Here is a 230,686-nt window from a genome sequence, read left to right as displayed (position 1 = left end):
GCAAGAACCTCGAGATCCTCATCGGTCAGCTGGTGAACCTGCTCAAGGACGGCCAGCCGCTCCGGATGTCGAAGCGCAACGGCACCGTCGTGACGATGGAGGACCTCGTCGACGCGGTGGGTGTCGACGCCGGTCGGTACGCCCTCGTCCGGTTCGCGAGCGACACCGCGATCGACATCGACCTCGACCTGCTCACCAAGCGGACGAACGACAACCCCGTCTTCTACGTGCAGTACGCCCACGCCCGCACGCAGTCCGTCGCGCGGAACGCCGCGGCGTCCGGTGTCGACCGGTCGGTCTTCGACGCGTCGCTGCTCACGCACGAGTCGGAGAGCTCGCTCCTCGGTGCCCTCGCCGAGTACCCGCGGGTGCTCCGTCAGGCCGCCGAGCTCCGCGAGCCGCACCGCATCGCGCGCTTCATCGAGCAGCTCGCCGGGCTGTACCACCGCTGGTACGACTCCTGCCGCGTCACCCCGCTGGGCGACGAGCCGGTGACCGACCTGCACCGCACGCGCCTGTGGCTGAACGACGCCACCGGGCAGGTCGTCCGCAACGGTCTCGGGCTGCTCGGCGTCAGCGCGCCCGACCGGATGTAGTCGTGTCGTCCGCAGCAGCGCCGGCAGCGGGCCGACGTCCGAAGCGCCGCGGCCGGACGGTCGCGATCGTGCTGGTCGTCGTCCTCGTGGTCCTCGCCGTGCTCGTCGTGGTGGCGGAGTTCGTGCTCCGCGGCGTGGTGGACCGGACGGTCGCGTCGCAGGTCGAGCAGTCGCTGCCGGACGGCACGACGGGAACGGTCGACGCACACGTGCCGGGGGTCGTCATCCCGCAGCTGCTCCGCGGCACCCTCGACGACGTCCGGATCACCTCGGACCGACTCACGGTGGAGGGCATCCCGCTCGCCGCCGACGTCACGGCGCACGACCTGCCGGTGGACGGCAAGGGTGCTGTGCACGACGTCGACGGCACCGTCCGGCTCGCTTCCGGTGCGGTGAAGGACCTGGCGAAGTACTCGCCCCTCTTCGAGCGGGTCCGCCTGATCGACGGTGGGGTCGAGCTGCGGGGGAGTGCCTCGGTGCTCGGCTTCCGGATCGGCTACGCGGCGGACGGTTCGGTCACGGCGCAGTCCGACGGGCGCGGGGTGACGATCACGCCGAAGACGGTGCGGATCACGAACTCCTCACTGGGGCTCGACGTCGACGACATCCCCGGCGTCTCGGACGTCCCGGTGCCGGTGTGCACGGCGCAGTTCCTGCCGGAGCAGCTCCGGGTGCGCTCGCTCCGGGTGACCTCGGCGGCGGCGACGGTCCGGATCACGGCCGACGAACTGCCCCTCAACGAGGCGGGCCTCCGCACCACCGGTCGCTGCTGACCGGGCGCGTGGTGCCGTGTCCGACGGCCGTCCACAGGCGGCGTCACATGGCCGGGAGGGACGCCCCGGCCGGATAGGATCGGGTCCCGTGAGCGAGAACCCCCTTGCGCCGCCGCGACTGCGGTACCCGGCGGACGCCTCCGAGCTGGTGGACCGGATCTGGCCCGCTTCCGCGACCCGTACCGACGAGGGCATGCTCGCGATCGGTGGGGTCGCTGCTGACGCGCTGGTCGAGCGCTTCGGTTCCCCTCTCTACGTCGTCGACGAGCGTGACGTGCAGTCGCGTGCCGTCCGCGTGCGGGACGCCTTCACCGACGCGTTCACCCGGATCGGGACGCGGGCGCACGTCTACTACGCGGCGAAGGCCTTCTGGACGACGCACGTCGCGCGTTGGATGGCCGACGCGGACCTCCGGCTCGACGTCTGCACGATGGGCGAACTCGCCGTCGGACTGGCCGCGGGCGTCGACCCGGCACGGATGGGCTTCCACGGCAACGACAAGTCGGACGCCGAGATCGAGCGCGCCGTCGCGGTCGGCCTCGGCACGATCGTGCTCGACAGCCACGAGGAGATCGGCCGGGTCGCCCGGATCGCCGCCGACGCCGGGGTGACGCAGCGGGTCCGCATCCGGATCAACAGCGGCGTGCACGCCTCGACACACGAGTTCCTCGCCACCGCGCGGGAGGACCAGAAGTTCGGCATCCCGCTGTCCGAGGCGGTGCAGGCGGCGACCGCCGTCCGTGCCGAGCCCTCGCTCGCCTTCGTCGGGCTGCACTCGCACATCGGATCGCAGATCTTCGACGACAGCGGGTTCCGCGAGGCCGCCCGTCGGCTCATGGACGTGCACGCCACGCTCGTCGAGTCGGGTCCGGTGCCGGAGCTCAACCTCGGCGGTGGTTGGGGGATCGACTACACCGAGGCCGACTCCGCCCTCGAACCCGAGGACGTCGCCGACGCCCTGGCCGTGATCATCGCGGACGAGTGCTCGTCCCGAGGTATCCCGGTGCCCGAGATCGCGGTGGAGCCCGGCCGGTACATCGTCGGCCCGCCCGGCGTCACGCTCTACCGCGTCGGCACGATCAAGCCCGTCACGGTCGACTCCGAGGACGGATCCGCCGCGACGCGCACCTACGTCTCGGTGGACGGCGGGATGAGCGACAACGTCCGGCCGGCGCTCTACGGAGCCGACTACACGGCGCGGCTCGCGCGGACCTCGGACGCCGACCCGGTGCTCACCCGGGTGGTGGGCAAGCACTGCGAGAGCGGTGACGTCGTCGTCCACGACGAGTACCTGCCCGGCGACGTGCACCGCGACGACCTGCTCGCCGTGGCCGCGACCGGTGCCTACTGCTGGAGCCTCGCGAGCAACTACAACCACGTCGGCCGTCCGCCGGTCGTCGCAGTCGCCGACGGGGCAGCCCGTATCCTCGTGCGGGGCGAGAGCGTCGACGACCTCCTCGCCCGCGACACGGGCGTCGTGCCGGTACCCGACGCCGGTACGGACGCCTGAGAACCCGACCCGGAGAGACCCCCACCAGATGATCGAATACCGCAACGTCCGCGTCGCACTGCTCGGAGCCGGCTCGGTCGGCTCCCAGGTCGCACGACTCCTGCTCGAGCACGGACCGGAGCTCGCCACGCGTGCCGGCGCCGGCCTCGAACTCGTCGGGATCGCCGTGCGCGACGTCGACGCCCAGCGGGACGTCGACCTGCCGCGGGAGCTGTTCACGACGGACGCCGGTTCGCTCATCCTCGGCGCCGACATCGTCGTCGAGCTCATCGGCGGGATCGAGCCCGCCCGCACGCTCGTGCTGCAGGCGCTGCAGTCCGGTGCGGACGTCGTCACCGGCAACAAGGCGCTGCTCGCCACCCATGGCCCGGAGCTCTTCGCCGCTGCCGAGCAGGTCGGCGCGCAGCTCTACTACGAGGCCGCCGTCGCCGGGGCGATCCCGATCATCCGACCGCTGCACGACTCGCTCGCGGGTGACCGCATCGAGCGCATCATGGGCATCGTCAACGGCACGACGAACTTCATCCTCGACCTGATGGACCGCGAGGGCGCGACGTTCGAGGACGCCTTGGCCACCGCGACGGAGCTCGGGTACGCCGAGGCCGACCCGACCGCGGACATCGAGGGCTACGACGCCGCGCAGAAGGCCGCGATCCTGGCCTCGATCGCGTTCCACACCTCGGTCCCGCTCGCCGCCGTGCACCGCGAGGGCATCACCTCGGTCACGATCGAGCAGGTCCGCGCCGCCCGCAAGGCCGGCTACGTCGTGAAGATCCTCGCCACGTGCGAGCGCCTCACCGATGCCGACGGCCGCGAAGGCGTCAGCGCCCGTGTCTACCCGGCACTGGTGCCGGAGTCGCACCCGCTGGCCAGCGTCCACGGCGCGAAGAACGCGGTGTTCGTCGAGGCCGAGGCCGCTGGTGACCTCATGTTCTACGGCGCGGGAGCCGGCGGGGTCGAGACGGCCTCCGCGGTCCTCGGCGACCTGGTGTCCGCGGCGCGACGGCACGTCATCGGTGGTCCGGGCGTCGCCGAGTCGACGCGGTCGGCGCTGCCGGTGTTCCCGATCGGGACCGTCCGCACCCGCTACCAGATCTCCCTGCACGTGTCGGACGCACCCGGTGTGCTCTCGACCGTCGCCGGGGTGCTCGCGGCCCACGGCGTCAGCGTCGAGACCGTCGAGCAGACCACCACGGGCGCCACCGAGGGGACCGCGACGCTCGTCATCGGCACGCACCTGGCGCGCGAAGCCGACCTGGCCGACACCGTGGCCGCACTCCGCGGCGAGGACGTCGTCCTGGACGTGACCAGCGTCCTGCGGTTCGTCGGCGCCTGACGCCGGCACGCGCCTCCCGACAGACCCATCCACACCGATCCACCGGACAGAGAGAGAAGCCTGATGGCCCACCAGTGGCAGGGAGTCCTGCGCGAGTACGCCGACCGACTCGACGTGACCGACGCGACCCCGATCGTGACGCTCGGTGAGGGCGGGACCCCGCTGATCCCGGCGCGTCGACTCTCCGAGCGCACCGGCGCGACCGTGTACGTGAAGTACGAGGGCATGAACCCGACCGGCTCCTTCAAGGACCGCGGCATGACGATGGCGATCTCGAAGGCCGTCGAGCACGGCGCGAAGGCCGTCATCTGCGCCTCGACCGGCAACACCAGCGCCTCGGCCGCCGCGTACGCGACGCACGCCGGGATCACCGCCGCCGTGCTCGTGCCCGAGGGCAAGATCGCGATGGGCAAGCTCAGCCAGGCGGTCGCCCACGACGCCCAGCTGCTGCAGGTGCAGGGCAACTTCGACGACTGCCTGGACATCGCGCGCGACCTGTCCGCCAACTACCCGGTGCACCTGGTCAACTCGGTGAACAACGACCGCATCGAGGGGCAGAAGACCGCCGCCTTCGAGGTCGTCGACGTCCTCGGCGACGCGCCGGACTTCCACTTCCTGCCCGTCGGCAACGCCGGCAACTACACGGCGTACTCCCGCGGCTACCGCGAGGACGTGGCCTCGGGCCGCTCCACCAAGATGCCGCGCATGTTCGGCTTCCAGGCGGCGGGCTCGGCCCCGATCGTGCACGGCGAGGTCGTCCGACACCCGGAGACGATCGCCTCCGCCATCCGCATCGGCAACCCGGCGTCGTGGAAGTACGCGCTGGAGGCCCGTGACGAGACCGACGGCTACTTCGGCGCCATCTCGGACGAGGCGATCCTGGCGGCGCACCACCTGCTGTCGGCCGAGGTCGGCGTCTTCGTCGAGCCCGCTTCGGCCATCGGCGTCGCCGGGCTCCTCGAGCGCTCCGACGCGGGCGTCATCCCGAAGGGGGCCACGGTCGTCATCACGGTGACCGGTCACGGCCTCAAGGACCCGCAGTGGGCACTCCGCACCCAGGACGGTGGCGAGGTCGCGCCGACGAGCGTCCCCGTCGACACCGCGGCGATCGCCGACGTGCTCGGACTGGTCAGCGCGCGGTGAACGCCGACCGCTCGTCCGGACCGGGGGAGGGCATGACCGCCCACGATGCTGTACCGGCCGGACGGGCGGTGCGTGTGCGCGTCCCGGCGACGTCGGCGAACCTCGGACCCGGCTTCGACTCCCTCGGGCTCGCGCTCTCCCTCTACGACGAGGTCGTCGTCCGCGTCCGCTCGGAACCCGGCGCGACCGTCACCATCGACGGTGTCGGCGCGGGCGAGGTCCCGACGGACGACACGAACCTGGTCGTCCGGGCCGTCCGCCGAGGCCTCGAGCACGCCGGGGTCGCGCAGCCGGGGCTCGAGCTGCACGCCACGAACGCCATCCCGCACGGACGCGGCATGGGGTCCTCGGCAGCGGCGATCGTCGCCGGGCTGATGGCGGCTCGAGGCTTGCTCGAGGGCATGGTCGACCTGGACGCCGCGACCCTGCTCACCCTCGCGACCGAGATGGAGGGGCACCCGGACAACGTCGCCCCGGCCCTGTTCGGCGGCTTGACGATCGCGTGGATGACCCCGGACGGCCCGGCACACAAACGGCTGCTCGTGCACCGCGGTGTCTCGCCGGTCGTGTTCGTGCCGACGTCGACGCTCTCGACGAAGCTCGCTCGCTCCCTGCAGCCGATGACGGTGCCGCACGAGGACGCGGCCTTCAACGTCTCCCGGTCGGCGCTGCTCGTCGCGGCACTCATCCAGAGCCCGGAACTGCTCCTCGCCGCGACCGAGGACCGGCTCCACCAGGCCTACCGGGCGAGTGCGATGCCGGAGACCGACGCCCTCATCGGCCTGCTCCGGCAGCACGGCCTGGCCGCCGTCGTCTCGGGTGCCGGACCGAGCCTCCTGGTCATGGGCAGTGATCCGGCACAGCGTCTCGACGCCGCGGAACTGGTCGAGCGACACGCCGAATCCACCTGGCGCCCGCTCATGCTGGCCGTCGATCTGGGTGGTGCTACAGTGAAGGCGCTCCCGACGCTCGAAGCCGATCTCGCGCAGGCCTCGACCATCCACGGTCGACCGCCAGCCTGATCCGGTGCGTGGGGCACTCTCTCCAGATCACCGTTCTTGGCCAGATCACCGTTCCCGGTCCGTCGTCTGAACGACGGCCGTTGCACGCTGCCACGGGTCCGGTGGAAACTCTCCGCGTTCTGCGGTCGGAAGGAACAACAGCATCGTGACCGACGTCACCACCTCCACCTCGGTGGAGATCCCCACTGACCTGCGCACGCTCCGTCTCCCGGAGCTCCAGCGCATCGCCTCGTCTCTCGGCATCACCGGGCTCTCGAAGCTCCGCAAGGGCGACCTGATCGCATCGATCGAGGACAAGCGACCGGCCGAGGCGTCCGCCTCGGAGACGCCGGTCCTCGACGGTGCCGGCACCGGCACCCCGGCTGCCGAGGTCGCACCGGCAGCGGCCGAGGCGCCCGCCACGCAGGTCGACATCGCGCAGGCTCCGGCCGCGCAGACCACCGAGGCCCCCGCCGAGTCCGCACCGCGCGGCCGTCGCAGCCGCCGCGTCACCTCGGGAGGCACGGTCACCGCCGAGCCGACCGCTGCGGTCTCGCACACCAACGCCGGGCACACCGGCACCGAGGACCTCCTCGCCGGTCTCGACCAGGTCCGTGCCGAGAAGGACGCCCAGGAAGCCGCCCAGAGTGGCCAGCGTCGTGGTCGCGGCCGCGACCGTCAGGCGCAGCAGGCCGACACTCAGGAGTCGCGCGGTGCCACCGCCGAGACCCAGGTCCCGGTCGCGGACGCCGTCGAGCAGGGCGACCAGGACGCCGTCCAGGACGACGCCCGCCAGGACGAGGGCCAGCAGAACGACCAGTCCGACCAGGGCGACCAGACCGAGGGCGGCGCCCGTCGTGGCCGACGCAGCCGTGGCCGCGGTCGTGGCCGCGGGCAGAACGCCGACCAGGCCGACCAGGGCGAGCAGAAGCCCGCTCAGCAGCAGGCCGAGCCCGAGCAGAAGCCGGCCCAGCAGCAGAACGGCAAGCAGCAGAACGGCCAGCAGAAGCAGCAGGACCAGCGCGACGCGCAGCGCGACCAGAAGCAGCAGGACCAGAAGCAGCCGGAACAGCAGCGCGGCGAGCAGCAGCGTGGCGACCAGCAGCGTGGCGAGCAGCAGCGCGCCGCCGAGCAGGAAGCCGAGAACGGGCGCACCCGCCGGCAGCGTGACCGCAAGCGCGGTCGCGGCGGCCAGAACGACGAGTTCGAGCCCGAGGTCACCGAGGACGACGTCCTCATCCCGATCGCCGGCATCCTCGACGTGCTCGACAACTACGCCTTCGTCCGCACCACGGGCTACCTGCCGGGGCCGGAGGACGTCTACGTCTCCCTCGGCCAGGTGAAGAAGTACCACCTGCGCAAGGGCGACGCCGTCGTCGGCGCGATCAAGCAGCCGCGTGACAACGAGCAGCAGAGCCGTCAGAAGTACAACGCACTGGTCAAGATCGACACGATCAACGGTCAGACCGCCGACGAGGCCGCCGCCCGAGTCGACTTCCAGGACCTCACCCCGCTGTACCCGAACGAGCGTCTGCGCCTCGAGACCGAGCCGGCGAAGCTGTCGACGCGGATCATCGACCTCGTGTCGCCGATCGGCAAGGGCCAGCGCGGCCTGATCGTCTCCCCGCCGAAGGCCGGCAAGACCGTCGTCCTGCAGGCGATCGCGAACGCCGTCTCGAAGAACAACCCGGAGGCGCACCTGATGGTCGTCCTGGTGGACGAGCGTCCCGAAGAGGTCACCGACATGCAGCGCACGGTGAAGGGCGAGGTCATCGCCTCGACCTTCGACCGCCCCGCCGAGGACCACACCACGGTCGCCGAGCTCGCCATCGAGCGTGCCAAGCGCCTGGTGGAGCTCGGCCACGACGTCGTGGTGCTGCTCGACTCCATCACCCGTCTGGGCCGCGCGTACAACCTCGCCACCCCGCCGTCGGGCCGCGTGCTCTCCGGTGGCGTGGACTCGGCTGCGCTCTACCCGGTCAAGCGCTTCTTCGGCGCCGCCCGCAACATCGAGAACGGCGGCTCGCTGACCATCCTCGCCACCGCTCTCGTCGAGACCGGGTCGAAGATGGACGAGGTGATCTTCGAGGAGTTCAAGGGCACCGGCAACATGGAGCTCCGCCTCAACCGTCACCTGGCCGACAAGCGGATCTTCCCCGCCGTCGACATCAACGCCTCCGGGACCCGTCGGGAGGAGCAGCTGCTCTCCGCCGACGAGGTCGCGATCACCTGGCGCCTGCGTCGTGCCCTCGCCGGGCTCGACCCGCAGCAGGCGCTCGACGTGGTGCTGCGGAACCTCCGGGAGACGCAGTCGAACGTCGAGTTCCTGGTCCAGATCCAGAAGTCGGTGCCGGCGACCAGCGGTCACCACGGCAACGGCCACCAGGAGTAACGCGTGTTCGAGTCGGTGGCAGGGCTGCTGGCGGAACACGAGGAACTGACGCAGCAGCTGTCGGACCCCGCGCTCCACGCCGACCCGGCCCGTGCGAAGAAGGTCAACCGGCGGTACGCCGAACTCAGCCAGATCAAGGCCGCGTACGAAGCCTGGCAGGCGGCGGGGGACGACCTCGCCGCCGCCCGGGAACTCGCGCGTGAGGACGAGGCGTTCGCGGAAGAGGTCCCCGGGCTCGAGGGGCAGCTGGCCGAACGCCAGGAGCGCCTCCGCCGACTCCTCATCCCGCGCGACCCGGACGACGGCCGCGACGTGATCATGGAGATCAAGGGCGGCGAGGGCGGCGAGGAATCGGCGCTGTTCGCGGCCGACCTGCTCCGGATGTACTCGCACTACGCCGAGGGCAAGGGCTGGAAGGTCGAGCTCCTCGAGCGCACCGAGTCCGACCTCGGCGGGTACAAGGACGTCCAGGTCGCGATCAAGTCGAACACGACGGACCCGTCCCAGGGCGTGTGGGCGCACCTGAAGTACGAGGGCGGGGTGCACCGTGTGCAGCGGGTGCCGCAGACCGAGTCGCAGGGTCGTATCCACACCTCGACCACCGGGGTGCTCGTCTTCCCCGAGGTCGACGAGCCCGAAGAGGTCGAGATCAACCAGAACGACCTGAAGATCGACGTGTACCGGTCGTCGGGTCCGGGTGGGCAGTCCGTCAACACGACGGACTCCGCGGTGCGCATCACGCACCTCCCGACGGGCATCACGGTCGCGATGCAGAACGAGAAGTCGCAGCTGCAGAACCGAGAGGCGGGGATGCGCGTCCTGCGTGCCCGGATCCTCGCTCGTCAGCAGGAGGAGCTCGACGCCCTGGCGTCGGACGCGCGCAAGTCGCAGATCCGCGGGATGGACCGTTCGGAGCGCATCCGGACGTACAACTTCCCGGAGAACCGGATCGCGGACCACCGCACCGGCTACAAGGCGTACGACCTCGACCGTGTCATGAACGGTGCGCTCGAGCCGGTCATCCAGTCCGCCATCTCAGCGGACGAAGAGGCTCGACTGGCCGCCATCGGCGACCAGGACGCCTGAGCGGCGTGGACCTCCCGCAGCCGACGTTCGCCGCGGACCGCCTCCTGCGTGAGGCGGTCGCGGCGCTGTCGGCAGCGGGTGTGCCCACGCCGCAGGTCGACGCCGAGCTGCTGCTGGCGTGGGCGACCGACACCTCTCGTGGCGCGGTGCAGGCCCGGGCGCTGACCGGGGGAGCGATCGCAGCCGAGCACGTCGAACGCTTCCGGCACGCGGTGGCGCGACGTGTCACCCGCGAGCCACTGCAGCACGTCACCGGCGAAGCCCACTTCCGTGCGCTCACCCTGTCCGTCGGACCGGGGGTGTTCGTGCCACGACCCGAGACCGAGTCGGTCGTGCAGTTCGGCATCGACGCGCTCCGCGCCACCGCGGTCCCCGAGCCGATCGCGGTCGATCTCGGTGCCGGGAGCGGTGCGATCGCCATCGCCATGGACACCGAGGTTCCGAACGCCGTCGTGTACGCCGTCGAGCGGTCGGCCGAGGCCCTCCCGTGGACCCGGTGCAACGTCGACGCCCACGGCGGCACCGTGCGACTCGTTGAGGGCGACCTCGCCGACGCGTTCCCGGAGCTCGACGGACAGGTCTCGGTCGTCGTGTCGAACCCGCCGTACGTCCCGGACGACGCGGTGCCGATCGACCCCGAGGTCCGCGACCACGACCCGGCACTCGCGCTCTACGGCGGACCCGACGGCCTCGACGCCGTGCGCGCCCTGACCGAGACCGCGTGGCGGTTGCTCGTGCCCGGTGGTCTCGTCGTGGTCGAGCACGCCGAACAGCAGGGTGCCGGGGTCCGAGCGGTCCTCGCCGCGCGCGGCTTCCGATCACCGGAGACGCACGTCGACCTCACCGGACGCGACCGCACGACCACCGCCACGCGCTAGGCGGACCTGGGTCGAGCCTCCCGGTCGGCGGTCAGGCGGGGGCCGGCTGGGCGTTCGTCGGGACGGGCGTGGTCTCGTGCGCCGCGACGAAGGTCCGGACCGCGTGCCGCAGGTCGGTGTCGTGCTCGACCAGGACGGCTGTGATGCCGACACTCCGAGCGCCGGCGACGTTCTCCGGCATGTCGTCGGCGAAGAACGTCCGCTCGGCGGGGACGCCGTGGTGCTCGAGCACCCGCCGGAAGACGTCCTGCTCGGGCTTGCGCGCACCGAACCTGCTCGACGTGTCCAGGTGTTCGCCGAACAGCGGAGGCAGGGACGGCACCCACTCGTGCAGCCAGCGTCGGGCCAACGGACCGTTGTTCGTGAGGAGCGCCACCCGGCCGTGCTCCTTGGCGATCCGGACCGCTTCGAGCCGGTCGGGCAGCTCGGTCATCGCGGCGCCGCGGACCCGGGCCCACTCGGCCTCGTCGACGTCGCAGCCCATGGCCTCCTGGAAGGCGGCCAGGTACTCGTCGCCGTCCGCGAAGTGCCCCGCCTCGGCGCGCTGCTCGCTGCCGGTGTCCCACCAGCGGCGCCGGAGCTCGACGAAGTCGTGTCCCGTCAGCTCGGAGAGTCCGGCCATGCGGGTCTTCCAGTCGTAGCGGACGAGAACGTCGTCCATGTCGAAGAGGAACAGGAGTGGGGGCGCTGGCGTCTCGTTCACGATGCCCCCCATCCTCGCGCACTATCATCGTGCAGGTCATGGCTTCCCGATACGACTGCTCCGACCCCGACGGGCTCCTCACCGGGATGCGGCTCGCCCGAGCCGCCCTCGGTCGCGGTGAACTCGTCGTCGTCCCCACCGACACCGTGTACGGCGTCGCCGCGGACGCGTTCAGCGCGCAGGCCGTGCAGCGCCTCCTGGACGCGAAGGGCCGGACGCGGCAGTCCCCACCGCCCGTGCTCATCCCGGGCGTGGCGACGATGGACGCCCTCGCCAGCGAGGTCCCCGAAGCGGTGCGACGACTCGTCGACGAGTTCTGGCCCGGCGGTCTCACCGTCATCCTCCGCGCGCAGCCGTCCCTCGACTGGGACCTCGGCGAGACACGCGGCACCGTGGCGCTCCGGATGCCGGACTCGCGCATCGCCCTCGAGCTCCTCCAGGAAGTGGGGCCGCTCGCAGTGTCGTCCGCGAACGCGACCGGTGAGCCCGCCGCGATGGACATCGACGAGGCCGAACGGATGCTCGGCGACAGCATCGCGGTGTACCTCGACGGAGGCGCGATCCCCGTGCACGAGGGCACCGCCTCCTCGACCGGCTCCACGATCGTCGACGCCACCGGCCTGGCCGCGGGCGACGGCCTGCGGATCGTGCGCCACGGCGTGATCTCCGACGACGAGATCAGGCGGGTCGTCGGGGACGACCTCCTGCGGTGAAGTTCTACCTGCTCGCGGGGGTCATCTCGGCGGTCGTGAGCTTCCTGGTGAGCTGGCTCGTCTGGAAGCTCGGCGTCAGGTACAGGTGGTACCCGAAGGTCCGCGAACGGGACGTGCACCGCACCCCGACGCCGAGACTCGGCGGCATCGCGATGTTCCTCGGCGTGATCGTGTCGCTGCTCTGCGCGTGGTTCCTCTTCCCGGCGATCGCCGGCCAGGACTACTTCCGGCTCGTCTTCGCGGAGCCGGGGCGGGTGCTGGCCGTCCTTGCCGGGGCGACGATCATCGTGGTGCTCGGTGTCGCGGACGACATCTGGGACCTCGACTGGATGACGAAGCTCGCGGGCCAGATCATCGCCGCAGGCATCCTCGCGTGGCAGGGCGTCGCGATCGTCTCACTGCCGATCGGCAACACGCTCGGCGTCGGCTCGTCCTACATGAGCCTGATCTTCACGGTGCTCGCCGTCGTCCTGGTGATGAACGCAGTCAACTTCATCGACGGCCTGGACGGTCTGGTCGCCGGCGTCGCGATCATCGCCGGTGGGGTGTTCTTCCTCTACACGTTCTTCATCAACCGCGTGGTGGTCGAGACGGAGTTCTTCTTCAACCTGCCGTCGCTGCTGACCGCGGTGCTGGTCGGTGCCTGTGCCGGGTTCCTCGTGCTCAACTGGCACCCCGCGAAGCTGTTCATGGGTGACGCCGGCGCACTTCTGGTCGGGTTCCTGATGGCCACCAGTGCGGTGTCGATCACGGGCAACATCGACCCAGCCGCCGTGCGCACCCGCACCGACCTGCTGCCGGCGTTCATCCCGATCCTGCTGCCCTTCGCGATCCTCGTCGTGCCGATCCTGGACTTCGCCCTCGCCGTGGTCCGTCGCGTCAGTGCCGGCAAGTCACCCTTCTCCGCCGACCGGAAGCACCTGCACCACCGCCTGCTGGACATGGGGCACTCGCACTTCCACGCGGTGCTGGTCTTCTACGCGTGGACGGCGACCGTCGCGTTCGGTTGCCTGCTGTTCCTCTTCGTCAACTGGTGGTGGGTCACGGCCTTCGTCGCCGTCGGCTTCACGGCGTGCGCCATCGCCACGTTCGCGCCGCTCGGACGCAAGCGCGTGGAGATCGCCGCGCAGACGACCGCCCGGAACGGGGGAGCCGTGGACGCCAGTCTCGACCCGTTGGACCGCGCCGCCTCCATCCGTGACGCACCCACCCGCCCCTCGTCCCACCCGATCTCTGGAGACCCCTCGTGACCACCCCGAACGGCCTCGACCACGTCCGGCCGGTGTTCCGCCGCATCCTCCTGCAGGGCGCGGTCCTCGCCGGTGCCCTCGCCATCGTCGGGGGTGTCGTCGGCTGGTTCGTCGCGGGCGGCCCCGGGCTGACCGGCGGGCTGATCGGTGCGGTGTTGAGCGTCGTGTTCTGCGGGCTCACCGCGGTCAGCGTGCTCCTGGCGATCCGGTTCTCCGGCGGTCAGATGATCTCCGGCGCCTTCTTCGGCACGATCATGGGCACCTTCCTGGTGAAGTTCGTCCTGTTCATCGTCGTGCTCGTGGCACTCAAGGACCGTGACTGGGTCAACACGCCCGTCCTCGCGATCGCGATCATCATCGGTGTGATCGGTTCGCTCGTCATCGACGTCACCGTCATCGCACGTGCGCGCGTCCCGATCGGCGTCGAGCTGCCGGGAGACCGAACGGACGCTGAGGATCACGGCCCCGCTGCCTGAGAGCCCGAGAAGCCGCACACACCTGATAGGCTTCGGGAGCCCGCTGCCGGAGCATGAGCTCGGACGGGCAAGCCTCCACACCAGTCCACCTCCGCGTGCCATGCGTGCGCGCCCCGACACAGGAGACAGCGCTGCTATCCCACGCTCTTCCCCTGTCCCTCATCGCTGCGGGTAACCCCGTCGCGGCGGGGAGCAGCAAGGCCGCCGAGTTCCATGGTCCGTCGATCAACGAGTTCTTCCCGGACCCGATCTTCTTCGCCGGTACTGCGTTCGAGATGGACCGCATCGTCCTCATCCGCTTCTTCGCGGTGGCCGTGCTCCTCGTCTTCGCGTTCGCCGGAACCCGCGCGCTCAAGCTGGTCCCCAACCGTGGACAGGCATTCATCGAGTACGCCTTCGACGTCGTCCGTCGGAACACCTTCGACAACCTGGGTGAGAAGGACGGCAAGCGTTTCCTGCCGCTCCTCGCGACGATCTTCTTCGGCGTCCTGTTCATGAACCTCACGGGACTCGTCCCGTTCATGAACATCGCCGGTACCAGCCGCATCGCGATGCCGATGATCCTCGCGATCGTCGCCTACGTCGCGTTCATCTACGCCGGGCTCCGCAAGCACCCGGGCACGTTCCTCCGGAACTCGCTCTTCCCGCCCGGGGTGCCGTGGCCGCTGTACATCATCGTGACGCCGATCGAGCTCGTCTCCACCTTCGTGCTCCGTCCGATCACGCTGACGCTGCGACTCCTGATGAACATGGTCGTGGGGCACCTGCTCCTCGTCCTGTTCTTCTCGGCGACCTGGTTCTTCTTCTTCGACGCGGAGAGCCTCTTCAAGTTGTTCGGTGTCGGGACGCTCGCGTTCGGCATCGCCTTCAGCTTCTTCGAAGTCCTCGTCGGGTTGCTCCAGGCGTACGTCTTCATGCTGCTGACGGCCGTCTACATCCAGCTCGCGCTGGCTGACGAGCACTGACACCCTTCTGACCCCCTACGGGACCGACACTCGTCGGACCCGCACCTCGAAAGGAAAACACGTGGACGCAACGACCGTTCTCGCGGAGATCAACGGCAACATCGCGACGGTTGGCTACGGCCTCGCTGCGATCGGCCCGGCCATCGGCGTCGGCATCGTCGTCGGCAAGACCATCGAGTCCGTGGCCCGCCAGCCCGAGCTCCAGGGTCGCCTCACCACCCTCATGTACATCGGTATCGCCTTCACCGAGGCCCTTGCCTTCATCGGCATCGCGACGTACTTCATCTTCACCGCGTAAGGCTTCTCGATGCAGACTGCACTCATCATCGCGGCGGAGGAAGCGGCCCACAATCCGCTGATCCCCGAGTGGTACGACATCCTGTGGTCGGCGGTGGCCTTCGTCATCATCTTCATCGTGATGTGGCGTGTCGTCACGCCGCGGATCACGAAGATGCTCGATGAGCGCACCGAGGCCATCGAAGGCGGCATCAAGAAGGCCGAAGCCGCCCAGGAACAGGCCGCTGCTGCGCTCGACGAGTACAACAAGCAGCTGGCTGATGCGCGTGCCGAGGCATCGCGCATCCGTGAGCAGGCTCGTGCCGACGCCACCGCGATCGGCAACGAGGTCCGCGAGCAGGCCAGCGCCGACGCCGCACGCATCACCGCGAACGCCCAGGCGCAGATCGAGGCAGAGCGCCAGAGCGCGCTCCAGTCGCTCCGCTCCGAGGTCGGCACGCTCGCACTCGGCCTCGCGTCGGGTGTCATCGGCGAGTCCCTCCAGGACGACGCCAAGGCGACCGCCGTCGTCGACCGCTTCCTCGCCGACCTCGAGTCGTCGCAGGGTGCCCAGACGGCGGCCGGAACGGAGCACTGAGCATGCGCAGCGCCACCCGCGAAGCGATGACGTCCACCAGGGCGGTGCTCGCCGACCTCGGCGGTGCCGTCGACCTGGGCGTCGGAGCACAGATCTTCGCCTCCGGGCGAGCGATCGCCCGGGCGCCGCAGCTGCTCAACCTGCTCGCCGACCCGACAGCCGACACCGCAGGCAAGAAGGTCCTCATCGACCGCGTCTTCGCCGGACAGAGCGACGCCACGCGCGCCGTCCTGGCCGCCGTGGCCGGTTCGCGCTGGTCGTCGCAGGGTGACCTGCTTGCCGGCATCGAGGACGCAGCGGTACGCGCCGTGGCCGCCACGGCGGACCAGTCGACCTCGATCGAGGCCGAGCTGTTCGCCTTCGAGACCGCGGTCCGTTCGGACGCCGGACTCGAGCTCGCGCTCGGGACCAAGCTCGGCAGCGCCGACCAGAAGGGCTCCCTCGCGGAGCGTCTGCTGGCCGGCAAGGTGTCGCAGCAGACGATCACCATCGTGTCGAACCTCGTGCAGCAGCCCCGCGGCCGCCGCATCGGCGAGATCGTGCGTGACGCCTCCCGGATCGTCGCAGACCAGGCGGACAAGCTCGTCGCCACGGTCATCACGGCGACGCCGCTGTCCGACGACCAGGCGGCTCGTGTCGCCCGGGGGATCGCGCAGCGCTACGGACGGGACATCACCGTGAACCGCGTCGTCGACCCCTCGGTCGTCGGCGGGGTGCGCGTGCAGGTCGGCGGCGACGTCATCGACGGCACCGTCGCGACGCGGCTCGCAGACCTCCGTCTGCAGCTCGCCGGCTGAGCGTACGGTCGGACTCGTCCCTCCAAGTCCACAACGGGAACTGCCCCGCCCGGCAGCATCACCCTCTCGGAGCCGAAGGGCCCCGGAAACCAACAAGGAAAATCCCATGGCAGACATCACCATCAGCCCCGATGAGATCCGTGATGCCCTGAAGGACTTCGTCTCGAACTACGAGCCGACGAAGGCCTCCACGGCCGAGGTCGGGCACGTCACCGACGCCGGTGACGGCATCGCCCACGTCGAAGGCCTCCCCGGCGTCATGGCCAACGAGCTGATCCGCTTCCAGGACGGCACGCTCGGCCTCGCCCAGAACCTCGACGAGGACTCGATCGGTGCCATCGTGCTCGGCGAGTTCTCCGGCGTCGAAGAGGGCCAGGAAGTCACCCGCACGGGTGAGGTCCTCTCCGCCCCCGTCGGCGACGCATTCCTCGGCCGGGTCGTCGACCCGCTCGGTGCCCCGATCGACGGTCTCGGCGAGATCGCCGCCGAGGGTCGTCGTGCCCTCGAGCTGCAGGCGCCGGGCGTCATGTCCCGCAAGTCGGTCCACGAGCCGATGCAGACCGGCATCAAGGCGATCGACGCGATGATCCCCGTCGGCCGCGGCCAGCGTCAGCTGATCATCGGTGACCGCCAGACCGGCAAGACGGCCATCGCGATCGACACGATCATCAACCAGAAGGCCAACTGGGACTCCGGCGACGAGAACAAGCAGGTCCGCTGCATCTACGTCGCCATCGGTCAGAAGGGCTCCACGATCGCCTCCGTCAAGGGTGCGCTCGAGGACGCCGGCGCGATGGAGTACACGACCATCGTCGCCGCTCCGGCCTCCGACCCGGCCGGCTTCAAGTACCTGGCCCCCTACACCGGCTCGGCCATCGGCCAGCACTGGATGTACCAGGGCAAGCACGTCCTGATCATCTTCGACGACCTGTCGAAGCAGGCCGAGGCCTACCGTGCGGTGTCGCTCCTCCTGCGTCGTCCGCCGGGACGCGAGGCATACCCGGGTGACGTCTTCTACCTGCACTCCCGTCTGCTGGAGCGTTGCGCGAAGCTGTCCGACGAGCTCGGCGCCGGATCGATGACGGGTCTCCCGATCATCGAGACGAAGGCGAACGACGTCTCGGCGTACATCCCGACCAACGTGATCTCGATCACCGACGGCCAGATCTTCCTGCAGTCGGACCTCTTCAACGCGAACCAGCGTCCGGCCGTCGACGTGGGCATCTCGGTGTCCCGCGTCGGTGGTGACGCCCAGGTGAAGTCGATCAAGAAGGTCTCCGGCACCCTGAAGCTCGAACTGGCGCAGTACCGCTCGCTCGAGGCGTTCGCGATGTTCGCGTCCGACCTCGACCAGGCGTCGCGTCGTCAGCTCGACCGTGGTGCCCGCCTGACCGAGCTGCTCAAGCAGCCGCAGTACTCGCCGTACCCGGTGGAGGAGCAGGTCGTCTCGATCTGGGCCGGCACCAACGGCAAGCTCGACACGGTCCCCGTGCCGGACGTGCTGCGTTTCGAGTCCGAGCTGCTCGACCACCTGCGTCGCAACTCCGACGTGCTCACGACCCTGCGCGAGACGAACCAGCTCAGCGACGACACCGTCGCCGAGATGTCGAAGCAGATCGACGAGTTCACGAAGAGCTTCCAAACGAGCGACGGCAAGACGCTCGGCTCGGAGCAGTTCGACGCCGCGGACTCCGAGGACGTCGACCAGGAGCAGATCGTCAAGGGTCGTCGCTAGATGGCAGCGCAGGTCCGGGTCTACCGTCAGCGGATCAAGTCCGCGAAGACCACGAAGAAGGTCACGCGCGCCATGGAGCTGATCTCGGCGTCGCGGATCCAGAAGGCGCAAGCCCGCATGGCCGCGTCCGGTCCGTACTCCCGTGCGGTGACCCGGGCCGTGTCGGCCGTGGCGACGTTCTCGAACGTCGACCACGTGCTGACCACCGAGCCGGCGACGTCGACCCGCGCGGCCGTGGTGCTGTTCACCTCGGACCGCGGTCTCAACGGCGCGTTCAGCACGAACGTCCTCAAGCAGGGCGAGGAGCTCGCCTCCCTGCTCCGCAGCGAGGGCAAGGACATCGTGTACTACCTGGTCGGGCGCAAGTCCGTCGGGTACTTCACGTTCCGCGAGCGCGCGTCGGAGCAGCAGTGGGTCGGCAACACCGACCAGCCGGAGTTCTCGACCGCCAAGGAGATCGGCGACGCCGTCGTGGCGAAGTTCCTGCAGGACACCGCAGAGGGTGGCGTGGACGAGATCCACATCGTCTTCAACCGGTTCCTCAGCCTCGCCACGCAGGAGCCGCAGGTCGTCCGCCTGCTGCCGCTCGAGGTCGTGGACGGAGTGGACGAGCCCCAGGGCGACGAGCCGCTCCCGCTCTACGAGTTCGAGCCGGACGCCGACGCGGTGCTCGACTCGCTCCTCCCGGTCTACATCGAGAGCCGCATCTTCAACGCCATGCTGCAGTCGGCTGCTTCCGAGCACGCCGCCCGTCAGAAGGCCATGAAGGCGGCGAGCGACAACGCCGACTCCCTGATCCGTGACTTCACCCGTCTCGCGAACAACGCGCGACAGGCCGAGATCACGCAGCAGATCTCCGAGATCGTCGGCGGCGCCGACGCCCTCTCGTCGAAGAAGAAGTAGTCCGCCGCGTGCGCGGACAGACACCCACCCCAGGAAGGCACCAGCCATGACCGACACCGCAACCACCGCGGTCGAGACGTCGTCGGCGCCCGGTGTCGGCCGGATCGCCCGTGTCACGGGTCCCGTCGTCGACATCGAGTTCCCGCATGACGCGATCCCGGAGATGTACAACCTCCTGTTCACGACCATCACCATCGGTGAGTCGTCGCAGGAGATCGGCCTCGAGGTCGCGCAGCACCTCGGCGACGACCTCGTCCGTGCCATCTCCCTGAAGCCGACCGACGGCCTGGTCCGTGGTCAGGAAGTCCGTGACTCGGGCGCTCCGATCTCGGTCCCCGTCGGCGACGTCACCAAGGGCAAGGTCTTCGACGTCCTCGGCAACGTGCTCAACTCCGACGAGAAGATCGAGATCACCGAGCGCTGGCCGATCCACCGCAAGGCCCCGGCCTTCGACCAGCTCGAGTCCAAGACCTCGATGTTCGAGACCGGCATCAAGTCCATCGACCTCCTCACCCCGTACGTGCAGGGTGGCAAGATCGGTCTCTTCGGTGGTGCGGGCGTCGGCAAGACCGTCCTCATCCAGGAGATGATCCAGCGTGTCGCGCAGGACCACGGCGGTGTGTCGGTGTTCGCCGGTGTCGGTGAGCGCACCCGTGAGGGCAACGACCTCATCGGTGAGATGGAAGAGGCAGGGGTCTTCGACAAGACGGCCCTCGTGTTCGGCCAGATGGACGAGCCGCCGGGGACGCGCCTCCGTGTCGCCCTGTCGGCGCTGACGATGGCGGAGTACTTCCGCGACGTGCAGAAGCAGGACGTCCTGCTCTTCATCGACAACATCTTCCGCTTCACGCAGGCCGGTTCCGAGGTCTCCACGCTGCTCGGTCGCATGCCGTCCGCGGTGGGCTACCAGCCGAACCTCGCTGACGAGATGGGTGTGCTCCAGGAGCGCATCACCTCGACGCGTGGCCACTCGATCACCTCGCTGCAGGCGATCTACGTGCCGGCTGACGACTACACCGACCCGGCGCCGGCGACCACGTTCGCCCACCTCGACGCCACCACGGAGCTCTCCCGCGAGATCGCGTCGCAGGGTCTCTACCCGGCCATCGACCCGCTGACCTCCACGTCACGGATCATGGACCCCCGGTACCTGGGCGCCGACCACTACGAGACCGCCACGCGCGTCAAGCAGATCCTCCAGAAGAACAAGGAGCTGCAGGAGATCATCGCCATCCTCGGTGTCGACGAGCTCTCCGAAGAGGACAAGATCACGGTGGAGCGCGCCCGTCGCATCCAGCAGTTCCTGTCCCAGAACACCTACATGGCGAAGAAGTTCACCGGTGTCGAGGGCTCCACGGTGCCCCTCAAGGACACCATCGAGTCCTTCCGCGCCATCGCCGATGGCGAGTTCGACCACGTCGCGACGCAGGCGTTCTTCAACGTCGGTGGCATCAACGACGTGGAAGAGAAGTGGGCTCAGATCCAGAAGGAGAACCGCTGAGATGGCGGGTCTCACCGTGAGCGTCGTCTCGGCTGACCGCGAGGTCTGGTCGGGCGACACCACCATGGTCGTCGCGCGCACGACCGAGGGCCAGATCGGCATCCTCGCGGGACACGAGCCGATGCTCGCGATCCTCGCGCAGGGTCAGGTCCGCATCACGCGGGCCGACGGCTCCACGGTCGCGGTCGACGCGGAGGACGGCTTCCTCTCCGTCGAGCACGACACGGTCACGATCGTTGCGCGGCAGGCCGCGCTGGCGTCCTGACCGGACTGACCGTCCTCCTCCCGCCGTCCGAGACGAAGCGGGAGGGCGGGGACACAGAGAGCTCGCTCGATCTGGGTGAGCTCTCGTTCCCGGAACTGGCCACAGAGCGGGCCGCGGTGATCACCGCGGCCCGCTCCGTCAGTTCTGAGGAGAGCTCCGCGCGGACGGCGTTGAAGCTCGGGCCGAAGTCGGTCGCCGAACGACTCCGCAACATGGTCCTCGAGACCAGTCCGACCATGCCGGCCGTCGAGCGGTACACGGGCGTGCTCTACGACCCGCTGGACGCCTTGACCGCGGACGCGGGGACGCGCGCCTGGTGGGATCGTCACGTCGTCGTGCAGTCCGCGATGTTCGGACCGGTGGGCGCGGGGGACCGGATCCCCGCGTACCGGCTGTCGCACGATTCCCGGCTCCCCGGGATCCGGCTCGCGTCGCACTGGTCTGTTCCGGCATCAGCGGCGCTGGCGACCCGTCCGCCGGGGCTGGTCCTCGACCTCCGGTCGGAGGGCTACCGCGCGCTCGCGCCGGTTCCGGACAGCGTTCCCCTGCGCGTGGTCAGCGTCGCCGGAGACGGTCGACGCAAGGCACTGAACCACTGGAACAAGACGGCGAAGGGGTGGCTCGTCTCGCTGCTCGGGCGGACCCAGGCGTCGGTTTCCTCGATGGTGGAACTCGCCGCCTGGGCTGCGGCGCACGGAGTCGTCATCGAGCAGGTCGGGAACGGCTGGGACCTGGTCGCCGAGAGTCTCGAGCCCGTGGCGGTCTGACCTCCGTCCCTCCACAGGGCGGTCGCGACGGTTGGCCGTCCACTGGTCGCTGGAGCGGCCGTCCTGGAGGCCCGACCCACGTCAGGCTCGCCTGCATGCGAACCACAGACACCACGACCGGACCCACGCCCCCGACTTCCCCTCGCCACAGTCACGAGATCGCCGCTGCCGTCACGCTGCCGAGCGCTGCTCGCGCCCTCGTCGCACCGGGCCCCCTGACCACGGCGGGCGGCATCGCGCTCACGACGGCGTGCGGCGCGCTGTCGACCCGCGTGGCGCTCCTCGGGTTCCTGGCCGACCCGGACGCCGACGACCCGATCGGCATCAGCGGGCACGATCCGTTCACCGACCCGATGCCCTCGGCGCTGCTCGGATCCGGTCCGGAGCCCGACCGCGACCGGGTGCGACGGGCCGGCGACCGTTGTGTGGACGCCTGGCGTCAGTGGTCCGGGGAACGCGACTCCGGACAGTCCGTGGTCGGCGTCGGGGGAGCACTCGGGCTCGGTGCGTGGTGCGCGTGGGCTCTGGGCGCGGAGCTCCGTGCCGAGACGCGGGCGCGGTACGCGCTCGACCTGCGCGCTGACGACCCGCTCGCGCAACTGGTGCTCCGCAGTTGCACGCTGGGCATCCGGGCGGCGTGGCGTGGATGAGACCGGGTGCACCGCATCGTCTACGGTTGTGGTGCCGACCGGAGGAGCCGCACGTGCAGGACGACGAGGACCAGCTCGACGACACCGTGCTGCGTGCGGCGGACCGGCGTCGGGCGACCACCGCTCCGGGGCAGCTCGACGACACCTTCGTTCGTCCCGGGCGTCATCGGACTCCGGCGTCGTCTCGCCCGGACCAGGAGGCCGGCCTCCCCGCGGCCGTCCCCTCGATCCGGATCGGGGTACGGGTGTACCGCCTGGACCGTCCCGTCGTCGTCGGCCGGCGGCCCGGCCCCCCGCGGGTCGTCCAGGGCCCGGTGCCGGAACTCGTGACCGTGCCCTCGCCGGGCGGAGTGGTGTCCTCCTCCCACGTCCTGTTCCACGCCGCCGGGTCCACCGCCGTCGTCGACGACCTGCACGCCACGAACGGCACGGTCGTCCGCGCTCCCGGCGCCCCGCCGCACCGGATGCCCTCGGGTGCCTCGATGGTCGTGCTGACCGGTACGGTTGTCGACATCGGGGACGGCGCCACCATCGAGGTGCTGTCGCCGTACCTGCGGTCCGTCCCTCCCGGCGGTCGCGAGTCGTCCGGACCCCTCTTGTCTCCACCGTCCACCACCGGTCCGTCCCGAACCCCCAGAGAGCGACCCTGAACCGTGACCGAACTCGGCCGTGCTGCCTCCTCCCACGCCATCGACTTGCCCGACGGCAACGGTGCGACGCTGACCTTGTCGTGGGGGGCCGCGACCGACGTCGGACGCCGCCGTGACCACAACGAGGACAGCTACATCGTCGACGCCCCCTACTTCGTGGTGGCGGACGGCATGGGTGGCCACCTGGCGGGTGACCGGGCGTCCGACGCGGTCGTGCGCCGCCTCGGCGACTCCACCACCGAACCGTTTGCCTCGCGGCAGACCATCCAGCGGGCACTGCTGCTCGCCACCGCCGACATCGAGCGGGCAGCGGGCGGCAACGCCATCGGTGCCGGCACGACCGTCACCGGCGTGGCGCTCGTCGCGACGCACGGACAGCCCTCGGCACTCGTGTTCAACGTCGGTGACTCGCGCACCTACCGCAGCGATGCGGGAGCACCCTTGAAGCGACTGACGATCGACCACTCGGTGGTGCAGGAGATGGTGGACGCCGGTGTCCTCCGGGCCGAGGACGCCGAGTCCCACCCGGACAGCAACGTCATCACCCGGGCCGTCGGGTTCGGCGAGCCGCCGGAGCCGGACTGGTGGACCATCCCGCTCCGGACCGGCGACCGCTACGTGGTCTGCTCGGACGGCCTGACGAAGGAGATCGGCGACGTCGGCATCTCGCGCATCGCTGCGAAGGTCGACGACCCGCAGGAGCTCGCGGAGCGGCTCGTGGGCGACGCCGTCATCGCCGGCGGTCGGGACAACGTCACGGTCGTCGTGCTGCAGGTCGACGACGCCCCGGCGGTGCCCGACGACATCGAGGACACCCTCCCGCGTCACTGACCTCGACGGGACGTGCTGCGAACGGGTCTGGACGACCAGGCCCGGTAGAATCCCGCAACGCCGTCGTGACCACGCCACTCAGCCGGGAAGGAGCGTCCATGGCCCGCAGACTGCCGTCGAGCCCTCCCGTGCTTCCGGGCTTCAGTCCGGTGCACGTGCTCGGCTCCGGTGGCTTCGCCGACGTGTTCCTCTACGAGCAGGACATGCCCCGACGCCAGGTCGCGGTCAAGGTCCTGCTCGACGAGGTCGTGGACGACCGCGTCCGCCAGATGTTCCAGGCCGAGGCGAACCTGATGGCGCGTCTCAGCACCCACCCCTCGATCCTCACCGTGTTCCAGGCGAGCGTCGCCGCGGACGGTCGCCCGTACCTCGTCATGGAGCTCTGCTCGGCGTCGATCAGCGAGCGCTACCGTCGCGAACCGGTCCCGGTGTCGCAGGTCCTCTCGGTCGGCGTGCGGATCGGCTCGGCGCTCGAGACCGCACACCGCGACGGCGTGCTGCACCGTGACGTGAAGCCGTCGAACATCCTGCTCACGGCCTACGGCAACCCGGTGCTGTCGGACTTCGGGATCGCCGCGACCCTCGGAGAGGCCGATCCCGACGAGCCCGTCGGCATGTCGATCCCGTGGTCGGCGCCGGAGGTGCTCGGCGACGAGTCGCGCGGCACGATCCAGTCCGAGGTCTACTCGCTCGCAGCGACCGTGTACTCGCTCCTGGCCGGGCGGAGTCCGTTCGAGGTGCCCGGCGGCAAGAACGGCGCCGCCGACCTCATGGCGCGGATCGACAAGGGCGGACCGCTGCCCACCGGGCGTCCCGACGTGCCACCGACCCTCGAACGAGTCCTGGGTACAGCGCTCTCGCGGCGCCCACGGGACCGACCTCCGACGGTCATGGAACTCGTGCGTGGGTTCCAGCAGGTCGAGGCCGAGCTCGGTCTCCCGCAGACCCCGGCCGAGGTCGCGGTCGAGGCCTGGGCGGTCGCCACACCGTCGCGCCCCGGCGAACAGACCGTCATCGCGGCGGTCGGTGCGGGTGGCGGTGGGGCCGGAGCTCGGTCGGGCCGTCGTCGTCGGACCCGCTCCACCCTGCGCGGCGGCGCGGTGGCGAGCGCGTCAGAGAGTGTCGGGACCGTCCACCGGTCCGCCTCCACCGCGCGCGGCCGCCGCGGATCGCGGTCTGCTCTGGTCTGGGCGACCGTCCTGTCCTCGGTCGTGGTGGTGGCGCTTGCCGTGACCACCGCGGCTGTCCTCACCCGCGGCGGTGACGACGCCGTACCCGTCGTGTCGGACGTCAGCGCCACCGCCGGTGCGTCCGCCGTGACGTTCCGCTGGACCGATCCGGGCCTCCAGCAGGGCGACACCTTCGTCGTGACGACCGATGGTGCGACGAGCCAGCAGACCGGGACGACGTTCGTCGCGACCGGCCGCCCCGGCGTCGAGCAGTGCATCCGGGTCGCGGTGAACCGTGACGGCCGCACCGGGGCGGACAGCGTCGAGCGGTGCGGCACGATCGGCGGAGCCCGGTGATCCGACGGCTGCTCGCTGCCCGGCGTTCCGCGACCGTGACGACCGCGGTGGCCGTCGTCGTCGGGGCGGTCGTCGCCGGGACGGCGCTCGTGTCGAACGGCTACCACGCACAGCGCGTCGACCTCGGCGACGGCACGGTCTGGGTGCCCTCGGCGCAGTACGGAGCGGTGGGCCGCGTCAATCCACAGGTGCTCGAACTGAACACCGCGGTGGAGACCTCCTCGGACGCCACTGCCGTGCTGCAGCACGGATCGACGGTCTACGCGGTCGACCAGACGAAGGGCACGGTGGCCCGGGTCGACGTCGCGGACGCCACCCTGGGTGACGCCGTCACGCTGCCCACGGGTTCGCCGACCGTCCTCTTCGCCGGGGACACCGCCGTCATCGGCAACGCGGACACTGGCGACCTCTGGTCCACACCCGCGGACTCCCTCGACGAGTTCGACGCCTCGACGGACCCGCAACTGACCCTGGGCGCTGATGCCGTGTTCGACGCGTCTGCCGACCACGTCGCGGTGTACTCGCCGCGGACCGGCACCGCGTCGCTCGTCGCTCTGGGTACGACCCCGACCGTGGAACGCCGCTCATCCGTCCGGATGGACCGCACGCACGCCTTCCAGGTCGCGACCGTCGGCGACCACATCGCCGTCCTCGACCGCACCGACGGCGTGCTCTCGATCGACGGGCGGACCGTCGACCTGGGGGACCGAGTCGGCTCCGCACCCGCGTTGCAGCAGTCGACCAGCACCGGTGACGACGTGACGGTCGCGGGCACTGCCGGCCTCGTCCGTGTGTCCGCTTCCGGCGCCGTGCAGCAGTCCGCCCTCGCCGTCTCCGGACGTGCCGCTCGACCGTGGACCGACGACGGGTGCACGTTCGGAGCGTGGAGTGGCGGGCAGGCGATCGACACCTGCGACGGTCGTGCCGTGCAGGACCTCGACCGGGTTCCGGGCGGCGCGGCGCTCCAAGTGGTGCACAACGGGCGCACCGTGGTGGCCAACGACCCGGAGACCGGGCGCTCCTGGGCCGTCGGCCGCAGCGGTCAGCTCATCGACAACTGGGCGCAGCTCGTCGACGAGCAGGACGACCAGCAGCAGGAGCGGGCGTCGGACGACGACCCGGAGGTCGAGAAGGAGCAGGCCCCGCCCGTCGCGGTCGACGACGACCTCGGTGCTCGTCCTGGCCGCACCACGACCCTCCCGGTCCTGCTCAACGACCACGACCCGAACGGCGACCCGCTGGTCGTCAGCGACGTCGGCGACGTCGACGACTCGGTGGCGCGCGTCATGATCGTCACCGACGGCCAACAGCTGCAGGTCTCCCTGCCCGCCGCGGCCACCGGTGTCGTGACGTTCCCGTACACGATCACCGACGGCAACGGGGGGTCCGCGACGGCGACCGTCCGGGTGACCGTCCGGCCGGAGTCCGAGAACGAGCCGCCCCGGCAGGTCCGCGCGACACGGGCCGACGTCGTCCGGGGCGGGCACGTCTCGACGAACGTCCTCGGCGACTGGATCGACCCCGACGGCGACCCGGTGTACCTCGAGTCGGCCGACCCGTCCGAGGGCGACCACACCTCGACCACGCCGGACGGCCTGCTCGACTACCGGAACGACAGCGGTCGCACCGGCGACCGGGTCCAGCAGGTCACCGTCAGCGACGGCCGGGACACCGGTCGCGGTCCGGTCACGGTGACGGTGGCGGCGCAGGGCGACGTGCCGCTGCGCGCCGAGGGCTTCCCCGTGAGCGGGTACGCCGACAAGCCGTTCACGGTGGAACCGCTCGATCACGTCCGCGGGGGCAACGGTGCCGTCACCCTCACGAGCGTGTCGTCAGCGCCAGGCCTGACGGTGACGCCGAGCTACGACAGCGGGACCGTGCGCGTCGAAGCGCGGACGCCGGGGGACTGGCAGCTCGAGTACACCGTCTCGGACGGAACCAAGACGGCGAGCGGCGTGGTCCGGATCACCGTGCTCGCGCCGCCCGACGCCTCGGCCGCGCCGGTGACGACGCCGAAGACCGTCTTCGTCACCACGCTCTCGTCGAAGGACACCGACGTGACGGCGACCGACTTCGACCCGGCCGGCGGCGTCCTCCTCGTCACCGGACTCGACGGGCCGCCGAGCGGTTCCGGCGTCCAGGCCGACGTGGTCGACCAGCACATCGTCCGGGTGAGCCTCACCGCACCGCTCGACGGCCCGGTGTCCTTCGGCTACACGGTGTCGAACGGACTCGCGACGGCCACGGGCACGATCACGGTCGTCGAGATCCCCGAGCCGGAGCGCATCCAGCCGCCCGTCGCCCAGCCGGACACAGCGACCGTCCGGGTCGGCGCCGTCACCGACATCGACGTCCTCGCCAACGACACCCAGCCGGAGGGCGGAGCGATCTCGCTGCTGCCCGACCTCGTCCAGGACGTCCCTCGCGGTGCCGGTCTGCTGTTCGCCTCCGGTGACCACCTGCGCTACCTCGCACCGAACACCCCGGGCACCTACACGGCGGCGTACCGGGTCGCCGGACCGGACGGGCAGACCGCAGACGCGACCGTCTCGGTGTCCGTCCGTGACCGCGACCGTGCGACGAACGGCGCGCCCGTCCCGCAGACGGTGACGGCGCGCGTGGTCGCCGGTCAGTCAGTGCGCGTCTCGGTGCCCCTGAGCGGGATCGACCCGGACGGCGACTCCGTGCAGCTCGTCGGCGTGGCATCGAACCCGGAGAAGGGCTCGGTGGCGGACGTCGCCGCCGATTCGCTCACCTACGAAGCCGGTGACTACTCAGCGGGGACGGACGAGTTCACCTACACCGTGGTCGATGCCCTCGGGGCCCGCGCCACGGGCACGGTCCGCGTCGGCATCGCCCCGCGTGCCGACGCGGCCGGCCGTCCCGTCGCCGAGGCCGACCGCGTCACCATCCGCCCCGGCGGATCCGTGTCGGTCCGGGTGCTGCAGAACGACTCCGACCCCGAGGGCGGTCGCCTCACCGTCACCGCGGTGGAGCCCACCGCGCCGGACGTCCGCGCGCGGGTCGTCGGCGGCCAGACCGTCCAGGTGACCCCGCCGCCGTCCGCCCGGCGCGGCGACTTCGCGGTGGCGTACACGGTGGCCGACGACCAGGGCGCGACCAGTACCGCGTTCGTCACCGTGACGGTCGACGAGGACGCACTCCCACTGCGCCCCGAGGTCGACGACACCGTGCTCGACCTCCAGGACGTGATCGGACGGCAGACCGTCACCGTCGACGTCCTCCGGAACGTCTTCTTCGCCGAGGGCACGGACGCGGACCTCCGGGTCGGCGTGGTCGACGGCTACCGCGGCACCGCGTCCGTCACCGGTGACGACCGCCTCGTCGTCCGTGTCTCGGACACGTCGCAGGTGATCCCGTTCTCGGTCGCACGACGCGACCACCCGGACGTGGTGTCCTACGGTTTCGTCCACGTCCCGGGCGCTGACGACGCGCTCCCGCAGCTTGACCGGACCGCTCCCGCGGTCTCCGTCCGCAGTGAGTCGACGGTCCGTATCCCGCTGTCCCGCTACGTCGTGACCGCGAACGGCAAGACCGCGGTCGTCACCGACCCCGGGGCCGTGAAGGCGACGCACGCCGACGGTGGTTCCCTGGTGGTCGACGACTCGACGCTGCAGTTCACCTCGTCGAAGCTCTACTTCGGCAAGGCGTCGATCTCGTTCGAGGTGACGGACGGATCGGCTGCGAACGGCGGAACCGGACGTGTCGCGACCCTCGTGCTGCCGATCACCGTGACGCCGCGCTCGAACCAGCCGCCGGCGCTCACGGGGACGACCCTCGAGATGCAGCCCGGCGACCGGCGCGTGCTCGACCTCACCAAGCTGACCGACTACCCGTACCCGGGGGACCTGCCGGAGTTGCGGTGGTCCGTGGTCGAGCGACCGGGCAACGGCACGACGGCGACGATCTCCGGGCGGCGCCTGACCGTCGCGGTCGACGACGCGGCGTCACCGGGCGAGCGGTCCACGGTCGGCGTCGGTGTCGCCGACTCGACGGCCCAGGGGCGGTCGGGCCGCATCACGATCGAGGTCGTCACGTCGACCCGACCGCTGGTGCAGCCCGGGCCGGACAGCGCGGTCGTACGACGAGGCACGTCCACCACGGTCGACGTGCTCGCGAACGACCGACAGACGAACCCCTTCCCGGGGCAGCCGTTGCGGGTCGTCGACATCCGCGGCCTCGCCGGCGGCATCCCCGCGGGCGTGACGATCACCCCGAGTGCCGACCGGTCGCGCCTCCGGGTGAGCGTCGCCGCGGACGCGAAGCCGGTCGACACACACCTGCAGTACCGGGCCGTCGATGCGACGGGGGACGCCGACCGATCCGTGTGGGGCGACGTGACGGTCTCGGTGCAGGATGTCCCGGACGCGCCGGGTACCCCGACCCGGACCGGTACCGAGGCCGGTGGGCAGGTCACGCTGAACTGGTCCACCCCCCGTGCGAACAACGCACCGATCACCGGCTACCGCGTGACCGGGACCGGCGGCGTCACGAAGGACTGCGGCACCGCCACCGTCTGCACGGTCACCGGGCTGGACCCGACCGCGTCCTACCGGTTCAGCGTCCTGGCCGAGAACGAACTCGGCAGTTCGCAGCCGTCGCCGCAGTCAGCCACGATGAGCGCCGACTTCGTCCCGACGGCGCCGACCGGGCTCTCGGTCGTCCCCGACCGGACGAACCCCGGGCAGCTCGACGTCTCGTGGGACCCGGTGCCCCGACCCGCCACGGGCAGCGCCGTCGACGACCACGTCGTGACGATCGCCGGCCCTGGCCTCAGTGACACGAGACGCACGGGCACCGCGACGACCACGTCCTTCAGCGGCGCGACGAGCGGCGCGGTCTACGTCGTGACCGTCTCGCCCCGCAACGACGCGGCTCGGGACGGCACGGTCGTGCAGTGGAACAGCGCGACGGCGTCCGGAACCGCCGTCGGGACCCCCGGCGCGCCGCAGGACGTCCGGGCCGTCACCGGTGAGCAGCCGGACGACCAGGGCAGGTCGACGGTGACGATCACCTGGTCGCCCGCGGACGGTGCCGGGGGGTCCGGTCCGGCCTACCGGGTGTACCGGGTCGCACCGGGGAGCAGCCCGAGCTGCGACACCCTGTCGGGCCAGACATCGCTCGGCGCGGAGTCCGGGACGACCGACGCGGGTGTCGGCGGCGGTGGCGTCCGGTACGCGGTGGTGTCCGACAACGGCCTGTTCTGCAACGTCGCCTCCGCCAGCGCGGTCGCCTACGAGACCCCGGGCGGCACCGCTGCCCCGGCCGTCGCGATCGTCTCCGGGGCGACCGCCACGCAGTCCGACCTCCGGGTCACCGCCCCGGGTGCGGAGGTCGACCACTACCGCCTCCAGACGGGCACATCGGTCCTCTCGCTCCAGCCCGGCCAGGCCTGGACGGGGGTGCCCGGGACCGGCGCGCGGAACGCCCCGGCCACCCTCACGCTCCAGGCGTGCGGGGCGCCCGGCGACGCCTTCTGCACCGGCAAGGACGATTCGTGGTCCGCACCGGGTGTCGCCTTCGACACGTCGAGCTCGGTGGACGGCGCGCAGGAGGGGCAGCAGATCGTGGTCAGCGGTCCGACCGTCGGCAGCGGTGTGAGTGTGACGTCGTACACGGCCCGGTGGTACAGCGACGGCGACGGCACGGTCGGGATCACGCCACAGGACGCGGACACCTGGCAACCCGGCGACACGGCCCCGACAGCGCCAGCCGGCGCCAGGTCCGTCCGGATCCTCGTCACGGTGCAGCTGGACGCCGACCCCAGGCTCTCGGCCACGACCGGCAGGTCCTCGCCGACGTCACCCGTCGCAGCGGCCGACCCACCGCCCGCCGACCCACCGGTGGACCCTCCGGCTGACCCCGCACCCGGTGCCGGCGACCCCGCCGAGCCGACATCGTGACCGCCAGCACCGCCGACGCCGTCCCCACCACCGAAGGAACGACACCCGCATGAGCATGACCCCGGAGCAGGCCACCTGGTTCGCCGACGTCGCCGGCCGCATCGTGACCAACGTCGAGCAGGTGCTCCTCGGGAAGACGTTCGTGATCCGCCTCGCCGTCACCGCGATGCTCAGCGAGGGGCACCTGCTCCTCGAGGACGTCCCGGGGACCGGCAAGACCAGCCTGGCGCGCGCCCTCGCCCAGAGCGTGCAGGGGTCGACGAACCGTGTCCAGTTCACCCCGGACCTGCTGCCCGGCGACATCAGCGGCATCAGCGTGTACGACCAGCGTGCGCAGGCGTTCGAGTTCCACCGTGGCCCGGTGTTCGCGAACATCGTCCTGGCCGATGAGATCAACCGCGCGAGCCCGAAGACCCAGTCGGCGTTGCTCGAGGCGATGGAGGAGTCCGCTGTCACCGTGGACGGCGTCACCCACCGGCTGGCGCAGCCGTTCATGGTCGTCGCCACCCAGAACCCGATCGAGCAGGCCGGCACCTACCGCCTGCCGGAGGCGCAGCTCGACCGGTTCCTCATGAAGACGTCGATCGGTTACCCGGACCACGCGGCGACTGTCCGGATCCTCGAGACGTCCGCGGCGCCATCCGCGGCGGTCCCCGTCGCGAGCGTGGTGCCCGCGGCGACCGTCACCGAGATGGCCGCTCTCGCCCGCACCGTGCACGTCGACCCGGTGATCGCCGACTACGTCGCGCGCCTGGTGGACGGCACCCGGGCCGCGCCCGAGGTCCGACTCGGCGTCAGTGTGCGCGGAGCGATGGGCCTGATGCGCGCGAGCCGCGTCCTCGCCGCCGTCAACGGTCGGCACTACGTCACGCCCGACGACGTGAAGGCACTCGCCGAGCCGGTCCTCGCGCACCGCATGGTGCTCGATCCGGAGGCCGAGTTCGACGGCGTCAGTGCCTCGAGCGTCGTCGCGCAGCTGCTCGTCGACACGCCACCACCGGCCGACCGGGTCCCGCGATGACGGACCACCGTCCCGCCGGGACGCGGTCCCGGCGGCCCCTGGCGACACGGTCGCGTCGGGCGGCCACCCAGGAGGGCACCCGGACGGTCGCCGGACCCACCAACGTCCGGACCCGTCTCGTCGGTGACCGCGAGGACGTCGCCGCTGACGCCGTGGTCGGTGTGGTCCGCGCGTGGCGTACGGCCGGGAGGCTCGTCATCCGTGTCCGGGACGACGTCGCCTCCGTCGTGACGGGCCTCGGATGGACCGCGGTCGTCCTGACGATCGTCGCGTTCGTCGCGGGGTACCGCTCCGGGCTCCGCGAGGTCGTGGTCGTCGGGTGGGCGGGGGCGGTCCTGGTGGTGGTGGCGGCGATCGCGCTCCTCGGCCGGTCCCGGCTGCTCATCCGGATGACCCCACCGCAGCACCGCGTGGTCGTCGGGGCCGACGCCGGGGTGACGATCACCGCCGAGAACCCCACGCGCCTGCCGACCGTCCCGACGACGGTCGAGGTGCCGGTCGGGGTCGGACTCGTCGACGTCACGATCCCCGCGGTACCGCCGCGAGGCACCTTCGAGCAGCACGTCGCGGTCCCGACCGTCCGCCGAGGGGTCCTCGACGTGGGACCGGTGACGGGTGTCCGTGCGGACCCGGTCGGCCTGGTCCGCCGGGAGGTCGTGTGGACCACGCGTGAGCAGGTCATCGTGCACCCGCGGACGATCGCGATCCCGTCGACGAGCACCGGGCTGGTCCGCGACCTCGAGGGGCAGGCGACCACCGACCTCTCACCCGCGGACATCGCGTTCCACGCGATCCGCGAGTACATGCCGGGCGACGACCCGCGGACGATCCACTGGAAGTCGACGGCGAAGACCGGCGCGTTCATGGTGCGACAGTTCGAGGACACCCGACGCTCGCACCTGGTCGTCGCGCTCGGCGTCGCCCGCGCCGAGTTCGCCGACGACGACGAGTTCGAGCTCGCGGTCAGCGTGGCCGCGTCGCTCGGCACCCGAGCCGTCCGGGACGGCCGTGAGGTCACGGTGGCGGTCTCGGAACGGACCCCGGAGTTCGCCAAGCGCGCCGTCCGTGCCGTGCACCCGATGCCGACCGTCACACCGACCCGGTTGCTCGACGCGTTCGCCCGGGTCGGGCTGGCGGACGCCTGCCTGCCGATCGCCGAGGTCGCGCGCATCGTCGGGCGCGACACCCCCGGGATCTCGGTCGCGTTCCTGGTCGTCGGGTCGACCGTCGGCGTGCCGGCCCTCCGCCTCGCGGCGACCCGGTTCCCGGTCGGGGTCGAGGTCGTCGCCGTGGTCTGCGAGCCGGAGGCCGTGCCCCGGTCGGTGCGCGTCGGTGGCCTGACGATCATGACGGTGGGGTACCTCGAGGACCTCCGCCACGCACTGCAGCGATCGGTCTCCGTGTGACGGCCGACGAGCGCCGGTCCCCGCGTCCTCCCGTGGCCCGCTCCGGTCCTCGTTCCGGCGCGCGCGCAGCCCGTCGTCGTCGTGTGGCACCGCTGCGTCTCGTCGCGGGCACCCTGGCCGTCTGGCTCCTCGTGGCACTCGCGAGTGCGGCGTGGTGGCCGATCCACCGTGACGCCGCCATGGTGTCCGCGGGGGCCACCGCGGTGGTGGTCGGTTCGGTGGTGGCGCTCCTGGGGGCCGGGATGCGCCTCCCGGCCGCGGTCGTGTCGATCGCGACCGTCGTCGGGTTCGCGGCGACGGGGGTGCCCGCGGCCGTACCCGGTGGGGCGGACGGCCCGCTCCCGACGGTGCCCGGGCTGGTCGACCTGTTCAGCGGCGTCGCCCTCGGGTGGCGGCAGCTCCTGACGATCAGCCTGCCGGTCGGGTCCTACGAGGCGCTCCTCGTGCCGTACTTCGTGTCCGTGCTCCTCGTGACGGTCGTCGGCGTGAGCATCGCGACCCGTGCCTCCCGTCCGGAACTGGCCAGCCTGCCCGCACTGGCGCTCTTCGTGACCGGCACGGTCTTCGGTCCGACCCGGCTCGAGACGTCCGTCTGGCTCGGGGTCCTGCTGACGGGGATCGCGCTCGTGTGGGCGTTGACCGTCCGGCACCTCCGCCGTGCGGCGACCGTCGCGGCGACCACCGGTACCCGCATCCCGATCGCCCGTGCCGTCGTCCGGCCGGCGCTGGTCGGCACGGCCACGATCGCCGCGGCGGCGGTCGTCGCGACCGGACTCGGCTTCGTGGCACCGCCTGCCGGCACCCGCACGGTCGCGCGGAGCGGCGTCGTCAAGCCCTTCGACCCGCGTGACCAGGTCAGCCCGCTGAGCGGGTTCCGCGCCTACGAGGAACGCGGTCGGGCCGACCAGCCGCAGCTCACGGTCACCGGACTGCCCGCCGGCGGGTTCGTGCGGATCGCCACCCTCGACAGCTACGACGGCGTCGTCTACCGCGTCGGCGGGCCGGACGGCGACGCGGCATCCGGCTCGTTCGAGCGCGTCCCGACCACGGTGGACACACGCGACGTCCGGGGGACCGCCGTCCGGGTCGCGGTGACCGTGGACGGGTACCGGGGCGTCTGGCTGCCGACGGTCGGAGAACTGACGTCGGTGTCGTTCCGCGGCCCGGACGCCGATCGCGAGCGGACCGCCTTCTTCTACAACCGCTCCACCGGCACCGCGGCGGTCGTCGACGGCGTGAGCGACCGGACCCGGTACACGCTGTCGGCTGTGCTCCCCGAGCAGCCGACCGAGGACGAACTCCGCGACGCACGACCGGGTGATGCGGTCGTCCCGACTCCGCGTGACGTCCCCGCTGCGGTGCAGGACGCCGTGGGCGCCGACAGCGACGCGGACACGAGCGACGGGGCACAGTTGCTCGCGGCCCTGCAGGCCCTGCACCGCAACGGCTACGTCAGTCACGGCGTCGGCGACGACCGTCCGAGCCGGAGCGGACACGGCGCCGACCGGATCACGGAACTCCTCACCGCGGTGCCGATGGTGGGGGACCAGGAGCAGTACGCCGTCGCCGCTGCTCTGATGGCCCAGGAGATCGGTTTCCCCGCGCGGGTCGTCCTCGGGTTCGCGCCCGGTGGCGACTCCGGTGCGCGGGACACGACCAGCGAGGCGACCACCGGCCGGACCACCTTCCGCGGTTCGGACGTCACCGCACGCATCGAGGTGGACACGGCGCAGTGGGGATGGGTCATGCTCGACCCGAACCCGGCGGTCCGCGAGATCCCGGACCAGTCCGACCAGACGCCGCAGCCCGTGACACGGCCGGAGACCGTCGTCCCGCCGCCGCCGGCCCAGCAGCTCGACCAGGACGAGCAGACACCACCGCAGGCGGACCGTGACACCCCGCCGACGCAGCCGGTGTGGTTGCAGATCCTGCTCGCCGTGCTGCCGTGGGCGCTCGGGGTCCTCGGGCTCCTCGCACTCGTGCTGCTGCCGATCGCCACCGTCGTGCTGGCCAAGCGTCTCCGTCGTCGACGGCGGAGACGAGCACCGGATCCCCGGGCGCGCGTGGTCGGTGCCTGGGACGAGTACCGGGACGCCCTGCTCGACGGCGGACACGACGTCGCCCCGTCGGCGACCCGCCGCGAGGTCGGTGCAGCTGCACCCGGGGAGGCCGGCGCGGGGATCGCCGCCGACGCCGATGCGGCCGTCTTCGGGCCGAGCGACGTCGACGACGCCGTCGCCGACCGGACCTGGGCGGCGGCGGACGGGGCGATCGCCGCGCTGCGCGCCGGGCGTGACCGGCGCGCCCGGTTCCGCGCGGCGACGTCGCTGCGGTCGCTCCGGCGGTGAGCGGCCGTGCCACGTCGCCGTCGGGAGCGGTCGGAGAGTGCTCCGATCGGCGGTGACTACGATGTCCCGAGGCCGGAGGCACCTCGCGGACGGCCGGACGAGGACAGAGGCACCCTGTGATCAGATGCGAACACTGCGGATCGGCGCTCCCCGACGGAGCGATCTTCTGCGGTGAGTGCGGACGAGCCGTCACGACCTCGGCAGCTCGCCGCACTGCACCCGTCGAAGCCGCCGACCGCGCCACCCCGCCACCGCTGCAGCAACCCGACGCGCACGGCCGCCCGCCCGAGACGAGCGACGACACCTGGCTCCCGGAGTCGACGCTCGACCCCGCGACCCGCGCCTGGCTGACCGGCGCCGATCGTGCGCGACCCGCCCCGGCAGCGACCGGCTCGGCTGGTGCCGGTGCCGGTGCCGGTGCTGGTGCTGGTGCTGGTGCCGGTGACGCCCCCGACGCGGGGTCGTCGTCCGGCTCGGTCACTCCGCGCCCGGACCTGACGCCGCGCGGTGCCCCCAGCCACGTGCACGGCGCCGGCACCGGTCTCGGCGACTGGACCGGACGCCCCGCCGGTGCAGAGACGCCCACGGAGCCGACACTCGATCCCGACGCCTTCCCCTCCGAGGCCGTCGCCCCGCAGGACGACCCGGAGGTCCAGCGCACCGCCGCCTGGGCCCCCCTCGAACCGGACGCCGCCGACTCGGCCGGTCCCTCCGCTGACGTCCCGGTCTGGGAACCGCAGACGACCCCGGCCGCTCCGCCGGCCGGACCGTCCTGGTGGATCGGTCGTGCCCCCTCGGCTGCGGTCACGGCCACGCCGACGTCCTCGGACGACGCCGACGGATCGGGTGCCGGCGAGTCCGACGACGCTCCCCGGCCCGGTGACACCGCGGCGTTCCAGCCGGTCCTCGAGCGGCGCGCGCCCCGCCCCGCTCCGCTCGTGGCACCGGGGAGCCAGAGTGCGACCTGCCACGTGTGCGGGCACGCTCTCGAGCCCGACGACATCTTCTGCGAGGAGTGCGGATCCGTCCGACCCGCCGTCACCGCGGCGTTCACCGGTCCCGTGATGCCCCTGCCGCTCACCCGGCCGGACTGGGCCGCTGACGAGGACGCACTCCGCAGCGCCGTCTCCGACGCGCACGAGCTGACCGAGGACCGCGACGGTGCGGGTGACCCCGGCACCCACGAGCCCGTCGTCGACGAGGCCGTCGCCGATGAGCCCGTCGTCGACGAGGCCGTCACCGATGAGCCCGTCGCCGACGAGCCCGTGGTCGGCGGGCCAGTTGCCGACGAGCCCGTTCCCGACGAGTCCGTCGCGGACGGACCTGCTGCGGATCAGCACGACCCGGTCGAGACCGCGGCTGGCCAGCCCGTCGTCGACGACGCTGGTGTTCTCGACGACGCGCCGGACCCCGGTCCGGCGCACAGCGACAGCGACAGCGGCGACGTCACGGTCGACCAAGAGGCCCCCGTCGCCTCCGCGGCGCCACTCCCGCCCGTCGCACCCCGGCAGCCGCCGGTTGCTGCACCCCTGCCCCCTGTCGGACTCCTGGACGAGGCTGCGGACGGCGGAACGCCCGTCGACGGAGCGCCGGACGGCGGAAGGCCGGACGGCCCGGCGTTCGACGCGGACGAGGACGAGGACGTCGAAGAGACGCGCATCGTGTCCCGTACCGCCGAACACGCCCCGTTCCTGCTGCACTTCAGCACCGGTGAGCGGCTCGGCGTCCACGGGTCGGCGCTCCTCGGGCGGCTGCCGCGCCCGGAGGCCGGTGAACGGTTCGACGACCTGCTGACCATCCGCGACCCCGGCAAGTCCGTGTCGAAGACCCACCTGGAACTCGGGCGCGACGGCGACGACCTCTGGGTGTCCGACCGCTACTCGGGCAACGGCACGGTGGTCCGGCACATCGACGGGTCGATCCGCCGCTGCGAGCCGGGGCGCCGGTACCGGGTCGAGCGCGGTGCTCGCGTGGACGTGGGGGAGCAGTTCTTCCTGCTGCAGTGACGTCCGCGGCCGCCTGTCCACAGTGACGCGTTCGCCCCCCGGTTCTCCACAGTCCTGGTCGGGGACCCGCGGCGGGTGCGTGTCAGCGCTGTGATGGGGGACATGGAACCTCGTGCAGCACGTCGCGTCGCCGTGACGGTGGCGGTCCTCATCCTCGCCGGGACGCTGGTCGTGCCGAACGGCAGCGTGCCGGCCCTGTGCTGCGCGGCGACGGTGTGCACGCTCGTCGGGCTCTCGGTGCGGTCCCGAGGACACGACGGTGAGCCTCCGGTGGTCGTCGTCCCGCCCGGTGCCGATGGTGATGCCGGTGCCGATGCGGGTGCCGGTGACGAGCGCGGCGAGTCCGTCGATGCCCGCGAAGAGGCCGTCGCGAGTCCCGGCCCAGCGCGGGACGCGGACCTGGACGACGGTCGAGTGCCGGACGACGCAACGGACGGTTTCGTCGTCGTCGGTCGCACGAGCAGCGGTGCGCTCGTCCGGCTCGACCCCACCGACGGGATCGTCGTGTGCGGCACCGGCGCGCTCGCTCGGGCCGTCTTCACCGGCCTGGTGGACCAGCTCGACCAGCTCCGCCGTCGGCACGCCGACCGGGACCTCGTCGACCCGTTCGCCGGATCGGCGTCGCTGCGCGTCAGCGCTGACGTCGCTGTCCTCGGCCGGCGCGTCGTCCGCAGCGGCATGCCCGAGGGGACCGCAGCGGCTGCGCTCCTGGACCCGGACGGCCGCCGTCGGGCATCGGTCGTCCTGGTCCCGAGCACGGCGACGTCACCACGTCGGTGGACCGCCGTCGTCGACGTCACGCGGTACGGGTGCCGTCTCCGGCATCGGCTGTCCGACGGTTCGGCGGAAGCCGTCGGTGTCGCGGTGTCCCCGACGCTGCCGCTGCTCGTCATCCCGAACCGTCACGACGTCCCCCGCGCCCCGGACCCGGGGGAGGACTCAGCGCGGATCCCGGTTCAGTGCAGGCCCGAGCCGACGCGGACCGCGCCGACGGGTACGCCGCCGCCGAGCACCCGTTCGCCGGTCGTGGCGAGGACCTCGTCCGCGGCCGCGGCGTCGACGAGTCCGTTGCGCACGAGGAGCGTCAGTGCCGCCAGCGTGCCGGCGCGGAGCGAACCGTCGAGCACCTTGACCGCGACGGCAGGCCCCTGGGGCACGCCCATCACCATCACGCCCTCGGCACCGAGCTTGGCCAGGACGCCGAGCCGCTCGATCGTCACGGTGTTCGCCCGGCCCACGCCGTCGATCGCCCACGCGTTCGCCAGCACCGCGTCGGTCAGCGCTGCCGTGTCGTCGTCCGCGCGGGCCACCACGCCCGCGATGCCGCGCGCCAGGCCGGTGAGCGTGAGCGGGAACACCGGCGCGCCGCACCCGTCGGTGCCGACGACGTCGACGACCTCTCCGGTCACGTCCTCGACGGTGCTGCGCACCGCACGCTGGAGGGGGTGGTCGATGTCGAGGTACGTCGCCGCGTCCCATCCGTGCACGCGGCAGGCAGCGAGCATCCCGGCGTGCTTGCCGGAGCAGTTCATCGCCAGACGTCGCGGACCGTCCATGCCGCGCGCGCTCTCCCGGTCGAAGGGCAGGTCCGGTGGGCACCCGAGGTCGTCCTCGCGGTGGTCGAAGCGTTCGAGCATGCGCAGCGCCAGTGACTGGTGGGACGGGGTCCCGGCGTGACTCGCGGTCGTCATCACGAGCTCGTCCCCCGCGAAGAGCGCTCCGGCACGGCGGATCGCCAGCGCCTGGAACGGCTTCATCGTCGAGCGGGGGTAGATGCTCGCCACGGCGTCACCGACCGCGTCGATGACCGTGCCGTCGGCAGCCACGACCACTCCGGCCCCGATGTGCCGACTCTCGTCGAAGCCGGAACGGTCGAGGACCGCCAGCTCGACGGACCCGTCGACGGTGAGAGGATGACGGTCGGTGCTGGGAGCCGCGCGCATCCCGCGAGCCTACCGACCAACGGACCGCGCACCGCGACGAAGGGACCGCCGATGACCGACCACTCCTACGAGGTGTCCGTGCGCTGGACCGGCGACCGGGGGACCGGCACGAGCGGGTACCGCGACTACGGCCGAGACCACGTGGTCACCGCTGCGGGCAAGCCCGACGTCCTCGGCAGCGCCGACCCGACCTTCCGTGGTGACCGAGACCGGTGGAACCCGGAGGAGATGCTCCTGGCGGCACTGAGCCAGTGCCACATGCTCAGCTACCTGTACGTCGCCTCGACCCTCGGCATCACGGTGGTCGACTACCGGGACCGAGCCACGGCGAGCCTCGACGTGCACCGCGACGGCTCCGGCGAGCTGACGGGGACGGTCCTCCGCCCCGTCGTCACCATCCGCGAGGACGACCGCGTCGAGGATGCCCGCGCGGCGCACGCCGAGGCGAACCGCCTCTGCTTCATCGCCCGCTCCGTCGCGTTCCCGGTCCATCACGAGGCCGAGATCCTGGTACTCGGAGCCGACGCATCAGTGGGTGCGGCAGGATGAGACGCGTGAAGCGTCTCCGTCTGCTCCCCCTCGCCCTCGTGCCCGCCGTGATCCTCGGCCTCGCGGCCTGCTCCGGCTCCGGCTCGTCGGACCCCTCGGCATCAGCCACCTCCGCCCCGAGTTCGACCCCGACGCCGATCACCTCGTGCCCGAAGCCCGGCAAGGCCTCGGGTTCCGTGGAGGCCACCGGAGCGGTCGGTGGCTCGGCGGCACCGAAGGTCACGTTCGACAAGGGCCTGACGGCAGACCCGCCGCAGGCCACCCGGGTCGTGAAGGGCACAGGCGCTTCCCTCGCCGAGGGCGACTTCGTGCAGGTCGCTTACAGCGCCTACAACGCGAAGGACGCGAAGAACCTCGTCACGGTCGGGTTCGACCAGGGCAACCCGCAGGTCCTCTCCGTCGGTGGCACCGGCTTCGGCGCCATCCTGTCGTGCGCGAAGGTCGGTGACCGCGTCGCCGTGGTCGGTCAGGCGGCGGCACTCGGCTTCAACACGAGCGGCTCCATCGTCGTCGTGGCGGACGTGGTCGAGCAGACCCCGACCAAGGCGACCGGCACACCGAAGGACCAGGACCCGAAGCTGCCGACCGTCAAGGACGGCGCGAAGGGCGAGCCGACGATCACGATCCCCGACACGGCCGCGCCGACGAAGACCACCGCCGAGGTCATCAAGCAGGGTGACGGCGACACGATCAAGGACGGCGACACCGCGCTCGTCCAGTACAAGGGCGTCGCCTACAAGGGCGGCAAGGAGTTCGACTCCTCGTGGTCGAAGGGCTCCCCGACCACGTTCACCATCTCGAACAGCGGCCTGATCCCCGGCTTCGTCAAGGGTCTGGTCGGCCAGAAGATCGGCTCCCAGGTCATGATCGTCGTCACCCCGGAAGACGGCTACGGCGCGAACCCGCCCGAGGGCTCGGGCATCCCGGCCAACGCCACCCTGGTGTTCGTGGTCGACCTGCTCGCCAAGGGCTGAGCCCGATGCCCGCCCGCCGCCGCGTCGTCCTCCTCGGCAGCACCGGATCGATCGGGACCCAGGCGCTGGACGTCATCGAACGGAACCCCGAACGCTTCGAGGTCGTCGGCCTGACGGCGGGCAGCAACGCCGGCGCCCTCGCGGAGCAGGCCGACCGGTTCGGGGTCCGCGAGACCGCCCTCGGGGCCGCCGACGCCGAACGGTTGGTCCGGAGCGTCGAGGCGGACGTCGTCCTCAACGGCATCACCGGTTCGGTGGGGCTCGGCCCGACCCTCGCGGTCCTCGAGACGGGCGCGACGCTGGCGCTGGCCAACAAGGAGAGTCTGATCGTCGGCGGTCCACTCGTGCAGGCAGCGGCCGCTCCGGGGCAGATCGTCCCAGTGGACAGCGAGCACTCGGCGATCGCGCAGGCGCTCCGGTCGGGCAGCGATGCCGAGGTGCGACGCCTGGTCCTGACCGCCAGCGGTGGCCCCTTCCGCGGGCGGACCCGCGCCGAGCTCGCCGACGTCACGCCGACGCAGGCGCTGGCACACCCGACGTGGGACATGGGCCTCGTGGTCACGACGAACTCCGCGACGCTCGTCAACAAGGGACTCGAGGTCATCGAGGCGCACCTGCTGTTCGGCGTGCCCTACGACCGCATCGACGTCACCGTGCACGCGCAGTCGATCGTGCACTCGATGGTCGAGTTCGTCGACGGTTCGACGATCGCGCAGGCGTCGCCGCCGGACATGCGCCTGCCGATCGCGCTCGGGATGGCGTGGCCGGACCGCGTGCCGCACGTCGGCGTCCCCCTCGACTGGACGACCGCGAGCACCTGGACCTTCGAACCGCTGGACACCCGGGCGTTCGGCGCCGTCGACCTCGCCAAGCGCGTCGGTGTCCTCGGCGGGACGTTCCCGGCGGTCTTCAACGCCGCGAACGAGCAGGCGGTCGCCGCGTTCCATGCGGGCGCGATCGGGTTCCTCGACATCGTCGACACGGTGGTGCGGGTCGTCGACGAGCACACCGCGGGGGAGCCGTCGCTCGACGGTGTGCTCGCCGCGGAGCGGTGGGCGCGGCAGACCGCGGACCGCATCCTGTCGCGCACGGCGTGATCCGTGCCTCCCGGGCGGCACCGCTCTGGAGGCTCACATCGCCACCCAGCCCGCGTACGGCTCCGTCATGGCCAGCGTCCCGTACTCTTTGCCGGTGACCGTCGGAACCGTCCTGCTCTTCGTCCTCGGCGTCGTCGTCTTCGTCATCGGTCTGCTGGTGTCGATCGGCCTCCACGAACTCGGCCACCTGGCCTTCGCGAAGCTCTTCAACGTGAAGGTGACCCAGTACTCACTCGGGTTCGGCAAGACGATCTGGTCCTTCCGGCGCGGCGAGACCGAGTACGGGCTGCGGCCGATCCTGCTCGGCGGCTACATCTCGATGGTCGGGATGCTCAAGCCCCGTGCCTCCGGACGCGAGATCACGAACACCGGCATGTACTCGGCCTTCGTGCAGGACGCCCGGGCGGCCAGCGCCGAGCAGATCGCCGAGTCCGGCGGTGACGACTCCCGCGCGTTCTACCGGTTGACGCCGTGGAAGCGGATCATCGTGATGGTCGCCGGACCGGCGATGAACCTGGTGATCGGCATCGTGCTGTTCGGGGTCCTGCTCGTCGGCTTCGGTGCCCCCACCACGACGTTCACGTCGAGTGTCGACTGCGTCCTGCCGACCAGTGCGCGCACGACGTGCACGGACGGTGACGCCGTGTCGCCCGCGAAGCAGGCCGGCCTCCGCTCCGGCGACGTCGTCCTGTCCGTCGGTGGCGTGCGGAACCCCACGATCACCCAGGTCTCGGACACCTTCCAGCGGTCCGCCGGCAAGGCCGTCCCGGTCGTCGTCGAACGCGACGGCACCGAACGCACGCTGCGGGTCACGCCGGTCCTGGCCACCCGGGACGTCTACGACGCAGACGGGACGGTCGCGGAGAACAGCGACGGCACGACGAAGACCCAGCGTGTCGGCGTGGTGGGAGTGAGCATCGGGCAGACCCTGGTGCGCCAGTCCCCGGCGGCGGTCCTGCCCGCGACGGGCGCACAGATCGGCGCATCGGCACACCTCATCATCGACCTGCCGCAGCGTCTGGTCGCGGTGTGGAACGCGGCCTTCGGATCGCAGGCCCGGTCGCAGGACAGCCCGGTGTCGGTCGTCGGTGTCGGTCGGGCGATCGGGACGGTCTCGTCGATGAGCGGCGTCCCCGTGGTCGACAAGGTCTACACGATCCTCGGCCTGCTGGCGTCGTTGAACATCGGCCTGTTCGTGCTCAACATGGTGCCGCTCCTGCCGCTCGACGGCGGCCACATCGCGGGTGCGCTCTGGGAGGCCGTGAAACGGCGGACCTTCCGCCTGTTCGGCAAGGCCGACCCCGGTCCGATCGACCTGGCGAAGACGATGCCGCTGACGATGGTCGTCGTCGTGCTGCTGGCCGGCATGAGCGCGCTCCTCATCTACGCCGACATCGTCCGACCGGTCGACCTCTTCGGGTAGCGGCGACCTCCTCGCGCAGCGTGACCGCTCCGGGGAGCGGGGGAACGACGAGGCCGTCGGCGCCCACTACGCTCACCCCATGAGTGCAGAGCCGACGGCCCCGAAGCGGCCGATCGCCGACCCGACCCGCACCGTCGAGCGGCAGGGCATCGACGTGATCACCGAGTCGGAGCGGAAGGGCCGTCCGCGCGGGCTGTTCTGGCCGTGGTTCGCCGCCAACATCTCCGTGCTCGGCCTGGCCTACGGCTCGTTCGTCCTGGACTTCGGGATCTCGCTGGCGCAGGCGACCGTGGTCTCGGTGATCGGTGTCGTCTTCTCGTTCCTGCTGTGCGGCGTGGTCGCGATCGCCGGCAAGCGGGGCTCCGCCCCGACGATGGTCCTCAGTCGTGCCGCGTTCGGCGTGCACGGCAACCGGTTGCCGTCCTTCCTCAGCTGGGTCCTCACCGTCGGGTGGGAGACCGCGCTGGCCGCCCTCGCCGTGCTCGCGACCTCGACGGTGTTCCAGGCGCTCGGCTGGGACGACGGCGTGTTGACGAAGCTCGTCGCCCTGGTCGTCGTCGCGGCGCTCGTGGTCGGGGCCGGCATCGCGGGCTTCGACGTGATCATGCGGATGCAGACCTGGATCACCGTCGTCACCGGCGTGCTGACGATCGTCTACGTGGTGCTCGCGCTGCCCTCGATCGACTTCGGCACGCTGGCCGCCCTGCCGGCGGGGAGCGCGCAGAACGTCATCGGTGCCCTGGTCCTCGTCATGACGGGCTTCGGTCTCGGCTGGGTGAACGCGGCTGCGGACTACTCGCGCTACCTGCCGCGATCGTCCTCCACCGGCGGGGTCGTCGGGTGGACGACCTTCGGCGGTGCCCTGGCGCCCGCAGTCCTCGTCGTCATCGGGGTGATGCTCGCCGGGTCCTCGGAGGAACTGCACGCAGCGATCTCGGCGGACCCGATCGGTGCCCTGGTGACGGTGATGCCGACCTGGTTCCTCGTGCCGTTCGCGGTGGTCGCGATCCTCGGGCTCGTGGGCGGAGCAGTCCTCGACATCTACTCCTCGGGGCTCGCGCTCCTCAGCGCGGGGGTCAGGATCCCGCGACCGGTGGCCGCCGGTGTCGACGGCGTGCTCATGGTCGCCGGGGCGGTCTTCGTGGTGTTCTTCGCGACGGACTTCATCGGTCCGTTCCAGGCGTTCCTCATCACCCTCGGCGTCCCGATCGCCGCATGGTGCGGGGTGTTCGTCGCGGACGTCCTGCTCCGTCGACGCGCCTACGCCGAGGGCGAGCTCGACACCCCGCGGGGTCGCTACGGCAGCGTCCGGTGGTCCGCCATCGCGCTGGTGGTCATCGGTTCGGTGCTCGGGTGGGGGCTCGTGACCAACTCGACGCCGGGGGCGGAACTCGTGCACTGGCAGGGCTTCCTGCTGGGACCGTTCGGTCTCGGCGGGGTGACCGGGCCCTGGGCGTACGCCAACCTCGGGGTCCTCGTGGCGCTCGTCGTCGGGTTCCTCGGCACGCTGCTGTCCGGCGGCCGCGCCGTCCGTCGGCAGGAGGCGCTGCCGGTCACCGAGCCGGTGTCGCGCGTGCCGGATGCCGAGCTCCGCCCGTGACGGCAGCGGACGTGGCGGTGGACACGGCGAACGCCTGGCTCGTCGTCATCGACATGCAGCGGGTGTTCACCGGCGACAGCCCGTGGGCGGCACCGCGGTTCGCCGAGGCCTCGGCCGCGATCGAGCGGCTCCTGCCGCGCTTCGCGGGTCGCACCGTCGTCACCCGGTTCGTCGCGCCCGCGGAGCCGACGGGTGCCTGGGTGCCGTACTACCGCGACTGGCCGTTCGCGCTCGTCCCGGACGACGACGAGCTGTACGCACTCACCGAGCCGTTCGCCGCACTCGCGGCGACGGGGACGCCGAGCGGGGTCACGACGTCGTCCGTCCCCGTCGTCACCGAGCCGACCTTCGGGAAGTGGGGGACGAGCCTCCAGGCCGTCACCGAGACCGACACCGTCACCGACACCGAGACCGACACCGACACCGGAGCCGGGCCGGAGCGACGCCACCTGGTGCTCACCGGGGTCTCCACGGACTGCTGCGTCCTCTCGACCGCCCTGGCGGCCGCGGATGCGGGCGTCCGGGTCACCGTGGTGGCCGACGCGTGTGCCGGCGCGAGCGACGTCGACCACGCCCGGGCACTCGACGCGATGCGGCTGTACGCCCCGCTCGTCACCGTCGTCGACACGCTCTGACGCGGACCCGGGCAGCACACACGGCCGCTGCCGCCGACCCAGCCTGAGTCCCGGCGGACCGTGCTGTCCGGACGAGCGCGTAGAGTTCGGGACGTGCCCGCAGTGAACCTCGGAATGCCGAAGGCCCCCGACACCCTGGCCCCTCGTCGCAAGTCCCGGCAGATCCGGGTCGGCAAGGTCCTGGTCGGTGGCGACGCCCCCGTGTCGGTGCAGTCAATGACCACGACGCCGACCACGAACATCAACGCGACCCTGCAGCAGATCGCCGAGCTCACCGCGTCGGGCTGCGACATCGTCCGTGTCGCCGTGCCGAGCCAGGACGACGCCGACGCGCTGCCGATCATCGCCAAGAAGTCCCAGATCCCGGTGATCGCGGACATCCACTTCCAGCCGAAGTACGTCTTCCAGGCCATCGACGCCGGCTGCGCCGCGGTGCGCGTGAACCCGGGCAACATCCGGAAGTTCGACGACCAGGTCGGTGCCATCGCCGCCGCCGCGAAGGCTGCGGGCGTGTCCCTGCGCATCGGCGTGAACGCCGGTTCGCTGGAGCCCAGCCTGATGCAGAAGTACGGCAAGGCCACGCCCGAGGCGCTCGTCGAGTCGGCCGTGTGGGAAGCCTCCTTGTTCGAGGAGCACGACTTCCACGACTTCAAGATCTCGGTCAAGCACAACGACCCCGTCATCATGGTCAAGGCGTACCGCCAACTCGCCGAGCGCGGCGACTGGCCGCTGCACCTCGGCGTGACCGAGGCGGGCCCGGAGTTCCAGGGCACGATCAAGAGCGCGACCGCGTTCGGCATCCTGCTCGGCGAGGGCATCGGCGACACCATCCGTGTGTCCCTCTCGGCTCCGCCCGCACAGGAGGTGAAGGTCGGCCTGCAGATCCTGCAGTCGCTGAACCTCCGCGAGCGCAAGCTCGAGATCGTCTCCTGCCCGAGCTGTGGCCGCGCGCAGGTCGACGTCTACCAGCTGGCGAACGACGTCACCTCGGGTCTCGAGGGCATGACCGTGCCGCTGCGTGTCGCCGTCATGGGCTGCGTCGTGAACGGTCCGGGCGAGGCTCGTGAGGCCGACCTCGGCGTCGCCTCGGGCAACGGCAAGGGCCAGATCTTCGTGAAGGGCCAGGTCATCAAGACGGTGCCCGAGGCCGAGATCGTCCAGACCCTCATCGAGGAGGCGAACCGTCTCGCCGACGAGATGGGTCCCGCCGCCGGCACCGGCAAGCCGCTGGTCGTCACTCCCTAGCAGCCGCGCGGTCGCTGTTCGCAGCCGACTGCTGGACGGGAGGCCCGTGGCGACACCGCCACGGGCCTCCCGTCCGTTCCGCCACAGGTCCGGCGCCGCGGCCCCGCCGTCCACAGGCGGGTCGCGTCGTGACCGCGCGCCGCTAGGCTGACGGCGTGGTCACACGGCTCTCTCACCTCTTCCTCCGCACGCTCCGCGACGACCCCTCCGACGCGGAGGTGACGAGTCACAAGCTGCTCGTCCGCGCCGGCTACGTCCGCCGCCAGTCGCCGGGCATCTTCGCCTGGCTGCCGCTCGGACTCCGCGTCCGCGCGAAGATCGAGGGCATCATCCGCGACGAGATGGTCGCGGCCGGTGCGCAGGAGGTCCTGCTGCCCGCGCTCCTGCCGCGCGAGCCCTACGAGGCCACGAACCGCTGGACCGAGTACGGCGACGGCATGTTCCGCCTGCAGGACCGCAAGGGCTCCGACTACCTACTCGCGCCCACCCACGAAGAGATGTTCGCGCTCCTCGTGAAGGACCTGTACTCGTCCTACAAGGACCTCCCCGTCACGCTCTTCCAGATCCAGGACAAGTACCGCGACGAAGCCCGTCCGCGCGCCGGGCTGCTGCGCGGCCGTGAGTTCACGATGAAGGACGCCTACTCGTTCGACGTCTCCGACGCTGGTCTCGAGCGCAGCTACCAGGTGATGCGCGACGCCTACGAGCGGATCTTCGCGCGCCTGGGCCTCGAGTACGTCATCGTCAAGGCCGACGCCGGCGCCATGGGCGGCTCGAAGTCCGAGGAGTTCCTGCACCCGATCGCGGTCGGCGAGGACACCTTCGTGCGGAGTGCCGGCGGCTACGCGGCCAACGTCGAGGCGTACGTCACCCCGGTGCCCGACGCGAAGCCGGTCGACGGCCTGCCGGAGCCCGTGCTGCTGCCGGCGTCGGACACGCCGACGATCGAGTCGCTCGTGGCGCACGCCAACGCGGTCGCCCCGCGCGACGGCGCCCCGTGGACCGCGGCGGACACGCTGAAGAACGTCGTCCTGGCACTGACGCACCTCGACGGCACGCGAGAGATCGTGGTGGTCGGCCTGCCCGGCGACCGTGACGTCGACCTCAAGCGCGCCGAGGTCGCCTTCGCCCCGGCCGAGGTCGAAGCCGCCGGCGACGACGACTTCCGCAAGCACCGTGGCCTGGTCAAGGGCTACATCGGCCCGCAGGTCCTCGGAGCGGACAGTGCGACCGGCCTGCGCTACTTCGTGGACCCGCGCGTGGTGGACGGCACCTCCTGGGTCACCGGAGCCAACGAGCGCGGCGTCCACGTCTCCGGCCTGGTGGCCGGGCGGGACTTCGTCGCCGACGGCGTCGCCGAGGTGTCCGACGTCCGTGCCGGTGACCCCGCGCCCGACGGCTCCGGTCCGCTCGAGACCGCTCGGGGCATGGAGATCGGTCACGTGTTCCAGCTCGGCCGGAAGTACGCCGAGGCGCTCGGGCTGAAGGTGCAGGACGAGAACGGCAAGCTGGCGACCGTGACGATGGGCTCGTACGGCATCGGCGTGACCCGCATCTTGGCGATCCTGGCCGAGGCGCACAACGACGAGAAGGGCCTGGCCTGGCCGAAGCACGTCGCCCCGTTCGACGTGCACGTGGTGGCCACCGGGCGGGACGCCACGGCGTACGACCTGGCGGAGTCGATCGTCGCGCAGCTCGAGGGCGAGCGCTTCGACGTGGTCTACGACGACCGGCCGAAGGTGTCGCCGGGCGTCAAGCTCCGGGACGCGGAACTGCTCGGCATGCCGGTCGTCGTCGTCGCGGGGCGCGGCGCTGCCGACGGCGTCGTCGAGCTCTGGAACCGGGCGACCGGTGAGCGTCGTGACCTGCCGGTCGCGGAACTGCTCGAGGCGGTCCGGGCGATCTGACACACCGGCGTCCGAAGCGAGGCCCGTGGCGGATCCGCCACGGGCCTCCGCCATTCCTGCGGTACGATCGACGACGGCTTCCGCGCGGTTCCATCCGCGGGAGTGACTCATCTGAATACGGAGGCACCTCGGTGAAGATCGACCTCGCAGTCCTGCGACTCATGGAGCGTGAGCGGGAGATCCCGTTCGACGAGCTCGTCCAGATCATCGAATCTGCCATCCTGACCGCTTACCAGAAGCACGGCGCTGAGAACGACGAACCCGTCGACGCCCAGGCCCGGGTCGAGCTGGACCGCAAGTCCGGCGAAGTGTCCGTGTTCGTGCCCGAACGCGACGAGGACGACAACGTCATCGGCGAGTCCGTCGATCAGCCGAGCGACTTCGGCCGGATCGCGGCGTTCGCCGCCAAGCAGGTCATCAACCAGCGTCTGCGCGACATCGGCGACGACAAGATCCTCGGCGAGTTCCGCGGCAAGGAAGGCGACATCGTCGCCGGCATCGTGCAGCAGGGACCGAACCCGAAGATGGTGATGGTCGACCTCGGCACCGTCGAGGCGATCCTGCCGCCCGAAGAGCAGGTACCGGGGGAGACCTACGCGCACGGCACCCGCCTGCGCGTCTACGTGACGAGCGTGGGTCGTGGCCACAAGGGGCCGCAGATCACCGTGTCGCGGACGCACCCGGGCCTGGTCCGGAAGCTGTTCGCCCTCGAGGTCCCGGAGATCGCCTCCGGTGTCGTCGAGATCACCTCGCTGGCGCGCGAAGCCGGGCACCGCACGAAGATGGCGGTCAAGGCGAACGAGCCCGGCGTGAACGCAAAGGGCGCCTGCATCGGCGAACTCGGCGCCCGCGTGCGTGCGGTGACGAACGAGCTCGGTGCCGAGAAGATCGACATCGTGGACTGGTCCTCGGACCTCTCCACCTTCGTCGCCAGCGCCCTGTCGCCCGCGAAGGTCACGAGCGCGTTCGTGCTCGACGCCTCGACGAAGGCCGTCCGCGCACTCGTGCCGGACTACCAGCTGTCGCTCGCGATCGGCAAGGAGGGGCAGAACGCCCGTCTCGCCGCGAAGCTGACCGGTGCCCGGATCGACATCCAGCCGGACTCGATCCTCGACGGTGACGACTGAGCAGCACCCCCATCGGCGCGGTCCGGTTCGCTCGTGGCGAGAGGCCTCGGGCGCGCCGGATCGCGGTCGTCGGAGTCAAGGAGTAGAGTGGACGCCGTCAGAACGTGCATCGGCAGTCGTCGTCGCGCAACCCGATCCTCCCTCCTCCGTGTCGTCGCTCGCAGCGATGGTTCCGTGGTAGCGGATCCGAAGGCAGTCATGCCGGGCCGGGGTGCATGGCTCACACCGACCGTCGAAGCGTACGAACTGGCCGTCAAGCGCAGGGCATTCCGCCGTGCGCTCCGGCTGGAGCGTGATCCCGACACGTCCGCGGTGCGCGAGTACCTCGCTGGGCTGGGGCCCGATGGCCCGAACAGCACAGCTCCCGAGCGCCAGGACATGACAGAACAGGCTGAACGGCTTATGGACAACTGATGAGCGGCTCGAAATGAGACCCGTCAACCATTGAGTCCTGCCCCTTGACGGGGTGGGACCCGTGAAGGAGAACAGTGGCGAAACCACGCGTACACGAGATCGCAAGCGAGCTCGGCGTCGACAGCAAGACCGCAATGGAGAAGCTCAAGGAACTCGGCGAATTCGTCAAGGGCCCGAGCTCGAGCATCGAACCCCCCGTCGCACGGAAGCTCCGTGCAGCGCTGCAGGCAGAGGGCGCGTCCGCGTCGTCCGCTCCGGCGACCCCCGCCGCCAAGGCTCCCGCGGCACCGCGTTCCGGTGCGCCGAAGCCCGGTGGCCCCAAGCCCGGCCCGAAGCGCCCCACCCCGGCGCCCGAGCCCGTCGTCGAGGAAGCACCCGCGGCCCAGCCGGTCGACGGTGCGCCGACTCCCGCCGCCCCGAAGTCCGTCGCGCAGCGGCAGGCCGAGGCCGAGGCAGCACGCAAGGCCGCGGCCGAGCAGAAGGCCGCTGAGCAGCAGGCAGCTGCGCAGCAGACCGACGGCGACCAGCAGGACTCCGGTCCCAGCGACGCCGTGAAGCCCGGCGGCACCAAGCCGTCCGGTTCCGGTTCCGCCCCGAAGCCCGGTGGGCCGAAGCCCGGAGCCCGTCCCGGCAACAACCCCTACGCGTCGAGCCAGGGCATGGGCGCACGTCCGCCGCGCCCCGGCAACAACCCGTTCGCCTCCAACCAGGGCATGGGCCAGCGCCCGGCCGCCGGTGCCGGCAACGGCATCCCGCGTCCTCAGCCGCCGCGTCCCGGTGCGCCCCGTCCGGGTGCTCCGCGCCCCGGTGGTCCCGGCCAGAACAACCGTCCGAACGGCTTCGGGCAGCGCCCGGGCCAGGGTGGCGGCGGCCGTGGTGGCCCCGGCGGCGGCTTCAACCGTCCCGGTGGTGCCGGTGCCGGCGCAGGTGGCGGCTTCGCCCGTCCCGCGTTCACCGGCCCGCGCCCCGCAGGTGGTGGCGGCCGTGGCCGTGGCCCCGGTGGGGGTACCGCTGGTGCGTTCGGTCGTGGTGGCGGCAAGAGCCGTGCCCGCAAGTCGAAGCGGACGAAGCGCGCCGAGTACGAGATGCGGCAGGCACCGTCGCTCGGCGGCGTGCAGGTCCCGCGTGGTGACGGCAACACGGTCGTGCGACTCCGTCGCGGTGCGAGCATCTCGGACTTCGCGGACAAGATCGACGCGAGCCCCGGCAACCTGGTGACGGTGCTGTTCCACCTCGGTGAGATGGCGACCGCGACCGAGTCCCTCGACGAGGCGACCTTCGAGGTCCTCGGCGAGGAGCTGGGCTACAAGATCCAGGTCGTCTCGCCCGAGGACGAGGACAAGGAGCTCCTCGAGGGCTTCGACATCGACATCGACGCCGAGTACGCCGACGAGGACGACTCCGTCCTGCAGCAGCGTCCCCCGGTCGTCACCGTCATGGGTCACGTCGACCACGGTAAGACCCGACTGCTCGACGCGATCCGGAACTCCAAGGTCGTCGAGGGTGAAGCCGGCGGCATCACGCAGCACATCGGCGCGTACCAGATCGTCACCGAGCACGAGGGCATCGAACGCCCGATCACCTTCATCGACACCCCGGGTCACGAGGCCTTCACGGCCATGCGTGCTCGTGGTGCACAGGTGACGGACATCGCGATCCTGGTGGTCGCGGCGGACGACGGCATCATGCCGCAGACGATCGAGGCGCTGAACCACGCCCAGTCGGCCGGTGTGCCGATCGTGGTCGCGGTGAACAAGATCGACAAGGACGGGGCGAACCCGGCCAAGGTCCGTCAGCAGCTCACCGAGTACAACCTTGTGGCCGAGGAGTACGGCGGCGACGTCATGTTCGTCGACGTGTCCGCCCGTCAGAACATCGGCATCCAGGACCTCCTGGACGCGGTGCTGCTGACCGCGGACGCCGGTCTCGACCTGCGTGCGAACCCCGACAAGGACGCCCGAGGCGTCGCGATCGAAGCACGGCTCGACAAGGGCCGTGGTGCAGTCGCCACCGTCCTCATCCAGTCCGGCACGCTGCACGTCGGTGACGCGATCGTCGCCGGCACGGCGTACGGCCGTGTCCGTGCGATGGCCGACGAGAACGGCAACCTGGTCGAGGCCGCGACGCCTGCCCGTCCGGTCCAGGTGCAGGGTCTGTCGTCGGTGCCCCGCGCCGGTGACACGTTCCTCGTCACCGAGGACGACCGCACTGCCCGTCAGATCGCCGAGAAGCGTGAAGCCGCGCAGCGCAACGCCCAGCTGGCCAAGGCCCGCAAGCGCATCTCGCTCGAGGACTTCACCCGCGCGCTCGAAGAGGGCAAGGTCGACTCGCTCAACCTCATCATCAAGGGTGACGTCTCCGGTGCCGTCGAGGCACTCGAGCAGTCGCTCCTCGACATCGAGGTGGACGACAGTGTCCAGCTGCGCATCCTGCACCGCGGTGTGGGTGCGATCACGGAGTCGGACATCGACCTCGCCACGATCGACAACGCGATCGTCGTCGGCTTCAACGTCCGTCCGGACGTCAAGGCCCGCGAGCGTGCTGCCCGTGAAGGCATCGACGTCCGCTTCTACTCGGTCATCTACAACGCACTCGAGGACATCGAGAACTCGCTCAAGGGCATGCTCAAGCCCGAGTACGAAGAGGTCCAGTCGGGTGTGGCGGAGATCCGCGAGGTGTTCCGTTCCTCCAAGTTCGGCAACATCGCGGGTGTCATCGTCCGCTCCGGCACGATCACGCGCAACGCCAAGGCGCGCGTCATCCGTGACGGTGTGGTCGTGGCCGACGGACTGGCGATCGAGTCGCTCCGTCGCTTCAAGGACGACGTCACCGAGGTCCGCACGGACTACGAGGCCGGTATCGGTCTGGGTAAGTTCAACGACATCCAGCCCGGCGATGAGATCGAGACCACTGAACTGGTCGAGAAGCCGCGCGACTGATCGCACTGAGTACCCTGGGCCCCGCCTCTCCCGAACGGGAGAGGCGGGGCCTCACCCCGTTCCGCAAGGAGGAACCCATGGCTGACCCGCAGCGTGCCCGCAAGATGGCGGACCGCATCAAGGAAGTCGTCGCCCGCCGACTCGACAAGGGCTTGCGTGACCCGCGGCTCGGCTTCGTCACGATCACCGACGTTCGAGTCACGGGGGACCTGCAGCACGCGTCGATCTTCTACACCGTGTACGGCTCCGACGAGGAGCGGGCGGACTCCGCCGCGGCGCTGAAGGCCGCGACCGGCATGCTCCGGACCGAGGTCGGCAAGAACATCACGGCGCGGCTCACCCCGTCGCTGGAGTTCATCGCCGACGCCCTGCCGGACACGTCGGCGCACCTCGAGGATCTGCTCGCGCAGGCCCAGATGCGTGACCTGCAGGTCCAGCAGGCGGCGGTCGGTGCGACCTACGCCGGCGATGCCGACCCGTACAAGCACGACGACGAGGACGGGGACGAGGACGTGGACGGCACAGCGCCGTCCGGGCCCGACGCTCGCGTCTGACACCCGATCGACCACGAGAGCGCCCGCCACCACCCCGGTGGCGGGCGTTCTCGTGTGGCAGGCGCTCTGGCGTGGCAGGCGCACTGGCGCGCGGCGGGCGCTCTGGTGTGGCAGGTGCTCGCACGTGTGCGAGGCCGGAGGCGCCAGGGGGTCAGCCGCGCGGCAGTCGGTAGCCCTCGAGGTCGTCGCCCTCGGCGAGTCCGTCACGCAGCAAGGACGCGAGCGCCCGGTCCCGCTGACCGGCATCCGGCCACACCATCGCGATCTCCGTCGGCGTGACGGGGACGTCGCTCGCCCGCAGTTCGGCCATGATCATCCCGCGGACCTGTCGGTCGCTCCCGGCGAACCGGGACTGCTTCGGCGCGCGCGGTCCGTCGTGCTCCGGGTACCCGGCCGCTCGCCAGGCGCAGCGGTCCGCGATCGGGCAGGCGTCGCAGGCGGGGGACCGCGCGACGCACACGAGTGCTCCGAGCTCCATCACCGCCGCGTTCGTCGCCGCGGCGTCGTCGCGGTCGGCCGGCAGGGTCGCCTCCATCAGCGGCAGGTCCTGCTTGGCCTTCGCCGGCCCGGGCTCGCCCTGGCCGAGGACGGCACGTGCCAGGACACGCCGGACGTTGACGTCGACGACGGGGTGCCGGTCGCCGTACGCGAAGACCGCGACGGCCCGGGCGGTGTAGTCCCCGATCCCGGGGAGGGCCAGGAGGTCGTCGACGTCACGGGGGACGACGTTGCCGTGCCGTTCGGCGATGACCGTCGCGGCCGCGTGCAGGGCGAGGGCCCGTCTCGGGTAGCCGAGCCGGTCCCAGGCACGCACCGCGTCCGCCGGGGGCGACGCCGCGAGGTCCGCGGGGGTCGGCCACCGGGTGAGCCACGCCTCCAGTCGGGGGACGACCCGCGCGACCTGCGTCTGCTGGAGCATGATCTCGCTGACCAGGGTGCCCCAGGCCGGGAAGCCGACACGACGCCAGGGCAGGTCACGAGCCTCCCGGCGGTACCAGGCCAGCAAGGGGGACGAGATCGCCGCAGCCCTGTGGATCGTCGCGTCGTCCACGGACGGACTGGAGGCTCTGCCCACGTTCACCACGACAGCCTACGGTGGTGGCATGGCACGCTGGGCACCGCAGGAGATCGACACCATGGCCGCGATCGCGAGCGAGGTGGTCGCGCAGGTCGGGACGAACCGGACGGTCATCGCCGTCGACGGCCAGGACGGGACCGACCTCGAACACGTCGCGGCGGCGCTCGTCGCGGGCTTCGAGCAGCACGGCGTCCAGGCCATGGCTGCGGCTGCCCCGTCCACCGACGTGGACACGCTGCGGAACGACCTGGTGACCCCGTTCCGCACGACCGGGGCCGGTGAGGGCGTGCTCGTCGTGCACGGCCACGGGCTCCTCGCGCCGAGCACCCGCACCCTGTGGCGGTGGTCCCTGTGGGTCGAGCAGGAGACCGGCCGGCTCGAGCGGCGGGCCGACGTGAAGATCGCCGCCTCCGCGGTGCTCGACGTCACGGACCCGGAGCACCCCCGACGCGAGTGGAACGACGCCTGCTGACTGGCGCCGTGCCGCGATGCCGCTGCTAGTCTCGTCCGGTGCTCGTGACCCCGCCCGACGGCATCCTCCTCGTCGACAAGCCGCAGGGCATCTCGAGCCACCGCGTGGTCTCGATCGCCCGACGACGCCTGGACCTCAAGAAGATCGGACATGCCGGGACCCTGGACCCGATGGCGACCGGGCTCCTGATCCTCGGCGTCGGTCCGTCGACACGCCTCCTGACGCATCTCGTCGGCCTCGGCAAGACCTACACGGCCACCATCCGGCTCGGTGTCGGCACCGATTCGGACGACGCCGACGGTGACCCGATCACGGCCCACGGTGCCCCCGCGGGCACGGTGAGTGACGACGCGATCGAAGCTGCCGTGGCGGCGCTCCGCGGTCCGATCGACCAGGTGCCGTCGACGGTCAGCGCGATCAAGGTCGACGGTCGACGTGCCTACGACCTGGCCCGCAAGGGGGAGGCGGTCACGCTCAAGGCCCGACGTGTGACCGTCGACCGGTTCGACGTGCGGGGCCGAGCCGACCGGGTCGTCTCGGTGGACGGGGCCGACGTCGCCGTGATCGACCTCGACGTCGTCGTCTCGTGCTCGTCCGGTACGTACATCCGTGCGCTCGCCCGCGACGTCGGCGCCGCCCTCGGCACCGGCGCCCACCTCACCGCACTCCGTCGGACCGTCGTCGGCCCGTTCGCGGTCGAGGACGCCGTCGACCTCGAAGACGACGCCGTCGACGTCCGCGCCGCCCTCGCCCGACCGACCGACGTCGCCCGTCGCCTGTTCCCGGTCGTGCAGCTCGACGGCGCCCAGGCGAAGGACCTCGGGGACGGCAAGCGGATCACTGCGGACCACCCCGACACCGACGGCCCGGTCGCGGCGATCGCCACGGGTGCCGACCGGCTCGTCGGCCTCGTCGCCGTCCGGCGTGGACAGCTCCGGGTCATCACGAACTTCCCGACCGCGACAGGAGCGAACACGTGATCGAGTGGTTCATGTGGGTGCAGTTCGGCATCGCGTGCGTCATCGGGCTGGCCGCGGTCGTGCTCGGCCTGATCGGACGGAAGCCGAACGACTACACCGTCGGCGGGCTCGCGCTCGTCGAACTCCTGCTCCTCGCGCAGCTGGTGGTCTCGCTCGTCGCCCCGGCGGTCGGGAACCCGCCGCAGGGCAACGTGCTCGAGTTCTGGGTCTACGCGGTGTCGGTGGTCCTGGTCCCGCCGGCGACGATCGTCTGGGCGCTCGTCGACCGGACGCGCTGGAGCACCGTCGTGCTCGGCGCCGGGGCCTTCACCGCAGCGGTGATGGTGTACCGGATGTACCAGATCTGGTTCGCGCTGAACTGACGCCGGCCCTCCTGTCCGGACGTCCCCGGCGACGTCGTCCGCGGCCCGCTCCCCGTGCTCGGGACGCTGCGACGGTCGGTAGGATCGGTGCAATGGTGATCAAGTCCTCCGCAGGAACCGACCGCCCGGCCCGGGGCCGTCGCACGTCGACCCTGGCGAGCGGTGTCGGACGGGTCCTGATCGCCGTCTACGGCATCCTCGCCCTGGCCGCGACCGGCCGGAGCATCGTGCAGATCGCGGAGAAGTTCTCGTTCGCGCCGTTCTCGTACACGCTCAGCGCCATCGCCGCCGTCGTGTACATCGTCGCCATGGTCGCCCTCATCGTGCCGGGCCGCGCCTGGTACCGGGTCGCCTGCGTGACGATCGTCTTCGAGATGACCGGTGTGCTCGTGATCGGGACGCTCTCACTGCTCGATCGGCAGCTGTTCCCGGACGACACGATCTGGTCGTACTACGGCCTCGGCTACGCATTCGCCCCGCTCGTGCTGCCGATCGCCGGACTCTGGTGGCTCCGCAAGCACCACCGGGCCGCCGCGTCCGTGGCGTCTGCAGAGTGAGGACGGAGGACCTGCGCATGCACTTCTACGACGACGTCGCCGACGTCCCCGACGACTTCGGTCCGAGCGCGGTCACCATCGGCAAGTTCGACGGTGTCCACGTCGGCCACCGCGCCGTCATCGCCCATCTCGAGGACGCCGCACGGGCCCGCGGTCTCGTCTCGACGGTGGTCACGTTCGACCAGCACCCCCTCAACGTCATCGACCCGCTGCGTGTGCCGCCGGCACTGACCAGCACGGCCCAGCGGCGCGAACTCCTCGACGCGGTCGGTGTCGACACGACGCTGCTGCTCCGGTTCGACTCGGCGCTCCAGGCGAAGCCGGCCGAGGCGTTCGTGTCCGAGATCCTCGTCGACACCCTGCACGCGAAGCTCGTCTTCGTCGGCAGCGACTTCCGGTTCGGTGCCCGCGGTGCCGGGGACGTCACCCTGCTCCGACAGCTCGGCGAACGGCACGGCTTCCAGGTCGAGCTCATCGACGACGTGGACCTGGCCGACGACGTCCGGTCGGTGGGGGAGCGACGCGTGTCGTCGACCTGGATCCGCGAACTCCTGTCCGTCGGTCGGGTCGCCGAGGCCGCTCGTCTGCTCGGTCGTGAGCACGCCGTCCGGAGCGTCGTCGTGCACGGCAACCAGCGCGGCCGCGCGATGGGGTACCCGACGGCGAACCTCGCGCCGGCCTGCGAGGGCTTCGTGCCCGCTGACGGCGTCTACGCCGCCCGGGTGCTGCACGACGGTGTGACGTACCCGGCCGCGGTCTCGGTCGGCAACAACCCGACGTTCGAGGGAGTCCCGGCGAAGCAGATCGAAGCCCACCTGCTCGACGTCGACCTCGACCTGTACGACGAGACGATCTCGGTGCTGTTCGTCGCCTACGTCCGGGGCATGGTCGCCTTCCGCGGCATGGACGAACTCGCCGCCCAGATGCGACAGGACGACCTGGACATCCGACTGCTCCTCGGGATGCCCGTCTCCGCCTGATCGTCCGCGCGTGATCGTCCGCGCCTGATCGTCAGCGCCTGGTCTGCTCGGTCCGATCCACACGAGCGCAACGCGAACGCCCCGCGACCGATCTGGTCGCGGGGCGTTCGTCGGTGCAGCTCGTGCTCAGCCGCCGAGCGCGTCGAGCCAGATCTTGCGGGCGTCGAGCGCTTCCTGCGCGTCCTTGATCTTGCGGGCGTCGCCGGTCGCCTGCGCGTCGGCGAGCTCCGACTGCAGTTTGGCGATCGCGTCCTCGAGCTGGCTGGCCAGACCCGTCTGACGGGCCTTGCGCTCCGGGTCGGACTGCTTCCAGTGGGTGTCCTCGAGGCTGCGCACGTGGTCCTCGACCGCACGGATGCGGTCCTCGACGCGACGGACGTCGGCGCGGGGGACCCGTCCGATCTCGTCCCAGCGGCGCTGCACGTCGGTGAGGGCCTTGCGCGCGGCGACCCGGTCCGTGATCTGCAGGATCGGCTCGGCCTCGGTCAGGAGTGCCAGCTTCGCCTCGAGGTTGGCCGAGTACTCCTCGTTCTCGGCCGTGTTCTCGGCATGGCGCTGTTCGAAGAGGACGTCGCCGGCTGCCTTGAAGCGTGCCCAGAGCGTGTCGTCGTGGCGTTTGCCGGCGCGGCCGGCGTTCTTCCACTCGTCGAGCAGCTCCCGGTAGGCCGGGATGGCGTCGGAACCGCGGGGAGCAAGCGCCTCGGCCTGCTGGACCAGCTCCTGCTTGCGCGCCCGGGCGTCACGGTGCTGCGAGTCGAGCTCCGAGTAGAAGGCTCGACGGTGCTGGTCGACCGTGGAGCGGGCGGTGCGGAACCGCTTCCAGAGGTCGTTCGCGTCGTTCTTCGGGATCCGGGGCCCGTCGTGTTGGTGCTGCTGCCACCGGGCGAACACGTCGTCGAGCTGCGCGGTCACCTGCTTCCACTGCGCACGGGCGGGGTCCACCGCGGCGAGTGCCTCGGCCTCTTCCACCAGGGCGGTGCGGTGGGCCAGCGCCTCGGTCAGGGCGGCCTGCGCCTGGGCGGCCTGCTCCTTGGTGAGCGAGCCCACCTGGTCGGTCAGGGCGCCGATGCGGTCCTCGAGCGACTTGATGTCGCCGACGACGCGGGCTTCGGCCACCAGGCTGCGCAGGTGCTCGACGGTGCGGGCGACGTCGTTGGCGGACGCGCCGCCCTTGACGCGCTGTTCCGCGATCTTCACCTGGCCTTCGAGGTCCGCGTACTTGCGGGCGAAGTAGGCCAGCGCCTCTTCCGCGGAGGCGTCGGGGTACTCACCCACGACCCGCTCCGAGTCCTCGTACCGGACGTAGACCGTCCCGTTCTCGTCAACCCGGCCCCAGGTCGTTGCTTCGTCAGATGCCACAGGTCTCGCCTCGATCGTGGTCGTGCATCACCGACGTCACCGTCGGCACGGTCAGGTCGTCAGCCTATTGCACCGCCGCGCCGTACGACGGGCGTGTGCGCTTTCGCTGTGGACTACTTCTGCTCCGCGATGGTCGCGCCGGTGATCTCGGTGGCCACCTTCGGCTCACCGGACCCGTCGGAACCCGCGTCGGCGATGCCCTTCGACGTCACCTTCGACACGAGGTCCGACAGCCCGCTGGTCACCTTGCCGACCACCGTGTAGCCGCCCGTCGACGGGTCGAGCGTGGTGTCGTCCGTCACGATGAAGAACTGCGTCGTCTGGGACGCGGGGGTCGCGCCGCGAGCGATGGCGATCGTGCCCTTCGCGTAGGTGCCGTCGCTCGGCACGTTCTCGAGCGGTCCGTACTGGAACCCGGCGTCGCCCGTGCCGTCGCCGTTCGCCGATCCGCACTGCAGGAAGTGGAAGCCGGTGCTGTCGGCCAGGCGGTGGCACTTCGTGCCCTCGTAGAACTGCTTGCGGATGAGGTCGATCTCGACGCTCGCGGCCTGCGGGGCCTTCGCCCCGTCCAGTTCGATGCCCAGGCGGATGTCCTTGTTCAGCGTGAGCGTGCCGGTCCACGTCGTGCCCTGTGCGATGCGCTTGCTCGGCACGTCGCCGGTGTTGCCGGCGGTCGCGCTGGCCGACGCCGTCGGGGTGGCCGTGGAGGTCGCGCTGGCCGGAGTGGAGGCGCGGTCGTCATCCCGCGTCGACGCGTGCACCAGCTGTGACCCGGTGGCGAGGGCGGCGACGAGGACGAGGGCACCGGCCCCGATGACGTTGTCACGGACACGACGTCGACGCTGACGCTCGTGGAGGCCCTGTCTGGCCTGGTAGAGACGGAGTCGCTCGCGGGCTTCACGGCTCTGGTTCTTCGGTGCCACGGTGCTCTTCTGACCTCTCGTCGCGGTGTCCGACGAGCGTACCGGTTCGCCCGTCACCGGCCCGTCGGTGCTGGCGCTTACGATCGACGCATGGCAACTGACCGGTCGGGGATGAACGCGCCCACGACGGGTGGCCGGACCGGGTTGGCCCAGGGTTCGGTACCGCTGGCCGTCCGCATGCGCCCGACCAGTCTCGACGAGGTGGCCGGTCAGCAGCACCTCCTCGGACGCGGATCGCCGCTCGTGCAGCTGGCGACCGGCTCGCGGGAGAGCCCCGGCGGCGTCTCGGTGATCCTGTGGGGCCCGCCCGGCACCGGCAAGACGACCCTGGCGCAGGCGATCGCCCGGCAGTCCGGCCGTGAGTTCGTCGAGCTGTCCGCGGTGACCGCCGGTGTCAAGGACGTCCGGGAGGTCATGGAGAAGGCCCTGACGCACCGGGACCTCTACGGGGCGACGACGGTCCTGTTCCTCGACGAGATCCACCGGTTCAGCAAGGCGCAGCAGGACGCCCTGCTGCCCGGGGTCGAGAACGGCTGGGTGATCCTCATCGCCGCGACGACCGAGAACCCGTCCTTCTCGGTCATCTCGCCGCTGCTCTCGCGCTCGCTGCTCCTCACGCTCAAGCCGCTGACCGACGCCGACCTCGGCATGCTGGTCGACCGCGCGGTCGAGGACGCCAGGGGCCTGCGTGGTGCGGTGGTCCTCGGTGACGAAGCGCGGGCCGCGATCGTCCGTCTGGCCTCCGGTGACGCCCGCCGGGCCCTCACCGCGCTCGAGGCAGCGGCGGCGTCCGCGGTGGCGGCCCAGGACGACGACGAGCGTGCGGCCGGCACCGCCCCGGTCGTCGACGCCGACACGGTCGCCGCGGCGGTGGACCGAGCACTCCTCCGGTACGACCGGCAGGGCGACGAGCACTACGACGTGATCAGCGCCTTCATCAAGTCGGTGCGGGGGAGTGACGTCGACGCGGCGCTGCACTACCTGGCGCGGATGATCGAGGCCGGCGAGGACCCGCGGTTCATCGCCCGACGGATCATCATCTCGGCGTCCGAGGACATCGGCATGGCGGATCCGCAGGCGTTGCCGATCGCCGTCGCAGCCGCACAGGCCGTGCAGTTGATCGGCATGCCCGAAGGCCGGATCCCGCTCGCCGAGGCCGTCGTCTACCTGGCGACCGCGCCGAAGTCGAACGCGGCGTACAACGGGGTCAACCAGGCCGTCGCCGACGTCAAGGCCGGCCGGATGGGTGTCGTGCCGAACCACCTCCGCGACGCGCACTACGCCGGAGCGAAGCGGCTCGGACACGGCAAGGGGTACGTCTACTCGCACGACGCCGAGCACGGGGTCGCGACGCAGCAGTACCTGCCCGACGCCCTGGACGGCACCGAGTACTACACACCGACCGGCAACGGCTTCGAGCGCGAGATCGGCCCGCGGCTCGACCGGCTCCGCGGGATCATCCGCGGCGACTGACCCCCGGGTGCGACGCGCGGGTGCCGTGAGGGCCACATCGGGACCGGATGCTGCTATCGTTGACGGGCCTACGTCCTGGTCCTCGCGTGCGGCTGCGTCGAGGACACAGTGTCGGACACGTCCTGAACGGACCTGACCGGCACGGGGGCAGAGGTTCGGGCTGTAGCCGCCCGATCCCACAGGCTCATCCCTCTGGATCCCGTCACGGGGTCCGTCGGCGCGTGCGCGCTCCGAGACCCGTGACACCTTCAGTTCAGTACAGAGAAAAGGACCCTGTGTCTACCAAGTCACGCACCCGCAGCAAGACCCGCCTGTCTCGCGCGCTCGGCATCCCGCTGACGCCGAAGGCGGCCCGTTACCTCGAGAAGCGCCCCTACGGCCCCGGTGAGCACGGTCGTACCCGCCGTCGTCAGGACAGCGACTACGCGGTGCGCCTCCGTGAGAAGCAGCGTCTGCGCGCCCAGTACGGCATCCGCGAGAAGCAGCTCCGCATCGTCTTCGAAGAGTCCCGCAAGGCGGCCGGTCTGACCGGTGAGAACCTCGTCGAGACCCTCGAGACGCGTCTGGACGCCCTCGTGCTCCGCGCCGGCTTCGCCCGCACGACCTCGCAGGCCCGCCAGCTGATCGTGCACCGCCACATCCTGGTCGACGGCAAGCTCGTCGACCGCCCCTCCTTCCGCGTCAAGGAGGGCCAGCTGATCCACGTCAAGCAGCGCTCCGAGTCGCTCGAGCCCTTCCAGGTCGCCGCTGCCGGTGGCCACCAGGAAGTCCTCCCGAAGGTCCCGGGCTACCTCGAGGTCGAGATCGACAAGCTCCAGGCCCGCCTGGTCCGTCGCCCGAAGCGCGCCGAGGTCCCCGTGACCTGCGAAGTGCAGCTCGTCGTCGAGTACTACGCAGCCCGCTGATCCCAGCGCCTGTGTGAACGGCGGGTCGTCCTCCTCGGAGGGCGGCCCGCCGTTCTTCGTGCCCGCGCTACGCTTGTCGGACGCACGCCCCGGCGTGCCCGAGAGGGAGGCATCGTGAAGCAGCTGTTCTTCGTCGCCGTCGGCGTGATGATCGGTTTCGTCGCCGCGCAGCGCGTCAGCCGGACGCCGTCCGCCGCACACCTCCTCGCCCAGGTCGACGCCCGCGCGAAGGCCTTCACGGGCGCGGTGGCCGAGGGGTACCGCTCACGCGGAGCCGAGCTGCGCCCGACCGCCCACACGGACTGACGCAGCCCCGTTCCGGACGCTGGGTCCGCCTGCCGCACCGTCCCACCTGACTCGCTCCGAGCCTCCCGTCCCCGCCACACGCCCTACAGGAAGCACCATGCAGACCGCAGAGATCCGCCGTCGTTGGCTCCAGTTCTTCGGTGACCGCGGCCACACCGTCGTCCCGTCCGCGTCGCTCGTCTCGGACGACCCGTCGCTGCTGTTCACGGTGGCCGGCATGGTGCCGTTCATCCCGTACCTGACCGGGCTCATCCCGGCGCCGTACCCCCGCGCCACGAGCGTCCAGAAGTGCATCCGCACCAACGACATCGAAGAGGTCGGCAAGACCCCGCGGCACGGCACGTTCTTCCAGATGAACGGCAACTTCTCGTTCGGCGACTACTTCAAGGAGCAGGCGATCCAGTACGCCTGGGAGTTCCTGACCGACCCGGAGTCCGACGGCGGGCTCGGCTTCTCGGCGGACGACCTCTGGGTCACCGTCTACGAAGAGGACGACGAGGCGATCGACTTCTGGAAGCGGCACTCGACGCTGCCGGACGACCGCATCCAGCGCCTCGGCAAGGACACGAACTACTGGTCGACGGGGCAGCCCGGTCCGGCCGGCCCCTGCTCGGAGATCTTCTTCGACCGTGGCCCGGCGTACGGCGTCGACGGCGGTCCCGCGACCGACGACGACCGCTACGTCGAGATCTGGAACCTGGTGTTCATGCAGTACCAGATCGCCGACGTGCGGTCGAAGTACGACTTCGAGATCACCGGCGAGCTGCCGAACAAGAACATCGACACCGGCATGGGGCTCGAGCGCGTCGCCTTCATCAAGCAGGGCGTCGACAACATGTACGAGATCGACCAGGTCCGCCCGGTCCTCGACAAGGCGGCCGAGGTCTCGGGCCGCCGCTACGGTGCCGACCACGAGGACGACGTCCGGATGCGCGTCATCGCGGACCACGTCCGTTCGGCGCTCATGCTCATCACCGACGGTGTCTCACCGTCCAACGAGGGTCGTGGCTACATCCTCCGTCGCCTGCTCCGTCGCACCGTGCGCGCGATGCGGCTGCTCGGGGTCGAGGGTGCGACCTTCCCCCAGCTGTTCCCGGCGTCGCGCGACGCCATGCGCGACGCCTACCCCGAGGTCGGCGAGCAGTACGACCGCATCGCCAGGATCGCCTACGCGGAAGAGGAGACGTTCCTCCGCACGCTCGCGCAGGGCACGACGATCCTCGACGTCGCCGTCGACCGCGCCAAGCAGGACGGCCGTCCGTCGATCGGCGGGGACACCGCCTTCCTGCTGCACGACACGTTCGGCTTCCCGATCGACCTGACCATGGAGATGGCCGAGGAGGCGGGCGTCCACGTCGACCGTTCCGCGTTCGAGACGCTCATGTCGGAGCAGCGCTCGCGTGCCAAGGCCGATGCGAAGAGCAAGAAGACCGCCCTCGCCGACCTCAGCGTCTACAGCGCGTTCCGTGCCGCGGGGGAGACCGTCTTCCTCGGCTACGACGCCCTGCAGGCCGAGAGCCGGGTCCTCGGCCTCATCGTCGACGGCCGGAGCGTCGACCGCGCGGTCGTCGGCGACATCGCCGAGGTCATCCTCGGCGAGACCTCGCTCTACGCCGAGTCCGGTGGCCAGGACGCCGACCAGGGGGCGATCGTCGGCAACGGCTTCGACCTCGAGGTGCTCGACGTGCAGCGTCCGGTGCCCGGCCTCTGGAGCCACACCGTCCAGGTGCGCTCCGGCGAGGTCGGTGTCGGTGACCCGGCGACGACCCTGGTCGACGCCGAGTACCGCCGTGGTGCGACCCAGGCCCACTCGGCCACGCACCTGGTGAACGCGGCGCTCCGCGACGTCCTCGGCCCCGAGGCACTGCAGGCCGGCTCGTACAACAAGGCCGGCTACATGCGCCTCGACTTCTCGTGGAGCCAGCCGGTGTCGCTCGAGACCCGCTCCGAGATCGAGGAGGTCGTGAACACCGCGATCCGCTCCGACCTCGAGGTCTCCACGCGCATCCTGCCGATCGACGACGCCAAGGCCCTCGGGGCCCAGGCGCTGTTCGGCGAGAAGTACGGTGCCGAGGTCCGCATGGTCGACATCGGCGGCCCCTGGTCCCGTGAACTCTGCGGTGGCATCCACGTTGCCTCCAGCGCCCAGGTCGGCCTCGTCAACCTCGTCGGCGAGTCCAGCGTCGGGTCGACCAACCGCCGTGTCGAGGCGCTCGTCGGCCTCGAGGGCTTCCGCGAGCTCGCCGTCGAGCGGACCATCGTGTCCCAGCTCTCGAGCGCACTCAAGGCGCCGCGTGACGACCTCCCGGGCCGTGTGCAGTCGCTGCTCGAGGACCTGAAGACGGCCCAGAAGCGCATCGCCGAGTTCGAGTCGGCGAACCTGCAGCAGCGCGTGCCGGCGATCGCCCGGACCGCCGAGCGCGTGGGTGCCGTGGCGCTCGTCGCACAGGTGGTCGACGGGCTGTCCTCCGGCGACGACCTCCGTGCCCTCGCCACCGGTGTCCGGGGCCAGCTCGGCTCCGACGCCGCCGTGGTCGTGCTCGGTGCAGTCGTCGGCGGCAAGCCGGTCGTCATCGTCGCGACCAACGACGCCGCCCGTTCCGCCGGTGTCCAGGCGGGGCCGCTCGCCAAGGAGGCCGCCGGTGTCCTCGGCGGTGGCGGCGGCGGCAAGCCGGACCTCGCGCAGGGCGGTGGCACCGACGCGTCGGCGCTTCCCGCGGCCCTCCGCGCCGTGTCCGACCGCATCGCGGCCTGACGGTGGCGGTCCGCTCCGGGCGCCGGCTCGGCATCGACGTCGGCCGCGCCCGGATCGGGGTGGCGGTGTGCGACCGCGACGGGCTCCTCGCCACCCCGGTCGAGACCGTCCGTCGGGACGACTCGGCCGACCTCCGGCGGATCCTGGCGATCGCGGAGGAGTACGACGTCCTCGAGATCGTCGTCGGGCTCCCGCTCTCGATGTCCGGTGGGGACACCCCCTCCACGACCGACGCCCGGGACTTCGCCGCCCGGATCGCGGCGCACCGGCCGGTCCGGCTCGTCGATGAGCGACTCTCGACGGTCACGGCGCAGCGCGGGCTCCACCAGGCGGGGAAGAACACGAAGAAGTCGCGGGCCGTGATCGACCAAGCGGCCGCTGTTATCATTCTGCAACATGCGCTCGACCACGAGCGCGCAGCCGGCGCCCCACCCGGGGCCGAACTCCCCTGACAGCTGCCCTCCCGGACCCGCCCCAGCGGACCGGAGCCGCGCGGGGTTCCCGACCGAGAGACCGAGGACCGTTGGCAGACGATCTGGACTGGAACGCGATCATCGCGACCGGCAGCGACGCCGAACGCCGTGACCGCACGGGGACCCGCCGAGGCGAGGGACCCACCGAGACGCCCACGGACGACCCGCCGCTGTCGCGTCGGGAAGCCCGTGCTGCGCGTGCACGAGCCGCAGCGGCGGCATCGGCCGACGACGCCGTCGATCCGACCGCCGCCCGACCCGACGACGACGGGGACCAGCGTCCCGACGCTGCCGAGAGGCCCGCCCCCCGTCCCGGCGTCGGCGCCGCTCCCACAGGCGACGACGTCCACCCCGACGTGCACGCCCTCCTCGGCGGCTCGCTGCACAGCGGTCCGGTCCCCGGCACCGCGGCACCGGCCGACGGCGGCCCGGCCGACGGTGGCCCGGCCGACGACCTCGACGACGACCACGGGCAGCAGCCCCGACGACGCGGCACCTGGCAGGGCGTCGGCGGCGGAACGCCTCTCCCGGACGGCACCGAGCGGGTCGGCGACGGCCCGGACGGCGACCCCGTGGACGGCGACGCCCCGGCGAGCACGAGTGGTGCCGGTGACACCGGCGGCGGGAGTGGCCTCGGTGGCGACGGTGGCGGGCGACGTGGCGGACGTGGGGGAGCCTCCCGACCGCCGCGCGACGAGCGTCCGCCGCGCCGCAAGGGGCCTCTCATCGCCGGGATCGTCATCGTGGCGATCGTGGTCGCCGGCGGTGCGGTCGCCTACAACTTCGCGGCGCCGAAGATCCAGGCCATCGCCAGCGCGATCTCGGGGTCGCAGGAGAGCGACGACTACACCGGCGACGGCACCTCGAAGGTGACGATCACGATCAAGGACGGTGACATCGGCGAGGACGTCGCCGCGACGCTGCAGCGGAGCGGCGTGGTGAAGACCTCGAAGGTCTTCTACCAGCTCCTGCTCTCGTCGCCGAACGTGCAGTTCCAGCCCGGCTCGTACTCGCTGAAGAAGAAGATGAGCTCGAAGGCGGCGCTGACGGCGCTGCAGGACAAGGCCAACCGGGTCGAGGACCCGTCGATCGTGATCCCCGAGGGCACGGCGCTGCAGGACATCGAGGCCGGCATGGTCTCGAAGGCCGGGCTGAGCAAGGCCGACGTCGAGGCTGCAGCGAAGGACGTCTCCGCGTACGGCCTGCCGTCCGGTGTGACCACGCTCGAGGGCTGGCTGTTCCCGGCCACCTACCCGATCAACCCGAAGTGGACGGCGCAGCAGTACTTCCAGACCATGGTCGACACCATGAAGCAGCACCTGGAGACCGCCGGTGTCGCCGCCGCCGATCAGGAGCGCGTCGTCGTGTTCGCGTCGCTCGTGCAGAAGGAAGCCGGCCTCGCAGCCGACTACCCGAAGGTCGCGCGGGTCTTCCAGAACCGACTCGACGACGGCATGCTCCTGCAGTCCGACGCGACGGTGGCGTACGGCACGGGCAACACGCACCGTGTGACGACGACGGACGCCGAACGTGCGGACGGGTCCAACCCGTACAACACCTACCAGCACGAGGGGCTGCCGCCCGCACCGATCTCCAACCCGGGCGACCTCGCCATCAACGCGGTGACGAAGATGGCGACCGGCAACTGGCACTACTTCGTGACGGTCGACCTCCAGAGCGGTGAGACCGTGTTCTCGGACACCCTCGCGCAGCACGAGCAGGCGGTGCAGCGGTTCCAGGCCTGGCTGCGCGCTCACCCCGCCTACCAGTAGTCGGTCGGACCACCAGCAGGACCTCGCGCGACGGGCGGCGGTCGGTGCACCTCGCAGTACACCGGCCGCCGCCCGTCGCTGTGGGAGGATGTCGTCATGCTTCGTTGGTTGACCGCTGGTGAGTCCCACGGACCCGAACTGATCGCCATGATGGAAGGCCTCCCGGCCGGCGTCCCGGTGTCGTACGAGTCCATCCGCGCCGACCTCGCGCGCCGCAAGCTCGGCTACGGGCGTGGCTCGCGCATGAAGTTCGAACAGGACGAGCTCCACCTGTCCGGCGGCGTCCGACACGGCCTCTCGATGGGCAGCCCCATCGCGATCCGCATCGGCAACACCGAATGGCCGAAGTGGGTCGAGGTGATGAACCCCGAGCCCGTCGAGCAGACCGACGCGTCGCGTGGCCGAGGTGCACCGTTGACTCGTCCGCGGCCCGGGCACGCCGACCTGGTCGGCATGCAGAAGTACGGCTTCGACGAGGCCCGGCCGATCCTCGAGCGCGCGTCCGCCCGTGAGACCGCCGCGCGGGTCGCCCTCGGCGCCGTCGCGAAGTCCTTCCTCGCCGAACTCGGCATGACCTCGGTGGCGCACACCCTGCAGGTCGGGACCGTCCGGGTGCCGGACGACGCAGCACTGCCCGTGCCCGAGGACGTCGACCGCCTCGACAACGACCAGTTGCGCTGCTTCGACCCCGCGACCTCCGAGCGCATGGTGACCGAGGTCGAGGCGGCCAAGAAGGACGGCGACACCCTGGGCGGCGTCGTCGAGGTCCTGTTCTACGGCGTCCCACCGGGGCTCGGCTCGCACGTGCAGTGGGACCGTCGTCTCGACGCCCGACTGGCGGCGGCGATCATGGGGATCCAGGCGATCAAGGGCGTCGAGGTCGGGGACGGCTTCGCGACCGCGGCCCGACGTGGCTCAGCCGCCCACGACGAACTCCAGCGCGAGGACGGCGAGATCGTCCGGAGGACCGACCGCGCCGGCGGGACCGAGGGCGGCATGTCCACGGGCACCGTGCTCCGCGTCCGTGCCGCGATGAAGCCGATCGCCACCGTGCCGCACGCCCTGCAGACCATCGACGTCGTCACCGGCGAGGACGCGGCCGCACACCACCAGCGCTCGGACGTCTGCGCGGTGCCGGCATCCGGGGTCGTGGCAGAGGCGATGGTGGCACTCGTGCTCGCCGACGCCGTGCTCGAGAAGTTCGGTGGCGACAGCGTCGCCGAGACCAAGCGCAACCTCGAGGGCTACCTCGCCGCGATCCCGGACACGCTCCGGACGCGTCGCACCGAGTCGTCCGCGCAGACCGCCGCCTGGTGACCGGGGCCGACGTCCCGCCCGGGGCAGTCCAGGCCGGGGCCGCGGTCCCGCCCGTCGTCGTCATCGGGCCGATGGGTGCCGGCAAGTCGAGCGTCGGGCGCCGGGTCGCGAAGGCCCTGGGCGTGCCGTTCACCGACACCGACCGGGTGATCGCACGCGAACACGGTCCGATCCCGCAGCTCTTCGCCGAACGCGGCGAGCCGGCCTTCCGGGAACTCGAGGCCGCGGCGGTCCGTCGCGCCGTGCAGATCGGCGGCGTCGTCTCGGTCGGCGGGGGAGCGGTCATGCACCCGGAGACCCGCGCCGCAATTGCGGGCGCGCACGTCGTGCTCCTGACCGTCACGGCCGAGGCGGTCGCCGCGCGGATCGCCGGCAGTGACCGCCCGCTCATCGCCTCGGGTGGCATCGACGCCTGGCAGGCGATCTTGGACGAGCGGGCGGCGACGTACGCCGAGCTCGCCCACGTGGTGTTCGACACCTCGCGCCGACCCATGTCCCGGGTCGCCGACGACGTCGTCACCTGGGTCCGCGACAGCGCACCCGCCGGCACCCGCACCCCACCTCCCCCCACCTCCGACGAAGGAGCACCGTGACCGAGTCGACCCTGCCCGAGGGCACCACCGAGATCCGCGTCGGCGGCCAGGACGGCTACGTGGTCGCGGTCGGCAACGGCCTGCTCGCGTCGGTCCCTGCCCTGCTCGGTCCGCGAGTGGCGAAGGTCCTCATCGTGCACGCCCCGACCCTGGGTGCCCGCGCCGAGGACCTCCGTCAGCTGCTCGTCGGCGCGGGACTCGAGGCCCTCATCGCCGAGGTGCCCGACGCCGAGGCCGCGAAGCGGATCGAGGTCGCCTCGTTCTGCTGGCAGGTCATGGGGCAGTCGGACTTCACCCGCACCGACGCCGTGATCGGCCTCGGCGGCGGTGCCGTCACCGACCTCGCCGGCTTCGTCGCCGCCACCTGGCTGCGCGGTGTGCCGTACCTGTCGATGCCGACGACGGTCCTCGGGCTGGTCGACGCGAGCGTCGGTGGCAAGACCGGCATCAACACGAACGAGGGCAAGAACCTGGTCGGGGCCTTCGCCGCCCCCCGCGCCGTGGTCGGTGACCTGGACCTCCTCCGCACCCTGCCACGGAACGAGATCCTCGCGGGCTTCGCCGAGATCGTGAAGGCCGGGTTCATCGCCGTGCCGGAGATCCTCGACGTGATCGAGGCGGACGTCGACCGCGTGACCGACCCGACGACGCCGGAGTTCCGCCGCGTGGTCGAACTCGCGATCGAGCTGAAGGCCCAGGTCGTGTCCGAGGACTTCACCGAGCAGGGCCGCCGCGAGGTGCTCAACTACGGGCACACCCTCGGCCACGCCATCGAGCACGCCGAGCGGTACCAGTGGCGACACGGTGCGGCGGTGGCGGTCGGCATGGTGTTCGCCGCCGAGCTGGCACGCCTCACCGGGCACCTGGACGACGCCACGGTCGACCGGCACCGCTCGATCCTGGATTCGCTGTCGCTCCCGACGACCTACCCGCTCGGCCGGTGGCAGAGCCTCCTGGCGACGATGCGCCGCGACAAGAAGGCCCGCGCCGGCATGCTCCGGTTCATCATCCTCGATGCCGTCGGCAAGCCGGTGACGCTCGAGGGACCGGAGGACCACCTGCTCTTCACCGCCTACCAGGAGGTGGGTGCCTGAGGGCTGTACCCCGGTCGGCCCCAGGCCCGCGGAGCAGACTGACGGCGTGCCGAACCCGCCCCGCCTCAGCGACTTCTCCACCCAGCAGCGCCAGGAGCCCTCGGGTCTCCGCAGCCGCGGCCGCCGTTTCACCGAGGTGCTCGGGATCGCCCGACGACACGCGCTGCTGCCGTTCCGTCGGTTGGACTTCTCCCGGGACCCGGCCACCGCCGACCTGCGCCGTGACCAGGCGGACCACCTGCGCCGGGCACTGGAGGAAGCGGGCGGCGGTTTCGTGAAGATGGGTCAGCTCCTGTCCACGCGCGACGACCTGCTGCCCGAGGAGTGGACCGAGGGTCTCGCGCACCTGCAGCGGGGCGTCCGTCCCGCGGACCCGGTCGAGGTCGCGTCGTTGCTCGAGGCCGAGCTCGGCGCGCCGGTGTCCGAGGTGTTCGCGTCGTTCGATCCGGAACCGGTCGCCGCGGCCTCGATCGCGCAGGTGCACCGCGCCCGGCTCACCGACGGCACCGCGGTTGCCGTGAAGGTCCAGCGCCCCGGCATCGACGCAGCCGTCCGGCGGGACGTCGACATCGCGCTCCGCGTCGTGCGGTTCCTCACCCGGACCTCCGCCCAGGCCCGACAGCTCGGGGTGGTGCAGGTCGCCGAGCAGTACGGTGCGGACCTGATCCGCCAGGTGGACTTCTCCGCCGAGCTCCGCAACCTCGAGTCCCTCCGTGCCGCCCAGGCCCGCAGCGCCCGACCCGACGAGGTCCGGTTCCCGGAGCCGTACCGCGACCTGTCGAGCCGTCGCGTGCTCGTGATGGAGTTCCTCGAGGGGGACACGCTCAGCGCCATCCGGGCCGAGCGCTCGGACCGTGACCTCGACGAGCCGATGCGGGCGATCCTGCGCTCGTTCCTGCGCCAGGTCGTCTTCGACGGGGTCTACCACGCGGACCTGCACCCGGGGAACGTCCTGGTGCTGCCCGACGGTCGGCCCGCCCTCATCGACTTCGGCTCGGTCGGGAGGCTCGACCCGGGTCTCCGGGACACGGTCCAGGAACTCCTCGCCGCCTACCTGCAGGACGACACCTCGCGCATCGCCGACGCGGTGCTCCGGATGGCCTCGGTCCGCAACGCCGAGGACGAGTCCGACTTCCGTCGGGACATGGCCCGTTTCGTCGCGGAGGAGCTCGGTCCGGGCGCACGGATCGGGGTCGAGACGGTCGACGACGCCGTCGCGGTGTTCGGGCGGTACCGCCTCCGTGCGCCGGCGGACTTCGTGGCGGCGGCCCGGGCCCTGGCGATCTTCGAGGGCACGCTCCGCACGCTGACCCCGTCGTTCGACCTGCTCGAGGAGTCGCGCGGCCTGGCTGCGGAGCAGATCCGCGACCAGCTCCGTCCGGCCGCGATCCGGAACGTGCTGGTGCGCGAACTGTTCGGTCTCGTCACCTCGGCACGTCGGCTCCCACGACGCATCGACAAGATCACCGAGGCGGTCGAGGCCGGCCGTCTGTCGGTGAACATCCGCCTGCTCAGCGATCGACGGGACCGGCAGACGGTGTCGGGCATGATCCGTCGGGTGCTGCTCGTGCTCCTGGGAGCCGGGTCGGGCCTCCTGGCCGTGGTGTACCTGGCGACGCCCGCGCGACCGACCGCGGTGATCAGCACGCTCGTGGCCGGCGCCCTGCTCGGCGGCACCTGCGTCGTCCTGCTCGCCTGGGCAGCGATCGACGCCTGGCTCGCGCGCCGACGGCAGTAGCCCGTCCGCTACACTCGTCCGGGGCTCCACGAGCCCGGACTCCTTCACAACACCATCGAACGGAAGACCAATGGCGAGTACCACTGACATCAAGAACGGCGCCGTTCTCATCATCGACGGGCAGCTCTGGTCGGTCGTCGAGTTCCAGCACGTGAAGCCGGGCAAGGGCGGCGCCTTCGTGCGCACCAAGCTCAAGCAGGTCGTCTCCGGCAAGGTCGTCGACCGCACCTTCAACGCGGGCGCGAAGATCGAGACCGCGGTGGTGGACCGTCGCGACTTCCAGTACCTCTACGAGGACGGCGACTCGTACGTCTTCATGGACCAGGACACCTACGACCAGGTCAACGTCCCGGCGGCCGTCGTCGGTGACGCGCGCAACTTCCTGCTCGAGTCCGCGCAGGTCACCATCGCGATGAACGAGGGCAACCCGCTCTACGTCGAGCTCCCGACCTCGATCGTCACCACGATCGAGACCGAGCCGGGCCTGCAGGGTGACCGCTCCTCCGGCGGCACCAAGCCGGCGACGATCGTCACGGGCTACCAGATCCAGGTCCCGCTGTTCCTCGAGAGCGGCACGAAGGTCAAGGTCGACACGCGTGACGGCAACTACCTCGGCCGCGTCAACGACTAGGCGCTGACCGGATGAGTGCTCGTTCCAAGGCGCGGAAGCGCGCCCTCGACATGCTCTACGTAGCCGAGGTGCGCGAGCTGCCGATCGCGGACGTCCTGGCGACCGAGACGGTCCGCCACCTCGACCAGCCGGAGCGTGCCTCCAGCTGGGACTACGCGCGGCAGATCGTCACGGGCATCGACGAGGCCCGGTACGAGATCGACGGCGTGATCGCCGACCACGCGCAGGGCTGGTCGATCGCGCGCATGCCCGTGCTCGACCGCTGCATCCTGCGCATGGGGGTCTGGGAGCTCCGGTTCAACCCGGAGGTCCCCGACGCGGTCGCGATCGCCGAAGCCGTCGAGCTCGCGCAGTCGCTCTCCACGGACGACTCGGCCGGCTTCGTGAACGGTGTCCTCGGCGCCGTCGCGGGCGGCCGCGGACCGTCCGGTCGGACTGTCGCGGAGGACCAGGAGTCCCGCTAGGCTCGAAGCCGTCAGCATCCTTGAAGCCGTCCAGAGAGACGGGAGCCGTCCAGAGAGGCGGGGAAGGAGGTCGGCGTGGGTACCAGAACGGTCCTGCAGCAACCCGACATCACGCGTGCTCTGACACGCATCGCGCACGAGATCCTCGAGGCCAACCACGGTGGCTCGGAACTCGTGCTGCTCGGCATCCCGACCCGTGGGGCCGTCCTCGCCGAGCGCCTCGGTCGCATTCTCGCCGACATCGAGCCCGGGTGGGAGTCCGCCGCCGCGGGGATCGGCAGTGAGCGGGTCGGCGCACTCGACGTCACGATGTACCGGGACGACCTGCGCCGGGGCATCGGTCGAGCGCCACACCCGACGGTGATCCCGGCCGGCGGCGTCGACGGCAAGGTCGTCGTCCTGGTCGACGACGTGCTGTACTCCGGCCGGACGGTCCGCGCGGCCCTCGACGCCCTGCAGGGCATCGGCCGTCCGCGCGCCGTCCGCCTCGCGGTCCTCGTCGACCGCGGCCACCGCGAACTGCCGATCCGCGCCGACCACGTCGGCAAGAACCTGCCGACGGCGGGCGACGAACGGGTCACGCTGCACCTGACCGAGACGGACGGTGTCGACGACGTCGTCATCGAACAGGGCGGTCCCGAACAGGGTGGTGCGTCGTGAGGCACCTGCTCTCCACCGCCGACCTGTCACGCGACGAGGCGATCGGGATCCTCGACGTCGCGGAGGAGATGGCCGAGGTCAACACACGAGAGGTGCGGAAGCTCCCGGCGCTCCGCGGTCGGACGATCGTGAACCTCTTCTTCGAGGACTCGACCCGCACGCGCATCTCGTTCGAGGCCGCGGCCAAGCGGTTGTCCGCTGACGTCATCAACTTCGCCGCGAAGGGCTCCAGCGTCTCGAAGGGCGAGTCCCTCAAGGACACCGTGCAGACCCTCGACGCCATGGGCATCGACGGCATCGTCATCCGCCACGGGGCCTCCGGCGCCCCGCGCGTGCTCGCCGAGGCGGACTGGATCGACGTGCCCGTCGTCAACGCGGGTGACGGCACCCACGAGCACCCCACGCAGGCGCTCCTCGACGCCTTCACGATGCGCCGCCGTCTGCACGGCTCCGACAGCCGGGGGCAGGGGCTCGACGGGGTCCGGGTGCTCATCGTGGGTGACGTGCTGCACAGCCGCGTCGCCCGGAGCAACGCCTGGCTGCTCCGGACGCTCGGTGCGCACGTCACCTTCGCCGCCCCGCCGACGCTGCTGCCGGCGGTCGACCGTCCCTTCGGCGCCGCCGTGCACCACGACCTCGACGCCGCGCTGGCCGAGGACCCGGACGTCGTGATGACCCTCCGGATCCAGCAGGAGCGGATGGACGACGCCTTCTTCCCGAACCCGCGTGAGTACACGCGGCACTTCGGGCTGACCGCCGCCAGGTTCGCCCGGCTGTCCGAGCGGACGCTCGTGATGCACCCCGGACCGATGAACCGGGGCCTCGAGATCGCCGGGGTCGCCGCGGACGACGCTCGCTCGACCGTGGTGGAACAGGTCGCGAACGGCGTCTCGGTCCGGATGGCAGTGCTCTACCTCGCCCTCACCGGTGACCACCAGAAGGAGACCGTCGCATGACCGCACACCTCATCCGTGGCGCGCAGCTGGTCGACGGCTCGCGTGCCGACATCCGCCTGGAGGGACGGCTCGTCACCGCGGTCGGGTCCGGTCTCGACACGGCTGGTGCGACGGTGGTCGACGCCGACGGGCTGCTCGCCCTGCCGGGCCTGGTCGACCTGCACACCCACCTCCGGGAGCCCGGGCACGAGGAGTCCGAGACCGTCCTCTCCGGCTCGCGCGCCGCAGCCGCCGGCGGTTTCACGGCCGTGAACGCGATGGCGAACTCCTCGCCGGTGGCCGACACCGCCGGGGTCGTCGAGCAGGTGCAGGCGCTCGGGGACGACGCCGGGTACGTCACGGTCCGTCCGATCGGTGCCGTCTCGCAGGGGCTGCAGGGCACGCACCTGTCCGAGATCGGCGCCATGGCGACCTCACGCGCGAAGGTCCGGGTGTTCTCGGACGACGGCTCGTGCGTCGCCGACCCGCTGCTGATGCGCCGGGCGCTCGAGTACATCAAGGGCTTCGGCGGCGTGCTCGCACAGCACGCGCAGGAGCCCCGTCTGACGGTCGGCGCGCAGATGAACGAGGGCCGACTGTCGTCCGAACTCGGTCTGGCGGGCTGGCCGGCCGTGGCGGAGGAGTCGATCATCGCGCGGGACGTCCTGCTCGCCGACCACGTCGGAGCACGGCTGCACGTCTGCCACGTCTCGACGGCCGGCAGCGTCGAGGTGATCCGCTGGGCCAAGTCCCGCGGCATCGACGTCACGGCCGAGGTCACACCGCACCACCTGCTGCTCACCGAGGACCTGATCGCCGGGCACGACGGCGCCCCGGGCTACGACGCCCGCTACAAGGTGAACCCGCCGCTCCGTCGGCGCGAGGACGTCGAGGCACTCCGCGCCGCCCTGGCCGACGGCACGATCGACATCGTCGCGACCGACCACGCCCCGCACCCCGCCGAGGCCAAGCACTGCGAGTGGCCCGCCGCCGCGAACGGCATGGTCGGGCTCGAGTCCGCGCTGAGCGTGGTGCACGCCGCCGTGGTCGAGGACGGCCGACTGGACTGGGCCGACGTCGCCCGGGTGCTGTCGAGCGCGCCGGCCCGGATCGGCCAGGTCGCGGGTCACGGCCACGGGATCGCCGCGGGTGCGCCGGCCGAGATCACGCTCTACGACCCCGCGGCGGGCCGCGAGTTCTCGGTGGCCGACCTGCACGGGCAGTCGCAGAACTCGCCGTACCTCGGGATGCGGTTGCCCGGCCGGGTCGTCGCGACCTTCCACCACGGCGAGCCGACGGTGCTCGACGGGCAGCTCGTCGACGCCGACACCGTCGCGGGCCGGGCTGCAGCGGCACGGGTGGCGACGGCATGAGCGGTGACACGGCGCGCTGGCTGCTCGGCGGGGTCATCCTGCTCGCGGTGGCCGCGCTGTTCGTCGCGATGGCGCGCACCTGGCGGACGCGCAGCCGACGGCAGGCGGAGGCCGTGCCTCCCGTCCGGGTGCCGGCCGACCGTGGTCCGGAGGCCGGGTCGTGGGACGGGTTCACCGTCGCGACGACCCGAGCCGACCAACCGCTCGAACGGATCACCGCCGGCGGACTCGGTTTCCGCGGTCGCGGCGGCGTGACCGTGCATGCGACCGGCGTCGTGCTGCACCACGCCGGCGTGGACGACCGGTGGATCGCCCGGAGCGCCGTGCGCGGCGCCGACCGGGCCACGTGGGCGATCGACCGAGTGGTCGAGCCCGGGGGACTGGTCCGACTGCGATGGACGGCGACCGGCGCCGCAGCAGCGACGGACCTCGACACCTACTTCCGGTTCCCGGAGGGCGACGCGGAAGCGCTCACCGCCCTGCAGGGACTGGCGACGACGAACGACTCCCCGCACACCGCGGGCGAAGGGACGAACCCATGACACGCGAACGGGCCGTACTGGTCCTCGAAGACGGCACCCGGTACGACGGCTGGGCCTACGGCGCGCGTGGGCGCACGCTCGGCGAGGTGGTCTTCGCGACCGGCATGACCGGCTACCAGGAGACCCTCACCGACCCCTCCTACGCCGGGCAGATCGTGGTGCAGACCGCGCCGCACATCGGCAACACCGGGGTCAACGACGAGGACCCCGAGTCCCGGCGCATCTGGGTCGCCGGGTACGTCGTGCGCGACCCGAGCCGCGTGGTGTCGAACCACCGCGCGGACGCGTCGCTCGACGACCACCTGGTGCGCGACGGCATCGTCGGGATCTCCGGGATCGACACCCGCGCCCTCACCCGTCGCATCCGCGACGCGGGCGCCATGAAGGGCGGCGTGTTCAGCGGGGCGGACGCCACGCTCGACGCCGACGAGCAGCTCCGGATCGTCACCGAGCAGGCCGGCATGGCGGGGAAGAACCTCTCCGCCGAGGTCTCCACGGCCGAGGAGTACGTCGTCGAGCCGGTCGGCGAGCGGATCGGAACGCTGGCCGTCCTCGACCTCGGCGTGAAGTCGTCGACCACCCGCTACCTGTCCGAGCGCGGCTTCGAGGTGCACGTGCTGCCGCAGGACGTCACGGTCGAGCGGCTCCGCGAGCTCGACCCCGACGCGCTCTTCTACTCGAACGGCCCCGGCGACCCGTCGGCGTCCGACGCGCAGGTGACCCTGCTGCAGGAGAGCCTCCGTGACGGCCGGCCGTTCTTCGGGATCTGCTTCGGCAACCAGCTGCTCGGCCGTGCCCTGGGCTTCGGCACGTACAAGCTGCCGTTCGGGCACCGCGGCATCAACCAGCCGGTGCTCGACACCACGACCGGCAAGGTCGAGATCACGAGCCAGAACCACGGGTTCGCGGTCGACGCGCCCGTCGGTCAGGTCCTCGAGTCCCCGGTCGGCTTCGGCCGCGTGGAGGTCTCGCACTACTCGCTCAACGACAACGTCGTGGAGGGCCTCCGGGCGCTCGACATCCCCGCGTTCAGCGTGCAGTACCACCCCGAGGCCGCCGCCGGACCGCACGACAGCATGTACCTCTTCGACCGCTTCCGGGACATGGTGCTCGCCCGACGGCACGGAGCGCCGCTCGACGCGGCCACCGCCGACGCCACCACGCCTGCCGCCGACATCACGAAGGAGGGCAACTGATGCCCAAGCGCACTGACATCAGCTCCGTCCTGGTCATCGGCTCCGGCCCGATCGTGATCGGGCAGGCCGCCGAGTTCGACTACTCCGGCACGCAGGCCTGCCGCGTGCTCCGCGCCGAGGGCGTCCGCGTCATCCTGGTGAACCCGAACCCGGCGACGATCATGACCGACCCGGACTTCGCCGACGCGACGTACATCGAGCCGATCACGAACGCGTCGCTCGAGGAGATCATCCGCATCGAGCAGCCGGACGCCGTCCTGCCGACCCTCGGTGGGCAGACCGCCCTGAACGCGGCCATCTCCCTCGACGAGGCCGGCATCCTCGAGAAGTACGGCGTCGAGCTCATCGGCGCCAAGGTGGACGCGATCCAGCGCGGGGAGGACCGCCAGCTCTTCAAGGAGCTCGTCCTCGAGTCCGGCGCCGACGTCGCGCGCAGCCACATCGCGCACACCCTGGAGGAGGCGAAGGAGTTCGCGAAGGACCTCGGCTACCCGCTCGTGGTCCGCCCGTCCTTCACGATGGGCGGTCTCGGTTCCGGCTTCGCCTACGACGAGTCGGAACTCGTGCGCTTCGTCGGCGACGGTCTGCAGTCCAGCCCGACGACCGAGGTCCTGCTCGAGGAGTCGATCCTCGGGTGGAAGGAGTACGAGCTCGAGCTGATGCGGGACAACGCCGACAACACGGTCGTCGTCTGCTCGATCGAGAACGTCGACCCGGTCGGCGTGCACACCGGCGACTCGATCACCGTCGCCCCGGCGCTGACGCTGACCGACCGCGAGTACCAGAACATGCGGAACATCGGCATCGACATCATCCGCCGTGTCGGGGTCGACACCGGCGGGTGCAACATCCAGTTCGCGGTCGACCCGGCGAACGGCCGTCTGATCGTCATCGAGATGAACCCGCGCGTCTCCCGCTCGTCGGCGCTCGCGTCGAAGGCGACGGGCTTCCCGATCGCCAAGATCGCCGCGAAGCTCGCCATCGGGTACCGCCTGGACGAGATCCAGAACGACATCACCCGCGTCACCCCGGCGAGCTTCGAGCCGACGCTCGACTACGTCGTCGTGAAGACCCCGCGCTTCGCGTTCGAGAAGTTCCCGGCCGCCGACGCCACGCTCACCACCACGATGAAGAGCGTCGGCGAGGCGATGGCGATCGGCCGCAACTACGCCACCGCGCTGCAGAAGTCGCTCCGCTCGCTCGAGAAGCGCGGGTCGAGCTTCCACTGGGACGTGCCGGCCGACCAGCTCGACAAGGCCGCCCTGCTCGAGAAGTCCTCGGTCCCGACCGACGGCCGCATCGTCACGGTGCAGCAGGCCCTCGTCGCCGGCGCCACGGCGGCCGAGGTCTTCGAGGCCACGAAGATCGACCCGTGGTTCATCGACCAGATCGTGCTCATCAACGAGGTCGCGGACGAGGTCCGTGCCGCCGAGACCCTGGACGCGGACACCGTCCGGTGGGCCAAGGAGCACGGCTTCAGCGACGCGCAGATCGCGGCGCTCCGCGGGGTCTCCGAGCAGGAGGCGCGTGACCAGCGCCACGCGCTCGGCATCCGCCCGGTGTTCAAGACGGTCGACACCTGTGCCGGCGAGTTCCCGGCCCTGACGCCGTACCACTACTCGTCCTACGACACCGAGACCGAGGTCGCCCCGAGCGACCGCAAGAAGGTCGTCATCCTGGGCTCCGGCCCGAACCGCATCGGCCAGGGCGTCGAGTTCGACTACTCCTGCGTGCACGCGTCCTTCGCGCTGAGCGACGCCGGGTTCGAGACGATCATGATCAACTGCAACCCGGAGACGGTCTCGACCGACTACGACACCTCGGACCGGCTCTACTTCGAGCCGCTCACGGTGGAGGACGTGCTCGAGGTCATCGAGGCCGAGCAGGCGTCCGGCCAGGTGGTGGGCGTCGTCGTGCAGCTCGGCGGCCAGACCGCACTGGGGCTGGCGAAGCCCCTCGAGGCCGCGGGCATCCCGATCCTCGGCACCACGCCGGACGCGATCGACCTGGCGGAGGAGCGTGGGGCGTTCTCGCGCATCCTCGACGAAGCGGGCCTGCTCGCCCCGAAGAACGGCACCGCACACGACCTGGCCAGCGCCACCGCGGTCGCCGAGGGCATCGGCTACCCGGTGCTCGTCCGTCCGTCCTTCGTGCTCGGCGGCCGCGGTATGGAGATCGTCTACGACTCCGCCACCCTCGCCGACTACTTCGACCGGATGGCCGACCAGGCGATCATCGGCCCGGACCTGCCGCTGCTCGTGGACCGGTTCCTCGATGACGCGGTCGAGATCGACATCGACGCGCTCTACGACGGCGAGCGGCTCTACGTCGGCGGCATCATGGAGCACATCGAAGAGGCCGGCATCCACTCCGGCGACTCGTCCTGCACCCTGCCCCCGGTCGGCCTCGGCCGCGCCGAGATCCAGGCCGTCGTCGACGCGACCGAGAAGATCGCGCGCGGGGTCGGCGTCCGCGGACTCCTCAACGTGCAGTTCGCCATCGCCGCCGGGGTGCTCTACGTCCTCGAGGCGAACCCCCGCGCCAGCCGCACGGTCCCGTTCGTCTCGAAGGCGCTCGGCATCGCACTGGCCAAGGCAGCGGCACGCATCATGACCGGCACGAGTGTCGACGGCCTGGTCGCCGAGGGCCTGCTGCCGGCACGCGACGGCGCCTTCGTCCCGATGGAGGCCCCGATCGCCGTGAAGGAGGCCGTGCTGCCCTTCCGTCGCTTCCGCACCCGCGAGGGTCAGGTCGTCGACTCGGTGCTCAGCCCCGAGATGCGCTCCACCGGAGAGGTCATGGGCATCGACCGCGACTTCCCGCGGGCGTTCCTCAAGAGCCAGGAGGCCGCCTACGGTGGTCTGCCCACCAGCGGCACCGTGTTCGTGAGCGTCGCGGACACCGACAAGCGCGCCATCGTCCTGCCGGTGCACCGCCTGCAGCAGCTGGGCTTCACGATCATCGCGACCGAGGGCACCGCCGAGGTGCTCCGCCGCAACGGCATCCTGGTCGGCACCGTCGGCAAGTACAGCCAGGGGCAGGAGAGCGTCGTCGACCTGCTCGCTCGCAACGAGGTCGACATCGTCATCAACACCCCGAGCGGTGCCGCCGGTCGCGCGGACGGGTACGAGATCCGTGCGGCCACCGTGGCGGCGGACAAGCCGCTGTTCACGACGATCTCGCAGCTCGGCGCAGCGGTCGCGGCGATCGAGACGATCGGGACGCCGCACAGTGTCCGGAGCCTGCAGGACTACGCGCTCGAGCGGGCGGGCTGGTGACCCCAGGTCTGCACGGAGGCCCGACCCCGTTCGGCGTCCGGCTCGCGGCCGCCATCGGGTCGCGGTCCGCACTCTGCGTCGGGATCGACCCCCACGCCGCCACCCTGGCGGCGTGGGGGCTCGGCCGCGACGAGGCCGGACTCACCGCCTTCGGCGCGACCCTGGTCGACGCCGCCGCGGGGCGAGCGGCGGTCGTGAAGCCGCAGGTCGCGTTCTTCGAGGCGGCGGGGGTGCCCGGGTACCGAGCGCTCGAGGCGACGATCCGTCGCGCGCGTGATGCGGGCCTCCTGGTCGTCGCGGACGTCAAACGCGGTGACATCGGTTCGACCGGCGACGACTACGCCCTGGCGTGGCTGGACCGTGACGGCCCGTTCGCGGCGGACGCGATGACCGTGTCGCCCTACCTCGGGTACGGCTCGCTGTCCGGGACCGTCGCCGTCGCCCGCGAGAACGGGGCGGGCGTGTTCGTCCTCGCCGCGACGAGCAACCCGGAGGCACGTGTGCTGCAGACAGCGGTGCTCGCCGAGGGCCCGCGTGCCGGCCGGACCGTGGCGGCCGGTATCGTCGTGGACGTGGCAGACGACAACCGGACGAGCGCCGACCAGCCCCTGGGGGACGTCGGGCTGGTCCTCGGCGCGACCCTCGACCTCGACGACTTCGGCATCACGGCCGACGAGATCGGCACCGCCCCGGTCCTCGCGCCCGGCTTCGGCGCGCAGGGGGCCCGGATCGAGGACCTCCGCGCGCTGTACGGCAGCCGGGCGGAGCAGGTGCTCGTGAGCGAGTCCCGCGGGCTGCTCGGCGACGGGCCGGACGGTGTCGCCGCACTCGTGGCCGACCGTGCCGACCGGGTCGCACGCGCGCTGGGGACGGCGGCGTGAGCGACGAGCAGTCGGACGTCCGGTCCGACGACACCGCTCCCGACCGCTCGGCCCTGCCGGCGCACCGCAACCCGCCGGAGGTCGACCGGGTCGCGGCCGCGAAGGCCGCGGTCGCCGCACGACGCGCCCGCGCCGCGGTCAAGTCGTCCATCGCCACCGGGGAGCGGTCGCCGCTCGAGGTCGCCCGCTCCGCCTGGTCCGACGACGAGTCCGTCGTCGCGGCCACCGCGGCCGAACGCTCGCTCCGCGTCCGTGACCTGCTCACGAGCCTGCCCGGTGTCGGACCGGCCCGGGCGGAGGCCGTGATGGGTGCGCTGCGGATCGCTCCGTCGAAGCGCCTCGGGGGACTCGGCAGCCGGCAGCGGACCGAACTGGCGGACTGGCTCGCCCAGCGCGGACGCAAGCGCGCGGCGTCGAAGCTCGTCGTGCTCGCCGGACCCACCGCGGTCGGCAAGGGCACGGTCAGCGCGTACATCCGTGAGCAGTACCCCGAGGTGAACCTCAGCGTCTCCGCCACGACCCGGAAGCCCCGTCCGGGCGAGGTCGACGGCGTGCACTACTACTTCGTGGACGACGCCGAGTTCGACCGGATGATCCGCGACCGCGAGCTGCTCGAGTACGCGACCGTGCACAACTCCTACCGGTACGGCACCCCGCGGCCGCCGATCGACCGCGCGCTCGACGCCGGCGAGAAGGTCATGCTCGAGATCGACCTGCAGGGCGCCCGCCAGGTGCGGGACGCGATGCCCGAGGCCGTCCTGGTGTTCCTGCTGCCGCCGACGTGGGACGAACTCGTCCGTCGGCTCATCGGCCGCGGCACCGAGACGCCCGAGGAGCAGACCCGCCGACTCGAGACCGCGAAGGTGGAGCTCGCGGCCCAGGACGAGTTCGACGTGCGGATCGTGAACTCCGATGTCAGCACGGCGGCACGCGAGGTCGTAGACTTGTTCTCTGCGCCCTGACCGGTGCACCGACGACGAGGAGCAACCCCATGGCCAACCCCCAGGGCATCATCGACCCGCCCATCGACGACCTGCTCAGCAAGGTCGAGTCGAAGTACGCGCTCGTGATCTTCGCTTCGAAGCGCGCTCGCCAGATCAACGACTACTACGCCGACCTGCACGAAGGCTCGCTCTTCGACAACGTCGGCCCGCTCGTCGACTCGACGATCGACGACAAGCCGCTCTCGGTCGCGCTCCACGAGATCAACGAGGACAAGCTGACCGTCACCAAGCAGCAGCAGCCCTCCGCCTGATCCCGGTGAGTGCGCTCCGCCTGTTCACGTCGGAATCGGTGACCGAAGGCCACCCCGACAAGATCTGCGACCAGATCTCGGACGCGATCCTGGACGCCCTGCTCACGGTCGACCCGAACGCACGGGTCGCCGTCGAGACGATGGTGACGACCGGGCTCGTGCACGTCGCGGGAGAGGTCACGACCTCGGGCTACGTCGAGATCCCGCAGCTCGTCCGCGACGTCATCACCGGCATCGGCTACAACTCGTCCGACGTGAGCTTCGACGGTCGCACCTGCGGCGTCGAGATCTCGATCGGCGCGCAGTCCCCGGACATCGCCCAGGGTGTCGACGAGTCCCTCGACACCCGCTCGGGTGCCGGCACGGACCCGCTCGACCGCCAGGGCGCCGGGGACCAGGGCATCATGTTCGGCTTCGCGACGAACGAGACGCCGGAGTACATGCCCGTCGCCATCTGGCTCGCGCACCGCCTGGCCGAGAAGCTCGCCGCGGTCCGCAAGTCCGGCGAGCTGACGTACCTGCGCCCGGACGGCAAGACCCAGGTCACGGTCGGGTACGACGGCGTCACGCCGAAGACCGTCGAGACCGTGGTCCTGTCGACCCAGCACGCGCCGAGCGTCTCGCTCGAGCAGCTGACCGCGGACATCACCGAGCACGTCATCCGCCCGGTGCTCGACCTGGTGGAGCTTGACTCCTCGCACGTCGACGTGATCGTGAACCCGACCGGACGCTTCGAGATCGGCGGCCCGCAGGGTGACGCCGGACTCACCGGGCGCAAGGTCATCGTCGACACCTACGGCGGGGCCTCCCGGCACGGTGGCGGCGCGTTCAGCGGCAAGGACCCGTCCAAGGTCGACCGCTCGGCCGCCTACGCCCTGCGCTGGGTCGCGAAGAACGCCGTCGCGGCGGGTCTCGCCGACCGCCTCGAGGTCCAGGTCGCCTACGCGATCGGTCGGGCCAAGCCCGTCGGCCTGTACGTGGAGTCCTTCGGCACCGGCCACGTCGACGACGCGACGATCGAAGCCGCGATCACGAAGGTGTTCGACCTCCGACCGGCCGCGATCATCCGTGACCTCGACCTGCTGACCCCGAAGTACGCGCAGACCGCGACCTACGGGCACTTCGGTCGCGAACTGCCGGGCTTCACCTGGGAGCAGCTCGACCGTGTCGAGGAGCTCCGCACCGCGGCAGGACTCGTCTCCGTCACCGTCTGAGGCCTTCGTGGCCACCGTCGCGCGTGTCGTCCTCGACTCACCGCTCCCGCAGCTCGACCGTCTGTTCGACTACCGGGTCCCGGCCGAGATCGAGGGCGACTGCGTGCCGGGGGTCCGGGTCCGGGTGCCGTTGCGCTCCGGCGCCCGGATCACCGACGCCTACGTGGTGGAGGTCGTGGCCGACGACGCCCTGTCGCCGGAGAACGACTTCCCGGGCGAGCTGAGTGCCGTCGAGGAGCTCGTCAGCCCGGTACCGGTGCTCGCGCCGGAGGTCTGGGAGCTGGCCCGCGCCGTGGCCGACCGTGCCGCCGGGGTCGCCAGCGACGTGCTTCGCCTCGCGGTGCCGACGCGGCAGGTCCGGCCGGAGAAGGCCTGGCTCGCTCGTGACCCGGACCACGTGCCGCCCCGCGTGACGGCGGTCCCGGTCGACGGGTACGGCGACGCGGTCATCGAGGCGGTGGTCGACGCCGGCGGACGCGCGGCCGTCGGTGCGATCCCGCACCCGGTCCTGCTCGCCGCCCCGGCCCGAGTGACCTCGGCCGACGACACCGACGGGCCAGCTCCCGCCTGGGTGCCCGGCTGGGCCGCGACCCTGGCGCAGGCCGCCGCACACACCCTGGCGGGGGAGCGGTCGGCCGTCATCGCGGTGCCCGACTTCCGCGACGTCACGGACCTCGAGCGCGCCCTGCTCGTCCTCGTGCCCGCCGAGCGGGTGGTGCGGTTCGACGCGAAGCAGACGAACGGGCAGCGCGCCCGGGCACTCCTCACCGCCCGGACGCACCCGGTCGTCGCGATCGGGAGTCGTGCCGCCGTGTACGCACCGGCGTCGGACCTCGGGCTCATCGCGCTCTGGGACGACGGCGACCCGTCCTTCGCCGAGCAGCGCGCACCGTACGTGCACACCCGTGACGTCGCGCTGGTCCGGACCGCCCAGTCCGGGGCCGCGCTCCTGATGGTGTCGCACGCGCGGAGCACCGACGTGCAGCGGCTCGTCGAGCTCGGATGGCTGCAGGAGGTCGGTCCGCACCGCGCCCGTGTGCCGAAGGTCGTCCCGACCGCCCACCAGACCAACGCCGACGGGTACGCCGCACAGGCCCGCATCCCGAGCAGTGCCTGGCGGGCCGCCCGCGAGGCCAGTCACGACGGGCCCGTGCTCGTGCAGGTGTCGAACCCCGGCTTCGGGACCGGCCTGGTCTGCACCGAGTGCGGGGAGCGCGCCCACTGCCGGGTGTGCGGTGGTCCGCTCGGCAGTCCGCACGCCGGGTCCACCCCGCAGTGTCGCTTCTGTGGCGCGCTGGCGGCCGGGTACCGCTGCCCGACCTGTGGCAACGGGAAGCTCAAACCCGTCGGCCAGGGTGCCCAGCGCACCGCCGACGAACTCGGACGCGCCTTCCCGGACACCCGGATCGTGGTGGCCGACGGATCGCGCCCGATCGACGAGGTACCGGCCCGTCCCGCGGTCGTCGTCGCGACCCGCGGCGCCGAACCGGACGTCGCCGGCGGTTACGCCTGCGTGCTGCTCCTGGACGGCGAACGGATGCTGGCGCGCGAGGGACTGCGGGTCCAGGAGGACGTCCTCCGGATCTGGGCGAACGCCGCGGCGAAGGGCGCTCCCGGAGCGCCGGTGTACCTCGTCGGCATCGGCGGCAAGCTCGCGAACGCGATGGCACTCTGGCGGCTCGACGTGCCCGCCCACGACGAACTCACCGACCGTCGTGAGCTGTTCTTCCCGCCGGCGGTGCGGGTCGCCACCCTGACCGGGACGGACGAGGCGGTGACCGGCGCGATCGAGGCGCTCGGCGACGCGCCGGTGGGCCCGGTCCTCGGACCGGTCCCCGTCGACGACCCGACGCCGGGGACGGTCCGCGCGATCGTGCGCTTCCCCTACGGCCACGGGACAGAGGTGGCGGCGACCCTCAAGGCCGAGGTGATCCGCCGGTCGTCGACGCGCCGGGTGGTCAAGGGCGGGGCGAAGCGCCGCGCGGCTCCGGCTCTCCGCGTCCGGATGGACGACGCCGAGCCGTTCTCCGAGGTCTGACCCGGTCGCTGCAGAGCCGAGCCCGGACATGACGGGAGGCCCGTGGCGATCCCGCCACGGGCCTCCCGTCGTGTCATCGACCGAGGTCACCGGCCGGCGTCACTCGCCGGCGTCACCGGCCGGGGTCACCGATCCGGGTCAGCGCGCGGTCCGCTCCGCGCCGACCGGTGCACGGCGGCCGCGCGAGAGCACGACGCCGAGGGCGACCATGCCGATCGCGAGGACCAGGTGCAGCCAGTTGTCGGCCGAGTTCAGCGGCACGAAGTTCGCGGCGCTGTCGCTGTTCGCGGTGAACAGGCCGTAGATCCAGAGCACGAAGTAGACGACGCCGCCGATGACCAGGTAGAGCCGGGAACCACTGGCGCGTCGGGCCGCGAGGACGCCGACGATGCCGAAGAGCAGGTGGACGATGTTGTGCAGGACCGACACCTGGAAGATGCCGAGCAGCATGCCCATCGAGTCGTTGCCGGCACCACCGAGGTCACCGGTGGTGAGGCCGGGGATGAAACCCGCGAGGCCGACGAGCAGGAAGACGATGCCGACGACGAGCGCGCCCTTCTGGACGGGCGTCTCGGCGAAGCTGGTGGGGGCGGGGGTGGAGAGTCGGTCTGACATGTTCGTTCCTTTCAGGGAATCGCCTGTGAAGGTACCCGTCCGTCTCCGCGCTGTCCGGAGGCGAGGGCACAGCTCGTCCGGCACGAGGCCGGCGAGCCGGGTCCACGGATCAGCGTGGCTGGGCCGGGTTGGTCGGGTCCCCGTGTGACGGCGGGTTGATGACCGGACCCGACGTGGCCGGGGTGACGGCCGGGGAGCCGCCGGTGCCCTGCTGGACTTCGGGGAGGTGCTCGGGCACCGAGCCGGTCGGTTCGGCCCCGGCCTCGAGTGCGGCGATCCGGGAGGTCAGCACCTCCACGACCGGCAGCCGGTTCCCGTGGGCCCGCTCGTGCTCGAGCAGGGTCTGCAGCTGGTCGCGGTCGAGCGGGCGGACGTGCTCGGCGAGGTTGCCGAGCGGCAGGTGGTCGAAGTCCGGCAGCGGCAGTGCGTCGGTGGTCATGGTGCTCCTTCCGTCGAGATGCCAGCGACCGTAGGCAGACGTGCCTCAGCGCATCCCCAGGCCCCGCGTGGAGGGCGGCCGCCCGGACTCGGCCGCGGCTCGTGGGAGACTGGTCCGATGCGTCTCGTCGTCGCCGGCAGTCCCGCTGCCGCGGTCCCCACCCTCCGTGCTCTGGCGGCGTCCGACCACGAGATCGCGGCGGTGCTGACCCGCCCGCCGACACCGCAGGGCCGGAAGCGCGTGCTGACGCCCACGCCGGTCGCGCAGGCCGCGGCGGAGCTCGGACTGCCGGTGATCGAGGCCTCCCGCGTGGACGACGAGGTGACGGCCCGGATCGCGGCGCTCGACGTCGACCTCGGTGTGATCGTCGCGTACGGGGCGCTGCTCCGCCGCCCGGCCCTCGACGCCCCGCGGCTCGGCTGGGTCAACCTGCACTTCTCCGACCTGCCGGCGTACCGCGGTGCCGCCCCCGTGCAGCGTGCCGTGATGGCCGGTGCGACGACCACGGCCGCGACGGTGTTCCAGCTGGTCGAGGCCCTGGACGCGGGCCCGGTCTTCGCGGCCGAGCCGTTCACGATCGACCCGGAGGCCACCTCCGGCGAGGTCCTCGGCGCGATGGCGGTGACCGGTGCCGACGTCGTCGTGCGGGTCGTCGACGCCATCGCCGCCGGCACCGCCGTCGCCACCGAGCAGGTCGGCGCTCCGTCGTCGGCCCCGAAGCTCACGCTCGACGACGGCCGGACCGACTTCGCCGCCCCGGCCGCCGCGGTGCACGCCAGGCTCCGCGGCGTCACCCCGGAGCCCGGTGCGTTCGCACACCTCGGCGAGACCCGGGTGAAGCTGCTGCGGGCCCGCCGGTACGGTGCACCCGACGGTCGGCCGGGAGGCCCGGAGGACTCCGCCCCGCACCTCGCGCCGGGTGCGCTCCGACTCGTCGACGGTGCCCTGCTGGTCGGGACGGCGGACGAACCGCTCGTGCTGACCGAGGTGCAGCCGGCCGGCAAGAAGGCGATGGACGCTGCGGCCTGGGCCCGAGGGCTCGGACCGCTCGACGGGAAGGTGCTCGCATGAGCGCGGAACAGGCGCGGTCACGCGGATCGCAGCGTGGCGGCCGCAGCGGCGGCAACGGTGTCGGGCGGACCGGCGGGCGCCCCGGCGGCCGACCCCGGGAGCCCCGGCAGGTGAGCGCCCGGCGGGTCGCCTTCGACGTCCTCCGTGCCGTCCAGGTCGACGACGCGTACGCGAACCTGCTCCTGCCGACGCGCATCCGACGAGCCGGGCTCAGCGCCCGGGACGCCGGTTTCGCCACCGAACTCACCTACGGCACGATCCGGATGATCGGCCGCTACGACGTGGTGGTCGCGGTGGCGTCCGGACGTCGGGCGGACCTCATCGAAGCCGACGTGCTCGACGTCATGCGCCTCGGTGTGCACCAGCTGCTCGGCATGCGGACCCCGACCCACGCGGCGGTCTCCGCGACGGTCGAGCTCGCCCGCGAGGTCGGCGTCGCCCGCGCCACCGGCTTCGTCAACGCCGTGATGCGGAAGGTCGCCGGCAAGACCCCGGAGGAGTGGGACGCCCTGGTGACGGCGGGCCTCGGCGGGGACGCACTCCTCGCGACGCGCTGGTCGCACCCGGTGTGGGTCGTGTCGGCACTCCGGGACGCCCTGGCCGCGGAACGGTCTCGTGACGAACTCGTCGCGCTCCTCGCCGCGGACAACGAGGCACCGCGGGTCCAGCTCGCGGCGTTGCCCGGTGTCGCGTCGGCGGAGGACGTCGAGCAGGCGACCGCCCGCGTGGCGGCGGACGACGACGAGACGGGGGAGGTGCCTCCCGTCGGTCCGGAAGACGACGCCGACGCCGCCGAGGTGGCCGAGGCCGACCAGGCCGACGCGGCGCCCGAGCCCGCCCCGACCGCTCCCGACCTGCCGGTCTCGCCCGTCGGGATCCGCGGCGTCACCGGTGACCCGGCGCGCGTCCCCGGCGTCGCCGCCGGCCGGCTCCGCGTCCAGGACGAGGGATCGCAACTCGCGGCCCTCGCGCTGTCCCGTTCGTCCGAGGTGCGGGCCGGCGAACGCTGGCTCGACCTCTGCGCGGGCCCCGGAGGCAAGGCCGCGCTCCTGGCCGCCGAGGCCGCACAGGCCGGCGCGACCCTCGTCGCCAACGAACTCGTCCCGGCCCGGGTGGGACTCGTCCGGGAGGCCCTCCGCGACTTCCGTGACACCGTCACCGTGGTCGAGGGTGACGGTCGCCGCTACGGGCACGACGGCTCCGGTGTCACGTACGACCGCGTCCTGCTCGACGCCCCGTGCACCGGCCTCGGCGCGCTGCGTCGCCGTCCGGAGGCCCGCTGGCGCAAGCAGCCGGAGGACGTCGCCGAACTGGCCGTCCTGCAGGAGGAACTGCTCGAGGCCGCGGTCCGCGTGCTCGCACCGGGCGGCACCCTGGCGTACGTGACGTGCTCGCCGCACCTGGCCGAGACCCGCGGCCAGGTCGACGCCCTGATGCGTCGGCACGGGGACCTGCTCGAGCAGCTCGACACCGCATCGGTGGTCCGCTCGGTCGCCGCGCGTGACCCGCAGGTCGCGGCCGGCCGGACCGTGCAGCTCTGGCCGCACCGGATCGGGACCGACGCGATGTTCATCGCACTGTTCCGCCGGACCGCCTGACGGGCTGTCGGTTCGGTGGCCGGCCGGGTCCGGGCCGGTAGGCTCGACGGGTGACGATCCGCATCTCGCCGAGCATCCTGTCCGCCGACTTCGCGAACCTCGAGCGCGAGCTGCAGCGCATCGAGACCGCCGACATGGTGCACGTCGACGTGATGGACAACCACTTCGTGCCGAACCTGACCCTCGGTCTGCCGATCGTCCAGCGCCTGCAGCAGGTCTCGCCCGTGCCCCTCGACGTGCACCTCATGATCACCGACGCGGACACCGAGGCGCCGAAGTACGCCGAGACCGGCGCGTCCAGCGTCACCTTCCACTTCGAGGCCGCGACCGACCCCGTCGCCACCGCTGCCGCCATCAGGTCGAACGGGGCCCGCGCCGCGGTCGCCGTGAAGCCCGGCACCCCGATCACCCGGGTGTTGCACCACCTCGACGCCTACGACATGATCCTGCTGATGACCGTCGAGCCCGGGTTCGGTGGCCAGGCGTTCATGACCTCGGTGATGCCGAAGCTCGCCGACGCACGCGCCGCGGTCGACGCGTCGGGGCTCGACGTCTGGCTGGAGGTCGACGGTGGCATCGCGGTCGACACCGTGCCGGAGGCGGTCCGGAGCGGCGCGGACACGCTGGTCGCCGGCTCCGCGGTCTACGGCGGCGAGCCGGCCGCCCGCATCACCGATCTCCGGGCGGCGGCACAGCGTGCGCTCGCAGACCGGTAGCCTGGGAACGTGAAGACGTTCGACGACCTGTTCGCGGAGCTGACCGAGAAGGCGCGCACGCGCCCGGACGGCTCCGGCACCGTCGCCGAACTGGATGCCGGCGTGCACCAGATCGGCAAGAAGATCGTGGAGGAAGCCGCCGAGGTCTGGATGGCGGCCGAGTACGAGGGCGACGAGCGCACCTCGGAAGAGATCTCGCAGCTCGTGTACCACCTGCAGGTCCTCATGATCGCGAAGGGCCTGACCCCGGCGGACGTCTGGCGACATCTGTAGGGAGCGCGTCACCCCGCGCACCGCAGAACCGTCACCGACCCCCTCCTCCAGGAAGCAGACCTGATGCTCCGCATCGCCGTGCCCAACAAGGGCTCACTGTCCGAGACCGCCTCCGAGATGCTGCGGGAGGCCGGGTACGCCGGCCGCCGTGACCCGAAGGCGCTGCACCTCATCGACGAGCGCAACGGGGTGGAGTTCTTCTTCCTCCGTCCGCGCGACATCGCCACCTACGTCGGCTCGGGCGCACTCGACGTCGGGATCACCGGCCGCGACCTGCTGCTCGACTCGGGGTCGACCGCGCACGAGGTCGATGCGCTCGGGTTCGCGGACTCCACCTTCCGCTTCGCCGGCGCCCCGGGCCGGTACAGCGAGCTGCAGGACCTCGAGGGCGTCCGCGTCGCCACGAGCTACCCCGGCCTCGTCGGCGAGTTCCTCGCTCAGCACGGCGTCACCGCGACCCTCGTGAAGCTCGACGGCGCTGTCGAGAGCGCCGTCCGGCTCGGGGTCGCCGACGCCGTGGCGGACGTCGTCTCGACCGGCAGCACACTGCGCGCCGCCGGACTCGAGATCTTCGGGCCGGTCATCCTCGAGTCCACCGCGGTGCTCATCACCACCGACGAGACCATCTCCGGCATCGACGTGCTCCGGCGCCGGCTGCAGGGCGTCCTGGTGGCCCGCGGCTACGTCATGCTCGACTACGACATCCCGTCCGACCTGCTCGAGCAGGCGACCGCGATCGCCTCGGGCATCGAGTCGCCGACGGTCTCGCCGTTGCACGACCGCGCCTGGTCGGCCGTCCGCGTGATGATCCCGCGCGACGACGCCAACCTCATCATGGACGCGCTGTACGACCTCGGCGCCCGGGCGATCCTCGTCAGCCCGATCCACGCCGCACGCCTGTGACCGACGCACCCGACGCGACCGCACCGGCCGCCGCACTCGGCGGGGTCTCGGTCCGTGTCATCCCGTGCCTCGACGTCTCCGGTGGTCGGGTCGTCAAGGGCGTCAACTTCCTCGACCTGCAGGACGCCGGGGACCCCGTCGAGCTCGCCGCGCGGTACTACGAGCAGGGCGCCGACGAGCTGACGTTCCTCGACGTCGGTGCGACGGTCGAGAACCGCGCCACGATGTGGGACACCGTCACCCGCACCGCCGAGCAGGTCTTCATCCCGCTCACCGTCGGCGGTGGGGTCCGCACCGTCGACGACGTCTCCCGCCTGCAGCAGTGCGGCGCGGACAAGATCGGCGTCAACAGCGCCGCGATCGCCCGCCCGGAGCTGGTGTCCGAGATCGCTGATCGTTTCGGTGCCCAGGCGGTCGTCCTGTCGCTCGACGTCAAGCGTTCCGCCCGGATGCCGTCCGGTTTCGTGGTCACCACGCACGGCGGTCGCACCGAAACCGACATCGACGCGATCGCCTGGGCGCGCGAGGCCGTCGAGCGCGGCGCGGGGGAACTTCTCGTCAACTCCATCGACGCCGACGGCACGAAGAACAGCTTCGACCTCGAGCTCGTCGCCGCGGTCCGTCCGGTCTCCACGGTGCCGGTCATCGCCTCGGGAGGCGCGGGGCGCGTCGAGCACTTCGCCCCCGCCGTCGACGCCGGTGCGGACGCGGTGCTCGCGGCGAGCGTGTTCCACCGCGGCGAGATGACCGTCGGCGACGTCAAGGACGCGCTCCGCCAGACCGGCCACGTCGTCCGCTGACGCGGTCCCGGCGGCCGGGTCGGGCCTCCCGTCCGGCATGTCCGTCCGCAGCCAGCGCGCCGGACAGGGCCGTAGGCTGGTGCCCTCATGACCGACAGCACCAGCACCAGCACCGAAGCGGTCCTCGACCGCGCGCGCTTCGGTACGGACGGACTGCTCCCCGCCATCGTGCAGGAGGAATCGTCGAAGGACGTCCTCATGCTCGGCTACATGGACCGTGAAGCCCTCCGCCGCACCCTGACCGAGGGCCGGGTGACCTTCTGGTCGCGGTCCCGGAGCGAGTACTGGCGCAAGGGGGACACGTCGGGCCACGCCCAGTACGTCCGTGCCGCCGCCCTGGACTGCGACGACGACACGCTCCTCGTCACGGTGCAGCAGGTCGGAGCCGCGTGCCACACGGGTGCCCACCGGTGCTTCGACGTCGACCCGCTCGAGCCGGTGACCGCCTCGGCGCCCGAAACCGGGGCTGCGAACGGGACGGCGCGATGAGCGACTCGCCCCGCACCACGCTCCGCGACGACTTCGACGGACTCGTCCGCGACGGCCACCGGGTCGTGCCCGTCGTCCGCGCGCTCTTCGCCGACAGCGAGACGCCGGTCGGGGTCTACCGGAAGCTCGCCGACGGTCGCGCCGGGTCGTTCCTCCTGGAGTCCGCCGGACAGGGCGGCCTCTGGTCGCGCTGGTCGTTCGTCGGTGTCCGCAGCTTCGGCGTCCTCACGCAAGAGGGCGACCACGCCGCCTGGATCGACACCGGGATGTCGGCCGACCGGGCCGTCGGCTCGCTCGACGGGCAGCCGCTGGAGGTCCTCGCGCGGCTGCACGAGCGCTGGGCGACGCCCCGCGTGCCGGGCATGCCGCCCCTCGTCGGCGGCACCGTCGGTTTCATCGGGTGGGAAGCGGTCCGTCAGCTCGAACACCTGCCCGACGCGCCGCCCGCCGACTTCGACGTGCCCGGACAGGCGCTGTCCTTCGTCGCCGAACTCGCCGCCCTCGACCACCGCAGCGGACTGGTGCTCCTGGTCGCGACGGCGCTCAACGACGGCACGGACGATGCCGACACCCTGTGGTCGGACGCGCAGGCCCGGCTCGACCGGATGCAGGCCGACCTCGTGCAGCCGAGCATCGCGACCGTCGCCGAGGCGTTCGACATCGCCGAACCGACCGCACGCTCCCGGTCCACCCCGGAGGAGTACGCGGCCGCCATCGAGCGGTCGAAACAGTTCATCCGCGACGGCGACGTCTTCCAGGTCGTCATCTCGCAGCGGTTCGACCACGAGGTCACGGCAGACCCCCTCGACGTCTACCGGGTCCTCCGCACGTTGAACCCCAGCCCGTACATGTACTTCCTGTCGCTCGCAGGCACCGACGGCCGGCCGTTCTGGATCGTGGGAGCGTCACCCGAGGCCCTGGCGAAGGTGCAGGACGGTCGCGCGATGACGCACCCGATCGCCGGCTCACGGCCGCGCGGTGCCACGACGGAAGAGGACGTGCGCCTCGGCGACGAGCTGCTGCAGGACCCGAAGGAGCGCGCCGAGCACCTGATGCTGGTGGACCTCGCCCGCAACGACCTGCAGAAGGTGTGCGAGCCGGGGACCGTCGCCGTGACCGAGTTCATGACGGTCGAGCGGTTCAGCCACATCATGCACCTGGTCTCCAGCGTCGAGGGGGCGATCCGCCCGGGGATGTCGGCCATCGACGTGTTCCGGGCGACCTTCCCGGCCGGCACGCTCTCGGGTGCGCCGAAGCCGCGCGCGCTGCAGATCATCGACGAGCTCGAACCCGCGAAGCGCGGGGCGTACGCGGGGGTCGTCGGGTACTTCGACTTCGCCGGGGACGCCGACGTCGCCATCGCGATCCGCACCGCCCTCATCCAGGACGGCGTCGCACGGGTGCAGGCCGGTGCCGGGCTCGTCGCCGACTCGGACCCGATGAGCGAACACCTCGAATCGGTCAACAAGGCCGCCGCGCCGCTGCGTGCCGTCGCGACCGCCAACCGGATGACCGGGGTCGCCCCGTGAAGCGCTCCCGACCGCTCGTCGTCGTCCTCGGACTCCTGGTCGCCGGACTCGTGATGCTGTCGTGGACGCAGACCTGGTTCACCGTGCACCTCGACCACACGGCGGCCGTCGTGAAGACGGTGGACGCTGACGGAGCCACCGTCGTGCCGCAGTACACCGCAGTCGCGATCGCCAGCCTCGCCCTGTTCCTCGCGATGACGATCGCCGGCCGTGTCGTCCGCGTCGTGCTCGCCGTGGTGCAGGTCCTGCTCGGGGTGGCCGTCGTCGTCACCGGCGTCACGGCACTGTCCGATCCGGTCGCTGCCGCGCGGAGCGCCATCGGATCGGTCGCCGGCGTCAGCGACATCGGCGCCGTCCGGCAGGTCGTCACCGGCGTCGACGTCGGTGTCTGGCCGGTCATCGGGATCATCGGCGGGGTCCTCGCGTCGCTGCTCGGCGTCGCGGTGCTCTTCCTGCAGCGGTCCTGGCCCGGCCCGAGCCGGAGGTACGGCGATGCCGCCACGCCCGGAGCGGCCTCCGCGGCCGGGGCCAGCGGCGGTCCCGCGTCCGCCGACGGCGCTCCGCGCCGACCCGTCGTCCGCGACGCGGTCGTCGACTGGGACGACCTCAGCGCGGGCGTCGACCCGACCGTGGGGGACGCCGCCGCCGGGCAGTCCGACACCCCGGACACGGTAGGATCGACGGAGCGCCGCCCGACCGGTGGCGCCAGCGACCACGAGGAGCACCGTGAGCAACACTGAGCCCGCAGAACTCGGCGAAGGCCACTCGCCGGCGGCCTGGACGGCCGTCGTCATCATGCTGATCGGCTTCGCGGCCGGGACGCTCTGCTTCTGGTTCGACATCGCCTGGGGCGTGTGGGCGTCCGCTGCCGTCGTCGTGATCGGTCTCATCGTCGGCTTCGCGATGGGCAAGGCGGGCTACGGCGTCAACGGTCCGAAGTACGTCACCAAGCACCACGGCGGCTGAGCCCGTGTCGGCGCCCGTCAACGGCATGCCCACGCCCGGCACCAACCTGCTGCAGAGCCTGGTCGCCGGTGCCCTCGATGACGCCGCCGTCCGACGTCTCGACCGTCCGTACGCGGACGTCGAGCGTGACCTCGACCGGGTCGCCTCGCCGCTCGACGCGCTGCAGTTCCTGGCCCCGGGTGACCGGGTGAAGGTCCTCGCCGAGGTCAAGCGTGCGAGTCCGTCGCGTGGGTCGATGGCCCCGATCGCGGACCCGGCTGCCCTCGCCGCCGAGTACGAGCACGGCGGAGCCTCTGCGATCAGCGTGCTGACGGAGGGCCGGAAGTTCCTCGGCACGCTCGCCGACCTCGAAGCGGTCAAGGCCCGCGTCGGCATCCCCGTGCTCCGCAAGGACTTCATCGCCGACCCGTACCAGGTCGTCGAAGCGCGTGCGGCCGGAGCGGACATCGTCCTGCTCATCGTCGCGGCCCTCGACCAGCCCACGCTCGTGCAGCTCCACGGCCTCGCCGAAGAGCTCGGCATGCGCGTCCTGGTCGAGGCGCACTCCGCGGACGAGGTCTCGCGCGGCCTCGACGCCGGCGCACGGATCCTGGGTGTGAACGCCCGCGACCTGACCGACTTCTCGCTCGACCGCGACCTCTTCGGGTCCTTGGCCGACCGGATCCCGGACGGGGTCGTCCGCGTCGCCGAGTCCGCAGTGAAGACCCCCGCCGACGTGGCCCACTACCGGTCCGCCGGTGCCGACGTCGTCCTCGTCGGGGAGGCGCTGGTCACCGGCGCCGACCCCGCCGCCACGCTCGCGTCGTTCATCGACGGCTGACAACCCGTCCGGTGCACGCCGGACACCCAGGAGCACCACCGTGACCTCACTCCGTGACCTGCAAGGCCCCTACTTCGGCGACTTCGGCGGGCGGTTCGTCCCCGAGTCGCTCGTGCTGGCGCTCGACGAACTCGAGACCGCGTTCCGTTCGGCCTGGGCGGACCCGTCCTTCCGCGAGGAACTCGACACCCTCCAGCGCGACTACACCGGACGCCCGTCGATCATCACCGAGGTGCCGCGGTTCGCCAAGCACGCCGGTGGTGCCCGGATCATCCTCAAGCGCGAGGACCTCAACCACACCGGCTCGCACAAGATCAACAACGTGCTCGGTCAGGCGCTCGTCGCCCGTCGGCTCGGCAAGACACGGCTGATCGCGGAGACCGGTGCCGGCCAGCACGGTGTCGCCACCGCGACGGCAGCGGCCCTGTTCGGGATGGACTGCGTCGTGTACATGGGCGCCGTCGACACCGAACGACAGGCCCTCAACGTCGCCCGGATGCGCCTGCTCGGCGCCGAGGTCATCCCGGTGGAGACCGGATCGCGCACGCTGAAGGACGCCATCAACGACGCCCTCCGCGACTGGGTCGCCAACGTCGACTCCACGCACTACCTCCTCGGCACCGTCGCCGGCCCGCACCCCTTCCCGGAGATGGTGCGCCAGTTCCACAAGGTGATCGGCGAAGAGGCTCGGCAGCAGGTCCTGGACCGCGTCGGTCGACTGCCCGACGCCGTCGCCGCGTGCGTCGGCGGCGGGTCGAACGCGATGGGCATCTTCGAGGCGTTCCTCGACGACGAGTCGGTCCGGCTGCACGGGTTCGAAGCGGGTGGCGACGGTGTCGAGACCGGGCGCCATGCCGCCAGCATCACCCTGGGGCGGGAAGGCGTGCTGCAGGGCGCGAAGTCGTACCTGATGCAGGACGAGGACGGCCAGACCATCGAGAGCCACAGCATCTCGGCCGGGCTCGACTACCCGAGCGTCGGTCCGGAGCACGCGTACCTGGCGTCGATCGGCCGCGCGCAGTACGAGCCGATCACCGACACCGAGGCGATGGAGGCCTTCCGGCTGATGAGCCGGACCGAGGGCATCATCCCCGCGATCGAGTCCTCGCACGCCCTCGCCGGGGCGATCAAGCTCGGCAAGGAGCTCGGGCCCGAGGGTGTCATCCTCGTGAACCTCTCCGGCCGCGGTGACAAGGACGTGGCCTCGGCCAGCCGCTACTTCGGCATCCTCGACGAGACGGCGGAGCAGTCGTGAGCACGAACAAGACCGTTGCCGACACCATCGACCGCGCCAACGTCGAGCGCGCCGGGGCAGTCGTCGGCTACCTGCCGGCCGGCTACCCCGACCTACAGACCAGCGTGGACGCGGCCGTCGCCCTCGCCGAGAACGGCGTCGACGTCATCGAGCTCGGCCTGCCGTACTCCGACCCGGTGATGGACGGACCGGTGATCCAGCGCGCTGCGGAGGAGAGCCTGGCCAACGGCTTCAAGGTCGCGCAGGTGTTCGACGCCGTCAACGCGATCACCGAGCGGGTCGACGTGCCGGTCCTGGTGATGACCTACTGGAACCCGGTCCTGCGCTACGGCGTCGACCGCTTCGCCGACGACCTGGTCGCAGCGGGTGCCGCCGGCCTGATCACGCCGGACCTGATCCCGGACGAGGGCCAGCAGTGGATCGACGCGTCCGAGCGCACCGGTCTCGACCGGGTGTTCCTCGCGGCACCGTCCTCGACGGACGTCCGGATGCGCCAGGCCGTGGACCGCAGCCGTGGGTTCGTCTACGCCGTCTCGACCATGGGCGTCACCGGCGCCCGGCTGGGCGTCGACACCGCCGCCCGCACGGTGGTCTCCCGACTGCGGGACGCCGGTGTCCAGCGCACCTGCGTCGGTCTCGGCATCTCCACCGCCGACCAGGTCGCCGAGGTGCTCGAGTACGCGGACGGCGCCATCATCGGTTCAGCGTTCGTCCGTGCACTCGCCGACCTCGGCGTGACCGGGGTCGCGGACCGCGCCGCCGACCTGTCGTCCGGCGCAGCGCGGCGCTGACCCGCGCTACAGTGATCCGGGCCGACCAGCCCGCAGGGCAAGGGGCCAGCCCCATCGACTGCCCAGCTCCACACGTGAAAGGCGACAGTCGCACATGCCCCTCCTGAGCATCCCGAGCCCGAGCACGGCCTGGCAGTACTTCGACCTGACCGCCTGGCTGCAGCGTGTGGCCGGCTTCACGCTGCCGCTCGACTTCCGGATCCACGCGTACGCGATCTGCATCCTCGTCGGGATCGTCATCTGCGTGCTGCTCACGAACAGCCGACTCAACGCCCGTGGTGCCGAGCGGTGGATCATCATCGACATCGCGATCTGGGCGGTGCCGGCCGGCATCATCGGCGGTCGCCTGTTCCACGTCTTCACCCACGTCAGCGACTACTTCGGTCCCGGCATCGACCCGTTCTCGATCTTCTACATCTGGGAGGGCGGCCTCGCCATCTTCGGCGCGCTGATCCTCGGGTCGGTCGGCGCCTGGATCGGCTGCCGCATGGCGGGCCTCCGCTTCTCGGCCTTCATCGACGCCGCCGCCCCCGGTGTGCTGCTCGCCCAGGCCGCGGGTCGTCTCGGCAACTACTTCAACCACGAGCTCTTCGGCATGCCGACGAACCTCCCGTGGGGTCTGCAGATCGAAGCGACGAACCCGGCCTACCCGAAGGGGCTGCCGGAGGGCGTGCTGTTCCACCCCACGTTCCTCTACGAGATCATCTGGAACGTCGTGGGCGCCGTGCTGATCCTGCTCATCGACCGCCGTCTCCGCCTGCAGTGGGGTCGCGTCATGGCGCTCTACCTGATCTGGTACGGCGTCGGCCGGTCGGTGCTCGAGTCCATCCGCGTCGACACGAGCGAGACCTTCGCCGGCATCCGCACCAACGTCTGGATGTCCTTCGCCGCGATCCTGCTCGGCATCATCATCTTCGCGATCCAGTCCCGACGACACGTCGGCAAGGAACCGAGCCCGTACCTGCCGGGTCGCGAGCCGCGCTCGAAGTCCGATGTAGACTCGGACGACACCTACTCGGAGCACGACACCACGACCGGTGTCGCCGATCCGGAGCCGGTCGCCGTCGTCGCCGACCGACACTGAGGTCCCCAGCCTCTCCCGAACGCAGCACCACACCGCGCTTGCCGTCCGCCACAAGCGGACTCCACTCCTCGCACGCCGTCAGGGCACAGCCTGACGGCGAGCACGGGCACCAGTCCCGCCCGCTCGGGCGGAACGCACCACCGGGCCATCGCTGTCCCTGTTCCACTTCCTCGTGAGGACGGTTCCCCATGGCGCTCCTGCCACCCCAGCCCTCTGCAGTCCCGAACGGCGCGAACGACCCGTCGACACGGACCGGGCTCCGCTCGCCGCACCGACGGTTCTCCGCGATCCCCGACGCTGCCGGCATGTACGACCCGGCGAACGAGAAGGACGCCTGTGGCCTGGCCATGGTCGCGACGCTCCGCGGGACGGCCGGACACGACATCGTCGACGCCGCCCTCGGTGCGCTCCGCAACCTCGAGCACCGCGGTGCCGTGGGGTCGGACGCCGGCACCGGTGACGGCGCGGGCATCCTCTGCCAGGTCCCCGACGCCTTCCTCCGGGACGTCGTCGACTTCGACCTGCCGGACGCCGGTCAGTACGCCGTCGGCACGGCCTACCTGCCGCTCGACGCCGACGCCCGCGCTGACGTGAAGGCCACGGTCGAGCAGCTCGCCACCGCCGAGGGGCTCCGCGTGCTCGGCTGGCGCGAGGTGCCGGTCCGGCCCGAGGTGCTCGGCACCCTCGCCCGCGCTGCCATGCCCGCCTTCGAGCAGGTCTTCGTCGCGTCCACCCACCACGACGAGCAGGGCGCACTGCGCTCCGGCATCGAACTCGACCGCCAGGCGTTCCGCCTGCGCAAGCGTGCGGAGCAGGGCAGCGAGCTCTACTTCATGTCGCTGTCGAGCCGCACCATGGTCTACAAGGGCATGGTCACGACGCTCCAGCTCGAGCCGTTCTACCCCGACCTCAGCGACGAGCGCTTCGCGTCCCGTCTCGCGATCGTGCACTCGCGGTACTCCACGAACACCTTCCCGTCGTGGCCGCTCGCCCAGCCGTTCCGTTCGCTCGCGCACAACGGCGAGATCAACACCGTGCGCGGCAACCGCAACTGGATGCGCGCCCGCCAGTCGCAGCTCGAGAGCGAACTGCTCGGCGACATGGGCCCGCTGCTGCCGATCGTCAGCCCGGGGGCGAGTGACTCGGCCTCGTTCGACGAGGTCCTCGAACTCCTCACGCTGACCGGCCGGTCCCTGCCGCACGCGATGTCGATGATGGTGCCGGAGGCCTGGGAGAACCAGACCGACATGGACCCCGAGCTCCGGGCGTTCTACGAGTACCACTCGATGCTCATGGAGCCGTGGGACGGCCCGGCGGCGATCACGTTCACCGACGGCACGCTCGTCGGCGCCACGCTCGACCGCAACGGGCTGCGTCCCGGACGGTTCCTGGTCACCGACGACGGCCTCATCGTGATGGGCAGCGAGACCGGCGTCATCGACGTGCCCGCCTCGAAGGTCGTCCGGAAGGGCCGTCTGCGTCCGGGCCGGATGTTCCTGGTCGACACCGAGAACGGCCGGATCATCGAGGACGACGAGGTCAAGCACGACCTGGCGACGTCCGGCCCCTGGGCCGAGTGGCTCGAGTCCGGGCGCATCAACCTCAACGACCTGCCGGACCGCGAGCACATCGTGCACACCCCGGCGTCGGTGACCCGACGTCAGCGTGCCTTCGGCTACACCGAGGAAGAGGTCCGCATCCTGCTGCGTCCGATGGCGCAGACCGGGGCCGAGCCGCTCGGCGCGATGGGCTCCGACACGCCGATCGCGGTGCTGTCGCAACGTCCGCGCCTGCTCTTCGACTACTTCACGCAGCAGTTCGCACAGGTCACGAACCCGCCGCTCGACTCGATCCGCGAGCAGGTCATCACGTCGATGGGACTCGGGCTCGGCCCGGAGCGCAACCTGCTGAGTGCCGGGCCGGAGCACGCGAAGCAGATCGTGCTCGACTTCCCGGTGATCGACAACGACGAGTTGGCGAAGATCCAGCACTTCGAGACGGTCTCGGGTCGGCACCTCACCGTGACGATCCGTGGGCTCTACCGGGTCGACGCCGGCGAGACGGCGATGGAGCAGCGCCTCCAGGCCGTCTGTGACGAGGTCGACGCGGCCATCGAGTCGGGCAAGCAGTTCATCGTGCTCTCGGACCGCGACGGCAACGCCGAGAGTGCGCCGATCCCGAGCCTCCTGCTGCTGGCCGCGGTGCACCACCACCTGATCCGCACCGAGCAGCGCATGAAGGTCGGCCTGATCGTCGAGGCCGGCGACGTGCGCGAGGTGCACCACGTGGCGACCCTGATCGGGTACGGCGCCTCGGCGATCAACCCGTACCTCGCCATGGAGACCTGCGAGAACCTCGTGCGGTCGGGCATGATCACCGGGCTCACGCCGGAGCAGGCCGTCAAGAACGTCATCAAGGCGCTCGGCAAGGGCGTCCTGAAGATCATGTCGAAGATGGGCATCTCGACGGTGTCCAGCTACGCCGGTGCCCAGGCGTTCGAGGCGGTCGGGCTCAGCCAGGAGTTCGTCGACCGGTACTTCACCGGGACCTCGTCGATCCTCGGCGGTGTCGACGTCGACGTGATCGCGGCGGAGAACGCCGAGCGGCACGCGCAGGCGTACCCGCAGGACGGCGCGGTGCTCTCCCACGAGCGCCTGCAGACCGGCGGCGAGTACCAGTGGCGCCGCGAAGGACCGCCGCACCTGTTCAACCCGGACACCGTCTTCCGCCTGCAGCACGCGACCCGTGCCCGCCGGTACGACGTGTTCCGCGAGTACTCGAAGGCGGTCGACGACCAGTCCGAACAGCTGATGACGCTGCGCGGCCTGTTCGGCTTCAACGCCGGGGACCGGACCCCGGTGCCCCTCGACGAGGTCGAGCCGATCGCCGAGATCGTCAAGCGGTTCAACACCGGCGCGATGTCCTACGGGTCCATCTCGCAGGAGGCGCACGAGACGCTCGCGATCGCGATGAACCGTCTCGGCGCACGGTCGAACACCGGTGAGGGCGGCGAGGACGTCGAGCGCCTGCTCGACCCGGAGCGCCGCAGCGCGATCAAGCAGGTCGCCTCCGGCCGGTTCGGCGTGACGAGCATGTACCTCACGCACGCCACCGACATCCAGCTGAAGATGGCGCAGGGTGCCAAGCCGGGCGAGGGCGGCCAGCTGCCCCCGCAGAAGGTGTACCCGTGGGTGGCCCGGACCCGGCACGCGACCGCCGGTGTCGGCCTCATCTCGCCGCCGCCGCACCACGACATCTACTCGATCGAGGACCTCAAGCAGCTGATCTTCGACGTGAAGCGGGCCAACCCCTCGGCACGCGTGCACGTCAAGCTCGTCAGCCAGTCCGGCATCGGTGCGGTCGCGGCCGGCGTGACGAAGGCCCTGGCCGACGTCGTGCTCGTCTCGGGCCACGACGGCGGCACCGGCGCCAGCCCGTTGAACTCGCTGAAGCACGCCGGCACCCCGTGGGAGATCGGCCTCGCCGAGACGCAGCAGACGCTCATGCTCAACGGCATGCGCGACCGTGTCACGGTGCAGGTCGACGGACAGATGAAGACCGGTCGCGACGTCGTCGTGGCCGCGCTGCTCGGCGCCGAGGAGTACGGCTTCGCGACCGCTCCGCTGGTGGTCGAGGGGTGCATCTTGATGCGCGTCTGCCACCTCGACACCTGCCCGGTGGGCGTCGCCACGCAGAACCCGGAGCTCCGCAAGCGCTTCTCCGGCAAGCCGGAGTTCGTCGTGAACTTCTTCGAGTTCGTCGCGCAGGAGGTCCGTGAACTCCTCGCCGAGCTCGGTTTCCGGAGCCTCGACGAGGCGATCGGTCATGCCGACGCCCTCGACGTGGACCGTGCGGTCGAGCACTGGAAGGCGTCGGGTCTCGACCTCGGGCCCGTGCTCAAGGGACCGGAGTTCGCCCCCGACGAGCCGCGCAGCCGTCGCCGCGCGCAGGACCACGAACTCGAGCAGCACTTCGACGTCCGGCTCATCGCCGAGGCGTCCGACGTGCTCGAGCACGGTGGCACGCTGTCGCTCGACCTGCCGATCCGCAACACGGAGCGCGCGGTCGGCACGATGCTGGGCCACGAGGTCACGCTGCGACACGGCGAGAACGGGCTGCCGACCGGCTCGATCGACATCACCCTCCGCGGGTCGGCCGGGCAGTCGCTCGGCGCGTTCATGCCGGCCGGCATCACGCTCCGCCTGGTCGGCGACAGCAACGACTACGTCGGCAAGGGGCTGTCCGGCGGCGAGATCGTCGTCCGTCCGGCCGAGGACGTCGGGTTCGACCCGGCGGAGAACGTCATCGCGGGCAACGTCATCGGCTACGGCGCCACCCAGGGCAGCATGTTCATCCGCGGCATCGTGGGGGAGCGCTTCCTGGTCCGCAACTCGGGTGCGACCGCGGTGGTCGAGGGTGTGGGCGACCACGCGCTCGAGTACATGACCGGCGGCCTCGCGCTCATCCTCGGCGAGACCGGCCGGAACCTCGGTGCCGGCATGTCCGGAGGCACGGCGTACGTCCGCGGCCTCCGTCGCGAACTCGTCAACACCGACGCGCTGGCCTCGGGGGAGCTCCGGCTGGAGCCGCTCGACAGCGCCGACGTCGAGATCGTCACCGACCTGCTCCGACGGCATGCCGACGAGACCGGCTCGACGATCGCCGCGGGGCTGCTCGACTCCGGCGACTTGTCCGAGTTCGTCAAGGTGCTGCCGCGTGACTACGCGGCCGTGCTCGAGACGCGTCGACAGGCCGTCGACGAGGGCCTCGACCCGGACGGCACCGTCGTCTGGAACCGCATCCTGGAGGTCACCGGTGGTTGACGACATCCGCACCGGCGACCCCGCCGTCCGCTCGACCCGCACCCGCTCGACCCGCACCCTCACCCAGGAGGTGACCCGTGGCTGACCCCAAGGGGTTCCTGAAGGTCCAGGAACGTGAACTGCCGCCCCGCCGCCCCGTCCCCGTCCGGCTGATGGACTGGAAAGAGGTCTACGAGCAGCAGGAGTCGGGTGCGCTGAAGCGTCAGGCCGGCCGCTGCATGGACTGCGGCGTGCCGTTCTGCCACCAGGGCTGCCCGCTCGGCAACCTCATCCCCGAGTGGAACGACCTCACCTGGCGCGGCGAGGGCCGTCAGGCGATCGAGCGTCTGCACGCGACGAACAACTTCCCGGAGTTCACCGGTCGCCTCTGCCCGGCCCCGTGTGAGGCGTCCTGCGTGCTGGGCATCAACCAGCCGCCGGTGACCATCAAGCAGGTCGAGGTCGCGATCATCGACGACGCGTTCCAGAACGGGTGGGTCACCCCGCACCCGCCGGAGCGCCTGACGGGCAAGACCGTCGCCGTCGTCGGCTCCGGCCCCGCGGGTCTCGCTGCCGCGCAGCAGCTGACCCGGGCCGGCCACACGGTCGCCGTGTACGAGCGCGACGACCGCATCGGTGGTCTGCTCCGCTACGGGATCCCGGACTTCAAGATGGAGAAGCGGCAGATCGACGCCCGCCTCGCCCAGATGCAGGCCGAGGGCACCCGCTTCCGTGCCGGCGTCGAGATCGGCCGCGACATCACCTGGGACGACCTGAAGTCCCGCTACGACGCGGTCGTCGTCGCCACCGGTGCCACGGTGCCGCGCGACCTGTCGATCCCGGGCCGCGACCTGTCCGGCGTGCACTTCGCCATGGACTACCTGGTCCAGCAGAACCGCGCGAACGCCGGTACCGTCGTCGACAACCAGATCACCGCCGAGGGCAAGCACGTCGTCGTGATCGGCGGCGGTGACACCGGCGCGGACTGCATCGGCACCGCGCACCGGCAGGGCGCGCTCAGCGTGACGAACCTGGCGATCGGCAAGCAGCCGCCGCTCGAGCGTCCCTCGGAGCAGCCCTGGCCGATGTTCGCGACCGTGTACGAGGTCACGAGCGCCCACGAGGAGGGCGGGGAGCGCATGTTCCTCGCGTCGACGGTGGAGTTCCTGGCGAACGAGGCCGGCGAGGTGCGTGCCCTCCGCGTCGCCGAGACCGAGTACCTCGACGGACGTCGCGTCCCCAAGGCCGGCACCGAGCGGGAGATCCCGGCGGACCTGGTGCTCATCGCGCTGGGCTTCACCGGTCCCGAGACCGACACGCTCGAGCCGCAGCTCGGTCTCCCGACGAGCGTCTCCGGCGGTGTCAGCCGTCAGGCCGACTACACGACCAACGAGCCGGGCGTCTTCGTCGCCGGTGACGCCGGTCGCGGTCAGTCCCTGATCGTCTGGGCGATCGCCGAGGGCCGCGCCGCTGCCGCGAAGGTCGACGAGTACCTCGAGGGTTCGACGATCCTGCCGTCCCCGGTCAAGGCGACGGACCGGGCGATCTCGGTCTGATGGTCCCCTCCCCGTAGACGAGAGGCCACTCGCACTCGATAGGGTGCTGGTGGCCTCTCGTCGTTCCCGAAGCCACACCACCACACGAAGGAATCCATTGAGACGCGCAAAGATCGTTTCGACGCTCGGACCTGCAACCGCCGACTACGAGGTCGTCAAGCAGATCATCCAGGCCGGGGTCGACGTGGCCCGCCTGAACCTCAGCCACGGTGACTACAGCGTGCACGAGGCCAACTACGAGAACGTCCGTCGCGCCGCCGAGGAGCTCGGCAAGCCGGTCGCGATCCTCGTCGACCTGCAGGGCCCGAAGATCCGTCTCGCGAAGTTCGCGGACGGCCCGCACGAGCTGGCCGTCGGCGACGAGTTCACCATCACGACCGAGGACGTCCCCGGCACGAAGGACGTCTGCGGCACGACCTTCAAGGGCCTGCCGCAGGACGTCAAGCCCGGCGACCCGCTGCTCATCGACGACGGTCGGGTCCGCCTGCGCGTCCTCGACACCGACGGCGTGCGCGTCCGCACCGAGGTCGTCGTCGGCGGCACCGTCTCGAACAACAAGGGCATCAACCTGCCCGGGGTGGCGGTGAACGTCCCCGCACTGAGCGAGAAGGACGAGGCCGACCTGCGCTGGGGCATCCGCCAGGGCGCCGACCTCATCGCGCTCTCGTTCGTCCGGAACGCCTCGGACGTCGTGCGCGCCCACGAGATCATGGACGAAGAGGGCAAGCGCCTCCCCGTGATCGCGAAGGTCGAGAAGCCCCAGGCCGTCGACGCGCTCGAGGAGATCATCGACGCCTTCGACAGCATCATGGTCGCCCGCGGTGACCTCGGCGTCGAGCTGCCGCTCGAGGCGGTCCCGATCGTGCAGAAGCGCGCCGTCGAGCTGTCCCGCCGGATGGCGAAGCCGGTCATCGTCGCGACGCAGATGCTCGAGTCGATGATCTCGTCCCCGATCCCGACCCGCGCCGAGACCTCCGACGTCGCGAACGCCGTCCTCGACGGTGCCGACGCGGTCATGCTCTCGGGCGAGACCAGTGTCGGCGAGTACCCGGTCGAGACGGTCCGCACCATGGCCCGCATCGTCGAGTCGACCGAGGACCACGGCCTGGAGCGCATCGCGCCCCTCGGCACCAAGCCGCGCACCCTCGGTGGTGCGATCACCCTCGCGGCCGTCGAGATCGCCGAGTTCACCGAGGCGTCGTACCTCTGCGTGTTCACCGAGTCGGGTGACTCCGCGCGTCGTATGTCGCGCCTCCGCCACGGCCTGCCGATCATCGCGTTCACGCCGAACGAGGCGACCCGTCGCCGCCTGGCGCTGACCTGGGGCGTACGCTCGTTCCTGGTCGACCGGAAGACGCACACCGACGAGCTCTTCTCGCAGGTGGACGACGTCCTCATCGGCAACGGTCTCGCCATCCCCGGCGACCGTGTCATCGTCACGGCGGGTTCCCCTCCCGGACTCGAGGGCTCGACGAACGACCTCCGGGTGCACCGCGTCGGTGACGCGCACGCCGAGGCCGCGCCGGCGTACGTCCGCGACTGACCCCGGACCGATCGACGAGAGGCCGTCACCCGGACCGGGCGGCGGCCTCTCGTCGTGTGACGCTCGGCTGCTCAGTCGGCCGGGAGGCCCGCGGTGCGTCCTCGACGCCGGCCGCGTCGGTAGCGTGGTCCCGTCCCGATCGACCGAACACGCGAGGAGCGTCGCATGGCTGACCCGAGCCTCCAGCCCGACCGCCCACCGTCGGACCGTGCACCGTCCGGCGGCGCGACGCGCTCCCGCGCCGACGTGCAGCGGTGGCGCCGCTACCTGGCGGACGAGCGTGCCGAGGCCGCCGTCTACCGGAACCTGGCCACGCGGCGGAGCGGCGAGGAGCGCGAGATCCTGACGGCCCTCGCCGAGGCCGAGGGGCGACACGAACAGCACTGGCGTGACCTGCTCGGCGACGACGTCGGCCGTCCGCTCGCAGGCAGCCTGCGGACCCGTGTCCTCGCCGCCCTGGCGAAGCGGTTCGGGTCGGTGTTCGTCCTCGCACTCATGCAGCGGGCCGAGGACCGCTCGCCGTACGCGGACGACGCCGACGCCACCGCGACGATGGCCGCCGACGAGCGGATCCACGGCGAGGTGGTGCGGGGGCTCGCGAACCGGGGCCGGATGCGCCTGTCGGGGACCTTCCGCGCCGCGGTCTTCGGGGCGAACGACGGCCTCGTGTCGAACCTGGCGCTCATCATCGGCATCAGTGCCTCCGGAGCCGATCGGCACTTCGTCCTGCTCAGTGGCATCGCCGGTCTGCTCGCCGGGGCGCTGTCGATGGGCGCGGGGGAGTACGTGTCGGTGCGGTCGCAGCGGGAACTGCTCGAGGCCTCGGCGCCGCACCCGGAGGCGCAGCACGCGGTCGCGGACCTGGATGTCGACGTGAACGAACTGGCGCTGGTGTACCGGGCGCGGGGGATGAGCGAGGACGAGGCCGCCGCGCACGCCGACGAGGTCATCGCCTCGCTGCTCGTCGCCCCGACCACGGGCGGCGTGCCGGTCGTCCGGTCGCGGTCGGCCCTGCCCCGACCGGGCGTCACCGAGGACGGGGACGACCACGAGGCGATCGGCACCGGGACGAGCGCGGCGCTCTCGAGCTTCTGCTTCTTCGCGTCGGGTGCGGTGATCCCGGTGCTGCCCTACCTGTTCGGGCTCGAGGGCTGGCCGGCCATCGGTCTGGCGGCAGCCCTGGTCGGCCTCGCCCTGCTCGGCACCGGCGCGGTGGTGGGTGTGCTGAGCGGTGCTTCGCCGCTGCGGCGCGCCCTGCGGCAGCTCGGCATCGGTTTCGGCGCCGCCGCCGTGACGTACCTGCTCGGTCTGCTGTTCGGGACGAGCACCGGCTAGCGGCCGGTGAGCGTCCGGCAGTGGCCGGTCAGCGGCGGGCGGCCGCGCGGGCCGGCAGGAGGAGCAGCGCCGCGCTGCCGACCCCGACGAGCGCGATGCCGGCCAGTACGGTGAACACCTCGAGTGCCGTCGTGGGTGCGAGCAACACGGCCGCACCGCAGAGCACCGAGAGCACACCGCTCACGACGGTCGGCGCCCGCGAGGAGCCGGGGTGCCCGACGAGGGCGCCGACGAGCGCCGCGACGCCCTCGACCAGGAAGCCGGCCCCGGCCAGGACCGCGTACACGACGAGCGGCACCGCGGGGTCGAGGAGCGTGACGAGCCCGGCGATGCCGACGAGGGTGCCGACCACGCCCGAGGTCCAGCGCCACACGGCCGGCGTGCCGTACCCGCGCGCCGCGGCGAACACCCGCATCGCCCCCGCGACGACCAGGTAGACCCCGAACAGCAGCGCGACGAGCACGAGCGTCGGTCGTGGCCAGACGACGGCGACGACGCCGGCGGTCATCGCGACGACCGCGGTGACGACGACGAACGCGCGGAACGTGCGGACGGCACGAGAGTCCACGGGGCTCCTCCCTGACAGGTCAGCCGGACCTCCGACCGTACCGTGACCGGGCCACCCGCGTCGCGGTGCGCCGGGGCCTGGCCGGAACCTGCGTCGGCTGGCGCGACTGCTACGCTGGCACGGCTCGCGAGTGTGGTGGAATGGTAGACACGGGGCACTCAAAATGCTCTGCCTCTGGCGTGCGGGTTCGAGTCCCGCCACTCGTACAAGTGCCGGAGCTCCGAGTACCGGAGCTCCGTCGGGTTGGGTTGCCGCGGTCGGATCGAGCGTCTAGTAGGCTCTCCGTCGTGAGTGACACAGAAGCAACCGCAGCCGCACCCCGTCGCGTCGTCGTCGCCGAGGACGAGTCGCTCATCCGCCTCGACATCGTCGAGATCCTGCGCGACAACGGGTTCGACGTGGTCGGTGAAGCCGGTGACGGCGAGACCGCGGTGCAGCTCGCGACCGACCTGCGCCCCGACCTCGTCATCATGGACGTCAAGATGCCGCAGCTCGACGGCATCTCCGCAGCCGAGCGGCTGTCGAAGAACCACATCGCCCCGGTCGTCCTCCTCACGGCGTTCAGCCAGAAGGAGCTCGTCGAGCGGGCGACCGAAGCCGGCGCGCTGGCGTACGTCGTGAAGCCCTTCACCCCGAACGACCTGCTCCCTGCGATCGAGATCGCCCTCTCGCGCTACCAGCAGATCATCACGCTCGAGGCAGAGGTCGCGGACCTCGTCGAGCGCTTCGAGACCCGCAAGCTCGTGGACCGGGCCAAGGGCCTGCTCAACGAGAAGATGGGCCTGACCGAGCCCGAGGCGTTCCGCTGGATCCAGAAGGCGTCCATGGACCGCCGGCTGACCATGCACGACGTCGCCAAGGCGATCATCGAGCAGCTCAGCGCCAAGAAGTAGGCGTCGGCGCGGACATACCGGTTCCGCCCTGCCACGTGGCAGGGTGAGGGCATGGACGACGTGGTGATCCGGGCCTCCCGACCGGCCGACCTGCCGACGGTGGCCGACCTGCGCTGGCGGTGGAGCGTCGACGAGGGCGGTGCGACGCCCGCGGTGTCCGCCGCGCGGTACCGCGATGCGACGACCGCGTTCGCGGCCGCGAACCCGGACAGCCATCGGTGCGTCGTCGCCGAGCGAGACGGCGTCGTGCTCGGGATGGGTTGGCTGGCCCTGACGGAGCGACCGCCGACGCCGGACCGACCCGAGCGTCGGGTGACCGGTGACGTGCAGACCGTCTACGTGCACCCGGACCTGCGCGGCCGGGGTGTCGCGAGACGACTGGTCACGGCACTGCTGGAGCTCGCCGACGACGCCGGGGTGGAGCGGACGTCGGTGCACTCGAGCGTCGACGGCGAGACGCTCTACCGGCGGCTCGGGTTCGGGGACAACCCGCTCCTGCTGCAGCGTCCGCCAGAGGCCTGAGCCCTGGCGGACCAGCCCCGGAGCTCGAGGTGCAGCGCCCGAGGCCCACCCGAGCGTCAGCGGGCGTCGCGGATGATGTTCGTGATGCGCACGGTCGAGCAGCGCCGGCCCTCGTCGTCGGTCAGGACGATCTCGTGCGTGGTGAGCGTGCCGCCGAGGTGGATCGCGGTGCAGGTGCCGGTGACCCGGCCGCTCGTCGCGCTCCGCGTGTGCGACGCGCTGAGCTCGATGCCGACCGCGTAGCGACCGGCACCGGCGTGGATGTTCGCCGCCATCGACCCGAGGCTCTCGGCCAGGACGACGTAGGCGCCACCGTGCAGCAGGCCCGCGGGTTGTCGGTTGCCCTCGACGGGGATGCTGGCGACCGACCGCTCGGCGGAGAGCTCGGTGAACTCCATGCCCATCTTCTCGGCGAGCTGCCCGACGCCGCGCGCGAGGTACTCCGCGACGCCCTCGTCGGATCCCCGGACGGTCTGTTCGTCGGTCACGTCGCGTCGGCCTTCCGCGTGGTCGTTCCGCCCGGACCGCGGCCGCACCCTGTCGGGGGCCGTCGGTAGGCTGTCCGGGTGTCGGACTCCGCAAAGCCTACCCTCATGGTCATCGACGGCCACTCGCTCGCCTTCCGGGCCTTCTACGCCCTGCCGGTCGACAGCTTCGTGAACCGCGAGGGGCAGCACACGAACGCCATCCACGGGTTCATCTCGATGCTGCTCATGCTGCTGCAGCGCGAGAAGCCGACGCACCTGGCGGTCGCGTTCGACATCTCCCGGTTCTCGTTCCGCACGCGCGAGTACGCCGAGTACAAGGGCACCCGGTCGGAGACCCCGGCCGAGTTCAAGGGCCAGATCCCGCTCCTGCAGCAGGCGCTCGAGGCGATGGGCATCACGACCGTCACGAAGGAGGACTTCGAGGCGGACGACATCCTCGCGACCCTCTCCAAGCAGGGCGCTGACCAGGGTTTCAAGGTCTACGTGGTGTCCGGCGACCGCGACTCGATCCAGCTCGTGAACGACGACGTCACACTGCTGTACCCGTCGGTCCGCGGTGTGTCCGAGCTCACGCGCTACGACCGCGACAAGGTCTACGAGCGGTACGGCATCGAGCCGCACCAGTACCCGGACATCGCGGCCCTGGTGGGGGAGACCAGCGACAACCTGATCGGCATCGACAAGGTCGGCGAGAAGACCGCGGTGAAGTGGGTCACGCAGTACGGCTCGCTCGACGGGGTGCTCGAACACGCCGACGAGATCAAGGGGGTCGTCGGCAACAACCTCCGCGAGCAGCGTGATCGGGCGATCCGGAACCGCCGGTTGAACCGCCTCGTCACCGACGTCGAACTGCCGGTCGGCCCGGCGGACGTCGCCCTCCGCCCGCTCGACGAAGCCGCGGTGCGTGAGCTCTTCGCCACACTGCAGTTCCGGACCCTGCTCGACCGGGTGTTCAAGGTCGTCGGCAGCGGCGAACCGACCGAACCGTCGACGACCGACGGCAGCGTCGAGGACGCCGGGCCGACACCGCCCCCGGTCAAGACCCTGATCGACGAGGAACTCGGCTACTGGCTCGAGCGGAAGAACGCCGCGGACGCCGAGAACGGTTTCGGCGTCGCGGTGGAGGTCATCGACGGTCGTCTCAGCGCGATCGGCATCGCCACCCACGACGACGCCGTCCTGGTCCCCGGCGGCAGCGGGGCGCAGGACTACGAACAGCTCGCCGCGTGGTTCGCCTCGGACGCCCCGAAGCACTTCCACGACGCCAAGGCCGCGATCAAGGCGCTCGGGACCGCGGGCTTCACCGTCGCGGGCATCGCCGGCGACGCCCGCATCACCGGCTGGCTGGCGAACCCGGGCAAGCAGGGTCAGCCCCTGGCCGACCTCGTCTACCAGGAGCTCGGTGAGGAACTGCCGACGGCGGACCCGAACCAGCTCGTGCCGGAGACCGACCCGGTGAACGTCGGGGTGCACGCCTGGTACGTCCTCCGGGTCACCACGGCACTCCGCGCCCGCGTCGACCCGGGTTCGCTCACGGTGCTCGACGACATCGAGCTGCCGCTGACGTCCGTGCTCGCGCGCATGGAGACCACCGGTGTCGGCATCGACCGCCCGGTGCTCACCGGGCTCTCGCACGAGCTCGGGGAGCGCGCCGCGGACCTCGCCCAGCAGGCCTTCGCCGAGATCGGGCACGAGGTCAACCTCGGGTCGCCGAAGCAGCTGCAGGAGGTCCTGTTCACCGAGCTCGCGATGCCGAAGACCCGCAAGACCAAGACGGGCTTCTCGACCGACGCCGCGAGCCTCACCGACCTGCAGGAGCAGCACCCGCACCCGTTCCTCGGCCTGCTGCTGCAGCACCGCGACGCGACGAAGCTCCGCCAGATCGTGGACACCCTCGACGCCGCCGTGGTCGACGGCCGCATCCACACCCGGTACGAGCAGACCGGCACGAGCACCGGGCGCGTGTCCTCCACCGACCCGAACCTGCAGAACATCCCGGTGAAGACCGCCGTCGGTCGCCGGATCCGGTCAGCCTTCGCGGTCGCCGAGCCGTACACGACGCTCCTCACCGCGGACTACTCGCAGATCGAGATGCGGATCATGGCCCACCTGTCGGGAGACGCGGGGCTCATCCAGGCGTTCAACGAGGGCGAGGACCTGCACCGCTTCGTCGGCGCCCGGGTCTTCGGCGTGGAGCCGTCCGACGTCAGCCCGGAGATGCGCACCAAGGTCAAGGCGATGTCCTACGGCCTGGCGTACGGCCTCAGTGCCTTCGGCCTGTCGAAGCAGCTCCGCATCGAGCAGAGTGAGGCCCGCACGCTGATGACGGAGTACTTCGCCCGCTTCGGCGCGGTGCGCGACTACCTCCGGAACGTGGTCGAGCAGGCGCGTGAGGACGGCTACACCGAGACGATCTTCGGTCGCCGTCGTCCGTTCCCGGACCTGAAGAGCCCGAACCGGGTGCTCCGCGAGAACGCCGAGCGCGCCGCACTGAACGCTCCGATCCAGGGGTCCGCGGCGGACATCATGAAGATCGCGATGCTCGGTGTCGACGCAGACCTGCGCGACGGTGGCCTCGGTTCGAGACTGCTGCTGCAGGTGCACGACGAACTGATCCTCGAGATCGCGCCGGGGGAGCAGGACCGGGTCGAGGAGATCCTCCGCACCCGCATGGGCGGCGCAGCCGAACTGACCGTCCCGCTCGACGTGTCGGTCGGGCTCGGCACGAACTGGGAGGCGGCGGCGCACTGAGCGCGGTCGCACCCGCGTGAGCGGCGGGACGGACGGGAGGCGCGCCTCCCGACCGTCCCGCCGCTCGCTCCGTGCTGGTGGGTGGTGTCGTGCCGGTGGGTGGTGTCGTGCCGGTGGGTAGTGTCGTGCTGGTGGGTAGGGTCGGGGACATGAGCGATGACCGTCCCGTCCGTCAGCCGTCCGCCGTCGACCAGGTCGCCGAGCAGTGGGTCACCACGCTCGTGGACCTCGATCCGACCGTCGCCACGTACATCGGCGTGCCGGGTCGCACCGACGGGTACGGCGACACCTCGCCGGCCGGTGCTGCGGCCCTCGCCGACGCCGCTCGCTCGGCACGCCGCGCGCTCGATGCCGCCGACGCTCGCGATGACGTCGACCGTGTGACGAAGACCGACCTCGGTGCCGAGCTCGACCTGACCGTCGAGTCGTACGAGCGGAAGTTGCACCTGCGCGACCTCAACGTCATTCAGAGCCCGGCGCAGTCGCTCCGTGACGTCTTCGACCTGATGCCGACCGCGACGGCGGAGGACTGGCAGGACGTCGCCGGCCGCCTGCAGTCGCTGCCCGACGCGCTGGAGGGCTACCGCGAGACCCTGCTGGAGGGCACGCGCGAGGGCGTCACCGCGGCGAAGCGCCAGGTCGAGCTCATCGCGGAGCAGGCCGCACGCAACGGCGCGCCCGACGGGTTCTTCCGGCAGCTCGCCGACGGTGCCGCGCTCGAGGGCGGCGCTCCCGTCCCCGACCAGTTGCGCGCCGAGTTGACCCGGGGAGCCGAGGTCGCCGCGGCCGCCTACCGGTCCTTCGGTGCCTTCCTGGAGCACGACGTGCTGCCGCTCTCGACCCCGGTGGACGCCGTCGGCCGGGACGACTACACGCTGCACTCCCGCCGCTTCCTCGGTGCCGTCGTCGACCTCGACGAGACGTACGAGTGGGGCATCGAGGAGCTCGGCCGGATGCGCGACGAGCAGGAGCGGATCGCCGACCGCATCGAGTCCGGAGCGAGTGTCGCCCGGGCGATCGAGGTCCTGGACGCCGACCCGGCGCGGGTGCTGCAGGGCACCGATGCGCTCCGGGCCTGGATGCAGGAGACCAGCGACGAGTCGATCCGGGCGATGGACGGTCGCTACTTCGACATCGCGGACCCGATCAAGCGCCTGGAGTGCCGGATCGCCCCGACGCAGGAGGGCGGGATCTACTACACCGGCCCGTCCGACGACTTCTCGCGTGCCGGCCGCATGTGGTGGTCCGTCCCGCAGGGTGTCACCGAGTTCGGCACCTGGCGCGAGAAGACCACCGTCTACCACGAGGGCGTCCCGGGCCACCACCTGCAGATCAGCCAGGCGGTCTACAACCGCGGCGAGCTCAACACCTGGCGTCGGCAGCTCGCCGGGCCGTCCGGCCACGTGGAGGGCTGGGCGCTGTACGCCGAGCGACTCATGGAGCAGCTCGGGTTCCTGGACGACGACGGCGACCGCCTGGGCATGCTCGACGGGCAGCGGATGCGGGCCGCCCGCGTGGTGCTCGACATCGGCGTGCACCTGCAGAAGACCAACCCGGACGGCGGCGGTTGGACGTGGGAGTACGCCCTCGACTTCATGGGGCGGAACGTCAACATGGACCCGGCGTTCGTGCAGTTCGAGGTGGCGCGGTACTTCGGGTGGCCGGGACAGGCGCCGTCGTACAAGGTCGGGCAGCGCGTCTGGGAGTCGATCCGCGACGACGTGGCGGCCCGTGAGGGTTCGTCGTTCGACCTCAAGGCCTTCCACCACCGCGCCCTCGCGCTCGGCGGTGTCGGCCTCGACACCCTGCGGAGTGCGCTGGTCGGCTGAGCGGACACGCCCGGTTGTGGGCGTCCCGCCTGCTGGATAGACTTGTGCGGCGCAATCCGCGCCAACAACACTCATCGCCATGGTGGCTCGCACCGGTCGCTCGACCGGCACGCGGACCGGGGGTCGCTCCCTCGCCGCCACGGCCCGACTCATGTCCGTTCGGAGCAATCTCTACATGACAACCACCACGACCAAGGCTCCCAAGCAGGTCGCCATCAACGACATCGGCTCGGCTGATGACTTCCTGGCCGAGGTCGAGAAGACCCTGAAGTTCTTCAACGACGGAGACCTCATCTCCGGCACCGTCGTGAAGATCGACCGCGACGAGGTCCTCCTCGACGTCGGTTACAAGACCGAGGGTGTCATCCCCTCGCGCGAGCTCTCGATCAAGCACGACGTCGACCCCAACGAGGTCGTCAACGTCGGTGACGAGGTCGAGGCCCTGGTCCTCCAGAAGGAGGACAAGGAAGGCCGGCTGATCCTGTCGAAGAAGCGTGCACAGTACGAGCGTGCATGGGGCGACGTCGAGAAGATCAAGGAGTCCGACGGCGTCGTGACCGGCACGGTCATCGAGGTCGTCAAGGGCGGCCTGATCGTCGACATCGGCCTCCGCGGCTTCCTCCCGGCATCGCTCATCGAGCTCCGCCGTGTCCGCGACCTGACGCCGTACCTCGGTCAGGAGCTCGAGGCGAAGATCCTCGAACTCGACAAGAACCGCAACAACGTGGTCCTCTCGCGCCGCGCCCTGCTCGAGCAGACGCAGTCCGAGTCGCGCACCACCTTCCTGAACAACCTCCACAAGGGCCAGGTCCGCAAGGGCGTCGTCTCGTCGATCGTCAACTTCGGTGCGTTCGTCGACCTCGGTGGTGTCGACGGTCTCGTCCACGTCTCCGAGCTCAGCTGGAAGCACATCGAGCACGCCAGCGAGGTCGTCGAGGTCGGTCAGGAAGTCACCGTCGAGATCCTCGAGGTGGACCTGGACCGCGAGCGCGTGTCGCTCTCGCTCAAGGCCACCCAGGAAGACCCGTGGCAGGTCTTCGCCCGCACCCACGCGATCGGTCAGATCGCGCCGGGCAAGGTCACGAAGCTCGTGCCGTTCGGTGCCTTCGTCCGCGTCGCGGACGGCATCGAGGGCCTGGTGCACATCTCGGAGCTCTCGAACAAGCACGTCGAGCTCGCCGAGCAGGTCGTGTCCGTGGGCGACGAGGTGTTCGTCAAGATCATCGACATCGACCTCGACCGTCGCCGCATCTCGCTCAGCCTCAAGCAGGCCAACGAGGGCGTCGACCCGGAGAGCACCGAGTTCGACCCGGCGCTCTACGGCATGCCGACCGAGTACGACGACAAGGGTGACTACAAGTACCCCGAGGGCTTCGACCCGGAGACCAACGAGTGGCTCGAGGGCTACGACACCCAGCGCACCGAGTGGGAGGGCCAGTACGCGGCCGCCCAGGCGCGTTGGGAGGCCCACAAGGCCCAGGTCGCCAAGTCCCTCACCGAGGAGGCGCAGGGTGGCTTCGACCTCCCGGCCGCCGCTTCGACGTTCACGAGCGAGACGACCGGAGCCGGCACGCTCGCCGACGACGCGTCCCTCGCCGCGCTGCGCGAGAAGCTCAGCAACAGCTGAACGGATGTGACCGGGTGAGCTGATCATCCGTCGCATCGACCGGGAGCCCGGTCCTGATCGTCCCCCAGGGACGGCCGGGGCCGGGCTCTTCGGCGTCGTACCGGAGCGCTCGGGGTGCGTCGGCTGGGAGCATTCGTGGAGCAGGCCGTGCGACGCTGTCCCCGTGCGCATCATCGGACTCACGGGCGGCATCGCCGCGGGCAAGTCGACGGTCTCCCGGCGGTTCGCCGGACACGGCGCGGTCGTCGTCGACGCCGACCAGCTCGCACGGGACGCCGTGGCACCCGGCAGTCCGGGGTTGCAGGCGGTGCGGGAACGCTTCGGCGACGCGGTGATCGCGCCCGACGGCAGCCTCGACCGTCCCGCGCTCGGTGCCGTCGTGTTCGTCGACCCGGAGGCGCGCAAGGCCCTGGAGGCCATCACCCACCCGGAGGTGTGGCGGCTGGCGCAGCAGCGATTCGACGCCGCCGAGGCAGCCGACCCGGACGCCGTCGTCGTCTACGACGTGCCGCTCCTCGCCGAGGCACAGGGGACGCGGCCGCTGCGGTTCGACGCCGTCGTGGTCGTGGACGCCCCTGCCGCGGTGCGGATCGGGCGCCTCGTCGAGCACCGGGGGATGGGCCGCGACGACGCGGAACGCCGAGTGGCGGCACAGGCCTCCGACGCGGACCGACTCGCCCTGGCCGACCACGTGGTCGACGCCACCGGCACGCTCGAGCAGACGATCCGCTCGGCCGACGAGGTATGGGCGCGACTCGTCCGATGAGGACGCACCACCGGCTGCTCGTCGTGGCGGTCCTCGTCCTCGTCGCCATGGGGCTCGCCGCGCTGGTCGGGGCGAACGTCCTCGGTGGTCAGCGTGTGGCGGAGGGCGGTCGTCCCGGGCAGCCGCACCGGACGCTGGAGCCGGGCGAGGCACCGCACGGCGACTTCCACCGCTTCCGGCTCGGTGCGATCGACGGGGAGCGCCTGGCCCCGAACCGCGACGACTTCGCGGCCCGGACCTCACCGAACGGTCCGCTGCTGCTCTTCCTGCCGGCCACCCGCGCGAAGCCGGCCGACTACCAGCGGTTCCTCACGACGGCGCTGGACGACGGGTACCACGTGCTCGGGCTCGACTACTGGAACCTCGGCAGGACCCTGTCCGGCACGTGCGAGGCCGACGCGCGGTGCTACGGGCAGGTGCAGCGGAACCGGTTCGACGGCACCCGCGGTTCGACGTTCAGCGACGTCAGCCCGGCGGGCTCGATCGTGTCGCGGTTCCGGGATGCCGTCGCGCACCTCGACGACGTCGACCCCGCCGGGGGATGGGGGCGGTTCGTCCAGGCCGACGAGGACATCCGGTGGCAGGACATCGTCGTCGCCGGGCATTCGCAGGGCGGGGGCGAGGCCGCGTACATCGCCCACATCCGGCCGGTGCTCGGTGCACTGATGTTCTCGTCGCCGGTGGAGTCCGTCGGCCCGGTGCACGCGGCGTGGATGGACCACCCCGGCCAGACCCCGGCGAGCCGGATGTACGCGCTCGACGACGTCCGCGACGAGTTCGGCCCGCGGATCACCGGGTCGTGGTCGGCGATGGGACTCGACGGCGCTCGTGCGACCGAGGGGCCGGACGGTACGGACGGCCCGTGGCGGACCGACACCGCGCCGCCGCCGCCCGCCGCCGACCCGCACGCGATCCTCACCGACCTGCCGGTGGGCGACCCGCGTTGGGCGCACTCGCGGATCATCAAGGACTCGACCCCGCTCGACGAGCACGGCGACCCGCGGATGCTCCGGATCTGGCAGTGGATGCTGCACCGGTTCCCGACTCCTGCCGTTCCCTCCGGACGGTCATAGCCAGCGGAAATACGATGAGGCGGTGCAGCACGACGGCGAACGCCCCACCCCCGACCGCACGGCGGTCACCATCGACGAGCCAGGCGACGGACCCAGCGACGGACCCAGCGACGGACACAGCGACGCGACGACCCTGGCCGCGCTCATCCGGCAGCGCGCCGAGCGCACCCCGGACCACGTCTACCTCGAGGACGCCCGCTCCGACCGGACGCTGACGTACGGCGGTCTCGACGCCGCCGTGACGGCCTGGTCGCGGACGTTCGACGCCATCGGCGTCCCGGCCTCCGGCGGCGTCCTCGTCGACGTGGGGGACCCGATCGCCTTCGCCGCCGTGCACCTCGCGGCCGTGGCCTCCGGCCGTCGGTCGGTCCCCGTCGACACCGGGCAGCCGGTCTCCGAACCCGCTCGGCTGGCGGCGCTCCTGGGCGGCGCCGCGATGGTCGTGTCGGACCGAGACCCCGATGCGGAGGCCGGAGCGGCGAGTGTCCCCGGAGCCCCGTCGGCCCGGGTGGACGCAGCAACGGGCCTCCCGGTCGGGGTCCGCGACGGCGACGTGCCGGACGCACCCACCGACGGCCCCGGCGAGGGCTCGGTCGTGCTGTTCACCTCCGGCTCGACCGGCACGCCGAAGGGTGTCGAGCTGCCGGAGTCGCAACTCCGGTTCGTGGCGCACGCGATCGCCCGGCACAACGGCCTGACCGAGCGGGACCGCGGGTTCAACTCGCTGCCGCTGTTCCACGTCAACGCCGAGGTGGTCGGTCTCCTCGCGACACTGGTCGCCGGGGCGACCCTGGTGCTCGACCGCCGGTTCCGACGGACCGGGTTCTGGGAACTGCTCGAGGCCCGCCGCGTGACGTGGCTGAACGCCGTGCCCGCGGTCCTGGCGGTCCTCGCCAAGACGGGCCCCCTGCGGCCGCCGGCGAGCCTGCGGTTCGTGCGCAGCGCCTCCGCGCCGCTGCCCGACCCGGTGCGGGCCGCGCTCGGTGACCTGCCGCTCGTGGTGAGCTGGGGGATGACGGAGGGCGCCAGCCAGATCACCGCCACGCCGCTCGACGCGCCGCCCCGGCCGGGCACCGTGGGGCTGCCCGTCGGGTCCGAGGTCCAGGTCCGCGGCGAGGACGGCGCGCTCCTGCCCGCGGGTGAGGTCGGTGCCCTGTGGGTGCGCGGTCCGGGCATCGTGCGCTCCTACCTCGGCGGTCGGGCGGCCGACCGGTTCGACGCCGACGGTTGGCTCGCGACGGGCGACCTCGGCTCCGTCGCCGTCGACGGCTGGGTCTCGCTGGCCGGCCGGTCCGACGACGTCATCAACCGTGGCGGTGAGAAGGTCTACCCGTCCGAGGTCGAGGACGTCCTGCTCCGGGACCCGCGCGTGCTCGAGGCCGTCGTCGTCGGCCGGCCGGACGAGGTCCTCGGGGCGGTGCCGGTGGCGTACGTCATCCCCCAGCCCGACACCGACACCGACGGGCTCGTCGAGGACCTGCGGGCCCTCGCCGAGTCCGCCCTGACCCGGTTCCGCCGTCCGGCCGAGATCTCCGTCGTCGCCGACCTGCCGCGGGCCCCCACGGGCAAGGTGCAGCGCGCCCGCGTCCGAGCGATGACCGAGTCGCGGTGAGCGCCGCCACCACCACGCCGGGCGTGCAGACCCCGACCCGGACTGCCTCCGGCAAGCCGCGGCACCTGTACGAGGTCGACGTCCTCCGCATCCTCACCTTCGCGTGCGTCATCGGCGTGCACACCACGAGCCACACCATCGCGTCCGATGACGTCCCCCTGAACGCCCTGCTCGGCCTGCTGCACTTCACCCGCCTGGTGTTCTTCTCGCTCACCGCGTTCGTGCTGGTCTACAGCTGGTCGCTCCGTCCGCGCCCGCTCGCGCAGTTCTGGCCGCGCCGGTTCCTGCTCGTCGGCGTCCCGTACCTCGCTTGGTCGTCCGTGTACGTCACCGCGTCGTGGCTCCTCAGCTCCACGACGCGGGGTGACGTTCCGGCCCTGGTCACGACGTACGCCGAGGGGATCGTCACCGGGACGTCCTGGTACCACCTGTACTTCCTGCTCGTGACGATGCAGGTCTACCTGCTGCTGCCGGTGATCATCTGGCTCGTCCGGGTCACCCGGCGCCACCACGTCGTCGTGCTCGTCGTCGCCTTCCTGCTGCAGCTCGCCGTCTTCGCCGCGTACAAGTACTGGCCGCACTCCATCGACTGGTTGCACGGCTACCAGAAGCAGTTCTTCTTCTCGTACGTGTTCTTCATCGTCTCGGGAGCGGTGGCGGCCGACCACGCGGACCCGTTCCTCCGGTTCATCCGGGAGCACCGGCGCGCCGTCCTCTGGGCCTTCGCCGGCACCGGGGCGCTCACCCTCGGCGTGTGGTGGCTGCAGGTCGGGCTCGGCCAGTCCCTGTACGCCGCCGGCACCCCGCTGCAGCCCGTCCAGGTCCTCTGGAGCACGGCGGTCTTCGTCGGCTTCCTGGCGATCGGCGCGGCCTGGGCGGACCGCCGTCGGGCCGGCTCGGCGCTGGCGCGGGTCGTCGACTACGGATCGGACCGGTCCTTCGGGATCTTCCTCAGCCACCCGTTCATGATCTGGATCCTGCTGCACGGCGACAGCTGGCTCGAGAGCGCGGTGCCGAAGCCGTGGCTGACGCTCGTCACGTACGTGCTCGTGCTGGTGCTGTCGGTCGCGGTGACCGAGGCGTTCCGGTGGACCCCGCTCAGCGTGCCGCTGACCGGACGGCCGTCGCGGGCGCGCCGGGCACGGGTGAGGGGCTGACGGCGGTCCGGTCAGGAGGGACGCGTGGCGGGCCTCCCGGCCTGGAGGCCCGCCACAGGTCCGACGGGAGGCTGACCGACCGACGGCGGTGCCGGCGGGTCCGCCGCTCGGCCGCTAGTGCGTCGCGTCGCGCTCGACGGCGGGGACGCCCACCTCGAGCACGCCGTCGGTCACGGTGAGCCGCTGCGGCTTCATCACCCACGCCACGACCGCCGCACCGGCGAGGAGCGCGCACGAGATCCCGAACGGCAGCTGCCAGCCGGAGGTGTCGATGAGGAACCCGAACACGATGGGCGAGACGACGCCGGCCACACCGAACCCGGTGTTCATGAACCCGGAGGCGGTGCCGGACCACTGCGGTGCCACGTCCATCGGGATGGCCCACAGGTTCGCGTTGCAGAGCTCGAGGAAGAAGAACGACAGCGCGAGCGACACCGTCGCCACCGCCAGGCTCTGCCCGACCACGACGAGCGGCAGCAGGCAGACCAGGGACCCACAGAGGCCGATCACCAGCACCAGACGACGGGCCTGACGAGAATCGCCGCCTCGGTGGATGATCCGGTCGCTGAGCATCCCGCCGACCGTGTCACCGACCACACCGGCCAGGAGGACCGCGGTCGTGAACCAGGCGAAGGCACTGATCTCGAGGTCGTACTGGTCACTGAGGAACGTCGGGATCCAGGTGAGGAACACCCAGAGTGTCCACCCGTACCCGAAGTCGACGAAGGACACCGGCAGGATCTGCTTCGCCAGGGCGCGCCAGGGGACCGGCGGACGCGTGGCCCGGGTCTCGACGGGTGGCAGCTCGGCGAGTTCGGCCTTCGTGATCCCGTGGGCGTCCTCCGGACGGTCCCGGAAGAGGAAGAACCAGGCGATGCCCCAGGCCACGGACAGCACGGCGGTGGCGAAGAACGCCAGGCGCCAGCCGCTGATCGCGATGAAGTAGGCGACGAGCAACGGCGCGAGGGCGTTGCCGAGCCGGGCGGCGGAGTGCACCACGCCCTGGGCGAAGCCGTTCCGGTCCCGCGGGATCCACCGGCTCATCGCCTGGGTGGCGGACGGGAACGCGGCTGCTTCGCTGAGGCCGAGGAGCAGGCGTGCCGCGAACAGTGTCCAGAACCCCATCGACAGCCCGGTCCAGAGCGTCGCGACTCCCCAGACCACGGTGATCACGAAGAGGGCCCGTCTCGGCCCGAACTTCTCGCTGATCGTGCCGCCGAACACCTGGAGCAGGGCGTACGGCAACGAGAAGGCGGACACGATGAAGCCGGCGGCCGTCTCGGTCAGCCCGAACTCGTCGGTGATGTGTGGGAGGGCGGTGGAGATGTTCGTACGGTCGATGTACGAGATGGCGTACATGCAGCAGAGGAGCAGCAGCACCCGCCCGCGGATGCGTCCGCGGAACGGGGTGCCCTTCGCCGGTGCTGCAGCGGGGGCCGTGGTCATGGGGCCTCTTCGGTCGGGTTGCTGAACGCTTCGGAGGCTACGACCGGATTCGATCAGGGACCTCTGAGTGCGCTATCGGGAGACAGTACGCCCAGGGCGAGCAGAGCACGTCGATGTCAGCGGCCGCGCCTACTGTTGAGCGCATGGGAGTTGCCATCGAGCCCACGCGTGCCATCCGACCCTTCGAGGTCATCAGCGAGTACTCGCCGAGCGGTGACCAGCCCGCGGCGATCGCCGAACTCGCCGGGCGCATCAACGCGGGTGAGACCGACGTGGTGCTGCTCGGCGCGACCGGTACCGGCAAGTCGGCGACGACGGCCTGGCTCATCGAGCAGGTGCAGCGGCCGACGCTGGTGCTCGCGCACAACAAGACGTTGGCGGCGCAGCTCGCGAACGAGTTCCGCGGGCTGATGCCGAACAACGCGATCGAGTACTTCGTCTCGTACTACGACTACTACCAGCCAGAGGCCTACGTCCCGCAGACGGACACCTTCATCGAGAAGGACTCGTCCGTCAACGCCGAGGTGGAGCGACTGCGCCACTCGACGACGAACTCGCTGCTCAGCCGGCGCGACACCGTCGTGGTGTCGACCGTGTCCTGCATCTACGGCCTCGGCACGCCGGAGCAGTACATGAACGCCTCGGTCGCGCTCCACATCGGGCAGAACATCTCCCGTGACCAGCTCGTGCGCAAGTTCGTCAGCATGCAGTACCAGCGCAACGACGTCGACTTCGCGCGCGGCACCTTCCGGGTCCGCGGCGACACCCTCGAGATCATCCCGATGTACGAAGAGCACGCGATCCGCATCGAGATGTTCGGCGACGAGATCGAAGCGCTCTCCTCGCTGCACCCGTTGACGGGCAACGTGATCGACGACCTGCCCGCGGTCTCGATCTTCCCGGCGTCCCACTACGTGGCGGACACCGACGTGATGCACCGCGCGATCAGCTCGATCAAGGAAGAACTGGCCGAACGGCTCGCCGAGCTCGAAGGTCAGGGCAAGCTGCTCGAAGCCCAGCGGCTGCGGATGCGCACCACGTTCGACATCGAGATGATGGAGCAGATCGGGTTCTGCTCGGGTATCGAGAACTACTCGCGACACATGGAAGGCCGTGGGCCGGGCGAAGCACCGCACTGCCTCATCGACTACTTCCCGGACGACTTCCTCCTCGTCATCGACGAGTCGCACGTCACCGTGCCGCAGATCGGTGCGATGTACGAGGGCGACGCCTCCCGGAAGCGCACCCTGGTGGAGCACGGCTTCCGGCTGCCGAGCGCGATGGACAACCGCCCGCTGAAGTGGGAGGAGTTCCTCGACCGCGTCGGGCAGAAGGTCTTCCTGTCGGCGACGCCCGGCAAGTACGAGCTCGGCATCACGGACAGCGTCGTCGAGCAGATCATCCGCCCGACGGGCCTCATCGACCCCGAGATCATCATCAAGCCGAGCGACGGCCAGATCGACGACCTGCTCGAGGAGATCAAGCAGCGCTCCGAGAAGAACGAGCGCGTGCTCGTCACCACGCTGACGAAGCGCATGGCCGAAGAGCTCACCGACTTCCTCGGCAACGCCGGGGTCCGGGTGCGCTACCTGCACTCGGACGTCGACACCCTGAAGCGCGTGGAGCTCCTCACCGAGCTGCGCCAGGGCGTCTACGACGTGCTCATCGGCATCAACCTGCTCCGCGAAGGCCTCGACCTGCCCGAGGTCTCGCTCGTCGCGATCCTCGACGCTGACAAGGAGGGCTTCCTGCGCTCGTCGACGTCGCTCATCCAGACCATCGGTCGTGCAGCGCGCAACGTGTCGGGCCAGGTGCTCATGTACGCCGACAAGATGACCGACTCGATGAAGCAGGCCATCGAGGAGACCGACCGCCGCCGCGAGAAGCAGGTGGCGTACAACCTCGAGCACGGCATCGACCCGCAGCCGCTGCGCAAGAAGATCGCGGACATCACCGAGGTCCTCAACCGCGAGAGCGACGACACCCGCGAACTCCTGGAGCGCCGCGGTGGTGGCGTCCGTGACGGTCGTCGTGCCCCGACCCCGTCGCTCCGCCGCGAGGGCATCGCCGGCGAGGGTGCGACGCAACTCGAGGCCACGATCGCCGACCTCAACGACCAGATGCTGCAGGCGGCCGCTGAGCTGAAGTTCGAGCTCGCAGCACGACTCCGCGACGAGGTCCAGGACCTCAAGAAGGCGCTGCGTCAGATGGAGTCGGCCGGACATGTCGTCTGATGCCGGCGCCCCGGCCGGACCTCGCACGGTCGTCGTCACCGGCGCCAGTGCGGGGCTCGGGTACCAGGCGGCCGAGCAGCTCGCCGTGGGTGGACACCGGGTGGTCCTGGCGACGCGCGACTCCGGCAAGGCCGCGGCTGCCGAGCGCAGCATCCGCTCGGTGGTGCCCGACGCGCAGCTCGAGCACGTGCACCTCGACCTGGCGGACCTCGACTCGGTGCGCACGGCTGCGGCAGCGCTGGGAACGCTCGGGCCGGTGCACGCGGTGCTCAACAACGCCGGGGTCGTCGGGTCACGCGAGCGTCGGTCCACGGCGCAGGGCCACGAACTGCAGATGGGGACGAACCACCTCGGGCACTTCGCCTGGACGGGCCTGGTGCTCCCGCTGCTGCAGGACACCGGCGGTCGGGTCGTCCACCTCGGATCCATCTCGCACCGCTGGGTGACGCTCGACCGGCACGACGCGCTCGGTGCAGGGCACTACAACGGCTACCGGCAGTACGCGCGCAGCAAGCTCGCGGTGATGCTGTTCGGGTTCGAGTTGGCCCAGCGTCTGGCGGACGCCGGGTCCGCGGTGTCCAGTGTCGTGGCGCACCCGGGACTCGCCCTCGACTCCCTGACGGAGGCGGCCGGCACCGGGACCCCGGCAGTCGGCTCGTCGCGATCCGCACCCGCGTGGATCGGCCCCGGGCAGCGCTTCGTCGCGCAGGGGAAGGACGCGGGCGCGGTCCCGCTCGTCCACGCCTCGGTCGGCGACGACGTCCGGTCCGGCGAGTACTGGGGACCGGACGGGTGGTTCCAGCTCCGCGGCCGGGCGACGGTCGTCCCGGCGGAACCCCGGGCGCACGACCGCCACGAGGCCGCGCGACTCTGGGCCGCCAGCGAGGCGGCTTCCGGCGTCACGTTCGCTCTCGACGCACTCGGCTGAGCCGACTCGGCGGGCGTTTGTCGGACCGGCTTCGTAGAATCATCTGCGATGACCATCACCTCTGACCGCGGAACCGCCACGTCCGGCCCGGACGACTTCGACGAGCCGTCGGACCTGCACCTGCCCGGCGGGACGGCCCCGCACGACACGTCGACGCTCAGCGTCCGTGGTGCGCGTGTGCACAACCTCCGGGACGTCGACCTCGAGATCCCACGCGACTCGCTCGTCGTGTTCACCGGGCTGTCCGGCTCGGGGAAGTCCTCGCTGGCGTTCGACACGATCTTCGCCGAGGGCCAGCGGCGTTACGTCGAGTCCCTGTCGGCGTACGCGCGTCAGTTCCTCGGCCAGGTCGACCGCCCCGACGTCGACTTCATCGAGGGCCTGTCGCCGGCGGTGTCGATCGACCAGAAGTCGACGAACCGCAACCCGCGTTCCACGGTGGGCACCATCACCGAGGTCTACGACTACATGCGGCTGCTCTGGGCGCGCATCGGCATCCCGCACTGCCCCGTCTGCGGTGAAGTGATCAGCAAGCAGAGCGTGCAGCAGATCGCCGACCAGCTGATGACGCAGGAGAGCGGCACCCGTTTCCAGGTCCTCGCGCCGATCGTGTCGAAGAAGAAGGGCGAGTTCGTCGACCTCTTCCAGGAGCTCGCGGCCTCCGGCTACTCGCGCGCCATCGTCGACGGCGAGCGGATCCAGCTGAGCAGCCCGCCGACGCTGAAGAAGCAGGTCAAGCACGACATCTCCGTCATCGTCGACCGCCTGGTGGCCAGCGACGACATCCTCGGACGCCTGACCGACTCGCTCGAGACCGCCCTGCGCCTGACGAACGGCACCGTGGCGATCGACCTCGTGGACCACGAGGGGCCCGGCGCCGTCCGGACCTACTCCGAGAACCTGTCGTGCCCGAACAACCACCCGCTGGCCCTGACCGAGATCGAGCCGCGGACCTTCTCGTTCAACGCCCCGTTCGGCGCCTGCCCGGAGTGCTCGGGCCTCGGTACCCGGATGTCCGTCGACCCGGACCTGGTGCTCGGCGACCCCGAAGCCTCGCTGAAGGACGGCGTGCTGCTGCCCTGGACCGGCACCAGCGGCCTGTACTCGTACTTCGAGAAGCTGCTCGCCGGTCTGGGCAAGGAGCTCGGGTTCCGCATGGACACCCCGTGGAGCCAGCTGCCGTCGTCGGTGCAGGCGGCCATCCTGACGGGCAAGGACTTCGAGGTCTCGGTGTCCTGGCGGAACCGCTTCGGCCGCGAGATGCGGTACACGAGTGGGTTCGAGGGTGTCATGCCCTACATCGAGCGGAAGTTCGCCGAGGCCGAGACCGACTCGCAGCGCCAGCGCTTCCAGGGCTACCTGCGCGAGGTGCCCTGCCCGGTGTGCGACGGCACCCGCCTGAAGCCCGAGGTGCTCGGCGTGACCGTCGACGGTCGCAGCATCGCCGACGTCACGAGCATGGCCCTGGACCAGGCCTACGCGTTCATGGCGGACATCGCCCTCACCGATCGCGAGGCGCACATCGCCGCGGCCGTCCTGCGGGAGATCCGGGCGCGTCTCGAGTTCCTGCTCGAGGTCGGCCTCAACTACCTGACGCTCGCGCGCGGAGCAGGCGGGCTCTCCGGCGGCGAGGCGCAGCGCATCCGTCTGGCGACGCAGATCGGTTCCGGCCTGACCGGCGTCCTCTACGTGCTCGACGAGCCGAGCATCGGCCTGCACCAGCGCGACAACCGCCGCCTGATCGACACCCTGGTCAAGCTCAAGGAGCTGGGCAACACACTGATCGTCGTCGAGCACGACGAGGACACCATCCGCACCGCCGACTGGGTCGTCGACATCGGACCGGGAGCAGGCGTCAACGGCGGCAACGTCGTGCACTCCGGCTCGTACGCCGACATGATCGAGAACCGCGAGTCGATCACCGGCGACTACCTGGCGGGTCGGCGCTCGATCGAGATGCCGTCTGAGCGCCGCACGGTGAACCGCAAGCGGGTCATCAGCGTGCAGGGCGCCCGGGCGAACAACCTCAAGGACGTGGACGTCGACTTCCCGCTCGGGGTGTTCACGGCGGTCACCGGCGTCAGCGGCTCGGGCAAGTCGACGCTGGTGAACGACATCCTCTACAAGGTGCTCGCCAACCAGCTCAACGGCGCCCGGCACATCGCCGGCAAGCACACGCGCGTGAAGGGCCTCGACCAGCTCGACAAGGTCGTGCACGTCGACCAGGCACCCATCGGCCGCACCCCGCGCTCGAACCCGGCGACGTACACCGGCGTCTTCGACCGGATCCGTCAGCTCTTCGCCGAGACGCAGGAGGCCAAGACCCGCGGTTACCAGCCCGGTCGCTTCAGCTTCAACGTCAAGGGCGGGCGCTGCGAGAACTGCTCCGGCGACGGCACGATCAAGATCGAGATGAACTTCCTGCCCGACGTCTACGTCGCGTGCGAGGTCTGTGGCGGTGCCCGGTACAACCGCGAGACGCTGCAGGTCCACTACAAGGGCAAGAGCATCTCCGAGGTCCTGGACATGCCGATCAGCGAAGCGGCCGAGTTCTTCGAGCCGATCTCCGCGATCCACCGGTACATGGCGACCCTGGTCGACGTCGGCCTCGGCTATGTCCGACTCGGCCAGAGCGCGACGACCCTGTCGGGTGGCGAGGCGCAGCGCGTCAAGCTCGCGACCGAGCTGCAGCGTCGCTCGAACGGCCGCACCGTGTACGTGCTCGACGAGCCGACCACGGGTCTGCACTTCGAGGACGTCCGGAAGCTGCTGCTCGTACTGCAGTCGCTGGTCGACAAAGGCAACACCGTCATCACGATCGAGCACAACCTCGACGTCATCAAGTCCGCCGATTGGCTCATCGACATGGGTCCCGAAGGCGGTTCGGGCGGTGGCACGGTCCTCGCGACCGGCACCCCGGAGCACGTCGCCGACGTCCCGGAGAGCCACACCGGTGTCTTCCTCCGCGAGATCCTCGAGGCGCAGGACGCCCGTGTGGGCAAGGAGCGGTCGGTCGGCGCGCGTCGAGCAGGTGCACAGAAGGCAGGTGCTCGCTAGGTGGCCGACACCGTCCCCTGGCGGCCGAAGGCGGGTGAGATCCCGACCGACCCGGGCGTCTACCGATGGCGCGACGGCAACGGTCGGGTGCTCTACGTCGGCAAGGCGAAGAACCTCCGCGCCCGCCTGAGCAACTACTTCGCGCCGCTGCCGACCCTGCACGAGCGCACCCGGCGGATGGTCCTGACGGCCAAGAGCGTCGAGTGGACCACCGTCGGATCCGAGATCGAGGCGCTGCAGCTCGAGTACACGTGGATCAAGGAGTTCGATCCGCCGTTCAACGTCAAGTTCCGGGATGACAAGTCGTACCCGTACATGGCGATCACGATGGCGGACGAGGCGCCCCGCGTGATGGTGACCCGGAACCGCAAGATCAAGGGCGCCAAGTACTTCGGGCCGTACCCGAAGATCTGGGCGGTGCACGACACGATCGACCTGATGATCAAGGTCTTCCCGATCCGCACGTGCTCGGAGTCCTCGTACAAGCGGGCCATGCAGACCGGCAAGCCCTGCTTCCCGGGGCAGATCGGCAAGTGCGGCGGACCGTGCTCCCAGCGCGTGACCATCGAGGAGCACCGCGCGCTCGTCGAGGAGTTCGTCCGCTTCATGGGCAGCTACGACCGCCGCGTCATCACGCAGCTCCGGCAGCGGATGGCCGCGTCGGCGGACGCCATGCAGTACGAGCAGGCCGCGCGCTTCCGTGACCAGGTCGAGGCGCTCGAAGCGGTCCTCGAGAAGTCCGCCGTGGTGCTCAAGGACTCGGTCGACCTCGACCTCTTCGGCATCGCCGAGGACGAACTGGCCGCCGCCGTGCAGCTGTTCTCGGTCCGAGGTGGCCGCATCCGGGGTGTGCGCGGCTGGGTGGTCGACAAGGAGCTCGACATCAGCACCGGCGACCTCGTCGAGCAGATCGTGCAGGGCGTGTACGCCGACGACGGGCTCTCGACCGGTGCCGACGGTGCCCTGCTCACGCAGGCGAGCGCAGACCCCACCCCGGGCGTCGCGAACGACGGCCCGCCACGAGAGGTCGTCGTGCCGGTGCTGCCGGACGACGCCGACGCGCTGCAGCAGTGGCTGAGCGACCGCCGTGGGGGTCGTGGCACGAAGCTCAGCACGGCGCAGCGCGGTGACCGGGCGGGACTGGCCCGCACGGCGTCGCAGAACGCCCAGCAGGCGCTGATGCTCTACAAGACCAAGCGCTCGGCCGACTACACGACGCGGGCGGCGGCCCTGGCCGACATCCAGGAGGCCCTCGGCATGACCGAGGCACCACTGCGGATGGAGTGCTACGACATCTCGCACCTGCAGGGCACGAACGTCGTCGCCTCGATGGTCGTGTTCGAGGACGGCCTGCCCCGCAAGGACCAGTACCGCCGGTACACGATCGCCGAGACCACCGACGACACCGACAGCATGTACCAGGTGCTCACACGGCGCCTGGCGCGGCTCGACGAGGACGCGGCGGTACCCGACGTCCCGGACGTGACGGGGGACGGCGTGGTCGAGGGGTCGAAGCCCTCGAAGCGGTTCGCGTACCGGCCGCAGCTGCTCGTCGTGGACGGCGGGCAGCCCCAGGTGGCGGCGGCGAAGCGTGCGCTCGACGAGGCCGGGGTCCGGGACATCGCCCTGGTCGGGATCGCGAAGCGCCTCGAGGAGCTCTGGCTGCCGGACGACGACTTCCCGGTGATCCTGCCGCGCAACTCCGAGGCGCTCTTCCTCATCCAGCGCCTCCGCGACGAGGCACACCGGTTCGCGATCACGCACCAGCGCACCCGTCGGAAGCGTGACGTCCGCTCGCAGCTGTCCGAGATCCCCGGGCTCGGACCGAACCGCGTCTCGGCGCTGCTCAAGCACTTCGGGTCCGTCGCCCGGCTCCGGCAGGCGACGCCGGAGGAGGTCGCCGAGGTCCCGGGCGTCGGACCGGCGACCGCGGCCGCGGTGGTGCGGAAGCTCACGACGGTGCCGACCAGCGCGCCGGAGTCGGCCAGCGCGCCCGAGCCGAGCAGCGCGCCTGGACCGAGCAGTGCACCTGAACCGAGCAGTGCACCTGGACCGACCAGTGCACCTGGACCGAGCAGCGCACCCGAGCCGACCGAGCCCGTCAGCGCTCTGGCGCCAGCAGGCCCGGTGCGTGTCCCCGAGCCGACTGCAGACGGTCCGCACCGGCCTGTGTGACCCGGCACGGGCCTCCCGGCCGGACGGTAGCCTGGACGCGGACCCGGGGCGTGCAGCCCGAGGGTCCGCGGGCCGACCCCTGCCGAGCGCACGCGCACGGCGACGCCGGGCGACCCGCCCGGCCACACCACGATGGAGCCCCTTCGCAGATGACCGACACCACCACCTCGCAGCAACAGCACGACGTCCTCATCGTGACGGGCATGTCCGGCGCGGGGCGGTCGACGGTCGGCAAGGCGCTGGAGGACCTCGGCTGGTACGTCGTCGACAACCTGCCGACGCAGATGCTCGGGCCGCTCACCGACCTGGCGGACCGCGCGGGGGAGTCGATCCCGAAGATCGCCACCGTCGTCGACGTCCGCGGCGGCCGGTTCTTCACCGACCCCGAGCGTGCCGTGCAGTCGCTCCGCGAGAGCACGAGCGCCCGCGTCCGGGTGCTGTTCCTCGAGGCCACCGACCAGGTGCTGGTACGGCGCTTCGAGCAGGTGCGCCGGCCGCACCCGCTGCAGGGCGAGGACACGCTGCTCGACGGCATCGCACGGGAGCGCACCCGGTTGCTCGGCCTCCGCGAAGCATCCGACCTGATCATCGACACGTCCGACCTGAACATCCACCAACTCGCGAACTCGGTGACCGAGAAGTTCGCCGAGGACCGGTTCGTCGGTGTCCAGGTGACGCTGATGAGCTTCGGGTTCAAGTACGGCCTGCCCGCCGACGCCGACATGGTGGCCGACGTGCGCTTCATCCCGAACCCCTACTGGGTGCCGGAACTGCGCCCGCACACGGGGCTCGACAAGCCCGTCTCCGACTACGTCATGGAACAGTCCGGAGCCCGTCCGTTCGTCGACCGCTACGCCTCCGTCCTCGAGCCCGTGTTCGAGGGGTACCAGCGCGAGAACAAAAGACACGCTACGATCGCCATCGGCTGTACCGGCGGCAAGCACCGTTCGGTCGCCATCGTCGCCGAGTTGGCGAGCCTCCTCCGCGGGATGCCCAACGTCGCCGTGCGTGTGAAGAACCGAGATCTCGGCCGGGAGTGACCGTCCCACCGGCCGCCTCCACACGTGTGCGCCCCGGGACCGCAGAACCCCACCCCGAAGAACGTAAGGAATGATGCCGTGCCGTTGACTGCCGAGGTGAAGGACGAGCTGGCCAGGGTCGTCGTCAACCGGAACACGGTCCGCGCCGCCGAACTCGCGACCGTCCTGCGCTTCGCCGGGGGCCTGCACGTCATCTCCGGCCGCATCGCGGTCGAGGTCGAGCTCGACACCCGGATCATCGTGCACCGGGTCCGCAAGGACCTGGCCGAGCTCTACGGCGTCCGCAGTGAGGCCTCCGTCGGCTCGACCGCGTCGTCACGTCGCGGCACCCGCTACCTGGTGCGTGTGCTCGAGGCCGGCGAGACGCTCGCCCGCCAGACCGGCCTGATGGACGCCCGTCGTCGTCCGGTGCGGGGCCTCCCGAACCGACTGACCACCGGCAACCGCGAGGACCTCGCCGCCATCTGGCGCGGAGCGTTCCTGGCCTCCGGCACCCTGACCGACCCGGGCCGTGCCGCGGCGCTCGAGGTCACCTGCCCGGGCAACGAGGCCGCGATGGCGCTCGTCGGTGCAGCCTCCCGCCTCGGGATCGCCGCGAAGGGCCGTGAGGTCCGCGGGGTGCACCGCGTCGTGATCCGTGACGGCGAGGCGATCGGGCAGATGCTCACGGCCATGGGCGCCGCCCGCACCACCGCCGACTGGGAGGAGATGCGCCAGCGCCGGGAGGTCCGGGCCACCGCCAACCGCCTGGTCAACTTCGACGACGCGAACCTCCGCCGTTCTGCGCAGGCCGCCGTGGCCGCGTGCGCCCGGGTCGAGCGCGCGTTGGAGATCCTCGGCGACGAGGTGCCCGACCACCTGCAGTACGCGGGCGCCCTGCGCCTCGAACACCGCGACGCCTCGCTCGACGAGCTCGGCCAGCACGCGGACCCGCCCATGACGAAGGACGCCATCGCCGGGCGCATCCGCCGACTGCTCGCGATGGCTGACAAGCGTGCCAGCGACCTCGGCATCCCGGGCACCGAGGCGAGCGTCCCGGAAGAGCTCGAGGGCGCCTGACCGCAGCCCGCCGGGCAGTCATCTGACCCACCGTCGGACCCCCGTGGCCGCCGCACCCGACCCGTCCCCAGGACGGCGTCATGCAGGCGGTCCGCGGGGGTCCGACTGCTAGGGTCGGTACGGCGACGTCACGGGGCCCATCGTCCCGTGCGTGGGTCGGCCGTCGTCCACGACGACGCCTCCACACTCCGAAAAAGCAGCGTCTCCCGAGGCGCTCCACACCCAACAGGAGATCCATTGACCGTCAAGATCGGCATCAACGGCTTCGGCCGGATCGGCCGTAACTTCTTCCGCGCCGCTCTGGCCAAGGGCAGCGACCTCGAGATCGTGGCGGTGAACGACCTCACCGACAACGCGTCCCTCGCGAACCTGCTCAAGTACGACTCGATCACCGGCAAGCTCGGCGTCTCCGTCGAGCTCGACGGCGACAACATCGTCGTCGACGGCAAGGCCATCAAGGTCCTCGCCGAGCGCGACCCCGCCAACCTGCCCTGGGGCGAGCTGGGTGTCGACATCGTCATCGAGTCGACCGGCTTCTTCACGAAGGCCGCCGATGCGCAGAAGCACATCGACGCCGGTGCCAAGAAGGTCATCATCTCCGCTCCGGCGACCGGTGACGACGTCACGATCGTCCTCGGCGTGAACGAGGACACCTACGACGCCGCGAACCACCACATCATCTCGAACGCCTCGTGCACCACGAACAGCCTCGCGCCGCTCGCCAAGGTGTTCCACGACGCGTTCGGCATCGAGCGTGGTCTCATGACCACCGTGCACGCGTACACCGCGGACCAGAACCTGCAGGACGGCCCGCACAAGGACCCGCGTCGTGCCCGTGCGGCGGCGCTGAACATCGTCCCGACCTCCACCGGTGCAGCGAAGGCCATCGGCCTGGTCCTGCCGGAGCTCGCCGGCAAGCTCGACGGCTTCGCGCTCCGCGTCCCGGTCCCGACCGGATCGATCACGGACCTCACGCTCGAGACCAAGGCCGACGTCACCGTCGACGAGATCAACGCCGCGTACAAGGCCGCCGCCGAGGGTCCGCTGAAGGGCATCCTGCTCTACAGCGAGGACCCGCTGGTGTCGACCGACATCACCACGGACCCGCACTCCTCGATCTACGACTCCGGCCTGACCAAGGTCATGGGCAACCTCGTCAAGATCACCTCGTGGTACGACAACGAGTGGGGCTACTCGAACCGCCTGGTCGACCTGACCGAGTTCGTGGGCGAGAAGCTCTGACCTGATGGCTCTCCGCACCCTCGAGGACCTCGGCGACCTCGCCGGCAAGCGTGTCGTCGTCCGCTGTGACCTGAACGTCCCGCTCAAGGACGGCACGATCACGGACGACGGCCGCGTGCGGGCGTCGCTCACCACCCTGAACACCCTGATCGCCGCCGGTGCGCGCGTGGTCGTGGTGTCCCACCTCGGTCGGCCCGACGGCGAACGGAAGCCCGAGTACTCTCTCGCGCCCGTCGCCCAGCGCCTGTCCGAGCTGCTCGGCAAGCCGGTCGCCTTCGTCGACGAGACGGTCGGCGACGACGCGACCGCGGCTGCCGAGGCCCTCGAGGACGGTGACGTCCTGCTGCTCGAGAACCTCCGCTTCAACCCGGAGGAGACCTCGAAGGACGCCGCCGAGCGGACCGCCTTCGCGGAGCGCATCGCTGCACTCGGGGACGCCTTCGTCTCCGACGGCTTCGGTGTCGTGCACCGCAAGCAGGCCTCCGTCTACGAGCTGGCATCGGCGCTCCCCAGCGCTGCCGGTCAGCTCATCGAGCAGGAACTGACCGTGCTCGAGCGGCTGACGAAGGACCCGGAGCGGCCGTACACCGTCGTGCTCGGTGGTTCGAAGGTCAGCGACAAGCTCGGTGTCATCGACCACCTCCTGCCTCGGGTCGACACGATCTGCATCGGTGGCGGGATGCTCTTCACCTTCCTCGCGGCCCAGGGCCACGGCGTGGCGAAGTCGCTGCTCGAGCAGGACCAGCTCGACACGGTCCGCGAGTACCTCTCGCGGGCGACCGAGCTCGGCGTGACCATCGACCTGCCGACCGACGTCGTGGTGGCCTCCGGGTTCGCCGCGGACGCCGAGCACGTGACGGTCGCCGCGGACGCCATCGAGTCGTCGTCGTTCGGCACGGACGGCATCGGCCTGGACATCGGACCGGAGACGGCGGAGCGGTTCGCGGCAGCGGTCTCCGCGTCGAAGACGGTCTTCTGGAACGGCCCGATGGGCGTGTTCGAGTTCCCGGCCTTCGCCGCAGGCACGAAGACGGTCGCCCAGGCGCTGACCGAGGTCGACGGTCTCGGCGTGGTCGGCGGTGGCGACTCCGCCGCCGCGGTCCGGGCGCTCGGGTTCACGGACGACCAGTTCGGCCACATCTCCACCGGTGGTGGAGCGAGCCTCGAGTTCCTCGAGGGCAAGTCGCTGCCGGGTCTCGAAGCACTGGGCTGGTCCGCATGAGCTGCACGCCGCTGATCGCCGGGAACGCTCGGGAGGACGCAGCATGAACCGCACCCCCTTGATCGCGGGCAACTGGAAGATGAACCTCGATCATCTCCAGGCCATCGCGACCGTCCAGAAGCTCGCGTGGACCCTGAAGGACGCGCGCCACGACCACGCGGACGTCGAGGTCGCGGTGTTCCCGCCGTTCACCGACCTGCGAAGCGTGCAGACGCTGATCTCGGCGGACAAGCTGCCGCTGGCGTTCGGTGCCCAGGACCTCTCGCAGTACGACTCGGGTGCGTACACCGGTGACGTCTCGGGCGCCTTCCTCGCGGCACTCGACGCGAAGTACGTCATCGTCGGGCACTCCGAACGTCGCACCATGCACGGTGAGACGGACGAGGTCGTCGCTGCCAAGACGGCCGCTGCCGTGAAGCACGGTCTCGTGCCGGTCGTCTGCGTCGGCGAAACCGGCGAGCAGCGGGAGCAGCGCGGGGCCGGCGTCGTGCCGGTCGAGCAGCTCCAGGTCGTCCTCGGCTCCGTGCAGCCGTCCGAGATCGTCGTCGCGTACGAACCGGTGTGGGCCATCGGCTCCGGCCAGGCAGCGACCGCAGAGCAGGCGCAGGACGAATGTGCAGCGTTGCGCCGCGGGATCGCCGCCGCCTGGGGTGACCAGGCCGCTGCCGACACGCGGGTGCTGTACGGCGGTTCGGTCAAGTCGGGCAACATCGCCGGCTTCCTCCGCGAGCCCGACGTCGACGGCGCCCTCGTCGGCGGCGCGTCCCTCGACGTGCAGGAGTTCGCCGCGATCGCGCGGTTCCAGCAGCACGTCGGTCTCTAGACCAGCACCGCCGAGGCGCGACGGGCACCGCCCGTCGCGCCTCGTGCTGTGCCCCTCCCGAACCGCCCAGCCCGTCCGGGTCCCGACCGCGCTCCGCGTGACCGGTATACTCGGATGGCTGACTGACACGAAAGGTACGTCGTGGCGATACTCTCCGTCGTGCTGCAGGTCCTGCTCGCGATCACGAGCCTCCTGCTCACGCTCCTCATCCTCCTGCACAAGGGCCGCGGTGGCGGTCTCTCCGACATGTTCGGCGGTGGTGTGACGAGCAACCTCGGGGCATCTGGCGTCGCCGAGCGCAACCTGAACCGCATCACGGTGATCCTCGGACTCCTCTGGATCTCCAGCATCATCGTGCTCGGTCTCATCAACAAGTTCACAGCAGGGAGCTGACATGGCATCCGGAGGAAGCGCAATCCGCGGATCGCGCGTCGGCGCGGGCCCGATGGGCGAGCAGGACCGCGGGGTCCAGGCCGAGCGTGTGGCCATCTCCTACTGGGACGCGATGGGCAACGAGGTCGTCCGGTACTTCGCCGCGAACCTGCCCGACGACGAGATCCCGGAGACGGTCGACTCGCCGTCCACGGGTCTGCCGGCCGGTCGCGACAAGGAGAACCCGCCGCAGGTCGCGAAGACCGAGCCGTACAAGACGCACCTCGCGTACGTGAAGGAGCGCCGCACCGAGGAAGAGGCCGCGCAGCTCCTCGAGGACGCGCTCCAGCAGCTGCGCCAGCGCCGCGGGACCGCGGCCAAGTAGACCACCGGTACGGAGAAGGCCCCCGCACCCATCGGTGCGGGGGCCTTCTCCGTCTCACCGCGCCCGAGCGGGAGCGGACAACGGACGGGAGGCCCGGTACCAGCTGGTACCGGGCCTCCCGTCCGTGTGCAGGCGCGTCACGCGCCGCGTGCGTCAGTACGTCGACGCGATGAGGTTCTCCGGGACGTCGCGTGCGGCGTCCTGGTCGACGAAGAAGACCGTGCGCTTCCGACCCTGCACGCCGCCGACGGGGACCTCGTCGACAGAAGCGCCCGCGAGTGCCAGCCCGAGGACCGATGCCTTCTCGGCTCCGGACAGGATGACCCAGACGCGCTGCGAGGCGTTGATCACCGGGTAGGTGAGCGTCAGGCGCTGTGCCGGCGGCTTGGGGGAGTCGTCGACCGGGACGACCTTACGGTCGGTGATGCGCAGCTGCGGGAACTCCGGGAACAGCGATGCGGTGTGGCCGTCCGGTCCGACGCCGAGCAGCGTGATGTCGAACCGGGGCGTCTCGGCGGAGTCGGGGGCAGCAGCGAGGAGTTCGCGCTCGTACTGCTCGGCGGCTTCGTCGATGCTGATGCCGGAGTCCGACGGAGCCATCGGGTGGATGTTCTCCGCCGGGATGCTCACGTGGTCCAGGAAGTCGGTCTGCGTGCCGGTGATGTTGCGGTCCGCGTCCCCCTCCGGCACCCAGCGCTCGTCGACCCACCAGACGTGGACCTTCGACCAGTCGACGCTCTGCTTCGCCTGCGACTGACCGATCGCAGCCAGGACGAGGGTGGAGACGGAGCCCCCGCTGATCGCGATGTCGGCCCGCCCCTGCTCGTCGAGGACGTCGATGATCTTCGTGATGAAGCGTGCGGCGACGGAGGCGCCGAGGGCCTGCTTGTCGGGGTGCACGAGCACCCGCCGTTCGTTGGTCACGTGACTCCTGTGTTCGTGTGCGGTCGGTGTGCCCGCGGGTCGGTCCGGCCGGCCGTCCGACCGTCCACCGGGCGGGTGGGGGAGGACGGACGGCCGGACCGTGGTGGTTCAGCCCGCGATGCGTTCGCGGAGCTTGGCCACCCCGTGCTTGACGACGTCTCCGAAGAGGACGTCCGGGTCGAGTCTACGGAGTTCCTCGGCCAGGCAGTCGCGGAGGTTCCGGCGGGGCAGGGACAGGTCGTGCGTCGGCTGACCGGGCATCGACAGCGTCGCCACGTCGACCAGGGACCGCTCGAGTTCGATGGTCCCGGACTCGCGGATCAGCTTGACGCCGTGGATGCCGCTCGAACCGGTCGCACGCGGCGAGGTGGTGACCTCCACCGGTACCTTGAGCTGCAGTCCGAGCCAGGCCGCGAGCAGGACGGTCGACGGGCTGTCGAACGCGCCCGAGACCTCCACCGCGGTGATCGGCTCGAACGGCGGCTGGTCGAGCGCGGCGGCGAGCTGGTTCCGCCAGAGGGTCAGGCGGGTCCACGCGAAGTCGGTGTCACCCGGTGCGTAGGAGTCGGCCAGCGCCATGATCGCCGCGTTCGGGTCCTTCTGAGCGGCTGCGTCCGTGATGCGACGCTGGGCGATCCGGCCGAGCGGGGACGCCGAGGGCTTCTCTGGCGCGGCTTCCGGCCACCAGGCCACGACGGGCGCGTCGGGCAGCAGCAGCCCGGTGACCAGGCTCTCCTCGTCCGCCGCGGTCTCGCCGTAGGCACGGAGGACGATGACCTCGCTGGCTCCGGCGTCGCTACCCACGCGGATCTGCGCGTCGAGCCGGCCGGGGGACGCGACGTCTCCTTCGTTCTTCGACACGATGACGACGCGCATCGGGTGCTCGCGGGACGCCTGGTTCGCGGCCTCGATCGCCTCTTCCTCGCGACCGAGGGCGGTCGAGACGATGAGGGTGAGGACGCGGCCCAGGGCGACGGCGCCGCCCTCTTCGCGGATGTGCACCAGGGTCTTCTGGATCTTCGAGACCGTGGTGTTCGGCAGGTCGATCTTCATGGACGCCTCCAGGTCCGACCGTCGCGGGCCAGGAGCTCGTCGGCCGAAGCCGGGCCCCAGGTGCCGGGACGGTACTGTTCGGGCTGGCCCTGAGTCCGCCAGAACTCCTCGATCGGGTCGAGGATCTTCCAGGACAACTCGACCTCCTGGTGCCGCGGGAACAGCGGCGGGTCACCGAGGAGCACGTCGAGGATGAGCCGTTCGTAGGCCTCGGGGGAGGCCTCGGTGAACGCGTGGCCGTAGCCGAAGTCCATCGTCACGTCGCGGACCTGCGTCCCGACGCCGGGGACCTTCGAACCGAAGCGGAGCGTGACGCCCTCGTCCGGCTGCACGCGGATCACGAGGGCGTTCTGGCCGAGCGGGGACTGCTCGATGCCGAAGACGTCCTCGGGCACGCGCTTGAACACGATCGCGATCTCGGTCACCCGACGACCGAGTCGTTTGCCGGCACGCAGGTAGAACGGGACGCCCTGCCAGCGGCGGGTCGCGATGTCGAGACGGATGGCCGCGAAGGTCTCGGTCGTGGACTCGGGGTTCATGCCCGCTTCCTCGAGGAACCCGAGCACCTTCTCGCCGCCCTGCCACCCACCGGCGTACTGCCCGCGGCTGGTCGCCGTGGACAGGTCCTCGGGCAGGCGGACCGCGGAGAGCACCTTCTCCTTCTCGGCACGGAGGTGTCCGGCCTTGAACGAGACGGGCTCCTCCATCGCCGTGAGGGCGAGGAGCTGCAGGAGGTGGTTCTGGATGACGTCGCGCGCCGCGCCGATGCCGTCGTAGTACGCGGCTCGTCCGGCGACGCCGATGTCCTCGGCCATCGTGATCTGCACGTGGTCGACGTAGTTCGAGTTCCAGATGGGTTCGTACATCTGGTTCGCGAACCGCAGCGTCAGGAGGTTCTGGACGGTCTCCTTGCCGAGGTAGTGGTCGATGCGGAACACGTCGTCGGGAGCGAAGACGCTCTCGACGATGGCGTTCAGCTCGCGCGCGGTGCGGAGGTCGGAGCCGAACGGCTTCTCGACCACGACGCGGCTCCAGGAGCCGTCGCGCTTCTCGGTGAGGCCCGAGACCTTGAGCTGCTCCGTGACCACGGGGAACATCTTCGGCGGGATGGAGAGGTAGAAGGCGTGGTTGCCGAGCGTCCCACGTTCGGCGTCGAGCGTGTCGACGGTCTCCTTGAGCAGCCGGAACGCCTCCGGGTCGTCGAACGATCCCTGGACGAAGCGGATGCCCTGTTCGAGCTGACGCCAGACGTCCTCGTCGAACGGGGTCCGCGAGTGCTCCTTGACGGCATCGTGGACGAGTTGGGAGAAGTCCTGGTCCTCCCAGTCGCGCCGAGCGAACCCGACCAGCGCGAATCCCGGGGGCAGGAGCCCCCGGTTCGCGAGGTCGTAGACCGCGGGCATCAGCTTCTTCCGGGAGAGGTCTCCCGTCACCCCGAAGATGATGAGGGTGCTGGGACCCGCGATCCGGTTCAGTCGACGGTCCGCGGGCAACCGGAGCGGATTGTGCTCCGGGGTGATCGCCACCGGTGACATGTCGGTGAACTCCTTTGAATCAGGTGGTGAGTGCAGCCGCGATGACCGCCACCGCCGCGGGGACGTCCCGCGTCGACAGGGTCAGCACCGGGCGGCCGTGCTCGGCGAGGACACTCGCGTCACCGGCTGCCTGGGCTCGGATGAGCCGACCGAACGTGAACGGGCGGCCGGGGACAGCGAGGTCGTCCTGCTCGTCGGAGACGATCTGCAGGAACACGCCGTTCGCGGGGCCGCCCTTGTGGTACTGGCCCGTGGAGTGCAGGAACCGGGGCCCGAAGCCGAAGGTGACGGGCCGGCCGGTGCGAGCGGCCAGCTGGTCGCGGAGCGACACCAGGCCGGCACCGGCGGCGCGGTCCACGTAGGCGTGGACGGCCACGTAGCCGTCGGCGCCGAGACCGGCCAGGAGGCCCGACACGGCCTGGGTGAGCGTCGTCCCGACGTCGACTCCACCCGTCGCGGACACGGCGATGCCGTGCTCCTCGAAGGCCGGCGTGACATCCGGTGACGCAGGACCGTCGAGCAGCGTGCGGGCGGCGACCTTGGCGGCCTCCACGTCGGGCTGGTCGAAGGGGTTGATGCCGAGCAGCCGCCCGGCGACCGCGACCGCGTACTCCCAGACGAGGAACTGACCACCGAGCGTGCCGGTGATCTCCAGCTCGCCGTCGGCGACGTGGCGCTCGTCCTCGCGGGACCCGACGAGCCGCACGACCTGGAGGTCGGGCAGACCCGCGCCGAGCTCGGGGGCGTCGACGTCGAGGACGACGGGGAGCAGCCCCCTTCCGTCCTTGCCGGTCGACTCGGCGATGAGCTGTTCGATCCAGTCACCGAAGCCGAGGATGTGGGTGCCGTCCGCGACGATGGCGATCTTGTCGCGCAGCGGAGCGGTCCCGCCGAGGACCGCGCCCAGCACGAGGCCGGGGTTCTCGTCGGTGTCGACGGCCAGCAGCACGCTGATGGCGTCGGCCTCGTCGAGGAGCTCCGCGATGTCGGCTCCGGCCAGTCCGGCCGGGACCAGTCCGAAGGCGGTCAGTGCGGAGTAGCGGCCGCCGACGGTCGGGTCGGCGGTGAAGACGCGGTACCCGGCCTGCTGTGCGGCGTACTCGAGCGCGGAGCCCGGGTCCGTCACGACGACGATGCGCCCGGCGGGGTCGATGCCGGCGTCCTCGAACGCCTGCTCGAACACCCGGCGCTGCGAGTCGGTCTCGAGCGTGGAGCCTGACTTCGACGACACGACGAGCACGGTGCGCTCGAGGTCGGTGAGCGCAGCCCGGACCTGCGCGGGATCGGTGGAGTCGAGCACCACCAGTGGCACGCCGGAGGTCCGGGCGATGACCTCCGGCGCGAGCGACGATCCGCCCATGCCCGCGAGGACCACCCGGTCGACGCCCTGCTCGTGCAGCTGGTCGCGGAGTGCCACGACCTCGGCGACGAGCGGACGCGAGACCGAGACGGCCTCGACCCAGCCGAGGCGGTTCGACGCCTCGGCTTCGGCTGCAGGACCCCACAGTGCGGCGTCCTGTGCCGTGATCCCGGACGCCACCAGATCGGTGACGAGGCGCGGGACCACCGTGTCGATGGCCCGCGCCGCGTCACCGCTGGCGGCGATGGAGACGGTCACTCTTACTTGGCGTTCTCGAGGGCCGTCTTGACGGTGTCGACGAGCTCGCCCCACGAGACGTTGAACTTCTCGACGGCCTCCTTCTCGAGGAGGTCGACGACGTCGTCGTAGTCGATGCCGACAGCGGCGAGCTGGTCCATGACCTGGTTCGCGTCGTCGAAGGTCCCGGCGATGGCGTCGCCGTGGATCTGACCGTGGTCGAACGTGGCCTCGAGGGTCTTGCCCGGCATCGTGTTGACGGTGTTCGGGGCCGCGAGCTCGGTCACGTAGAGGGTGTCGGGCAGCGACGGGTCCTTGACACCGGTCGAGGCCCAGAGCGGGCGCTGCGTGTTCGCGCCGGACTCGAGGAGGCCGAGGGCACGCTCGGTCGCGAACGCCTGGGTCCACACCTGGTAGGCGAGCTGCGCGTTGGCGATGCCGGCCTTCGACTTGAGCGCGGTCGCCTCGTCCGAGCCGACGGCGTCGAGACGCTTGTCGATCTCGGAGTCGACGCGCGAGACGAAGAACGACGCGACCGAGTGGATCTTCGAGAGGTCGTGGCCGGCGGCCTTGGCCTTCTCGAGGCCACCGAGGTAGGCGTCGATGACGGCGCGGTAGCGCTCGAGCGAGAAGATCAGGGTGACGTTGACCGAGATGCCGGCGCCGATGACCTCGGTGATGGCCTCGAGCCCGTCGACGGTCGCCGGGATCTTGATGAGGACGTTCTCCTTGCCGACCTTGTCGAACAGGAACTTCGCCTGCTCGATGGTCTTCGCGGTGTCGTGCGCGAGACCCGGCTCGACCTCGATGGAGACGCGGCCGTCGAAGCCGTTGGACGAGGCGTAGATCGGGGCGAAGATGTCGGACGCGTCGGCGACGTCGCGCGTGGTGATCTCGAAGATCGCGTTCGTGACGTCGGTGCCCGCAGCGGCGAGCTCCTTGACCTGCGCGTCGTAGCGCTCGCCCTTGGCGAGGGCCGAGGCGAAGATCGTCGGGTTCGTGGTCACGCCGACGACGTTGCGGTCCGCGATGAGGTTCTCGAGACGGCCGGTCTCCAGCAGCTCACGGGACAGGTCGTCGAGCCAGATGCTCACGCCGACGGCGGAGAGGGCTTCGGTGGGGGTGGTGTCAGTCATTCGCTTCTTCTCTGCTTCGTTTTCGTTCGTCGGCTCCGGGGAGCCGTGGTCTGTGCGGGGGTCGAGCCCCCGGCACGGGAGGGACGTGGCGGGACCGCCACGGGCCTCCCGTGCGGAAGGGCCGGGCCCGGATGTCCGGACCCGGCCCGGTGGGTCAGGACGCTGCTGCGATCGATTCCTTGGCAGCCGAGATGACGTGCTCGGTGGTGAAGCCGAACTCCTCGAACAGCTTCTGGTAGTCGGCCGAGGCACCGAAGTGCTCGATCGACACGCTGCGGCCGGCGTCGCCGACGATGTCGCGCCAGCTCATCGCGATCCCGGCCTCGACCGAGACACGGGCCTTGACGGCCTTCGGCAGGACCGACTCGCGGTACGCCTCGTCCTGCTCGAAGAACCACTCGAGCGACGGGGCGGACACGACGCGGGCGTTGATGCCCTCGCTCTTCAGCTGCTCACGGGCGTCGACCGCGATCTGGACCTCGGAGCCGGTGCCGATGAGGATGACGTCCGGAGTGCCGTTCGGCGCTTCGGCGAGGATGTACGCACCCTTGGCGACGTTCTTCGCCGAGGCGAAGACCTCGCCCGAGGCGTCACCGTCGCCACGCTCGAAGACGGGCAGGTTCTGGCGGCTGAGCGCGATGCCGGCCGGGCGGTCCTGGTGCTTGAGCATCTCGAGCCAGGCGTACGCGACCTCGTTGGCGTCCGCGGGGCGGACGACGTCGAGACCCGGGATCGCACGGAGGGCAGTGATCTGCTCGATCGGCTGGTGCGTGGGGCCGTCCTCGCCGAGGGCGATGGAGTCGTGCGTCCAGACGTAGATCGCGGGCGCCTTCATGAGGGCGGCGAGACGGACTGCCGGACGCATGTAGTCGCTGAAGATCAGGAAGGTGCCGCCGAAGGGGCGGGTGTTGCCGTGCAGGACGATGCCGTTCAGGATCGAGCCCATGGCGTGCTCACGGATGCCGAAGTGCAGCACGCGGCCGAACGGGTCCGTCGTCCAGGTCTTCGTCGAGGCCTCGGCCGGACCGAAGGACTTGCCGTCCTCGATCGTGGTGAGGTTCGACTCGGCGAGGTCGGCGGAGCCACCCCAGAACTCGGGCATCAGCGGCGCGATGGCGTTGATGACCTTGCCGGAGGCGGCGCGGGTCGAGACGGCCTTCTCGGTGCTGAACACCGGGAGGGCGGCTTCGAGGCCCTCGGGCAGCTGCTTCGCCTGCACCCGGTCGAACAGTGCCTTCTTGTCGGCGTTGGCCGCGGCCCACGCGTCGAAGGTCTTCTGCCACTCGGCGTGCTCGGCCTGGCCCTTGGCGATCGCGCCACGGGTGTAGTCGAGGACCTCGGGGTCGACGTCGAAGGTCTTCTCGGTGTCGAAGCCGAGGACCTCCTTCAGGCCCTTGAGCTCGTCGGCACCGAGGGCCGAGCCGTGGATCTTGCCGGAGTTCTGCTTGGTGGGCGACGGCCAGCCGATGATCGTCTTGATGACGATCAGCGACGGCTTGTCGTGGACCTGCTTGGCGGCCTCGACGGCGGCGAAGAGTGCTTCGGCGTCCTCGTGGTACTCGCCGGTCTTCTTCCAGTCGACGACCTGGACGTGCCAGCCGAGCGCCTCGTAGCGGGCGTGGACGTCCTCGGAGAACGCGATGTCGGTGTCGTCCTCGATCGAGATCTGGTTCGAATCGTAGAAGGCGATGAGGTTGCCGAGCTGCTGGCGACCTGCGAGCGAACCGGCCTCGTTCGTGACGCCTTCCTGCATGTCACCGTCGCCGGCGATCACGTAGGTGTAGTGGTCGAACGGCGACTGACCGGCCGGGGTCTCCGGGTCGAACAGACCGCGCTCGAAGCGCTGCGCGTAGGCGAAGCCGACCGCGGACGCGAGGCCCTGGCCGAGCGGTCCGGTGGTGATCTCGACACCGTCGGTGTGGCCGTACTCCGGGTGACCCGGCGTCTTGGAGCCCCACTTGCGGAGGTGCTGGAGGTCGTCGAGCTCGAGGCCGTACCCGTGCAGGTAGAACTGCACGTACTGCAGGATCGATGCGTGACCCGCCGACAGGATGAAGCGGTCGCGGCCGATCCACGTGGAGTCGCCCGGGTCGCGACGCATCACCTTCTGGAAGAGGAGGTGAGCCAGCGGCGCGAGGCTCATCGCGGTGCCGGGGTGACCGTTGCCGGCCGCCTCGACAGAGTCGGCGGCGAGGACGCGGGCCGTGTCGACGGCCTTCCGGTCGATGGCGTCCCAGGTGAATTCAGCCACTTGGATGTTGACCCTTCATTGATGCGACATGTGCGAGGGCTCGTGCCATCGCACGGACATGGTGCCCACCCGGGGCTCCGTCGCGGCGCCGTTGCCGGCGGCCGACCGGCTCGATCGCGGCCGACGTCTTCGGGGCACGCTGCGGGAGGGCCTCTCCAGCATAGTGAACCGGCACTCAGAAGGTGCCCAGGTGACCGGCGGGCCTCGGTGGCCGTTCGGTGGCCGGTCACCGTCCGGGCGTGTCCCGGACCCGCGGCGATGCTGCCGGACATCGTCGTGGCGCCCTCGATCGCGTAAACTGATCGTGATCCGCGACCATTCCGCGGACACGCGCGCCCGGACGCCGACGGTGACGTCCTCCCGAGCGTGCGAGCTGCAGCGAAACAGACTGAGGTTCCCTTGCCGAGTGCCACCGTGACCAGGCCAGACACCGTTCGTCGGTCGATGCTGTCCCGCAAGGTCCGGGCGTACGTCTCGCTCACCAAGCCGCGCGTGATGGAGCTCCTGCTCGTCACCACCGCGCCCACGATGTTCCTCGCCGAGCGTGGCGTGCCCGACCTGTGGCTCGTGTTCTGGACGATGCTCGGCGGCGCGATGTCGGCCGGGTCGGCGTCCGCGTTCAACTGTTACATCGACCGCGACATCGACCGCCTGATGAAGCGCACGAGCACACGTCCGCTGGTCACCGGTGAGCTCTCGGACCGCGAAGCGCTGGTGTTCTCGTGGATCCTCGGCATCGTGTCGACCGCGGTCCTCGTCGTCTTCGTGAACTGGCTGGCGGCTGCGTTGAGCGTCGCCGCGATCCTCATCTACGTGTTCGTCTACACGCTCTGGCTCAAGCGCCGGACCCCGCAGAACATCGTCTGGGGCGGCTCTGCGGGGTGCATGCCGGTCCTCATCGGGTGGGCGGCCGTCACCGGCTCGTTGACCTGGGCGCCGGTCATCCTCTTCATGGTGATCTTCCTCTGGACGCCGCCGCACTACTGGCCGCTGTCGATGAAGTACCGCGACGACTACGACGCCGCCGACGTGCCGATGCTGGCCGTCGTGCGCGGGCGGACCGTCGTCGGGCTGCAGGTCGTGCTCTACGCCTGGGCGACCCTGGTCTGCTCGCTGCTCCTCGTCCCGGTCGCGAACATGGGCCCGCTGTACACGGTGGTCGCACTCGCCGGCGGCATCTGGTTCGTCGTCGAGTCGCACCTGCTCTACAACCGGGCGATCCAGCACATGGAGCAGGTCCACCCGATGCGTGTGTTCCGCAGCTCGATCACGTACCTGACGCTGCTGTTCATCGCGGTCGGCATCGATCCGCTGCTCCCACAGGTGTTCACGTTCACGATCTGATCCACCCGGTGTGACCACGGGCCCGGCCTCCTCGGAGGTCGGGCCCGTCGTCGTTTCGGGGGCGGGCGCGGCGTGCGCCTCGGGCGGCAGGCTGGCGGCACGGCTGCCGACCCCGACGCGAAAGCGACAGTTCGCGGCGGAATACCCGCGCAAGTCTGTCGCGTCCGGGTCCGGGTCCGGGTCCGGGTCCGGGGGGTCCGGGTCCCGGTCCCGGTCCGGGTCCGCGTCCGGGTCGGGGACCGGGGGTGGCGGTGACGCGGGCCGGCCCGCGACTCCGACTCGGGCGCGGAAGCGACAGTTCACCGCAACGTGGCCGCGCTCATCTGTCGCTTTCGCGCCCGGGGCCAGACGGCAGCGGCGCAGCGGCGTGCGGGGCGCGGGGCGCGGTGCCGGCGGACTCCTGCGCGGAAGCGACCGTTCGGCCGAAGGTGCACGCAGACGTGTTGCGTCCGGGGCCGGGACCGGGTCCGCGGCCGTCCGGGAGGCACGGATCGCCACTCGCGGACGGCTGCCGTGACGAGGTGGCCGGCCCGCAGCCGCGGTGGGGCCGAGCCGGGTCAGGCCCGGACGGCGTCCCGACCGGCACTCGAGCGGGTGGAGAGCACCACCGCGGTCACCGCCGCGACGAGCAGGCCGGCGAGCACCATGTGGGTGCCCACCAGGCCGACGGGGAGGCCGGTGCGGGCCTGGGTGAGCCCGACCGCGATCTGGACGAACTCGACGACGAGCAACAGCAACGCGCTCCTGCTGGAGATGCGGAGGCGGACCGCCCCGATGACGAGCACGAGCGTCAGGGCGAAGGTCGCGTAGGCGGGGATCGCGTGCAGGTGCTCCATGAGCTGCGTGTCGAAGCCCGTCCGGTGCACCGCGCCACCGTCCACCCGCTCGCTCGCGCCGGCGTGCGGACCGCTGCCGGTGGTGAGGATGCCGACCAGGACGGTGACGGCGACGGCGACGACGGTGCCGCCGACGACGGCGGAGTACCAGCGGGGCACGATGCGATCGCGGACGCGCGGGCCTTTCACCGACCGGTACACGAGTGCGGCGGTGATGCTCGTCAGGACGGCGGAGACGACGAAGTGCAGTCCGACGACGAACGGGTTGAGGCCGGAGATGACCGACACGCCGCCGATGACGGCCTGGACGGGGATCGCCGCGCCCTGGGCGAACGCCAACCAGAACAGCTCAGGCCGGGTCTTCCGCATCCGGACGACCGCCAGGAACATCGCGATCGCGACGACGACCAGCACGAAGGTGAGGAGGCGGTTGCCGAACTCGATGACGCCGTGGATGCCCATCTCGGGCGTGGACACGAGCGAGTCGGTGGTGCACTTCGGCCAGGTGGGGCAGCCGAGGCCGGAGGCGGTCAGGCGGACCAGCCCACCGGTGCCGATGAGCACGACCTCGACGACGAAGGACGCCCAGGCGAGGACCACGACGCGCGGGTCGACGGTGCGGGGGAGCGACCACCAGGTGGTCGGAGTCCGGACGTCCTGCTCGACGGTGGGGCCGACGCGAGTCACGAGGGTGGTGCCTTCCTGTTGTTCCGGGCCCTGGACCTGTAGGATTCGAGGGTTCAGCAGCAGTCAAGTCTAGGCAGGCGCCGGCTCCGAATGAGCCGTGATCGCCGATCGGTCCCGCGACTGCGTGGAAGCATCGACGTTGCGAGGCAGCAACACCATGGACCGCCGTGTCGGCGGCCCGCGGTGGAATGGTGTCCGACACCACCGGGTTGTACCGGAGACGCTGTTGCGAGAAGGAAACGAGGAGACCATGTCCGACGTGCTCATCGACCGTCCAGAACTCGAAGGGCTCGGCCAGTACGAATTCGGCTGGGCCGACTCCGACGCGGCCGGCGCCTCTGCGCGCCGTGGCCTGTCGGAAGAGGTCGTCACCGACATCTCCGGCCGCAAGGGTGAACCCGAGTGGATGCGTGCCAACCGGCTGAAGGCGCTGAAGCTCTTCGACCGCAAGCCGATGCCCTCGTGGGGCGCCGACCTGTCGGACATCGACTTCGACAACATCAAGTACTTCGTGAAGTCGACGGAGAAGCAGGCCGAGTCGTGGGAGGACCTCCCCGAGGACATCCGCACCACGTACGAGCGCCTGGGCATCCCGGAGGCCGAGCGTCAGCGCCTCGTCGCCGGCGTCGCCGCGCAGTACGAGTCCGAGGTCGTCTACCACCAGATCCGCGAGGACCTGGAGCAGCAGGGCGTCATCTTCATGGACACCGACACGGCGCTGCGCGAGCACCCGGAGCTGTTCGAGGAGTACTTCGGCACCGTGATCCCGGCCGGCGACAACAAGTTCGCTGCGCTGAACACGGCCGTGTGGTCCGGCGGCTCGTTCGTCTACGTCCCGAAGGGCGTCCACGTCGAGATCCCGCTGCAGGCCTACTTCCGCATCAACACGGAGAACATGGGCCAGTTCGAGCGGACGCTGATCATCGCGGACGAAGACTCGTACATCCACTACATCGAGGGCTGCACCGCGCCGATCTACAAGTCGGACTCCCTGCACTCGGCCGTCGTCGAGATCATCGTGAAGAAGAACGCCCGCGTTCGCTACACGACGATCCAGAACTGGTCGAACAACGTCTACAACCTCGTCACGAAGCGTGCGATCGCCCACGAGGGCGCGACCATGGAGTGGATCGACGGCAACATCGGGTCCAAGGTCACGATGAAGTACCCGTCCATCTACCTCGCCGGTGAGCACGCCAAGGGCGAGACCCTGTCCGTCGCCTTCGCCGGCCCCGGCCAGCACCAGGACGCCGGCGCGAAGATGATCCACATGGCGCCGTACACGACGTCGTCGATCGTCTCGAAGTCGATCGCCCGTGGTGGCGGTCGTGCCGGGTACCGCGGCGAGGTCCGGGTCGACCCGGGCGCACACCACTCGGCCAACACGGTCCGCTGTGACGCGCTGCTCGTCGACACCGTCTCGCGGAGCGACACCTACCCGGCGATCGACATCCGTGTCGACGACGTGCAGCTCGGCCACGAGGCCACCGTCTCCCGTGTCAGCGAGGAGCAGCTGTTCTACCTCATGTCCCGCGGCATGGCCGAGGACGAGGCCATGGCGATGATCGTGCGCGGTTTCATCGAGCCAATCGCCCGCGAGCTCCCGATGGAGTACGCACTCGAACTCAACAAGCTCATCGAGATGAGCATGGAAGGATCCGTCGGCTAGATGTCCAGCACCACCCCTCCTCCCCACATCGACCAGCCGACGGAGCCCGCGAGCACGCTCTCGTCGGGCGGTACGGACCAGCACGGCGCCCGGGCGCACTCCGACGGCGGCTGGGACACCAAGGTGCCGGTGCAGACGCGTTCCGAGCGGTTCCGCTCGGGCGACGTCGACGCCTTCCCCGTCGTCACCGGCCGAGAGGTCAACTGGAAGTTCGCCCCGCTCGCCAAGATCCAGCCGCTGCTCGACGGCCCGCTGGACGGCTCGGCGTACCCGTTCCTCGCGACCCAGTCCGCGGGCGCCGACGTCGAGTGGGGTCGCAGCGACGACCCCCGCGTCGGCGGCGCCGGCCTGCCGGAGGACCGGGCGGCCGCGGCCGCATGGAGCGCGCGCGACGCCGTCCTGGCGATCACCGTGAAGGGCACCGACGAGCACGAGTTCATCACGGTGACCCGCTCTGACTTCGGCTCGCAGCCGCGGGCGGCGCACACGGTCATCACGGCCGAGCCGCACGCGCAGGGCATCGTCGTCATCGACAACCGCGGCACGGCGCTCCTCAGCGAGAACGTCGAGGTCGTCGTCCGCGACGGCGCACGGCTCACCGTCGTCACGGTCCAGGACTGGGAAGACGACGCGGTGCACGTCTCGACGCACTTCGCCGAGGTCGGCCGCGACGCCTTCCTCAAGCACGTCGTGGTCTCGCTCGGCGGTGACGTCATCCGCGTCAACCCGTCCACGCACCTCGGTGCGCAGGGCGGCGACGTCGAGATGTACGGCGTCTACTTCGCCGACGCCGGCCAGTACATCGAGCAGCAGGTCTACGTCGACCACGACGCGCCGAACACCCGCAGCCGGGTCAACTACAAGGGCGCGCTGCAGGGCCAGGGTGCGCACACGGTGTGGATCGGCGACGTCCTCATCGGACGGTCGGCTCCCGGCACGGACTCGTACGAGCAGAACCGCAACCTGGTCCTGACCGACGGAACGCGCGCCGACAGCATCCCGAACCTCGAGATCGAAACGGGCGACATCACCGGTGCCGGCCACGCCAGCGCCACCGGTCGTTTCGACGACGAGCAGCTCTTCTACCTGCAGGCCCGCGGCATCCCGGAGGAAGAGGCACGTCGTCTCGTCGTCCTGGGCTTCCTGGTCGAGGTGATCCAGAAGATCGGTGCGCCCGAGCTCGAGGAGCGTCTCATCGCTGCCGTCGAGCAGGAGCTGATGGAGGGCCGGACGGTCCTCGCCGCGCCCGTCGCCGAGGCTGCTGCCGCCGGGGTCGACGCCTGATGGCCGAGAAGGTCTGTGCCGAGAGCGACATCGCGGTGGACAGCCCGATGCGTGCGGTCGTCGACGGCACCGCGATCGCGATCGTGAAGGACTCGGCCGGCACGGTGCACGCCATCGGTGACACCTGCACGCACGGCGACATCTCGCTGTCCGAGGGCTTCGTCGAGGGCGACTCGCTGGAGTGCTGGGCGCACGGGTCGCAGTTCTCGCTGACGACCGGCAAGCCGAAGAACTTCCCGGCGTACGAGCCGGTGCCGGTCTTCCGGGTCGAGGTCCGTGACGGCGACGTCTACGTCGACGTGCACGAGCCGGTCCCGGTCGACTGACAGTCATCCCTCACTCTTCCCGCGGCTGACGCCGCACCACAGCTGCAACCGAAGGAACGCAATGTCCACTCTCGAAATCCGTGACCTGCAGGTCGCGATCGACACCGATCAGGGCGTCAAGGAGATCCTCAAGGGCGTCGACCTGACGATCAACGAGGGCGAGATCCACGCGATCATGGGGCCGAACGGCTCCGGCAAGTCGACCCTGGCGTACACGATCGCCGGTCACCCGCGCTACCACGTCACGGGCGGCTCGATCACCCTCGACGGCCAGGACGTCCTGGCGATGAGCGTCGACGAGCGTGCCCGCGCGGGCATGTTCCTCGCCATGCAGTACCCGGTCGAGATCCCCGGCGTCACCGTGTCGAACTTCCTCCGCACCGCCAAGACCGCGATCGACGGCGAGGCTCCGGCCCTCCGTGGCTGGATCAAGGACCTCCGCACCTCGATGGCTGACCTCAAGATGGACCCGGCCTTCGCCGAGCGCAACGTCAACGAGGGCTTCTCCGGTGGCGAGAAGAAGCGCCACGAGATCATGCAGCTCGAGTTGCTCAAGCCGAAGTTCGCCGTCCTGGACGAGACCGACTCCGGCCTGGACGTCGACGCGCTGAAGATCGTGTCCGAGGGCGTCAACCGTGCCAAGGGCGCGACCGGCCTCGGGGTGCTGCTCATCACGCACTACACGCGCATCCTCCGCTACATCCGCCCGGACTTCGTCCACGTGTTCGTCGCGGGCAAGATCGCCGAGCAGGGTGGCCCGGAGCTGGCGGAGCGCCTCGAGAACGAGGGCTACGACCGCTACGTGCAGGCCGCCGCTGCCGCACCGGCGGAGTGACGATGATCACCACACTGGCACCGCAGAAGTTCGACGAGGTCGTCGAGGGCCTGAAAGAGGTGCAGGACCCGGAGCTCGGCGTGAACATCGTCGACCTCGGCCTCATCTACGACCTGGCCTGGGACGACGAGGCGAGTGCGCTGATCATCAGCATGACGTTGACGAGCGCCGGCTGCCCGTTGACCGACGTCATCGAGAACGACACCGCGAACGCGCTGGACGGGATCGTCGACGCGTTCCGCATCAACTGGGTCTGGATGCCGCCGTGGGGTCCGGAGCGGATCACCGACGACGGTCGCGAGATGATGCGCGCACTCGGCTTCTCGATCTAGTCACGAGCGCGCGAGACGGACGGGAGGCCCGGTACCAGCTGGTACCGGGCCTCCCGTCCGTCGTCGTGTCCCGCCCTTGCTTCGTCGAAGTCGCACGAACTGCCGCCGCCATCGGCGCCGAGCGGCCACTTGTGCGACCTCGGCAGTCGGCTCGCGGCGTGTTGTGCGACCGCGGGACGCACCAGACGACGAGGGGCCCCGCACCGGATCGGTGCGGGGCCCCTCGTCGAGGTGCGCAGTGCGCTCAGCGCCGGCCGAGCGCCTTCCACGCCAGGGGCAGCACGCCGGCCGCGATGAGCGCCTTCGCGACGCCGCCGACGACGAACGGGTACAGGCCCGCCGCGAGGACCGACTGAAGGTCGTTCGGGGCCCCGAGGGCGCCGAGGGCGACGGCGAGGTACGGCAGGCCGGTGACGAAGGGGATCGCGCTCGCGAGCAGCATCGCCACCGCCGCGCGCCCGACCTTGCGGTCCCAGTTGCGACGCGCGAGCCACCCGACGAGCCCGGCGGCCGGGATGAAGCCGATGACGTACCCGAAGCTCGGCAGGGTGAGGGCGTGCAGGCCGCCCTGCGCGTCGGCGAAGAACGGCGCGCCGGCCAGTCCGACGACCGCGTAGACGAGCATCGACAGGACACCTCGGCGGGCACCGAGGGTCGCGCCGACGAGCACGACGGCGAGCGTCTGACCGGTCACGGGGACCGGCCACATCGGCACCTGGACCTGCGCCAGGACGGCGGTGAACAGCGCGCCGCCGGCGATCAGGGCCGCGTCGGTGGCGAGACCGTGCGTGCGCAGACGGTCGGCGAGGACTGCGCGGGGAGCGAACCCGGTGGCGTTCGTCATGGATTCTCCTAGAATGGACTGCTGGTCCTCTTCGGACCATCGGTCCCGTCAGCGTAGCGGTGCACCTCCCGCACACACCGTTGTGCACTTCCACCAACTGATTGGACCACCACTGTGCTTGCCGTGCACGACCTCGAGATCCGCGTCGGGGCTCGCCTCCTGATGGAGAACGTGTCCTTCCGCGTCGAGCGGGGTGACAAGATCGGCCTCGTCGGCCGCAACGGCGCGGGGAAGACCACCATGACCAAGGCCCTGGCGGGTGAAGCTGCCCCGACCGACGGCAAGATCGAGCGGTCGGGTGAGATCGGCTACCTGCCGCAGGACCCCCGTTCGGGCAACCCCGAGGACACCGCGCGCAAGCGCATCCTGGATGCCCGCGGGCTCGGCGAGCTCGTCGACGGCATCCGCAAGGCCACGCTCGACATGGCCAGCACGGACCCGGCGGTCGCCGAGAAGGCGATGAAGCGCTACTCGCGGCTCGACGACGAGTTCAACGCCCTGGGCGGCTACGCGGCCGAGGCGGAGGCGGCGTCGATCGCGTCGAACCTCAAGCTGCCGGACCGCATCCTCGACCAGCAGCTGAAGACGCTGTCCGGTGGGCAGCGGCGCCGCATCGAGCTCGCGCGGATCCTGTTCTCCGATGCGGACACGATGATCCTCGACGAGCCCACGAACCACCTCGACGCGGACTCCGTCGTGTGGTTGCGCGAGCACCTCAAGACCTACCCGGGCGGCGTGATCGTGATCTCCCACGACGTGGAACTCGTCGACGAGGTCGTCAACCGGGTCTTCTACCTGGACGCGAACCGCCAGGCGATCGACATCTACAACATGGGCTGGAAGCTCTACCAGCGGCAGCGTGCGGCCGACGAGGAGCGCCGTCGCAAGGAGCGGGCCGGTGCCGAGAAGAAGGCCGCGACGCTCAAGGACCAGGCTGCTCGGTTCGGCGCGAAGGCGTCGAAGGCGGCGGCGGCCCACCAGATGGTGGCGCGCGCCGACAAGCTGCTCGCGGGCCTCGAGGACGAGCGCGTCGCCGACCGGGTCGCGAAGATCCGCTTCCCCACCCCGGCTCCCTGTGGTCGCACGCCGCTGATGGCGGAGGGACTGTCGAAGTCCTACGGGTCGCTCGAGATCTTCGCGGGCGTGGACCTGGCGATCGACCGCGGTTCCCGCGTGGTCATCCTGGGCTTCAACGGTGCGGGCAAGACGACGCTGCTCCGCATCCTCGCCGGCGCGGACGCACCCGACACCGGCGAGATCCTGCCCGGGCACGGTCTGCGGATCGGGTACTACGCGCAGGAGCACGAGAACATCGACGTCAACCGCACGGTGATCGAGAACATGGTCTCGGCGTCGACGGACCTCAACGAGACCGAGGCGCGCCGCGTCCTGGGCTCGTTCCTGTTCACCGGCGACGACGGCTACAAGAAGGCCGGCGTGCTCTCCGGCGGTGAGAAGACGCGCCTGTCGCTCGCGATGATCGTCGTCTCGGGTGCGAACGTGCTGCTGCTCGACGAACCGACGAACAACCTCGACCCGGCGTCGCGCGAGGAGATCCTCAGCGCCTTGGCCGGCTTCGAGGGTGCCGTCGTCCTGGTGTCGCACGACGCCGGCGCGGTCGAGGCGCTGAACCCGGAGCGCGTGCTGCTCCTGCCGGACGGCACCGAGGACCACTGGAACAAGGACTACGCGGAGCTCATCGAGCTCGCCTGACGCGTGCGCGGACCGCGGATGCGGAACCGGGACGCAGACCGACGGGAGGCCCGTGGCGACACCGCCACGGGCCTCCCGTCGGTCTGGTCAGCCCGTCAGCGACCGGACGTGAGCAGTTCGTCCTCGATCTCGGCGTCGGACTTCGGCTTCGCGTCCTTGCGGCGCTGCCGGTCCAGGGCCCGCTCGCGCTCTTCCGGGTCGTCCTGGTTGAGGTTCCGGTACTCCTGCACCATCACGTACGCCAGGAAGCCGAAGCCCCCGACGGCGAACAGGAACCACTGGATGAAGTAGCTGAGGTGCAGGCCGGTGTCGGCGCTCGGGCGGTCCCAGCCGAGGGGCGCCCGCTCCGACGGGGCGGGCGTCTCGCTGTCGAGCTGGCCGTACGCGCCGGTCCAGATCGGGTGCCCGGCCTTGTCGGCGACGTCCGGCAGCGTGACGGACTGCACCTGGTCTGTGTCCGCCGGGTCGGTCCGGCCGGGGATGCGCGGCTCGGACTGCTGCAGCCGCACGACGACGGTGACGGTGCCCGTCGGGGGAGCCGGGATGTTGTCCGGGGCGTCCTGCCTGTTGCCGGTCGGCACCCATCCGCGGTCGACGACGAAGGCGCGACCCTCGGCGGTGACCAGGGGAGTGAGGACCTCGAACCCGGGCTGGCCGTTGTGCACGCGGTTGCGGACGAGGAGCTGGTGGTCGGTGTCGTACCGGCCGGTGACGCTCGCGCGCAGCCAGGTCAGGTCGTTGCTCCACGTCCCGGAACGGGGGAGCACCTGGTCGATCGGGATCGGGGCGTGGTCGTAGTTCGCAGCGATCTGGTCGTTCTGGCGGACGGCCTCGTTCCGACGGTCCCACTGCCACATGCCGAACAACGCGCAGACGACCGCGAACGCCACGGCGATGGCGAAGTAGCCGAGCCACCGACGGCTGCGGACGAAGTGCCAGCCGACGAAGGGCTCGGAGGGGCGATCGCCCTGATCGCCCTGATCGTCCGCAGTGGCGACGTCCGTCGTCACGTCGTTGCTCGCCTGCCGGATCCGGGCCGCGTGGCGCCGGCCGTACCGGGAGCCGGGGTCGAAGCCCTCGGTCATCGCCCGTCACCCGCGACGCGCGCGGTGGTGTCGTCGAGGTTCTCCACGTCGTCGTCGATGCCGGTCACGCGCACGGGGAACGAGCGCGACCGCAGGTAGTCGGCGAGGAAGTCGCAGTGGTCGTCGCAGGCGGCCCAGATCTTCACCCGGTCCTCCGCGTGGATGCGGGGGTTCCGCCAGTTCACCCGCCACGATGCCGTCGACGAGCAACCGGCCCGCGAACACACCGGCGTCGCGCCGGGTTCGGTGAACAGGTCGAAGGTCGATCCCATCAGCGGCGGCCGCCGTTCCGGGGCGACCAGACACGTGAGCGGTCACCGTTGCGCTGCCAGTCCTCCTGGGCGCGCTGGGCCTGGTCGCGCAGACGCTCCTGCTCGGCGCGGTAGGCCTGGGCTCGAGCCTCTTCCTGCTCGTCACGGAGGTGCGGGTCGACGGCGTCGTACAGCTCGATGGCACCACCCGGTCGGACCACGTCGCCACCGGTGCGGTTGCCCGCGTTCGCCAGCACGACCGCGACCCAGGGGACGACGGCGGCGGCGACGATGGGCAGGACGGCGATCCAGGAGTGCCATGCGCTCCAGATGAGCACGGCCGCGACGAAGCACACCACGCGGAAGGCCATCTGCCACACGTAGCGGGAGAGCCGGTGCGCACGGTCGATCTCCGGGTTGTCCGGGAGCGTCGTGATGTTCTGGGTCGACATCGGCTCCGCGATCACGTGTTCCGGCGCGGAACGCTGGAGCTGGATGCGCGGGCCGCTCGGGTTCTGCTGGTTCTTGCGGTTCATGCGGTGGGGTCTCCGTCTGCCGACCTCCAGTTTACGCCCGGGTACCGACATCCGGCCGGTGGTGCGGAGACCGGCCGTCGGGGGATGCGCACCGGTAGGCTCGTCCGGGCGTGTCCGGACCCGCGGGTCCTGGCGCGCCAGCGACCACCAGCGAACGGAGCGACCATGACCACCCCCCGTACCGTCCTCATCACCGGCGGCAACCGCGGCATCGGCCACGCGCTGGCCGTACGGTTCGTCGCAGCCGGTCACCGGGTGGCCGTCACGTCGCGCAGCGGTCAGGGCGGCCCCGAGGGCGCGCTCACCGTGCAGGCCGACATCACCGACACCGCCTCGGTGGACCGCGCCTTCACCGAGGTCGAAGCAGCGCTCGGGCCGATCGAGGTCCTGGTCGCCAACGCCGGCATCACGAACGACCAGCTGCTGCTCCGGATGTCCGAGGAGGACTTCACGAGCGTCATCGACACCAACCTGACGGGCACCTTCCGGGTGGTCAAGCGCGCGACCAAGGGGATGATGAAGGCGAAGTTCGGCCGCATCGTCCTGATGTCGAGCGTCGTCGGGGCGTACGGGCAGATCGGGCAGGTCAACTACGCGTCGTCGAAGGCCGCGCTGGTCGGGATGGCCCGGTCCATCACGCGCGAGCTCGGCTCCCGCGGCATCACCGCGAACGTCGTCGCACCGGGCTTCATCCAGACCGACATGACGGCGGCGCTCTCGGACGAGCTGCAGGCCGAGTTCAAGAAGGCGATCCCCGCGGCACGCTACGGCAGCGTCGACGACGTCGCGGACGCCACGCTGTTCCTGGCCGGCGACGGCGCGGGCTACATCTCCGGCGCGGTCATCCCGGTCGACGGCGGCCTGGGCATGGGCCACTGAGCAGCTGAGCAGCTGAGCAGCTGAGCAGCTGAGCAGCTGAGCCGCTGAGCAGCTGAGCCGCCGGAGTGGTGGCGGGAGTCAGCCGCGCAGACCGAGGGCCGCCAGCACGACGGACAGATCGCGGTCGACGACGGCGACGTCCGCCTCCGCGCGCACCCGGGGCTTGGCGTCGAACGCGACGGCGAGACCGGCGACCGCCATCATCGCGAGGTCGTTGGCGCCGTCCCCGACGGCGACCGTGCGGGCGAGCGGGACCCCGTCCGCCGCGGCCCAGGTCCGGAGCGTGTCCGCCTTGGCCTGCGCGTCGACGACCGCGCCCGCGACACATCCGGTGAGCACGCCGTCCTGCGTGTCCAGGCGGTTCGCCCGGCAGTGGTCGAGCGCGAGACCGGCTGCGAAGGGGTCGAGCACCTCGTGGAAGCCCCCCGACACGACGCCGACCGTCCCGCCCGCGGCGTGCACCCGGCGCACCAACTCGTCGGCTCCGCGCGTGACGCGGACGGCTTGCTGCGCACGCGTGAACGTGTCGACCGGGAGGCCCGCCAACGTCGCGACCCGCTCCCGGAGGCTCTCGGCGAAGTCGATCTCGCCGCGCATGGCACGCTCCGTCACCGCCTGGACCTGTGGCCGGGTCCCCGCCGCGTCGGCCAGGAGCTCGATGACCTCGTCCTCGAGCAGGGTCGAGTCGGCATCGAGGACGACGAGGAAACGGGGCACCCGACCACGGTAGCGGGGTCGGGTGTTCCGTGACGTCGTGCTGACACGACGAGCGGAGACTGCTCGCTCAGGCCTCGACGCGCACGCCCTTCCCGACGACGGTGATGCCCGAGTCGGTGACGGTGAACCCGCGGGCCTCGTCGGCCTCACGGTCGACGCCGACGTGTGCGCCCGGAGCGAGGACGACGTCCTTGTCGAGGATCGCCCGGTTCACGATCGCGCCGGCACCGATGGTCGCGCGCTCGAAGACGATCGAGTCGAGGACCTTCGCCTGCGAGTCGATCGTCGCCCAGGGGCCGATGACGCTGCGCTCGACCTGCGCTCCGGAGAGCAGGCAGCCGAGCGAGACGATCGAGTCGACGGTCGCGCCGGTGTTGCCGTTGGCGTCGCGGACGAACTTCGCCGGGGGCAGGTTCGTCTGCTGGTTGAAGATCGGCCAGTCCTGGTTGTACAGGTTGAAGACCGGGACCGGCGCGATGAGGTCCATGTGCGCGTCGAAGAACGAGTCGATCGTGCCCACGTCGCGCCAGTAGTACTTGTCGCGGTCGTTGGACCCGGGCACCTCGTTGCGCTGCAGGTCGTACACACCGGCGTCGCCGCGTGCGACGAAGTCCGGGATGATGTCGCCGCCCATGTCGTGGTCGGACGACTCGATCTGGCCGTCGCGGAGCACCGCGTCGACCAGGGCGTCGGCGTCGAAGACGTAGTTGCCCATGGACGCCAGGACCTCGTTCGGCGAGTCCGGCAGACCGGTGGCGTCCTTCGGCTTCTCGAGAAACGCCTCGATGCGTGTCGGGTCCGCGTCGTCGACCTTGATGACGCCGAACTGGTCCGCGAGCTCGATCGGCTGGCGGATCGCCGCGACGGTGGCGCTGCGTCCGGAGGCGATGTGCGCCTCCACCATCTGGGAGAAGTCCATCCGGTACACGTGGTCGGCGCCGACCACGACGACGATGTCCGGCCGCTCGTCACGCATCAGGTTCAGGGACTGCAGGATCGCGTCGGCGGAGCCGGCGAACCACCGCTTGCCGAGCCGCTGCTGTGCGGGGACGGAGGCGACGTAGGAGCCGAGCAGCCCCTCCATGCGCCAGGTCTGGGAGACGTGCCGGTCGAGTGAGTGCGACTTGTACTGCGTCAGGACGACGATGCGCTGGAGCCCGGAGTTGACCAGGTTCGACAGCGCGAAGTCCACGAGGCGGAAGTTCCCACCGAACGGCACGGCCGGTTTCGCGCGGTCCGCGGTGAGCGGCATGAGTCGCTTGCCCTCGCCGCCGGCCAGGACGATGCCGAATACCTTCTTCGTTGCCATGTCGCTCACAGTAGGCGTCAGCACTGGGAAACCGTTACCTTGAACCCGTGCGAGTCGATCTACTGACCAGGGAGTATCCGCCGGAGGTCTACGGCGGTGCCGGAGTCCATGTTGCCCAGCTGACCGCGGCGCTGCGGTCGGGGACCGACACCGACGTGCGCGTCCGGGCGTTCGGCGGGTTCCGTGACGAACAGGGCGTGTGGGCCTACCGCACCCCGGCGGGCCTCGAACAGGCCAACGGCGCGCTGCAGGCGCTCGGCACCGACGTGCAGATCGCGGCCGACGTCGAGGGTGCCGACCTCGTGCACTCGCACACCTGGTACGCGAACTCGGCCGGGCGCCTGGCGCAGCTGACGCACGGCATCCCGCACGTCGTCACGGCACACAGCCTCGAGCCGCTCCGTCCGTGGAAGGCCGAGCAGCTCGGCGGCGGGTACCGCCTGTCCAGCTGGATGGAACGCGAGGCGTTCACGAACGCGGACGGTGTCGTCGCGGTGTCGAAGGCGATGCGTGCGGACATCCTCCGCTCGTACCCGTCGATCGACCCGTCCCGCGTGAAGGTCGTCTACAACGGCATCGACATCGACGACTGGGCTCCCGACCGCGACGACGACGCGGTCCGCGCGCTCGGCATCGACCCGGACCGCCCCAGCGTGGTCTTCGTCGGTCGCATCACCCGCCAGAAGGGCCTGCCCTACCTGCTCCGCGCGGTGGCGTCGCTGCCCGAGGACGTCCAGGTCGTGCTGTGCGCCGGCGCGCCCGACACACCCGAGATCCTCGCCGAGGTCACGGGGCTGGTCGAGGACCTCCGGACCCGTCGGAACGGCGTGATCTGGATCGACCGGATGCTCGAGCACCGCGAGATCGTGCACGTCCTGTCGAGCGCGACCGTGTTCGTCTGCCCGTCGATCTACGAGCCGCTCGGCATCGTGAACCTCGAGGCCATGGCCTGCGGGATCCCGGTCGTCGGCACGAAGACCGGCGGGATCCCCGAGGTCGTCGCCGACGGCCTCACCGGGCGCATCGTCCCGATCGACCAGGCGACCGACGGCACGGGTACCCCCACGGACCCGGACCGGTACGTCGCCGACCTCGCCGCGACCCTCAACGAGGTGCTCGACGACCTCGGGCTCGCCAAGCTGATGGGCCGCGCCGGCCGGCTCCGCGTCGAGAGCGAGTTCACCTGGGGCGCCATCGCCACGAAGACCCGCGCCGTGTACGACGAGGTGCTCGCCGGGCGCTGACCGCGTCTCGTCGACTGACGGCCTGGAGGCCCGGTGCCGGTCCCCGAGACCGGCACCGGGCCTCCCGTCCGTCACCCCTGGACAGCCGGGCGCGCGGCGCTGACGGGGGAGCCGACCGCGCTCGTCTAGGCTGGCGGCATGCCCTCGGTCGTGCGCTTGTCAGACGTCTCCGTGGTCCGTGACGGGTCCACCATCCTCGACGGGATCTCGTGGGAGGTGCAGGACGACGAGCGCTGGGTGGTGCTCGGCGCGAACGGTGCCGGCAAGACCACGCTGCTGCAGGTCGCGGGTGCGCAGACCTTCCCGACCTCCGGCGACGTCGAGGTCCTCGGGACCGGACTCGGCGGCGCCGACCTGTTCGAACTCCGCCCCCGGATCGGCTTCGCGTCGACCGCCCTGGCGCGTCGCATCCCGATGACCGAGAAGGTCATCGACGTGGTCCTGACGGCCGCGTACTCGGTCACCGGCCGGTGGAACGAGGAGTACGAGGAGCTCGACGTCCGCCGTGCCCAGCGCGTGCTCGAGGAGTGGGGCCTCGGCGCCTTCACCGAGCGCAGCTTCGGGGAGCTCAGCGACGGCGAGCAGAAGCGGGTCCAGATCGCCCGTGCGGTGATGACCGACCCCGAGGTGCTGTTCCTCGACGAGCCGGCAGCGTCGCTCGACCTGGGCGCCCGCGAGAGTCTGGTGCGGACGCTCGGCGGCTACGCGCAGAGCCAGGACTCGCCGGCGATCGTCATCGTCACCCACCACGTCGAGGAGATCCCGGCTGGCTTCACCCACGCGCTCGTCCTCGCCGACGGCCACGTGCAGTCCGCCGGTCCGATCGCCGAGGTACTGACCGCGGAGACGCTCTCCGCGGCGTTCGGTGTCGAGCTCACGGTGTCCCAGGACGCCGGACGCTGGACCGCCCGCGCCGTCTGATCCGCCGGGGCCCGACTCCGGCCGGCCGCGACACGGCTCCGGACGCTCCCGATCAGGGCCGTGGTCTGGTAACGTGGTCCGCTGGCGTAGGCCACACGACTTCCCATCTTCCGTCATCGCGATCCACCGAGGAATCCCCATGAAGACCGAAACCCACCCCGAGTACCGCGCCATCGTCTTCCGCGACCTGGCTTCCGGTGAGACGTTCCTGACGCGTTCGACCGCGAACAGCGACAAGACCATCGAGCTCGACGGTGCGACCTACCCGGTCATCGACGTCGAGATCTCGTCCGCCTCGCACCCGTTCTACACGGGCAAGCAGCGCATCCTCGACTCGGCCGGCCGCGTCGAGAAGTTCAACCAGCGCTTCAAGGGCTTCAGCAAGTAAGCAGCTCTGCTCCCTCTGGGAGTTCGAACGGGCGGTCCTCCTGCGGGAGGGCCGCCCGTTTTGCGTCCGGTCAGGTCGTCGTCTGCACCGTGGCGGCGGCTGCGAGCCCGATGAGCTCCTCACCGGCCATGACCCCGCGCGCCTGCGTGACGACGAGGTTCGGTGCCGTCCACCCCACCGCGTTCAGCTCGCCGTGGGCCGGGCGGATCGCGACGTCCGCCCAGGCCAGCATCTCCCGGTCGAGCAGCGAGTCGCCCGCGGCGATCGTGCGGGTCGCTCCGGTGCGCTCGGCGACGGCCGCCAGGGCCCGTTCCTTCCGGATCGGCACCGGGACCGCGTAGAGCTTCCGCCCCTGCACGGACACCCGCCACCCGAGGTCGGTGAGTTCGGCCGCGAAGGCCTCCACGGCGGCATCGGGCAACTCGGCCCGCTCGACGATGGCGTACACGAAGAGGTCCTCGGCGCGCCGCGTGCGGAGGACGGCACCCTCGGGCAGCGCCGCGGCCAGGCGGTGCTCGACCTCGGGGAGCGGTGCCGACGTCGCCGCGATCTCCTCGCGGAGCGTGGCGGTCCAGGACTCGTCCGGTGTGCCGTCGTGCAGCACGACCGCGCCGTTCGTCGTGACGGCCCAGCCGGACGTCGGCAGCGGCAGACGGATCCGCTGGAACTGTGCGACCGTGCGGGTGGTCACCGGGACGACGACGGACGTCTCCGCCAGCGCCGCGAGTGCACGCTCCGCCGTGCGGGTCATGAACGACAGCGGCAGGCCCTGGTACACCTCGGTGACGACGAGCGAGGGTGCGTCCTCGTCGGGGCCGTCGAGCATGAGCGCGGCGGCGGAGTAGACGACGGTGCGGTCGAGGTCGAACCCGACGAGCGCGCTCACGCGACGCTCCCGGTGGTGCCGGCAGCGGTCCCGGTGTCCGACACGCGACTGCCGAGCGGGTGGATGAGCCCCACGCAGCTGTAGGACAGCTCGGGGCGGGTCACGACGGGCACGCTGCGCTCACGGGCCAGCGCGACGACGTGCGCGACGTCGACGTCCTCCGGGTCGCGCACCAGGACCTGCCACGGCACGCGGCGGAGCAGCACCCGGGTGGTCTCGCCGACCCCCGGCTTGACCAGGTGCAGGTCGGTGATGCCGTACTCGGCACCGATCGCCTCGACGGTCCGCATGCCACGCCAGTCGACGGCCCGTGACGCCGGTCCGGCGTCGGCTGCCACGGCGGCGTCGACTCGGGGACGGACGGCGCTGAACCGGTCGGCGATGGTGGCGACGAACGAGCGGGAGTGATCGCGGGGACCGAGCTCCCGGTACTGCTTCGCACCGTGCAGCGTGCCCTCCGGGGTCCAGGCACGGTTGAACACGGTGCGGGACACCAGCCCGGACACGGTGGAGTTGAGGCAGGCCGACGGCACCAGGTAGTCGTCGCGGGTGCCGTGCAGCGGGGTGCAGCCGGCCGGGTCGGCGAGGACCGCGAGTCCGTCGCCGAAGCGCACGCCGTCGGAGGCCGCGAACCGGTCAAGCGCGTCGGTCAGCTCGCGCGTGATGGCGCCCTTGCCCGTCCACCCGTCGACGAAGACGACCTGGGACGCGTCGTGGTGCGCGGCGAGCCAGCGGAGGGCCGTCTCGTCGATGCCGACCCCGCGGACGATGCTCGCCGTGTAGTGCTGCAGCCGGACACCGCGCTGCTGCTCGGCCCACCGGCGCATCAGGATCCCGACGGGCGTCCCGGCGCGCGCGAGCGAGACGAGCACCGCGTCCGGCCGGTCGAGGAGGACCAGGTCCGTGACGATCCCGACCGCCTCCGCGATCCGCTCCGCCGACCGCGTGAGGGCCTCCCGGTACAGCTCCTCGTAGGACTCCGACGGCACGTACTCGACGGGCAGCGACTCCGCGTAGTTGGCGCCCTCGAGCTGGATGGCGCGTTCCCGGTCGGCGGTGTCGGCCTCGAGGGCGGCGTCGGCGAGGTCCTGCAGCAGCCAGGTCACCTCGTCCGGCTCGTACGACCCGAAGGACGGCCCGGTGAGCGGACGGGGCGAGGACGCGGCAGCACCGGCGGGTTCGAGGGCGCTGTCCACGAGCAGCACCCGGGGCGTCACGGTGGCCAGGACGTCGAGCAGGCCGTCGGGACCCTCGAGCGACGATCGTCCGGTCCCCGGCTCGGGGACGACGACGACCGCGTCGAAGCCGTGCACGTTGTACGCGTACCGCTCGCCGGGACCGTCGACCGTGACGTCGTGGGACCGGTGCCGGATGCCGGACCGGATCGGCCAGGCCGGGGCGTCGAACACCGCGACGGGGGAGCGGGTGCTCGTCGAGGACCGGACGTCCGCCGTCGTCCGACGGCGGAGTGCGTCCGCGACGGCGAGCGGCGTCGCCATGTGCTCCTCGGTCCCGAGGACCAGGACCCGGTCCGGCACCCGGCCGGACGTGTCGGTCAGGACCCGGGCGAGGTCGGCCGCGATGCCCTCGACGTCGGTCCGCGGGGTGCGGACGCGTGCGGCGGGCGTCCCGGTGCGGTCGACGGCGGTCGGCGGGGCGGCGACGACGGTGACCGCGTCGGGACGGGAGGCGCGTGCCGGGCCTGGTGCGGGCCTCCCGTCCGCGGTCGGTCCGCTGTCGAGCGCCGTCGTGCTGTCCGGCGTCGTCGTGGTGAGGGGCGCCGCACCCGAGGCGACGAGCTCCGCTGCCGTGACGGTGAGACCGTCCGGGAGGGAGACGCGGCCGCGTCCGAGGGCGACGACCGCGACGGGCGCGCCGAGCTCGGTCGCGAGGGCGTCGGTGGCGGCGACGTCCTCGTCGGAGCGGAGGTCGACGAGCGCGGCGACGACCCACTGTCGCTGCGGTGCGACGGCGTGCAGGGCGCGGATCGTGGCGCGGGCCGTCGCTCCGGTGCTCAGCTCGTCGTCGACCAGGACCACGGTGCCGTCGGCGGGCAGCCAGTCGTCCTCCGCGGGCAGCAGGCGGTGCGCCGTGGCGTGCGAGTGCGCCTCGTCGAAGCCGGCGGCCGGCGTCGCCCCGGGCGGGTCGTGGCGCGTCGAGTGCAGGTACCCGGCGCCGAGGGACTCGGCGACCGTCGCGCCGAGGGCGGTCGCGGTCTCGGCGAACCCGAGGACGAGGACGTCGGGGAGGGTCGGCCGGACCGCGGCCAGGTCGGTGCGGAGCGTCGTCGCGGCTCGGTGCAGGGCGTCGGACCCGTCGCCCGCAGCGTCGGTCGCCTGCTGGCGGTCGAGCACGGCCCGGAGGCGCGCGGCGGCTCCGGCGTCGAGCCGCGCACCGCCGTCCAGGACGTCGGCGACCCGGGCGCCGAGCGCCTCACCGGCGAGGAGCGCGACCGCGGGCACGGTCGGGACGTGCTTCGCGAGCACGGTGGAGACGAGCAGGTGCGCCCGTCGGGGGTTCCGACGGAGTGCGAGCCGGACGAGCGACGCCAGCGGCACGCCGGGTGCGGTGGGCACGATCGGCGCGTCGGTCAGGACCACGCCGAGCTCCTCCGGGCTCGGCAGGGCGGCGTCCGGCGTCGCGGTCGTCGAGGTGGTCGTGGTCACGGGAGGCTCCGCTCGAGCAGGTCGACGTAGGTCACGTCCGGGGTGGCCACACCGAACGCCCGGGCGCGGAGCATGGTCCGCTCCGCCCAGGCGTGGTGCGGTTTCATCTCGTTCATCTTGTTGCCGTAGCGGGAGGCGGCCACCCCACCCGTGGCGTTCGCGAGCACGTCGGACGCGTCGGAGAACTCCTCGTCGCTGACCACCGACATCGCGTGGACGAGGGGAACGTGGCGCGGGTGGATGACGGTCTTGCCGGTCAGGCCGTTCGCGCGGTCGAGGGTGACCTCGCGGAGGAGCCCGTCGAAGCCCTCCAGGAGCAGCTGCCGACGGAGTCTGAGGTCCCCGGCCTCCTGGAACGGCGTGGTGCGCAACTGCGTGCGGAACACCCGGTCGGAGTCGGGGTAGTGCTCCCACACCGGCCCGGCGACCACGAAGCCGTCCCGCGCCCGACCGAGGACGTTGACCACGTCGCCGATCACGGACGCCAACACCTGCACGTCGTACACGGTCAGGTGCGAGGGACGCCGGAGGCCGTACACGCTCGACAGGTCCGTCGCCCCGATGCGCACCGCCAGGACGTCGTCCCGTCGTTCGAGCAGCAGGTCGTGGACGTCGGCCAGGGCCTCGGTGCGCGACTCACGGTGCATGATCGCGGGGGACTCGAGGATCGGCATCACGAGCAGACGGCGGCCGGGTGCCCGACCCTCGTTCGCGGCGTCGAGGACCTCGAACCACGCGGCGCCGGCACCGTCGGGGTCCTCGAACTTCGGCAGCACGATCCCGGCCAGGACGTCGAGCGCCCGACTGCCGAAGCGGTCGAGCAGCCGTGCGAAGTGCTCCGGCGTCCGGACCCGGAGGAACAGCTGCGGCAGCGTCGCCGTGTCGAGCTCCTCAGCGAGGGTCCGCAGCGCGGCCTCGACGTTCGCCTCGGCCGTGGGGAGGTCGTCGTCGGCGACCGAGTCCTCCAGGCAGAGGACGATCGACCCCGCGCCGAGCTCCGTCTGCCGTCGGACGTCACGCACCAGGTCCGGCCGGATCCCCGGCGTGTACAGGGTCGCCCCGAGTGCCACCGCGCGGAGGTCCTGCGGGCTGTCCCGCGTCACGTCCTCGGGTGGTCGGAGGAAGAGCGGTTCCTGATCGGCGATGTTGGCGAAGTGGCGCACGGATCAGACTCCGACGGTCGGGGCGGACAGGACGAACCCGAACGCGGCGAACACGTCGCCGTCGTGGGTGGCCCTGGGGAACGGCTCGGCGCGGAGCTCGAGTTCACCGTCGATGACGGAGAGCGCCAGGATCGTGGTGGTGTCCGGGTCTCCGGGGGCGATCGCGAGGGTGGTGCCGTCGTGCAGGGCGACGACGAGCCGGTCCGGTCCGCGACCCATCACGAGTGCCCGCCGCAGTTCGCGGACGTGGCGGAGGGCGATCAGGACGTCGGAGCCGTCGTAGCCGACCAGGGGGCGGTTGCCGCGCGTGGACACGGCGCGTCCGGCCGTCGCGCCGTCCGCGGTCGCAGCGCCGACGACGTGGTCCACCGACTCCCACGCAGCACTCGTCGAACCGGTGATCCGGAGTGCTCCGACGGCAGAGCGGCGACGGTCGATGCGGACCACCGGGTCCTCGGGTCCGAGCACGCGGACGTCGCGGGGGTCCGGAGCGGGGAACGGTCGGATCCGGGAGGTCCGTTCCCGCAGTCGACGTGCGACACGGTCGGAACGGGGCGGGGTCGCGCCGGCGGCGGCCGCGGAGGCCGACGGTGCGGTCGAGCTGCGCTGCGCCGACGTCCGGACCGCCGACGGTGCGGGCTGCCGCCCGGAGGACAGGCTCAGCCCGCCGCCGGAGCTGGCGGGCGCGGCCGGTGCCGACGCCAGGGGCGGTCCGGCGGGCGGGGTCGGGCGGCGGAGCGGCACGCCGGGCGTGGCGGTGGTGCCCGACGTGGTGGCGGTGCCGGACGTGGCGGCGGTCGGGCGGGCCTCCTGGCCGGGCGGGGTCGGGCGGACGCGACGGCGGAGGAACGGGTGCCCCGTCGTCATCGCGCGCGGCCGATGCCGTGGTCGGTGCGGAGGCCGGTCAGACCCGTCGTGTACCCCTGGCCGACAGCGCGGAACTTCCACTCCGACCGGTGGCGGTAGAGCTCGCCGAGGATCACCGCGTCGATCAGGTGGTTCCGCTCCGACGGCAGCGGGAACGCGACGAGTTCGCGACCGTCGGGCGCGCAGACGCGGACCGACATCGACCGGACCGAGCCGAGGTCCTTCGGGGACCGCGGGTCAGGGTCGAGGTAGACCGCGAAGACGATCTTGTCGACGGCATCCGGGACCGAGGCGAAGTCGACGTCGATCTCCTCCTGGTCGGACTCGGCCAGGTACCGGACGGACGCGTCGGCGCTCTCGATCTGGTTGAAGAAGACGAGGTCCTCGTCGGAGAGGACGTGCCCGTCCGGGCCGCAGACGATCGCCACCGGGACGAGCTCGGCCGAGGGCCCGCGGCTGGCGATCTGGTCCCAGTGGATGCCGACGACGACCGCGGTGAGGCCGGGGTTCTCGGCGGTCAGCGCAGCGTTCGCTCCCGGGACGAGCTGCCCGGTCACGAGTTGGCTCCGCGGAGGCGCAGGCCCTCGTCGCCGTCGCCCAGTCGGTCCCGCAGGAACCGGCCGTGCGAGGAGAGTTCGGCGATGGCACCGCTCCTGATCTGTTCGTGCATGTCCTCCACCGTCTCCGCGACGACGTCGAGTTGGCCGGCGAGGGTCGCCGTGGCGGCGCTCACCGGCGTGCGGTCCGCCGCGGGCAGCGAGCGGTACGTCCGGACGGGCGTGGGCAGGTAGTCGTTCACGATGGCCTGGAAGAGGTACCGCTGCTCGGTCGAGGCGCCACGCGCGATGACGGTGCCGGCGGCCTCCCGGAGGAGGTCCTCGACGTGTCGGACGCGCGAGGAAACGACGGTCGGCAGATCGGCTCCGGCCGCGCGCACGATGGTCCGGAGGTCGTCGAGCCCGGCCGCGGCTGCAGCGTCGTCGGCCGCGCCACCTGAACCGCGGACGTCGATGCGGGCCGCTGCAGCAGCTGCGGCCGACGACGGCGTCTCGGCGTCCGGGTCGGGCACCCGCCGGTCCTGGTCGTCGTCGTCGCGGCCGAACAGCGCGCGCAGGCGATCACGCACGGCAGCCGACCGCAGGGGTCATCGCGTGACCGATCGGGGGTCGTCGTCGGTCTGGCGGGCGCGCTCCAGGTACGGCTTGGCGCGCTGGATGCCGGACTCGAGCGCCGACACGGTGGAGGACATGTTCTGCGCCGCCTGCGAGCGGAACGAGTCGATCGCGTCCATCGTCTGGAACACGTTGTCGAACGCCTTCTGCAGGGTCTCGACGCTGACACCGGAGTTCGTCGCCTGCTCGTGGATCCGCGTGGTCTGGTCACGCAGCATCTCGCTGGTCTGCAGGATCATCGCGTTCGTGGTGTTGTTCACCGCGTCGATCTGGTCGAGGACCATCTTCTGGTTCGCCAGGGCCTGGGCCACGACGACGGCCGTCCGGAGCGCCGCGATCGTCGTGGTGCGGGCGCGCTCCACACCCTTGATGAGCTCCGTGTTGTTCTTCCGGACCAGGTCCATCGCCAGGTAGCCCTGCACCGACACGGCCAGCTGGGTCAGGATGTCCTGGTGGCGCTGCCGCACCGGGAACAGCACGTCGGACTCGAGCTTCTGCGCTTCGTCGACGCGGCCACCGTTCCGCAGGCTCTCGATCTTGGTGACCGTCGCCGCGTCCAGGGCCTTCGCGAACACCGCGTACTCGCTCAGCTGCTGCATGGTCTCCCACAGCTGGACCTTCTCGTCGGCGAGCGTCGCGTTGTCCTTGCGGAGCTCGTCCTGCCCGGCCATCAGGGACTTGATGATGTGGTCGAGCTGGGTCTGCGCGGACTCGTAGCGCTGGAAGTACTTCGCCAGCTTGTTGCCGCCCGGGATCATGCCGAGGATCTTCCGGCCGGTGCTGAGGTCGGCCGCGTTGGGCGTCAGGTCCTCGACCGTGGACCGCAGGTCGCCGAGCGTGGTGGCGACCTTGACCTGCGTGCCGTCCCCGGTCCGCTTGGCGCCGGCGACCGACGACTGGGAGCGCTCGAGCATGCGCGAGGAGAACCCGCCGGACCGTGCGATCTCGGATCCGGCGATCGCGTTGATGCCGTCCACCTTCTCGGTGAACGCGGGGGACCGCGGGTCGAGTCGGGCGACCTCATCGACGAACTCCCGCGCCTGGGCCGCGATCTGCGCCTGCCGGTCCGCGTCCACCGGCACCATGCCCGGAGCGTCGTCCGGGGTGACGACCTCGGCAGCGTCGGCAGCACGCAGGACGAGGGCGTCCTGCGACGGGTCGGTGGGCTCCGGCGGAGCGAGCGGTCCGGGCATCGGTGGTCTCCTGTGACGAGGTGGAACTGCTGGGTGCTGCTGGGTGCTGCTGGTCTTGCGCTGGGTCAGCTGAGGTTGACGCCGAAGTCCGTCGCGACGCCGGCGAGACCGGACTGGTAGCCCTGGCCGACCGCGCGGAACTTCCACTCGGCGCCGCTGCGGTAGATCTCCGAGAAGATCATCGCGGTCTCGGGTGCGGCGTCCTCGGAGAGGTCGAACCGGACGATCTCGGCGCCGTCCTGGTCGAGCACACGGGAGTACGCGCTGCGGACCTGGCCGAAGTTCTGCCGACGAGCCTCGCCCTGGTCGATCGAGACCACGACGACGACACGGTCCACGTCGGCCGGCAGGCTCTGCAGGTCGATGGCGATCTGCTCGTCGTCACCGTCGCCCTGACCGGTGCGGTTGTCGCCCTTGTGCTCGACGGATCCGTCGGCGCTCTTGGGCTGGTTGTAGAAGATGAAGTCGGCGTCCGAGCGCACCTTGCCGTCGGGACCGACCAGGAGCGCCGACGCGTCGAGGTCGAACGCCTCGCCGGCCGTGGTGCGCGGGTCCCAGCCGAGGCCGACGGTTGCCACGGTGAGCCCGGGGCTCGTCTTCGTGAGGGAGAGGTTGCCGCCCTTGCTGAGGGAGAGTCCGGCCATGATCGGGTCCTTTCGGTTGTGGGGGAGGGAGGTCGTCTGACCGTCAGTCGAGGACGACGCCGTAGTCGGTCGCGACGCCGCGGAGGCCGGTCGCGTAGCCCTGGCCGACCGCGCGGAACTTCCACTCGCCGTCGTACCGGTAGATCTCGGCGAAGATCATGCCGGTCTCCGACGCGGCGTCCTCGGTGAGGTCGAAGCGGACGACCTCGTTGCCGGTCTCGTCGTTGACGACCCGGCAGAAGGCGCCACGCACCTGCCCGAAGTTCTGGTGGCGGGCGTCGGCCTGGTCGATGGTGACGACGATGACCACCCGGGCGACGTCGGCGGAGACGAGGTCGAGGTCGATGAGGATCTGCTCGTCGTCGCCGTCACCCTCGCCGGTGCGGTTGTCACCCTGGTGGACGACCGAACCGTCGACGGACTGCAGCTGGTTGTAGAAGATGAAGTCGTCGTTCGAGCGGACCTTGCCGTTCGCACCGACCAGCAAGGCCGAGGCGTCGAGGTCGAACTGCTCGCCGGCCGTCGTCCGCGGATCCCAGCCGAGGCCGATCATGGCGCGTCGCAGCCCCGGGTCGGTCTTGGTCAGGGAGAGGTTGTTGCCCTTCGAGAGCGAGAGGGTCGCCATCGGTCGTCCTTCCGTCTGGTGGGGTGCCGTCAGAGCGCGGCGGCCGCGGGACCGACGAGGTCCTGCACCGTCCGGCCGTCGGCACGTTCGCCGATCGCCGTGAAGGTCCATCCTGCTCCGGTGCGGGACACCTTCGCCATCACCATCGCGGTGTGCTGGCCGGAGTCGGTCAGCTGGTAGCGGGCGACCTCGGGCGCACCGGCGGTCGAGTCGTCGACCACCCGGCAGAACGCGTTCTGCACGTTGTCGAACGTCTGCCGGCTGTAGCTGCTGATGACGAAGACGATCTGCTGCACGGCGCCGTGCACCGCGCTGAGGTCGATGCGGATGACCTCGTCGTCGCCGTCGCCCTCACCGGTGAGGTTGTCACCGGTGTGCTGCGCCGAGCCGTCCTTGCTGCGGAGCTGGTTGAACCAGACGTAGTCGACGGGCTGGCCGTCGGCGCCGAAGAAGACCGCCGAGGCGTCGAGGTCGACGTCCGCGGACTTCTTGCCGCCGAACAGGCCGCGCTTCGTCGCCACGGCGTCCCACCCGAGACCGAGACGGACGCGCGTCAGTGCGCTGCCGTCGGTCTTCGTGAGCGAGAGCGCCTGGCCCTTCTGGAGGCTGAGACCCATTGCGGTGAACCCTTCGTCGGTGGTGCAGTCGTCGCGACCGTCAGGAGGCGACGGCTGCGTGGTCGTCTGCCGGCTCGTGGTCGCCGGCCTTGCGCTTGTTGCGGACCACCGAGGAGATGAACGCGGCGAGGATGAAGACGACGCCGATGAGGCCGGTGACGACCTCGTTCACCTCGGTGGTGATCGTGACGAGCAGGATCGCCGCGAGAGCACCGATCGCCCAGTGCGCCCCGTGGTCGAGGTACTCGAACTCGTCCAGCGTGCCCTGTCGGACCAGGAAGACGGTGAGAGAACGCACGAACAGGGCACCGATCAGGCCGAGACCGAGCGCGATGATGATCGGGTCGGCGGTGATCGCGAAGGCGCCGATGACCCCGTCGAACGAGAACGACGCGTCGATGACCTCGAGGTAGAGGAACAGCAGGAACGCGGCCTTGCCGGCGACGTTGCCGACGCGGCGCTTGTTGCTGATGCGGTTCGCCTCGGCGACCATCTCGCCGGTGCTCTCGAACGAGTTGCCGTCGTCCTCCGGGTCGTCGACGTCGAACAGCCCGCCGAGTCCGGTGACCAGGAAGTACGTGACGAGGCCGGCGATGCCCGCGATGAGGACCGTCGACTGGTGCTCGCCGGCGGTGGTGCCCGCGACGGCCAGCAGCACGAGGGCGACGATGACGTTGACCATCGGGAGCTTGCCGATGAAGAGCAACGGGCGCTCGAGCCAGCGCAGCCAGAGGATGTCGCGCTCCTCGAACATGAAGTCCAGGAAGATCATCAGCAGGAACATGCCGCCGAAGGCCGCGATCTGCGGGTGCGCTTCGTGGAGCAGGTACGCGTACGTGCCGGGCTCGTCGATCGGCCCCTTCTCGAGCGCGAGCTGCACGGCCTCGACCGGGTTCAGCGACGCCGTGACGCCGACGATGAGCAGCGGGAAGAGCACGCGCATGCCGAAGACGGCGATGACGATGCCCACCGTCAGGAACATCTTCTGCCAGAACGGGTTCATCCGCTCGAGGATGCGGGCGTTGACGACCGCGTTGTCGAAGCTGAGGCTGATCTCGAGCACGCCGAGGATCGCGGTGATGATGACCGCGCTCCATCCGCCGTAGACCAGCGCGATGGCCAGTGCGAGCACGGTGATGGCCAGGGACCACCCGAAGGTCTTCAGGAACACGTGCGCGGATCTCCCCTTGAGCGGTGCAGGCGGTGCCTGCAGTGCGGTCGTCGAGGGGACGGCGCGATCCGGCCCTCCCCCTCTCGGAATGCTACATGCTCGGGGCCGAGTGCCGTCGGGGCCAGCGGCCGTCGGCGGTGAACGAGGGGTCGCGCTTGCCCCGCATGTAGTCCTGGAACGACGCAGCCTGCTCGGAGCACCACGTCACCTGCTTGCGGTGCAGTTCTTCGGCACTGATGCCGAGTTCGTCGGGGTACTTGGCGGCGATCGCCTGCGCGACCCGACCGGCGGCGATCGCGTCGGCACCTGCGTCGTGCGCGTCGTCGAGCTGCACGCCGTAGAGCTGCGACGCCACCTCGAGCGTCCGCTTGCCCTTCCGGTAGGTGTCGAGCGCCTTGTCCATCACCAACGGGTCGACCACGTTGCCGATCACGGGGGAGGCGATCCCGTGGCGCTTGGCCTCCCGGTCGAGCAGCGTCAGGTCGTAGGGGGCGTTGTAGATCACCAGCGGGATGCCGCGGGCGAACACGGCCTCGACCGCGGCGACGATCTCGGCCACGACCTCGCCGGCCGGGCGTCCGTCGGCACGGGCGCGTTCGGTCGTGATGCCGTGCACCGCCGCGGCCTGCTCGGGGATCTCGACGCCGGGGTCGGCGAGCCAGCTGCCCTCGACGATGGAGCGGCCGGTCATGTCGATGAGGCCGACGTGTGCGCTGACGATCCGCGCGGTCTCGACGTCGATCCCGGTCGTCTCGAGGTCGAACACCCCGAGCGCGTGCCACCACGGTCGGGTGGTCAGGTCCTGCGGGGGCCGGGTCGCCGGGTCGAGCGCGGCAGCGGGGGAGGTCACGCGGTCAGGCTAGCCAACGGCACCGACAGCCCCGCGAGGCGCGCTCGCGTTCTCCGCACCCCGACCGACGTGCAGCCAGTAGAACGCCTGCGTGCCGAGCGTCAGCGTCACGGTGCCCTCGGCGTCGAAGGACGGGAACGCGCCGCCACCGAAGAGGTCCACCAGCGGCCGGCCCGCGTACTCGGGCGCGGTGATCGTCACCGAGGTCGGGTTGTGCGCGAACGAGAACACGCACAGCACGTCCTCGGCGCTCGGCCCGAACTGCTGGTCCGAGCCGGAGCCCGCCCAGGACCGGACGAACGCCAGCACGCTGTCGTTCGAGGTCTGCTGCACGGCGATCGACCCCATGCCGAACACCGGGTGCGCCTTCCGCACGTGGATGACGTTGCGGATCCAGTGCAGCAGGGAGCGCGACTGCGCCAGCTGGGCCTCGACGTTCACCTGGGCGTAGTTGAACACCAGGGACTGCACGACGGGCAGGAAGAGCTTGCCCGGGTCGGCGGACGAGAACCCGGCGTTGCGGTCCGGGGTCCACTGCATCGGCGTGCGCGACGAGTCGCGGTCCGGCAGCCAGATGTTGTCGCCCATCCCGATCTCGTCGCCGTAGTACAGGAACGGCGAGCCGGGGAGTGAGAACAGCAGCGCGTGCACGAGCTCGAGTTCGGCGCGCGAGTTGTCCAGCAGCGGTGCGAGCCGTCGCCGGATGCCGATGTTCGATCGCATCCGCGGGTCGTAGCCGTACCAGCCGTACATCGCCTGCCGGTACTCCTCGCTCACCATCTCGAGGGTGAGTTCGTCGTGGTTGCGGAGGAACACACCCCAGGCCGCGGTCTCCGGCACGTCGAGCGTCTCGGAGAGGATCGCCTGCAGCTCCTTGGCGTGCTGGGCCCGCAGCGAGTAGAAGATGCGCGGCATCACGGGGAAGTCGAAGGCCATGTGGCACTCGGGTTCCTCGTCGGTGCCGAGGAACGCAGCGGTCTCCCGGGGCCACTGGTTCGCCTCCGCGATGAGCACACGACCGGGGTACTCGTCGTCGATCATCGTGCGGAGCTTCTTGATCCACTCGTGCGTCTCCGGCTCGCCCTCGCCGTTGCCCTCCTCCGACTGGAACAGGTACGGGATCGCGTCCAGGCGCAGGCCGTCGACGCCGAGGTCCAGCCAGTGCCGGACGACGTCGTACACGGCCTCGACCACGGCCGGGTTCTCGTAGTTGAGGTCCGGCTGGTGGGAGAAGAACCGGTGGAAGAAGAACTGGCGTCGGACCGGGTCGAAGGTCCAGTTGGACTCCTCGGTGTCGACGAAGATGACGCGGATGTTGGAGTACTCCTCGTCGGTGTCCCGCCAGACGTAGAAGTCGCCGTAGGGGCCGTCCGGGTCCTCGCGCGACTGCTGGAACCACTCGTGCTGGTCGCTCGTGTGGTTGATGACCATGTCGATGACGATGCGCATGTTGCGCTCGTGCGCCTTCGTGACGAGTTCGCGGAACTCGTCGAGGGTGCCGAACTCGGGCAGGATCGCCTTGTAGTCGGAGATGTCGTAGCCACCGTCGCGCAGCGGTGAACGGAAGAACGGCGGCAGCCAGAGGGCGTCGACGCCGAGCCACTGCAGGTAGTCGAGCCGACTGATCAGGCCCTGCAGGTCTCCGGTGCCGTCGCCGTTCGAGTCGACGAACGAGCGGATCATGCACTCGTAGAACACCGAACGCTTGTACCAGAGCGGGTCGAGGGTCAGTCCGGGCTGCTGGATCGGGGCTGTGAAGGACACCGTGCTCCTCGGAGGTCGTGGCGGCCTCCAGAGCAGGAGGGCCGCCCCGGACACGCTAGCCGGGCGACCCCCGACGCGCACACCACGTCGCCGGGGACGTTCCCTAGACTGACGCGGATGGAACCGCCCGTGCTGTCCCCGTACCAGTCGCTGATGGCGGCCACCCCCGTCGTGCACCGCTCGGTCCTGGTGGCGGACCGGACCACGCACTTCTGGGAGTACGGCCCCGCCGACGCCGGGACCGCGCCGGCGACCGTCCTCGCGGTGCACGGGTTCCGCGGCGACCACCACGGACTCGAGTCGATCGCCGCGCACCTGGTGTCCGGACACCCGACCGGCGTCCGGGTGATCGTGCCGGACCTGCCCGGGTTCGGCGTGTCCGACCCGCTCCCGACCTCCGACCTCGACGGCTACGTCCACTGGCTCGAGGGCTTCCGGACGGCACTCGGGCTCGACCGTGACACCGTCGTCCTCGGGCACTCCTTCGGGTCGATCGTCGTGTCGGCTGCGGTCGCCGCCGGGCTCGACACCCGGCTGCTCGTCCTGGTGAACCCGATCGCCGCGCCCGCGCTGCAGGGGCCCCGGGCGGTCGGCACCGGCATCGCCATCGCGTACTACCGTCTCGGCGCCTGGTTGCCTCGCCCGCTCGGACTCGGGCTCCTGCGGAACCGGGCGATCGTCCGGGCGATGAGCATCGCGATGCTGAAGTCGCGCCGGCCGTCGCTCCGGCGGTGGGTGCACGACCAGCACGACCGCTACTTCTCGGCCTTCGCGAACCGCACCAGCGTCATGGAGGCGTTCCGGACGTCCGTGACGCACGACGTCGCCCAGTTCGCCGACCGGATCCCGGTGCCGGTCCTGCTGGTCGCCGCCGAGCACGACGACATCACGGCCGTCCCGGAGCAGCGTGCCCTGGCGGAGCGCCTCGCCGACGCGGAACTCGTCGTCGTCCCCGGCGTCGGCCACCTGGTGCACTACGAGACGCCCGCCGCGGCCGCGAGCGCGGTCCTCCGACGGATGCAGACCTCGTGACCCGCCTCCGGATCGGCATCGACTGCCGCTACGTCCGCATCGGCCGCCATGACGGGATCAGCCGCTTCACGGCGGGGGTCGCCGCGCACCTGCCGGACCGACACGACCACGTGCTGCTCGTGTCCGACGAACGGCAGCTCGGATCGCTCCCGTCACACCTGCCGTGGGAACTCGTCCCGGCGCCGACCGAGGTGGGGGAGCCGCTGGTGGCGCGGCGGGTCAACCGCCTGGGCCTCGACGCCGTGTTCTCGCCGATGCAGACGATGGGTTCCCGTGGCCGCCGGTACGCCCTGGTGCTCACGCTCCACGACCTCATCTACTACCGGAACCGCACACCCCCGCGGGAGTTCTCGTGGCCGCTGCGCCTCGGCTGGCGTGCGTTCCACCTGGCCTGGTGGCCCCAGCGGATGCTGCTCAACGGCGCGGACGGGGTCGTGACGGTCTCCGAGACGACCGCTGGGCTGATCCGGGAGCACCGGCTGACCGACCGTCCCGTGACGGTCGCCTACAACGCCGCGGACCCGGCCGAGCCCCGGGACGCCGACGCTCCCCGGCAGAAGTCGCTCGTCTACATGGGCTCGTTCATGCCGTACAAGAACGTCGAGACGCTGGCGGCCGCCCTGCCCCTGCTCGGGCCGGACTGGACCCTGCACTGCATGTCGCGCGTGTCGGACGCCGACCGGGCGCGCATCGGCCGTCTCGCGCCGGCCGGCGCCGTGGTCTTCCACGACGGCGCGAGCGACGAGGAGTACCGGTCGGTGCTCCGGTCCGCCACGGCCCTGGCGACCGCCTCGTACGACGAGGGCTTCGGGATCCCGCTGGTGGAGTCGATGGGCGTCGGGACACCGATCGTCGTCAGCGACATCCCGATCTTCAGGGAGATCGGGGGCGAGGTGGCCGAGTACTTCGACCCCTCGTCGCCCTCTGCCGTCGCGGCTGCGGTCCGCCGACTGGAGGCCCGCTGGGGCACCGCATCGCAGGCGTCGGTCGCGCAGGCGGCCCGGTTCCGCTGGCAGGACTCCGCCGAGCAGGTCGTCCGTGCCGTCGAGCGCGCCGTCTCGGACCGAGCGGCCCACCGCAGCTGACCGGGTCGCCGTCCGGACCTCAGGGCTGGACGGTCCGGACCTGCACGCCCGGGAAGACGTCGTCGCCCACCTGCTCAGCGGCAGCCGCGACCGCGACGAACCCGGTGCCCGTCCCCGCTGACCGGACCGTCACCTGCTGCGCCGCAGGCTCGTCGGAGCGCCCGTCGGCGCCGGCTGCGAACGTGCAGCTGACGCCGACCACGCCACCGATCGCGTCGAGCTGTCCGGCCATCCGCAGTCGTCGCTGGCTGGCATCCTCGGAGTCCGACACCCCGACCTGCTGCGATCCGAAGTCGACGTCGGCCCAGATGCGGACGCCCGAACCCGAGGCATCGGCCGCAGCGGCGCTCACGGCCGAGACGAGTGCGCGGCGGTCGTCGGCACCGAGCGCCGGATCGGCACGCACGAGCGCGGTCACGTCGTAGCCCGCGAACGAGGTCTTCTCACTGCGGGCTCGCTCGACGGCCGTCACCCCGGGCAGCGCCGACGCTGCCGCCACGAACCGCGCCCGGTCGGCCTCGGGCTGCGGGAACACGCCCCCGACGCCGCGTTGCACGCCGGACAGGATCACGCCGAGCACCACGACGAGGACCACCGCGACGCCGATGACGCCGAGGACGATCGCCGTTCCAGCCCGGACCCGCTCGGGACGGGAGCGGGAGCGGATCGACGCCGTGTCCGGTCCGAACGCCGTGTCGAGGTCGTCGTCGTCATCCCACGGATCGCGGCCGCGAGGAGGGTCGGTGTGCCGTCCACCAGCGCTCACAACGTCACCTCGCAGCGGGCGGCCCGAGCGTCGGGCCGCGTCGTCCACCGGAGCGTAGTCCGCGCACTGGGCGTGTGCTCTCGGTCACGCTACGGTGGAGTTCGACGGGGGCACGGGCCTCCGTCGGACGGGGGGGGACCATGCTCTTCACACTCATCGCCGTCGGCGTCGTCATCGTGGCGATCGCCGTCGGGATGGCGGTCGCCGACCGCCGCCGAGCGCGTCTGCTCCGCGACCTGCCGGACGCCGGCGTCCTGCACGGCAGCGGTCCGGGTGACCACGACCTGCGGGTGGCCGAGGCGCAGGCCGCCCGGACCGCGGGTGGGACCGGCTACACGGGCGGTTCGGGCGTCTGACCCGGGTCAGTTCCGGCGTTCGAGCGGGTTCTGGTACTCGAAGGCGTAGCGACCCGGGGCGTCCGAGACGTCCTCGATCGGGTCGTCGGAGCGGACGAGTTCCGCACGGAAGCGCTCCGGGTCCCAGCGGAACGAGTGCACCGAACCGTTCCGGATCGGCACGGTCGACCGCTCGATGGTGCCCGGAGCGGCCGCGTCGACCACGGTCCGGATGACCGCGCCGTGGGTCGCGACGACGACCGAGCCGGCGTCGAAGCGGACGGCGATCTCGGCGAGCGTCTCGGTGACGCGGTCGAGCAGCGCCGCCCGGGATTCGCGACCGGGCACCGCGTCGTGCGGCCAGCGGGACTCGATCTCCGGGTGTGTGAGCCCTTCGGCGTCGCCGTAGGAGCGTTCCCGCAGCCCGTCGTACGTCGATGGCTCGGGGAGGCCGAGGCGCGTGGCGATGATCGTGCCGGTCTCGAGCGCCCGGGACAACGGCGACGAGACGACCGCGTCGAACCGGCGGCGGGTGAGCAGCGCAGCGGTCTCGGCGGCCTGTCGGCGGCCGGTGTCGTTGAGCGGCACGTCCGTCGAACCCTGGATGCGTCGTTGCCGGTTCCAGTCGGTCTCGCCGTGGCGGACCAGGTAGAGGAGCGTCGTCACCCGTCGATCATCGCAGACGCGGACAGCCGCGTCGCCAGTTCGACGAGGGTCTCGGTCGTGCCGGCGTCGATCTTCACCGCGGCACGACGGTCGCTGCGGGTCACGCCGCGGTTCACGATCACGACCGGGTGCTTCCGCCGGGTCGCGTGGTCGAGCAGGCGGACGCCGGAGTTCACGGTCAGCGAGGAACCGACGACGAGCAACGCGTCCGCCTCGGCCACGATCGACACGGCCTCGCGGAACTTCTCGGCGGGGACGAACTCGCCGAAGAACACCACGTCGGGCTTCAGGACGCCGCCGCACACGGTGCAGTCGGGCACCCGGAACCGCTGGACGTCGCTGATCTCCACGTCGCCGTCCGGCTGCAGCTGCACCGAACCCGGTTCGTCGATCCACGGGTTCTCGCGGTCCAGCACCGCGGCCAGGTCGGCGCGGGAGAACACCTGCCCGCAGGTCAGACAGACGGCGCGGTCCATCGAGCCGTGGATCTCGACGACCCGACGGGACCCGGCTCGCAGGTGCAGGCCGTCGACGTTCTGGGTGACGATGCCGCTGACGACCCCGGCGGACTCGAGGGCGGCCAGAGCCCGGTGTCCGTCGTTCGGCCGGGCCGCGGCGAACGTCCGCCACCCCAGGTGCGAGCCCGCCCAGTAGCGCTGGCGCTTCGCGGGGTCGGCCAGGAACTCCTGGAAGGTCATCGGCTTCCGGACGACACGTCCCGCGCCGCGGTAGTCGGGGATGCCGGAGTCGGTGCTGACACCGGCGCCCGTCAGGACGGCGATGCGCTTGCCGCGGAGGACCGCGACCGCCCGGTCGACGTCGGTGACGGTCTCGTCGGTCGCCGTGCCGTCGGTCGCCGTGCCGTCCGTCGCCGTGCCGTCGGTCGCTGTGCCGTCGCTCGTCGCCATCGTGTCCACGGTACCCTCAACCGCCGAGCGTCCCCGGTCCTTCCCCGGGCCGACGTCCGCGACCAGACCACGATCCTCCCGACCGGAACGAGCACCGTGCACCCCGTCCGCATCGACTCCCTCGACGACCCGCGCCTGGACGACTTCGCCCGGCTCACCGACGTGGCGCTCCGCCGCGTGACGGAGCCCGAGGGTGGGCTGTACATCGCCGAGTCGAACACCGTCATCGAGCGCGCCGTCCGTGCCGGGCACGTGCCGCGGAGTGTCCTGGTGCAGGAGAAGTGGTTGGACAGTGTGTTGCCGCTGGTCGCCGAGCACGACGGCCCGGTCTTCGTCGGATCGGACGCGCTGCTCGAGGAGCTCACCGGCTTCCGGATGCACCGCGGCGCGATCGCGGCGATGCACCGACCCGAGCTGCCCAGCGTCGCCGACGTCGTGCGCGACGCCCGGCTCGTCGTCGTCCTCGAGGACATCGTCGACCACACGAACGTCGGGGCCGTCTTCCGCAGCGTCGCCGGTCTCGGTGCCGACGCCGTCCTGGTGAGCCCACGCTGCGCCGACCCGCTCTACCGCCGGAGTGTCCGGGTGAGCATGGGCACCGTGCTGCAGGTTCCCTGGACGCGCATCGGGGAGTGGCCGGCCGCGGGGGAGGACCTCCGCGCGCAGGGCTTCCACGTCGCCGCGATGGCCCTCACCGACCGCTCCGTCGACCTGGAGGAGTTCGTCGCCGACGTGCCGGAGCGGGTCGCCCTGGTCATGGGCACCGAGGGACAGGGCCTCACGCCGGCTGCGGTCGCGGCGGCCGACACCACGGTGCGGATCCCGATGCACCACGGCGTGGACTCACTCAACGTGGCCGCGGCGAGCGCCGTCGGCCTGTGGGCGGTCGCGCACGCGCAACGTGCACGCTGATCCCCTCCTTTAGGCTTGCCGGATGCTCTCCCGACGCGACGCCGCCGTCCGGCTCGACATCACCCTCGAGATGGCGACCCACCACGGGATCCCGTCGCGCCTCAGCGAGGCTGAACTGACAGCGATCGAGCAGGACCCGCCCGCCTGGCTGGTGCAGTCGCGGGCGAACCGCACGGGTGCGAAGAAGGTCTGGGTGCGCCTGGAGTGCGTCGTGTGCGGCTACTGGGAAGAGGCGCGGCCGAAGAAGTGGTGGCCCGACTGGGACCACCTGATGTGCGACTACCACGCGCCGTACCAGGCTCCTGAGCCGACCGCGGGCTTCGTGCGGCACGAGGTCGAGGGTGTCGGCAGCCGGTTCGTCGCGCTGGTCGACGAGAGGGTCGAGCCGCCGCGGTAGCTGCGCGCCGGGGACCGCGTCCCGTTCGACGTGAGCCCTCCCCTGGCGGTCGGCTCGGCAGCGGCGTGCGTGGCATCGACCGGTGCCTGTGCGGAGCGGGACGGTGATGCCGGGAGGCCCACCCCGGCCCCGCGACGAGCCGCACCGGACCCAGGGGGTCGGCCCGGGCCTCCAGTACGATCCGGTCTCGTGCCGAACGTCGTCCGCCGCCCCCGCTCCGCGATCCGGAGGCCCGTGACGGTTGCCGTCATCGCGGTGCTCCTGCTCGTCGTCGCCTTCCTGGTGGCCGCCGCAGTCGTGCCGTTCGCACCGGCGACGGCCAGCACGGCGACGTACCGCCCGCCGACCGCGAGCGCCGCGGACGTCCGGTTCCCGGACTACGGTGCGACGGCGGTGGAGGCCGACGGGTTCCCGGAGAGCCTGACCACCAGCGGGGACCGGAAGGCCCGTTCGATCGCGAGCATCTCGAAGGTCGTCACGGCTCTGGTCGTGCTCGAGGAGAAGCCGCTGCAGCCTGGTGACCAGGGCCCGGGCGTGCGGTTCACGCCCCAGATGGAGGCGCTGTACGGCCAGTACGCGGCGCAGAACGGTGAGGTGGCGCCGCTGCCGAGGAACCTGCGGCTGTCCGAGTACCGGGCGTTCCAGGTGATGCTGATGAAGTCGGCGAACAACTACGCCGGCTCGTTGGCGCTCTGGGCGTTCGGGTCGATGGACGGCTACCGCAAGGCCGCGGCGACCTGGCTCGACGACCACGGCCTGGACGACACCACGATCGTGGAACCGACCGGCCTGGACCCCCGGAACCAGAGCACCGCGACGGACCTGGTCGACCTCGGCAAGCTGGCGTTGGCGGACCCGCTCGTCAAGGAGGTCGTCGGGACGGCGTCGGCGACGGTGCCGGGCGTCGGCGACATCGAGAATTCGAACAAGCTGCTCGGCATGGACGGCGTCGAGGGCATCAAGACCGGCACGCTCGACGAGGCCGGAGCGTGCCTGCTCTTCGCGGCGACCTACCAGCGCGGTGGCCGCACGGTGACGGTGATCGGGGCGATGCTCGGCGGGGTCGACCACGACTCGCTCGATGGCGACGTGCGGAAGCTGCTGCACTCGGTGGCAGACGACTTCCACACCATCACCCTGACGAACGCCGGGCAGACCTTCGGCACGTACCAGGCGCCCTGGCAGGAGGAGGTCGACGCGACGGCGAGCCGGGCCGCATCGCTCCTGGTCTGGGGACGGACCGACGTGACCGCGAAGACGACGCTGGAACCGCTGACGTTCGGGTCGGCGGGGGAGCGCGTCGGGTCGGTGCGGTTCGCGGTGTCGCACCACGACCCGGTGACGGTCCCGCTCGAGCTCGACCGGTCCATCGAGGACCCGGGGGTCTGGTGGCGGTGGTCGAACCCGTTCCGCGGTGTCGAGCTCGACCGGGCGCTCGTCGGCTGACCGGGCCGGCGCTGCCCGTGATCGGGGCTGCGCTCAGTCCCGCGGGGCGACCGGCTGCATCGAGGTCCGCTTGGCCGTGATGCCGTCGCCCGACGACGTCCCACGGACGCGTCGGACCACCCACGGCACGAGGTACTCCTTCGCCCAGCCGAGGTCCTCGACGCGGGCCTCCCGCCAGGGCCGAGCGGCGAGCGGCTCGGGGACCGCGGCGCCGAGTTCGTGGGCGACGCCGAGCGTGTCGAGCACGGCGGCGGCGACGGTGGCGTGTCCCAATGGGGAGTGGTGCAGCCGGTCGGCGGCCCACATCCGCGGGTCCCGCAGCACCCGGAGCGCCCAGAGGTTCGTGACGAGCGCCCCGTGCTGCAGCGCGATGGCCTGCAGGTGCTCGTTGTAGATCGCGGTCTTGCCACGCACCATGCCGAGGACCGGCGTCATGCCGACATCGGGGCCGGTGAACAGCACCACGGTCGCACCGTCACGACGAAGGGTCGCGATCATGCGGTCGTAGCGCTCCGCCAGGGCGTCCGGGTCGGAGCCCGGACGGATGATGTCGTTGCCGCCCGCCGACACGGTGATCAGGTCCGGACCGAGGGCGACGGCGGCCTCGGCCTGCTCGTCGACGATCTGGCCGAGCAGACGTCCGCGCACGGCGAGGTTGGCGTAGCCGAAGTCCTCGTCGGTGCGGTCGGACAGGGTCTCGGCGACGCGGTCGGCCCAGCCGCGGTGTCCGCCGACCGAGTGCGGGTCCGGGTCACCGATCCCCTCGGTGAAGGAGTCGCCGATCGCGACGTACCGGGTCCAGGGATGCTCGTCTGACACGACAGGCGACCGTACTCTCGTCCCATGACCGAGTCCACTCCCGGCAAGCGACGTCCCTGGACCGTTCCGGACGACCTCCTGGCACGCATCGCCGCACGCGCCCCCGGCTACGACACCGACAACGCCTTCTGCGCGGAGGACCTGGCGGAGCTCCGGCAGGCGGGGTACCTCCGGATCGGGGTGCCGATCCGGGACGGAGGCTCGGGGCTGGGTCTCCGCGAGACCGCTGCGGTCCAGCGGACCCTCGCGACCGCCGCACCGGCGACGGCACTCGGGCTCGGCATGCACCAGGTCTGGGTGCAGGCGGCGCGCAGCGTGTCCGTCCGGGGTGGGACGTTCCTCCAGACCGTCACGGACGCAGCGGCGGCGGACCGGCTGCTCGCCTTCGGGGTGAGCGAGCCGGGCAACGACGCCGTCCTCTTCGACTCGCTGACGACAGCCGAGCCGGACGGCGCGGGCGGGTACCGGTTCACCGGCACGAAGGTGTCGACCTCGCTCGCACCCGCGTGGGACCTGCTGAGCGTGTTCGGGAAGGACACCTCGGGCACCGAACCGCGGCTCGTGCACGGTTTCGCGGTCCGTGCCGACGACGGGGTCCGGCACCTGGACGACTGGGACACGCTCGGCATGCGGGCGACGCAGAGCCGGACGACGATCCTCGAGGGGCTGCACGTGCCGGCGGAGCGCATCGTCCGGGTGCTGCCGGTCGGTCCGGTGGCGGACCCGCTCGTGTTCGGGATCTTCGCCGCCTTCGAACTGCTCGTGGCGTCGGTGTACGTGGGGCTCGCCTCGCGCGCCGTCACCCTGGCGGTCGAGCGGGTCGCCGAGCGGGTCGCCATGGACGGGACGCGGCGCTCGGCCGACCCGGACGTCCGGCGCGCGGTCGCCGCGATGCGCAGTGCGACCGACGCCATCGCGCTGCAGGTCGACGCGCTCGCCCGGGACGCCGACGAGCTCGTCGAGCACGACCGGTGGTTCCCGCTGCTCGTCGGCACGAAGGCCCGTGCGGTGGACACGGCGCAGTCCGTGGTGGACGAGGCGCTGCGGGTCGTCGGTGGATCGGCGTTCCGGGCGTCGGACGAACTGGCTCGCCTGGCCCGGGACGTCCGCGCCGGCCAGTACCACCCGTCGACGCGGGACTCGGCGATGCGGACGATCGCGGCGGCGGAGTTCGGGCCGCTGCCCCGCTGAGTCGGGCCCGGTCGCGCGGGGTCCGGTGTCGCGGGCGCCGTCGGTCCGGGTGTCGCCGGTCCGTGCGAGCATGACCCGGTGAGCAAGCAGGACGGACGGAACCGACTCGTCACCGACGCGCCGGTCGACGACGCCACGGCGACGGTCCTGCACGTCGACATGGACGCCTTCTTCGCCTCCGTCGAACTGCTCGACCGCCCCGACCTGGTCGGTCTGCCGGTCATCGTCGGCCACGACTCGGACCGCTCGGTCGTCACGGCCGCCACGTACGAGGCGCGCAGGTACGGCATCAACTCCGCGATGCCGATGGCCGTGGCGAAACGTCGGTGCCCGGCGGCGGTGATCGTCGAGCCGCACTTCGAGAAGTACAGCGCGCGCTCCGCCCAGGTCATGCGGATCTTCGACCGGTTCACGCCGCGGGTCGAGCGCCTCGGGATCGACGAGGCGTTCCTCGACGTGGCCGGTGCGCTCCGGCTCTACGGCACGCCGTGGCAGATCGGCACCGAGATCCGACGGACCGTGTTCGCCGAGACCGGGTTGCACTGCTCGGTCGGTGCCGCGTCCACGAAGTTCGTGGCGAAGCTGGCGTCCAGCCGCGCCAAGCCCGACGGGCTGCTCGTCGTCCCGCACGCGTACACGATCGAGTTCCTGCACCCGCAGCCCGTCTCCGCGCTCTGGGGCGTCGGCGGCAAGACGCAGGAGACCCTCGAGCGCCGGGGGATCCACACCGTCCGCGACCTCGCCACCACGCCGCTGCCGTCGCTCGTGGCCCTGCTCGGACCGTCCGGCGGGCAGCGGCTGCACGACCTCGCCTGGGGCCGCGACCCGCGCACCGTCGAGGCCGGGGTGGGCGAGAAGTCGATCGGGCACGAGGTCACCTTCGGCCGCGACCTCACCGAACGCGACGACGTCGCCCGGGAACTGCTGCGCCTGGCCGAGAAGGTCGCGGTCCGGCTCCGCCGCGCCGAGGTGCAGGCGCGCACGGTCGCGCTGAAGGTCCGGTACACCGACTTCACCACGCTCACCCGGTCCCGCACGCTCGCCGAACCCAGTGACGTCGCCAAGCGGATCCACCGCGAAGCCGTCGAGCTGTACGACGTCCTGCACCGGCCGGGCAACCGCATCCGACTGATCGGCGTCCGCGGCGAGAACCTGGTGCCGGCAGCCGCGAGCAACGCCCTGTGGGACGACGACGCGCCGTGGCGCGAGACCGAGACCACCGTCGACGCCGTCACCGCACGCTTCGGTGCCGGCGTGCTGCGACCCGCCTCGCTCGTCCGCGCGACGCCCGAGCAGCGTGCCCCGCACGCCCGACAGGACTGAGCGTGCCGGTACACTCGGGTGGAGTGAGCGCAGCGGAGAACATCGAGCACCAGGAACCCGCCGAACTCCCGATCGACGGGCCGTCGGCGAACGGGACCGCCCCGACCCAGCCGGCTCCGACCGAACCGGCCGCCATCGCCGAGGTCGCGGGCAACGCGGCCGCCGAGCACCTCTCCCCGGCGTTCCCGGAACGAGCCGCATGGGGCACCGCCTCGAAGCTCCGTGCCTGGCAGGTCGAGGCGTTGACGAAGTACTTCGAGAAGGAACCGCGCGATTTCCTCGCAGCGGCCACCCCGGGCGCGGGCAAGACGACCTTCGCGCTGCGGCTGGCGACCGAGCTGCTCGCCCGCGGCACCGTCGACCGGCTCGTCGTCGTCGCACCGACCGAGCACCTCAAGCGCCAGTGGGCCGACGCCGCCGACCGCGTGAACATCCGACTCGACCCGATGTTCAAGAACGGCGACGGCATGTTCGGTCGGCACTACCAGGGCGTCGCGATCACCTACGCCCAGGTCGGCATGAACCCCGAGGTGCACGAACGGATCACCGCCGGCGGCAAGACCCTGGTCGTCCTCGACGAGGTGCACCACGGCGGCGACGCCCTCACCTGGGGTGACGGCATCCGGCTGGCGTTCTCGAAGGCCACCCGGCGCCTCTCGCTCTCCGGCACCCCGTTCCGTTCCGACACGGCACCGATCCCGTTCGTGCAGTACGCCCCCGACGAGCAGGGCATCCGCACCTCGATCTCCGACTACAACTACGGCTACGGCCGCGCGCTCAAGGACGGCGTCGTCCGACCCGTGCTGTTCATGGCGTACGCCGGCCAGATGCGCTGGAAGACCCGGATGGGCGACGAGATGTCGGCGTCCCTCGGCGAAGCCGTCACGAAGGACATCACCGCGCAGGCCTGGCGGACCGCCCTGTCGCCCGAGGGCGAGTGGATGCCCGCCGTGCTCTCGGCCGCCGACAAACGCCTCACCGAGGTGCGCCGCGGTGTCCCCGACGCCGGTGGGCTGGTCATCGCGACCGACACGACCACCGCCCGGGCCTACGCGCGCATCCTGCAGCGGATAACCGGGGAGCGCCCCACCGTCGTGCTCTCCGACGAGGCCGCCGGTTCCAGCCGCATCCAGTCCTTCGCCGAGGACACCTCGCGCTGGATGGTCGCCGTCCGCATGGTCTCCGAAGGCGTCGACGTCCCGCGTCTGTGCGTCGGCGTGTACGCGACGAGTGCGAGCACACCGCTGTTCTTCGCCCAGGTCATCGGCCGGTTCGTCCGCGCCCGTCGTCGTGGTGAGACCGCGTCGGTGTTCCTGCCGAGCGTGCCCGGCCTGATGGCCCTCGCCGCCACCCTCGAGCTGGAGCGGGACCACGCACTCGACCGTCCGAAGGACGCCGAGGACGGCATGTACAACCCCGAAGACGCCATGGTCGCCGAGGCCAACAAAGAGGAACGTGCCTCCGAGAGCCTGCTCGACATGCAGCCGTTCGAGGCGCTCGACTCGCAGGCGTCCTTCGACCGGGTGCTCTACGACGGCGGTGAGTTCGGCACCGGGGGCGAGGTCGGGTCGCTCGAGGAACTCGACTTCATCGGCATCCCGGGGCTGCTCGAACCCGACCAGGTGCGGGACCTGCTCCGTGCCCGCCAGGCGACCCAGGCGAAGCGGTCCAAGGGGCGCGTGGTGAAGGACGGGCTGCCGAAGGCGCCGGAGCCGGAGAACCGGCCGATGTACATGACCATCAAGGAGCAGCGCTCCGAACTCCAGCGCCTCGTCTCGATCTGGTCCCGGCACGCGAACGAGCCGCACGGGTCGATCCACGCCGAACTCCGTCGGATCAGCGGGGGACCCGCCGTGGCGCAGGCGAGCATCGAGCAGATCCAGAAGCGCATCGACATCCTGCGGTCCCGCATCGGCGGTCGTCGGTGAAGACGGTCCGCGCGTGATCGAGCCCGTCGACGACGACCGCACCTGGTACGTCAAGCGCGACGCGGACTCCTCACCCGAGGCGATCATCGACCGGTTCGGCGGCGGCTACCGGCTCCGGCGGTTCTCGCTGCACGAGTCCCGCCGCACCCAGTACGGCGTCTACACCGGCCGGGAGATCGCCGAGACCGCCTGGTGGCGCCTCCGGGACGGCAGGAAGTGACCCGGATCCGGTACGGATCGCCCGGACAGGTGCGGCGCTGGTGACGGGGACGGGCAGGATCGGGTAGACCGGAGGAATGGCAGACTCCATCCCTCACGTCCTCGTCCTCGGCGGCGGCTCGGCCGGCTACACCGCCGTCAAGCAGCTGCAGAAGCACGCCGCCACGGTGCCGATGCGCATCACCCTCGTGGACCAGAACACGTACTACACGTACCTGCCGTTCCTGCCCGAGGTCGCCGGCGGTCACATCGCCCCCAAGGACGTCACCGTCGAACTCCGACGCGCGCTCCGCAAGACCCGGGTCATCCAGGGCAAGGTGACCGGCATCTCCTCGGCCGACAAGACCGTCGCGGTCGCCACGGCCGGCGGCGACGACCGCACCCTCGGCTACGACCACCTCGTCGTCGCGCTCGGTTCGGTCACCCGCACCTTCCCGACCCCGGGCCTCGACGAGGTCGGCGTCGGGTTCAAGACCGTCGAGGAAGCCGCGTACGTGCGTGCGAAGCTCCTCGACAACATCGCGAAGGCCGCCGCCACCCGCGACGAGGACGAGCGTCGTCGTCTCCTCACCAGCATCTTCATCGGCGGTGGCTACACCGGCGTCGAGGCGATCGGTGAGCTGTTCGACGTCTCGCAGGCCGCGATCGCCACCTACCCGTCCCTCGCCGGCGAGCAGCCCCGCTGGGTGCTCATCGACGCCCTCGACCGCGTCGCGCCCGAGGTCGGGCCGGAGCTGTCGAAGTGGACCCTCGAGTCCCTCCGGGCCCGTGGCATCGACGTCCGCCTGAAGACGACCATGCCGAGCTGCGAGGGCGGCGTCGTCAAGCTGTCCGACGGCGACGAGTTCGCCACCGGCCTGCTCGTCTGGACCGCCGGCGTCAAGCCGAACCCGCTCCTCGACGCCACCGACCTGCCGCGCGGCCCGAAGGGGCACCTCGCCGCCAACGCGAAGCTCCAGGTCGAGGCCGAGGACACCCACGAGGTCGTCCCCGGTGTCTGGGGCCTCGGAGACGTCGCCCAGGTCCCCGACCTGACCGCCGAGAAGCAGCCGGCCTACTACCCGCCGAACGCCCAGAACGCCGTCCGTCAGGCCGTCGTCGTCGCCGACAACATCGTGGCGTCGATCAGCGGCAAGCCGCTCGAGGAGTACCGCCACCCGTCGATCGGCACGGTCGCCTCGTACGGTGTCGCCAAGGGTGCGGCGAACATCAAGGGCATCAAGATGACGAACCTGCTGGCCTGGCTCGCGCACCGCGCCTACCACGTCTACGCGATGCCGACGCTGAACCGCAAGGCGCGCATCGTGATCGGCTGGGTCACCGGTGCGGTGTCCGGCCGCGACGCGACCTCCCTCATCAAGGAGACCGACCCGCGTCGCACCTTCGTCGACGCGGCGAAGAGCTAGCGCACGCGTCGCGACGCGACTGCCTGCCGACGGGAGGCCCGGTACCAGCTGGTACCGGGCCTCCCGTCCGTCCGCCACCGGTCCTGGTGCGCTGCTGCCGGCTGGGACACGGAACGCGACCCTGGACCTCCTCCCATCCGCCGACCGTCAGCGTGGACGACACGACCGAGAGGAGCGCCATGCGCGCCATGACCTACCGCGGCCCCTACCGGGTCCGCGTCGAGGACAAGCCGGACCCCCGCATCGAGCACCCGAACGACGCCGTGATCCGCGTCGAACGGGCGGCGATCTGCGGGTCGGACCTGCACCTGTACCACGGCATGATGCCCGACACCCGCGTCGGCCACACCTTCGGCCACGAGTTCATCGGGGTCGTCGAACAGGTCGGGTCGTCGGTGGAGACCCTCAACGTGGGAGACCGGGTGATGGTGCCGTTCCACATCTCCTGCGGCACCTGCTGGTTCTGCGCCCGCGGTCTCTTCACGAACTGCCACAACGTGAACCCGAACGCCACCGCGGTCGGCGGCATCTTCGGCTACTCGCACACCACCGGCGGCTACGACGGCGGCCAGGCGGAACGCGTCCGGGTGCCGTTCGCCGACGTCGGCCCGCAGGTGATCCCGGACTGGCTCGACCCGGAGGACGCGCTGATGATGACGGACGCGCTGGGCACGGGGTACTTCGGAGCGCAGCTCGCCTCGATCCGCGAGGGCGACACCGTCGTGGTGCTCGGTGCCGGACCCGTCGGGCTGTACGCAGCGAAGTCGGCATGGTTCATGGGCGCCGGACGGGTGATCGTCATCGACCAGCTCGAGTACCGCCTGGCCAAGGCGCGCGAGTTCGCCCAGGCCGAGACGATCAACTTCGCCGAGGTGGACGACGTCGTCGTCGAGATCAAGAAGCAGACGGACTTCCTCGGAGCGGACAGCATCATCGACGCGGTCGGTGCCGAAGCGGACGGCAACTTCCTGATGCACGTCTCGAGCGCCAAGCTGAAGATGCAGGGTGGGTCGCCGGTCGCCCTGAACTGGGCGATCGACGGCGTCCGGAAGGGCGGCACCGTCTCGGCGATGGGTGCCTACGGGCCCATCCCGAACCTCGTGAAGTTCGGCGACGCGATGAACAAGGGCGTCACGATCCACATGAACCAGGCGCCGGTGAAGCGTCAGTGGCCGCGCTTGCTCGAGCACATCCAGGCCGGGCACCTCAAGCCGAGCGACATCATCACGCACCGGGTCCCGCTCGAGCACATCGGTGAGGCCTACCACCTGTTCTCGTCGAAGCTCGACGGGTGCATCAAGCCGGTGATCGTGCCGTGAGCGGGACCGGGAACGGAGAGCAGAGCATGAGCAACGCCGACGACCACATCGCCTACGTGGCGGACAAGCCCCGGGACCTGCCGTCCGCGGACGAGCTGCGGGCACGGATCCCGGGGTGGGGGAGCGACCTGGACCTCGCCGACCGGCCGAGCGTGCCGAAACTGTCCCGCGAGGCCGGCTCCGCCACCAACGCGCACTGGGAGCGTCCCGAGCAGCAGGCCGGGGCAGAGGGACGCGAGCGGTCCATCGAGCACGCCCACGTCACGCCCGTGTTCGGGACCGCGCAGCCGCTCGCCGGTCCCGCCGGGATCGTCAAGCGGTACGCGTACCGGCGGTTCAGCGAGGGGCGCCTGGCGCACTGGATGCTGCTCGTCGTCGGCGACCGGCTCGACGTGGCCACGCACCGCGTGACGGACGCGCTGCGTGGGCGGCCGGACCGGTTGATCCGCGAGACCGGCATCGCGGCGGAGCAGGCGGACAGTCCGATCGGCGCGCGGCTCGGCTCGACCCGGAGCGACTGGCGGCACGGGGTGCTCGACCCGGTCGTCACCATGTGGCCCTACCTGCTCATCGGCGGCGTGGCGGTGTGGGTGGTGCGGCGCGCGCGACGCTGACGCCCAGTGTCCGTGAGGCCAGCGTCCGTGAGGGCGTGCGGGACGGACGGGAGGCGCGTCCACAGGTGGGGACGGGCCTCCCGTCCGTGACGTGGCGGCGGGAGAACGCAGAGCCCCCGTCCCGGGCGCACCAAAATCACGGGCGCACCAAAACGAACGGCCCTCCCGAAGGAGGGCCGTTCGCCGCTTGTCTCAACACAAGTGTTCGAGTACGTGCTCCGAAGAGCGGGTACTGCGTGTCCGAGAGGGGACTTGAACCCCTACGCCCTAATACGGGCACTAGCACCTCAAGCTAGCGCGTCTACCAATTCCGCCACCCGGACTGGGTGTGATGCGTTGCACATGATGCCCGCATCGGGCCGTTCAACCGGGTTTCCCCGGCGTTCCTGCCGAGAGAAGACACTAGCACGGGTGTGAACGCGCGTTGAACACGGTCGCGCATCCCGGGCGCGGCGCAGTCGGAGCGGCTTCGCCGGTAGCGTTGGACCATGACGTCCGAGCTGGAACGCACCGCGGCGATCGCGCGGGACCTGATCCGGATCGACACGACGAACTGGGGTGAGGGGAAGTCGCGCGGTGAGACCGAGGCGGCGCACTACGTCGAGTCCGCGCTGCAGGAGCTCGGGCTCACGCCCCAGCTGTTCGAGTCCGAACCGGACCGCGTCAGCGTCGTCGCCCGCGTGCCCGGTCGTGACCGCAGCAAGCCGGCACTCGTCGTGCACGGACACCTCGACGTCGTCCCCGCCGACCCGGCCAACTGGTCCGTCGACCCGTTCGGCGGCGAGGTGCGCGACGGGTCCCTCTGGGGCCGCGGCGCCGTGGACATGAAGAACATGGACGCGATGATGCTCACCGCGCTGTCGGACGTCATCGAGCAGCGGGGCGCCCCGGAGCGGGACCTGGTGATCGCGTACTTCGCCGACGAGGAGGCGGGCGGCATCCTCGGCGCCCACCACGTGGTCGACACCCACCCCGAGGTCTTCGACGGCGCCACCGCGGCGATCAGCGAGGTCGGTGGCTACTCGATCACGGTCGGTGACCGGCGCGCCTACCTGCTCCAGACCGGCGAGAAGGCCCTGATGTGGGTGAAGCTCACCGCGCGGGGGACCGCGGCGCACGGCTCGCACGTCATCAAGGACAACGCGGTCACCACGATCGCCGCCGCCGTCGCCCGGATCGGCAGCGCGAAATGGCCGGTCCGGCTGTCCGACACGACCACCGCGATGGTCACCGAGGTGGCCCGGTTCCTGGGGGTCGACCCGGTCGCCACCGGACCGGACGAGGTCGCGCTCGCCACCGGCTCGGCCGCCCGCTTCATCCACGCCGCCCTGCACACGACGACGAACCCGACCGTCCTGAGCGCCGGGTACAAGCACAACGTGATCCCCGACCAGGCCACCGCGCTCGTGGACATCCGCTGCCTGCCCGGTGACGAGGACGCGGTCCTGGCCCGGGTTCGCGAACTGGCCGGCGACGACGTCGAGGTCACGATGACGCACCAGGACGTCGGGCTCGAGCAGGACTTCGGCGGCCCGCTCGTCGACGCCGTCCGGGACGTCCTCGAGCGTCACGACCCGGGTGCTCCGGTGCTGCCGTACCTGCTGTCCGGCGGTACCGACAACAAGGCGCTCTCGCGACTGGGCATCGCCGGGTACGGCTTCGTGCCGCTGCAGCTGCCGGCTGGCGTCGACTTCCCCGCGATGTTCCACGGCGTCGACGAGCGCGTTCCGCTCGAGTCGTTGGCGTTCGGCCGCCGCGTCCTCGGGGACCTGTTCGCGACCTACTGATACCGTGCATGGTCGTCGTCGGTGACGGCACAACCGAGTCCAGCACCGGCGAAAGGCCGCACACGTGCACATCTTCGAAGCGATCTTCCTCGGCTTCGTCCAGGGGCTGACGGAGTTCCTGCCGGTCTCCTCCAGCGCCCACTTGCGCATCGTCGGGTTGTTCCTGCCCGACGCACAGGACCCCGGCGCGGCCTTCACGGCGGTGACGCAGCTCGGCACCGAGACCGCCGTGCTCATCTACTTCTGGAAGGACATCGTCCGGATCGTCCGGAAGTGGTTCGGCGCCCTGGCCGGGAAGGTGCCACGGAACGACCCGGACGTCCGCGTCGGATGGCTCGTCATCATCGGCACGATCCCGATCGGCGTCATCGGGCTGCTCCTGCAGGACACCATCGAGACCACGTTCCGGTCGCTGTGGATCGTCGCCATCGTCCTCATCGTCTTCGGGGTCGTCCTGGGCGTGCTGGACCGCGTCGGCCGCAAGGTCCGTCCGATCGAGCAGATGACCTTCACCGGCGGCATCCTGATCGGCCTGGCACAGGTCCTGGCGCTCGTGCCGGGTGTCTCCCGCTCCGGAGCCACCGTGTCGATGGGGCTCGCCCTCGGGTACACGCGGCCGGCCGCGGCGCGGTTCGCGTTCCTCCTGGCGATCCCCGCGGTGTTCCTGTCCGGCCTGTACGAGGCAGCGACGAGCCTCGGTGACACCGGCGCACCGTTCGGCCTGGCGGACACGCTCATCGCGACCGTGGTGGCGTTCGTCGTCGGCTTCGTCGTGATCGCCGCCTTCATGAACTACATCAGCAAGCGGAGCTTCATGCCCTTCGTCGTCTACCGGATCCTGCTCGGCATCGTCCTCATCGTGCTGCTCTCGCTCGGGGTGGTGCAGGCATGAGGGCCTGGTCGGCACCGTCCGTCCCGGAGGTCCCCGGCGCCGGTCCCCGCCCGGTCGTCCACGACACCGCCACCGGCAAGCCCGTCGACCCGACGCGCGGTGCCGACCGGGCGGCGCTGTACGTCTGTGGCATCACGCCCTACGACGCCACGCACCTGGGCCACGCCGCCACCTACCTGGCGTTCGACACGCTCGGCCGGGTCTGGCGCGACGCCGGCCTGCAGGTGCAGTACGCCCAGAACACCACCGACGTCGACGACCCGCTGCTGGAGCGCGCGACCCGCGACGGCGTCGACTGGCGGGAGCTCGCCGCGTCGCAGATCGACCTGTTCCGCCGCGACATGGAGGCCCTCCGCGTCCTGCCGCCGGACGACTACGTGGCCGTCACGGACGAGGTCGACCGCGTCGCCGAGGCCGTCGCCTACCTCGAGGAGACCGGCGCCGCCTACACCGTGCCCACGCCCGATTCCGACGGCGAGGACCTGTACTTCGACGTGAACCGGGCGAACGACGTGTGGACGCTCGGTGACGAGAGCCGTCTGGACCGCGACACCATGCTCGCCCTCTCCGCCGAACGCGGCGGTGACCCCGACCGCCCCGGCAAGCGCGACCCCCTCGACCCGCTCCTGTGGCGTGCCGAGCGCCAGGGCGAGCCGAGCTGGGACACCGAGATCGGCCCCGGGCGTCCCGGCTGGCACATCGAGTGCAGCGTCATCGCGGGCGACCGGCTCGGCCTGCCGATCAGTGTGCAGGGCGGCGGCAGCGACCTGGTCTTCCCGCACCACGAGATGAGCGCCGGGCACGCCGCAGCCCTCGCCCAGCAGCCGCTCGCGAACGCGTTCGTGCACACCGGCATGGTCGCCTACCAGGGCACGAAGATCTCGAAGTCGCTCGGCAACCTGGTCACGGTCCGCGGTCTGCTGGACGCCGGCGCCGATCCGCGGGCGATCCGCTTGGCGCTGCTGTCGCACCGCTACTCCGACGACTGGGAGTGGTTCGACGGCGACCTCGAGGACGCCGAGCGCCGGCTGGCGTCCTGGGACGCCTGGGCCGCGGGCGGTCGCGGCGAGCAGGACGACGCCGACCAGGTGATCGGCCGCCTCCGCGCCCGCGTCGCGGACGACCTCGACACGCCGGGTGCCGTCGCGGTCGTCGACACCGCGATCGCGGCCGGCACGGCGGCGACGCCCGAGCTCGTCGACCTGGTCGACGCGCTCCTCGGCATCCGCATCGGCTGACGCGGCGCGCCTGCGCGCACGCCCACCCGCTTCGCCGAGGTGCCGACACCCCGGTGTCCCGGGGCCCGAGGTGCCGGTGTCCCGGCACCTCGGGCGACCGGCGACCGGCGGGCGGCGAGTCGCGCCGTCTCGGCGAGCGGAGTCGCGTTCCTGACGCACGCACCGGACGGACGGGAGGCCCGGGACCAGCTGGTCCCGGGCCTCCCGTCCGTCAGGGTCTCGCGCCTACTGCGGCGGCTGCGGCGGACGCCACGGCCCCTCACCCGCCGCCCCGTTGCCGTCCTTGCCGTCCTTGTGCTCGCGACGCCGGAGGTACTGCTCGAACTCCTGCGCGATGGCGTCCCCCGAGGCCTCCGGGGAGTCGACGGTGTCACGCGCCTGCTCGAGCTGCCCGATGTACGACGCCATGTCCTCGTCGTCCGAGGCGAGGGCGTCGATGCCCTCCTCCCACTGCGCGGCGTCGTCGAGCAGCGTGCCGCGGGGCACGGTGACGTCGGTGAGCTCCTCCATCTTGTCGAGGAGTGACAGCGTGGCCTTGGGGGAGGGTGCGTTGTGCACGTAGTGCGGGACCGACGCCCACAGCGAGAGCGTCGTGAGCCCGGCCTTGTCCATCGAGTCGGCGAGGACCCCGAGGATGCCGGTGGGCCCCTCGTACGTCGACTTGTCCACGTCGAACGCGGCCCGGACGCCGGCGTTCTCGCTCGACACGAAGACCGAGATCGGACGGGTGTGCGGCACGTCGGCGAGCATCGCGCCGACGAACACGACGGCGTCGATCGAGTAGACGTCGGCCAGGTCGATGACCTCGGCGCAGAAGCCGCGCCAGGTGCGCGACGGTTCGGGGCCGACGAGGACGAACACGTCGCGTTCGGTCGGGGCACCGGTCGCCCCGATCACCGGGCGGCCCTCGGCGCTGGGGCCGTGCAGGACGATGCGGGGCCACTGCACTCCGCGTTCGCCGTCGTCGTCGAAACCGACCTCGGGCCGGTTGAACTGGTAGTCGACGTAGCGTTCCCCGTCGATCTCGCGCAGTTCGTCGAGCTCGAGCGAGTCGACGATGCGTCGGGCGAGACCGCTCGCGGCCTCTCCCGCGTCGTTCCAGCCCTCGAACGCGACGACGAGGAGCCGTCCGTCACTGAAGGGGGAGTGCTGTGGCACGGCAGGGCCTCCTGGTGGTGGAGTGGTCCGCCGCGCTCACGCGCGTGCCGACCGGACACGATCAGGCATCCACGATAGTCCCGCTCTCCACAGGCCGCCGTCCACCGACCGCGCCGCCGGTAGACTCGTCGCCCGTGACCGCGCAACCCCCCACCCCCGCCCAGCCCGCATCGGTGCTGCCCGCAGCCGTGCTGTGGGACATGGACGGCACGATCATCGACACCGAGCCGATCTGGCAGGAGTCGCAGGTCGTGCTCACCGCCCGCTACGGCGCCGAGTGGACCCACCAGGACGGTCTGTCGCTCGTCGGCAGTGGCCTGGAGCGGTCGGGGGAGATCCTCCGTGACAAGGGCGTCGACCTGGAGGTCGAGGAGATCGTCCAGTGGATGACCGACTTCGTGGTCGAGCGGCTGCACGGTGACGACCTGCCCTGGCGTCCCGGCGCCCGTGAACTCGTCGAGGAACTGCACGACCGCGGCATCCCGACGGCCCTCGTGACGATGTCCCGTCGGACGATGGCGCTCGTGACGGCCGAGGCGTTCGGTGCCCGCGGTTTCCGGGTCGTCGTGGCCGGTGACGACGTCGACCGTCCGAAGCCGCACCCGGACGCGTACCTGACCGCCGCCGCACAGCTCGGCGTCGAACCCACCGCCTGCGTCGCGATCGAGGACTCCGCCACGGGCGTCGCCTCCGCCCGGGCCTCGGGCGCCGTCACCGTCGCGGTGGAGCACATCGTCCCGATCGCCGAGGGCGCGAGCGACGTCCACCTCACCACGTTGGACGGCGTCGACGTCGACCGCCTGCTCGAACTCACCGGCCCGGCGCTCAGCGCGCGGGCAGCCGAACGCCAAGGAGGCCCGACCTCCGTCCCGACGTCGGCCCCCGCCACCGAAGGGGACGCGCGATGAGCGACGACACCACCGTGCACGACGCCGCTGCTGTTCCGGAGGCCGAGCTGCCGCACACCGCCGGCGGCGCCCCGCACACCCCGCCCCGCGGTCCGTTCCGCGCCGGTGACCGGGTGCAGCTGACCGGGCCGAAGGGCAAGCTCACGACGCTCTCGCTCGAGCCCGGCGTGGTCTACCACACGCACCGCGGCATGCTCGCGCACGACGACGTCATCGGCCAGCCGGACGGGTCGGTCATCCGGGCCAGCACGGGCGACGAGTACCTGGCCCTCCGGCCGCTCCTCAACGACTACGTCATGTCGATGCCGCGCGGAGCCGCGATCGTCTACCCGAAGGACGCGGCACAGATTGTCGCCTTCGCGGACGTCTTCCCCGGCGCCCGCGTGGTCGAGGCCGGCGTCGGGTCGGGCGCACTGTCGCTCTGGCTCCTCCGCGCCATCGGCCCGAGCGGCAGCCTGCAGTCCTTCGAGCGACGCGAGGAGTTCGCGGCGATCGCCCGTGGCAACGTGGGCACGTTCCTCGGCGCCGTCCCCGACAACTGGTCGGTCACCGTCGGCGACCTGGTCGAGGAACTGCCGCAGGCCGTCGAGCCGCAGAGCATCGACCGCGTCGTGCTCGACATGCTCGCGCCCTGGGAGTGCGTCGACGAGGCAGCCGACGCCCTCGCGCCCGGGGGTCTCATCGTCTGCTACGTCGCCACGGTGACGCAGCTCTCCCGCACCGCCGAGGCGCTCCGCGACACCGGACGCTTCACCGACCCGCAGTCGAGCGAGACCCTGGTGCGCACCTGGCACGTCGAGGGTCTCGCAGTCCGACCCGACCACCGCATGGTGGCGCACACCGGCTTCCTCATCACGGCCCGTCGACTGGCCGACGGTGTCGTCCTACCGAACCTGAAGCGTCGAGCCGGCAAGGCGGAGTTCTCCGACGAGGACGTCGAGGCGTGGACCCCCGGCGCGGTCGGCGAGCGCGGTGCCAGCGACAAGAAGCTCCGGAAGGTCGCCCGTCAGGCTGCAGCCCAGGCGCGGAAGGTCGCCGCTGCCGAAGCGGCGTCCGAGGCCGCCGTCGCGGCAGCGTCCGAGCCCACGGCAGCGGTCCTCGGGGCGTCCGGTCCCTCCGACGGCGACCGGTAGGCTTCCCCCGTGCCCGTCCTGCATCGACCGGAAAGAGGATCCGTGCGCGCCATCCCCGCACTCGTCGTCACCATCGGACTCCTCGCGTCGCTGACCGCGTGCGCCACGCCCGGTGCGGGATCGGCCGGCACGTGCGCCCCGTCCGGCGCCGCGTCCCAGGCCGTGTCGGCGAAGGGCGCCTTCGGTTCCGAGCCGGAGGTCACCGTGCCGGCCGGTCTGACCGTCCGCGGCACGCAGGTCTCCGTGCTCCGCCAGGGCGAGGGCCGCACGATCGGCGACGGCACCCCCGTGGTGCTCGAGTACACGCTGGTCGACGGTGCCACCGGCGCGGTGGCCCAGACCAGCGGCTACACCGGCAGCACCGCACCGTTGACGGCGGGCTCCACCAACGGCGGCGCGCTCGGCGAGGCGCTCGAGTGCGCCCAGGTGGGCGACCGCCTGGCCGTGGCACTGCCGAAGTCCGCGCTCTCCGGCACCGCTGCGGACCAGGGTCGCTCGGGGTCGAAGGCCGAGGACGCCGCCGTCTTCGTCGTCGACGTCAAGCGGGCCTTCGACGCCCGCGCGACGGGCACGCCACAGCTCGCGGGTGACCGCATGCCTGCCGTCGTGCTCGCACCCGACGGCGCGCCCGGCATCACGATCCCGTCGTGGTCCGCCCCGAAGCAGGACGAGCAGCACCTGCTCCGCAAGGGCGACGGCGCGACCCTCACGGCGAAGGACACCGCCGTGGTGAAGTACACCGCCGTCACGTGGGGCAGCAGCACGGCCGACTCGACCGTCGCGGGCTCCAGCTGGACCGACGGCTCGGGCTCCCAGCCGCTGCCGCTGGCGAAGGGCCAGGTCGTCGACGGCATCCGGAACGCCCTGCTCGGCCGCCACGTGGGTGACCAGGTGCTGGCGATCGTGCACGAGCAGGGTGCCGCGTACGCGTACGTCATCGACGTGCTCGGCGTGATGCCGCGCTGACCCGCACCACAGGCTGCGTAGGATCGGCACGTGCCCACCACTCGTGCTCCCCGTGTGCCCGCTGAGGAACGGCTGTTCAGCCTGGTCCTCGCGCTGCTGTCGACGGAGTCCGGGCTGACGAAGTCCGAGATCCTGGCGAACGTGCAGGGCTACCGGCAGCGCTACAGCACCGGCGGGGACAACGCGTCGCTCGAGCGACAGTTCGAGCGCGACAAGGACGACGTCCGCGAGCTCGGCATCCCGCTCGAGACGATCGAGACCCCGGGCGCCGCCGGCAACAACCAGACGCTGCGCTACCGCATCCCGAAGGGCGAGTACGACCTGCCCCTCGACGTCCGGTTCACCCCGGACGAGTCCGCGCTGCTCTCCCTGGCCGCGATGGCCTGGCGCGAGGGCGCGCTGTCCGCCGACTCCCGCCGCGGTCTGCTGAAGGTCCGTTCCGCCGGGTCCGACGACGACGGGTCGGAGCACGACGCCGGTGACGGCGCCGCCGCCATCGGTGCGTACGCTCCGCGGCTGCGCACCCGGGACGCCGCCTTCGAGCCGCTGCGTTCGGCCCTCGACCGGGCGGCGGCCGTCCGGTTCTCCTACATCACACCGGGGCACCACGATGCGCGGGTGCGCGAACTCGCCCCGCTCGCGCTCGTGCAGCACGGCGGCCGGTGGATGCTCGCCGCGCACGAGTTCGCGACCCGCTCCGAGAAGAACTACCTGCTCGCCCGGATCGTCGGGCCGGTCACCCAGTACGAGGTCGGGCAGCACCCGGCGCCGGCCGACGCCGGGGAACGGGCGCTGGCGGGCCTCGACCGGGTCTGGGCCGAGCGCACGGCGACCGTGCACGTCGTCCCGGGCTCCGACGCTGAACGACGACTGACCCGACGCCGGGACACGACCTCGACCGCCGAGGGTGAACTCGTGATCCACCACGTCGACCCGCAGATCCTGGCCGAGGAACTGGCGGCCTTCGGGCCCGAGGTCCGCGTCGTCGAACCCGAGGACCTGCGGCAGCGCGTGGTCGACCGGCTCCGCGTGCTCGTCGAGGACCACACCGGTGCACCGGAGAGCGGCGTCGCGGGCGCGACCACGGGGAACGACGGAGCGACACATGGCTGACGCCCAACCGCTGCAGGCGCAGGACAAGCTGGCCTTCCTGCTGGCCCTCGTGCCGTACCTGATCGACCGCGAGCGTGTCTCCGTGTCCGAGGCGGCTCGGCACTTCGGCGTCCCGGAGTCCCGGATCCGCCGTGCCGTCGAGCTCATCGCGGTCTCCGGTGTCCCCGGCGAGACCATGCAGTACCAGCACGGTGACCTGTTCGACATCGCCTGGGACGACTTCGACCAGAACGACATGATCGTCCTGACGAACCTGGTGGCGATCGACGACGCTCCGCGGCTGTCGGCCCGCGAGGCCTCGGCGCTCATCGCCGGGCTGCAGTACCTGTCGGCGTTGCCCGAGGCGGCTGACAAGGACGCGATCCGTGCCCTGATGGCGAAGCTGTCCCGTGGTGCCGGCGGTGTGGCGGGCAACGTCGCCGTCGGCCAGGACCTGCACGACGCCGCCCTCACGGTGATCCGGGAGGCCATGTCAGGCCGCCGCGGCCTGCACTTCGAGTACGCCGGACCGCGGACGCAGGGCAGCACGCGCCGGGTCGACCCGCTCCGGGTGGAGTCGATCGACGCGGACTGGTACCTGCGCGCCTGGGACCTCGACCGTGCCGCGATCCGGACCTTCCGACTGGACCGGATGTCCGGCGTGCGCGTCGACGACCGGCCCGCGGAACGGACCATCGAGGACGTCGTCCTGCCCGACACGCTGTTCCAGCAGAGCGCCCAGGACGTCATCGTGACGGTGGAGCTCGACGGGTCGTCGCTGCCGCTGGTCGCCGACTTCCTCGCGGACACCGCGGACGCGCCGGACGACGACGGACGGGTGCGCATCCGGCTCGCCGCGTCGGCCGGGTTCGACGGGGTGGTCCGTCTGGTGGCCGGCCTGCCGGGCCGTGCCGTGGTGCTCGACCCGCCGGCCGCCCGGCAGGCCGTCCGCGACTTCGCCGCCGCCGCTCTCGACGTCCACTGAGAGACCGCTGCCGTAGGATCGGACCATGGCTTCGACGACCGCGAGCGGGCGAGAGAAGCGGCAAGGGCGCCGGCCGAAGGAGCCCGAAGGCCGCATGTCCCTCGGTCAGCACCTGATCGAGCTGCGCAACCGTCTCTTCAAGGCGGTCGTCGCGGTGCTGGTGGGTGCGATCGGCGGTTGGTTCCTCACCCCCTTCGTGCTCGATTCGCTCCGTGCCCCGGTGACGCAGCTCGCGCGGGTCGGTGGGCACACTGCCGAGCTGAACTTCCCGATGATCACCGGCGCCTTCGACCTCCGCCTGCAGATCGCGATCACGATCGGGGTCGTCCTCGCGAGCCCGGTGTGGCTCTACCAGATCTGGGCGTTCATCGTCCCGGCCCTGGTCCGCCGTGAGAAGCAGTACGTGTGGGGGTTCCTCGGCACCGCGATCCCGCTGTTCTTCGCCGGCTGCGCGTTCGGCTGGTACGTCCTGCCGCACGTGGTCGGGATCCTCGGCAGCTTCGTCTCCGCACAGGACACCTCGATCGTCGACGCGAAGGCCTACTACGACTTCGTCATCAAGCTCATCGTCGCGGTCGGCATCGCCTTCGTGCTGCCGGTCTTCCTGGTGCTGCTGAACTTCGTCGGCGTCCTGTCGGCGGCGGCGATCGTCCGTTCGTGGCGGGTCGCGATCGTCCTCATCCTGGTCTTCACCGCACTGGTGACCCCGTCGGCGGACATCCTGTCGATGTTCATCCTGGCGATCCCGATGGTCGTGCTCTACTTCGCGGCCTGCCTGGTGACGTGGATCCACGACCGCCGCGTGGCCAAGCGCCAGGCGAAGCTCGACGAGGAGTACGGACTGTGACCGAGACCAGCCTCAGCCCCGCCGAGCGGTTCGCCGCCGCGAAGGTCCGTTCCCGGTCCCGGAACCTCGAGCTGTTCCGCACCGACCTGCGCTTCGACCTCGACCCGTTCCAGTTCGCTGCGTGCGACTCCGTCGACCAGGGCCGGAGCGTCCTGGTCGCAGCGCCGACCGGTGCCGGCAAGACGATCATCGCCGAGTTCGCCATCTGGTTGGCGATGCGGCAGCCGACGGCGAAGGTGTTCTACACGACGCCGATGAAGGCGTTGAGCAACCAGAAGTACGCCGAGCTCGTCCAGGCCTACGGGGAGACCGAGGTCGGCCTGCTCACGGGCGACACGAACGTCAACCCCCGGGCCCGCGTCGTCGTGATGACGACCGAGGTCCTGCGGAACATGATCTACGCGGACTCCGACCTGCTCGACGACCTGGCGTGGGTCGTGCTCGACGAGGTGCACTACCTGGCCGACCGGTTCCGCGGCGCGGTGTGGGAAGAGGTCATCCTGCACCTGCCGACCGAGGTCCGGCTGGTCTCGCTGTCCGCCACGGTCAGCAACGCCGAGGAGTTCGGCGACTGGCTGCAGACGGTCCGCGGCGACACCGACGTGATCGTGTCCGAGGACCGTCCGGTCCCGCTCGACCAGCACGTCCTCGTCGGCAACAAGATGGTCGACCTGTTCGACTCGTCGGGTGCCGCCGCGACCAACCGGGTCAACCCGGAGCTGCTCCGTCTGGTGGGCAGCGCCTCCCGGGGGTCCGGTGGTCCGCGGGGTCGACGCGGTGGCCGCGGTGGGTTCCCGGAGCGCCGGGGCCCGCGCACCGAGAAGGCGCACCGCGAACAGATCGCGAAGATGTTGGACGAGCGGATGCTGCTGCCGGCGATCTTCTTCGTCTTCAGCCGGAACGGCTGCGACCAGGGCGTCCGCCACGTCGTGCGCTCCGGGCTGTCCCTGACGACGGCCGACGAGCGCCGGGAGATCCGGGAGACAGCCGAGTACCACTGCCGCACCCTGCTCGACGAGGACCTGGCCGTGCTCGGCTACTGGGAGTGGCTCGAGGGTCTGGAGCGCGGCGTCGCCGCGCACCACGCAGGCCTGCTCCCGGCCTTCAAGGAGGTGGTGGAGGACCTGTTCCAGCGCAAGCTCGTGAAGGTCGTCTTCGCCACCGAGACCCTCGCGCTCGGGGTCAACATGCCCGCGCGCACCGTCGTGCTCGAGAAGCTCGAGAAGTTCAACGGCGAGGCCCGGGTGCCGATCACGCCGGGGGAGTACACGCAGCTCACCGGTCGCGCCGGTCGTCGTGGCATCGACGTCGAGGGGCACTCGGTCGTGCAGTGGACGGACGGGCTCGAGCCGCAGGCCGTCGCGTCGTTGGCGAGCCGTCGCACCTACCCGCTGAACTCGTCGTTCAAGCCGACGTACAACATGGCCGTGAACCTGATCGAGCAGTTCGGTCGGGACCGCACCCGCGAGGTCCTCGAGACCTCGTTCGCCCAGTTCCAGGCGGACCGTTCGGTCGTCGACCTGGCGCGTAAGGTGCGGTCGCAGCAGGAGTCCCTGGACGGCTACCAGGACGCCATGCAGTGCCACCTCGGCGACTTCACCGAGTACGCGGCGCTGCGTCGGCGGCTCTCGGACCTCGAGCGCACCAACGTGCCCGGTGGTCGTGAAGCGTCGCACGGTGCCCGCCAGGAGCGTCAGGCCGCGATCAGCGAGGTCCGCCGCCAGCTCCAGCGGCACCCCTGTCACGCCTGCCCCGACCGGGAGGCGCATGCCCGCTGGGCCGAGCGCTGGTACAAGCTCAAGCGCACCAACGACAAGCTCGTGCAGCAGATCCGCTCCCGCACGGGCGCGGTCGCGACGACGTTCGACCGCGTCACCGACGTGCTCCTCGCCCTCGGGTACCTGGTGCAGGACGAGCAGGGCGACGTGACCGTGGCCGCCGGTGGTCGCCGACTGCAGCGCATCTACGGCGACCGGGACCTGCTGGTCGCCGAGTGCCTGGAAGCCGGGGTCTGGAAGGACCTCACCCCCGCGCAGCTCGCCGGCATGGCGGCGACGATCGTCTACCAGCCGCGTCGCGAGGACGCACCGGGCACCGAGCACGCCGTCCCGCGCGGGGCGTTCCGGCCGGCGCTCGACGAGACGCTGACGATCTGGTCCCGCCTGGACGACGTCGAGCGGGACGCCCGGCTGGCCGGGTCCGAGCCGCCCACCCCGGCGATCGCGCTCGGCATGTTCCGCTGGGCGTCGGGTTCGCCGCTCGACGACGTCCTGCGCTCGCTCGACCTGGCCGCGGGGGACTTCGTGCGCTGGTCGAAGCAGGTCATCGACCTCCTCGACCAGATCCGGAACGCCGGCGACCCGGACCTCGCGCAGACCGCCCGGCGCGCCACCGACGCGGTCCGCCGCGGCATCGTCGCGTACGCGACGGTCTGACGGGAGGCCCAGTGTCGGTCCCCGGGACAGCCGTGCGCCCGGCGCGTGCGGACGCCGGCCGTGCGACCCGGACGACGACGCCCGTCGTCGCGCAGTCGACGTCGGTGTTCGCCGCGCTGCCGCTCGGCCAGGCGCTGCCGCTGTCGGTGATCGGGGGACTGCTCTTCGCCCTGTCGTTCCCGTCGCCCGGCTGGTGGTTCCTCGCCTACCCGGCCGTGGCGTGCCTCCTGCTCGCCGCGATGGGACAGCGCGCTCGTCGGGCGGCCTGGCTCGGACTGCTCGCCGGAGCGACGTTCTGGCTGCCCGCGATCTCGTGGGCGGGCCGCTACCTCGGACCGGTGCCCTGGTTCGCGCTGGCGTTGCTCGAGGCGGCGCTCTTCGCCGTCGGCACGGTCGCGATCGCACTGGCCTACCGCTGGGTCGCGCGCGTGGTGCCCTCGACCGCCGGGCGGGTGTGGGGCCTCCCGGCCGTGGTGGCAGCGCTCTGGACCGGACGCGAGTGGTTCTCCGGCAGCTGGCCGTACGGCGGCTTCGCGTGGGGACGGGTCGGTCTGTCGCAGTCGCAGGGTCCGTTCACGCACCTCGCCGCGTACGTCGGCGTGCTCGGACTGAGCTTCGTCGTCGTGTACTGCGTCGCCGTGGTGGTCTCGCTCGGGCTGGTCGGCGGTGTCCGGCTGCCGATGCGGATCGCGACGGCGGGACTGCTCGTGTCCGCGGTGCTGGCCGTGCCCGCGTGGCCGACGGCCGTCCAGGGGACAGTGCGTGTCGAGTCCGTGCAGGGCAACGGCCCCGCGGGCTACTTCGACCGTGCGCAGCCGGGTGACGTGCTGCGGTCCCAGGTCGCCGCGACCGACGTCGACGCCCGGGGCGTGGACCTGGTCGTCTGGCCCGAGGCGGCCGCCGAGTACGACCCGCGACGGGAACCGGTCATCGCCGGCGCCCTGGACGCGGTCGTGCAGAGCGTCGGCGCACCCCTCGTCGCCGGGGCCGTGACGCAGACGTCGTCGGGCGTGCTCCACAACACCTCGTTCGTCTGGGGCGCGGACGGCTGGCAGGCCTCCTACGACAAGAAGCGGCCGGTGCCGTTCGGCGAGTACGTTCCCGACCGTTGGTTCTACTCGAAGCTCGCGCCCTCGCTGATCGGCCTGCTGCAGCGCGACTACACACCCGGGACGAAGCCGAACGTGCTGCCGGTCGCCGGCATCCGCGCGGGTGTGATGATCTGCTTCGACGTCGTCGACGACGGGCTGACCGCCGACCTGGCACGTGGGGGAGCGCAGGTCATCCTGGCGCAGACGAACAACGCGGACTTCGACGGGACCGACGAGAACCTGCAGCAGCTCGAGATCGCGCGGATGCGGGCCGTCGAGACCGGACGCTCGCTCGTGAACATCTCGACCGTCGGCGCGTCGCAGGTGATCGACCCGGACGGGCACACCATCGACCGGGTGCCTGCCTACACAGCGACCTCGATGGTGACCGACGTCCCACTGGGCACCTCGACGACGCCCGCGACCGTCGCCTCCGGGGACGTCACGCTCGTGCTGTCGCTGGGGGGACTGCTCGTGCTGCTGGCCTGCGCTCCCTGGCGACGCGGGCACCGCTGACGCCGTCCGACGGGTCCCCGTCGGATCCTGCGCACTGGGAAGCGACTGTGAATGCAACCCCACCGGAACGAAACGCGGGTGGTGTGGGTTGGACCGGGGGAACGAGCGAGAGGAGTCGGACATGGCTGATCGGAGTCTCCGAGGCATGCGGCTCGGGAGCCAGAGCCTCCAGAGCGAGGACGGTGTCGAGCTCTCCGAGCGGAAGCGTGCCGTCTACCAGGCGGCATCGGGTGAGACCTTCGACGTGGTGTTCTCCGCCGACGCCGAGGTCCCGCCGGTGTGGTCGGACCCACGCAGCGGCTGGGAAGGGCGTCTCCTCGGCGAGGACGGCAAGCCCGTCGAGATCGCCGCAGAGGACGTCAAGGCACCGCGGACCCACTGGGACATGCTGCTCGAGCGGCGCTCCCGCGAGGAGCTCGAGGAACTGCTGGAGGAACGTCTCCAGGTCCTCCGGGCCCGCCGCGGCGCCTAGCAGCACCGGACCAGAGCGCCGCAGCACCGGACCAGAGCGCCGCAGCACCACCGGAACAGACGAGAACGGCCCGCCCCCCAGCAGGGGAGCGGGCCGTTGGCGTGTCCGGCGTCGAACGGGGTCAGTCGCGCGTCGGGTCGGTGCCGAACGCCGTGTCGGCCTCCTGGTCGGCGGCGGAGAGACGCTCGTCCATGCTGCGGTCCGACTGGGCCAGGCGGTCGTCGAGTTCCGACGGCGGCACGATGTCCGCGACCGAGGCGTCGGCCGCGGGGGAGCCGGAGCGTCCGGCGCCGTCCCGCGCCTGGGTGTTCGCGAGGCTCTCGTCGGCGAGCTTCGAGATGCGGGACAGGAAGTCCGATCCGGCAGCGCCGCCGGCAGCCGACCCGCCAGGACCGGTCCGCTGGGCGCTGAAACCCTTCGCGATCCCGGACAGCGCCTCGGTGAACTCGCTCGGGATCATCCAGAGCTTGTTCGAGTTGCCCTCGGCGATCTTCGGGAGCATCTGCAGGTACTGGTAGGAGAGCAGCTTCTCGTCCGGGTCGCCCTGGTGGATGGCGTCGAACACCGTGGCGATGGCCTGCGCTTCACCCTCGGCCCGGAGGACCTGGGCCTTCGCGTCACCTTCGGCACCGAGGATCGCGGCCTGCCGCTGCCCCTCGGCCTCGAGGATCTGCGACTGCTTGGTGCCCTCGGCCTGCAGGATCGCCGCACGACGGTTCCGCTCGGCGCGCAGCTGCTGTTCCATGGCGTCGACGATCGACACGGGTGGCTCGATGGCCTTCAGCTCCACGCGGCCGACGCGGATGCCCCACTTGCCGGTCGCTTCGTCGAGCACGACGCGGAGCTGGCCGTTGATGTTGTCGCGGCTGGTCAGGGCCTCTTCGAGGTTCAGACCACCGACGACGTTGCGGAGCGTGGTGGTCGTGAGCTGCTCGACGGCACCGAGGTAGTTCGCGATCTCGTAGGTGGCGGCGCGGGCGTCGGTCACCTGGAAGTACACGACCGTGTCGATCGAGACGACCAGGTTGTCCTCGGTGATGACGGGCTGCGGCGGGAACGAGACGACCTGTTCACGCATGTCGATGAGCGGCCGGAGCCGGTCGATGAACGGCACAAGCAGGTTCAACCCGGGCGTGAGGGTCTTGTGGTACTTCCCGAGCCGTTCCACGACACCGGCCGTGGCCTGGGGAACGATCCGGATGGCCTTCGAGAGGACCGTGATCACGAAGATCACGATGACCACGATCAGGACGATGAGCACGACCGTCCCGGTGGAGAGCGTCATTGGGCTGCCTTCTGTTCGATGCGGACGACGGCGGTGGAACCTTCGATGGACTCGACGACGACGCGCGTCCCGAGCGGTGGCGTGCGGTCGACGGCGCCGGGTGCGAACCGGGCGCTCCAGGTCTCACCGTTGGCCAGGCGGACCTGGCCGGGGGCGGACGGCGTGAACGCGAGGGCGACCGTGCCGGCCATGCCGACCAGACCCTCGACGCCGGTGCGGTGTGGGTCGGCACCACGGCTCAGCGCGTGGAGCACGCGGGGGCGGACGACGGCGAGCAGCAGCAGCGCGAGCACCGCGGCGATGATGGCGCTGAGCCACCACGGGGCGCCGAGCAGTGCGGCGATCAACCCGCCGGCGGCACCGGCCGCGAGCATGAGGAAGATGAAGTCGAGCGTGAAGACCTCGACCACTCCCAACACGAGCACCAGGGCGATCCACACGATCACCTGGGTCCATTCCGAGACGTTCACGCGATCTCCCTCCCCTGGCATCGCGCACGGCATCCGCAGCATCGCGACGTCCGGTCCTGTTGCGTCCAACGTATCAGCCACCACTGACGGGCCGACGTGGCGCGGGCCCCTTGCTAGGCTCGATGCCGCCCGGGACGACCAGGACCGGCGCCGCCCGACGACAGGAGTCACCACTGTGAGCAGCCCCCTCGCCCCCGGATCCCTCGACGGCACGCGCGCCCTCGTCACCGGGTCCTCTCGCGGCATCGGTGCGGACACGGTCGGGTACCTGGCCGAGGCCGGTGCGAAGGTCGTCGTCAACTACCGCAACAAGGCCCGTCGCGCCGAGCAGATCGTCGAGAAGGTCGCCGCCGCCGGGGGATCGGCCCTGGCACTGCAGGCCGACCTCACGGAGCACGACTCCGTTCAGGCCATGGTCGACGCGGTCGTCGCCGAGTGGGGTGGCATCGACCTGCTCGTGCTCAACGCCTCCGGTGGCATGGAGTCCGGCATGGGCGAGGACTACGCGCTCCGCCTGAACCGCGACGCCCAGGTCGACATGCTCCAGACGGCCGTGCCGCACATGCCGTCCGGCTCCCGCGTGGTCTTCGTCACGAGTCACCAGGCGCACTTCGTCGAGACCGCCGAGACCATGCCCGAGTACGTCCCGGTCGCGAAGAGCAAGCGCGCCGGCGAACTCGCCCTCCGCGAGCTCCTGCCCCAGCTCGAGGCCGCGGGCATCGAGTTCGTCACCGTCTCCGGCGACATGATCGAGGGCACCATCACGGCGACCCTGCTGAACCGTCTCAACCCCGGCGCGATCGAGGGTCGTCGCGACGCCGTCGGCAAGCTCTACAGCGTCTCCGAGTTCGCCGCCGAGATCGCCCTCGCCGCAGTCGAGCCGATCCCCGCCGACCACACCAAGCTCGTCGGCGACGTCAGCTCCTTCACGGCGTGACACCGTGACCGCCACACCGGGCCTGCGCCGGACCTCCCGCATCCTGCTGCTCGACCCGGCGGGCCGCGTGTTCCTGATGGACACGAAGGCGCCGTCGTCCGACGGAGCACACCGGTGGATCACGCCGGGCGGCGGCGTCGACCCGGGGGAGTCCCACCGGGACGCGGCGATCCGCGAGCTCCGCGAGGAGACCGGCATCGCCGTCACCGACCCGGGCGAGCCGGTGTGGTCGTGGGACTTCGCGGTCGGGTGGGACCAGGCCGACCACGACCGCGGGCACGCCGAGTTCTACGTGGTACGGACGCCGGGGTTCGAGCTGTCGGATGCGGGATGGACCGATGACGAACGGGTGGACATCCTGGCGTCGCGCTGGTGGACCGCCGACGAGCTCGACGCGACGAACGAGTCGTACGAGCCCGCCGAGCTGCCGGACCTGGTGCGTCGCCACCGCGACTGATCGGCGACCGTCACGGTCCCTGCGAGCAGTGGGCGGTCTCCGGCGTAGCGTCGCGGCCATGACGTACAGCCAGCCGGATCCGGCAGAAGAGACCACGCAGGCAGAGCCCGAGCAGCCCGACACGGAGCAGTCCACCGTCGGCGAGCAGGGCGGGGAGCAGGCAGCCCTCGAGATCGACAGCTCGGACGTCCCGACGACGTCGGACGACTCGTCGAACTGACGCGAGCGCGCTCGCACAGCACGCCGGACGCCTGGTGACGGCACTCAGACGAGTGTCGACACCAGGCGTTCGACGTGTCTGCGGACGTCGTCGCGGATCGGACGGACGTCCTCGATCGGCAGGCCCGCCGGGTCGGTGAGCTCCCAGTCCTCGTAGCGCTTGCCGGGGAAGACGGGGCAGGCGTCGCCGCAGCCCATGGTCACGACGACGTCGGCGTGACGGACGGCCTCGGTGGTGAGGACCGTCGGGGTCCGTCCCACGATGTCGATCCCGACCTCGTGCATGGCGGCCACCGCGACCGCGTTCACCCGGTCGGCGGGCTCGGAGCCGGCGGAGAAGACGTCGATGCGGTCACCGGCGATCGCGCGGAGGAAGCCCACTGCCATCTGCGAGCGGCCGGCGTTGTGCACGCACACGAACAGGACGGCGGGGCGGAGGTCGTGCGGGTCGTGCTGGTCGTGCGGGTCGTGGTCGTCGCGTTCGGGCGCTTCGGTCATGCGTCCATCGTGCCGGACAGGCGACGGGTGAGACGCACGTACTCCGGGTGCTCCGGGTCGGGGTCCGACCGGCTGAACCCGACCGCCGCGTAGGCCCGGAGCGCCGGTTCGTTCCCGGGCACCACGAACAGGGCCAGTTCCTCCAGGCCGAGCGACCGGGCCTCGGCGATCGCGAGCCGGACGAGCACGCCGGACCGGCCCTGTCCGCGGAGGCTCGGCGCGAGGACGATCCGCGCCAGCCGCCCCGCGGTCTCCGTGACACGGACGACGGCGACGTGGCCGAGCACCGTCGCGTCGTCGTCGCGTGCGACGAGCGTGAGCGGCGTCCGGTCGGGTCCTCCGGACGCGGCGAGGAGATCCGAGGCCCGGTACGGCCAGGGTGCACCCGTGCCGGCGACGGCGAGCGCATCCGCGTGTCCGCGGAACCAGGAGACGACGGTCGCGGCGTCACCCGGTCGGAACGGCCGCAGGGCGAGGTCGAGGTCATCGTTCGTCATTGTCTTCCAAACGTAACAAAACTGAAAACAAGTTGCCTTACTGTAATCATCAGTACAGCACCACTCGCTCCACCTCCCCGAAGACGGACAACGCACCCCACGGGTGCACAGAAGCGAAGAGGCAACGATGAGACAACGGAATCGGGCGGCCCTGGCCGCGGTGACGGCGGCAGCGGCCCTGGTCCTCGCGGGCTGCAGCGCCGGCGGCTCGGCGGACACCGGCACCGCGGCCGGCGGCCACCCGAAGGGCGGTGTCTTGACGATGGCGCGGTCCGCCGACATCATCTCGATGGACAACACCACGACCTTCGACAACAACTCCATCCACGTGATGCAGCAGATCATGGAACCGCTGTTCAACGTGAGTGCAGACGGCAAGAAGCTCGAGCCGTGGCTCGCCACCGGGTACGACGCGTCGGAGGACGGCAAGAAGTACACGATCCACCTCCGCAAGGGCGTCGAGTTCTCCAACGGGGACCCGATGACCGCGAAGGACGTCGTCTTCTCCATCGACGCCGACACCGCCACCGGGGCGTCCGGCTGGGGCTACATCAACGCGGCGATCGACAAGGTCAGCGCCGTCGACGACGAGACGGTCGAGATCGACCTGAAGTACGCGTGGGCACCGCTCATCGCCGACCTGTCCCTCTTCAGCAACGCGATCGTCCCGGCGGACTACGCGGGGGAGTCGAAGAAGGAGTTCTACACCCACCCCATCGGCACCGGACCGTTCGTTTGGGACTCGTGGAAGAAGGGCCAGTCGCTCAGCCTCACCGCCAACGACGACTACTGGCAGAAGGGCAAGCCGTACCTGGACGGCGTCAAGTGGACCGTCGTGCCGGACGCCAACACCCGGAAGCTCCAGGTGCAGGGCGGCCAGGTCGACATCGACGACACCCCGGACTGGTCGAGCCTCTCGTCGCTGAAGTCGGCATCGGGCGTCAACGCGGAGACGTTCAAGTCGACGCAGATCGACTACGTCGCCTTCAACCAGCAGCGCAAGCCCTTCGACGACGTGCACGTGCGCCGCGCGATCGCGTACGCACTCGACCGCAAGGCCATGGTCAAGGCCGTGCTGTTCGGCAACGGCACGACCGCGAACTCGCTGCTGTCGCCCGGTACGCCGTACTACGACGCGAAGGCGGACGGGCCGACGTACGACGTGAAGCAGGCGAAGGCCGAGCTGGCGAAGTCGTCGAAGCCGAACGGGTTCACGACGACGCTGCTCATCCGGTCGGGTGACCCGAACCAGACCTCCATCGCGCAGATCATGCAGTCCGAGCTCAAGGAGATCGGCATCACGATGCAGATCAAGCAGCTCGACCCGACGGCGAACAAGGAAGCCCGACTCGCCGGCGACTTCGACATGGCCTGGTCCGCCTGGACGATGGACATCCCGGACCCCGACGAGTGGACCTCGTTCGCCGTCGACCCCGAAGGCGGCTCGAACTCGGCCTTCACGCACTACGACAACCCGGACGTGCTCGCGATCAACAAGAAGGCACAGCAGGAGACCGACCCGGCCAAGCGGCAGGAGCTCTACTCCGAACTGCAGCAGAAGACCGGTGACGACGCCTTCCTGGCGTACCTCTACTACTCGCCCTACGTGTTCGCGACGACCGACAAGGTCAACGACTTCCACGTGACGCCCCTCGGCAACTACCAGCTCGAGGACGTCTCCAAGGCCAAGTAGGACCCGGTGGGGTCCGGCCCGACGCCGGACCCCACCACCCCTCTCGGAAAGGCAGTCATGCTCCACCGGCTCCGGTTCATCCCCGGACGACTCCTGCAGGCCGTCCCGGTCGCGTTCGGCGTGACCATCATCGTCTTCTTCCTCTCCCACCTGCTGCCCGGCAACGCGGCGCTCGCACTCCTCGGCGAGCGCGCGACGAAAGCGAGCGTCGCGGCCCTGACCGAGCAGCTCGGTCTGGACAAGCCGCTCTGGGAGCAGTACTTCCGGTTCCTCGGGCAGATCGTGCACGGGAACCTCGGGACGAGCCTCACCTACCAGCTGCCCGTCGGGCAGCTGGTCCTCCAGGCGGTGCCGGTCACCCTGTCGCTGCTGGGGCTCGCGCTCGTGATGGCGCTGCTCATCAGCATCCCGCTCGCCTCCGTGGCGGCCAGTCGTCCGAACCGCGCCGGCGACCTGTTCGCCCGCGGGTTCACCCTGCTCGGGCAGGGCATGCCACAGTTCTGGGTCGGCATCATGCTCATCCTGCTGCTGGCCGTGAACGTGCGTGCCTTCCCGGTCGGTGGGTACGGCGACGGTGCCGGCGCCCACCTGTACTTCCTGTTCCTGCCGGCGTTGACGCTGGCGATCGCGATGTCGCCGACGATCATCCGCAGCCTCCGGGCGTCGATGATCGGGGTGCTCGAGTCCGAGTACGTCGGCACCGCGAAGTCGAAGGGCGCAGCCGGCCTGCCCCTGTTCCGGGACCACGTGCTGCGGAACGCCGCGATCCCGACGGTGTCGATCATCGGCGTGAACCTCGGCTACCTGGTCGGCGGGTCGCTCGTCATCGAGAAGGTCTTCGCGCTCCCCGGCCTCGGTTCCCTGATGGTGAACGCGATCTTCGCCCGTGACTTCCCGACGATCCAGGGCGTCACCCTGTTCGTCGCGATCTTCGTCGTCGTGGTCGGGATCCTGACCGACGTCGTCTACACGATGCTCGACCCGCGGGTCGACCTGGCCGGAGGCACCACCCCATGACCACCCCCACCGCCGCGCTCGTGGGCTTCAAGCAGCGCCGTCGCGCATCGCGCTCCCGGTCGCTCCGCGCCTGGTACCGCAACGGGTCCCTGATGGCGGGCATCGTCATCGTCGGCCTGCTGGTGCTCGTCGCCGTGCTGGCACCCGTCATCGCACCGTACGACCCGATCGCGCAGCACCTCGAGCAGGCGCTCGAGTCGCCGAGCGCCGCGCACTGGCTCGGCACCGACAAGTACGGCCGTGACGTGTTGTCCCGCCTGATCTGGGGCGCCCGGGTCGACCTGCGCGTCGGCTTCCTGGCCGTGCTCATCCCGTTCGTCGTCGGCAGCGTCGTCGGCGCGATCGCCGGGTACGTGGGCGGCATCGTCGACACGGTCCTGATGCGCATCGTCGACGTGTTCTTCGCGTTCCCCTTCTACGTCATGGTGATCGTGCTGGTGTTCGTCCTCGGCGCGGGGGAGACGAGCATCTACCTCGCCATCGCCGCGGTGTCGTGGGTCTCCTACGCCAAGATCGTCCGCGGCGAGGTGATCGTCGCCCGCCAGCAGGACTACGTCGTCGCCGCACGACTCGGCGGCATGTCCCACGCCCGGCTGCTCGTCCGCCACATCGCCCCGAACGTGATGAGCCAGGCCGTGATCTACGCGATGAGCGACATCGTGATGGACATCATGGCCATCGTCACCCTCGGCTACCTGGGGCTCGGCATCGAGCCGCCGACGGCGGAGTGGGGCTCGATGATCGTCGACGGGCAGGAGTTCATCACCACCCAGTGGCAGCAGACCACGATCCCCGGCCTGGTCGTCGTCGTCACGAGCCTCGGTCTCTCCTGGCTCGGCGACGGGATCAGCGACCTGCTCAGCCCGGACCGGAGGCGCTGACATGGAAGGAACGCACATGACCGCCGCACTGCTCGAGGTCGAGGACCTCACCATCGGCATCCGCCGCAAGGGCCGCGACGACGTCCGCATCGTCGAGGACCTCACGTTCGCCATCCAGCCCGGCGAGCGCTTCGGGATCGTCGGCGAGTCCGGCTCCGGCAAGTCCCTGACGCTCCGCGCGATCGCCGGGCTCCTGCCCAAGGGCGTCGAGGTGCTCTCCGGCGCGATCCGCTACAACGGCGAGGACCTCGGCGGCATGTCCGCCACCGCTCGGCGGAAGCTGATGGGCCCGCAGATCGCGATGGTGTTCCAGGAGCCGATGACGGCGCTCAACCCCGTCGTCCGCGTCGGTGAGCAGATCGCCGAAGGTCCGCGCCGGCACCTCGGGCTCTCGCGGGCTGCCGCTGCCGACCTGGCGGTCGAGATGATGCGTCGCACGGGCATCCCGGACCCGGCGCGCCGGGCACGGGCCTACCCGCACGAACTCTCCGGCGGGCTGCGACAGCGCATCATGATCGCGATGGCGTTGTCGTGTTCCCCGCGGCTGCTGCTGTGCGACGAGCCGACGACGGCGCTCGACGTGACGGTGCAGCACCAGGTCCTGCAGCTCGTCGAGGAACTCTGCGACGAGACGGGCACTGCGCTGGCGTTCGTCACGCACGACCTCGCCGTGGTGAACCAGACATGCACCGAACTCGCGGTGATGTACGCGGGGCACCGGGTCGAAGCGGGTCCGGTGAAGGACGTCTTCCGCGACCCGCGTCACCCGTACACGCGTGGGCTGCTCGAGTCGGCGCCGGACTTCGACGACCCGGACCGGGAGCTCGTGCCGATCCCCGGCTTCCCGCCGAACGTCGCGCAACGGCCGGACGGGTGCCCGTTCGCACCGCGCTGCCGGTTCGCGATCGACGCCTGCACGACGGCGATGCCCGCGCAGGAGGACGTCGGCCCCGGCCGTACCGCCGCCTGCATCCGCACGCACGAGATCGGCTCCGCCGCCCCCGGCGAACCGGTGGAGGTCCTGGCATGAGCCCGAACACCAGCACCGCGACCGCCCCGGTCCTCCGTGCCGAGGCCGTCACCAAGCGCTACCAGCTGCCCGTGACGGTCATCGACCGGATGCGCAAGGCAGCCCCCACCGCCCTGACCGCGCTCGACGGCATCGACCTGGAGCTCCGCCGCGGCGAGGTCCTCGCCCTGGTGGGGGAGTCCGGGTCCGGCAAGTCGACCCTGGCCAAGATCCTGGTCGGGAGCGTCACCGCCACCACTGGCACCCTCGACGCGGACGGCGAGCGAATGCCCGTCCACCGTGACAAGGACGCCTCACGCCGGATCCAGATGGTGTTCCAGGACCCGTACTCCTCGCTCAACCCGCGGATCTCGGTCGGCTCGATGCTCCGGGAACTCCTGCTCCTGCACCGCATCGTGCCGCGGAACGAGGTCCGCGCGGAGAGCATCCGGCTGCTCAACCTGGTGGGGCTCGAAGAGGACGCCCTCGACGCGTACCCGAGCCAGTTCTCCGGCGGCCAGCGACAGCGCATCGCGATCGCCCGCGCCATTGCGGTACGGCCCGACGTGCTCATCGCGGACGAGCCGGTGTCCGCCCTCGACGTCTCCGTGCAGGCGACGATCCTGGAGCTCTTCGCCCGGCTGCAGCGCGAGCTCGGCCTGAGCATCCTGTTCGTCGCGCACAACCTGGCCGTCGTCCAGCACCTCAGCCAGCGCGTCGCCGTGATGTACCTCGGCCGGATCGTGGAGGTCGCCGACACCGACGAGCTGTTCCGCAACCCGCGGCACCCGTACACCCGAGCGCTCATCGACTCCATCCCGCGCATGGGCGCGGAGAGCGTCACGACGCGGCTCGCGCTGCAGGGTGACCCGCCGAGCCCGTTCGACATCCCGTCCGGCTGCCGGTTCCACCCGCGCTGCCCCTACGCGGTCGACGCCTGCCGGACGACGGACCCGTCGCTCACGCCGGTCCCGCTGGTGCTCGGCACCCGGCCGGGAGGCACGACCACGGTCCCGACGTCGGCCGCCGACGTGCACACGCCTGATGCGCACGTCGCCGCCTGCATCCGCTCCGCGGAGCTCGGCGACGTCGACCCGCTCCACGAGCCCGCGATCGAACCCGACGATCCGGCACTGACCCGTCCCGACGTGCTCCTCGACCCCGAACGGGTCGTCGAGCCCGAAGCCAACCCGGTCGCACCAGCCGCCCCGGCCACCACGGCCGCGCACCACCAGGAGGAACCGTCCGCATGAAGATCTGGATCTCGTACGACATGGAGGGCGTCGCCGGCATCGTCGACTGGGACCAGTGCCGACCGGGCAGCGACGGCTACGCCCTGGGATGCGCACTGCTCCTCGACGAGGTGAACGCGGCCATCGAGGGTGCCGTCGCCGGCGGTGCCACCGAGGTGCTCCTCAACGACTCCCACAGCCGGATGTCGAACCTCGACCCGCGTGCCGTGGTGCACCCGGACAAGGTGCGCTTCATCACCGGCCGTCACAAGCCGATGTACATGATGCAGGGGCTCGACGACACCGTCGACGGAGCGTTCCTCATCGGCTACCACGGTTCGATCTCGGGGGAGCCGTCCACGATGTCGCACACCTACAACCCCGAGGTCTTCTCCGGTGCCCGCGTCAACGGCACGTGGGTGGGGGAGAGCGGGATCAACGCCCTCGTCACCGCCCACCACGGGGTGCCGATCGCCCTGGTCACCGGCGACGAGGTCACCTGGGACGAGACCGAGCCGTTCGCTCCGGACGCCGAGCACGTCGTGACGAAGACCTCGATCACCCGCGCCAGCGCGGACTCGCTGCACCCGACCGAGTCGTGCCGCCGGATCCGCGACGCCGCCGAACGCGCCGCACGTCGGGTCGGCGAGATGGCCAGCGCACCGATCACCGCCCCGGCCACCCTCGAGCTCGACCTGCAGACGGGCGACATGGCCGACGTCGCCACCTGGGTCGGCGGCGTCGACCGGACCGCCACCCGCACGGTCGCCATCCGCGGCGACGACCTGCTGTCGGTCTTCACCCGCTTCGTCGCCGTCAACTACATCACCCGACAGGCCGGAGGACGCTGATGCCCGAGGAGTCGATCGCCCCACCACGCGACACCGTCCTGTTCGACGTGCCCGCCGTCCGCGGCTGGTCGCTCGCCCTGCACGGCGGTGCCGGCGGCCGCATCCAGGAACTCGCCGCCGAGGAGCGCGAGCGCTTCGAGGCGGGCTTGACCCGCGCCTACCGGGCCGGTGAAGCGGTCCTCGACCAGGACGGCACCGCACTCGACGCGGTCTGCGCGACCGTCGAACAGCTCGAGGACGACCCGCTCTTCAACGCCGGGCGAGGCGCCGCCCTGACCACCGACGGCGAGGTGGAACTGGACGCGGCCGTGATGGACGGCCGGACCGGCCTGGCGGGGGCGATCGCAGCCTCCCGGCATGCCCGCAACCCCGTGCACCTGGCGCGCGCCGTCATGGAGCGGTCCGCCCACCTGCTCCTGGTCCACCCGACCCGCGCGCTCGTCGAGTCGTGGGGACTCGCCACCGCGGAGCAGGACCACTTCGTCACCGAGGCCCGGCAGGCGCAGCTCGCCCGCATCCTGGCGGACCGGCTCGTCGCACCGCGGCACGGGACCGTCGGGGCGGTGGCCCGGGACCGGAGCGGCTCGATCGCGGCGGCCACGTCCACCGGTGGCATGGCGAACCAGGAGGACGGCCGCGTCGGTGACTCGCCGATCATCGGCGCCGGCACCTACGCGCTCGACGGGTTCGCCGCGATCTCCTGCACGGGCGAGGGTGAGGCGTTCATCCGCGGGGTCGTGTCCTACGACATCGTCGCGCGGATGCGGTACGGCGGCAGTGTGCTGCCCGACGCCGTGGCCGCGACCATCCAGGAGGAGCTGACCGAGGAGCACGCCAGCGGCGGGCTCGTCGCGGTCGGGGCGGATGGCCGGATCGTCGTCGCGCACAACTCGCCGACGATGTTCGCGGCGTTCGACGACGGCAGCGGCCTGGTGCTCCGGACCTGACCCGGGCGGCGTTGGCCGACGCCCGGCCGCACCTGCCAGGCTCGTCCGCGAGCACCACGACCACCACCGACGACGAGGAGCCGGGATGCCCATCAACGACGAGGTCTTCGCCCGCATGGACGAGCTGAGCCCGGCGGAGCGCAAGGTCGCCCGCGCACTGCTGGCCGCATGGCCCACCTCCGGGACGGAGAGCGCCGCGAGCCTCGCCCGCACCGCCGGGACGAGCACGCCGACGGTCCTGAGGCTCGCGAGCCGCCTCGGGTTCGGCAGCTGGCCGGAATTCCAGGCACGGGTCCGTGACGAGATCGCCGACCACCTCAACAGCCCGCTCCGCCGCTCGCAGGAGGGCATCGCACTCGGCGACGGCGGCACGCTCGGCCGCGCCATCGCGGACCGCGTCGCGCTCGTGGAGTCGCTCGGCACGAGCGTCCCGCCGAGCGAGTTCGACCGGGCGGTCGCCGTGCTCGCCGACCGTCCCAAGCAGGTCGCGCTGCTGGGCGGGTACTTCAGCCGGTACTTCGCGATGGTGCTCGCCGCGCAACTCGACCAGATCCTGCCGAACGTCGACTTCGTGGCTGAACCGCTCGGCCACGACGTCGGCCGGTTCCTGCAGCTCGGCAAGGGCGGGGTCGTGGTCGTGATGGACTTCCGCCGGCACGAGCTCGTCGCACAGCAGGCGGCGGCCGCCGCGAAGCGCCAGGGTGCCACGGTGCTGCTCATCACCGACACGTCGCTGTCGCCCGTGGTCGAGAGTGCCGACATCGTGCTCCCGGTCACCGTCGACGGCATCCCGTTCGACTCGATGACGCCGCTGCTGGTGCTCATCGAGGCCCTGGTCGAGGGTGTGCTGCGCGCCGCCGGACCTCGCGGGCTGGAGCGGATGCGGCAGTGGGAGGAGTCGGTGCGGATCACGCGCGCCTCCCGTGCTGCCCATGCCGAGGAGGACGTCCGCGACGACACCGGACCCCGCGAGGTCGGAGCCGGGAACGTCGAGGCGCTCGCCCTGCCGGGCACCGAGGGGGCGCTGTGAGCGCCGCGCCGGCCGGGAGGCCCGTGGAGACCCTCGACGGTCGGGTCGCGGTCGTCACGGGAGCGGCCCAGGGCATCGGATCCGGCATCGCGGACCGGCTCGCCGCCGACGGTGCGCTCGTGCACCGGGTCGACCGTAGCGAGGTCGACCTCAGTGACACCGCGGCCACCGACGCGTGGTTCGCCGGGCTCGGCCCCGTCGACGTCCTGGTGAACGTCGCCGGTGGGGTCGTCGGCCAGACCCACACGCCGATCGACGAACTCAGCGACGAGGCGTGGGACGCCGTCCTGCACGCCAACCTGACGACCACACGGAACTGCACCCGCGCCGCGGTCCGGAGCATGAAGCCGCGGGGGTGGGGCCGGATCGTGATGATCGCCTCCGGAGCCGGGCGGAGCGTCAGCCTGACCGGCATCCAGGCCTACACCGCGGCGAAGGCCGCCCAGATCGGCTTCACCCGGCAGATGGCGCACGAACTCGGTCCGCACGGCATCACCGCGAACTGCATCGCACCGGGGTTCGTGCTCTCGAACCCGACCACGCAGGCGCAGTGGGACTCCTACGGACCCGAGGGGCAGCGTGCCCTGGTCGAACGGATCGCCGTCCGTCGCACCGGCACGCCGCACGACATCGCCCGCGCGGTGTCGTTCTTCGTCGCCCCGGACGCCGGCTGGGTGAGCGGACAGACGCTCTCCGTCGACGGCGGCCACTCGCTCTTCTGAGTCGGCTCCGCGAGCCTCCAGTCCGTCCTGTCCTGTTCCTGTCCGTCCTGTCCTGTTCCTGTTCGTCCCTGTTCCTGTCCTCTGGAGGACCCTTGACCACCGACACCGCCGCCAGACTGCACGCCCTCGGCGAGCGGTACTTCGTCGCGCAGCACACGTACGACCCGTACAACGCGACCCTGCTCGGGATCACGGAGTTCGACCACCTGCCGGGCGACCCGTCGCGGGCGGCGAGTGAGCGCGCAGCCGCCGAGCTCGACGCCGTGGCGCAGGACGCTGCGGCGCTGCCCGGGGAGGACCTCGACGACGCCGGCCGCACCGACCGCGACGTGCTCGTCGCGCTGGCCCGCGGGGCGGCGCACGACGCCCGGCACGCGCTCTGGGCAGCGAACGCCTCGGCCAAGGGCTACGTCAGCCGGCAGGGCCTCGTGTTCCAGGCCGTGCCCGCGATGACGGTCCCGGACCGTGCCGCGGCCGCCCGGTACACGTCCCGCCTGGCTGGGCTCGGCACGATGTTCGTCGCGCTGGGGGAGCGGTACGCCGACGAGGCCGCCGCCGGCCGTGTCCCGACGCGGATGGGTGTCCTGCACGCCGTGGAGCAGCTCGAGGGGTACCTGGGGCTGCCGCTCGCCCAGGACCCGCTGCTGGAGCCCGCCCGCACGGCGACGGTGGCGGAGGCGGCGTCGCTGGTCGCGCAGTCGGAAGAGCTCGTCGCGCAGTCCGTGCGCCCCGGGATGGCCGCGCTGGCCGAGGCGCTCCGTGCGCTGCTGCCGGTGGCCCGTGACGACGAGCACGTCGGCATCAGCGAGGTGCCCGGCGGGACCGAGGGCTACGTCGCCGCGGTCGCCCGGCACACCACGACCGACCTGACCCCGGACGAGGTGCACCGGATCGGGCTCGAGGAGCTCGAGGGCATCCGCGCCGAGGCCGCCGAGATCGGGGACCGGTTGTTCGGGCTGCGCGACTTCACCGCCATCGCCACGCGACTCCGCGACGACCCGGCGCTCCGGTTCGGCTCGAGCGAGGAGATCGTGGCTGTCGCGCACGACGCCCTCGCCCGTGCCGAGGCGGTGCGCGACCGGTACTTCCCCGCGGACGACATCACCGACTGCGCGATCGAACCGATCAACGAGGTCGACGCCGCGTCGAGTGCGCTCGGGTTCTACCGTCCGCCCGCTGTCGACGGCACCCGACCGGGCACCTTCTGCATCAACGCCAGTGCACCGGAGACGCACTACCGCTACGAGTACGAAGCCCTGACGTTCCACGAGTCGGTGCCCGGCCACCACATGCAGCTCGCGATGGCGCAACGCCTCGACATCCCGCGGTACCGCCGGCACCTGGACGTCGAGGCCTGCAGCTTCAACGAGGGCTGGGGGCTGTACTCCGAGCAGTTCGCCGACGACGCCGGCCTGTACTCGGACGACCTGTCGCGCCTCGGGATGCTCTCGATGCGGGCGGTCCGGGCCTGCCGACTGGTCGTCGACACCGGCATGCACGCGTTCGGCTGGTCCCGCGAGCGCGCCGTGCAGTTCATGCTCGACAACACCGCCACGACGGACGAACACGTCCGGAGCGAGGTCGACCGGTACATCGCCTGGCCGGGACAGGCCCTGGCGTACATGATCGGCCGACGCGAGATCCTCCGGCTCCGGACCGCTGCCCGGGAGTCGCTCGGTGAGACGTTCTCGATCCGGGACTTCCACGAGACGGTGCTCGGCAACGGCGCCGTCCCGCTCACCGTGCTGGCCGACGCCGTGACCCGCTGGCAGCAGCGGGTGCACAGCGCGTCCCACTGACCGCACCACCTCGAGAGGACCCCCGTGGACATCACGATCATCGGCGCCGGCGCGATCGGCGGCACCATCGGCGCACACATGGCGCGCGCCGGGCACGGCGTGCTGCTGTGCGACGCGGACGCCGACCACGTCGCCGCGATCAACGCCAACGGGCTGCACATCGAAGGACCCGTGGAGGACTTCACCGTCCAGGTCGACGCCGTCACGCCGGGGGAGTTGGCGGACCGTGCCGGTCCGGGGGGCGTGGGCGCGGCCGTCGTCGCGGTGAAGAGCCTGCACACCGCTGCCGCTGCGGAACTCGTGGCCCAGGTCCTCGCACCCGACGGGTACGTCCTGACGACGCAGAACGGGCTGACCGCCGACACCCTGTCCGGCGTGGTCGGTGCCGATCGCGTCGTGTCGAGCTTCATCAACGTCGGCGCGGACTACCTCGAACCCGGGCGGATCCTGCAGGGCAACATCGCCGCGTTCCGGATCGGCGAGCTCGCCGGGGGAGCGATCACGCCGCGGGTGGGTCTGCTCGCGGACGCGATGCCGTACGCGTTGCCGACGGAGAACGTCCTCGGGTACCTGTGGGGCAAGGAGGCCTACGGCGCGATGCTCTGGGCCGGGGCCGTCTCGGACCTGACGATCGCCGACTCGCTGTCGCTGCCCGCCTACCGTGAGCTGATGATCGCCGTCGCGCAGGAGGCCATCGACCAGGCACCCGTCCCGGTCGAGTCCTTCGACGGCTTCGTGCCCGACGACCTGCCCGGCTCCCTCGACCGCCTCGCCGCGTTCAACCGCCGCAGCGCGAAGGCCCGGTCCGGGATCTGGCGCGATCTCATGGTCCGGAAGCGCAAGACCGAGGTCGACGAGGTGCACAAGGACATCCAGGGCCCGGTGTTCGACCGGATCGTCGCCATGGTCCACGACGTCGAGGAGGGCCGCCGCACGTGCGAGCGCGCGAACCTCGACGAACTCGCGGCCTTCGTGCGGGACCTCCCCACCCACGTCTGAACTGGAGCCCTCCCATGCGCGCAGCGATCTACCAGGCCGCCGGCCACGTCACCGTCGAGGACGTCCCCGACGCCGCCTTGCACGACTCCACGGACGCCGTCGTCCGGGTCGTCCGGTCCTGCGTCTGCGGGTCCGACCTCTGGTCCTGGCGGGGCGTGATCCAGCGCCAGCCGGGGTCCCGCCTCGGGCACGAGTTCATCGGCGTCGTCGAGGAGGTCGGCCGGGACGTCCGGACCATCGCGGTCGGGGACCTCGTCGTCGCGCCGTTCCAGTGGTCCGACGGCACCTGCCCGGCCTGCCTCGACGGCATCCACACCCGCTGTGAGCACGGCGGCACCTTCGGTGCCCCGGGGACCGACGGGGGACAGGGGGAGGCGGTGCGCGTTCCCCTGGCCGATGGCACCCTCGTGGTCGTGCCGGGAGGCCCGTCCGCCGTCGACGACGGCCAGCTCGCGTCGCTGCTCGCCCTGACCGACGTCGCGGGCACCGGGCTCCACGGCGCCGTGCTCGCCGACGTGACTGCCGGTTCGACCGTCGCGGTGATCGGCGACGGCGCTGTCGGTCTGGCCGCGGTGCTCGGTGCACGCTCCGTCCTGGGTGCAGAGCGAGTGATCCTCATGAGCAGCCATGAAGACCGAGCCACTCTCGGGCGCTCGTACGGTGCGACGGACGTCGTCAGCGTGCGGGGCGACGAAGCCGTCGCGACCGTCCGCGAGATGACCGGGGGACTCGGCGTGCGGCACGTCGTCGAGGCCGTCGGGACGCCCGAGTCCTGGGCCACGGCGATCGGCATGGCCCGGGTCGGCGGGACGATCGGCGCGGTCGGCGTCCCGCACACCAGCCCGCAGCTCGGTATCTTCCAGCCGTTCGTGCAGCACCTGACGCTGCGGTTCGGCGTCGCGCCGGTCCGTCGGTACCTGCCGGACCTCGTCGCGCGGACGATGGCGGGCACGTACGATGCGGGCGCCGTGTTCGACCTGACGCTGCCGCTCGCGGACGTCGCCGAGGGGTACCGCGCGATGGACGAACGACGGAGCATCAAGGCGATGCTGGCGGGCTGACACGGGCGGCGCGTGCGATCTGGATGACCGCCGCACAACCGAAGCCCGCCGGAACCGTGGGATGCCGTGGTTCCGGCGGGCTTCCGTTGTGCGCAGCCGATCGGAGCCGTCCCGCACAGGGTTCAGGCGCCACGAACTCCGCGCCGATAATGCATATTATGTCAACTCAGTGAGCTCCGGTGGGGCAGAGCGCCGCTGACGACCGCGAGTGCACTCCCCTCGCACCCCTGTGGCACCCCACCCGCCAGGACGAGCACTCGGAGATCGTCATCGACCCGCAGTCCGGCAGCGCGACCAGCACACAGCAGCGTGACCAGCCTCCCGACCGTTCCGCGCCAGCAGGTGTTAGGTTGTGCGCAACATGATTGCACGCAGCAAGATCACCAGCGCGATCGGCACGTGCCTCACCGCGCACGGCGCGGCCGCGCTCGTCTCACAGCCGCTCGGGGCGCGCGCCCGCCGGATGGCGGACCGCGGCTTCGTCCCCGGCGTGCCGCACGCTGTCCTCGTCCCCCTGCTCGAGATCGCGACCGGTCCGCTGCTCGGCCGCGCCGGAGTCGTCGGTCCCGCCGCCGCTGCAGCAGCGACCGCCCTCGGTGCCGTCCGGGTCGGCACGGACCTCGAGGACAGCGCGGTCGGCGGCGGGACGGCTGCCGCTGCCGGCCTGACCATCGCCGGGCTGGCGGCCGTGGTCCGTTCCACCCGGGGTCGGCCGCGTGCCGGACTCCTCGGCGCGATCGGCGCTGTCGTCGTGTTCGAACTCGTCCGCAGGCATCGGGTGCTCCGGGCGCACTGACCCGAGCAACCGCCACTTCCCCCTCACCCTCCCCCACCACCGAAAGGCACCCGAACCGATGTCCCGTCGCCACTCCTCCCGCTCCTCCGCCCCCCGCACCGTCGTCCGCATCCTGCTCGGCGCGGCGATGACGTGGGCGGGCATCAGCCACCTCACGGTCGCTCGCGAGGAGTTCCGCGCCCAGGTCCCCGAGTTCGTGCCGCTCGACCCTGACGTCACCGTGCTGGCCTCCGGCATCGCGGAGATCTCCCTCGGCGCCGCGCTCATGCTGCTCGTCCGCCGTCAGGCGACCGTCGGCTGGGTCGCGGCGGTGTTCTTCACGGCGATCTTCCCGGGCAACATCGCCCAGTGGATGCACCACCGTGACGGCTTCGGGCTCGACACCGACACGAAGCGCTTCGTCCGCCTGCTGTTCCAGCCGGTGCTGATCGCCGTCGCGCTCTGGGCCACGAACGCGCTCCGCGGGCGCCGCTGACCCCGTCGGTGGGTGAGCGCGACCGAGCGCTGGGCTAGCCTCGTCGGCGATGACGACACGCACCCGGGTCACCCTCGGCCGCCGCGAGGACCTCGGAGCCGACTGCGCCAACTGCTTCGGCCTGTGCTGCGTCGCGCTGGCGTTCACCCGGTCGGTCGACTTCCCGGTCGACAAGGACGCCGGTGACCCGTGCGGGAACCTCGACCCCGCAGACGGCTGCACGATCCACCCACGCCTGCGGGCCGAGGGGTTCCGCGGCTGCACGGTCTTCGACTGCTCGGGTGCCGGGCAGAAGGTGTCCCGCCACACCTTCGCGGGCCGCTCCTGGCAGGACGACACGGCCACCCGGGACGCGATGTTCGCCGTCTTCCCGGTCGTCCGCCGACTCCACGAGCTGCTCCGCTACCTGGACGAAGCGATCACCATCACGCGCGACCAACATGCGGCTACCGAGCTGACGCAACGGTTCGACCGGGTCCGGGACCTGAGCGACGCCGACCCGGGCACGTTGCTGGACGTGGACGTGGACGCCGAGTACGACGCAGCGCGACCGCTCCTCCTCACCGCCAGCCGGCACGCCCGGGTCGGTGCCGCCGATGACCGAGGCAGCGCCGACCGAGCCGGGGACGACCGAGGCAGCGTCGACCGAGCCCGCGACGACCGCCGGATCGGGCGCGTGCGCGTCGGTCCCGGTGCGGACCTGCTCGGCGTCGACCTGCG

Annotated in this window: 207 protein-coding genes and 2 tRNA genes (2 of these 209 cut by a window edge); 163 read left to right on the top strand and 46 right to left on the bottom strand. The window is 71.1% G+C overall.

The window, feature by feature from the left end:
• The 9 genes from argS to prmC all read left to right on the top strand — a co-directional run.
• Positions 1-596: the 3' end of an arginine--tRNA ligase gene (argS, locus tag DEJ24_RS03430; RefSeq protein ID WP_111043799.1), read on the top strand. It extends 1,075 nt beyond the left edge of the window; the window shows 596 of its 1,671 coding nt (coding positions 1,076-1,671); the start codon falls outside the window, past its left edge; its stop codon occupies positions 594-596.
• A gap of 2 nt (positions 597-598) precedes the next feature.
• Positions 599-1,369 (top strand): LmeA family phospholipid-binding protein, encoded by a 771-nt coding sequence (locus tag DEJ24_RS03425; protein ID WP_111077268.1) that lies wholly within the window; start codon positions 599-601, stop codon positions 1,367-1,369.
• A gap of 88 nt (positions 1,370-1,457) precedes the next feature.
• Positions 1,458-2,879, top strand: a complete 1,422-nt coding sequence (lysA, locus tag DEJ24_RS03420) for a diaminopimelate decarboxylase (protein ID WP_111077267.1) — start codon at positions 1,458-1,460, stop codon at positions 2,877-2,879.
• A gap of 28 nt (positions 2,880-2,907) precedes the next feature.
• Positions 2,908-4,215 carry a homoserine dehydrogenase gene (locus DEJ24_RS03415; RefSeq protein WP_111077266.1) on the top strand — a complete coding sequence of 436 codons (1,308 nt, stop codon included), beginning with the start codon at positions 2,908-2,910 and terminating at the stop codon, positions 4,213-4,215.
• A 63-nt stretch (positions 4,216-4,278) separates the two neighbouring features.
• On the top strand, positions 4,279-5,358 hold the full coding sequence (gene thrC, locus DEJ24_RS03410; RefSeq protein WP_110902134.1) for a threonine synthase: 1,080 nt from the start codon (positions 4,279-4,281) through the stop codon (positions 5,356-5,358).
• 32 nt (positions 5,359-5,390) lie between these two features.
• Positions 5,391-6,380 (top strand): homoserine kinase, encoded by a 990-nt coding sequence (gene thrB / locus DEJ24_RS03405; RefSeq protein ID WP_111043900.1) that lies wholly within the window; start codon positions 5,391-5,393, stop codon positions 6,378-6,380.
• 145 nt (positions 6,381-6,525) lie between these two features.
• Complete coding sequence (rho, locus tag DEJ24_RS03400) at positions 6,526-8,751, top strand: transcription termination factor Rho (RefSeq protein WP_111077265.1); 2,226 nt, start codon at positions 6,526-6,528, stop codon at positions 8,749-8,751.
• A 3-nt stretch (positions 8,752-8,754) separates the two neighbouring features.
• A complete protein-coding gene (prfA, locus tag DEJ24_RS03395) occupies positions 8,755-9,837 on the top strand; it encodes a peptide chain release factor 1 (RefSeq protein WP_110902136.1) in 1,083 nt (360 codons plus the stop codon).
• A gap of 5 nt (positions 9,838-9,842) precedes the next feature.
• The gene (gene prmC / locus DEJ24_RS03390) at positions 9,843-10,715 is read left to right on the top strand and encodes a peptide chain release factor N(5)-glutamine methyltransferase (RefSeq protein ID WP_111077264.1); all 873 of its coding nucleotides are present in this window, start codon (positions 9,843-9,845) and stop codon (positions 10,713-10,715) included.
• A 31-nt stretch (positions 10,716-10,746) separates the two neighbouring features.
• On the opposite strand, the gene DEJ24_RS03385 is transcribed toward prmC, so the two are convergent.
• The gene (locus DEJ24_RS03385) at positions 10,747-11,418 is read right to left on the bottom strand and encodes an HAD family phosphatase (RefSeq protein WP_258374584.1); all 672 of its coding nucleotides are present in this window, start codon (positions 11,416-11,418) and stop codon (positions 10,747-10,749) included.
• A gap of 38 nt (positions 11,419-11,456) precedes the next feature.
• Between DEJ24_RS03385 and DEJ24_RS03380 the strand changes: the two genes are divergently transcribed.
• From DEJ24_RS03380 to DEJ24_RS03280, 21 genes are all read left to right on the top strand, one after another.
• Positions 11,457-12,131, top strand: a complete 675-nt coding sequence (locus DEJ24_RS03380; protein WP_111077366.1) for an L-threonylcarbamoyladenylate synthase — start codon at positions 11,457-11,459, stop codon at positions 12,129-12,131.
• Positions 12,128-13,381: an MraY family glycosyltransferase gene (locus tag DEJ24_RS03375; protein ID WP_111077262.1), complete on the top strand. Its 1,254-nt coding sequence runs from the start codon at positions 12,128-12,130 to the stop codon at positions 13,379-13,381. The genes DEJ24_RS03380 and DEJ24_RS03375 overlap by 4 nt, the downstream gene beginning before the upstream one ends.
• Entirely contained in the window at positions 13,378-13,857 is a 480-nt protein-coding gene (locus tag DEJ24_RS03370; RefSeq protein WP_111077261.1) for a hypothetical protein, read from the top strand. Before DEJ24_RS03375 ends, DEJ24_RS03370 begins: the two co-directional genes overlap by 4 nt.
• A 104-nt stretch (positions 13,858-13,961) precedes the next feature.
• Complete coding sequence (atpB, locus tag DEJ24_RS03365; RefSeq protein ID WP_181432868.1) at positions 13,962-14,822, top strand: F0F1 ATP synthase subunit A; 861 nt, start codon at positions 13,962-13,964, stop codon at positions 14,820-14,822.
• A gap of 61 nt (positions 14,823-14,883) precedes the next feature.
• Positions 14,884-15,120, top strand: a complete 237-nt coding sequence (gene atpE, locus DEJ24_RS03360) for an ATP synthase F0 subunit C (protein ID WP_058729232.1) — start codon at positions 14,884-14,886, stop codon at positions 15,118-15,120.
• Positions 15,121-15,129: 9 nt separating this feature from the next.
• Positions 15,130-15,696: a F0F1 ATP synthase subunit B gene (locus DEJ24_RS03355; RefSeq protein WP_111077260.1), complete on the top strand. Its 567-nt coding sequence runs from the start codon at positions 15,130-15,132 to the stop codon at positions 15,694-15,696.
• 2 nt (positions 15,697-15,698) lie between these two features.
• Positions 15,699-16,493 carry a F0F1 ATP synthase subunit delta gene (locus DEJ24_RS03350; RefSeq protein WP_111043791.1) on the top strand — a complete coding sequence of 265 codons (795 nt, stop codon included), beginning with the start codon at positions 15,699-15,701 and terminating at the stop codon, positions 16,491-16,493.
• A 106-nt stretch (positions 16,494-16,599) separates the two neighbouring features.
• Positions 16,600-18,228 carry a F0F1 ATP synthase subunit alpha gene (gene atpA / locus DEJ24_RS03345; RefSeq protein WP_110902143.1) on the top strand — a complete coding sequence of 543 codons (1,629 nt, stop codon included), beginning with the start codon at positions 16,600-16,602 and terminating at the stop codon, positions 18,226-18,228.
• Positions 18,229-19,131 carry a F0F1 ATP synthase subunit gamma gene (locus DEJ24_RS03340; protein ID WP_111043790.1) on the top strand — a complete coding sequence of 301 codons (903 nt, stop codon included), beginning with the start codon at positions 18,229-18,231 and terminating at the stop codon, positions 19,129-19,131. It begins immediately after the preceding gene.
• A gap of 46 nt (positions 19,132-19,177) precedes the next feature.
• Positions 19,178-20,632, top strand: coding sequence for a F0F1 ATP synthase subunit beta (atpD, locus tag DEJ24_RS03335; RefSeq protein WP_110902145.1), 1,455 nt, complete (start codon positions 19,178-19,180; stop codon positions 20,630-20,632).
• Position 20,633: 1 nt separating this feature from the next.
• Complete coding sequence (locus tag DEJ24_RS03330) at positions 20,634-20,897, top strand: F0F1 ATP synthase subunit epsilon (protein ID WP_110902146.1); 264 nt, start codon at positions 20,634-20,636, stop codon at positions 20,895-20,897.
• Complete coding sequence (locus DEJ24_RS03325; RefSeq protein WP_309147002.1) at positions 20,894-21,664, top strand: peroxide stress protein YaaA; 771 nt, start codon at positions 20,894-20,896, stop codon at positions 21,662-21,664. The genes DEJ24_RS03330 and DEJ24_RS03325 overlap by 4 nt, the downstream gene beginning before the upstream one ends.
• 95 nt (positions 21,665-21,759) lie before the next feature.
• Positions 21,760-22,314: a hypothetical protein gene (locus tag DEJ24_RS03320; RefSeq protein ID WP_111077258.1), complete on the top strand. Its 555-nt coding sequence runs from the start codon at positions 21,760-21,762 to the stop codon at positions 22,312-22,314.
• 53 nt (positions 22,315-22,367) lie between these two features.
• Positions 22,368-22,964 carry a hypothetical protein gene (locus DEJ24_RS03315; protein WP_111077257.1) on the top strand — a complete coding sequence of 199 codons (597 nt, stop codon included), beginning with the start codon at positions 22,368-22,370 and terminating at the stop codon, positions 22,962-22,964.
• 3 nt (positions 22,965-22,967) lie between these two features.
• A complete protein-coding gene (locus DEJ24_RS03310; protein WP_258366404.1) occupies positions 22,968-23,795 on the top strand; it encodes a PP2C family serine/threonine-protein phosphatase in 828 nt (275 codons plus the stop codon).
• A 98-nt stretch (positions 23,796-23,893) separates the two neighbouring features.
• The gene (locus DEJ24_RS03305) at positions 23,894-25,321 is read left to right on the top strand and encodes a serine/threonine-protein kinase (RefSeq protein WP_111077256.1); all 1,428 of its coding nucleotides are present in this window, start codon (positions 23,894-23,896) and stop codon (positions 25,319-25,321) included.
• Positions 25,294-31,245: an Ig-like domain-containing protein gene (locus tag DEJ24_RS03300; protein WP_146245922.1), complete on the top strand. Its 5,952-nt coding sequence runs from the start codon at positions 25,294-25,296 to the stop codon at positions 31,243-31,245. Before DEJ24_RS03305 ends, DEJ24_RS03300 begins: the two co-directional genes overlap by 28 nt.
• A 49-nt stretch (positions 31,246-31,294) precedes the next feature.
• Positions 31,295-32,266 carry a MoxR family ATPase gene (locus tag DEJ24_RS03295; RefSeq protein ID WP_111077254.1) on the top strand — a complete coding sequence of 324 codons (972 nt, stop codon included), beginning with the start codon at positions 31,295-31,297 and terminating at the stop codon, positions 32,264-32,266.
• Positions 32,263-33,672 (top strand): DUF58 domain-containing protein, encoded by a 1,410-nt coding sequence (locus DEJ24_RS03290; protein WP_111077253.1) that lies wholly within the window; start codon positions 32,263-32,265, stop codon positions 33,670-33,672. The genes DEJ24_RS03295 and DEJ24_RS03290 overlap by 4 nt, the downstream gene beginning before the upstream one ends.
• 83 nt (positions 33,673-33,755) lie before the next feature.
• Complete coding sequence (locus DEJ24_RS03285) at positions 33,756-36,020, top strand: transglutaminase domain-containing protein (protein WP_111077252.1); 2,265 nt, start codon at positions 33,756-33,758, stop codon at positions 36,018-36,020.
• A 116-nt stretch (positions 36,021-36,136) separates the two neighbouring features.
• A complete protein-coding gene (locus DEJ24_RS03280; RefSeq protein WP_111077251.1) occupies positions 36,137-38,026 on the top strand; it encodes a zinc-ribbon domain-containing protein in 1,890 nt (629 codons plus the stop codon).
• Positions 38,027-38,982: 956 nt separating this feature from the next.
• Here DEJ24_RS03280 and DEJ24_RS03275 read toward each other — a convergent pair.
• Entirely contained in the window at positions 38,983-39,969 is a 987-nt protein-coding gene (locus DEJ24_RS03275) for an asparaginase (protein WP_111077250.1), read from the bottom strand.
• Between the two features lie 51 nt (positions 39,970-40,020).
• Here DEJ24_RS03275 and DEJ24_RS03270 point away from each other — a divergent pair, with 51 nt between their 5' ends.
• The 12 genes from DEJ24_RS03270 (at position 40,021) to rbfA (ending at position 54,433) form a co-directional block, all read left to right on the top strand.
• Entirely contained in the window at positions 40,021-40,518 is a 498-nt protein-coding gene (locus DEJ24_RS03270; RefSeq protein ID WP_111077249.1) for an OsmC family protein, read from the top strand.
• A gap of 5 nt (positions 40,519-40,523) precedes the next feature.
• On the top strand, positions 40,524-41,492 hold the full coding sequence (locus DEJ24_RS03265) for an FKBP-type peptidyl-prolyl cis-trans isomerase (protein WP_181432807.1): 969 nt from the start codon (positions 40,524-40,526) through the stop codon (positions 41,490-41,492).
• A 5-nt stretch (positions 41,493-41,497) separates the two neighbouring features.
• Positions 41,498-42,589: a 1-deoxy-D-xylulose-5-phosphate reductoisomerase gene (gene dxr, locus DEJ24_RS03260; protein ID WP_111077247.1), complete on the top strand. Its 1,092-nt coding sequence runs from the start codon at positions 41,498-41,500 to the stop codon at positions 42,587-42,589.
• 94 nt (positions 42,590-42,683) lie between these two features.
• The gene (locus DEJ24_RS03255; RefSeq protein ID WP_258366075.1) at positions 42,684-44,012 is read left to right on the top strand and encodes an RIP metalloprotease; all 1,329 of its coding nucleotides are present in this window, start codon (positions 42,684-42,686) and stop codon (positions 44,010-44,012) included.
• A 79-nt stretch (positions 44,013-44,091) separates the two neighbouring features.
• Positions 44,092-45,612 carry a cytosine permease gene (locus DEJ24_RS03250; protein WP_111077245.1) on the top strand — a complete coding sequence of 507 codons (1,521 nt, stop codon included), beginning with the start codon at positions 44,092-44,094 and terminating at the stop codon, positions 45,610-45,612.
• Positions 45,613-45,665: 53 nt separating this feature from the next.
• Positions 45,666-46,247, top strand: a complete 582-nt coding sequence (locus tag DEJ24_RS03245; protein WP_111077364.1) for a cysteine hydrolase family protein — start codon at positions 45,666-45,668, stop codon at positions 46,245-46,247.
• 114 nt (positions 46,248-46,361) lie between these two features.
• Positions 46,362-47,492, top strand: a complete 1,131-nt coding sequence (gene ispG / locus DEJ24_RS03240) for a flavodoxin-dependent (E)-4-hydroxy-3-methylbut-2-enyl-diphosphate synthase (RefSeq protein WP_111077244.1) — start codon at positions 46,362-46,364, stop codon at positions 47,490-47,492.
• A 155-nt stretch (positions 47,493-47,647) separates the two neighbouring features.
• Positions 47,648-49,399, top strand: coding sequence for a proline--tRNA ligase (locus DEJ24_RS03235; protein WP_111043774.1), 1,752 nt, complete (start codon positions 47,648-47,650; stop codon positions 49,397-49,399).
• A 131-nt stretch (positions 49,400-49,530) separates the two neighbouring features.
• Entirely contained in the window at positions 49,531-50,526 is a 996-nt protein-coding gene (gene nusA, locus DEJ24_RS03230; RefSeq protein ID WP_111043773.1) for a transcription termination factor NusA, read from the top strand.
• Positions 50,527-50,559: 33 nt separating this feature from the next.
• Positions 50,560-50,940, top strand: a complete 381-nt coding sequence (locus DEJ24_RS03225) for a YlxR family protein (RefSeq protein ID WP_309146911.1) — start codon at positions 50,560-50,562, stop codon at positions 50,938-50,940.
• 74 nt (positions 50,941-51,014) lie between these two features.
• On the top strand, positions 51,015-53,879 hold the full coding sequence (gene infB / locus DEJ24_RS03220) for a translation initiation factor IF-2 (RefSeq protein WP_111077243.1): 2,865 nt from the start codon (positions 51,015-51,017) through the stop codon (positions 53,877-53,879).
• Positions 53,880-53,956: 77 nt separating this feature from the next.
• On the top strand, positions 53,957-54,433 hold the full coding sequence (gene rbfA / locus DEJ24_RS03215; RefSeq protein WP_111077242.1) for a 30S ribosome-binding factor RbfA: 477 nt from the start codon (positions 53,957-53,959) through the stop codon (positions 54,431-54,433).
• 151 nt (positions 54,434-54,584) lie between these two features.
• Here the strand turns inward: rbfA and DEJ24_RS03210 are convergent, their stop codons facing one another.
• On the bottom strand, positions 54,585-55,484 hold the full coding sequence (locus tag DEJ24_RS03210) for an A/G-specific adenine glycosylase (RefSeq protein ID WP_375334687.1): 900 nt from the start codon (positions 55,482-55,484) through the stop codon (positions 54,585-54,587).
• 52 nt (positions 55,485-55,536) lie between these two features.
• Between DEJ24_RS03210 and DEJ24_RS03205 the strand changes: the two genes are divergently transcribed.
• From DEJ24_RS03205 to DEJ24_RS03185, 5 genes are all read left to right on the top strand, one after another.
• On the top strand, positions 55,537-55,983 hold the full coding sequence (locus DEJ24_RS03205) for a hypothetical protein (protein ID WP_111077241.1): 447 nt from the start codon (positions 55,537-55,539) through the stop codon (positions 55,981-55,983).
• Positions 55,984-56,021: 38 nt separating this feature from the next.
• Positions 56,022-56,963, top strand: coding sequence for a tRNA pseudouridine(55) synthase TruB (gene truB, locus DEJ24_RS03200; protein WP_111077240.1), 942 nt, complete (start codon positions 56,022-56,024; stop codon positions 56,961-56,963).
• Positions 56,960-57,325 (top strand): hypothetical protein, encoded by a 366-nt coding sequence (locus DEJ24_RS03195; RefSeq protein WP_111077239.1) that lies wholly within the window; start codon positions 56,960-56,962, stop codon positions 57,323-57,325. Before truB ends, DEJ24_RS03195 begins: the two co-directional genes overlap by 4 nt.
• 92 nt (positions 57,326-57,417) lie before the next feature.
• Positions 57,418-57,882: a hypothetical protein gene (locus DEJ24_RS03190; protein WP_111077238.1), complete on the top strand. Its 465-nt coding sequence runs from the start codon at positions 57,418-57,420 to the stop codon at positions 57,880-57,882.
• Between the two features lie 17 nt (positions 57,883-57,899).
• Positions 57,900-58,862 carry a bifunctional riboflavin kinase/FAD synthetase gene (locus tag DEJ24_RS03185; RefSeq protein WP_110902172.1) on the top strand — a complete coding sequence of 321 codons (963 nt, stop codon included), beginning with the start codon at positions 57,900-57,902 and terminating at the stop codon, positions 58,860-58,862.
• 126 nt (positions 58,863-58,988) lie between these two features.
• On the opposite strand, the gene DEJ24_RS03180 is transcribed toward DEJ24_RS03185, so the two are convergent.
• Complete coding sequence (locus DEJ24_RS03180; RefSeq protein ID WP_111077237.1) at positions 58,989-60,221, bottom strand: DUF349 domain-containing protein; 1,233 nt, start codon at positions 60,219-60,221, stop codon at positions 58,989-58,991.
• Positions 60,222-60,334: 113 nt separating this feature from the next.
• Complete coding sequence (locus DEJ24_RS03175; RefSeq protein WP_111077362.1) at positions 60,335-61,144, bottom strand: peptidylprolyl isomerase; 810 nt, start codon at positions 61,142-61,144, stop codon at positions 60,335-60,337.
• A gap of 90 nt (positions 61,145-61,234) precedes the next feature.
• Here DEJ24_RS03175 and DEJ24_RS03170 point away from each other — a divergent pair, with 90 nt between their 5' ends.
• The 23 genes from DEJ24_RS03170 to DEJ24_RS03060 all read left to right on the top strand — a co-directional run bounded on the left by DEJ24_RS03170 (position 61,235) and on the right by DEJ24_RS03060 (position 88,037).
• The gene (locus DEJ24_RS03170; RefSeq protein ID WP_375334686.1) at positions 61,235-62,617 is read left to right on the top strand and encodes a replication-associated recombination protein A; all 1,383 of its coding nucleotides are present in this window, start codon (positions 61,235-61,237) and stop codon (positions 62,615-62,617) included.
• Positions 62,618-62,892: 275 nt separating this feature from the next.
• The gene (rpsD, locus tag DEJ24_RS03165) at positions 62,893-63,522 is read left to right on the top strand and encodes a 30S ribosomal protein S4 (RefSeq protein WP_110902175.1); all 630 of its coding nucleotides are present in this window, start codon (positions 62,893-62,895) and stop codon (positions 63,520-63,522) included.
• Positions 63,523-63,636: 114 nt separating this feature from the next.
• Entirely contained in the window at positions 63,637-63,828 is a 192-nt protein-coding gene (locus tag DEJ24_RS03160; RefSeq protein ID WP_111077235.1) for a hypothetical protein, read from the top strand.
• Between the two features lie 97 nt (positions 63,829-63,925).
• The gene (gene alaS, locus DEJ24_RS03155) at positions 63,926-66,583 is read left to right on the top strand and encodes an alanine--tRNA ligase (RefSeq protein ID WP_111077234.1); all 2,658 of its coding nucleotides are present in this window, start codon (positions 63,926-63,928) and stop codon (positions 66,581-66,583) included.
• A gap of 2 nt (positions 66,584-66,585) precedes the next feature.
• Positions 66,586-67,035 (top strand): Holliday junction resolvase RuvX, encoded by a 450-nt coding sequence (gene ruvX, locus DEJ24_RS03150; protein WP_111043763.1) that lies wholly within the window; start codon positions 66,586-66,588, stop codon positions 67,033-67,035.
• A gap of 71 nt (positions 67,036-67,106) precedes the next feature.
• Positions 67,107-68,828 carry an endolytic transglycosylase MltG gene (gene mltG, locus DEJ24_RS03145; RefSeq protein WP_111077233.1) on the top strand — a complete coding sequence of 574 codons (1,722 nt, stop codon included), beginning with the start codon at positions 67,107-67,109 and terminating at the stop codon, positions 68,826-68,828.
• Between the two features lie 96 nt (positions 68,829-68,924).
• Positions 68,925-70,145, top strand: coding sequence for a chorismate synthase (gene aroC / locus DEJ24_RS03140; RefSeq protein WP_111077232.1), 1,221 nt, complete (start codon positions 68,925-68,927; stop codon positions 70,143-70,145).
• A 71-nt stretch (positions 70,146-70,216) separates the two neighbouring features.
• Positions 70,217-70,738, top strand: coding sequence for a shikimate kinase (locus DEJ24_RS03135; protein WP_111077361.1), 522 nt, complete (start codon positions 70,217-70,219; stop codon positions 70,736-70,738).
• Positions 70,735-71,832 (top strand): 3-dehydroquinate synthase, encoded by a 1,098-nt coding sequence (gene aroB, locus DEJ24_RS03130; protein WP_375334685.1) that lies wholly within the window; start codon positions 70,735-70,737, stop codon positions 71,830-71,832. The genes DEJ24_RS03135 and aroB overlap by 4 nt, the downstream gene beginning before the upstream one ends.
• 46 nt (positions 71,833-71,878) lie before the next feature.
• Positions 71,879-73,570, top strand: a complete 1,692-nt coding sequence (locus tag DEJ24_RS03125) for an AarF/ABC1/UbiB kinase family protein (RefSeq protein ID WP_111077231.1) — start codon at positions 71,879-71,881, stop codon at positions 73,568-73,570.
• Positions 73,571-73,640: 70 nt separating this feature from the next.
• A complete protein-coding gene (gene efp, locus DEJ24_RS03120; protein WP_110902182.1) occupies positions 73,641-74,201 on the top strand; it encodes an elongation factor P in 561 nt (186 codons plus the stop codon).
• Between the two features lie 11 nt (positions 74,202-74,212).
• Positions 74,213-74,665 (top strand): transcription antitermination factor NusB, encoded by a 453-nt coding sequence (gene nusB / locus DEJ24_RS03115; RefSeq protein WP_111043760.1) that lies wholly within the window; start codon positions 74,213-74,215, stop codon positions 74,663-74,665.
• A 75-nt stretch (positions 74,666-74,740) separates the two neighbouring features.
• Complete coding sequence (pyrR, locus tag DEJ24_RS03110; RefSeq protein ID WP_111043759.1) at positions 74,741-75,325, top strand: bifunctional pyr operon transcriptional regulator/uracil phosphoribosyltransferase PyrR; 585 nt, start codon at positions 74,741-74,743, stop codon at positions 75,323-75,325.
• A complete protein-coding gene (locus tag DEJ24_RS03105) occupies positions 75,322-76,281 on the top strand; it encodes an aspartate carbamoyltransferase catalytic subunit (protein ID WP_111077230.1) in 960 nt (319 codons plus the stop codon). Before pyrR ends, DEJ24_RS03105 begins: the two co-directional genes overlap by 4 nt.
• Complete coding sequence (locus tag DEJ24_RS03100; RefSeq protein ID WP_111077229.1) at positions 76,278-77,633, top strand: dihydroorotase; 1,356 nt, start codon at positions 76,278-76,280, stop codon at positions 77,631-77,633. The genes DEJ24_RS03105 and DEJ24_RS03100 overlap by 4 nt, the downstream gene beginning before the upstream one ends.
• Complete coding sequence (locus tag DEJ24_RS03095) at positions 77,630-78,175, top strand: hypothetical protein (RefSeq protein ID WP_111077228.1); 546 nt, start codon at positions 77,630-77,632, stop codon at positions 78,173-78,175. The genes DEJ24_RS03100 and DEJ24_RS03095 overlap by 4 nt, the downstream gene beginning before the upstream one ends.
• Positions 78,172-79,371, top strand: coding sequence for a glutamine-hydrolyzing carbamoyl-phosphate synthase small subunit (gene carA, locus DEJ24_RS03090; protein WP_111077227.1), 1,200 nt, complete (start codon positions 78,172-78,174; stop codon positions 79,369-79,371). Before DEJ24_RS03095 ends, carA begins: the two co-directional genes overlap by 4 nt.
• On the top strand, positions 79,371-82,649 hold the full coding sequence (gene carB / locus DEJ24_RS03085) for a carbamoyl-phosphate synthase large subunit (protein WP_110902189.1): 3,279 nt from the start codon (positions 79,371-79,373) through the stop codon (positions 82,647-82,649). Before carA ends, carB begins: the two co-directional genes overlap by 1 nt.
• Positions 82,646-83,530, top strand: a complete 885-nt coding sequence (gene pyrF, locus DEJ24_RS03080; protein WP_258374715.1) for an orotidine-5'-phosphate decarboxylase — start codon at positions 82,646-82,648, stop codon at positions 83,528-83,530. Before carB ends, pyrF begins: the two co-directional genes overlap by 4 nt.
• Positions 83,531-83,583: 53 nt before the next feature.
• Positions 83,584-84,492 (top strand): guanylate kinase, encoded by a 909-nt coding sequence (gene gmk, locus DEJ24_RS03075; RefSeq protein WP_111077359.1) that lies wholly within the window; start codon positions 83,584-83,586, stop codon positions 84,490-84,492.
• A gap of 29 nt (positions 84,493-84,521) precedes the next feature.
• Positions 84,522-84,785 carry a DNA-directed RNA polymerase subunit omega gene (gene rpoZ / locus DEJ24_RS03070; protein WP_110902190.1) on the top strand — a complete coding sequence of 88 codons (264 nt, stop codon included), beginning with the start codon at positions 84,522-84,524 and terminating at the stop codon, positions 84,783-84,785.
• Positions 84,786-84,790: 5 nt separating this feature from the next.
• On the top strand, positions 84,791-85,999 hold the full coding sequence (metK, locus tag DEJ24_RS03065; protein ID WP_111043754.1) for a methionine adenosyltransferase: 1,209 nt from the start codon (positions 84,791-84,793) through the stop codon (positions 85,997-85,999).
• A 7-nt stretch (positions 86,000-86,006) separates the two neighbouring features.
• The gene (locus DEJ24_RS03060) at positions 86,007-88,037 is read left to right on the top strand and encodes a primosomal protein N' (protein WP_111077226.1); all 2,031 of its coding nucleotides are present in this window, start codon (positions 86,007-86,009) and stop codon (positions 88,035-88,037) included.
• A gap of 138 nt (positions 88,038-88,175) precedes the next feature.
• Here DEJ24_RS03060 and DEJ24_RS03055 read toward each other — a convergent pair whose 3' ends face one another.
• Complete coding sequence (locus DEJ24_RS03055) at positions 88,176-88,652, bottom strand: DUF4383 domain-containing protein (RefSeq protein ID WP_111077225.1); 477 nt, start codon at positions 88,650-88,652, stop codon at positions 88,176-88,178.
• Positions 88,653-88,761: 109 nt separating this feature from the next.
• Positions 88,762-89,091, bottom strand: coding sequence for a hypothetical protein (locus DEJ24_RS03050; RefSeq protein ID WP_110902194.1), 330 nt, complete (start codon positions 89,089-89,091; stop codon positions 88,762-88,764).
• Between the two features lie 117 nt (positions 89,092-89,208).
• Between DEJ24_RS03050 and DEJ24_RS03045 the strand changes: the two genes are divergently transcribed.
• The 18 genes from DEJ24_RS03045 to DEJ24_RS02960 all read left to right on the top strand — a co-directional run bounded on the left by DEJ24_RS03045 (position 89,209) and on the right by DEJ24_RS02960 (position 110,622).
• On the top strand, positions 89,209-90,162 hold the full coding sequence (locus tag DEJ24_RS03045; RefSeq protein ID WP_111077224.1) for a methionyl-tRNA formyltransferase: 954 nt from the start codon (positions 89,209-89,211) through the stop codon (positions 90,160-90,162).
• Positions 90,159-91,760, top strand: coding sequence for an RsmB/NOP family class I SAM-dependent RNA methyltransferase (locus DEJ24_RS03040; RefSeq protein WP_111077223.1), 1,602 nt, complete (start codon positions 90,159-90,161; stop codon positions 91,758-91,760). Before DEJ24_RS03045 ends, DEJ24_RS03040 begins: the two co-directional genes overlap by 4 nt.
• A gap of 50 nt (positions 91,761-91,810) precedes the next feature.
• Positions 91,811-92,476 (top strand): ribulose-phosphate 3-epimerase, encoded by a 666-nt coding sequence (rpe, locus tag DEJ24_RS03035; RefSeq protein ID WP_111077222.1) that lies wholly within the window; start codon positions 91,811-91,813, stop codon positions 92,474-92,476.
• A gap of 9 nt (positions 92,477-92,485) precedes the next feature.
• Positions 92,486-92,749, top strand: coding sequence for a phosphoribosyl-ATP diphosphatase (locus DEJ24_RS03030; protein WP_110902198.1), 264 nt, complete (start codon positions 92,486-92,488; stop codon positions 92,747-92,749).
• Positions 92,750-92,812: 63 nt separating this feature from the next.
• A complete protein-coding gene (gene hisG, locus DEJ24_RS03025) occupies positions 92,813-93,652 on the top strand; it encodes an ATP phosphoribosyltransferase (RefSeq protein ID WP_111077221.1) in 840 nt (279 codons plus the stop codon).
• Complete coding sequence (gene hisF / locus DEJ24_RS03020; protein WP_111077220.1) at positions 93,649-94,452, top strand: imidazole glycerol phosphate synthase subunit HisF; 804 nt, start codon at positions 93,649-93,651, stop codon at positions 94,450-94,452. Before hisG ends, hisF begins: the two co-directional genes overlap by 4 nt.
• 87 nt (positions 94,453-94,539) lie before the next feature.
• Positions 94,540-94,941 carry a phosphoribosyl-AMP cyclohydrolase gene (gene hisI / locus DEJ24_RS03015; protein ID WP_111077219.1) on the top strand — a complete coding sequence of 134 codons (402 nt, stop codon included), beginning with the start codon at positions 94,540-94,542 and terminating at the stop codon, positions 94,939-94,941.
• Complete coding sequence (locus DEJ24_RS03010; protein WP_111077218.1) at positions 94,938-96,470, top strand: anthranilate synthase component I; 1,533 nt, start codon at positions 94,938-94,940, stop codon at positions 96,468-96,470. The genes hisI and DEJ24_RS03010 overlap by 4 nt, the downstream gene beginning before the upstream one ends.
• Positions 96,467-97,210: a Trp biosynthesis-associated membrane protein gene (locus tag DEJ24_RS03005; protein WP_111077217.1), complete on the top strand. Its 744-nt coding sequence runs from the start codon at positions 96,467-96,469 to the stop codon at positions 97,208-97,210. The genes DEJ24_RS03010 and DEJ24_RS03005 overlap by 4 nt, the downstream gene beginning before the upstream one ends.
• Positions 97,197-97,436, top strand: coding sequence for a DUF6704 family protein (locus DEJ24_RS03000; protein WP_110902204.1), 240 nt, complete (start codon positions 97,197-97,199; stop codon positions 97,434-97,436). The genes DEJ24_RS03005 and DEJ24_RS03000 overlap by 14 nt, the downstream gene beginning before the upstream one ends.
• A 46-nt stretch (positions 97,437-97,482) precedes the next feature.
• Entirely contained in the window at positions 97,483-98,256 is a 774-nt protein-coding gene (trpC, locus tag DEJ24_RS02995) for an indole-3-glycerol phosphate synthase TrpC (protein ID WP_111077358.1), read from the top strand.
• Between the two features lie 40 nt (positions 98,257-98,296).
• Positions 98,297-99,511 carry a tryptophan synthase subunit beta gene (gene trpB / locus DEJ24_RS02990; RefSeq protein WP_111077216.1) on the top strand — a complete coding sequence of 405 codons (1,215 nt, stop codon included), beginning with the start codon at positions 98,297-98,299 and terminating at the stop codon, positions 99,509-99,511.
• Complete coding sequence (gene trpA / locus DEJ24_RS02985; RefSeq protein WP_111077215.1) at positions 99,508-100,302, top strand: tryptophan synthase subunit alpha; 795 nt, start codon at positions 99,508-99,510, stop codon at positions 100,300-100,302. Before trpB ends, trpA begins: the two co-directional genes overlap by 4 nt.
• Before the next feature lie 94 nt (positions 100,303-100,396).
• On the top strand, positions 100,397-101,386 hold the full coding sequence (lgt, locus tag DEJ24_RS02980) for a prolipoprotein diacylglyceryl transferase (protein ID WP_111077214.1): 990 nt from the start codon (positions 100,397-100,399) through the stop codon (positions 101,384-101,386).
• 305 nt (positions 101,387-101,691) lie between these two features.
• Positions 101,692-106,209, top strand: a complete 4,518-nt coding sequence (gltB, locus tag DEJ24_RS02975) for a glutamate synthase large subunit (RefSeq protein WP_111077357.1) — start codon at positions 101,692-101,694, stop codon at positions 106,207-106,209.
• Between the two features lie 77 nt (positions 106,210-106,286).
• Positions 106,287-107,744: a glutamate synthase subunit beta gene (locus DEJ24_RS02970; RefSeq protein WP_111077213.1), complete on the top strand. Its 1,458-nt coding sequence runs from the start codon at positions 106,287-106,289 to the stop codon at positions 107,742-107,744.
• Positions 107,745-107,841: 97 nt separating this feature from the next.
• The gene (gene pyk / locus DEJ24_RS02965) at positions 107,842-109,287 is read left to right on the top strand and encodes a pyruvate kinase (protein WP_110902209.1); all 1,446 of its coding nucleotides are present in this window, start codon (positions 107,842-107,844) and stop codon (positions 109,285-109,287) included.
• A gap of 165 nt (positions 109,288-109,452) precedes the next feature.
• Positions 109,453-110,622 carry a VIT1/CCC1 transporter family protein gene (locus DEJ24_RS02960; protein WP_111077212.1) on the top strand — a complete coding sequence of 390 codons (1,170 nt, stop codon included), beginning with the start codon at positions 109,453-109,455 and terminating at the stop codon, positions 110,620-110,622.
• 28 nt (positions 110,623-110,650) lie between these two features.
• On the opposite strand, the gene DEJ24_RS02955 is transcribed toward DEJ24_RS02960, so the two are convergent.
• A complete protein-coding gene (locus DEJ24_RS02955) occupies positions 110,651-111,190 on the bottom strand; it encodes an HdeD family acid-resistance protein (protein ID WP_111077211.1) in 540 nt (179 codons plus the stop codon).
• Positions 111,191-111,316: 126 nt separating this feature from the next.
• Here DEJ24_RS02955 and DEJ24_RS02950 point away from each other — a divergent pair.
• The 3 genes from DEJ24_RS02950 (at position 111,317) to DEJ24_RS02940 (ending at position 112,605) form a co-directional block, all read left to right on the top strand.
• A tRNA-Leu gene (locus DEJ24_RS02950) sits at positions 111,317-111,396 on the top strand.
• 81 nt (positions 111,397-111,477) lie between these two features.
• Complete coding sequence (locus DEJ24_RS02945; RefSeq protein ID WP_110902212.1) at positions 111,478-112,083, top strand: ANTAR domain-containing response regulator; 606 nt, start codon at positions 111,478-111,480, stop codon at positions 112,081-112,083.
• A gap of 51 nt (positions 112,084-112,134) precedes the next feature.
• On the top strand, positions 112,135-112,605 hold the full coding sequence (locus tag DEJ24_RS02940; RefSeq protein WP_111077210.1) for a GNAT family N-acetyltransferase: 471 nt from the start codon (positions 112,135-112,137) through the stop codon (positions 112,603-112,605).
• A 56-nt stretch (positions 112,606-112,661) separates the two neighbouring features.
• Here the strand turns inward: DEJ24_RS02940 and DEJ24_RS02935 are convergent, their stop codons facing one another.
• On the bottom strand, positions 112,662-113,009 hold the full coding sequence (locus DEJ24_RS02935; protein WP_111077356.1) for a PaaI family thioesterase: 348 nt from the start codon (positions 113,007-113,009) through the stop codon (positions 112,662-112,664).
• A gap of 162 nt (positions 113,010-113,171) precedes the next feature.
• On the opposite strand from DEJ24_RS02935, the gene polA reads away from it, so the two are divergent.
• The 7 genes from polA (at position 113,172) to DEJ24_RS02905 (ending at position 123,908) form a co-directional block, all read left to right on the top strand.
• A complete protein-coding gene (polA, locus tag DEJ24_RS02930; protein WP_111077209.1) occupies positions 113,172-115,844 on the top strand; it encodes a DNA polymerase I in 2,673 nt (890 codons plus the stop codon).
• A 149-nt stretch (positions 115,845-115,993) separates the two neighbouring features.
• Positions 115,994-117,673 carry a DUF885 domain-containing protein gene (locus DEJ24_RS02925; RefSeq protein ID WP_111077208.1) on the top strand — a complete coding sequence of 560 codons (1,680 nt, stop codon included), beginning with the start codon at positions 115,994-115,996 and terminating at the stop codon, positions 117,671-117,673.
• Positions 117,674-117,848: 175 nt separating this feature from the next.
• Positions 117,849-119,300 carry a 30S ribosomal protein S1 gene (gene rpsA / locus DEJ24_RS02920; protein ID WP_110902487.1) on the top strand — a complete coding sequence of 484 codons (1,452 nt, stop codon included), beginning with the start codon at positions 117,849-117,851 and terminating at the stop codon, positions 119,298-119,300.
• 163 nt (positions 119,301-119,463) lie between these two features.
• A complete protein-coding gene (gene coaE, locus DEJ24_RS02915) occupies positions 119,464-120,066 on the top strand; it encodes a dephospho-CoA kinase (RefSeq protein WP_111077207.1) in 603 nt (200 codons plus the stop codon).
• A complete protein-coding gene (locus DEJ24_RS16740; protein ID WP_146242509.1) occupies positions 120,063-121,139 on the top strand; it encodes a hypothetical protein in 1,077 nt (358 codons plus the stop codon). Before coaE ends, DEJ24_RS16740 begins: the two co-directional genes overlap by 4 nt.
• A 22-nt stretch (positions 121,140-121,161) precedes the next feature.
• Positions 121,162-122,751 carry a class I adenylate-forming enzyme family protein gene (locus DEJ24_RS02910; RefSeq protein ID WP_146242508.1) on the top strand — a complete coding sequence of 530 codons (1,590 nt, stop codon included), beginning with the start codon at positions 121,162-121,164 and terminating at the stop codon, positions 122,749-122,751.
• Complete coding sequence (locus DEJ24_RS02905) at positions 122,748-123,908, top strand: acyltransferase (RefSeq protein WP_111077205.1); 1,161 nt, start codon at positions 122,748-122,750, stop codon at positions 123,906-123,908. The genes DEJ24_RS02910 and DEJ24_RS02905 overlap by 4 nt, the downstream gene beginning before the upstream one ends.
• A 114-nt stretch (positions 123,909-124,022) precedes the next feature.
• Here DEJ24_RS02905 and DEJ24_RS02900 read toward each other — a convergent pair whose 3' ends face one another.
• The gene (locus tag DEJ24_RS02900; protein ID WP_111077204.1) at positions 124,023-125,354 is read right to left on the bottom strand and encodes an MFS transporter; all 1,332 of its coding nucleotides are present in this window, start codon (positions 125,352-125,354) and stop codon (positions 124,023-124,025) included.
• 143 nt (positions 125,355-125,497) lie between these two features.
• Here DEJ24_RS02900 and uvrB point away from each other — a divergent pair, with 143 nt between their 5' ends.
• The 11 genes from uvrB (at position 125,498) to DEJ24_RS02845 (ending at position 139,891) form a co-directional block, all read left to right on the top strand.
• Entirely contained in the window at positions 125,498-127,588 is a 2,091-nt protein-coding gene (uvrB, locus tag DEJ24_RS02895; protein ID WP_181432806.1) for an excinuclease ABC subunit UvrB, read from the top strand.
• Entirely contained in the window at positions 127,578-128,516 is a 939-nt protein-coding gene (locus DEJ24_RS02890) for an SDR family NAD(P)-dependent oxidoreductase (protein ID WP_111077203.1), read from the top strand. Before uvrB ends, DEJ24_RS02890 begins: the two co-directional genes overlap by 11 nt.
• Before the next feature lie 48 nt (positions 128,517-128,564).
• Positions 128,565-131,573, top strand: coding sequence for an excinuclease ABC subunit UvrA (uvrA, locus tag DEJ24_RS02885; RefSeq protein WP_258374531.1), 3,009 nt, complete (start codon positions 128,565-128,567; stop codon positions 131,571-131,573).
• Positions 131,574-133,748, top strand: coding sequence for an excinuclease ABC subunit UvrC (uvrC, locus tag DEJ24_RS02880; RefSeq protein WP_111077202.1), 2,175 nt, complete (start codon positions 131,574-131,576; stop codon positions 133,746-133,748).
• Between the two features lie 149 nt (positions 133,749-133,897).
• On the top strand, positions 133,898-134,788 hold the full coding sequence (rapZ, locus tag DEJ24_RS02875; protein ID WP_111077201.1) for an RNase adapter RapZ: 891 nt from the start codon (positions 133,898-133,900) through the stop codon (positions 134,786-134,788).
• 78 nt (positions 134,789-134,866) lie between these two features.
• A complete protein-coding gene (gene whiA / locus DEJ24_RS02870) occupies positions 134,867-135,847 on the top strand; it encodes a DNA-binding protein WhiA (RefSeq protein WP_110902223.1) in 981 nt (326 codons plus the stop codon).
• Between the two features lie 237 nt (positions 135,848-136,084).
• Positions 136,085-137,089: a type I glyceraldehyde-3-phosphate dehydrogenase gene (gene gap, locus DEJ24_RS02865; protein WP_110902224.1), complete on the top strand. Its 1,005-nt coding sequence runs from the start codon at positions 136,085-136,087 to the stop codon at positions 137,087-137,089.
• Between the two features lie 4 nt (positions 137,090-137,093).
• Positions 137,094-138,311: a phosphoglycerate kinase gene (locus DEJ24_RS02860; RefSeq protein ID WP_111077200.1), complete on the top strand. Its 1,218-nt coding sequence runs from the start codon at positions 137,094-137,096 to the stop codon at positions 138,309-138,311.
• A gap of 43 nt (positions 138,312-138,354) precedes the next feature.
• Positions 138,355-139,134 carry a triose-phosphate isomerase gene (gene tpiA / locus DEJ24_RS02855; protein WP_111077199.1) on the top strand — a complete coding sequence of 260 codons (780 nt, stop codon included), beginning with the start codon at positions 138,355-138,357 and terminating at the stop codon, positions 139,132-139,134.
• A 141-nt stretch (positions 139,135-139,275) separates the two neighbouring features.
• Entirely contained in the window at positions 139,276-139,527 is a 252-nt protein-coding gene (gene secG / locus DEJ24_RS02850; RefSeq protein ID WP_110825023.1) for a preprotein translocase subunit SecG, read from the top strand.
• Between the two features lies 1 nt (position 139,528).
• Positions 139,529-139,891 carry an RNA polymerase-binding protein RbpA gene (locus DEJ24_RS02845; RefSeq protein ID WP_110902226.1) on the top strand — a complete coding sequence of 121 codons (363 nt, stop codon included), beginning with the start codon at positions 139,529-139,531 and terminating at the stop codon, positions 139,889-139,891.
• A 153-nt stretch (positions 139,892-140,044) separates the two neighbouring features.
• On the opposite strand, the gene pgl is transcribed toward DEJ24_RS02845, so the two are convergent.
• The 6 genes from pgl to tkt all read right to left on the bottom strand — a co-directional run bounded on the left by pgl (position 140,045) and on the right by tkt (position 148,387).
• Entirely contained in the window at positions 140,045-140,815 is a 771-nt protein-coding gene (pgl, locus tag DEJ24_RS02840) for a 6-phosphogluconolactonase (protein ID WP_111077198.1), read from the bottom strand.
• Between the two features lie 108 nt (positions 140,816-140,923).
• Positions 140,924-141,868 carry a glucose-6-phosphate dehydrogenase assembly protein OpcA gene (locus DEJ24_RS02835; protein WP_110902228.1) on the bottom strand — a complete coding sequence of 315 codons (945 nt, stop codon included), beginning with the start codon at positions 141,866-141,868 and terminating at the stop codon, positions 140,924-140,926.
• Positions 141,865-143,403, bottom strand: a complete 1,539-nt coding sequence (zwf, locus tag DEJ24_RS02830; protein ID WP_110902229.1) for a glucose-6-phosphate dehydrogenase — start codon at positions 143,401-143,403, stop codon at positions 141,865-141,867. The genes DEJ24_RS02835 and zwf overlap by 4 nt, the downstream gene beginning before the upstream one ends.
• A gap of 19 nt (positions 143,404-143,422) precedes the next feature.
• On the bottom strand, positions 143,423-145,021 hold the full coding sequence (locus DEJ24_RS02825; RefSeq protein ID WP_111077197.1) for a glucose-6-phosphate isomerase: 1,599 nt from the start codon (positions 145,019-145,021) through the stop codon (positions 143,423-143,425).
• Positions 145,022-145,023: 2 nt separating this feature from the next.
• Positions 145,024-146,136, bottom strand: a complete 1,113-nt coding sequence (tal, locus tag DEJ24_RS02820) for a transaldolase (RefSeq protein WP_110902231.1) — start codon at positions 146,134-146,136, stop codon at positions 145,024-145,026.
• Positions 146,137-146,290: 154 nt separating this feature from the next.
• On the bottom strand, positions 146,291-148,387 hold the full coding sequence (gene tkt, locus DEJ24_RS02815; protein ID WP_111077196.1) for a transketolase: 2,097 nt from the start codon (positions 148,385-148,387) through the stop codon (positions 146,291-146,293).
• Between the two features lie 414 nt (positions 148,388-148,801).
• On the opposite strand from tkt, the gene DEJ24_RS02810 reads away from it, so the two are divergent.
• Positions 148,802-149,731, top strand: a complete 930-nt coding sequence (locus DEJ24_RS02810) for a heme o synthase (protein ID WP_181432805.1) — start codon at positions 148,802-148,804, stop codon at positions 149,729-149,731.
• Between the two features lie 557 nt (positions 149,732-150,288).
• Here DEJ24_RS02810 and DEJ24_RS02805 read toward each other — a convergent pair.
• Positions 150,289-151,254 carry a heme A synthase gene (locus DEJ24_RS02805; protein WP_111077194.1) on the bottom strand — a complete coding sequence of 322 codons (966 nt, stop codon included), beginning with the start codon at positions 151,252-151,254 and terminating at the stop codon, positions 150,289-150,291.
• 250 nt (positions 151,255-151,504) lie between these two features.
• Between DEJ24_RS02805 and sufB the strand changes: the two genes are divergently transcribed.
• From sufB to DEJ24_RS02780, 5 genes are all read left to right on the top strand, one after another.
• Positions 151,505-152,923 (top strand): Fe-S cluster assembly protein SufB, encoded by a 1,419-nt coding sequence (sufB, locus tag DEJ24_RS02800; protein ID WP_110902235.1) that lies wholly within the window; start codon positions 151,505-151,507, stop codon positions 152,921-152,923.
• Positions 152,924-154,207, top strand: coding sequence for a Fe-S cluster assembly protein SufD (gene sufD, locus DEJ24_RS02795; RefSeq protein ID WP_111077193.1), 1,284 nt, complete (start codon positions 152,924-152,926; stop codon positions 154,205-154,207).
• Positions 154,207-154,533: a non-heme iron oxygenase ferredoxin subunit gene (locus DEJ24_RS02790; protein ID WP_372377828.1), complete on the top strand. Its 327-nt coding sequence runs from the start codon at positions 154,207-154,209 to the stop codon at positions 154,531-154,533. Before sufD ends, DEJ24_RS02790 begins: the two co-directional genes overlap by 1 nt.
• 61 nt (positions 154,534-154,594) lie before the next feature.
• Complete coding sequence (gene sufC, locus DEJ24_RS02785; RefSeq protein WP_111043735.1) at positions 154,595-155,368, top strand: Fe-S cluster assembly ATPase SufC; 774 nt, start codon at positions 154,595-154,597, stop codon at positions 155,366-155,368.
• A 2-nt stretch (positions 155,369-155,370) separates the two neighbouring features.
• Entirely contained in the window at positions 155,371-155,700 is a 330-nt protein-coding gene (locus tag DEJ24_RS02780; RefSeq protein ID WP_110902238.1) for a metal-sulfur cluster assembly factor, read from the top strand.
• 244 nt (positions 155,701-155,944) lie between these two features.
• Here DEJ24_RS02780 and DEJ24_RS02775 read toward each other — a convergent pair whose 3' ends face one another.
• Positions 155,945-156,544, bottom strand: coding sequence for a biotin transporter BioY (locus tag DEJ24_RS02775; RefSeq protein WP_111077192.1), 600 nt, complete (start codon positions 156,542-156,544; stop codon positions 155,945-155,947).
• Positions 156,545-156,658: 114 nt separating this feature from the next.
• On the opposite strand from DEJ24_RS02775, the gene DEJ24_RS02770 reads away from it, so the two are divergent.
• A complete protein-coding gene (locus DEJ24_RS02770) occupies positions 156,659-158,257 on the top strand; it encodes an ABC-F family ATP-binding cassette domain-containing protein (RefSeq protein ID WP_111077191.1) in 1,599 nt (532 codons plus the stop codon).
• Positions 158,258-158,352: 95 nt separating this feature from the next.
• On the opposite strand, the gene DEJ24_RS02765 is transcribed toward DEJ24_RS02770, so the two are convergent.
• From DEJ24_RS02765 to DEJ24_RS02755, 3 genes are read right to left on the bottom strand one after another with little or no spacing between them, the layout of a single operon-like run.
• Positions 158,353-159,342, bottom strand: coding sequence for an SURF1 family protein (locus DEJ24_RS02765; protein ID WP_111077190.1), 990 nt, complete (start codon positions 159,340-159,342; stop codon positions 158,353-158,355).
• Positions 159,339-159,614 carry a hypothetical protein gene (locus tag DEJ24_RS02760; protein ID WP_111077189.1) on the bottom strand — a complete coding sequence of 92 codons (276 nt, stop codon included), beginning with the start codon at positions 159,612-159,614 and terminating at the stop codon, positions 159,339-159,341. The genes DEJ24_RS02765 and DEJ24_RS02760 overlap by 4 nt, the downstream gene beginning before the upstream one ends.
• Positions 159,614-160,129: a DUF3099 domain-containing protein gene (locus DEJ24_RS02755; RefSeq protein WP_220034000.1), complete on the bottom strand. Its 516-nt coding sequence runs from the start codon at positions 160,127-160,129 to the stop codon at positions 159,614-159,616. The genes DEJ24_RS02760 and DEJ24_RS02755 overlap by 1 nt, the downstream gene beginning before the upstream one ends.
• A 165-nt stretch (positions 160,130-160,294) precedes the next feature.
• On the opposite strand from DEJ24_RS02755, the gene fabG reads away from it, so the two are divergent.
• Positions 160,295-161,008, top strand: coding sequence for a 3-oxoacyl-ACP reductase FabG (fabG, locus tag DEJ24_RS02750; protein WP_111043732.1), 714 nt, complete (start codon positions 160,295-160,297; stop codon positions 161,006-161,008).
• Between the two features lie 78 nt (positions 161,009-161,086).
• On the opposite strand, the gene serB is transcribed toward fabG, so the two are convergent.
• Positions 161,087-161,725, bottom strand: coding sequence for a phosphoserine phosphatase SerB (gene serB / locus DEJ24_RS02745; protein ID WP_111077188.1), 639 nt, complete (start codon positions 161,723-161,725; stop codon positions 161,087-161,089).
• A gap of 67 nt (positions 161,726-161,792) precedes the next feature.
• Positions 161,793-163,034 carry a glucose-1-phosphate adenylyltransferase gene (gene glgC / locus DEJ24_RS02740; RefSeq protein ID WP_110902493.1) on the bottom strand — a complete coding sequence of 414 codons (1,242 nt, stop codon included), beginning with the start codon at positions 163,032-163,034 and terminating at the stop codon, positions 161,793-161,795.
• A 47-nt stretch (positions 163,035-163,081) separates the two neighbouring features.
• Here glgC and glgA point away from each other — a divergent pair, with 47 nt between their 5' ends.
• The 3 genes from glgA to DEJ24_RS02725 all read left to right on the top strand — a co-directional run bounded on the left by glgA (position 163,082) and on the right by DEJ24_RS02725 (position 165,587).
• Positions 163,082-164,278, top strand: a complete 1,197-nt coding sequence (gene glgA / locus DEJ24_RS02735; RefSeq protein WP_110902245.1) for a glycogen synthase — start codon at positions 163,082-163,084, stop codon at positions 164,276-164,278.
• 138 nt (positions 164,279-164,416) lie between these two features.
• Positions 164,417-165,199, top strand: coding sequence for an ABC transporter ATP-binding protein (locus tag DEJ24_RS02730; protein WP_110902246.1), 783 nt, complete (start codon positions 164,417-164,419; stop codon positions 165,197-165,199).
• A 139-nt stretch (positions 165,200-165,338) separates the two neighbouring features.
• On the top strand, positions 165,339-165,587 hold the full coding sequence (locus DEJ24_RS02725) for a type B 50S ribosomal protein L31 (protein WP_071275272.1): 249 nt from the start codon (positions 165,339-165,341) through the stop codon (positions 165,585-165,587).
• 70 nt (positions 165,588-165,657) lie between these two features.
• On the opposite strand, the gene DEJ24_RS02720 is transcribed toward DEJ24_RS02725, so the two are convergent.
• The 13 genes from DEJ24_RS02720 to treS form a co-directional block, all read right to left on the bottom strand.
• Positions 165,658-166,473, bottom strand: coding sequence for an HAD family hydrolase (locus DEJ24_RS02720; protein WP_111077187.1), 816 nt, complete (start codon positions 166,471-166,473; stop codon positions 165,658-165,660).
• The gene (locus DEJ24_RS02715) at positions 166,470-169,139 is read right to left on the bottom strand and encodes a phosphoribosyltransferase (RefSeq protein ID WP_258374698.1); all 2,670 of its coding nucleotides are present in this window, start codon (positions 169,137-169,139) and stop codon (positions 166,470-166,472) included. Before DEJ24_RS02715 ends, DEJ24_RS02720 begins: the two co-directional genes overlap by 4 nt.
• Positions 169,136-170,302, bottom strand: a complete 1,167-nt coding sequence (locus DEJ24_RS02710) for an HpcH/HpaI aldolase/citrate lyase family protein (protein WP_111077186.1) — start codon at positions 170,300-170,302, stop codon at positions 169,136-169,138. Before DEJ24_RS02710 ends, DEJ24_RS02715 begins: the two co-directional genes overlap by 4 nt.
• Positions 170,303-170,305: 3 nt before the next feature.
• Positions 170,306-171,169: a hypothetical protein gene (locus DEJ24_RS16735; RefSeq protein WP_111077185.1), complete on the bottom strand. Its 864-nt coding sequence runs from the start codon at positions 171,167-171,169 to the stop codon at positions 170,306-170,308.
• Entirely contained in the window at positions 171,166-171,726 is a 561-nt protein-coding gene (locus DEJ24_RS02700) for a TerD family protein (protein ID WP_111077184.1), read from the bottom strand. Before DEJ24_RS02700 ends, DEJ24_RS16735 begins: the two co-directional genes overlap by 4 nt.
• Positions 171,723-172,295, bottom strand: a complete 573-nt coding sequence (locus DEJ24_RS02695) for a hypothetical protein (RefSeq protein ID WP_111077183.1) — start codon at positions 172,293-172,295, stop codon at positions 171,723-171,725. Before DEJ24_RS02695 ends, DEJ24_RS02700 begins: the two co-directional genes overlap by 4 nt.
• Before the next feature lie 18 nt (positions 172,296-172,313).
• On the bottom strand, positions 172,314-173,534 hold the full coding sequence (locus DEJ24_RS02690) for a toxic anion resistance protein (protein ID WP_110902252.1): 1,221 nt from the start codon (positions 173,532-173,534) through the stop codon (positions 172,314-172,316).
• Between the two features lie 65 nt (positions 173,535-173,599).
• Positions 173,600-174,178, bottom strand: a complete 579-nt coding sequence (locus DEJ24_RS02685) for a TerD family protein (protein WP_110902253.1) — start codon at positions 174,176-174,178, stop codon at positions 173,600-173,602.
• A gap of 43 nt (positions 174,179-174,221) precedes the next feature.
• Positions 174,222-174,803: a TerD family protein gene (locus DEJ24_RS02680; RefSeq protein WP_110902254.1), complete on the bottom strand. Its 582-nt coding sequence runs from the start codon at positions 174,801-174,803 to the stop codon at positions 174,222-174,224.
• Between the two features lie 29 nt (positions 174,804-174,832).
• Positions 174,833-175,420 carry a TerD family protein gene (locus DEJ24_RS02675; RefSeq protein ID WP_110902255.1) on the bottom strand — a complete coding sequence of 196 codons (588 nt, stop codon included), beginning with the start codon at positions 175,418-175,420 and terminating at the stop codon, positions 174,833-174,835.
• Positions 175,421-175,460: 40 nt separating this feature from the next.
• Positions 175,461-176,591, bottom strand: a complete 1,131-nt coding sequence (locus tag DEJ24_RS02670) for a DUF475 domain-containing protein (RefSeq protein WP_110902256.1) — start codon at positions 176,589-176,591, stop codon at positions 175,461-175,463.
• Between the two features lie 91 nt (positions 176,592-176,682).
• Positions 176,683-177,441: a 3'-5' exonuclease gene (locus DEJ24_RS02665; RefSeq protein ID WP_375334684.1), complete on the bottom strand. Its 759-nt coding sequence runs from the start codon at positions 177,439-177,441 to the stop codon at positions 176,683-176,685.
• Between the two features lie 9 nt (positions 177,442-177,450).
• The gene (treS, locus tag DEJ24_RS02660; RefSeq protein ID WP_111077182.1) at positions 177,451-179,205 is read right to left on the bottom strand and encodes a maltose alpha-D-glucosyltransferase; all 1,755 of its coding nucleotides are present in this window, start codon (positions 179,203-179,205) and stop codon (positions 177,451-177,453) included.
• A 117-nt stretch (positions 179,206-179,322) separates the two neighbouring features.
• On the opposite strand from treS, the gene DEJ24_RS02655 reads away from it, so the two are divergent.
• The gene (locus DEJ24_RS02655) at positions 179,323-180,237 is read left to right on the top strand and encodes an alpha/beta fold hydrolase (RefSeq protein WP_111077181.1); all 915 of its coding nucleotides are present in this window, start codon (positions 179,323-179,325) and stop codon (positions 180,235-180,237) included.
• The gene (locus DEJ24_RS02650) at positions 180,234-181,322 is read left to right on the top strand and encodes a glycosyltransferase family 1 protein (RefSeq protein ID WP_111077180.1); all 1,089 of its coding nucleotides are present in this window, start codon (positions 180,234-180,236) and stop codon (positions 181,320-181,322) included. Before DEJ24_RS02655 ends, DEJ24_RS02650 begins: the two co-directional genes overlap by 4 nt.
• A 19-nt stretch (positions 181,323-181,341) precedes the next feature.
• Here the strand turns inward: DEJ24_RS02650 and DEJ24_RS02645 are convergent, their stop codons facing one another.
• Positions 181,342-182,088 (bottom strand): hypothetical protein, encoded by a 747-nt coding sequence (locus DEJ24_RS02645; RefSeq protein WP_111077179.1) that lies wholly within the window; start codon positions 182,086-182,088, stop codon positions 181,342-181,344.
• Between the two features lie 140 nt (positions 182,089-182,228).
• Here DEJ24_RS02645 and DEJ24_RS02640 point away from each other — a divergent pair, with 140 nt between their 5' ends.
• Entirely contained in the window at positions 182,229-182,444 is a 216-nt protein-coding gene (locus DEJ24_RS02640; protein WP_111077178.1) for a hypothetical protein, read from the top strand.
• A gap of 6 nt (positions 182,445-182,450) precedes the next feature.
• Here DEJ24_RS02640 and DEJ24_RS02635 read toward each other — a convergent pair whose 3' ends face one another.
• Together DEJ24_RS02635 and DEJ24_RS02630 are read right to left on the bottom strand one after the other, a co-directional pair.
• Positions 182,451-183,089, bottom strand: a complete 639-nt coding sequence (locus DEJ24_RS02635) for a histidine phosphatase family protein (protein ID WP_110902262.1) — start codon at positions 183,087-183,089, stop codon at positions 182,451-182,453.
• Positions 183,086-183,997, bottom strand: a complete 912-nt coding sequence (locus tag DEJ24_RS02630; RefSeq protein ID WP_111077349.1) for an NAD-dependent protein deacetylase — start codon at positions 183,995-183,997, stop codon at positions 183,086-183,088. The genes DEJ24_RS02635 and DEJ24_RS02630 overlap by 4 nt, the downstream gene beginning before the upstream one ends.
• A 96-nt stretch (positions 183,998-184,093) precedes the next feature.
• Between DEJ24_RS02630 and DEJ24_RS02625 the strand changes: the two genes are divergently transcribed.
• The 3 genes from DEJ24_RS02625 (at position 184,094) to DEJ24_RS02615 (ending at position 186,752) form a co-directional block, all read left to right on the top strand.
• The gene (locus tag DEJ24_RS02625) at positions 184,094-184,909 is read left to right on the top strand and encodes an RNA methyltransferase (RefSeq protein WP_110902263.1); all 816 of its coding nucleotides are present in this window, start codon (positions 184,094-184,096) and stop codon (positions 184,907-184,909) included.
• Between the two features lie 22 nt (positions 184,910-184,931).
• On the top strand, positions 184,932-185,306 hold the full coding sequence (locus DEJ24_RS02620) for a hypothetical protein (protein ID WP_111077177.1): 375 nt from the start codon (positions 184,932-184,934) through the stop codon (positions 185,304-185,306).
• 189 nt (positions 185,307-185,495) lie between these two features.
• On the top strand, positions 185,496-186,752 hold the full coding sequence (locus tag DEJ24_RS02615; protein ID WP_146245921.1) for a D-alanyl-D-alanine carboxypeptidase family protein: 1,257 nt from the start codon (positions 185,496-185,498) through the stop codon (positions 186,750-186,752).
• 33 nt (positions 186,753-186,785) lie between these two features.
• Here the strand turns inward: DEJ24_RS02615 and DEJ24_RS02610 are convergent, their stop codons facing one another.
• Positions 186,786-187,571 carry an SGNH/GDSL hydrolase family protein gene (locus DEJ24_RS02610; RefSeq protein WP_111077175.1) on the bottom strand — a complete coding sequence of 262 codons (786 nt, stop codon included), beginning with the start codon at positions 187,569-187,571 and terminating at the stop codon, positions 186,786-186,788.
• A 24-nt stretch (positions 187,572-187,595) separates the two neighbouring features.
• Here DEJ24_RS02610 and DEJ24_RS02605 point away from each other — a divergent pair, with 24 nt between their 5' ends.
• The 7 genes from DEJ24_RS02605 (at position 187,596) to DEJ24_RS02575 (ending at position 195,571) form a co-directional block, all read left to right on the top strand.
• Positions 187,596-188,762, top strand: a complete 1,167-nt coding sequence (locus DEJ24_RS02605) for an acyl-CoA dehydrogenase family protein (protein ID WP_111077174.1) — start codon at positions 187,596-187,598, stop codon at positions 188,760-188,762.
• Positions 188,763-188,840: 78 nt separating this feature from the next.
• Positions 188,841-190,085 (top strand): DNA polymerase IV, encoded by a 1,245-nt coding sequence (gene dinB / locus DEJ24_RS02600; RefSeq protein ID WP_110902269.1) that lies wholly within the window; start codon positions 188,841-188,843, stop codon positions 190,083-190,085.
• A gap of 134 nt (positions 190,086-190,219) precedes the next feature.
• The gene (locus DEJ24_RS02595) at positions 190,220-192,013 is read left to right on the top strand and encodes a DEAD/DEAH box helicase (protein ID WP_111077348.1); all 1,794 of its coding nucleotides are present in this window, start codon (positions 190,220-190,222) and stop codon (positions 192,011-192,013) included.
• Between the two features lie 13 nt (positions 192,014-192,026).
• Positions 192,027-192,233 (top strand): hypothetical protein, encoded by a 207-nt coding sequence (locus tag DEJ24_RS02590; RefSeq protein WP_110902270.1) that lies wholly within the window; start codon positions 192,027-192,029, stop codon positions 192,231-192,233.
• Positions 192,234-192,309: 76 nt separating this feature from the next.
• A complete protein-coding gene (locus DEJ24_RS02585) occupies positions 192,310-193,638 on the top strand; it encodes an NAD(P)/FAD-dependent oxidoreductase (protein ID WP_111077173.1) in 1,329 nt (442 codons plus the stop codon).
• Positions 193,639-193,817: 179 nt separating this feature from the next.
• Complete coding sequence (locus DEJ24_RS02580; protein WP_111077347.1) at positions 193,818-194,957, top strand: zinc-dependent alcohol dehydrogenase; 1,140 nt, start codon at positions 193,818-193,820, stop codon at positions 194,955-194,957.
• A 26-nt stretch (positions 194,958-194,983) separates the two neighbouring features.
• A complete protein-coding gene (locus DEJ24_RS02575; protein ID WP_220033180.1) occupies positions 194,984-195,571 on the top strand; it encodes a hypothetical protein in 588 nt (195 codons plus the stop codon).
• Positions 195,572-195,808: 237 nt separating this feature from the next.
• Here the strand turns inward: DEJ24_RS02575 and DEJ24_RS02570 are convergent.
• A tRNA-Leu gene (locus DEJ24_RS02570) sits at positions 195,809-195,894 on the bottom strand.
• A 165-nt stretch (positions 195,895-196,059) separates the two neighbouring features.
• Here DEJ24_RS02570 and DEJ24_RS02565 point away from each other — a divergent pair.
• The 3 genes from DEJ24_RS02565 to mshC all read left to right on the top strand — a co-directional run bounded on the left by DEJ24_RS02565 (position 196,060) and on the right by mshC (position 199,488).
• Positions 196,060-197,358, top strand: a complete 1,299-nt coding sequence (locus DEJ24_RS02565) for a M20/M25/M40 family metallo-hydrolase (RefSeq protein ID WP_111077172.1) — start codon at positions 196,060-196,062, stop codon at positions 197,356-197,358.
• Between the two features lie 64 nt (positions 197,359-197,422).
• Positions 197,423-198,250: an undecaprenyl-diphosphate phosphatase gene (locus DEJ24_RS02560; protein ID WP_110902274.1), complete on the top strand. Its 828-nt coding sequence runs from the start codon at positions 197,423-197,425 to the stop codon at positions 198,248-198,250.
• Complete coding sequence (gene mshC / locus DEJ24_RS02555; RefSeq protein ID WP_111077171.1) at positions 198,247-199,488, top strand: cysteine--1-D-myo-inosityl 2-amino-2-deoxy-alpha-D-glucopyranoside ligase; 1,242 nt, start codon at positions 198,247-198,249, stop codon at positions 199,486-199,488. The genes DEJ24_RS02560 and mshC overlap by 4 nt, the downstream gene beginning before the upstream one ends.
• Positions 199,489-199,713: 225 nt before the next feature.
• Here mshC and DEJ24_RS02550 read toward each other — a convergent pair whose 3' ends face one another.
• Positions 199,714-200,646: a proteasome assembly chaperone family protein gene (locus DEJ24_RS02550; protein WP_110902276.1), complete on the bottom strand. Its 933-nt coding sequence runs from the start codon at positions 200,644-200,646 to the stop codon at positions 199,714-199,716.
• Positions 200,647-200,780: 134 nt separating this feature from the next.
• On the opposite strand from DEJ24_RS02550, the gene DEJ24_RS02545 reads away from it, so the two are divergent.
• From DEJ24_RS02545 to DEJ24_RS02505, 9 genes are all read left to right on the top strand, one after another.
• Entirely contained in the window at positions 200,781-201,554 is a 774-nt protein-coding gene (locus tag DEJ24_RS02545; protein ID WP_258374529.1) for an HAD family phosphatase, read from the top strand.
• A complete protein-coding gene (locus DEJ24_RS02540; protein ID WP_258374528.1) occupies positions 201,551-202,687 on the top strand; it encodes a tRNA (adenine-N1)-methyltransferase in 1,137 nt (378 codons plus the stop codon). The genes DEJ24_RS02545 and DEJ24_RS02540 overlap by 4 nt, the downstream gene beginning before the upstream one ends.
• A gap of 42 nt (positions 202,688-202,729) precedes the next feature.
• Positions 202,730-203,653, top strand: a complete 924-nt coding sequence (locus tag DEJ24_RS02535) for an FKBP-type peptidyl-prolyl cis-trans isomerase (RefSeq protein WP_111077170.1) — start codon at positions 202,730-202,732, stop codon at positions 203,651-203,653.
• 30 nt (positions 203,654-203,683) lie between these two features.
• Complete coding sequence (locus DEJ24_RS02530; protein WP_111077169.1) at positions 203,684-204,766, top strand: YafY family protein; 1,083 nt, start codon at positions 203,684-203,686, stop codon at positions 204,764-204,766.
• Complete coding sequence (locus DEJ24_RS02525; RefSeq protein WP_111077168.1) at positions 204,759-205,730, top strand: YafY family protein; 972 nt, start codon at positions 204,759-204,761, stop codon at positions 205,728-205,730. Before DEJ24_RS02530 ends, DEJ24_RS02525 begins: the two co-directional genes overlap by 8 nt.
• A gap of 25 nt (positions 205,731-205,755) precedes the next feature.
• Positions 205,756-206,577, top strand: a complete 822-nt coding sequence (tatC, locus tag DEJ24_RS02520) for a twin-arginine translocase subunit TatC (protein WP_375334683.1) — start codon at positions 205,756-205,758, stop codon at positions 206,575-206,577.
• Entirely contained in the window at positions 206,574-209,012 is a 2,439-nt protein-coding gene (locus DEJ24_RS02515; protein ID WP_110902282.1) for an RNA helicase, read from the top strand. The genes tatC and DEJ24_RS02515 overlap by 4 nt, the downstream gene beginning before the upstream one ends.
• Before the next feature lie 32 nt (positions 209,013-209,044).
• Positions 209,045-210,619, top strand: a complete 1,575-nt coding sequence (gene lnt, locus DEJ24_RS02510) for an apolipoprotein N-acyltransferase (RefSeq protein WP_258374527.1) — start codon at positions 209,045-209,047, stop codon at positions 210,617-210,619.
• A 121-nt stretch (positions 210,620-210,740) separates the two neighbouring features.
• Positions 210,741-211,091, top strand: a complete 351-nt coding sequence (locus DEJ24_RS02505) for an RNA polymerase-binding protein RbpA (RefSeq protein WP_111077166.1) — start codon at positions 210,741-210,743, stop codon at positions 211,089-211,091.
• A 121-nt stretch (positions 211,092-211,212) separates the two neighbouring features.
• Here DEJ24_RS02505 and DEJ24_RS02500 read toward each other — a convergent pair whose 3' ends face one another.
• Positions 211,213-212,376 (bottom strand): SPFH domain-containing protein, encoded by a 1,164-nt coding sequence (locus DEJ24_RS02500; protein WP_111077165.1) that lies wholly within the window; start codon positions 212,374-212,376, stop codon positions 211,213-211,215.
• Positions 212,373-212,846, bottom strand: coding sequence for an NfeD family protein (locus DEJ24_RS02495; RefSeq protein ID WP_258374526.1), 474 nt, complete (start codon positions 212,844-212,846; stop codon positions 212,373-212,375). Before DEJ24_RS02495 ends, DEJ24_RS02500 begins: the two co-directional genes overlap by 4 nt.
• A 175-nt stretch (positions 212,847-213,021) precedes the next feature.
• Between DEJ24_RS02495 and DEJ24_RS02490 the strand changes: the two genes are divergently transcribed.
• The 3 genes from DEJ24_RS02490 to DEJ24_RS16730 are packed head-to-tail and all read left to right on the top strand — an operon-like array spanning position 213,022 to position 214,460.
• A complete protein-coding gene (locus DEJ24_RS02490) occupies positions 213,022-213,783 on the top strand; it encodes an SDR family oxidoreductase (protein ID WP_111077164.1) in 762 nt (253 codons plus the stop codon).
• A gap of 4 nt (positions 213,784-213,787) precedes the next feature.
• On the top strand, positions 213,788-214,240 hold the full coding sequence (locus DEJ24_RS02485; RefSeq protein WP_111077163.1) for an NUDIX hydrolase: 453 nt from the start codon (positions 213,788-213,790) through the stop codon (positions 214,238-214,240).
• Positions 214,241-214,298: 58 nt separating this feature from the next.
• Entirely contained in the window at positions 214,299-214,460 is a 162-nt protein-coding gene (locus tag DEJ24_RS16730) for a hypothetical protein (protein ID WP_181421453.1), read from the top strand.
• Between the two features lie 44 nt (positions 214,461-214,504).
• On the opposite strand, the gene DEJ24_RS02480 is transcribed toward DEJ24_RS16730, so the two are convergent.
• Positions 214,505-214,957, bottom strand: a complete 453-nt coding sequence (locus tag DEJ24_RS02480; protein ID WP_111077162.1) for an arsenate reductase ArsC — start codon at positions 214,955-214,957, stop codon at positions 214,505-214,507.
• Complete coding sequence (locus DEJ24_RS16725) at positions 214,954-215,454, bottom strand: GNAT family N-acetyltransferase (protein ID WP_181436508.1); 501 nt, start codon at positions 215,452-215,454, stop codon at positions 214,954-214,956. The genes DEJ24_RS02480 and DEJ24_RS16725 overlap by 4 nt, the downstream gene beginning before the upstream one ends.
• Before the next feature lie 127 nt (positions 215,455-215,581).
• Between DEJ24_RS16725 and DEJ24_RS02470 the strand changes: the two genes are divergently transcribed.
• The 15 genes from DEJ24_RS02470 to DEJ24_RS02400 form a co-directional block, all read left to right on the top strand.
• Positions 215,582-217,147 carry an ABC transporter substrate-binding protein gene (locus DEJ24_RS02470; RefSeq protein ID WP_111077160.1) on the top strand — a complete coding sequence of 522 codons (1,566 nt, stop codon included), beginning with the start codon at positions 215,582-215,584 and terminating at the stop codon, positions 217,145-217,147.
• Positions 217,148-217,204: 57 nt separating this feature from the next.
• Positions 217,205-218,164: an ABC transporter permease gene (locus tag DEJ24_RS02465; RefSeq protein ID WP_111077159.1), complete on the top strand. Its 960-nt coding sequence runs from the start codon at positions 217,205-217,207 to the stop codon at positions 218,162-218,164.
• Positions 218,161-219,045 (top strand): ABC transporter permease, encoded by an 885-nt coding sequence (locus tag DEJ24_RS02460; RefSeq protein ID WP_111077158.1) that lies wholly within the window; start codon positions 218,161-218,163, stop codon positions 219,043-219,045. Before DEJ24_RS02465 ends, DEJ24_RS02460 begins: the two co-directional genes overlap by 4 nt.
• A 16-nt stretch (positions 219,046-219,061) precedes the next feature.
• Positions 219,062-220,075: an ABC transporter ATP-binding protein gene (locus DEJ24_RS02455; protein ID WP_220036688.1), complete on the top strand. Its 1,014-nt coding sequence runs from the start codon at positions 219,062-219,064 to the stop codon at positions 220,073-220,075.
• On the top strand, positions 220,072-221,307 hold the full coding sequence (locus DEJ24_RS02450; RefSeq protein WP_111077156.1) for an ABC transporter ATP-binding protein: 1,236 nt from the start codon (positions 220,072-220,074) through the stop codon (positions 221,305-221,307). The genes DEJ24_RS02455 and DEJ24_RS02450 overlap by 4 nt, the downstream gene beginning before the upstream one ends.
• On the top strand, positions 221,304-222,137 hold the full coding sequence (locus DEJ24_RS02445) for a M55 family metallopeptidase (RefSeq protein WP_111077155.1): 834 nt from the start codon (positions 221,304-221,306) through the stop codon (positions 222,135-222,137). The genes DEJ24_RS02450 and DEJ24_RS02445 overlap by 4 nt, the downstream gene beginning before the upstream one ends.
• The gene (locus DEJ24_RS02440) at positions 222,137-223,084 is read left to right on the top strand and encodes an isoaspartyl peptidase/L-asparaginase family protein (protein WP_111077154.1); all 948 of its coding nucleotides are present in this window, start codon (positions 222,137-222,139) and stop codon (positions 223,082-223,084) included. The genes DEJ24_RS02445 and DEJ24_RS02440 overlap by 1 nt, the downstream gene beginning before the upstream one ends.
• Before the next feature lie 85 nt (positions 223,085-223,169).
• Complete coding sequence (locus DEJ24_RS02435; protein ID WP_181432803.1) at positions 223,170-224,114, top strand: MurR/RpiR family transcriptional regulator; 945 nt, start codon at positions 223,170-223,172, stop codon at positions 224,112-224,114.
• The gene (locus DEJ24_RS02430; RefSeq protein ID WP_220033998.1) at positions 224,111-224,836 is read left to right on the top strand and encodes an SDR family NAD(P)-dependent oxidoreductase; all 726 of its coding nucleotides are present in this window, start codon (positions 224,111-224,113) and stop codon (positions 224,834-224,836) included. The genes DEJ24_RS02435 and DEJ24_RS02430 overlap by 4 nt, the downstream gene beginning before the upstream one ends.
• 92 nt (positions 224,837-224,928) lie before the next feature.
• Positions 224,929-226,635 (top strand): DUF885 family protein, encoded by a 1,707-nt coding sequence (locus DEJ24_RS02425; RefSeq protein WP_181432802.1) that lies wholly within the window; start codon positions 224,929-224,931, stop codon positions 226,633-226,635.
• Between the two features lie 24 nt (positions 226,636-226,659).
• Positions 226,660-227,634, top strand: a complete 975-nt coding sequence (locus DEJ24_RS02420) for a ketopantoate reductase family protein (protein ID WP_111077151.1) — start codon at positions 226,660-226,662, stop codon at positions 227,632-227,634.
• A gap of 14 nt (positions 227,635-227,648) precedes the next feature.
• Positions 227,649-228,695, top strand: coding sequence for a zinc-binding dehydrogenase (locus tag DEJ24_RS02415; RefSeq protein WP_111077150.1), 1,047 nt, complete (start codon positions 227,649-227,651; stop codon positions 228,693-228,695).
• Positions 228,696-229,056: 361 nt separating this feature from the next.
• Positions 229,057-229,491 carry a hypothetical protein gene (locus DEJ24_RS02410; protein ID WP_146242505.1) on the top strand — a complete coding sequence of 145 codons (435 nt, stop codon included), beginning with the start codon at positions 229,057-229,059 and terminating at the stop codon, positions 229,489-229,491.
• Positions 229,492-229,549: 58 nt separating this feature from the next.
• On the top strand, positions 229,550-229,966 hold the full coding sequence (locus DEJ24_RS02405; RefSeq protein ID WP_111077148.1) for a MauE/DoxX family redox-associated membrane protein: 417 nt from the start codon (positions 229,550-229,552) through the stop codon (positions 229,964-229,966).
• Between the two features lie 49 nt (positions 229,967-230,015).
• Positions 230,016-230,686, top strand: the 5' portion of a protein-coding gene (locus DEJ24_RS02400) for a pentapeptide repeat-containing protein (RefSeq protein WP_111077147.1). It continues 238 nt past the right edge of the window; only the first 671 of its 909 coding nucleotides appear in the window; its start codon is at positions 230,016-230,018; the stop codon falls past the right edge of the window.

It is taken from the genome of Curtobacterium sp. MCPF17_001, from assembly GCF_003234615.1.
Lineage (GTDB): Bacteria > Actinomycetota > Actinomycetes > Actinomycetales > Microbacteriaceae > Curtobacterium.
Note: the sequence above shows the minus strand (reverse complement) of the source record. Positions and strands in the feature narration are given on the sequence as shown.

What these genes read in the sequence shown, in the direction of transcription:
- DEJ24_RS03415 (WP_111077266.1), top strand. Translation starts at nt 2,908, where the DNA reads ATGATCGAATACCGCAACGTCCGCGTCGCACTGCTCGGAGCCGGCTCG.
- thrC (WP_110902134.1), top strand. Translation starts at nt 4,279, where the DNA reads ATGGCCCACCAGTGGCAGGGAGTCCTGCGCGAGTACGCCGACCGACTC.
- thrB (WP_111043900.1), top strand. Translation starts at nt 5,391, where the DNA reads ATGACCGCCCACGATGCTGTACCGGCCGGACGGGCGGTGCGTGTGCGC.
- DEJ24_RS03380 (WP_111077366.1), top strand. Translation starts at nt 11,457, where the DNA reads ATGGCTTCCCGATACGACTGCTCCGACCCCGACGGGCTCCTCACCGGG.
- DEJ24_RS03355 (WP_111077260.1), top strand. Translation starts at nt 15,130, where the DNA reads ATGCAGACTGCACTCATCATCGCGGCGGAGGAAGCGGCCCACAATCCG.
- DEJ24_RS03350 (WP_111043791.1), top strand. Translation starts at nt 15,699, where the DNA reads ATGCGCAGCGCCACCCGCGAAGCGATGACGTCCACCAGGGCGGTGCTC.
- atpA (WP_110902143.1), top strand. Translation starts at nt 16,600, where the DNA reads ATGGCAGACATCACCATCAGCCCCGATGAGATCCGTGATGCCCTGAAG.
- DEJ24_RS03340 (WP_111043790.1), top strand. Translation starts at nt 18,229, where the DNA reads ATGGCAGCGCAGGTCCGGGTCTACCGTCAGCGGATCAAGTCCGCGAAG.
- atpD (WP_110902145.1), top strand. Translation starts at nt 19,178, where the DNA reads ATGACCGACACCGCAACCACCGCGGTCGAGACGTCGTCGGCGCCCGGT.
- DEJ24_RS03330 (WP_110902146.1), top strand. Translation starts at nt 20,634, where the DNA reads ATGGCGGGTCTCACCGTGAGCGTCGTCTCGGCTGACCGCGAGGTCTGG.
- DEJ24_RS03320 (WP_111077258.1), top strand. Translation starts at nt 21,760, where the DNA reads ATGCGAACCACAGACACCACGACCGGACCCACGCCCCCGACTTCCCCT.
- DEJ24_RS03305 (WP_111077256.1), top strand. Translation starts at nt 23,894, where the DNA reads ATGGCCCGCAGACTGCCGTCGAGCCCTCCCGTGCTTCCGGGCTTCAGT.
- DEJ24_RS03295 (WP_111077254.1), top strand. Translation starts at nt 31,295, where the DNA reads ATGAGCATGACCCCGGAGCAGGCCACCTGGTTCGCCGACGTCGCCGGC.
- DEJ24_RS03290 (WP_111077253.1), top strand. Translation starts at nt 32,263, where the DNA reads ATGACGGACCACCGTCCCGCCGGGACGCGGTCCCGGCGGCCCCTGGCG.
- DEJ24_RS03275 (WP_111077250.1), bottom strand. Translation starts at nt 39,969, where the DNA reads ATGCGCGCGGCTCCCAGCACCGACCGTCATCCTCTCACCGTCGACGGG.
- DEJ24_RS03270 (WP_111077249.1), top strand. Translation starts at nt 40,021, where the DNA reads ATGACCGACCACTCCTACGAGGTGTCCGTGCGCTGGACCGGCGACCGG.
- dxr (WP_111077247.1), top strand. Translation starts at nt 41,498, where the DNA reads ATGCCCGCCCGCCGCCGCGTCGTCCTCCTCGGCAGCACCGGATCGATC.
- DEJ24_RS03250 (WP_111077245.1), top strand. Translation starts at nt 44,092, where the DNA reads ATGAGTGCAGAGCCGACGGCCCCGAAGCGGCCGATCGCCGACCCGACC.
- DEJ24_RS03245 (WP_111077364.1), top strand. Translation starts at nt 45,666, where the DNA reads ATGCAGCGGGTGTTCACCGGCGACAGCCCGTGGGCGGCACCGCGGTTC.
- ispG (WP_111077244.1), top strand. Translation starts at nt 46,362, where the DNA reads ATGCCGAAGGCCCCCGACACCCTGGCCCCTCGTCGCAAGTCCCGGCAG.
- rbfA (WP_111077242.1), top strand. Translation starts at nt 53,957, where the DNA reads ATGGCTGACCCGCAGCGTGCCCGCAAGATGGCGGACCGCATCAAGGAA.
- DEJ24_RS03205 (WP_111077241.1), top strand. Translation starts at nt 55,537, where the DNA reads ATGGCACGCTGGGCACCGCAGGAGATCGACACCATGGCCGCGATCGCG.
- DEJ24_RS03190 (WP_111077238.1), top strand. Translation starts at nt 57,418, where the DNA reads ATGGTGATCAAGTCCTCCGCAGGAACCGACCGCCCGGCCCGGGGCCGT.
- DEJ24_RS03185 (WP_110902172.1), top strand. Translation starts at nt 57,900, where the DNA reads ATGCACTTCTACGACGACGTCGCCGACGTCCCCGACGACTTCGGTCCG.
- DEJ24_RS03170 (WP_375334686.1), top strand. Translation starts at nt 61,235, where the DNA reads ATGGCAACTGACCGGTCGGGGATGAACGCGCCCACGACGGGTGGCCGG.
- alaS (WP_111077234.1), top strand. Translation starts at nt 63,926, where the DNA reads ATGCAGACCGCAGAGATCCGCCGTCGTTGGCTCCAGTTCTTCGGTGAC.
- aroC (WP_111077232.1), top strand. Translation starts at nt 68,925, where the DNA reads ATGCTTCGTTGGTTGACCGCTGGTGAGTCCCACGGACCCGAACTGATC.
- DEJ24_RS03135 (WP_111077361.1), top strand. Translation starts at nt 70,217, where the DNA reads ATGGGTGCCGGCAAGTCGAGCGTCGGGCGCCGGGTCGCGAAGGCCCTG.
- efp (WP_110902182.1), top strand. Translation starts at nt 73,641, where the DNA reads ATGGCGAGTACCACTGACATCAAGAACGGCGCCGTTCTCATCATCGAC.
- nusB (WP_111043760.1), top strand. Translation starts at nt 74,213, where the DNA reads ATGAGTGCTCGTTCCAAGGCGCGGAAGCGCGCCCTCGACATGCTCTAC.
- DEJ24_RS03100 (WP_111077229.1), top strand. Translation starts at nt 76,278, where the DNA reads ATGACCGCACACCTCATCCGTGGCGCGCAGCTGGTCGACGGCTCGCGT.
- DEJ24_RS03095 (WP_111077228.1), top strand. Translation starts at nt 77,630, where the DNA reads ATGAGCGGTGACACGGCGCGCTGGCTGCTCGGCGGGGTCATCCTGCTC.
- carA (WP_111077227.1), top strand. Translation starts at nt 78,172, where the DNA reads ATGACACGCGAACGGGCCGTACTGGTCCTCGAAGACGGCACCCGGTAC.
- carB (WP_110902189.1), top strand. Translation starts at nt 79,371, where the DNA reads ATGCCCAAGCGCACTGACATCAGCTCCGTCCTGGTCATCGGCTCCGGC.
- rpoZ (WP_110902190.1), top strand. Translation starts at nt 84,522, where the DNA reads ATGGCCAACCCCCAGGGCATCATCGACCCGCCCATCGACGACCTGCTC.
- DEJ24_RS03055 (WP_111077225.1), bottom strand. Translation starts at nt 88,652, where the DNA reads ATGTCAGACCGACTCTCCACCCCCGCCCCCACCAGCTTCGCCGAGACG.
- DEJ24_RS03050 (WP_110902194.1), bottom strand. Translation starts at nt 89,091, where the DNA reads ATGACCACCGACGCACTGCCGCTGCCGGACTTCGACCACCTGCCGCTC.
- DEJ24_RS03045 (WP_111077224.1), top strand. Translation starts at nt 89,209, where the DNA reads ATGCGTCTCGTCGTCGCCGGCAGTCCCGCTGCCGCGGTCCCCACCCTC.
- DEJ24_RS03040 (WP_111077223.1), top strand. Translation starts at nt 90,159, where the DNA reads ATGAGCGCGGAACAGGCGCGGTCACGCGGATCGCAGCGTGGCGGCCGC.
- hisG (WP_111077221.1), top strand. Translation starts at nt 92,813, where the DNA reads ATGCTCCGCATCGCCGTGCCCAACAAGGGCTCACTGTCCGAGACCGCC.
- hisI (WP_111077219.1), top strand. Translation starts at nt 94,540, where the DNA reads ATGACCGACAGCACCAGCACCAGCACCGAAGCGGTCCTCGACCGCGCG.
- DEJ24_RS03010 (WP_111077218.1), top strand. Translation starts at nt 94,938, where the DNA reads ATGAGCGACTCGCCCCGCACCACGCTCCGCGACGACTTCGACGGACTC.
- lgt (WP_111077214.1), top strand. Translation starts at nt 100,397, where the DNA reads ATGCCCCTCCTGAGCATCCCGAGCCCGAGCACGGCCTGGCAGTACTTC.
- gltB (WP_111077357.1), top strand. Translation starts at nt 101,692, where the DNA reads ATGTACGACCCGGCGAACGAGAAGGACGCCTGTGGCCTGGCCATGGTC.
- DEJ24_RS02960 (WP_111077212.1), top strand. Translation starts at nt 109,453, where the DNA reads ATGGCTGACCCGAGCCTCCAGCCCGACCGCCCACCGTCGGACCGTGCA.
- DEJ24_RS02940 (WP_111077210.1), top strand. Translation starts at nt 112,135, where the DNA reads ATGGACGACGTGGTGATCCGGGCCTCCCGACCGGCCGACCTGCCGACG.
- DEJ24_RS02935 (WP_111077356.1), bottom strand. Translation starts at nt 113,009, where the DNA reads ATGGGCATGGAGTTCACCGAGCTCTCCGCCGAGCGGTCGGTCGCCAGC.
- DEJ24_RS02925 (WP_111077208.1), top strand. Translation starts at nt 115,994, where the DNA reads ATGAGCGATGACCGTCCCGTCCGTCAGCCGTCCGCCGTCGACCAGGTC.
- rpsA (WP_110902487.1), top strand. Translation starts at nt 117,849, where the DNA reads ATGACAACCACCACGACCAAGGCTCCCAAGCAGGTCGCCATCAACGAC.
- DEJ24_RS16740 (WP_146242509.1), top strand. Translation starts at nt 120,063, where the DNA reads ATGAGGACGCACCACCGGCTGCTCGTCGTGGCGGTCCTCGTCCTCGTC.
- DEJ24_RS02900 (WP_111077204.1), bottom strand. Translation starts at nt 125,354, where the DNA reads ATGACCACGGCCCCCGCTGCAGCACCGGCGAAGGGCACCCCGTTCCGC.
- uvrB (WP_181432806.1), top strand. Translation starts at nt 125,498, where the DNA reads ATGGGAGTTGCCATCGAGCCCACGCGTGCCATCCGACCCTTCGAGGTC.
- DEJ24_RS02890 (WP_111077203.1), top strand. Translation starts at nt 127,578, where the DNA reads ATGTCGTCTGATGCCGGCGCCCCGGCCGGACCTCGCACGGTCGTCGTC.
- uvrA (WP_258374531.1), top strand. Translation starts at nt 128,565, where the DNA reads ATGACCATCACCTCTGACCGCGGAACCGCCACGTCCGGCCCGGACGAC.
- rapZ (WP_111077201.1), top strand. Translation starts at nt 133,898, where the DNA reads ATGACCGACACCACCACCTCGCAGCAACAGCACGACGTCCTCATCGTG.
- DEJ24_RS02860 (WP_111077200.1), top strand. Translation starts at nt 137,094, where the DNA reads ATGGCTCTCCGCACCCTCGAGGACCTCGGCGACCTCGCCGGCAAGCGT.
- tpiA (WP_111077199.1), top strand. Translation starts at nt 138,355, where the DNA reads ATGAACCGCACCCCCTTGATCGCGGGCAACTGGAAGATGAACCTCGAT.
- DEJ24_RS02845 (WP_110902226.1), top strand. Translation starts at nt 139,529, where the DNA reads ATGGCATCCGGAGGAAGCGCAATCCGCGGATCGCGCGTCGGCGCGGGC.
- DEJ24_RS02835 (WP_110902228.1), bottom strand. Translation starts at nt 141,868, where the DNA reads ATGAAGATCGACCTGCCGAACACCACGGTCTCGAAGATCCAGAAGACC.
- zwf (WP_110902229.1), bottom strand. Translation starts at nt 143,403, where the DNA reads ATGTCACCGGTGGCGATCACCCCGGAGCACAATCCGCTCCGGTTGCCC.
- tal (WP_110902231.1), bottom strand. Translation starts at nt 146,136, where the DNA reads ATGACTGACACCACCCCCACCGAAGCCCTCTCCGCCGTCGGCGTGAGC.
- sufB (WP_110902235.1), top strand. Translation starts at nt 151,505, where the DNA reads ATGTCCGACGTGCTCATCGACCGTCCAGAACTCGAAGGGCTCGGCCAG.
- sufD (WP_111077193.1), top strand. Translation starts at nt 152,924, where the DNA reads ATGTCCAGCACCACCCCTCCTCCCCACATCGACCAGCCGACGGAGCCC.
- DEJ24_RS02790 (WP_372377828.1), top strand. Translation starts at nt 154,207, where the DNA reads ATGGCCGAGAAGGTCTGTGCCGAGAGCGACATCGCGGTGGACAGCCCG.
- sufC (WP_111043735.1), top strand. Translation starts at nt 154,595, where the DNA reads ATGTCCACTCTCGAAATCCGTGACCTGCAGGTCGCGATCGACACCGAT.
- DEJ24_RS02780 (WP_110902238.1), top strand. Translation starts at nt 155,371, where the DNA reads ATGATCACCACACTGGCACCGCAGAAGTTCGACGAGGTCGTCGAGGGC.
- DEJ24_RS02775 (WP_111077192.1), bottom strand. Translation starts at nt 156,544, where the DNA reads ATGACGAACGCCACCGGGTTCGCTCCCCGCGCAGTCCTCGCCGACCGT.
- DEJ24_RS02765 (WP_111077190.1), bottom strand. Translation starts at nt 159,342, where the DNA reads ATGACCGAGGGCTTCGACCCCGGCTCCCGGTACGGCCGGCGCCACGCG.
- DEJ24_RS02760 (WP_111077189.1), bottom strand. Translation starts at nt 159,614, where the DNA reads ATGGGATCGACCTTCGACCTGTTCACCGAACCCGGCGCGACGCCGGTG.
- DEJ24_RS02755 (WP_220034000.1), bottom strand. Translation starts at nt 160,129, where the DNA reads ATGAACCGCAAGAACCAGCAGAACCCGAGCGGCCCGCGCATCCAGCTC.
- fabG (WP_111043732.1), top strand. Translation starts at nt 160,295, where the DNA reads ATGACCACCCCCCGTACCGTCCTCATCACCGGCGGCAACCGCGGCATC.
- glgC (WP_110902493.1), bottom strand. Translation starts at nt 163,034, where the DNA reads ATGGCAACGAAGAAGGTATTCGGCATCGTCCTGGCCGGCGGCGAGGGC.
- DEJ24_RS02730 (WP_110902246.1), top strand. Translation starts at nt 164,417, where the DNA reads ATGCCCTCGGTCGTGCGCTTGTCAGACGTCTCCGTGGTCCGTGACGGG.
- DEJ24_RS02725 (WP_071275272.1), top strand. Translation starts at nt 165,339, where the DNA reads ATGAAGACCGAAACCCACCCCGAGTACCGCGCCATCGTCTTCCGCGAC.
- DEJ24_RS16735 (WP_111077185.1), bottom strand. Translation starts at nt 171,169, where the DNA reads ATGACGACGGGGCACCCGTTCCTCCGCCGTCGCGTCCGCCCGACCCCG.
- DEJ24_RS02690 (WP_110902252.1), bottom strand. Translation starts at nt 173,534, where the DNA reads ATGCCCGGACCGCTCGCTCCGCCGGAGCCCACCGACCCGTCGCAGGAC.
- DEJ24_RS02685 (WP_110902253.1), bottom strand. Translation starts at nt 174,178, where the DNA reads ATGGCCGGACTCTCCCTCAGCAAGGGCGGCAACCTCTCCCTCACGAAG.
- DEJ24_RS02680 (WP_110902254.1), bottom strand. Translation starts at nt 174,803, where the DNA reads ATGGCGACCCTCTCGCTCTCGAAGGGCAACAACCTCTCCCTGACCAAG.
- DEJ24_RS02675 (WP_110902255.1), bottom strand. Translation starts at nt 175,420, where the DNA reads ATGGGTCTCAGCCTCCAGAAGGGCCAGGCGCTCTCGCTCACGAAGACC.
- DEJ24_RS02655 (WP_111077181.1), top strand. Translation starts at nt 179,323, where the DNA reads ATGGAACCGCCCGTGCTGTCCCCGTACCAGTCGCTGATGGCGGCCACC.
- DEJ24_RS02640 (WP_111077178.1), top strand. Translation starts at nt 182,229, where the DNA reads ATGCTCTTCACACTCATCGCCGTCGGCGTCGTCATCGTGGCGATCGCC.
- DEJ24_RS02630 (WP_111077349.1), bottom strand. Translation starts at nt 183,997, where the DNA reads ATGGCGACGAGCGACGGCACAGCGACCGACGGCACGGCGACGGACGGC.
- DEJ24_RS02620 (WP_111077177.1), top strand. Translation starts at nt 184,932, where the DNA reads ATGCTCTCCCGACGCGACGCCGCCGTCCGGCTCGACATCACCCTCGAG.
- DEJ24_RS02605 (WP_111077174.1), top strand. Translation starts at nt 187,596, where the DNA reads ATGACCGAGTCCACTCCCGGCAAGCGACGTCCCTGGACCGTTCCGGAC.
- DEJ24_RS02585 (WP_111077173.1), top strand. Translation starts at nt 192,310, where the DNA reads ATGGCAGACTCCATCCCTCACGTCCTCGTCCTCGGCGGCGGCTCGGCC.
- DEJ24_RS02580 (WP_111077347.1), top strand. Translation starts at nt 193,818, where the DNA reads ATGCGCGCCATGACCTACCGCGGCCCCTACCGGGTCCGCGTCGAGGAC.
- DEJ24_RS02575 (WP_220033180.1), top strand. Translation starts at nt 194,984, where the DNA reads ATGAGCAACGCCGACGACCACATCGCCTACGTGGCGGACAAGCCCCGG.
- DEJ24_RS02565 (WP_111077172.1), top strand. Translation starts at nt 196,060, where the DNA reads ATGACGTCCGAGCTGGAACGCACCGCGGCGATCGCGCGGGACCTGATC.
- mshC (WP_111077171.1), top strand. Translation starts at nt 198,247, where the DNA reads ATGAGGGCCTGGTCGGCACCGTCCGTCCCGGAGGTCCCCGGCGCCGGT.
- DEJ24_RS02540 (WP_258374528.1), top strand. Translation starts at nt 201,551, where the DNA reads ATGAGCGACGACACCACCGTGCACGACGCCGCTGCTGTTCCGGAGGCC.
- DEJ24_RS02525 (WP_111077168.1), top strand. Translation starts at nt 204,759, where the DNA reads ATGGCTGACGCCCAACCGCTGCAGGCGCAGGACAAGCTGGCCTTCCTG.
- tatC (WP_375334683.1), top strand. Translation starts at nt 205,756, where the DNA reads ATGGCTTCGACGACCGCGAGCGGGCGAGAGAAGCGGCAAGGGCGCCGG.
- DEJ24_RS02505 (WP_111077166.1), top strand. Translation starts at nt 210,741, where the DNA reads ATGGCTGATCGGAGTCTCCGAGGCATGCGGCTCGGGAGCCAGAGCCTC.
- DEJ24_RS02500 (WP_111077165.1), bottom strand. Translation starts at nt 212,376, where the DNA reads ATGACGCTCTCCACCGGGACGGTCGTGCTCATCGTCCTGATCGTGGTC.
- DEJ24_RS16730 (WP_181421453.1), top strand. Translation starts at nt 214,299, where the DNA reads ATGACGTACAGCCAGCCGGATCCGGCAGAAGAGACCACGCAGGCAGAG.
- DEJ24_RS02480 (WP_111077162.1), bottom strand. Translation starts at nt 214,957, where the DNA reads ATGACCGAAGCGCCCGAACGCGACGACCACGACCCGCACGACCAGCAC.
- DEJ24_RS16725 (WP_181436508.1), bottom strand. Translation starts at nt 215,454, where the DNA reads ATGACGAACGATGACCTCGACCTCGCCCTGCGGCCGTTCCGACCGGGT.
- DEJ24_RS02470 (WP_111077160.1), top strand. Translation starts at nt 215,582, where the DNA reads ATGAGACAACGGAATCGGGCGGCCCTGGCCGCGGTGACGGCGGCAGCG.
- DEJ24_RS02465 (WP_111077159.1), top strand. Translation starts at nt 217,205, where the DNA reads ATGCTCCACCGGCTCCGGTTCATCCCCGGACGACTCCTGCAGGCCGTC.
- DEJ24_RS02460 (WP_111077158.1), top strand. Translation starts at nt 218,161, where the DNA reads ATGACCACCCCCACCGCCGCGCTCGTGGGCTTCAAGCAGCGCCGTCGC.
- DEJ24_RS02455 (WP_220036688.1), top strand. Translation starts at nt 219,062, where the DNA reads ATGACCGCCGCACTGCTCGAGGTCGAGGACCTCACCATCGGCATCCGC.
- DEJ24_RS02450 (WP_111077156.1), top strand. Translation starts at nt 220,072, where the DNA reads ATGAGCCCGAACACCAGCACCGCGACCGCCCCGGTCCTCCGTGCCGAG.
- DEJ24_RS02445 (WP_111077155.1), top strand. Translation starts at nt 221,304, where the DNA reads ATGAAGATCTGGATCTCGTACGACATGGAGGGCGTCGCCGGCATCGTC.
- DEJ24_RS02440 (WP_111077154.1), top strand. Translation starts at nt 222,137, where the DNA reads ATGCCCGAGGAGTCGATCGCCCCACCACGCGACACCGTCCTGTTCGAC.
- DEJ24_RS02435 (WP_181432803.1), top strand. Translation starts at nt 223,170, where the DNA reads ATGCCCATCAACGACGAGGTCTTCGCCCGCATGGACGAGCTGAGCCCG.
- DEJ24_RS02415 (WP_111077150.1), top strand. Translation starts at nt 227,649, where the DNA reads ATGCGCGCAGCGATCTACCAGGCCGCCGGCCACGTCACCGTCGAGGAC.
- DEJ24_RS02410 (WP_146242505.1), top strand. Translation starts at nt 229,057, where the DNA reads ATGATTGCACGCAGCAAGATCACCAGCGCGATCGGCACGTGCCTCACC.
- DEJ24_RS02405 (WP_111077148.1), top strand. Translation starts at nt 229,550, where the DNA reads ATGTCCCGTCGCCACTCCTCCCGCTCCTCCGCCCCCCGCACCGTCGTC.